This window comes from Pseudonocardia sp. 2-7 (assembly GCF_056341085.1).
In genome coordinates this window covers 3183963-3412560 of record NZ_CP094507.1, presented here as the reverse complement: position 1 = coordinate 3412560, position 228598 = coordinate 3183963, and the positions used below count along the sequence as shown (strand labels likewise).

The 228598-nt window shown below is 75.0% G+C and carries 204 protein-coding genes and 5 pseudogenes (1 of these 209 running past the window's edge); 107 read left to right on the top strand and 102 right to left on the bottom strand.

Going from position 1 to position 228598, the window contains the following annotated elements:
* Nucleotides 1-292 carry the start of an acetamidase/formamidase family protein gene (locus MTO91_RS16485; protein ID WP_062395873.1) on the bottom strand. The gene continues 710 nt to the left of window position 1, outside the view, so 292 of the gene's 1002 nt are visible here — the first part of the coding sequence; its start codon is at nt 290-292; the stop codon falls past the left edge of the window.
* Between the two features lie 111 nt (nt 293-403).
* Between MTO91_RS16485 and MTO91_RS16480 the strand changes: the two genes are divergently transcribed.
* Together MTO91_RS16480 and MTO91_RS16475 are read left to right on the top strand one after the other, a co-directional pair.
* The gene (locus MTO91_RS16480) at nt 404-1024 is read left to right on the top strand and encodes an L-threonylcarbamoyladenylate synthase (protein WP_346109179.1); all 621 of its coding nucleotides are present in this window, start codon (nt 404-406) and stop codon (nt 1022-1024) included.
* A gap of 225 nt (nt 1025-1249) precedes the next feature.
* A complete protein-coding gene (locus tag MTO91_RS16475; protein WP_476651769.1) occupies nt 1250-3019 on the top strand; it encodes a hypothetical protein in 1770 nt (589 codons plus the stop codon).
* On the opposite strand, the gene MTO91_RS16470 is transcribed toward MTO91_RS16475, so the two are convergent.
* Nucleotides 3020-3982 carry a pseudouridine synthase gene (locus MTO91_RS16470; protein WP_405416618.1) on the bottom strand — a complete coding sequence of 321 codons (963 nt, stop codon included), beginning with the start codon at nt 3980-3982 and terminating at the stop codon, nt 3020-3022.
* 26 nt (nt 3983-4008) lie between these two features.
* On the opposite strand from MTO91_RS16470, the gene MTO91_RS16465 reads away from it, so the two are divergent.
* From MTO91_RS16465 to MTO91_RS16450, 4 genes are all read left to right on the top strand, one after another.
* Nucleotides 4009-4629 (top strand): LysE family translocator, encoded by a 621-nt coding sequence (locus tag MTO91_RS16465; protein ID WP_179762490.1) that lies wholly within the window; start codon nt 4009-4011, stop codon nt 4627-4629.
* Between the two features lie 78 nt (nt 4630-4707).
* Entirely contained in the window at nt 4708-6198 is a 1491-nt protein-coding gene (locus MTO91_RS16460; RefSeq protein WP_476651768.1) for a GntP family permease, read from the top strand.
* Between the two features lie 8 nt (nt 6199-6206).
* Entirely contained in the window at nt 6207-7424 is a 1218-nt protein-coding gene (locus tag MTO91_RS16455) for a CaiB/BaiF CoA transferase family protein (protein ID WP_208820074.1), read from the top strand.
* Nucleotides 7421-8371 carry a beta/alpha barrel domain-containing protein gene (locus tag MTO91_RS16450; RefSeq protein WP_476651767.1) on the top strand — a complete coding sequence of 317 codons (951 nt, stop codon included), beginning with the start codon at nt 7421-7423 and terminating at the stop codon, nt 8369-8371. Before MTO91_RS16455 ends, MTO91_RS16450 begins: the two co-directional genes overlap by 4 nt.
* Here the strand turns inward: MTO91_RS16450 and MTO91_RS16445 are convergent.
* On the bottom strand, nt 8365-9099 hold the full coding sequence (locus MTO91_RS16445) for a helix-turn-helix domain-containing protein (protein ID WP_345648830.1): 735 nt from the start codon (nt 9097-9099) through the stop codon (nt 8365-8367). The two genes, MTO91_RS16450 and MTO91_RS16445, sit on opposite strands and share 7 nt — an antisense overlap.
* 82 nt (nt 9100-9181) lie before the next feature.
* Between MTO91_RS16445 and MTO91_RS16440 the strand changes: the two genes are divergently transcribed.
* Nucleotides 9182-9748: a TIGR03086 family metal-binding protein gene (locus tag MTO91_RS16440; protein WP_476651765.1), complete on the top strand. Its 567-nt coding sequence runs from the start codon at nt 9182-9184 to the stop codon at nt 9746-9748.
* Between the two features lie 13 nt (nt 9749-9761).
* On the opposite strand, the gene MTO91_RS16435 is transcribed toward MTO91_RS16440, so the two are convergent.
* On the bottom strand, nt 9762-10529 hold the full coding sequence (locus MTO91_RS16435) for an IclR family transcriptional regulator (protein WP_345648838.1): 768 nt from the start codon (nt 10527-10529) through the stop codon (nt 9762-9764).
* A complete protein-coding gene (locus MTO91_RS16430; protein WP_476651763.1) occupies nt 10526-11932 on the bottom strand; it encodes a xylulokinase in 1407 nt (468 codons plus the stop codon). Before MTO91_RS16430 ends, MTO91_RS16435 begins: the two co-directional genes overlap by 4 nt.
* 71 nt (nt 11933-12003) lie before the next feature.
* Here MTO91_RS16430 and MTO91_RS16425 point away from each other — a divergent pair, with 71 nt between their 5' ends.
* Genes MTO91_RS16425 through MTO91_RS16415 form a run of 3 tightly spaced genes read left to right on the top strand, consistent with a single transcriptional unit; the run spans nt 12004 to nt 14013 of the window.
* Entirely contained in the window at nt 12004-12201 is a 198-nt protein-coding gene (locus tag MTO91_RS16425; RefSeq protein WP_062395865.1) for a hypothetical protein, read from the top strand.
* A 1-nt stretch (nt 12202) separates the two neighbouring features.
* On the top strand, nt 12203-12961 hold the full coding sequence (locus tag MTO91_RS16420; RefSeq protein WP_251784926.1) for an SDR family NAD(P)-dependent oxidoreductase: 759 nt from the start codon (nt 12203-12205) through the stop codon (nt 12959-12961).
* Nucleotides 12958-14013: a phosphotransferase family protein gene (locus MTO91_RS16415; protein WP_476651761.1), complete on the top strand. Its 1056-nt coding sequence runs from the start codon at nt 12958-12960 to the stop codon at nt 14011-14013. Before MTO91_RS16420 ends, MTO91_RS16415 begins: the two co-directional genes overlap by 4 nt.
* Here MTO91_RS16415 and MTO91_RS16410 read toward each other — a convergent pair.
* Entirely contained in the window at nt 14000-15445 is a 1446-nt protein-coding gene (locus MTO91_RS16410) for a cytochrome P450 (protein ID WP_476651760.1), read from the bottom strand. The genes MTO91_RS16415 and MTO91_RS16410 overlap by 14 nt on opposite strands.
* 100 nt (nt 15446-15545) lie before the next feature.
* On the opposite strand from MTO91_RS16410, the gene MTO91_RS16405 reads away from it, so the two are divergent.
* Nucleotides 15546-16208: a TetR/AcrR family transcriptional regulator gene (locus MTO91_RS16405; protein ID WP_476651759.1), complete on the top strand. Its 663-nt coding sequence runs from the start codon at nt 15546-15548 to the stop codon at nt 16206-16208.
* Here MTO91_RS16405 and MTO91_RS16400 read toward each other — a convergent pair.
* The 3 genes from MTO91_RS16400 to MTO91_RS16390 are packed head-to-tail and all read right to left on the bottom strand — an operon-like array spanning nt 16201 to nt 19225.
* A complete protein-coding gene (locus MTO91_RS16400; protein ID WP_476651758.1) occupies nt 16201-16848 on the bottom strand; it encodes a LutC/YkgG family protein in 648 nt (215 codons plus the stop codon). The two genes, MTO91_RS16405 and MTO91_RS16400, sit on opposite strands and share 8 nt — an antisense overlap.
* On the bottom strand, nt 16845-18401 hold the full coding sequence (locus MTO91_RS16395; RefSeq protein WP_253068434.1) for a lactate utilization protein B: 1557 nt from the start codon (nt 18399-18401) through the stop codon (nt 16845-16847). The genes MTO91_RS16400 and MTO91_RS16395 overlap by 4 nt, the downstream gene beginning before the upstream one ends.
* Nucleotides 18398-19225: a (Fe-S)-binding protein gene (locus MTO91_RS16390; protein ID WP_167379045.1), complete on the bottom strand. Its 828-nt coding sequence runs from the start codon at nt 19223-19225 to the stop codon at nt 18398-18400. Before MTO91_RS16390 ends, MTO91_RS16395 begins: the two co-directional genes overlap by 4 nt.
* An 86-nt stretch (nt 19226-19311) precedes the next feature.
* Here MTO91_RS16390 and MTO91_RS16385 point away from each other — a divergent pair, with 86 nt between their 5' ends.
* Nucleotides 19312-20007: a FadR/GntR family transcriptional regulator gene (locus MTO91_RS16385; RefSeq protein WP_405416638.1), complete on the top strand. Its 696-nt coding sequence runs from the start codon at nt 19312-19314 to the stop codon at nt 20005-20007.
* Between the two features lie 10 nt (nt 20008-20017).
* The gene (locus tag MTO91_RS16380; protein ID WP_405416639.1) at nt 20018-20674 is read left to right on the top strand and encodes a maleylpyruvate isomerase family mycothiol-dependent enzyme; all 657 of its coding nucleotides are present in this window, start codon (nt 20018-20020) and stop codon (nt 20672-20674) included.
* Between the two features lie 238 nt (nt 20675-20912).
* On the opposite strand, the gene MTO91_RS16375 is transcribed toward MTO91_RS16380, so the two are convergent.
* On the bottom strand, nt 20913-21422 hold the full coding sequence (locus MTO91_RS16375; protein WP_476651757.1) for a gamma carbonic anhydrase family protein: 510 nt from the start codon (nt 21420-21422) through the stop codon (nt 20913-20915).
* Nucleotides 21423-21561: 139 nt separating this feature from the next.
* Between MTO91_RS16375 and MTO91_RS16370 the strand changes: the two genes are divergently transcribed.
* Complete coding sequence (locus tag MTO91_RS16370; protein ID WP_476651756.1) at nt 21562-22533, top strand: IS481 family transposase; 972 nt, start codon at nt 21562-21564, stop codon at nt 22531-22533.
* Here the strand turns inward: MTO91_RS16370 and MTO91_RS16365 are convergent.
* The 5 genes from MTO91_RS16365 to MTO91_RS16345 are packed head-to-tail and all read right to left on the bottom strand — an operon-like array spanning nt 22461 to nt 25184.
* Nucleotides 22461-23054 carry an O-acetyl-ADP-ribose deacetylase gene (locus tag MTO91_RS16365; RefSeq protein ID WP_476651754.1) on the bottom strand — a complete coding sequence of 198 codons (594 nt, stop codon included), beginning with the start codon at nt 23052-23054 and terminating at the stop codon, nt 22461-22463. The genes MTO91_RS16370 and MTO91_RS16365 overlap by 73 nt on opposite strands.
* Nucleotides 23051-23824, bottom strand: a complete 774-nt coding sequence (locus MTO91_RS16360) for a 5-formyltetrahydrofolate cyclo-ligase (RefSeq protein ID WP_405416644.1) — start codon at nt 23822-23824, stop codon at nt 23051-23053. The genes MTO91_RS16365 and MTO91_RS16360 overlap by 4 nt, the downstream gene beginning before the upstream one ends.
* Nucleotides 23825-23836: 12 nt before the next feature.
* A complete protein-coding gene (locus tag MTO91_RS16355; RefSeq protein ID WP_062395855.1) occupies nt 23837-24091 on the bottom strand; it encodes a DUF7218 family protein in 255 nt (84 codons plus the stop codon).
* Between the two features lie 9 nt (nt 24092-24100).
* Nucleotides 24101-24577 carry an NUDIX hydrolase gene (locus MTO91_RS16350; RefSeq protein ID WP_476654901.1) on the bottom strand — a complete coding sequence of 159 codons (477 nt, stop codon included), beginning with the start codon at nt 24575-24577 and terminating at the stop codon, nt 24101-24103.
* Between the two features lie 16 nt (nt 24578-24593).
* Nucleotides 24594-25184, bottom strand: a complete 591-nt coding sequence (locus tag MTO91_RS16345; protein WP_405416645.1) for a GNAT family N-acetyltransferase — start codon at nt 25182-25184, stop codon at nt 24594-24596.
* A 164-nt stretch (nt 25185-25348) separates the two neighbouring features.
* Here MTO91_RS16345 and MTO91_RS16340 point away from each other — a divergent pair, with 164 nt between their 5' ends.
* A complete protein-coding gene (locus tag MTO91_RS16340; protein ID WP_405416647.1) occupies nt 25349-26176 on the top strand; it encodes a DedA family protein in 828 nt (275 codons plus the stop codon).
* Nucleotides 26177-26200: 24 nt separating this feature from the next.
* Here the strand turns inward: MTO91_RS16340 and recD are convergent, their stop codons facing one another.
* The 9 genes from recD to MTO91_RS16295 all read right to left on the bottom strand — a co-directional run bounded on the left by recD (nt 26201) and on the right by MTO91_RS16295 (nt 40331).
* The gene (recD, locus tag MTO91_RS16335) at nt 26201-28210 is read right to left on the bottom strand and encodes an exodeoxyribonuclease V subunit alpha (RefSeq protein WP_476651752.1); all 2010 of its coding nucleotides are present in this window, start codon (nt 28208-28210) and stop codon (nt 26201-26203) included.
* Entirely contained in the window at nt 28207-31692 is a 3486-nt protein-coding gene (locus MTO91_RS16330; RefSeq protein WP_476651750.1) for a UvrD-helicase domain-containing protein, read from the bottom strand. Before MTO91_RS16330 ends, recD begins: the two co-directional genes overlap by 4 nt.
* Complete coding sequence (gene recC / locus MTO91_RS16325; RefSeq protein WP_476651748.1) at nt 31689-35066, bottom strand: exodeoxyribonuclease V subunit gamma; 3378 nt, start codon at nt 35064-35066, stop codon at nt 31689-31691. The genes MTO91_RS16330 and recC overlap by 4 nt, the downstream gene beginning before the upstream one ends.
* A gap of 47 nt (nt 35067-35113) precedes the next feature.
* Entirely contained in the window at nt 35114-36535 is a 1422-nt protein-coding gene (locus tag MTO91_RS16320) for an SDR family NAD(P)-dependent oxidoreductase (protein ID WP_476651746.1), read from the bottom strand.
* A gap of 63 nt (nt 36536-36598) precedes the next feature.
* A complete protein-coding gene (locus tag MTO91_RS16315) occupies nt 36599-37258 on the bottom strand; it encodes a biliverdin-producing heme oxygenase (protein WP_476651745.1) in 660 nt (219 codons plus the stop codon).
* Between the two features lie 100 nt (nt 37259-37358).
* Nucleotides 37359-37958 (bottom strand): TetR/AcrR family transcriptional regulator, encoded by a 600-nt coding sequence (locus MTO91_RS16310; protein ID WP_476651744.1) that lies wholly within the window; start codon nt 37956-37958, stop codon nt 37359-37361.
* Nucleotides 37959-37998: 40 nt separating this feature from the next.
* Nucleotides 37999-38484 carry a peroxiredoxin gene (locus tag MTO91_RS16305; RefSeq protein ID WP_405416657.1) on the bottom strand — a complete coding sequence of 162 codons (486 nt, stop codon included), beginning with the start codon at nt 38482-38484 and terminating at the stop codon, nt 37999-38001.
* A gap of 150 nt (nt 38485-38634) precedes the next feature.
* Nucleotides 38635-39858, bottom strand: a complete 1224-nt coding sequence (locus tag MTO91_RS16300; protein ID WP_405416658.1) for a PucR family transcriptional regulator — start codon at nt 39856-39858, stop codon at nt 38635-38637.
* 11 nt (nt 39859-39869) lie between these two features.
* Entirely contained in the window at nt 39870-40331 is a 462-nt protein-coding gene (locus MTO91_RS16295) for a GreA/GreB family elongation factor (protein ID WP_476651742.1), read from the bottom strand.
* Nucleotides 40332-40527: 196 nt separating this feature from the next.
* On the opposite strand from MTO91_RS16295, the gene MTO91_RS16290 reads away from it, so the two are divergent.
* Nucleotides 40528-41796 (top strand): NAD(P)/FAD-dependent oxidoreductase, encoded by a 1269-nt coding sequence (locus MTO91_RS16290; RefSeq protein ID WP_405416661.1) that lies wholly within the window; start codon nt 40528-40530, stop codon nt 41794-41796.
* Nucleotides 41797-41847: 51 nt separating this feature from the next.
* Here the strand turns inward: MTO91_RS16290 and MTO91_RS16285 are convergent, their stop codons facing one another.
* Both MTO91_RS16285 and MTO91_RS16280 read right to left on the bottom strand, forming a co-directional pair.
* Nucleotides 41848-43752, bottom strand: a complete 1905-nt coding sequence (locus MTO91_RS16285; protein ID WP_405416662.1) for a primary-amine oxidase — start codon at nt 43750-43752, stop codon at nt 41848-41850.
* Entirely contained in the window at nt 43749-45263 is a 1515-nt protein-coding gene (locus tag MTO91_RS16280) for an APC family permease (RefSeq protein ID WP_476651741.1), read from the bottom strand. The genes MTO91_RS16285 and MTO91_RS16280 overlap by 4 nt, the downstream gene beginning before the upstream one ends.
* 231 nt (nt 45264-45494) lie before the next feature.
* Here MTO91_RS16280 and MTO91_RS16275 point away from each other — a divergent pair, with 231 nt between their 5' ends.
* A complete protein-coding gene (locus MTO91_RS16275) occupies nt 45495-46898 on the top strand; it encodes an APC family permease (RefSeq protein ID WP_208825540.1) in 1404 nt (467 codons plus the stop codon).
* A 41-nt stretch (nt 46899-46939) separates the two neighbouring features.
* Nucleotides 46940-47644 carry an IclR family transcriptional regulator gene (locus MTO91_RS16270; protein ID WP_350591071.1) on the top strand — a complete coding sequence of 235 codons (705 nt, stop codon included), beginning with the start codon at nt 46940-46942 and terminating at the stop codon, nt 47642-47644.
* A gap of 27 nt (nt 47645-47671) precedes the next feature.
* On the opposite strand, the gene MTO91_RS16265 is transcribed toward MTO91_RS16270, so the two are convergent.
* Complete coding sequence (locus MTO91_RS16265; RefSeq protein WP_307799818.1) at nt 47672-48058, bottom strand: DUF6319 family protein; 387 nt, start codon at nt 48056-48058, stop codon at nt 47672-47674.
* Nucleotides 48059-48253: 195 nt separating this feature from the next.
* Between MTO91_RS16265 and MTO91_RS16260 the strand changes: the two genes are divergently transcribed.
* Nucleotides 48254-48634: a VOC family protein gene (locus MTO91_RS16260; RefSeq protein WP_476651740.1), complete on the top strand. Its 381-nt coding sequence runs from the start codon at nt 48254-48256 to the stop codon at nt 48632-48634.
* Nucleotides 48635-48637: 3 nt separating this feature from the next.
* Here MTO91_RS16260 and MTO91_RS16255 read toward each other — a convergent pair whose 3' ends face one another.
* Nucleotides 48638-49285: a TMEM175 family protein gene (locus MTO91_RS16255; RefSeq protein ID WP_346104851.1), complete on the bottom strand. Its 648-nt coding sequence runs from the start codon at nt 49283-49285 to the stop codon at nt 48638-48640.
* A 70-nt stretch (nt 49286-49355) separates the two neighbouring features.
* On the opposite strand from MTO91_RS16255, the gene MTO91_RS16250 reads away from it, so the two are divergent.
* On the top strand, nt 49356-50375 hold the full coding sequence (locus MTO91_RS16250) for an alcohol dehydrogenase catalytic domain-containing protein (protein ID WP_476651738.1): 1020 nt from the start codon (nt 49356-49358) through the stop codon (nt 50373-50375).
* Here the strand turns inward: MTO91_RS16250 and MTO91_RS16245 are convergent.
* Nucleotides 50360-50650: a hypothetical protein gene (locus MTO91_RS16245; RefSeq protein WP_476651737.1), complete on the bottom strand. Its 291-nt coding sequence runs from the start codon at nt 50648-50650 to the stop codon at nt 50360-50362. The genes MTO91_RS16250 and MTO91_RS16245 overlap by 16 nt on opposite strands.
* Before the next feature lie 115 nt (nt 50651-50765).
* On the opposite strand from MTO91_RS16245, the gene MTO91_RS16240 reads away from it, so the two are divergent.
* The gene (locus tag MTO91_RS16240; RefSeq protein WP_476651735.1) at nt 50766-52073 is read left to right on the top strand and encodes an MFS transporter; all 1308 of its coding nucleotides are present in this window, start codon (nt 50766-50768) and stop codon (nt 52071-52073) included.
* Between the two features lie 81 nt (nt 52074-52154).
* On the opposite strand, the gene MTO91_RS16235 is transcribed toward MTO91_RS16240, so the two are convergent.
* The gene (locus MTO91_RS16235) at nt 52155-53129 is read right to left on the bottom strand and encodes a threo-3-hydroxy-L-aspartate ammonia-lyase (protein WP_476651734.1); all 975 of its coding nucleotides are present in this window, start codon (nt 53127-53129) and stop codon (nt 52155-52157) included.
* Nucleotides 53130-53264: 135 nt separating this feature from the next.
* Here MTO91_RS16235 and MTO91_RS16230 point away from each other — a divergent pair, with 135 nt between their 5' ends.
* Complete coding sequence (locus MTO91_RS16230) at nt 53265-53654, top strand: excalibur calcium-binding domain-containing protein (protein WP_476651733.1); 390 nt, start codon at nt 53265-53267, stop codon at nt 53652-53654.
* Nucleotides 53655-53685: 31 nt separating this feature from the next.
* Nucleotides 53686-54489, top strand: coding sequence for a class F sortase (locus tag MTO91_RS16225; protein WP_476651732.1), 804 nt, complete (start codon nt 53686-53688; stop codon nt 54487-54489).
* A 175-nt stretch (nt 54490-54664) separates the two neighbouring features.
* On the opposite strand, the gene MTO91_RS16220 is transcribed toward MTO91_RS16225, so the two are convergent.
* On the bottom strand, nt 54665-57298 hold the full coding sequence (locus tag MTO91_RS16220; protein WP_357438732.1) for an ATP-dependent RNA helicase: 2634 nt from the start codon (nt 57296-57298) through the stop codon (nt 54665-54667).
* A 16-nt stretch (nt 57299-57314) separates the two neighbouring features.
* Nucleotides 57315-57464, bottom strand: a complete 150-nt coding sequence (locus MTO91_RS16215; protein WP_157818196.1) for a hypothetical protein — start codon at nt 57462-57464, stop codon at nt 57315-57317.
* A gap of 149 nt (nt 57465-57613) precedes the next feature.
* Between MTO91_RS16215 and MTO91_RS16210 the strand changes: the two genes are divergently transcribed.
* Complete coding sequence (locus MTO91_RS16210; protein ID WP_073574543.1) at nt 57614-58825, top strand: acyl-CoA dehydrogenase family protein; 1212 nt, start codon at nt 57614-57616, stop codon at nt 58823-58825.
* Nucleotides 58818-59984, top strand: a complete 1167-nt coding sequence (locus MTO91_RS16205) for an acyl-CoA dehydrogenase family protein (protein ID WP_073574544.1) — start codon at nt 58818-58820, stop codon at nt 59982-59984. The genes MTO91_RS16210 and MTO91_RS16205 overlap by 8 nt, the downstream gene beginning before the upstream one ends.
* A 15-nt stretch (nt 59985-59999) precedes the next feature.
* Here the strand turns inward: MTO91_RS16205 and MTO91_RS16200 are convergent, their stop codons facing one another.
* Nucleotides 60000-61481 (bottom strand): alkaline phosphatase D family protein, encoded by a 1482-nt coding sequence (locus tag MTO91_RS16200; protein ID WP_476651730.1) that lies wholly within the window; start codon nt 61479-61481, stop codon nt 60000-60002.
* 489 nt (nt 61482-61970) lie between these two features.
* Here MTO91_RS16200 and MTO91_RS16195 point away from each other — a divergent pair, with 489 nt between their 5' ends.
* Genes MTO91_RS16195 through MTO91_RS16160 form a run of 8 tightly spaced genes read left to right on the top strand, consistent with a single transcriptional unit; the run spans nt 61971 to nt 75620 of the window.
* On the top strand, nt 61971-64664 hold the full coding sequence (locus MTO91_RS16195) for a Pls/PosA family non-ribosomal peptide synthetase (protein ID WP_405416679.1): 2694 nt from the start codon (nt 61971-61973) through the stop codon (nt 64662-64664).
* Nucleotides 64661-67201, top strand: a complete 2541-nt coding sequence (locus MTO91_RS16190) for a non-ribosomal peptide synthetase (protein WP_476651728.1) — start codon at nt 64661-64663, stop codon at nt 67199-67201. Before MTO91_RS16195 ends, MTO91_RS16190 begins: the two co-directional genes overlap by 4 nt.
* A 17-nt stretch (nt 67202-67218) precedes the next feature.
* Nucleotides 67219-68196, top strand: coding sequence for a TauD/TfdA family dioxygenase (locus MTO91_RS16185; RefSeq protein WP_226364866.1), 978 nt, complete (start codon nt 67219-67221; stop codon nt 68194-68196).
* The gene (sbnB, locus tag MTO91_RS16180; protein WP_350662368.1) at nt 68193-69236 is read left to right on the top strand and encodes a 2,3-diaminopropionate biosynthesis protein SbnB; all 1044 of its coding nucleotides are present in this window, start codon (nt 68193-68195) and stop codon (nt 69234-69236) included. Before MTO91_RS16185 ends, sbnB begins: the two co-directional genes overlap by 4 nt.
* 31 nt (nt 69237-69267) lie before the next feature.
* Nucleotides 69268-70323, top strand: a complete 1056-nt coding sequence (gene sbnA, locus MTO91_RS16175) for a 2,3-diaminopropionate biosynthesis protein SbnA (RefSeq protein WP_476651726.1) — start codon at nt 69268-69270, stop codon at nt 70321-70323.
* On the top strand, nt 70323-72695 hold the full coding sequence (locus MTO91_RS16170; protein WP_476651724.1) for a hypothetical protein: 2373 nt from the start codon (nt 70323-70325) through the stop codon (nt 72693-72695). The genes sbnA and MTO91_RS16170 overlap by 1 nt, the downstream gene beginning before the upstream one ends.
* Nucleotides 72692-73792, top strand: a complete 1101-nt coding sequence (locus MTO91_RS16165; protein ID WP_405416686.1) for an FAD-dependent oxidoreductase — start codon at nt 72692-72694, stop codon at nt 73790-73792. Before MTO91_RS16170 ends, MTO91_RS16165 begins: the two co-directional genes overlap by 4 nt.
* A 46-nt stretch (nt 73793-73838) precedes the next feature.
* Nucleotides 73839-75620, top strand: coding sequence for an acyl-CoA dehydrogenase (locus MTO91_RS16160; protein WP_476651723.1), 1782 nt, complete (start codon nt 73839-73841; stop codon nt 75618-75620).
* A gap of 6 nt (nt 75621-75626) precedes the next feature.
* Here the strand turns inward: MTO91_RS16160 and MTO91_RS16155 are convergent, their stop codons facing one another.
* The gene (locus MTO91_RS16155) at nt 75627-76655 is read right to left on the bottom strand and encodes an Lrp/AsnC family transcriptional regulator (protein WP_476651722.1); all 1029 of its coding nucleotides are present in this window, start codon (nt 76653-76655) and stop codon (nt 75627-75629) included.
* Nucleotides 76656-76774: 119 nt separating this feature from the next.
* On the opposite strand from MTO91_RS16155, the pseudogene MTO91_RS16150 reads away from it, so the two are divergent.
* The 6 genes and pseudogenes from MTO91_RS16150 (at nt 76775) to MTO91_RS16125 (ending at nt 84513) form a co-directional block, all read left to right on the top strand.
* Nucleotides 76775-78908, top strand: a pseudogene (locus MTO91_RS16150) (amidohydrolase).
* A 203-nt stretch (nt 78909-79111) separates the two neighbouring features.
* Entirely contained in the window at nt 79112-80476 is a 1365-nt protein-coding gene (locus tag MTO91_RS16145; RefSeq protein ID WP_139282720.1) for a dicarboxylate/amino acid:cation symporter, read from the top strand.
* A gap of 250 nt (nt 80477-80726) precedes the next feature.
* Complete coding sequence (locus MTO91_RS16140; RefSeq protein WP_073574551.1) at nt 80727-81875, top strand: thiolase family protein; 1149 nt, start codon at nt 80727-80729, stop codon at nt 81873-81875.
* Between the two features lie 34 nt (nt 81876-81909).
* Entirely contained in the window at nt 81910-82671 is a 762-nt protein-coding gene (locus MTO91_RS16135) for a 3-hydroxyacyl-CoA dehydrogenase (protein WP_073574552.1), read from the top strand.
* A gap of 28 nt (nt 82672-82699) precedes the next feature.
* On the top strand, nt 82700-83851 hold the full coding sequence (locus tag MTO91_RS16130; protein ID WP_073574553.1) for an acyl-CoA dehydrogenase family protein: 1152 nt from the start codon (nt 82700-82702) through the stop codon (nt 83849-83851).
* Nucleotides 83852-83883: 32 nt separating this feature from the next.
* Nucleotides 83884-84513: a TetR/AcrR family transcriptional regulator gene (locus MTO91_RS16125; RefSeq protein ID WP_073574554.1), complete on the top strand. Its 630-nt coding sequence runs from the start codon at nt 83884-83886 to the stop codon at nt 84511-84513.
* A 6-nt stretch (nt 84514-84519) separates the two neighbouring features.
* Here the strand turns inward: MTO91_RS16125 and MTO91_RS16120 are convergent, their stop codons facing one another.
* Complete coding sequence (locus tag MTO91_RS16120) at nt 84520-85869, bottom strand: GGDEF domain-containing protein (protein ID WP_476651721.1); 1350 nt, start codon at nt 85867-85869, stop codon at nt 84520-84522.
* A gap of 662 nt (nt 85870-86531) precedes the next feature.
* Here MTO91_RS16120 and MTO91_RS16115 point away from each other — a divergent pair.
* Both MTO91_RS16115 and MTO91_RS16110 read left to right on the top strand, forming a co-directional pair.
* Nucleotides 86532-87914, top strand: coding sequence for a lysine N(6)-hydroxylase/L-ornithine N(5)-oxygenase family protein (locus MTO91_RS16115; RefSeq protein ID WP_208819121.1), 1383 nt, complete (start codon nt 86532-86534; stop codon nt 87912-87914).
* A gap of 38 nt (nt 87915-87952) precedes the next feature.
* A pseudogene (locus MTO91_RS16110) lies at nt 87953-88057 on the top strand (MbtH family NRPS accessory protein); the annotation flags it as partial.
* A gap of 232 nt (nt 88058-88289) precedes the next feature.
* On the opposite strand, the gene MTO91_RS16105 reads toward MTO91_RS16110, so the two are convergent.
* From MTO91_RS16105 to MTO91_RS16080, 6 genes are all read right to left on the bottom strand, one after another.
* A complete protein-coding gene (locus MTO91_RS16105; protein WP_476651720.1) occupies nt 88290-90101 on the bottom strand; it encodes an ABC transporter ATP-binding protein in 1812 nt (603 codons plus the stop codon).
* A complete protein-coding gene (locus MTO91_RS16100; RefSeq protein ID WP_476651719.1) occupies nt 90098-91840 on the bottom strand; it encodes an ABC transporter transmembrane domain-containing protein in 1743 nt (580 codons plus the stop codon). Before MTO91_RS16100 ends, MTO91_RS16105 begins: the two co-directional genes overlap by 4 nt.
* 217 nt (nt 91841-92057) lie before the next feature.
* Nucleotides 92058-93464, bottom strand: coding sequence for a uracil-xanthine permease family protein (locus tag MTO91_RS16095; RefSeq protein WP_251782246.1), 1407 nt, complete (start codon nt 93462-93464; stop codon nt 92058-92060).
* 128 nt (nt 93465-93592) lie between these two features.
* Nucleotides 93593-94582 carry an ABC transporter substrate-binding protein gene (locus MTO91_RS16090; RefSeq protein WP_405416701.1) on the bottom strand — a complete coding sequence of 330 codons (990 nt, stop codon included), beginning with the start codon at nt 94580-94582 and terminating at the stop codon, nt 93593-93595.
* Nucleotides 94583-94688: 106 nt separating this feature from the next.
* Nucleotides 94689-96125, bottom strand: coding sequence for a pyridoxal phosphate-dependent decarboxylase family protein (locus MTO91_RS16085; protein ID WP_405416703.1), 1437 nt, complete (start codon nt 96123-96125; stop codon nt 94689-94691).
* A gap of 11 nt (nt 96126-96136) precedes the next feature.
* Nucleotides 96137-97294: a GTP-binding protein gene (locus MTO91_RS16080; protein ID WP_476651718.1), complete on the bottom strand. Its 1158-nt coding sequence runs from the start codon at nt 97292-97294 to the stop codon at nt 96137-96139.
* Between the two features lie 184 nt (nt 97295-97478).
* Between MTO91_RS16080 and trpS the strand changes: the two genes are divergently transcribed.
* On the top strand, nt 97479-98546 hold the full coding sequence (gene trpS, locus MTO91_RS16075) for a tryptophan--tRNA ligase (RefSeq protein WP_178373567.1): 1068 nt from the start codon (nt 97479-97481) through the stop codon (nt 98544-98546).
* On the opposite strand, the gene MTO91_RS16070 is transcribed toward trpS, so the two are convergent.
* Entirely contained in the window at nt 98518-99162 is a 645-nt protein-coding gene (locus MTO91_RS16070) for an MOSC domain-containing protein (protein WP_476651716.1), read from the bottom strand. The genes trpS and MTO91_RS16070 overlap by 29 nt on opposite strands.
* A gap of 48 nt (nt 99163-99210) precedes the next feature.
* Nucleotides 99211-100722: a long-chain-fatty-acid--CoA ligase gene (locus MTO91_RS16065; RefSeq protein ID WP_476651715.1), complete on the bottom strand. Its 1512-nt coding sequence runs from the start codon at nt 100720-100722 to the stop codon at nt 99211-99213.
* Nucleotides 100723-100837: 115 nt separating this feature from the next.
* On the opposite strand from MTO91_RS16065, the gene MTO91_RS16060 reads away from it, so the two are divergent.
* The gene (locus tag MTO91_RS16060; protein WP_476651714.1) at nt 100838-102079 is read left to right on the top strand and encodes an MFS transporter; all 1242 of its coding nucleotides are present in this window, start codon (nt 100838-100840) and stop codon (nt 102077-102079) included.
* A gap of 76 nt (nt 102080-102155) precedes the next feature.
* On the opposite strand, the gene MTO91_RS16055 is transcribed toward MTO91_RS16060, so the two are convergent.
* The 3 genes from MTO91_RS16055 to MTO91_RS16045 form a co-directional block, all read right to left on the bottom strand.
* Complete coding sequence (locus MTO91_RS16055) at nt 102156-103691, bottom strand: acyl-CoA synthetase (RefSeq protein ID WP_476651712.1); 1536 nt, start codon at nt 103689-103691, stop codon at nt 102156-102158.
* 96 nt (nt 103692-103787) lie between these two features.
* Nucleotides 103788-104132 (bottom strand): histone-like nucleoid-structuring protein Lsr2, encoded by a 345-nt coding sequence (locus MTO91_RS16050; RefSeq protein ID WP_476651710.1) that lies wholly within the window; start codon nt 104130-104132, stop codon nt 103788-103790.
* A 219-nt stretch (nt 104133-104351) separates the two neighbouring features.
* Nucleotides 104352-105491: an MBL fold metallo-hydrolase gene (locus tag MTO91_RS16045; RefSeq protein ID WP_476651709.1), complete on the bottom strand. Its 1140-nt coding sequence runs from the start codon at nt 105489-105491 to the stop codon at nt 104352-104354.
* 51 nt (nt 105492-105542) lie between these two features.
* On the opposite strand from MTO91_RS16045, the gene MTO91_RS16040 reads away from it, so the two are divergent.
* Complete coding sequence (locus tag MTO91_RS16040; protein WP_476651707.1) at nt 105543-106313, top strand: enoyl-CoA hydratase-related protein; 771 nt, start codon at nt 105543-105545, stop codon at nt 106311-106313.
* Nucleotides 106314-106355: 42 nt separating this feature from the next.
* The gene (locus MTO91_RS16035) at nt 106356-106847 is read left to right on the top strand and encodes a MarR family winged helix-turn-helix transcriptional regulator (RefSeq protein WP_062395807.1); all 492 of its coding nucleotides are present in this window, start codon (nt 106356-106358) and stop codon (nt 106845-106847) included.
* Nucleotides 106848-106850: 3 nt separating this feature from the next.
* On the opposite strand, the gene MTO91_RS16030 is transcribed toward MTO91_RS16035, so the two are convergent.
* A complete protein-coding gene (locus MTO91_RS16030) occupies nt 106851-108137 on the bottom strand; it encodes an acyl-CoA dehydrogenase family protein (RefSeq protein ID WP_476651705.1) in 1287 nt (428 codons plus the stop codon).
* Nucleotides 108138-108801: 664 nt separating this feature from the next.
* Here MTO91_RS16030 and MTO91_RS16025 point away from each other — a divergent pair.
* Complete coding sequence (locus MTO91_RS16025) at nt 108802-110406, top strand: AMP-binding protein (RefSeq protein ID WP_476651704.1); 1605 nt, start codon at nt 108802-108804, stop codon at nt 110404-110406.
* Nucleotides 110407-110654: 248 nt separating this feature from the next.
* Here MTO91_RS16025 and MTO91_RS16020 read toward each other — a convergent pair whose 3' ends face one another.
* From MTO91_RS16020 to MTO91_RS16005, 4 genes and pseudogenes are all read right to left on the bottom strand, one after another.
* Nucleotides 110655-112169, bottom strand: coding sequence for a DHA2 family efflux MFS transporter permease subunit (locus MTO91_RS16020; RefSeq protein WP_476651702.1), 1515 nt, complete (start codon nt 112167-112169; stop codon nt 110655-110657).
* Between the two features lie 76 nt (nt 112170-112245).
* On the bottom strand, nt 112246-112863 hold the full coding sequence (locus MTO91_RS16015; RefSeq protein ID WP_405416719.1) for a TetR/AcrR family transcriptional regulator: 618 nt from the start codon (nt 112861-112863) through the stop codon (nt 112246-112248).
* A 77-nt stretch (nt 112864-112940) separates the two neighbouring features.
* Nucleotides 112941-113382, bottom strand: a pseudogene (locus tag MTO91_RS16010) (tautomerase family protein).
* A 126-nt stretch (nt 113383-113508) separates the two neighbouring features.
* The gene (locus MTO91_RS16005; RefSeq protein WP_476651701.1) at nt 113509-114837 is read right to left on the bottom strand and encodes a L,D-transpeptidase; all 1329 of its coding nucleotides are present in this window, start codon (nt 114835-114837) and stop codon (nt 113509-113511) included.
* A gap of 108 nt (nt 114838-114945) precedes the next feature.
* Between MTO91_RS16005 and MTO91_RS16000 the strand changes: the two genes are divergently transcribed.
* The 6 genes from MTO91_RS16000 (at nt 114946) to MTO91_RS15975 (ending at nt 121361) form a co-directional block, all read left to right on the top strand.
* Nucleotides 114946-116145 carry a cysteine desulfurase-like protein gene (locus MTO91_RS16000; protein ID WP_476651699.1) on the top strand — a complete coding sequence of 400 codons (1200 nt, stop codon included), beginning with the start codon at nt 114946-114948 and terminating at the stop codon, nt 116143-116145.
* A 23-nt stretch (nt 116146-116168) separates the two neighbouring features.
* The gene (locus tag MTO91_RS15995; RefSeq protein WP_476651697.1) at nt 116169-117365 is read left to right on the top strand and encodes an ABC transporter substrate-binding protein; all 1197 of its coding nucleotides are present in this window, start codon (nt 116169-116171) and stop codon (nt 117363-117365) included.
* Nucleotides 117362-118483, top strand: coding sequence for an iron chelate uptake ABC transporter family permease subunit (locus MTO91_RS15990; RefSeq protein ID WP_476651696.1), 1122 nt, complete (start codon nt 117362-117364; stop codon nt 118481-118483). Before MTO91_RS15995 ends, MTO91_RS15990 begins: the two co-directional genes overlap by 4 nt.
* The gene (locus tag MTO91_RS15985; protein ID WP_476651695.1) at nt 118480-119283 is read left to right on the top strand and encodes an ABC transporter ATP-binding protein; all 804 of its coding nucleotides are present in this window, start codon (nt 118480-118482) and stop codon (nt 119281-119283) included. The genes MTO91_RS15990 and MTO91_RS15985 overlap by 4 nt, the downstream gene beginning before the upstream one ends.
* Nucleotides 119284-119742: 459 nt before the next feature.
* A complete protein-coding gene (locus tag MTO91_RS15980; protein WP_476651693.1) occupies nt 119743-120567 on the top strand; it encodes an amino acid kinase family protein in 825 nt (274 codons plus the stop codon).
* On the top strand, nt 120564-121361 hold the full coding sequence (locus MTO91_RS15975) for an amino acid kinase family protein (RefSeq protein ID WP_476651691.1): 798 nt from the start codon (nt 120564-120566) through the stop codon (nt 121359-121361). The genes MTO91_RS15980 and MTO91_RS15975 overlap by 4 nt, the downstream gene beginning before the upstream one ends.
* Nucleotides 121362-121496: 135 nt before the next feature.
* On the opposite strand, the gene MTO91_RS15970 is transcribed toward MTO91_RS15975, so the two are convergent.
* A complete protein-coding gene (locus MTO91_RS15970; protein ID WP_476651690.1) occupies nt 121497-122171 on the bottom strand; it encodes a TVP38/TMEM64 family protein in 675 nt (224 codons plus the stop codon).
* A 130-nt stretch (nt 122172-122301) separates the two neighbouring features.
* Here MTO91_RS15970 and MTO91_RS15965 point away from each other — a divergent pair, with 130 nt between their 5' ends.
* Nucleotides 122302-122697, top strand: a complete 396-nt coding sequence (locus tag MTO91_RS15965) for a hypothetical protein (RefSeq protein ID WP_346104944.1) — start codon at nt 122302-122304, stop codon at nt 122695-122697.
* Here the strand turns inward: MTO91_RS15965 and MTO91_RS15960 are convergent.
* The 5 genes from MTO91_RS15960 to MTO91_RS15940 all read right to left on the bottom strand — a co-directional run bounded on the left by MTO91_RS15960 (nt 122660) and on the right by MTO91_RS15940 (nt 126296).
* Nucleotides 122660-123001 (bottom strand): hypothetical protein, encoded by a 342-nt coding sequence (locus tag MTO91_RS15960; protein ID WP_476651689.1) that lies wholly within the window; start codon nt 122999-123001, stop codon nt 122660-122662. The genes MTO91_RS15965 and MTO91_RS15960 overlap by 38 nt on opposite strands.
* 82 nt (nt 123002-123083) lie before the next feature.
* Nucleotides 123084-124109 (bottom strand): DUF4185 domain-containing protein, encoded by a 1026-nt coding sequence (locus MTO91_RS15955; protein ID WP_476651688.1) that lies wholly within the window; start codon nt 124107-124109, stop codon nt 123084-123086.
* A gap of 9 nt (nt 124110-124118) precedes the next feature.
* Entirely contained in the window at nt 124119-124862 is a 744-nt protein-coding gene (locus MTO91_RS15950; RefSeq protein WP_476651687.1) for an enoyl-CoA hydratase/isomerase family protein, read from the bottom strand.
* Complete coding sequence (locus tag MTO91_RS15945) at nt 124862-125395, bottom strand: hypothetical protein (RefSeq protein ID WP_251782271.1); 534 nt, start codon at nt 125393-125395, stop codon at nt 124862-124864. Before MTO91_RS15945 ends, MTO91_RS15950 begins: the two co-directional genes overlap by 1 nt.
* A 31-nt stretch (nt 125396-125426) precedes the next feature.
* Nucleotides 125427-126296: an alpha/beta fold hydrolase gene (locus MTO91_RS15940; RefSeq protein ID WP_476651685.1), complete on the bottom strand. Its 870-nt coding sequence runs from the start codon at nt 126294-126296 to the stop codon at nt 125427-125429.
* Nucleotides 126297-126388: 92 nt separating this feature from the next.
* Here MTO91_RS15940 and MTO91_RS15935 point away from each other — a divergent pair, with 92 nt between their 5' ends.
* The 4 genes from MTO91_RS15935 to MTO91_RS15920 all read left to right on the top strand — a co-directional run bounded on the left by MTO91_RS15935 (nt 126389) and on the right by MTO91_RS15920 (nt 129449).
* Nucleotides 126389-126919 carry a hypothetical protein gene (locus MTO91_RS15935; protein ID WP_251782273.1) on the top strand — a complete coding sequence of 177 codons (531 nt, stop codon included), beginning with the start codon at nt 126389-126391 and terminating at the stop codon, nt 126917-126919.
* A 73-nt stretch (nt 126920-126992) separates the two neighbouring features.
* Nucleotides 126993-128285: an MFS transporter gene (locus tag MTO91_RS15930; protein ID WP_251782274.1), complete on the top strand. Its 1293-nt coding sequence runs from the start codon at nt 126993-126995 to the stop codon at nt 128283-128285.
* A 46-nt stretch (nt 128286-128331) separates the two neighbouring features.
* Entirely contained in the window at nt 128332-128877 is a 546-nt protein-coding gene (locus MTO91_RS15925) for a DUF4334 domain-containing protein (protein WP_405416732.1), read from the top strand.
* Entirely contained in the window at nt 128874-129449 is a 576-nt protein-coding gene (locus MTO91_RS15920) for a TetR/AcrR family transcriptional regulator (RefSeq protein WP_476651684.1), read from the top strand. Before MTO91_RS15925 ends, MTO91_RS15920 begins: the two co-directional genes overlap by 4 nt.
* A 13-nt stretch (nt 129450-129462) precedes the next feature.
* On the opposite strand, the gene MTO91_RS15915 is transcribed toward MTO91_RS15920, so the two are convergent.
* A complete protein-coding gene (locus tag MTO91_RS15915) occupies nt 129463-130515 on the bottom strand; it encodes a YncE family protein (RefSeq protein ID WP_244326036.1) in 1053 nt (350 codons plus the stop codon).
* A gap of 128 nt (nt 130516-130643) precedes the next feature.
* On the opposite strand from MTO91_RS15915, the gene MTO91_RS15910 reads away from it, so the two are divergent.
* Nucleotides 130644-131855, top strand: a complete 1212-nt coding sequence (locus MTO91_RS15910) for a cytochrome P450 (protein WP_476651682.1) — start codon at nt 130644-130646, stop codon at nt 131853-131855.
* Nucleotides 131856-131939: 84 nt separating this feature from the next.
* Here MTO91_RS15910 and MTO91_RS15905 read toward each other — a convergent pair whose 3' ends face one another.
* Nucleotides 131940-133604, bottom strand: a complete 1665-nt coding sequence (locus MTO91_RS15905) for a GMC oxidoreductase (RefSeq protein ID WP_476651680.1) — start codon at nt 133602-133604, stop codon at nt 131940-131942.
* A gap of 5 nt (nt 133605-133609) precedes the next feature.
* Nucleotides 133610-134050 (bottom strand): DUF8021 domain-containing protein, encoded by a 441-nt coding sequence (locus MTO91_RS15900; protein WP_476651679.1) that lies wholly within the window; start codon nt 134048-134050, stop codon nt 133610-133612.
* Between the two features lie 91 nt (nt 134051-134141).
* Here MTO91_RS15900 and MTO91_RS15895 point away from each other — a divergent pair, with 91 nt between their 5' ends.
* Both MTO91_RS15895 and MTO91_RS15890 read left to right on the top strand, forming a co-directional pair.
* The gene (locus MTO91_RS15895) at nt 134142-134744 is read left to right on the top strand and encodes a TetR/AcrR family transcriptional regulator (RefSeq protein WP_476651678.1); all 603 of its coding nucleotides are present in this window, start codon (nt 134142-134144) and stop codon (nt 134742-134744) included.
* 174 nt (nt 134745-134918) lie between these two features.
* Nucleotides 134919-137426 carry a Tex family protein gene (locus MTO91_RS15890; RefSeq protein WP_476651677.1) on the top strand — a complete coding sequence of 836 codons (2508 nt, stop codon included), beginning with the start codon at nt 134919-134921 and terminating at the stop codon, nt 137424-137426.
* Between the two features lie 49 nt (nt 137427-137475).
* On the opposite strand, the gene MTO91_RS15885 is transcribed toward MTO91_RS15890, so the two are convergent.
* Complete coding sequence (locus tag MTO91_RS15885) at nt 137476-138225, bottom strand: tyrosine-protein phosphatase (protein WP_476651675.1); 750 nt, start codon at nt 138223-138225, stop codon at nt 137476-137478.
* 354 nt (nt 138226-138579) lie between these two features.
* Here MTO91_RS15885 and MTO91_RS15880 point away from each other — a divergent pair, with 354 nt between their 5' ends.
* Nucleotides 138580-140445, top strand: coding sequence for a DEAD/DEAH box helicase (locus MTO91_RS15880; protein ID WP_285898118.1), 1866 nt, complete (start codon nt 138580-138582; stop codon nt 140443-140445).
* A gap of 66 nt (nt 140446-140511) precedes the next feature.
* Here MTO91_RS15880 and MTO91_RS15875 read toward each other — a convergent pair whose 3' ends face one another.
* Nucleotides 140512-140964, bottom strand: coding sequence for a L,D-transpeptidase (locus tag MTO91_RS15875; RefSeq protein ID WP_346108707.1), 453 nt, complete (start codon nt 140962-140964; stop codon nt 140512-140514).
* A gap of 218 nt (nt 140965-141182) precedes the next feature.
* Here MTO91_RS15875 and ilvD point away from each other — a divergent pair, with 218 nt between their 5' ends.
* From ilvD to MTO91_RS15855, 4 genes and pseudogenes are all read left to right on the top strand, one after another.
* Nucleotides 141183-142865 carry a dihydroxy-acid dehydratase gene (gene ilvD, locus MTO91_RS15870; RefSeq protein WP_405416739.1) on the top strand — a complete coding sequence of 561 codons (1683 nt, stop codon included), beginning with the start codon at nt 141183-141185 and terminating at the stop codon, nt 142863-142865.
* Between the two features lie 101 nt (nt 142866-142966).
* On the top strand, nt 142967-143518 hold the full coding sequence (locus MTO91_RS15865; protein ID WP_405416740.1) for an ACT domain-containing protein: 552 nt from the start codon (nt 142967-142969) through the stop codon (nt 143516-143518).
* Between the two features lie 183 nt (nt 143519-143701).
* A pseudogene (locus MTO91_RS15860) lies at nt 143702-144427 on the top strand (maleate cis-trans isomerase family protein); the annotation flags it as partial.
* 975 nt (nt 144428-145402) lie between these two features.
* Nucleotides 145403-146101 (top strand): class I SAM-dependent methyltransferase, encoded by a 699-nt coding sequence (locus tag MTO91_RS15855; RefSeq protein ID WP_476651672.1) that lies wholly within the window; start codon nt 145403-145405, stop codon nt 146099-146101.
* A gap of 10 nt (nt 146102-146111) precedes the next feature.
* Here MTO91_RS15855 and MTO91_RS15850 read toward each other — a convergent pair whose 3' ends face one another.
* Both MTO91_RS15850 and MTO91_RS15845 read right to left on the bottom strand, forming a co-directional pair.
* The gene (locus MTO91_RS15850; RefSeq protein WP_251782295.1) at nt 146112-146921 is read right to left on the bottom strand and encodes a methyltransferase domain-containing protein; all 810 of its coding nucleotides are present in this window, start codon (nt 146919-146921) and stop codon (nt 146112-146114) included.
* A 21-nt stretch (nt 146922-146942) separates the two neighbouring features.
* Nucleotides 146943-147308 (bottom strand): DUF3253 domain-containing protein, encoded by a 366-nt coding sequence (locus MTO91_RS15845; RefSeq protein WP_251782296.1) that lies wholly within the window; start codon nt 147306-147308, stop codon nt 146943-146945.
* 70 nt (nt 147309-147378) lie between these two features.
* On the opposite strand from MTO91_RS15845, the gene MTO91_RS15840 reads away from it, so the two are divergent.
* The gene (locus MTO91_RS15840; RefSeq protein WP_208819165.1) at nt 147379-147906 is read left to right on the top strand and encodes a hypothetical protein; all 528 of its coding nucleotides are present in this window, start codon (nt 147379-147381) and stop codon (nt 147904-147906) included.
* A gap of 39 nt (nt 147907-147945) precedes the next feature.
* Here the strand turns inward: MTO91_RS15840 and MTO91_RS15835 are convergent, their stop codons facing one another.
* Both MTO91_RS15835 and MTO91_RS15830 read right to left on the bottom strand, forming a co-directional pair.
* Complete coding sequence (locus MTO91_RS15835; protein ID WP_062395769.1) at nt 147946-148788, bottom strand: shikimate dehydrogenase; 843 nt, start codon at nt 148786-148788, stop codon at nt 147946-147948.
* A 22-nt stretch (nt 148789-148810) separates the two neighbouring features.
* Nucleotides 148811-149450 (bottom strand): annotated as a pseudogene (locus tag MTO91_RS15830) (nicotinamide mononucleotide transporter family protein).
* Between the two features lie 267 nt (nt 149451-149717).
* On the opposite strand from MTO91_RS15830, the gene MTO91_RS15825 reads away from it, so the two are divergent.
* From MTO91_RS15825 to MTO91_RS15815, 3 genes are all read left to right on the top strand, one after another.
* On the top strand, nt 149718-150473 hold the full coding sequence (locus tag MTO91_RS15825) for an SDR family NAD(P)-dependent oxidoreductase (protein WP_062395766.1): 756 nt from the start codon (nt 149718-149720) through the stop codon (nt 150471-150473).
* A 120-nt stretch (nt 150474-150593) separates the two neighbouring features.
* Nucleotides 150594-151718: an NDMA-dependent alcohol dehydrogenase gene (locus tag MTO91_RS15820; RefSeq protein ID WP_405416743.1), complete on the top strand. Its 1125-nt coding sequence runs from the start codon at nt 150594-150596 to the stop codon at nt 151716-151718.
* Nucleotides 151719-151738: 20 nt separating this feature from the next.
* Nucleotides 151739-152818 carry a dipeptidase gene (locus MTO91_RS15815; protein WP_346108720.1) on the top strand — a complete coding sequence of 360 codons (1080 nt, stop codon included), beginning with the start codon at nt 151739-151741 and terminating at the stop codon, nt 152816-152818.
* Between the two features lie 16 nt (nt 152819-152834).
* Here the strand turns inward: MTO91_RS15815 and MTO91_RS15810 are convergent, their stop codons facing one another.
* Nucleotides 152835-154346 (bottom strand): GDSL-type esterase/lipase family protein, encoded by a 1512-nt coding sequence (locus MTO91_RS15810; protein WP_405416744.1) that lies wholly within the window; start codon nt 154344-154346, stop codon nt 152835-152837.
* 150 nt (nt 154347-154496) lie between these two features.
* Nucleotides 154497-155015, bottom strand: coding sequence for a DUF309 domain-containing protein (locus tag MTO91_RS15805; protein WP_405416746.1), 519 nt, complete (start codon nt 155013-155015; stop codon nt 154497-154499).
* Between the two features lie 37 nt (nt 155016-155052).
* Here MTO91_RS15805 and MTO91_RS15800 point away from each other — a divergent pair, with 37 nt between their 5' ends.
* Nucleotides 155053-155814, top strand: coding sequence for an SDR family oxidoreductase (locus MTO91_RS15800; protein ID WP_405416748.1), 762 nt, complete (start codon nt 155053-155055; stop codon nt 155812-155814).
* 21 nt (nt 155815-155835) lie between these two features.
* Here MTO91_RS15800 and MTO91_RS15795 read toward each other — a convergent pair whose 3' ends face one another.
* Genes MTO91_RS15795 through MTO91_RS15785 form a run of 3 tightly spaced genes read right to left on the bottom strand, consistent with a single transcriptional unit; the run spans nt 155836 to nt 158319 of the window.
* On the bottom strand, nt 155836-156753 hold the full coding sequence (locus MTO91_RS15795; RefSeq protein ID WP_405416750.1) for a TIGR03854 family LLM class F420-dependent oxidoreductase: 918 nt from the start codon (nt 156751-156753) through the stop codon (nt 155836-155838).
* A gap of 39 nt (nt 156754-156792) precedes the next feature.
* Nucleotides 156793-157719, bottom strand: coding sequence for a TIGR03854 family LLM class F420-dependent oxidoreductase (locus tag MTO91_RS15790; protein WP_405416751.1), 927 nt, complete (start codon nt 157717-157719; stop codon nt 156793-156795).
* 21 nt (nt 157720-157740) lie between these two features.
* The gene (locus MTO91_RS15785) at nt 157741-158319 is read right to left on the bottom strand and encodes a TIGR03086 family metal-binding protein (RefSeq protein WP_405416752.1); all 579 of its coding nucleotides are present in this window, start codon (nt 158317-158319) and stop codon (nt 157741-157743) included.
* Between the two features lie 175 nt (nt 158320-158494).
* Here MTO91_RS15785 and MTO91_RS15780 point away from each other — a divergent pair, with 175 nt between their 5' ends.
* Nucleotides 158495-158827 carry a DUF3817 domain-containing protein gene (locus MTO91_RS15780; protein WP_208819174.1) on the top strand — a complete coding sequence of 111 codons (333 nt, stop codon included), beginning with the start codon at nt 158495-158497 and terminating at the stop codon, nt 158825-158827.
* A gap of 433 nt (nt 158828-159260) precedes the next feature.
* Here the strand turns inward: MTO91_RS15780 and MTO91_RS15775 are convergent, their stop codons facing one another.
* The 6 genes from MTO91_RS15775 to MTO91_RS15750 all read right to left on the bottom strand — a co-directional run bounded on the left by MTO91_RS15775 (nt 159261) and on the right by MTO91_RS15750 (nt 165590).
* Nucleotides 159261-159761 carry a hypothetical protein gene (locus MTO91_RS15775; RefSeq protein ID WP_405416753.1) on the bottom strand — a complete coding sequence of 167 codons (501 nt, stop codon included), beginning with the start codon at nt 159759-159761 and terminating at the stop codon, nt 159261-159263.
* Complete coding sequence (locus tag MTO91_RS15770; protein ID WP_208819176.1) at nt 159754-160029, bottom strand: helix-turn-helix transcriptional regulator; 276 nt, start codon at nt 160027-160029, stop codon at nt 159754-159756. Before MTO91_RS15770 ends, MTO91_RS15775 begins: the two co-directional genes overlap by 8 nt.
* Nucleotides 160030-160130: 101 nt before the next feature.
* Nucleotides 160131-160958, bottom strand: coding sequence for an SWIM zinc finger family protein (locus MTO91_RS15765; RefSeq protein ID WP_405416754.1), 828 nt, complete (start codon nt 160956-160958; stop codon nt 160131-160133).
* The gene (locus MTO91_RS15760) at nt 160951-164034 is read right to left on the bottom strand and encodes an SNF2-related protein (RefSeq protein ID WP_476651669.1); all 3084 of its coding nucleotides are present in this window, start codon (nt 164032-164034) and stop codon (nt 160951-160953) included. The genes MTO91_RS15765 and MTO91_RS15760 overlap by 8 nt, the downstream gene beginning before the upstream one ends.
* Nucleotides 164035-164043: 9 nt before the next feature.
* Nucleotides 164044-164664 (bottom strand): alpha/beta hydrolase, encoded by a 621-nt coding sequence (locus MTO91_RS15755; RefSeq protein ID WP_251782310.1) that lies wholly within the window; start codon nt 164662-164664, stop codon nt 164044-164046.
* Nucleotides 164664-165590: a VOC family protein gene (locus MTO91_RS15750; protein ID WP_238590031.1), complete on the bottom strand. Its 927-nt coding sequence runs from the start codon at nt 165588-165590 to the stop codon at nt 164664-164666. Before MTO91_RS15750 ends, MTO91_RS15755 begins: the two co-directional genes overlap by 1 nt.
* A 174-nt stretch (nt 165591-165764) precedes the next feature.
* Here MTO91_RS15750 and MTO91_RS15745 point away from each other — a divergent pair, with 174 nt between their 5' ends.
* Nucleotides 165765-166595 carry a helix-turn-helix domain-containing protein gene (locus tag MTO91_RS15745; RefSeq protein ID WP_476651668.1) on the top strand — a complete coding sequence of 277 codons (831 nt, stop codon included), beginning with the start codon at nt 165765-165767 and terminating at the stop codon, nt 166593-166595.
* Here MTO91_RS15745 and MTO91_RS15740 read toward each other — a convergent pair.
* From MTO91_RS15740 to MTO91_RS15730, 3 genes are all read right to left on the bottom strand, one after another.
* Nucleotides 166559-167044: an SRPBCC family protein gene (locus MTO91_RS15740; RefSeq protein WP_251782312.1), complete on the bottom strand. Its 486-nt coding sequence runs from the start codon at nt 167042-167044 to the stop codon at nt 166559-166561. The two genes, MTO91_RS15745 and MTO91_RS15740, sit on opposite strands and share 37 nt — an antisense overlap.
* Entirely contained in the window at nt 167041-167385 is a 345-nt protein-coding gene (locus MTO91_RS15735) for an ArsR/SmtB family transcription factor (RefSeq protein WP_476651666.1), read from the bottom strand. The genes MTO91_RS15740 and MTO91_RS15735 overlap by 4 nt, the downstream gene beginning before the upstream one ends.
* A 66-nt stretch (nt 167386-167451) precedes the next feature.
* Nucleotides 167452-168438, bottom strand: coding sequence for a pirin family protein (locus MTO91_RS15730; protein ID WP_476651665.1), 987 nt, complete (start codon nt 168436-168438; stop codon nt 167452-167454).
* Nucleotides 168439-168519: 81 nt separating this feature from the next.
* On the opposite strand from MTO91_RS15730, the gene MTO91_RS15725 reads away from it, so the two are divergent.
* Both MTO91_RS15725 and MTO91_RS15720 read left to right on the top strand, forming a co-directional pair.
* On the top strand, nt 168520-169404 hold the full coding sequence (locus MTO91_RS15725) for an SMP-30/gluconolactonase/LRE family protein (protein ID WP_476651664.1): 885 nt from the start codon (nt 168520-168522) through the stop codon (nt 169402-169404).
* A gap of 5 nt (nt 169405-169409) precedes the next feature.
* Nucleotides 169410-169844, top strand: a complete 435-nt coding sequence (locus MTO91_RS15720) for a TIGR03668 family PPOX class F420-dependent oxidoreductase (RefSeq protein WP_405416759.1) — start codon at nt 169410-169412, stop codon at nt 169842-169844.
* Between the two features lie 93 nt (nt 169845-169937).
* Here MTO91_RS15720 and MTO91_RS15715 read toward each other — a convergent pair whose 3' ends face one another.
* The gene (locus tag MTO91_RS15715) at nt 169938-170702 is read right to left on the bottom strand and encodes an alpha/beta fold hydrolase (RefSeq protein WP_405416760.1); all 765 of its coding nucleotides are present in this window, start codon (nt 170700-170702) and stop codon (nt 169938-169940) included.
* A 202-nt stretch (nt 170703-170904) separates the two neighbouring features.
* On the opposite strand from MTO91_RS15715, the gene MTO91_RS15710 reads away from it, so the two are divergent.
* The 4 genes from MTO91_RS15710 to MTO91_RS15695 all read left to right on the top strand — a co-directional run bounded on the left by MTO91_RS15710 (nt 170905) and on the right by MTO91_RS15695 (nt 174393).
* Entirely contained in the window at nt 170905-171861 is a 957-nt protein-coding gene (locus MTO91_RS15710) for a glycine betaine ABC transporter substrate-binding protein (protein ID WP_405416761.1), read from the top strand.
* Complete coding sequence (locus tag MTO91_RS15705) at nt 171858-173066, top strand: quaternary amine ABC transporter ATP-binding protein (RefSeq protein WP_405416762.1); 1209 nt, start codon at nt 171858-171860, stop codon at nt 173064-173066. Before MTO91_RS15710 ends, MTO91_RS15705 begins: the two co-directional genes overlap by 4 nt.
* A complete protein-coding gene (locus MTO91_RS15700; RefSeq protein WP_405416763.1) occupies nt 173066-174001 on the top strand; it encodes an ABC transporter permease in 936 nt (311 codons plus the stop codon). Before MTO91_RS15705 ends, MTO91_RS15700 begins: the two co-directional genes overlap by 1 nt.
* A gap of 203 nt (nt 174002-174204) precedes the next feature.
* A complete protein-coding gene (locus MTO91_RS15695; RefSeq protein ID WP_476651662.1) occupies nt 174205-174393 on the top strand; it encodes a hypothetical protein in 189 nt (62 codons plus the stop codon).
* Between the two features lies 1 nt (nt 174394).
* On the opposite strand, the gene MTO91_RS15690 is transcribed toward MTO91_RS15695, so the two are convergent.
* From MTO91_RS15690 to MTO91_RS15675, 4 genes are read right to left on the bottom strand one after another with little or no spacing between them, the layout of a single operon-like run.
* On the bottom strand, nt 174395-174781 hold the full coding sequence (locus MTO91_RS15690; protein WP_346108760.1) for an MmcQ/YjbR family DNA-binding protein: 387 nt from the start codon (nt 174779-174781) through the stop codon (nt 174395-174397).
* Entirely contained in the window at nt 174778-175164 is a 387-nt protein-coding gene (locus MTO91_RS15685; RefSeq protein WP_405416765.1) for a VOC family protein, read from the bottom strand. The genes MTO91_RS15690 and MTO91_RS15685 overlap by 4 nt, the downstream gene beginning before the upstream one ends.
* Nucleotides 175161-175991 (bottom strand): helix-turn-helix domain-containing protein, encoded by an 831-nt coding sequence (locus MTO91_RS15680; RefSeq protein WP_405416766.1) that lies wholly within the window; start codon nt 175989-175991, stop codon nt 175161-175163. Before MTO91_RS15680 ends, MTO91_RS15685 begins: the two co-directional genes overlap by 4 nt.
* Before the next feature lie 23 nt (nt 175992-176014).
* Nucleotides 176015-176611, bottom strand: a complete 597-nt coding sequence (locus MTO91_RS15675; RefSeq protein WP_178373619.1) for a LysE/ArgO family amino acid transporter — start codon at nt 176609-176611, stop codon at nt 176015-176017.
* A 75-nt stretch (nt 176612-176686) separates the two neighbouring features.
* On the opposite strand from MTO91_RS15675, the gene MTO91_RS15670 reads away from it, so the two are divergent.
* Entirely contained in the window at nt 176687-177580 is an 894-nt protein-coding gene (locus MTO91_RS15670) for a LysR family transcriptional regulator ArgP (RefSeq protein ID WP_179762600.1), read from the top strand.
* Nucleotides 177581-177590: 10 nt separating this feature from the next.
* On the opposite strand, the gene MTO91_RS15665 is transcribed toward MTO91_RS15670, so the two are convergent.
* The 4 genes from MTO91_RS15665 to MTO91_RS15650 form a co-directional block, all read right to left on the bottom strand.
* Nucleotides 177591-177803, bottom strand: a complete 213-nt coding sequence (locus MTO91_RS15665) for a hypothetical protein (RefSeq protein ID WP_062395739.1) — start codon at nt 177801-177803, stop codon at nt 177591-177593.
* A gap of 39 nt (nt 177804-177842) precedes the next feature.
* Nucleotides 177843-181427, bottom strand: coding sequence for a transglycosylase domain-containing protein (locus MTO91_RS15660; RefSeq protein WP_476651659.1), 3585 nt, complete (start codon nt 181425-181427; stop codon nt 177843-177845).
* Between the two features lie 383 nt (nt 181428-181810).
* Nucleotides 181811-182182 (bottom strand): nuclear transport factor 2 family protein, encoded by a 372-nt coding sequence (locus tag MTO91_RS15655; RefSeq protein ID WP_224402283.1) that lies wholly within the window; start codon nt 182180-182182, stop codon nt 181811-181813.
* Between the two features lie 29 nt (nt 182183-182211).
* Nucleotides 182212-183219 carry an LLM class flavin-dependent oxidoreductase gene (locus MTO91_RS15650; protein ID WP_405416768.1) on the bottom strand — a complete coding sequence of 336 codons (1008 nt, stop codon included), beginning with the start codon at nt 183217-183219 and terminating at the stop codon, nt 182212-182214.
* 113 nt (nt 183220-183332) lie between these two features.
* On the opposite strand from MTO91_RS15650, the gene thrS reads away from it, so the two are divergent.
* The 8 genes from thrS to MTO91_RS15610 all read left to right on the top strand — a co-directional run bounded on the left by thrS (nt 183333) and on the right by MTO91_RS15610 (nt 192240).
* The gene (gene thrS / locus MTO91_RS15645; protein WP_405416769.1) at nt 183333-185396 is read left to right on the top strand and encodes a threonine--tRNA ligase; all 2064 of its coding nucleotides are present in this window, start codon (nt 183333-183335) and stop codon (nt 185394-185396) included.
* Between the two features lie 9 nt (nt 185397-185405).
* A complete protein-coding gene (locus MTO91_RS15640) occupies nt 185406-185963 on the top strand; it encodes an HIT family protein (RefSeq protein WP_208823639.1) in 558 nt (185 codons plus the stop codon).
* 94 nt (nt 185964-186057) lie between these two features.
* A complete protein-coding gene (gene pgsA, locus MTO91_RS15635; protein ID WP_208823641.1) occupies nt 186058-186672 on the top strand; it encodes a phosphatidylinositol phosphate synthase in 615 nt (204 codons plus the stop codon).
* Entirely contained in the window at nt 186665-187555 is an 891-nt protein-coding gene (locus tag MTO91_RS15630; RefSeq protein ID WP_476651656.1) for a phosphatidylinositol mannoside acyltransferase, read from the top strand. Before pgsA ends, MTO91_RS15630 begins: the two co-directional genes overlap by 8 nt.
* Entirely contained in the window at nt 187552-188676 is a 1125-nt protein-coding gene (locus MTO91_RS15625) for a glycosyltransferase family 4 protein (RefSeq protein WP_251782331.1), read from the top strand. The genes MTO91_RS15630 and MTO91_RS15625 overlap by 4 nt, the downstream gene beginning before the upstream one ends.
* Nucleotides 188673-189260 carry an NUDIX hydrolase gene (locus tag MTO91_RS15620; RefSeq protein WP_476651655.1) on the top strand — a complete coding sequence of 196 codons (588 nt, stop codon included), beginning with the start codon at nt 188673-188675 and terminating at the stop codon, nt 189258-189260. The genes MTO91_RS15625 and MTO91_RS15620 overlap by 4 nt, the downstream gene beginning before the upstream one ends.
* Nucleotides 189261-189276: 16 nt before the next feature.
* Complete coding sequence (gene pdxS / locus MTO91_RS15615; RefSeq protein ID WP_073574636.1) at nt 189277-190194, top strand: pyridoxal 5'-phosphate synthase lyase subunit PdxS; 918 nt, start codon at nt 189277-189279, stop codon at nt 190192-190194.
* 339 nt (nt 190195-190533) lie between these two features.
* Entirely contained in the window at nt 190534-192240 is a 1707-nt protein-coding gene (locus tag MTO91_RS15610) for a glycoside hydrolase family 16 protein (protein ID WP_476651653.1), read from the top strand.
* Here the strand turns inward: MTO91_RS15610 and MTO91_RS15605 are convergent, their stop codons facing one another.
* Nucleotides 192241-192801, bottom strand: coding sequence for a helix-turn-helix domain-containing protein (locus tag MTO91_RS15605; protein ID WP_405416773.1), 561 nt, complete (start codon nt 192799-192801; stop codon nt 192241-192243).
* Between the two features lie 54 nt (nt 192802-192855).
* On the opposite strand from MTO91_RS15605, the gene MTO91_RS15600 reads away from it, so the two are divergent.
* Genes MTO91_RS15600 through MTO91_RS15590 form a run of 3 tightly spaced genes read left to right on the top strand, consistent with a single transcriptional unit; the run spans nt 192856 to nt 195355 of the window.
* Nucleotides 192856-193533 (top strand): AzlC family ABC transporter permease, encoded by a 678-nt coding sequence (locus MTO91_RS15600; protein WP_346107225.1) that lies wholly within the window; start codon nt 192856-192858, stop codon nt 193531-193533.
* The gene (locus MTO91_RS15595; protein WP_062395725.1) at nt 193530-193838 is read left to right on the top strand and encodes an AzlD domain-containing protein; all 309 of its coding nucleotides are present in this window, start codon (nt 193530-193532) and stop codon (nt 193836-193838) included. Before MTO91_RS15600 ends, MTO91_RS15595 begins: the two co-directional genes overlap by 4 nt.
* A gap of 53 nt (nt 193839-193891) precedes the next feature.
* Nucleotides 193892-195355 carry a DUF2867 domain-containing protein gene (locus tag MTO91_RS15590; RefSeq protein WP_346107223.1) on the top strand — a complete coding sequence of 488 codons (1464 nt, stop codon included), beginning with the start codon at nt 193892-193894 and terminating at the stop codon, nt 195353-195355.
* 80 nt (nt 195356-195435) lie between these two features.
* Here the strand turns inward: MTO91_RS15590 and MTO91_RS15585 are convergent, their stop codons facing one another.
* From MTO91_RS15585 to MTO91_RS15570, 4 genes are read right to left on the bottom strand one after another with little or no spacing between them, the layout of a single operon-like run.
* A complete protein-coding gene (locus tag MTO91_RS15585; protein ID WP_405416774.1) occupies nt 195436-196674 on the bottom strand; it encodes an ABC transporter ATP-binding protein in 1239 nt (412 codons plus the stop codon).
* Between the two features lie 33 nt (nt 196675-196707).
* Nucleotides 196708-197541 (bottom strand): carbohydrate ABC transporter permease, encoded by an 834-nt coding sequence (locus MTO91_RS15580; protein WP_062403183.1) that lies wholly within the window; start codon nt 197539-197541, stop codon nt 196708-196710.
* Nucleotides 197541-198500, bottom strand: a complete 960-nt coding sequence (locus tag MTO91_RS15575) for a carbohydrate ABC transporter permease (RefSeq protein WP_062395722.1) — start codon at nt 198498-198500, stop codon at nt 197541-197543. Before MTO91_RS15575 ends, MTO91_RS15580 begins: the two co-directional genes overlap by 1 nt.
* On the bottom strand, nt 198497-199792 hold the full coding sequence (locus tag MTO91_RS15570; RefSeq protein WP_251782337.1) for an extracellular solute-binding protein: 1296 nt from the start codon (nt 199790-199792) through the stop codon (nt 198497-198499). Before MTO91_RS15570 ends, MTO91_RS15575 begins: the two co-directional genes overlap by 4 nt.
* 228 nt (nt 199793-200020) lie before the next feature.
* Between MTO91_RS15570 and MTO91_RS15565 the strand changes: the two genes are divergently transcribed.
* The 3 genes from MTO91_RS15565 (at nt 200021) to MTO91_RS15555 (ending at nt 203789) form a co-directional block, all read left to right on the top strand.
* Complete coding sequence (locus tag MTO91_RS15565; RefSeq protein WP_476651651.1) at nt 200021-201046, top strand: LacI family DNA-binding transcriptional regulator; 1026 nt, start codon at nt 200021-200023, stop codon at nt 201044-201046.
* Nucleotides 201047-202321, top strand: a complete 1275-nt coding sequence (locus tag MTO91_RS15560; protein WP_405416776.1) for a DUF4032 domain-containing protein — start codon at nt 201047-201049, stop codon at nt 202319-202321.
* 61 nt (nt 202322-202382) lie between these two features.
* Entirely contained in the window at nt 202383-203789 is a 1407-nt protein-coding gene (locus tag MTO91_RS15555) for an NAD-dependent malic enzyme (RefSeq protein ID WP_476651649.1), read from the top strand.
* A gap of 5 nt (nt 203790-203794) precedes the next feature.
* On the opposite strand, the gene MTO91_RS15550 is transcribed toward MTO91_RS15555, so the two are convergent.
* Complete coding sequence (locus MTO91_RS15550; RefSeq protein ID WP_476651648.1) at nt 203795-204505, bottom strand: hypothetical protein; 711 nt, start codon at nt 204503-204505, stop codon at nt 203795-203797.
* A gap of 325 nt (nt 204506-204830) precedes the next feature.
* On the opposite strand from MTO91_RS15550, the gene pdxT reads away from it, so the two are divergent.
* On the top strand, nt 204831-205457 hold the full coding sequence (gene pdxT, locus MTO91_RS15545; protein WP_073574646.1) for a pyridoxal 5'-phosphate synthase glutaminase subunit PdxT: 627 nt from the start codon (nt 204831-204833) through the stop codon (nt 205455-205457).
* Between the two features lie 86 nt (nt 205458-205543).
* Nucleotides 205544-206035 carry a hypothetical protein gene (locus MTO91_RS15540; RefSeq protein ID WP_157818205.1) on the top strand — a complete coding sequence of 164 codons (492 nt, stop codon included), beginning with the start codon at nt 205544-205546 and terminating at the stop codon, nt 206033-206035.
* On the opposite strand, the gene MTO91_RS15535 is transcribed toward MTO91_RS15540, so the two are convergent.
* Entirely contained in the window at nt 205978-208173 is a 2196-nt protein-coding gene (locus tag MTO91_RS15535; protein WP_405416779.1) for a heavy metal translocating P-type ATPase, read from the bottom strand. The genes MTO91_RS15540 and MTO91_RS15535 overlap by 58 nt on opposite strands.
* A gap of 40 nt (nt 208174-208213) precedes the next feature.
* Nucleotides 208214-208492, bottom strand: a complete 279-nt coding sequence (locus tag MTO91_RS15530) for a DUF1490 family protein (RefSeq protein ID WP_224402295.1) — start codon at nt 208490-208492, stop codon at nt 208214-208216.
* A 285-nt stretch (nt 208493-208777) separates the two neighbouring features.
* Between MTO91_RS15530 and MTO91_RS15525 the strand changes: the two genes are divergently transcribed.
* On the top strand, nt 208778-209527 hold the full coding sequence (locus MTO91_RS15525; RefSeq protein ID WP_208823674.1) for a YebC/PmpR family DNA-binding transcriptional regulator: 750 nt from the start codon (nt 208778-208780) through the stop codon (nt 209525-209527).
* An 89-nt stretch (nt 209528-209616) separates the two neighbouring features.
* On the top strand, nt 209617-212412 hold the full coding sequence (gene polA, locus MTO91_RS15520) for a DNA polymerase I (protein ID WP_476651646.1): 2796 nt from the start codon (nt 209617-209619) through the stop codon (nt 212410-212412).
* A gap of 28 nt (nt 212413-212440) precedes the next feature.
* Here polA and MTO91_RS15515 read toward each other — a convergent pair whose 3' ends face one another.
* From MTO91_RS15515 to MTO91_RS15505, 3 genes are read right to left on the bottom strand one after another with little or no spacing between them, the layout of a single operon-like run.
* Nucleotides 212441-213022, bottom strand: coding sequence for a hypothetical protein (locus MTO91_RS15515; RefSeq protein ID WP_405416782.1), 582 nt, complete (start codon nt 213020-213022; stop codon nt 212441-212443).
* Nucleotides 213023-213078: 56 nt separating this feature from the next.
* Nucleotides 213079-213678, bottom strand: a complete 600-nt coding sequence (locus MTO91_RS15510) for an MOSC domain-containing protein (protein ID WP_405416783.1) — start codon at nt 213676-213678, stop codon at nt 213079-213081.
* Nucleotides 213678-214826, bottom strand: coding sequence for an alpha/beta hydrolase (locus MTO91_RS15505; RefSeq protein ID WP_405416785.1), 1149 nt, complete (start codon nt 214824-214826; stop codon nt 213678-213680). The genes MTO91_RS15510 and MTO91_RS15505 overlap by 1 nt, the downstream gene beginning before the upstream one ends.
* Before the next feature lie 132 nt (nt 214827-214958).
* Between MTO91_RS15505 and ruvC the strand changes: the two genes are divergently transcribed.
* The 8 genes from ruvC to MTO91_RS15465 all read left to right on the top strand — a co-directional run bounded on the left by ruvC (nt 214959) and on the right by MTO91_RS15465 (nt 224142).
* Nucleotides 214959-215609, top strand: coding sequence for a crossover junction endodeoxyribonuclease RuvC (gene ruvC / locus MTO91_RS15500; protein ID WP_251782966.1), 651 nt, complete (start codon nt 214959-214961; stop codon nt 215607-215609).
* Between the two features lie 102 nt (nt 215610-215711).
* Nucleotides 215712-216317: a Holliday junction branch migration protein RuvA gene (gene ruvA / locus MTO91_RS15495; RefSeq protein ID WP_476651645.1), complete on the top strand. Its 606-nt coding sequence runs from the start codon at nt 215712-215714 to the stop codon at nt 216315-216317.
* On the top strand, nt 216314-217387 hold the full coding sequence (ruvB, locus tag MTO91_RS15490) for a Holliday junction branch migration DNA helicase RuvB (RefSeq protein WP_308215783.1): 1074 nt from the start codon (nt 216314-216316) through the stop codon (nt 217385-217387). Before ruvA ends, ruvB begins: the two co-directional genes overlap by 4 nt.
* 352 nt (nt 217388-217739) lie before the next feature.
* Entirely contained in the window at nt 217740-218114 is a 375-nt protein-coding gene (gene yajC / locus MTO91_RS15485; protein ID WP_062395704.1) for a preprotein translocase subunit YajC, read from the top strand.
* Between the two features lie 152 nt (nt 218115-218266).
* Nucleotides 218267-220012 carry a protein translocase subunit SecD gene (secD, locus tag MTO91_RS15480; RefSeq protein ID WP_476651643.1) on the top strand — a complete coding sequence of 582 codons (1746 nt, stop codon included), beginning with the start codon at nt 218267-218269 and terminating at the stop codon, nt 220010-220012.
* Nucleotides 220009-221163 (top strand): protein translocase subunit SecF, encoded by a 1155-nt coding sequence (secF, locus tag MTO91_RS15475; protein WP_251782353.1) that lies wholly within the window; start codon nt 220009-220011, stop codon nt 221161-221163. The genes secD and secF overlap by 4 nt, the downstream gene beginning before the upstream one ends.
* Nucleotides 221160-221735 carry an adenine phosphoribosyltransferase gene (locus tag MTO91_RS15470; RefSeq protein WP_208823688.1) on the top strand — a complete coding sequence of 192 codons (576 nt, stop codon included), beginning with the start codon at nt 221160-221162 and terminating at the stop codon, nt 221733-221735. Before secF ends, MTO91_RS15470 begins: the two co-directional genes overlap by 4 nt.
* Nucleotides 221736-221856: 121 nt before the next feature.
* Complete coding sequence (locus tag MTO91_RS15465; protein ID WP_251782968.1) at nt 221857-224142, top strand: RelA/SpoT family protein; 2286 nt, start codon at nt 221857-221859, stop codon at nt 224140-224142.
* 38 nt (nt 224143-224180) lie between these two features.
* On the opposite strand, the gene MTO91_RS15460 is transcribed toward MTO91_RS15465, so the two are convergent.
* Entirely contained in the window at nt 224181-225032 is an 852-nt protein-coding gene (locus tag MTO91_RS15460; protein WP_476651642.1) for a peptidylprolyl isomerase, read from the bottom strand.
* A gap of 137 nt (nt 225033-225169) precedes the next feature.
* Here MTO91_RS15460 and hisS point away from each other — a divergent pair, with 137 nt between their 5' ends.
* Entirely contained in the window at nt 225170-226471 is a 1302-nt protein-coding gene (gene hisS / locus MTO91_RS15455) for a histidine--tRNA ligase (protein WP_174565858.1), read from the top strand.
* Between the two features lie 7 nt (nt 226472-226478).
* Nucleotides 226479-227018, top strand: coding sequence for a class I SAM-dependent methyltransferase (locus tag MTO91_RS15450; protein WP_208823691.1), 540 nt, complete (start codon nt 226479-226481; stop codon nt 227016-227018).
* On the opposite strand, the gene MTO91_RS15445 is transcribed toward MTO91_RS15450, so the two are convergent.
* Complete coding sequence (locus tag MTO91_RS15445) at nt 227019-228440, bottom strand: amidohydrolase family protein (protein ID WP_476651640.1); 1422 nt, start codon at nt 228438-228440, stop codon at nt 227019-227021.
* Between the last annotated feature and the right edge of the window lie 158 nt (nt 228441-228598).

Sequence of the window (228598 nt, the reverse complement as noted above, 5' to 3'; positions counted from 1 at the left end):
GGATCAGGGTGGAGGCACCCCAGTCCCGGGCCGGGGTCAGCTCCACGAGGTGGATGGCCAGGGTGTCGCCCGGCTCGGCGCCCTCCACGTGGAACGGCCCGGTCTGCGGGTTCACCTCGCTCATGTCGAGCACCGCGCTCGGACGGTCCGAGGTGGACGTGAGCCGCCCGGAGAACGCGTCCTCGGTCCACAGCCGCAGGCAGGTCCCGGGCGCGACCCGGCGCACCGGGGGCACGCCACCGAAGGTCCAGGCGAACTCGTGCCGTTCCGGCCGGTATTCCACGACGTGCATGGATCGCATCCTGGCCCCCTCCGCGCGTCGCGGGCAACGGTTTCCCGCCGCACCGAGACCACCCGGTCGTCGAACTCCCCGGGTGGGCCGCCGAGCCGGTACGTTGCCGCGATGGCCCGGTACTTCGACGTGCACCCGCAGAACCCGCAGCCGCGCAGCATCGGACAGGTCGTGGACCTCGTGCGGTCCGGCGGCCTGATCGCCTACCCGACCGACTCGTGCTTCGCGCTGGGCTGCTCGCTGGGCAACCGCGACGGCCTGGAGCGGATCCGGCAGATCCGCAAGCTCGACGACCGGCACCACTTCACCCTCGTGTGCGCGGAGTTCGCGCAGCTCGGGCAGTTCGTGCAGATCTCCAACTCCGTGTTCCGCGCGGTGAAGGCGTCCACCCCGGGCAGCTACACCTTCATCCTCCCGGCCACCAAGGAGGTGCCCAAGCAGCTGCTGCACCCGAAGAAGAAGACCGTCGGCGTGCGCATCCCCGACCACGCCACCACCCAGGCGCTGCTCGCCGAGCTGGGGGAGCCGCTGCTGTCCTCGACGCTGCTGCTGCCCGGCCACGACGAGCCGATGACGCACGGCTGGGAGATCAAGGAGGAGCTGGAGAACCAGGTCGACGCGGTCATCGACTCCGGGGACTGCGGCACCGAGCCGACCACGGTCGTCGACCTGTCCGGCGACGAGCCGGAGATCGTGCGGCACGGCGCGGGGGACCCGTCGCGGTTCGAGTGAGGACCCCTCCGGCGCGGCCGCCCGTCGTGCCCGTCCGGGTGCCCCCGGTGACCGCCCTGCGGGGGTCGCGCCGCCCGCCCGTCCACGATCCACCGCCCACCGCATCAGAGCGAGCGCTGGGCGGACCGACGAGTAGGCTTCGCAACCGTCCCACCCGCTACCCGAGCGGGTACTGACGTGGCGTCCGATCCCGGGCGCCGTCCGAACGGTTCGGAGGACGATCGCGTGGCGCGAGACGACCCGCCGCCCCACCCGTCCGGCCCGGCGGGTGCCTCGGCCGGGGACGCGGTGCTGGCCGCGATCGCGCACCGGTTGCGGGCCCGTTCGGAGCGCCAGCAGCTGCTGACCGAACGGCTGCGTGCCGGTGAGCTGCGCCCGGGTGCGCTGGCCGACCTCGCCGAGCTGGCCGCGGCCGCCCGCCGCGGGGCCCGCGACGGCGACCACATCCTCGTCCTCGCCGGCGCCCCCCGCGGGCCCCGGCTCGCGGCCCCGTCGACCCCGCTCGGCCAGGCGCTCAACACCGTCGTCTCCGCGAGTGAGGCGGCCTCGCGCACGATCGTCCCGCCGACCCCGAGCGTCTCGGTCGACGCGACCGCCGAGCCCGTCCTGGGCCAGATCCTGGCCGAGCTGCTCGCCCACGCCGCGAGCGCCACCCCGGCCGGGGAGCGCATCGAGCTGCTGACCCGCTGGGGTCCCGACGGCGGGATCGTCGTCGAGCTCCAGGGGACCCAGTCGCCGCGGCACCGCACCCCGGTCGAGGAGCTGGACCGCGCGCTGGGCTCGGCGACACCCGGCGGCCCGGTCGCCCCGCAGGAGATCGGCCTGCACGTGGCCGCGCGGCTGGCCCGCGCCATCGGCGCCCGGCTCGGCGTCCGCGCCCCCGCCGGGAACTCCGCGATCGCCCCGATCGCCGTGCTCCACCTGCCGTCCTCGGTCCTCGGCGGTGGCCGCTCCGAGTCCGCCGCGCCCGCCGCGGAGCCGCAGCCGGCCGAGTCCGCCGAGCAGGCCGGGACCGGGACGACGGCGTCGCTGCGCCGCCCGGCACCCGCCCCCGCGCCCGCACCGGCCGCGGCGGCGGACGTGCCGTGGCCGCCCCGGGAGACCCCGGTGGCGGAACCCGAGCGCAGCTGGCCGCCGGTCGCCCCCGAACGGGACGAGCCCGCGGCGCCCGCCGGGCTGCCCCGCCGTGCCCCCCGCCCGGCCGGCGGGATCGCGGCCGCGGCCCCCTTCGCCGGCTCCGGTGCCCCGGCTGCCCGTCCGCAGGCCCCCGGCCCGGCCGGTCCCGGACCGAACGGGTCCGGCCCCGGTACGCCCGGCCCCGGCCCCGGCCCGGGCCCGCGCCCGCCGTACGGACCGCCGTCGCCGGGCACCGGCCCGGCGCGCAACGGCGCCCCGCCACCGCCGCCCGCGCCGGAGGACCCCCCGGCCACCGAGGCACTGCCCGTCACCGGCGCGGCGGGGGCGACCCCGCCGGTGGAGCTGTTCGGACCGTTCGACTCGGAGGTGCCGGTGCCCGTGGACGACGCGGACGACACGCCGATCTTCGCGGCGGTCGCCTCGGCCTGGTTCCGTGAGCCGGGATCGACCGAGACGACGGCGCTCCCGGTCACGCAGAACGACAACTGGCGCACCGCGGGCGACGCCGAGTTCGACGCCGCCCGGATCCGGGCCGACCGGGTCGTCGACCTGCCGACCACCGCACAGGGCCTGCCGCAGCGGCTGCCCGGGCAGGCGATGGTGCCGCCGTCGTGGCGGGACACCCCGAACGGCCTCGCGCCGACCGGGTCGCGGGAGCGCCAGCCCGACCGGGTGCGCAACCGGCTGGCCAGCTACCAGCGGGGTCTGCGCGAGGGCCGCCACCGCGCCGCGGAGGACCACGGCCCGCACGGACCGGCCGGTGGTGCACTGAACGGCGCCGTCAACGGCGCGCCGGTGCCCGGCGGGCACCGCAACGGCCACCACCTCGACGACGGCGACGACCGCAGCGTCGGCTGATCACCACTCGTGCGGCGTCCCGGCGGCCCAGCCGTCCGGGTCGTCCCACGCCTGCAGGGTGCGGCCGCTGACGAAGCGCCGCCGCGCCCCGGTCACCGGGTCGTCGAACTCCAGGGCACGCGAGAGCAGCTGCAGCGGGCGGGTGAAGTCCTCCGGCGCCCGCCGGTGCAGCTCGGGGTAGACGTCGTCGCCGAGGATCGGCACGCCGAGCCCGTTCAGGTGCACCCGCAGCTGGTGGGTCCGCCCGGTGCGCGGGGTCAGCCGGTACAGGGCCCGCTCGCCCCGCAGCCCGGCGACCTCGACGCGGGTCTCGGCGTTCGGCTCGCCGTCCTCGGTGACGGCGGCGAACACCCCGGGCCGCTTCACGATCCGCGACACCTCGGTGCGCGGCAGCTCCAGGTCCGGGTCGAACCGGGCGAGCGCCTCGTAGGTCTTCGTGACCCGGCCGCGGGCGAACAACGTCTGGTAGGCGCCGCGCAGCTCGGGGCGCACCACCAGCAGCAGGACCCCCGCGGTGGCGCGGTCGAGCCGGTGCGCCGGGCTGAGCGCGGGCAGCCCCAGCTCGTGGCGCAGCCGCACCAGCACGGTCTGGCGGACGTGGCTGCCCCGCGGGATCGTCGCGAGCAGGTGCGGCTTGTCGACGACCACCACGTCGTCGTCCGCGTGCAGCACCGGCAGCCCGAACGGCACCGGTACCTCGTCGGGCTCGTCGCGGTAGAGCCACAGCGTCGTCGACGGCGTGTACGGCGTGGCCGGGGTGACCGGGCCGTCCGCGGTCACGATCTCCCCGGCCGCCAGCCGTGCGTCGATCCGCTCCGCGACGTGCGGGAACCGGTCGACGAGGTGGTCGCGCATCGTCGCCCACCCGCCGGTCGCCGGGGTGCGGACGCGGGCCGGCGCGAGGCCGTCGACCGTCGGGAGCGGGGACGCCTCCCGGGACGTGCGGCGCCGGCGGGATCTCACGGGGCAGCAGCCTACGATGGCCCCTCGTGAGCTGGACGTCCTACGGTGCCTACCTGTTGATCGTCGTCGGGCTGGTGCTGATGCCCGGCCCGGACACCTTCGTGATGCTGCGCGCCTCGCTGGTCGGCGGGCGCGCGGGCGGACTCTCGACGCTGGCCGGGGTGTTCACCGGCAACGCCCTGCAGGGCGGCGCCGCGGCGTTCGGGCTCGGTGTGCTCGTCGCGAGCTCGCACACCGCGTTCACCGTGATCCGCTGGGCCGGGGTGGTCTACCTCTGCGTGCTCGGGGTGCAGGCGCTGCGGGCCGCGCGCCGCGGGGACTACCCCGTCGTCCCCGACGGCGGTCCGCGGCTGCCGGCGCGGCGGTCGTTCCTGGTCGGCTTCGGCTCGAACATCACCAACCCGAAGGTGCTGGTCATGTACCTGTCGGTGCTGCCGCAGTTCCTCGTGCCCGGGGTGACGACCACGGCCGACGCGCTGCTGCTGGCGCTGTCGGTGGCGGTGCTCGGCGGCGTCTACGGGGTCGGCCTGGTCCTCGCCGTGCACCGGGCGCGGGCCTTCTTCACCCGGCGCCGCGTGCGCCGCGCCGGTGACGTCGTCGCCGGGGTCGCGCTGATCGGGTTCGGTGGGGCGCTGGCCGCCGCCTGACCTGCGGGGTTGCCCGCATGGTGGGTTTGAGTTCATGATGTGGGTACGACATCGTCGTCGATGCCAGGGGGGGTCATCGTGTCGGACACCGTCATCGTGGTGAACACGGCCGTCGCCGTGCTCGCCGTCGTCGTGCTGATCGTGAGGTTCCGGCTCAACCCGGTGATCTCCCTCGTCATCGGCGCCGTCTACCTGGGCCTGACCGCCGGCCTGGGGGTGACGGGGACGGTCGACGCGGTCACCGGCGGGTTCGGCGACATCCTGGCCGACGTCGGGCTGCTCATCGCCTTCGGTGTCCTGACCGGCGCGATGCTGCACCACGCGGGCGCCATCGAACGGCTGGTCTCCGCGCTGCTGACGGCCTGCGGCCCGCGCGGGATGCCCTACGCCACCGCCGTCACCGTCTCCACCGCACTCCAGTCGATCTTCGTCGACGTGCTGCTGGTCATCTCCGCACCGCTGGCCCGGCGGATCGCTCCGCGCATCGGGGACAAGGGGCTGCCGCGGATGGCGACCGCGCTCGCGATCGGCCTGGAGTGCGGGATCGTGTTCATGGTCCCCGGTGTCGGTGCGGTCGCACTCGCCGGTGTGCTCGGGGTGCCGCTGGGCCAGATGCTGATCCTGGGCCTGGTCGTCGTGGTGCCGACCGTGCTCATCGCGACCGGGATCATGTCCGTGCTGCTGCGCCGCGGCTGGTGGGACCCGGCCCGCGACGAGCAGGAGCCGGTCGCCGCGGGCGTGCCCGCCGGTGCGGAGGCCGACTCGCCGGACACCGCCGCACCCGGCGCCGGGAGCGCCGGGGGACGGCCCACCGGTACCGGCTCCCCGGACGGCGCGGGCACGGACGGGGGCCACGGAGCCGGGCCCGGCGGGGGCGCGGTCCCGGCCGCCGTCGGCACCGCCGTGTCCGGCACCGCGCGTCGCGAGCTGCCGCTGGCCCTGCTGTTCGGGCCGCTGCTGGTGGGTCTGCTGCTCATCGCCGCGGGCGCCGTCCTCGACGCCGCCGGGATCACCCACCCCGTCATCGCGTTCCTGGGCGAGCCGGTGATCGCGCTGCTGCTCGCGCTGATCGGGACCACGGCCGTCGTCGGGGTCGCCCACGGGCGCGGCATGGTCGAGGCCGCGGTCTCCGACGGGTTCCGCGAGAGCGGGCAGATCCTGATCCTCACCGGCGTCGGCGGCTCGCTCGCCACGACGATCTCCGAGGCGGGCCTCGGCGAGATCCTCGGCCGCTTCTTCTCCGCGAGTACCGCCGCACCGCTGCTCATGGTGTGGCTGATCGCCGCCGTGCTGCACGTCGCGATCGGGTCGGTGACGATCTCGGCGATCACCGCGGCCGGGGTGCTCGCCCCGGTCGCCCCGGTGATCGGCCTGGCCCCGGTCCTGATCGCGCTGGCCGCCGGCGCCGGGGCGCTGTTCGCCGTCCACGTCACCTCGAACACGTTCTGGCTGCTGCAGTCGCTGCTCGGGCAGTCCGTGCGCGGGACGCTCAAGACCTGCTCGGTCGGGGTCTCCATCGCCTCCGTCGTCGCGATCCTGGTGATCCTGCCGCTGTCGCTCGTCGTCTAGGGAGAGTCGTGTCGCAACTTCCGCTGTCCGGAGTCCGGGTGCTCGAGCTCGGCAACTACATCGCCGCCCCCACCGCCGGACGCCTGCTCGCCGACTTCGGCGCCGAGGTGATCAAGGTCGAGCGCCCCGGTACCGGCGACGAGATCCGCAACTGGCGGCTCTACGCCGGGGACACCTCGATGCTGTACCGGACGCTGAACCGCAACAAGCGCTCCATCACCCTCGACATGCGCTCGGCCGCGGGGAAGCAGGCCGTGCTGGACCTGGCCGCCCGCTCCGACGTGGTGCTGGAGAACTTCCGGCCCGGCACGCTGGAGAAGTGGGGGCTGGGCCCGGCCGAGCTCGACGCCGTCAACCCCGACGTCGTGCTCGTGCGGATCTCGGCGTTCGGGCAGACCGGGCCGCTGTCGTCGCGGCCGGGGTTCGCCGCCGTCGCCGAGGCGATGGGCGGGCTGCGCGCGCTCGTCGGGGAGGCCGACCGGCCGCCGTCGCGGACCGGGGTGTCGATCGGGGACTCGATCGCCGGGCTCTACGGCGCGTTCTCCGCGATGATGGGTCTCTACCAGCGCGAGAGCCGCACGGACCGGCCCGCGCTGGACCGGCGCTGCATGGACGTCGCGCTCAACGAGGCGGTGTTCTCGATGATGGAGTCCCTCGTCCCCGACCACCTCGCCTACGGCGTCGAGCGGCGCCGCGTCGGCGGGCGGATGGAGGGCATCGCCCCGTCCAACGCCTACGTCTGCGCGGACGGGGGCAGCGTCGTGATCGCCGGCAACGGCGACTCCATCTACGGCCGGTTCATGACCGTCATCGGCCGCGCAGACCTGGGCGCCGACCCGGAGCTGGCCTCCAACGCGGGCCGCTGGGCGCGCCGCGACGAGCTCGACGGCGCCATCGAGACCTGGACCCGCTCGCTGCCCCGCGACGAGGTCCTCGCGAAGCTGGAGGAGGCCGGCGTCCCGGCCGGGCCGATCCACTCCGCCGCCGACATCGTCGCCGACGAGCAGTTCCGCGCCCGCGACATGGTCCAGTACTTCGACGTCGACACCGGCGGCGCCGAACCCGCGCGGGTCGGGTTCCCCGGCATCGTGCCGGTGCTCGACGGCCGGTCGGTCCCGGTCCGCTCGGTCGGGCCGGACCTGGGCGCCGACACCGCCGACGTCCTCGGCGGGCTGCTCGGATACACCCCGGACACGATCCGGGCCGCATCGGGGGAGGACGCATGAGCACCGACGGGGTCGTCCTGCGGGACGTCACGCTGCGCGACGGGCTCCAGCTCACCGGCAAGCCGCTGCCCACCGACCGCAAGGTCGGGCTGGTCCGCGCGCTGCTCGGCGCGGGCGTGCCGGAGCTGGAGATCGGGTCGCTGGCCCGCGGCGACCTGGTGCCGCCGCTGGCGGACACCCTCGACGTCGTCGCCGCGCTGACACCGGAGGAGCTGGAGCGCTGCTGGGTGTGGGTGGCGACGCCGCGGCACGTGCAGAAGGCGGTGGCCGCCGGGGCCCGCAACGTCCAGTACTGCTTCTCGGTGTCCGACGCGCACAACAACGCCAACATCGGCCGTGACACCGCCGTCTCCCTCGACGCGATGCCGCAGGCCGTCGAGCACGCGCGTGCCGCGGGCGGACGCATCCAGCTGTGTCTCGCGACGGCGTTCACCTGCCCGTTCGACGGACCGGTCGATCCGGACCGGGTGGTCGGGATCGTCGCCGACCCGCGCACCGCGGGCTCCTGCGACGTCGTCGTCTGCGACACCCTCGGTCAGGCGAACCCGGCCGAGGTCGGGTCGCTGGTCGGGCGCGTCGCCGCGGTCGCCGACGGCCGTCGCGTCGCCTTCCACGGCCACGACACCTGGGGCCAGGGCGTCGCGAACGCACTCGCCGCGGTGCAGAACGGTGCGACGGTCCTCGACGGCGCGCTGGGTGGGCTGGGCGGCTGCCCGTTCGCGCCCGGTGCCAGCGGCAACACCGCCAGCGAGGACCTGCTGTTCGCGCTGCGCCCGGACTGGCTGACCCCCGCGGTGCTGGCCGACCTCGTGACGTGGTCGGAGGACCTGCTCGCCGAGCTGGGGGAGCCGATGCGCTCGGCGACCGCCCGCGGGGTCCGCTCGAACGCCCAGGCCTTCCCGTGGACGGCGGGGCCGCGCCGGGACCGCACGGACGACGGTCAGTAGCGCCGCGCGTAGGACGTCGGGGGCTCGCCGAACATCCTGGTGAAATCCCGGCTCAGGTGGGCCTGGTCGGCGTAGCCGAGGTCGGCGGCGACCTCGGCCCACCGGACCGGCACGCCCGCCGCCATCAGCTCGGTCACCTCGTGCAGCCGGTAGCGGCGGATGACCCACTTCGGACCGACCCCGACGTGGTCGTGGAACAGCCGTTGCAGCGAACGGACGCTGGTCGCGGTGTCGCGGGCCAGATCGTCGACCCGGACCAGCGACCGGTCCCCGGCCACGGTGGCCACGAGGTCCCGTGCCTGTGCCGCGGCCCGGTCCGGCCCGTCGGCGGGGAGCCTCGCGCGCAGGTGGTCGGTCAGCCCGTTCACGTCCGCGGTGACGACTCCGGCGACCGGGCATCGGCGGTCGGTGACGGTCGAGACGGGTGCGCCGACCAGCGCCCGGGCCGTGCCCGCCCGCAATGCCGCCCCGACCACCCGGCCGGTCCCGGTCAACTCGCGGTGGACGTACCGGGTCGCCGGCCCGGCCAGCATCGCGGCGGCCCCCGGCTGAACGGTCAGGTGCACCTGCGGGTAGGGGACGACCTTCTGCCGGTAGGGCCGGTCGTAGTGCCAGTCGACGATCCAGAACCGCTCGACGAAGCCCGCCAGGTCGGCCGGTGGGAGCACGGTGCGCACCCGCTGGTGACGGGCCCGGGCCGGCGGGAGGCGGCGGGGGTCCTCGTCCACGGTGGGCGAGTATGCCGGGATCCGGCGGAACCGTCGCGTTCGTCCAAGACCCCGGGCGCGCCCGGGCCCTAGCGTCGCCGTCATGCACCGTCACATCGCCGCCGCCGCGGCCGCACACGTCCCGCTCGTCGCGGCCGCGGCCCGGCTCCCGCTGACCCGTCCCACGCCGTGCTCGGAGTGGGACCTGCAGGACCTGCTCGGCCACCTCCTGTACTGGACCCCTGTGCTCGCCGAGGTGGGGCGGCGCTCCGGGCACGGACCGGCCGACGGACCCGAACCGACCGCTCCGGTCACCGGGGACTGGCCCGTCCGGCTCCACGCCGCCCGGGAGGACCTGGTGGTCGTGTGGTCGGAACCGGCGGCCTGGGACGGCACGGTGACCATGGGCGAACAGGTCCCGGCCGCCGTCATCGGCGGGATGGTGCTGGGTGAGCTCGTGGTGCACGGATGGGACCTCGGCCGTGCGGTGGGAATCGATCCGCAGTGGCCCGCGGAGGTCCTCGACGCCACGCTCACCGCGGTGTCGGCCATGGCGGAGCAGGGGCGGGGCATGGGTGTGTTCGCGCCCGCCGTCGAACCGGGCCCCGGGGCGACGCCGATCGAGCGCATCGTGGCGCTGACCGGCCGGGACCCCGGCTGCGGTCGCTGAGCCGGCCGCCGGGTCAGCCCGGCGGGCGCCCGCCGAGGGTGCGGGTCAGTCGCTCCGCGGCCCCGACCAGCAGGTCCACGCACTTCTCGCACTCCGAGCGGCCGAACCGGATGGTCGGTCCGCTGACCGTGAGCGCCGCGGTCACCTCCCCGGCGTGGTCGAACACCGGCACGGACAGTCCGGAGCCGCCGTCGTCGCGCTCGGCGACGGTGATCGCGAACCCGTCGCGGCGGGTGTCGTCCAGCAGCGCGCGCAGCGTCTCCGGGTCGGTCACGGTGTACTCGGTCAGCGACGGCAGCGGGCCGGCCAGCACCTCCGCGGCCAGCTCGGGCGCCCAGGCGAGCAGGACCCGGCCCGCCGAGCCGGTGTGCAGCGGGATGACCTTGCCGACGTGCATCTCCCGGCGCAGTGCGTGCCGCGTCTCGGCGACGGCGACGCACACCCGGTGCCTGCCCTCGGCCCGGAACAGCGACGCGGTCTCCCCGGTGGTGTCGCGCAGCTCGCGCAGCAGCGGCCCGGCCAGCTCCAGCAGGTCCACCCCGCGGGCCGCGGCCCCGGCCCAGTAGGCCATCCGGATCCCGATCCGGACCCGGTCCCCGACCCGGTCCAGCAGCCCCTCGGCGACCATGTTGGACACCAGCCGCTGCACCGTCGAGGTCGGGATGCCGGTCGCCTGCTGGATCTCGCCCAGCCCGAGCACGGGGCGCTGCAGGGTGAAGGCGTCCAGGATGTCGGTGATCTTGCCGAGGACCAGGAGCCGCTTCGGGCCCTCGCTGGTCATCCCGCGACCCGGTCCAGGAAGGCCCCCGCCGCCTCGCGGTAGCGCTCCCAGGCCGCCGGTGCCGGATCGGCCTCGTAGCGTGCCGGTTCGGCACCGGCGCTCCACGACGGCGGCGTCGCGCCGCCGTGCAGCGCCCACGCGGCCTGGCGGGCGGCGCCGTCGGCCACGTACTCGCCGGGCTCGGGCACCCGCACCGGCACCTCGAAGACCTGCGCGGCGATCCGGCAGACCGCCTCGGAGCGGGCCGCCCCGCCGACCAGGGTCACCCCGGACACGGTGACACCCTGCTCGCGCAGCGCCTCCAGCCCGACCCGCTGCGCGGACAGCATGCCCTCGACCGCGGCCCGGGCCAGGTTCTCCCGGGTCCCCGACGCCAGCGTCCAGCCGTGCAGTGCGCCGGTGGCGTCGGGCAGGTTCGGGGTCCGCTCGCCCTCCAGGTAGGGCACCACGACCAGGCCGCCCGCGCCCGGCTCGGCGGACAGCGCGAGGCGGCCCAGCTCGTCGTGGTCCACGCCGAGCAGCCGCCGGGTCGCATCCAGCACCCGGGAGGCGTTGAGCGTGCACACCAGCGGCAGGTAGGCGCCGGTGGCGTCGGAGAACCCGGCGACGATCCCGGAGGGGTCCTGGGCTCGACGCTCCGAGCGGGCGAACACCGTGCCGGAGGTGCCCAGCGAGACGACGACGTCGTCGCCGGCGTCGACACCCAGCCCGGCGGCCGCGTTGTCGCCCGCCCCGGCGCCGACCCGGATCCCGCCCGGCCCGTCGACGGACTCGGCCGGGCCGAGCAGCCGCGGCAGCGCCGGCGTCGACCCGAAGAAGCGTTCCAGCAGCTCGGGGCGGTAGTCGACGCCGTCGAACCAGCCGGTGCCCGAGGCGTCGGACCGGTCGGTGACCAGTTCGTCGAGACCCGCGCCGCCGGGGACCCCGCCACCGCGGAGCTTCCAGGTCAGCCAGTCGTGCGGCAGGCACACCGCCGCGGTGCGGGCGGCGTGGTCGGGCTCGTGCGCGGCGAGCCAGCGCAGCTTGGCCAGGGTGATCGAGGCCACCGGGACGACGCCGGTCGTCTCCGCCCACTGCTGCGCGCCGAACTCCTCGACGAGCTCGCCGGCGGCGGCGGCCGAGCGGGTGTCGTTCCACAGCAGTGCGTCGCGGACGACCTCGCCGCGCTCGTCGAGGCAGACCATGCCGTGCTGCTGGCCCGCGACCGACAGCGCCGCGACGCCGTCGAGGCCGCCCGCGTCGTCGATCGCGGCCTCCAGCGCCTCCCACCAGAGCCGGGGCGCGATCTCCGTGCCGTCCGGGTGTGCGGCGCGCCCGGAACGGACGAGCTCGCCGGTGTCGGCGTCGCGGACCACGACCTTGCAGGACTGGGTGGAGGAGTCCACCCCGAGCACCAGTGCCATGCCCCCAGCCTGCCATCGCCGGACCGGCGCGGCGGGAGACAGGCGGGGTGGATCGGTGCCAGGGTGGTCCCATGAGTGACGAGCAATGGTTCTACTGCCTCAAGCACGGCACTGTGGAGACCGCCGAGGGCTGCCGGTCGGCCGACCGGCTCGGCCCGTACCCGGACAAGGCCACCGCGGCCCGCGCGCTGGAGATCGCCAAGGAGCGCACCGAGTCCGAGGACCGCAAGGACCGTGAGTGGAACGCCGGGGGCTCCGGGGCGTCCTGAGATGAGCGCGTCGAGCGACGGAGGACGGGTCGTCGTCGTCACCGGCGGGAGCCGGGGGATCGGGCGGGCGGCGTGCGCGGCGTACGCGGCCCGCGGCGACACGGTCGTCGTCGCCAGCCGCAGGGCCGAGGCGTGCACCGCGCTGGCCGCGGAGCTGACCGCGGAGCACGGCACGCCGGCACTGGGCGTCGGCTGCCACGTGGGCCGCTGGGCGGACTGCGACGCCCTGGTGGACCGGGTGCTCGCCGAGTACGGCCGGATCGACGTGCTGGTCAACAACGCCGGCATGTCCCCGCTCTACGGGTCGCTCACCGAGGTCACCGAGGAACTGTTCGACAAGGTCCTCGCCGTGAACCTGCGCGGCGCCTACCGGCTCGGGGCCCGCTGCGGGGAGCTCATGGCCGCGGCGGGCGGCGGCGCGATCGTGAACGTCTCCTCGGTCGCGGCGGTGATGCCGGGCCCCGGCGAGCTGCCCTACGCGCTGGCCAAGGCCGGGCTCAACGCCCTGACCGTCGGGCTCGCCCGCGCCTACGCGCCGTCGGTGCGGGTCAACACGGTGATGCCCGGTCCGGTCCGGACCGACATCGCCGAGCACTGGACCGAGGAGTTCCGCACGCGGATCGCCGGCACGGTCCCCGCCGGACGGGTGGGGGAGGCCGCCGAGGTCGTCGGTGCCATCCTCTATCTGACCGGGCCGGACGCCGGCTACACCACCGGCGCGACGATCAAGGTCGACGGCGGGATGGCGTGGTCGACGTGAGGTCCCCGGCCGACGTCGTCGACCGTGCCGCGCTCGGGGCCTGGCTGCGCGACCGGGGCCTCGGCGACTGGTCCGGCGAGCTGGAACCGGTCGGCGGCGGCACCCAGAACGTGGTGCTGCGCACCGTCGTCGACGGCAGGCCGCTGGTCCTGCGCTCCCCGCCGGTGCACCCGCGGCCGGGGTCGGCCCGCACCATCGCCCGCGAGATCACGGTGCTCGGCGCGCTGCGCGGCACCGACGTGCCGCACCCGGAGCTCGTCGCCGCGTGCACCGACGCCGGGGTGCTAGGCAGGCCGTTCTACCTGATGTCCGACGTGGACGGCGTCAACCCCGGCGAGCGGGTCTCGCCCGAGCAGGCCGCGACCCCGGCGCTGCGGCACGGCGCGGTGCTCGACGTGGCCCGGGCCGCGGCCCGGCTGGGACGTCTCGACCCGGCCGCCGTCGGGCTCGACGGGCTGCGCCGCCCCGGCCCGTTCCTGGAACGGCAGGTGCCGCGCTGGACCGGGCAGCTGGCGTCCTACTCCGAGGTGCCCGGCTACGACCCGGGCGACCTGCCCGACGTGGCCGTCGCCGCGGACTGGCTGACCCGGCACCGGCCGCCCGAGCCGGAACCGGGCGTCGCGCACGGGGACCTGCACCTGAACAACGTGCTGCTGGACCGGACCCGGCCGCGGGTGGCCGCGCTGGTCGACTGGGAGATGTGCACCGTCGGTGACCCGCTGCTCGACCTCGGCTGGCTGCTGGTCACCTGGCCGGTCGACCCCGTCGGGTTCGGCGCCGGGACCGAGCTCGCCGGGCACGGCGGGCTCCCCACCCGGGCCGAGCTCGTCGCCGCCTACGCCGACGCCGGCGGCCGCGACACCACCGGCATCACCTGGTACGCGGGGCTGGCCGCGTTCAAGCTCGGCGTCGTGCTGGAGGGCACCTGGGCGCGGGTCGCCGCGGGCGAGGCGGACCGCGCGGTGGGGGAGCGGCTGCACGGCGCGGCCGTCGCGCTGCTGGAGCTGGCCGTGCGGATCGCCCGCGACGAGTGGGCCGTCAGCGCGGGGTGAGCCGCACCGGGATGCCGCCCACCGGCACCGGCAGCGAGGTGTTGTCCCAGCGTAGCCGGTAGGAGGGCTCGACGCTCCACCGGTAGCGGCGCAGCATCTCGTGCAGGATCGCGGTGACCTCCAGGGTCCCGAAGTGCAGCCCGATGCACTTGTGCACACCACCGCCGAACGGGATCCACGCGTCGCGGTCGGAGCGGTCCTCCCGCCGGCCGGGCCCGAACCGCTCGGGGTCGAAGCGCTCCGGGTCGGTCCAGCAGGACCGGTCGTAGTGGTTCACCGCCTGCGCGACGACGACCCGCGTCGCCGCCGGCACGTGGTGCCCGGCGACCGCGGTGTCCTTCACCGCCGTCCGCATGACCAGCGGTACCGGCGCGTCGAGCCGCAGGGCCTCCCGGATCACCAGGTCCAGCGAGGTCAGCTCGCGCAGCTCGGCCACGGTCGGGGCGCGGTCGGAGATCCGCTCGGCGAGCGCGTCGGACTCGGCGCGGCAGCGCTCCTGCCAGACCGGGTTGCGCGCGAGGTGGTGCGCCGCCGACGCCGTCGTGGTGGTCGACGTGTCGTGCGCGGCCATCATCAGGAAGATCATGTGGTTGACGACGTCGTCGTCGGAGAACGTCTCGCCGTCGTCGGTGCGGGCGTGGCACAGCGCGGAGAACAGGTCGGTGCCCTCGCCCGCACGCTTGGCCGCCAGGTTCTCCCGGAACCAGTTCTCCAGCACCACCCGGCCGCGCAGCCCGCGCCGCCACCGGGTGCCGGGCAGGTCCTTGCGGACGAAGGAGTTCGCGGCCCGGACGCAGTCGACGAACGCCCGGTTCACCGCCTCGGCCTCCGGCCCGGAGCGGGCGTCCATGAACACCGCCTGCGCGACGTCCAGGGTGAGCCGCTTGAGCGCCGGGTAGAGCCGCAGCCGCTCCGGCCAGGTCGGCAGCACCTCGCGCACGACGGGGGTGGTCGCGGCGACGTAGCTGGAGATCCGGTCGGCGGTGAAGGCCTCCTGCATGATCCGCCGGTGCGCGCGGTGCTCGTCGAAGTCGAGCAGCATCAGGCCGCGGTGGAAGAACGCGTCGACCGTCGCGCGCCACCCCTCCTGGGAGAACGCCTTGTCCCGGTTGGTGAGCACCTCCCGGGTCGCGGCCGGGCCGGTCACGACGATCGCCCGGCCGACCGGGGACCGCATCCACCACACCGGGCCGAGTGCCTCGGTGCGGGCGCGGGTGAAGCGGTGCCCGAACCGGATGTAGGCCAGCGCGTGGCCGAGCAGCGGCATGCCCTCGTCACCGGGGACCTCGGCCAGCCCGTGCGGTGCCGGGCCGAACGGCACGGGGCGGTGGCTCCGGGCGCCGGTGGCGAGCAGCGCGTCGTCGAGCCGGTCGGGCGCGGGCAGGGTCAGGACGGACGACCAGCGCTCACGCGCCTGCTGCACCAGCTTCACGGTATTGCTCCTCGGGCCTCGACGTCGGTGTCCCCGCCGAAGTTAGACACATCCGGCAGAACTGTCCAGGTGATGGACGGGTCGTGTCATGATGTCTTCCATGAGCGAGCGGCGGACGATGGCGCGGCGGGCCCGCGACGAGCTGCGCGGTGAGGTCCTCGACGTCGCCGAACGCCTCGCGGTCGCCGGGGAACGCCCGTCGATGCCCGAGCTCGCCCGCCGGGTCGGGGTCAGCAGGCAGACCCTCTACAGCGAGTTCGGCGACCGTGACGGCCTCGCCGCGGCCCTGATGCTGCGCGCCACCGACCGGTTCCTCGACCGGATCGAGGCCGCCCTCGACGGAGAGTCCGACCTGTACTCGGCCTGGGTCGCCGCGGTCGACGCCGCCCTCACCGAGGCGGGGGAGAACCCGCTGATCAAGGCCCTGCTCAGCGGCGACGCGGCGGTCCCGTCCGCGTTCGGCGCCGACTCCGGTCCGATCATCGCGGCCGCGGCCGAGCGGTCCGCGGGCTACCTGCGCCGGGTCCGGCCCGGGGCCCGCGAGCACGACGTCCGGCTCGCCGCCGAGACCGCCGCCCGGCTCACCGTCAGCCACATGGTGCTCCCCACGGGCCCGGCCGCGCGCTCGGCGGAGGACATCGCGACGGTGGTGGTGCGGACGCTCGGCGACGCCGGGCTCCGGACGGCGTCGCCCGCCCCGCGGGGCAGCCGCAGCACGTCCGGCGCCACCACCAGCGCCGGCCCCGCCGGAACCGTCAGCTGACGATCACCACGTGCAGTGTCCGCGGCCCGTGCACACCCTCCACCCGGTCCAGCTCGATGTCGCTGGTCGCGCTCGGCCCGCTGATCCAGGTGTGCGGCCGCGCCGGGTCCAGCGCCGCCACCGCCTCCGGCACACCGGCCACGACCTGGTCGGCGCGGATCACGCAGACGTGCAGGTCGGGGACCAGCGTCGCGGCGCGCCGGCCCTGGCCCGGACCGTGGTCGAGGATGATCGTGCCGGTCTCGGCGATGCCGACCGCGGCCGTCGACAGCACGCCGTCGCAGCGGTCCAGCTCCGACACCGCGACGTCCGGCCCGTCCGGGACGACCTCGACGTCGTCGGGCACCAGGCCGGCCGGGAAGCCCGGCGGCACCAGGATCCGCAGCGGGCCGGAGCCCGCGAGCGGGGGCCGGCCGGCCAGGGCACCGGCGACCCGCGCCGCCGCGGTGTCCGGGTCCGCCCGCTCGACGACGGCGCGGTAGTCCGCGACCCGCTCGTCGAACAGGTCGACGACCTGCGCGTGCGGCAGCGACCGGTCGGGGACCGGCCGGACCACCTCGACGTCGAGCACCGGCTCGACGTCGGGCACGTCGGTCAGGGCCCGCCGGGCCTTCGCCAGGATCGCCTCGCGCGCGCTCATGCCCCGTCCCCGTTCCTGCGCCCGCCGTCGGTGTCGTCGCTCCGGCTCCGCCCGCCGTCGGTGTTGTCGCTCCGGCTCCGCCCGCCGTCGGTCCTGGTCCACCACTCCCGGAAGGACTCGGCTGCCGGTACCGGCACGTCGCGCGAGTCGGACCAGGCGCTCGCCGGGCCGGGGACCGCACCGAGGATGCTGCGCCCACCGGGCGCGGTGCGGCCCAGCCGTCCGGCCAGCTTCCCGCCGATCCCGGCGACGCGTTCGGCCGCGCCGGTGCGCGCGGCCGAGGACAGCGTCCACGACGCCGCCTTCATCGCGACGTCCTGCACCGACGGCACGCGGCTCGCCTTCCGGTGGGCGTCGACCACCTCGGCGCGCAGGTGCACCAGCACCTCGGGGATGTCGATGCGGACCGGGCAGACCTCGAAACACGCCCCGCACAGGCTGGACGCGTACGGCAGCGAGTCGGTCTGCGGGTCGGTGCCCACCCCCCGCAGCTGCGGGGTGAGGATCGCGCCGATCGGGCCCGGGTAGACCGAGCCGTAGGCGTGCCCGCCGGTGCGCTCGTAGACCGGGCACACGTTCAGACAGGCCGAGCAGCGGATGCAGCGCAGCGCCTGCCGCCCGGTCGGGTCGGCGAGCACGTCGGTGCGGCCGTTGTCCAGCAGCACCACGTGCACCTCCTGCGGCCCGTCGCCGGGGGTGACCCCGGTCCAGGTGGAGGTGTAGGGGTTCATCCGCTCCCCGGTCGAGGACCGGGGGAGCAGCTGTAGCATCACGTCCAGGTCCTGGAAGGTCGGCAGGACCTTCTCGATCCCGACCACCGACACCAGCACCTCGGGCAGGGTCAGGCACATCCGGCCGTTGCCCTCGGACTCGACGACGGTGAGCGTCCCGGTCTCGGCGACGGCGAAGTTCGCCCCCGACACCGCCACCTTCGCCCGCAGGAACTTCTCCCGCAGGTGCTCCCGGGCCGCGGCGGCCAGGCGCGCCGGTTCGTCGGTCAGGTCCGCCGGGGCGGCGCGCCCGGCGCGGCCCATCTCGCGCAGGAAGATCTCCCGGATCTCCGCGCGGTTGCGGTGGATCGCCGGGACCAGGATGTGGCTGGGCAGGTCGTCCCCGAGCTGCACGATCAGCTCGGCGAGGTCGGTCTCCCAGGCGTGGATGCCCGCGGCCTCCAGCGCCGAGTTCAGGTCGATCTCCTGGGTGGCCATCGACTTGACCTTGACGACCTCGTCGGTGCCGTGCCGCCGCGCGATGTCGACGACGACCGCGTTCGCCTCGGCCGCGTCGCGCGCCCAGTGCACGGTGGCGCCGGCCGCCGTCAGCGACCGTTCCAGCTGCTCCAGGTAGTCGGGCAGGTGCCGCAGCACCCGGTTCTTGATGGCCTCACCGGCCAGGCGCAGCTGCTCCCAGTCGTCGACCTCGCCGACGACGTTGCCGCGCTTGGTGCGGATGGTGGACGTGGCGTGGGCCAGGTTGCGGCGCAGCTGGGAGTCCTCCAGTGCGGCGCGCGCCGCCGCCGGGAACGCCGGTGTGCCGAGGAACGTGCCGCTCATCGGACCGCCTCCGTCGTCGCGTCCGGGACCGCGCTGCCGACGCTCGTCGGGTCCGCGGCCCGCTCGGTGCGCCGCTCGACCACGGGCTCGGTCTGCGCCAGCACCTCGGCCAGGTGCATGACCCGCATCCCCGATCGCTGCCGCGACAGCAGCCCGCCCACGTGCATCAGGCACGAGTTGTCCCCGGCGACGAGTACCTCCGCGCCGGTCGAACGGACGTGGCGGGCCTTGTCGTTGCCCATCGCGATCGAGGTCTCGGAGTTCTTCACCGCGAACGTCCCGCCGAACCCGCAGCACTCGCCCGAGCCCGGCAGGTCGAGCAGGGTCAGCCCGCGGACCGCGCGCAGCAGCCGGGTCGGCCGGTCGCCGACCCCCAGCATCCGCAGCGAGTGGCAGGTCGGGTGGTAGGTGACGCGGTGCGGGAAGTAGGCCCCGACGTCGACGACGCCGAGGACGTCGACCAGGTACTCGCTCAGCTCGTACACCGGCGGTGCGGACTCGACGCCGCGGACCAGGCCCGGATCTCCGGAGCGGCGCGCGACCAGGCCGTGCTGGTGGCGCACCGAGCCCGCGCACGACCCGGACGGCGCGAGGATCGCGTCGTACCCGGCGAAGGCGTCGAGGTGGTTGCGGACGAGCGGGACGGCCTCGTCGAGGTAGCCGGTGTTGACCATCGGTTGCCCGCAGCAGGTCTGCGCGGCGGGGAACTCGACGTCGACACCGAGCCGGCGCAGCAGGGACACGACGGCCCTGCCGGTGTCCGGGAACAGGGCGTCGTTGAGACACGTGACCATGAGGCCGACGCGGGGCCGGGGGATCGGCATGGCGCCTCCGGTGAAGTGGTGGGACGGAGGGTGTGGTCCGACCAAGGTAGCGGTATGGTCGGACCACACACAAGCAGGAGGACGACGTGCGTGTTCCCGCCGCCCACGAGATGGTGCTCGCCCACGTCGAGGAGCGCCTGACGAGTGGCGAGTGGCGCCCGGGGGATCGGCTGCCGCCGGAGCGCGAGTTCGCCGCGACGCTGGGCGCGTCCCGCCAGGCGGTCCGCGAGGCACTGCGGGTGCTGCAGGCCCAGGGCGTGATCCGTTCGCAGGTGGGCACCGGCGCGGACTCCGGGACGGTCGTCGTGCCGGCCCCGGCGCGGGCACTCGGCCGGGTGCTGGCCCTGCACCTGGCGGTCGACTCGTTCCCGGTGGACGACGTCACCGAGGCCCGGGTCATGTTCGAGCGGTTCTCCGCCGGGCTGGCCGCGCGCCGGCGCTCGGCGTCGGACCTGCTGGAGTGGACGGCCGCGCTGGACGTCATGGACGACGACCTCGACCCGGCCGCCTTCAGCGACGCCGACATCGCCTTCCACGTCGCGATCGCCGCGGCGGCCGGTAACCGCCTGGTGGGGGAGCTGACCCGGGCGATCCGGGAGTCGGTGCGCGGGATGCTGCTCGACGCGATGCAGACCCAGGGGGACTGGCCCGCGCTGCGCGAGCGGCTGCGGGCCGAGCATCGGGAGATCCACGCGGCGCTCGCCGACGGCGACGGGACGCTGGCCGCGGACCGGATCGAGGCGCACATCCGCGCCTTCCACGGCCGGGTCGGACCTGCCTAGGCTCACCGCCGTGACCACCTCCGACCTGCCCGACGCCGCCGTCGTCGCGGTGTCCGCCCGGTACCGTCGCGAGTTCGCCGACCTCGTCTCCTCACTCGACGCCGCGCAGCTCGCGGCGCCGAGCCTGTGCGCCGGGTGGGACGTGCGGACCGTCGCCGGGCACCTGGTGTCCGCGCTGACCACGACGGTGCCGTCGTTCCTGGTCCAGGTGCTGCGGGCGCGCGGGAACGTGGACCGGGCGGTCGACCGGGCCGCGCGGCGGGACGCCGCCCGCCCGGTCGAGGAGCTGGTCGCGGTCCTGCGCGACCGTGCCGACAGCTCCTTCGCCCCGCCCGGCATCGGTGCGCGGGGCCCGATGACCGACGCGATCGTGCACACCGCCGACGTCACCGTCCCGCTCGGGCTGCCGTTCGACCCCGACCCCGTCGACGTGCGCATCGCGCTCGACTTCGTGGTCGGGACGGTCCCGCTCGCGTTCACCACACGGCGCCGGCTGGCGGGCCTGCGGTTCGTCGCCGACGACGCCGGGTTCGCGCGGGGCGAGGGCGCGGAGGTCCGGGGACGCGGCGTCGACGTGCTGCTGGCCGCCTGTGGGCGCCCGGCCGTGCTGGACCGGCTGACGGGGGACGGCGTCGCGACGCTCGCCGCCCGGCTGACCGGCCGCTGACGCCGCAGTCCTCCGGTCATCCCGCGTCCGTCGCCGGGTCGACGCGTTGCTCAGTTCACGCGTCGCTCCCGCGGCCGGTCCGGGCGCCGGTCCCGCGTCCCGTTCATGCGCGCCGAACCGGAGAACGCGCGCGCGATCGGGCGCGCGTTCTCCGGCCCGGCGAGCGGACCGGTGTGCGGGGCCGCGCGTGGCCCGGCGGGCCGGTGACCGGGGGACCGGGGGACCGGCGACGGGTGTGTCAGGTGTTCGCGTCGCGGTGCAGGCCCAGCAGGTGGACGTAGGCGGCGGCCGACAGCGGGATCGAGTTCCGTTCGGCCTCGCCGAGCTCGCGACGCACCTTCCCCGGGACCCCGGCGACCAGCGACCCGGGCGGCACCACCGTGCCCTGGGTGAGCACCGCACCCGCGGCGATCAGCGATCCGGCGCCGACGTGCACCCCGTTCATGAGCACCGCGCCCATGCCGATCAGCACGTCGTCCTCCACGGTGCAGCCGTGCACGACCGCGCGGTGGCCGATGGTGACGCCGTCGCCGATCGTCGCCGGGAAGCCGGGGTCGGCGTGCAGGACGGATCCGTCCTGGACGTTCGTGCGGGCGCCGAGGGTGATCGGTGCGAGGTCGGCCCGGATCACGCACGTGTACCAGATCCCGGTCTCCGGACCGACGCTCACCTCGCCGGCGAGCACGGCGCCGGGCGCCACCCAGGCCTGCTCGTGGACCTGCGGGGTGTGGCCGTTCACGGTGATCATGGGGTCAGCCTAGGTGTACCCGGCCAGGAGGTTGGTGACGGTGCGGATGTCGCGACACGCAGTCGCGAGTCGTTGATCGTGAGGAGAGCCCCCAGGTGGGGTGTGGCTTGTCTAGGACCCACACCACCTGGAGGCTCTCGTGGCCCACCGTAATGCCCGCCTGACGTTCCACGGCCGGGTCCTGCTGGTCGACCGGATCGTGCGTCAGGGACGTCCTCGTGCCCACGTCGCGGCGGAGATGGGGGTCTCGCGCCAGTGCGCCGGCCGCTGGGTCGCCCGCTACCGCGCCGAAGGCGAGAACGGCCTGCACGACCGGTCCTCGCGCCCGCATCGCTGCCCAACTCGCACCACGGCCGACACCGAGGCTCGCGTGCTGGCCGTGCGCGCCCGCGACCGTCGTGGGCCCGATGAGATCGGCCCCGAACTCGGCCTCACCCCACGCACGGTGTCGCGGATCCTGCGCCGCCACCACGTCCCCTACCTGCGTGAACTCGACCCGCTCACCGGTGAGCGCATCCGCGCCAGCAAGACCACCGCGGTGCGCTACGAACGCGCCCGCCCCGGCGAGCTGGTACACATGGACGTCAAGAAGATCGGACGCATCCCCGACGGCGGCGGCTGGCGCGCGCACGGCCGCGCCAGCCGCGACGCCACTCGCGACCGTTCGACCAGAGTCGGGTTCGACTACATCCACTCGCTGGTCGATGACCACTCCCGGCTGGCCTACTCCGAGGTCCTGACCGACGAGAAGGGCACCACCTGCGCCGGGTTCCTCGCCCGGGCCGCGGGCTACTTCGCCAGACACGGCATCACCAGGATCGAACGGGTCATGACCGACAACGCCTGGGCCTACAAGTGGTCCCTACGGTCAGTGGTCGCCGACCTCGGGGCCCGGCAGGTGTTCATCAAGCCGCACTGCCCCTGGCAGAACGGCAAGGTCGAACGTCTCAATCGGACCCTGGCCACCGAGTGGGCCTACCGGCAGGTCTTCACCAGCAACGCCGAACGCACCGCAGCGCTTGCCCCCTGGATCGAGCACTACAACACTCGACGACGCCACAGCGCGCTCGGCGGGCTCCCACCGACCAGCCGACTGGCACCAACGTCATGACCGGGTACACCTAGGGCGGTCTCGAACGCGGCGAGGACGTCGTCGCTGAACAGGACGAACCGGACCTCGGTCACCGCGGTGCCCGCGGCGGCGACCTCCCGGACGGTGGCGACCGCGATCCGGGCGGCGTCGTCGAGCGGCCACCCGTAGACCCCGGCCGAGACAGCGGGGAACGCGACGGTCCGGGCGCCGAGGGAGTCGGCGACCCGCAGCGACCCGCGGTAGGCGCTCGCCAGCAGCGCCGAGCGGTCCTCCCGCTTCGCGTACACCGGCCCGACGGTGTGGATCACCCAGCGGGCGGGCAGGTCCCCGGCGGTCGTCGCGACGGCCTGTCCGGTGGGGAGCCCGTCGGGCAGGTCGCCGGCGCGCAGCCGCTCGCACTCGGCGAGGATCGCGGGCCCGCCACGCCGGTGGATGGCGCCGTCGACGCCGCCCCCGCCGCGCAGGCCGGAGTTGGCGGCGTTGACGACGGCGTCGACCCGGGCCTCGGTGATGTCCCCGCGCTCGCAGACGATCCTCACGCGCGTGCCTCCTCGCGCAGCCGTCCCAGCAGCGGGATGGCCGCGATCTTGTCCTCGGTCAGGGACTCCCACACGATGCCCCCCTCGGGGCGGTTCCGCCGGTGCTCCCGGCAGTCGACGACGCGGTCCGGGGTGACGATCAGGTCGACCGGCGCGTCGTGGTCCGCCCACGGGATGACGCCGGCGTCGCGCAGCTGCAGCTCGTGCACGGTGGTGACGACGAGGGTGTCGTCGGAGATCAGTCCCGCCGCGCGGGCCAGCGCGAACTCCAGGTCGGCGAATCCGCCGCCCTTGCCCAGCCGCGCCCCGTCCGCGCCGACGGCCACACAGCCGGTGACGACGAGGTCCACCGGCTCCAGCTCGTCGACGGCGACCCGGCGGGCCGACCGCGTGGCGTTCTTGATCGACACGGCGCGGTGGGGCGGGTCGGCGAGGTGGTCGGGGTCCAGCAGGAAGAACGGGTCGTCCTCGGCCAGCCTCGGGACGGCCATGTACACGGTCTTGCCGTCCTCCAGCGCGTACCGGCGCACCGGGAGCTGGGCGGAGTCCGGGTTGGACTTCACGGTGCGGGCGGTGCGCCACACGTCGAGCTCGCGCAGCCGCCGGGCCGCGGCCTCGGCCCCGACGAAGTTCGAGATCCGGTTCCGCGCCCCCGGGAACCGGGAGGCCTTCTGCTCGGTCAGCGCGGTCCAGACCTCCTCGCGCAGCTCCGCCTTGCGGGCGAGGGTCCCGGGGTCGCCCCCGGCGTCGTGGTCGTGACGGCGGCTCATGCCCCGATGATGTCAGTGCTCGCGCAGGGCCCGGATCAGCTCGTCCTTGGTCATGTCCGAGCGACCGGGGATGCCGACCTTCTGCGCCTGGGCGTAGAGCTCGTCCTTGGTCTGGTTCTCGTAGTCGCCGTGCTCGCCGCCGCGCCTGCCGACGGTGCCGCGCCCCTCGGCGGCCGCGGCGTTCGCGATCCGCGCGGACTTCTCCTTGGAGTTGCCCTCCTCGCGGAGGCGCTCGTACATCTCGTCGTCCTTGATGCTGCTCGCCATGGCGGTCGACTACCCGCCGAGCAGGTCGGCCAACCTGTCGAGCAAGGGCACCTGACCCTTCACGATCTTCTCCCGGGCGGTGGCGAGGTCGAACCACGCGGCGCGGTCCAGCTCGGGGAAGCGGAGGGTGCGCCCGGAGCGGGGCGGCCACTCCATCTCGACCCAGCTGCCGTCGTCGGGACGGCCGGCGACGGCCTCGGCGCCGGTGAAGCCGGACCCGTCCAGCGCGAAGGCGGTGACGGTCTTGCGGGACTGGCGGACCGTCCCGAGCCCGACCGGCTCGCCGTCGGGCGGCGGGGCGCCGATCTCCTCGGTGAACTCGCGTCGGGCGGCGTCGAGCGGGCTCTCGTCGGGGCCGTGCTCGCCCTTGGGCATCGACCAGGCGTGGTCGTCCTTGCGGGCCCAGAACGGTCCACCCATGTGGCCGAGCAGCACCTCCGGGCCGCCCGGCCCGGGCCGGTGCAGCAGGAGTCCGGCGCTGGTCACGGGAGGCACGCGGGGATCATCCCAGACGGGCGGGCCGGTCGAGCCGGTGCACGTAGGCCAGCGGGGGGTCGGCCGGGTTGTCCGGGGGCAGCTCCCCGGTCGCGACCCGGCGGAACCCGGCCTTCTCCAGCGCCCGGCACGACGCCCGGTTGCCCGCCGCGACCGGGACGACCACCGCCGTCGCCTCCGGGTAGCGCTCCCAGCCCTCGGCGACGGCGGCGGCGATGATCCGCGGGCCCAGCCCGCGCCCGGTCAGCTCCACCGGCCCGATGAGGTAGTCGACGGTCAGCGCACCGTCCGGGATCGTCAGGATCGGCGCGATCGCGGCGACCTCCTCGGGGTAGTCGTGCCAGCGGGCGCGCTGGACCAGCCCGACCGGGACACCACCGAGCTCGGCGACGAGGTCCTCGCCCGGTTCCTCGCCGCGCAGCCCCGCCCCGAAGTCGCGTTCGAGCGCCTCGTCGGTGGTCTCGTGGAACCACCACCGGTGCACGTGCGGCGCGGCCAGCCAGCGCCGCAGGAGGGCCAGGTCGGCCCGCACCAACGGGCGCAGGGTGACGGGGGCGTCGAGCGACGGCCCGTCGGCCGGTGTGACGGACGGCGGCACGGGCCGGAGCGTAGCCGCGCCGCGGCCCGCCGCCGAACGGTTTCCTCCTCCGCCCGGACGAGGACGGGGACGGTGGGCATCTCGTCCTCGCTGCGGATCCGGCCGGACCCCGACCCGCCTAGGGTCGTGTTCCGATGGAACGCCATCGGACGAGGGGGACGACGATGACGAGCGACCACACCCGGGCGGCCGCACCGGCGGGGGACGGTGGGCCCGCCGCGGACCGCGGGGGCGGATCCGCCCCGGCCGACCCCGGAGCGGCTCCCGCACGGACCCGGTGGTGGCGGCGCGACTACAGCCCGGAGGAGATCGAGGCGGGCAAGCAGGCCTGGCGCGACGCGATGCCCTGGGACCACCCGATGTCGCGCGGCGACAAGGTGCTCGTCTTCTCCACGCTCGGCCTGCTCGTGTTCATGCTGGTGACGATGCCGCTGCGGCCGTTCCTGCTGGCGTCGCACCCGGTGTGGCTCGCCGCGGTCACCGGCAGCCTCTCCGCGGTCGGGGCGGGCGCGGCGTTCGCCCGCATCGGCGAGGCGGACCTGTGGGTCGTCATCACCGCCGGGGTGTTCGGAATGATCAAGTTCGACTGGCTGTTCTGGCTGGCCGGGCGCCGGTGGGGCGAGAAGATCGTCGCGCTGTGGGCGCCCGGTGACCTCGCGAAGCGGTTCGTCGGCCGGATCCGCAGCTGGCCGCGCTGGGCGATGCCGATCGCCGTCGTCGCGGCCGCGCTGCCCGGCATCCCGGCCGCCGCGGTGTTCGCGGTCGCCGGACTGGGGAGGATGCGGCTCGCGACGTTCCTGCTCTTCGACGCGATCGGCGCCGCGCTGATCACCGGGCTCGTCGCCGGGCTCGGGTTCGGCCTCGGACAGGACGCCGTCGACGTGGTGCTCGCCGTCGACAGGTACGCGTTGTGGATCAGCCTGGCGCTGGTCGTGTTCGTGTCGGTCCAGGCGGGCCGCAGGCAGAAGCAGCAGGCCCCGCCCGCCGCGTGACGGTGCCCGCGCCGGCTCGGGACCTCAGGTCCCGAGCCGCTGCTGCAGGCCGCTCGCGCGCCCGGCCGGGCGGCCGATCGCGGCGCGTACCGCCTCCTCGGTGCCGATGATCCGCACGGACTCCTTGGCCCGGGTGACGGCGGTGTAGAGCAGCTCGCGGGTCATCAGCGGCGAGTCCGCGGGCGGCAGCACCACGGTGATCCGCTTGAACTGGCTGCCCTGGCTGCGGTGCACCGTCATCGCGTGGACGGTGCCGACGCCGCCGAGGCGTGCCGGTTCGAACGCGACCGGGGCGTTGTCCCGGGCGAACACCGCGCGGCGCCCCGACGCGGCCCGGACCACGACGCCGGTGTCACCGTTGAACAGGCCCAGGTCGTAGTCGTTCGTGGTGACCAGCAGCGGGCGGCCCGGGTACCAGGGGGCCTCGGCGGCGAAGCCGGGACGCTCGGTCTCGATCCACCGCTCGATCTCCGCGGTCCACCGGGTCACCCCGTGCGGGCCGCGGCGGTGCGCGCAGAGGACGCGGTGGTCGTCGAGCACCCGCAAGGCCTGCTCGGCGTCCCCGGCCTCGGCGGCCCCGATCACGTCCACCGCGGCCCGGGTCACGTCCTGGCGGAACGTGTCCAGCCGGCGCGGCTCGAGCTCGGCCGCGTCGCCGTCGACGAAGGACAGGTCGGCCGCGCCGCGGCGCAGCAGCGCGACAGCGGCGTCGGGGTCGTCGTCCTGCACGGCCGCCGCGAAGTCCGCGATCGTGCCGCCGAAGCGCCAGTTGCGCTCCAGCCGCACCACCCCGTTGCGCACCACGGCGGGCGGGCCCGGCTCGGCGGGCGCGGGGGTGCCCGCGGCGCCGGAGGCCGGCACGGGCCGGTCCACGCGGAACGCCCCGCAGGCGCTCAGCGCGTCCTGCAGCGCGGGCTCGGTGCGGCCGCCCGCGGCGGCGAGGTCGCCGAGCACCGCACCGGCCTCCACCGACGCGAGCTGGTCCGGGTCCCCGACCAGCACCAGCCGGGCGTCCGGCCGGACGGCCTCCAGCAGCCGCGCCATCATCGTCAGCGACACCATCGACGTCTCGTCGACGACCACGACGTCGTGCGGCAGCCGGTTGGCCCGGTGGTGGCGGAACCGGCCCGAGGTGCCCCGCGAACCCAGCAGCCGGTGCAGCGTCGACGCCGTCGCCCCCGCGACGGCGGCCCGGTCGGTCTCCGGCAGCCGCCCGTGGGCCTCGGCGACGGACTGGGTCAGCCGGGCCGCGGCCTTCCCGGTCGGTGCGGCGAGCGCCACCCGCAGACCCGGCGCCCCGGGCGGGGCGGTCGCGCGGTGCAGGTCGTGCAGAACGGCGAGCAGGGCCGCGACCGTCGTCGTCTTGCCCGTGCCGGGGCCGCCGGCGATCACGGCGACCGGCCGCAGCGCGGCGACCGCGGCGGCGAGGCGCTGCCGTTCGGCGCCGGGGTCGCCGAGCAGCCGGTCCAGCGCCGCGCACAGCCGGTCCGGGTCGACGGTCGCGACCGGCCCGGCGCGCGCGGTGAACTCGCGGCGGACCAGCTCCTCCTCCTGCCAGTAGCGCTCCAGGTAGAGCAGGTTCCCGAGCAGGCGCAGCGGCCGCCCGGCGGGGCCGTCCTCGCCGACGGCGACCAGCGGGCTGTCCGCGCAGGCCGCGCGCCACGTCGCAGGCTCCGGCCAGGGCAGCCCGGACACGTCGACGGCGACTTCGCCCTCGCCCGCGGTCGTGGCCGCGGCGCTCGCCAGGTCCACGCAGACCGACCCGTTGCGGATCGCGCGCACGGCCAGCGCGGCGGCGAGCACCACCGGTTCGGGCTCGGCGGCGGCCGGGTCGTCGGCGGCGGTCGGGTCGCCGCGCCCGCCGAGGGCGGCGAGCCGCCGCGCGACGTGCACGTCGCCCGGCGCGAGGATCTCGGCCTCGTTGAACGCGGCGAGCACCCCGGTCGCGGTGCGGGCGGCCCGCGGACCGAACGGGTCCCGCTCGGGGGCCGGGGGTGCCGTCGGCGCCGGGGTGGGGGGTGCGGTCGTCGTCACGGGGTGCCTCCGTCCAGCAGGTCCGACAGCTCCTCGACCAGGGCGGCGGGTGGCAGCCAGGCGAAGACGCCGCACGGCGCGGCCAGCGGCCCGGACCCGGTGACCGGGGTGTCCGGCCCGCACATACCGCGCAGGAACAGGTAGCCGACCCCGCCGAGGTGGGTGTCCGGGTCGTAGCCGGGCAGCCGCCAGCGCAGGTAGCGGTGCAGCGCGACGGCGTAGAGCAGCGCCTGGAGCGGGTAGTGCGCGTCGGCCATCGCCGTGGCCAGCCGGTCGGCGGTGTAGTGCGCCGCGGTCAGCGGGTCGCGCCCGGACGGGCCGACCGGGCCCAGCCAGTTCGTCTTGTAGTCCACGACGAGGAACCGCTCCCCGGCCCCGTCACGGACCCGCAGCACCGAGTCGATGCTGCCCGTCAGGTAGCCGCGCAGCTGCTGTCCGGCGAGGTCGGGGGAGTCGAGGAGGTCGGCGTAGCCGTGCAGCGGGTCACCGGGCCCGAGGTGCCTGCGGACGGCGGCGGCCAGCCCGGCCAGGGTGAGCCGCCCCGTCGGGGTGTCCCCGCCGCACAGCGGCAGCTCGAAGTCCAGCTCCGACAGCCGGTCGCCCGGCGCGACGTCGGCCAGTGCCAGCCCGGACGCGATCGGCCCGAGCGGGGTCCGCAGCACCGGGACGAGCGCGTCGGCGAGCTCGTCGGGATCGAGGTCGGCCGGCTGGTGGCGCAGCTCCTCGGTGACGTGGGCGACGACCTCGGCCCGCAGCGCGGCGTCGCCCTGGGCGGCCGTGCGGGTGTCGAGGTGCTCCAGCACGGCGTGCACCAGGGTGCCGAACCCGGTGCCCGAGGGCAGGTCGGCCATGGGGGAGGGGAACCCCGCGGGGCCGACTGCACCCGCCGTGGCGTCCCCGCTGGGGCCGGCACCGGGCAGCGGGGCGGGGTCGGGCTCGTCGACGATGCCCTCGTCCTCGGGCTCGGTCAGCACCCCGGGCGCGGTCGCGGCCGGCTCCGGGTCGGCGTCGACGGCCGGGTGCGGGTGGTGCGCGGCGTGCGCGGCCGCGGTCAGCGCGGTGTAGGACGTGCGCCGCCACGCGGTGTCCAGCGTGCGGGTGAACGTCGCGACGGCCAGCCCCGCGTCGGGCGGGACCGGGGTGCGGTCGGCGGGGTCGCGGTCGTGCAGGGTCTCCACCGACGCGCCGGCCGGGGCGAGCCGCTCCCGCAGGAACGCCAGCGCGTTCGCGTCGCCGGGGACCTTCGCGGTCGGTTCCGGCTCCGCGCCGGGCCCGGCGTGCCCGAACAGCACCCGGTGCAGCGACGCCGCCGCGGTCGTCGTCCCCGGGACCCACCAGGCGACGACCTGGCTGCAGGCGCGGGTGAGCGCCACGTACAGCAGCCGCAGGTCCTCGCCCGCCTCCTCGGCCTGGTGCAGCGCGGTGCGCCGGGTGCGGTCCGGCCCGGTGGACCCGCCGACGTCGAGCAGCCGGCGCTGGCCGTCGGCACCGGCCGGGGTGTCGTGGTAAAGCAGCGTCTCGGGCCGGTCGTCGACCCAGCGGTCCCACGCGAACGGCAGGTACACCACCGGGAACTCGAGCCCCTTGGACCGGTGCACCGTCACGATCTGGACGGCGTCGGCGTCGGACTCCAGCCGCCGGCTCCGCTCGGCGGAGGTGTCGCGGGCGGCCTCGCCGATCCGGTGCCGCAGCCACTCGGTGAGCGCCGTCGGGCCCAGGTGGCGTTCCAGCGCCGCGGAGTGCAGAACCTGGCCGACGTGGCGCACGTCGGTGAGGTCGCGTTCGCCGTCGGGGCTGCGCAGCAGGCGCTCGGCCGGGGCGTAGCGGGCGAACACGGCCTCCTGCAGGGCGGCGACCCCGCGCTCGGCGAGGACCTGGTGCCAGGCCCGCAGGTCCGCGCCGAGCTGGTCGACCAGCCTCTCGGCGTCGGGCCCGCACAGGTCGGCGACGGTGTGGCCGACGAACCGGGTCAGCGCTGCGGCGCGCAGCCGCATCGAGCGCTGCGGCTGCTCGACGGCCTCCAGCAGCGTCAGCCACTCCGCGGCGACCGGCGTGGTGAACACGCTGGTGGAGCCGGTGAGCACGGCGGGCACCCCGGCCTCGGCGCAGGCGTCGCGCACCAGCAGGCCCTGGGCGTTGGTGCGCACCAGCACCGCGACCTGCCCGGGGCACAGTCGTCCCCCCGCGAAGCGGGCGGTGCCGTCGAGCAGCTGCGACAGGTCGACGGCGACGTCGCGCGCCACCACGGCGCGGGCGCCCTTGGCCCGGGCCAGCCCGCGCCCGGTCAGGTCGAGCCGGTCCCGGTCGACCAGCCGCAGCCGCAGGGGGGCGTCCTGGCGGGCGGTCAGCCGCCGCCCGGTGTGGTGGGCCCGGACCGGGTGCACGACGATCCCGGAGTCCCCGAGGGCGGCCTCGCCGAACACCCCGTCCAGCGCGGTGAGCAGGGCCGCGTCGCTGCGGCGGTTGGTCGAGAGGGTGCGCCGGGTCGCCGCCGCGTCGGCGGCCCGCAGGTAGCTGTGCACGTCGGCGCCGCGGAAGGCGTAGATCGCCTGCTTCGGGTCGCCGATGAGCACCAACGTGGTGTCGGGGGCGGAGTGGAACGCCAGGGAGAGGATCTCCCACTGCAGCGGGTCGGTGTCCTGGAACTCGTCGACGAGCACCACCGAGAACCGCGACCGCAGCCGGTCCCGGGCGGCGGGGCCGCGGACCGGGTCGCGCAGCGCCGCGGCGAGGCGGGTGAGCATGTCGTCGTAGCTGTAGATACGCGAGCGCCGCTTGCGGGCGTCGACCTCGCGGCGCACCGCGGAGGCGAAGCCGTACCGGGTGGCGGCCGGGGTGGCCGGGTCGGCGTCGCGGGGTTCCAGCTCGGCCTGCGGGTCGCCGACGGCGCGGCGGGCCAGCGCCAGGGCCGCGGCCCGGTCGAACGCCGGGCGGCCCGCGTTCGGGGCGGCGTACTTGCGCACGTAGAAGTCGTCGACGACCTCGGTGACGACGTCGTCGACGTGGTCGACGAACTCGGCGTCCGGGTCGTTGTCCCCGGCCACGCCCAGCCCGGCCAGCATCTGCATGCAGAACTGGTGGGTGGTGGCGATCGTCGCCGCGTCGAACGACGCCGACGCCGTCGCCAGCCGGGCCCGGCGCCGCTCCAGCTCGGCCGGGTCGGTGGCGGCCAGGTGCGCGACCACGGGGTCGGCCTCCGGCGTCGGCGGGGTGGCGCCGGACTGCACGGCGGCGAGCGCCCGCTCGGTGCCCACCAGCCGCTCCCGGACCCGCTCGCGCAGCTCCTGGGTGGCGTCGCGGCCGAAGGTGACCAGCATCAGCCGGTCCAGGTCCGCGACGCCCTCGGCGACGTAGCGGGTCGCCAGCGCGGCGATCGTGTAGGTCTTGCCCGTCCCCGCGCTCGCCTCCAGCACGACGGTGCCGGTCGGCAGCGGCCCGTCGACCTCGAAGGTCGGTGCCGACAACACGCTGGTGGTGCTCACGGCGCGTCCTGCCTCTCGTGGTCGAGCAGCGGTGCCCACAGCCGGACGGCGAGCTCCCCGAAGCGGGTGGGCTCCCCGCCGGAGCCGGGCTCGGTACGGACGACCAGCGGGCCGCCCGCGGCGCCCCGGACGAAGACGTGCGGGGCCTCGGCGTGCTCGAAGCGCGACCACTCGCTCTCCGCGGCGGCGAACGCGTTGGCCGGGACCACCCCGCGGGCGCGGTTGCGGGCGTAGACGGCGGCGGCGTCGGTGGGCAGCGGCAGCGGCGCCCGCAGGCCCTCGCGGCGCAGCGCGACCAGGTCGGCCAGGGTGCGGCGGGCGAGGCCCGGGTCGACCGGGCCGAGCACCGAGCGGGCCGCGCCGCCGGGGCCGCGCCCGACGGTCACCGCCGTCCACGACCGGCCGGGGTGCGCGGCGGTGAGCGCGAGCAGCTGCACCCACGCCCGCAGCCGGTGCTTGGCCTTGAGCCGCGAGTACTCGACGCGCACCACGACGTCGCCGTGCAGGCCCGGCACCGTCCCGGCGACGGCGCGGCCGTCCTCGGGCGTGCCGGTGAGCTGCGCGACGAGGTCCTGCGAGCCCGCCTCGCCGGTCGCGACCGCCGCGGCGACGGCGACCAGGGGCTCGACCTGCCCGCCGACCTCGGTGAGCACCCGGTGCCCGATCCCGCCGGGCGGGAGGTCACCGCGCAGCGTCTCGGCCCGGGCGACGGCCTGCGGCGCCGCCCCGGCGAGCCGGTCGGTCAGCAGCCGGTCCCCGATCTTCCAGGTGGCCAGGCCGTCGAGCTCGACCGGCAGCGCGTCGTCGGGCTCGGCGTTCTCCTCCGGCGGCAGCACCCGCACCCGCTGGCGCAGGAACGCCCGCACCGGGTGCTCGACGAAGGCGACCAGCTCGTCGAGCTCGACCACCCCGTCCGGCGGGTCCTCCGGCGGGGGCAGCGGGTCCGCGCCGAACAGCGGGGTCACGGTGCGCGGCCCGGCCGCGGCCTCGGCACCACGCAGCGCGGCCCGGTCGAAGCTGAACGGTCCGGCGGCCAGCAGCGCGCCGGAGGAGAAGTTGCGCCGGTCGAAGGGCTGCAGCGGGTGCCGGGCCCGCAGCGCCTGCGACGCGGTCGCCTCGGTCCCGGTCCGCACGCAGGCGTCGATCGCGTCGCACAGCTCGCCGACCGGCACCGACGGCGGCCGGTCGGCGCCGGTGCGCTCGTCGGCCCCGGAGGACACCACCACCAGGTGCCGGGTGGCCGAGCAGATCGCGTCGAGCAGCAGCTGGCGGTCCTCCCCGCGCGGGTCCCGCTCGCCGACGACCGGGTCGCGGACCAGCACGTCGTCGCCGTCGGGGGCGCCGGCGCGGGGGAACACCCCGTCGTCGCAGCCCAGCAGGCACACGACCTTGTGCGGGACGGCCCGCATCGGCACCAGCGTCGCGACGGTCAGCGTGCCGGTCCGGAAGTTGGCCCGGCTGGGCCGCCCGCGCAGCCGCTCGGCGAGCAGGCCGCGCACGTCGGGCAGGTCGAGGTCGACCGTGGCGGCCTGCGGCCCCGCGGAGGCGACGACGTCGGCCAGCTCCGCGCGGGCCTGCCCGGCCTGCCAGGCGTCGGTCGGGGTGGTGTCGGTCAGTGCGGACAGCCCCTCGACCAGCGCGTCCACCCAGACCGACAGCGGCTGCGGGCCGCGCAGCGTACCGAGCACCGTCGCGAGCCGGTCGACGAACTCGGCGAGCCGCCCGACGAGGTCCACGTCGGAGGAGTCGACCTCGTCCAGCGGCAGCGCGGTGCCCAGCCAGGCCGGGGCGCCCGGCGTCTCGGCCATCGCGACGCCGACCAGCATCCGGTCCAGCCCGGCCCGCCAGGTGTTCTGCTCGACCCCGTCGAGCCGGTAGGGCCGCCGGTGCGCGGCGTCGAGCCCCCACCGGACCCCGGCCGCGGTGACCAGCTCGGACAGCCGCTCCAGCGCGTCGTCGTCGAAGCGGAAACGGCGCCGGACCGGGGCGGAGGCGACCAGGTCGAGCACCTGGGAGGCGCTGACCCGGGACCCGGCCAGCTCCAGCAGCGACGACACCGTGCCCAGCAGCGGGTTCGCCTGGCGCAGGGCGCGGTCGGCCAGGCGCACCCGCAGCCGGTGCCCGGGGTGGAGCTCCTCGCGGGAGGGGCCGGCACCGTCGGGGACGTCCGCGTCCGGGGCGAGGCCGAACGAGGCGGTGATCAGCGGCGCGAACACCTCGATGTCCGGGCACATGACGATGATGTCGCGCGGCTCCAGGTCCGGGTCGGCGGCGAGCAGGCCGAGCAGCACCTCGCGCAACACCTCCACCTGCCGGTCCGGGCCGTGGCAGGAGTGCAGCGCGACGCTGCGGTCGTCCGCGTCGAGCAGGGGACGGTCCTCCGGGGCGGGCGGCACGGCGTCGTCGCGCAGGGCGGTCTGCAGGCGGCGCAGCAGGGTCGGCGCGCCGGTCCCGGCGGGGGCCGGGTGATGGGTGTCGGTCACGCCGGGCCCGGCCGCGGGGAGCCGCAGGGCCAGCTCCCGGGTGTCCCGGCCGAGCGAGCGCAGCAGCGGATGACGGACGGCCCCGGCGCTGGTGTCGGCGGCGCGCGAGGGCACCCCCGGTGTCCGCGCGGCGCGCACCGCCTCCCACATCGCCGGCGACGGGTGCGGCAGCCACAGGTGGACCTCCCGGTGCGCCGCGAGTGCCTCCAGGACGGTCAGGTGCTCGGCGGCCAGCCGGGTCGGGCCGAACAGCGACAGCCGCGGCCCGACCTCGGGGCCCGGGTCGGCGCCCCCGCGCAGGCGGGCCACCGCGTCGTCGAGGCGCTCGGCGGGACCGGGCACTCCGAGTGCGGCGTGCAGGCGGCGCCACAGCTCCGGCTGCCACACCAGGTCGGCGGGCACCGCGTCCTCCCCGGCGCGCCAGCGGCGCAGCAGCTCGGGACGGTGCGTGGCGTAGGAGCCGAACAGCCCGGCCAGCGTGCGGGCGAGCGCGTAGCGGCGGCCGTGCCCACCACGCTCCAGGTGCGCGGCGAGAGCGGTGAACCGGTCGTCCCCGGGTTCGGCGACGGCCTCGTCGATCAGCTCCAGCAGCGGCCACACCGACCGGCCGGGCGACCACGGGTCGGTCGCCGGGTCGGTGCCGGTGACGTGCGCGACGACCCCGCCGAGCAGCGCGGCCGGCGCCGGGAACCGGACGTTCGCGCAGACCCCGCCGCCACCCGTCCCCGCACCGAGCCGGTGCGCGAGCCGCTGGGCCAGCCAGCGCTCCACCCCGCGCTCGGGGACCGCGACGGTCTCGGCCGCGAACGGGTCGTCCGAGCCGGCCGCCAGGACGCCGGCGAGCGCCTCGACGAGGGTGTCGGCGCGTTCGGCCCGATGGATCTCCAGCACGGACCGCACGGTAGCGGCGACCCCCGACAGTGACGGGTGAGACCCCTCTACCAGGAGGACACGCGGTAGTTCTTCAGGAACACTCCGTGCAGGTCCTCGCCGGCCTCCCCGGCGACGATCGGGTGGTAGACCCGGGCGGCGCCGTCGGCGAGGTCGAGCGGGGCGTGGAACCCCTCCTCGGCCAGGCGCAGCTTCATCGGGTGCGGGCGCTCGTCGGTGATCCAGCCGGTGTCCACCGCGGTCATCAGGATCCGGTCGGTCGCGAACATCTCGCCCGCGCTGGTGCGGGTCAGCATGTTCAGCGCGGCCTTCGCCATGTTGGTGTGCGGGTGCCCGGGGCCCTTGTAGCCGCGCCCGAACACGCCCTCCATCGCCGAGACGTTCACGACGTACTTGTTGCGCGCGCTCGACGCCGCCATCGCCGGGCGCAGCCGCGACACCAGCACGAACGGCGCCGTCTGGTTGCACAGCTGCACCTCGAGCAGCTCGAGCGGGTCCACGTGCTGGACGTGGTCGACCCAGCTGTTGACCGCCGCGGTGTCGGGCAGCAGCCCGCCCGCGTCGACCGCGGTGCCGGCGGCCATCCGCTCCGGCGACGCCGACCGGGCCGTCGTCGCCAGCGCGGCCAGGTCGCGCCCGCCCGGGACCGCCCCGGCCAGCAGGAGCGGGTGCTCGCGCGAGCCGCTGGTGAACGACACGATCTCCGGCAGCTCGCCCGCGGGCAGCTCCTCGTGCTCGGCGGCCTCCAGCGCGGAGTAGGAGCCGGGGGAGCGGCGCACCGTCTGCGCGGCGTTGTTGACCAGGATGTCCAGCGGTCCCGCGGCGGCGACCTCGTCGGCGACGGCGACGACCTGGCCCGGGTCACGCAGGTCCACCCCGATCACCCGCAGCCGGTGCAGCCACTGCGCCGAGTCGGGCAGCGCGGCGAAGCGGCGCGCGGCGTCGCGCGGGAAACGGGTGGTGATGGTGAGGTGGGCACCGTCGCGCAGCAGCCGCAGCGCAATGTACATCCCGATCTTGGCGCGGCCGCCGGTGAGCAGCGCGCGGCGCCCGGACAGGTCGGTACGGGCGTCGCGGTGGGAACGGTGCGCGGCGGCGCAGTCCGGGCACAGCTGGTGGTAGAAGGCGTCGACGACGGTGTAGCGCGTCTTGCAGACGTAGCACCCGCGGGCGCGGTGCAGCGTCCCCGCGGTCGCGCCGGGGGTGGTCGACACCAGCGGGATGCCGGCGGTCTCGTCGTCGATGCGCCCGGCCGCGCCGGTCGCGGTGGCGGCGGTGACGGCCTCGTCGGAGGACTTCTCGGCCTGCCGCTTCTCGGCGCGGCGCCGCAGCCGCACCGACTTCCAGATCCCCGCGGTCGCCCGTCGGACGACCACGGCGTCGGGGTGTTCGGGTGGCAGCTCGTCGACCTCGGCCAGTACCTTCAGCGCGGTCGCGAGCTCGTCCGGGTCGATGCCGGGGCTGGACACCGGGACACTCCTGGGATCGGTGGTCGGGGGACGGGCGTCGATCCTAGTTCCCCCGATTCCGGCTCAGGACGCCAGCGGCTGCGCGAGCCCGACCTCCTGCGCCATCTCGGTGAGGACGGCGATGTTCAGCTCGAAGGCGTGCACCGCCTCGGCGAGCAGCCGCTCGCGCTGCGCCGGGGTCCAGGCCGCGTCGTCGAGCAGGGCGCGGTAGCGGGTCCGGAACGCCGACGGGCTGCCGAGGGCCCCGAAGTCGTAGAACAGCCGCCCGGGGCCGTCGATGCCGTAGGTGCGCTGCAGGATCTTCCCGACGACCTGGCCGCCGGCCAGGTCACCCAGGTAGCGGGTGTAGTGGTGGGCCACGAACAGCGCCGGGTCCGACGCCGCCTCGCGCAGCCGGGCGACGTAGGCCGCGGTGGCGGGGAGGATCCGGGGGACACCCCCGCCGAGGGCGTCCAGGTCTGCGTGCAGCGCGGGCACCCGGCGCAGCTCGTCGATCACGAACGGTGCCGCGACCGGGTCGGCGGCCAGGGCGTCCCCGGCCTCCTCCAGCGCGGTGTAGATCGCGACGTACTGCTCCGCGAGCAGGGTGTAGGCGTCCAACGGGAGATCACCGTCGAACAGCGCCCCGAAGTAGCTGCACCGGTGGGCCCGCTCGTGCACCGCCCAGGTGGCCTGGCGGAGATCGGCGGACAGCGTGCCCGTGATGGGGGTCGTGGCGTCCATCGGCCCTCCCGTGACGTGACGTCTGGTGCGACGGCACGGCGCCGGATCTGACACCGTGTCAGATCACGATGGTAGGGCCCCGACGCGGGTAAGGCTAGCCTCAGTCGCGCGCAACCGTCGAGACCGCTCGCAGCACGGCCGCGACCGCCGTCGCGATCGTCGCGTCGAGCTCCGCCGGGTCGACGTCGACGATCCGCCTGCTCGACAGCGCCCCCGCCACGACGGCGGCGAGCACCCGGGGGTCGTCGTCGACCATGCAGCCCTGCGCCGCGCCCTCGCGCAGCACCGCCACCAGCCGGTCCCCGATGGGGTCGGCGTGCGCGGCGATCCGGCGGTAGGCGGCCGGGTCCAGGGCACCGGCCAGCGCCTGGCCCGGCGGGAGGTGGAACTCGGCGAGGCGGCGCAGCTGCAGCCGGGCGAAGGCGGCGAGCCGTTCGCGGGGGTCCGCGGCCTCGGCGAGCGCGGCGTCGAGCTCGGCGACGTAGCGCTCCGCCTCGTGCTCGACGAACGCGACGAGCAGGGCCTGGCGGTCGGGGAAGTGGTTGTAGAGCGCCGAGCGCCCCACGCCGGCGGCCGCGGCGACCCCGGACAGGGTCACCGTGTCGAAGCCGCGTTCGTAGAGCTGCACGCGCAGGGCGTCGAACACCCGCTCGCGTACCTGCACGCGGTGCGTCGCCAGCGAGCCCAGGACCTTCGGCACGCGGGCCAGTGTAGGCCCGCGTGCCGGTCGGCCCGGAACCTCAGAGCTGCGCGAGCACCGACTCGACGCCGGACACCTCGACCGAGGACGGGACGTCCTCGACGCCGATCCACTGCACCACGCCGTCCTTGATGATCGCGGCGTAGCGCTTCGAGCGGGTGCCGAGGCCGAACTTCGAGCCGTCCATGTCCAGTCCGGCGGCGGTGGCGAACTCGGCGTTGCCGTCGGCCAGCATCAGCACGGCGTCGCCGACGTTGCGGGCGTCCGCCCAGGCGCCGAGCACGAAGGCGTCGTTGGCCGCGGTGCAGACGACGGTGTCGACGCCCTTCTGCTTCAGCTCGTCGGCCCGCAGCACGAAGCCGGGCAGATGGGTGTCGGAACAGGCCGGGGTGAAGGCCCCGGGAACGCCGAACAGCACGACGGTGCCGCTGCCCAGGGCGGTGGCGCTCTGCACCGGCTTGGGGCCGTCGGCGGTCGGGGTCATGAGCTGGACGTCGGGGACGGTGTCCCCTGCGGCGAGTGCCACGGATCCTCCTGTGGATCGGCGATCGGATCGGTAGCGACCCTAGTGCCCGGCCCGATCCGGATCAGCGCCCCGGCCTCGGCGTGCGTGAGCGGGCGGGCCGGGTCCGGATGCAGCGTCTGCGCGCCGACGACCGCGGCCGGCGTCCCCGGCTCAGCCCGCGTCGCCGGGCGGGAGGTCACGGCCGGGCCAGCCGAGCAGCCGGGCCCCGAGCACGGCGGCGTGCAGCGTGAAGCGCTGCGCGGGGTCGGCCGGATCGTGGCCGGTCAGCTCGGCGATCCGCTCCAGGCGGTAGGAGACGGCACGGACCGACAGGTGCAGCTGCCGCGCGGTCCCGGCGACCACGCAGCCGGTGGCGAAGTAGGCCTCCAGGGTGTCCAGCAGCGGGGCCGCGCCGCCGCGCGCCCCGGCCAGCGGCACGGCGACGGTCTGCACCAGGTCGGTGATCGCCGGCTGGTCCCGCAGCAGCACCCGGTACACCAGCATGTCCTCGGCCCGCAGTACCTGCGCCGGCAGCTGCAGCCTGCCCGCCGTCGTCAGTGCCTCCCTGGCTTCCTCGTAGGAACGGGCGATCCCGTAGGACCCCGAGTGTGCGCGCCCCACCGCGACCCGCCAACCGGTGGGGCGCCCGGTGCGGGTCAGCTCGCGGTGCAGCAGGTCGCCGAGGCTGCCGGCACCGATGCCCGCCGGGGCGATGACGACGATCCGGCCGTCCTTGGTGGCGACCAGGACGTCCCGGTCCCCGACCCCGCGCACGACGGTGCGTTCCAGGGACGCCGGCACGGCGTCCACCCGCGCCGGGCGGCCGTCCGGCGCGGCCAGCGCGACCTGGTGCGGCCGGCCCAGGTCCATCCCGAACGGTTCGGCCCGCGCGACCAGCCCGCCGGCGTCACCGTCTCCACGCAGCAGGTCCTCGATCAGCTCACGGCGCAGTGTCTCCTCGTGTCGTACCAGGTCCCGGCGGGCCGCGGTGTAGCCGTCGGCGAGCCCGGCCACCGCCAGGTCCACCGCCCGCATGACCGCCTCCGCTGCGTTCGCCGTGGTCCCGGCGTCCCGGAAGTGCGCGGTCGGCGGGATCTCCCGCCACAGCCGCCAGGCGGCAGACAGGTAGAGCTGTACCGCGTTCCCCGCGCCGACCCCCAGCTCGGCGGCCCGTCCGCCGTTGCGCCGCACCGCGTCCAGTTCGGCGTCCGAGGGCAGTCTGCCGGTCGCCGCAGCGTCGGCCAGTACCCGCAGGAAGCCGCCGAGCAGCTCGGGCGGGACGCCGCCCGCCCCGCGCCCGGCCTCGTCGGCGACCCGGCGCAGCCAGGCATCCGAGACCGGCGCGTCCGGCTGCCGGATCCCGTTGTTGCCCCCGGCGCGTTCCGTCCCGTACACGATGCGTCGGGTCAGTGCTCGAAGGGCACGGCGCGGAGCAGCGTGCACTCCGCCGACCCGCCGTCCGGGAGCTGGTACCGGACGACGTCCCCCTGGTGCGCGCCGTGCAGCGCGCGGCCGAGTGGGGAGTCCGGCGAGCAGATCATGGTCCCGTCGGAGCGGATCCGGTTCTCGTCGTGCGAGAGCAGGAAGGTCTCGGTCTCGCCGTCGTCGTAGCGCACGGTGACCGCCATGCCGGGCTCGGCGACGCCGTCGTCCGGCGGCCGGTCGCCGACCACAGGATCGTGCAGCAGCTCCTGCAGCCGCCGGATCCGTTGCTCGCGGTCGCGCTCCTCGGCCCCCGGCCCGTCCGGACTGTCGTGCTCGCGGCCGTCGACCACGGCCACGGCCCTCCGCTGCTGCAGCAACGTCCGCAGCTCGGCATGCAGTTCCTGGTGGCTTCGCTCGGTCAGCCAGACCCGGGTCACGCTCATCGTCCACTCCTCGTACGGCGGGTGTGCGGCGATGTGCCGGACTCCCCGCAGGCAGAACTACCACGAGCTGCCATAAACGGCTTCCACGTTGCCGGATCCCGGCAAGCCCGCGGTCCCGGACGCTGCCCGGGACGACCGTGCCGGCACGACCCGATGGGCCCCAGACTCGGATTGCGATCATGGAGGAGGAGCAGTGATGGAGAGTGGACGGGCGCCGGTGCCGCGCCGGGTCGCGGTGGTGGGTGCGGGAATGCTCGGCCTGTCGACGGCGTGGTTCCTGCTGCGTGACGGGATCGACGTCGAGGTGTTCGAGGAGCGCACGGCCGGATCGGGGGCGTCCTGGGGCAACGCGGGCTGGTTGGCCCCGGCCCTGACCACACCGCTGCCGGGGCCCGCGATGCTGCGCGTCGGGATCCGGGCCGCGCTGGACCCGTCGTCACCGGTCTACGTGCCGCCGCGGGCGAACCCGCGACTGTGGCGCTTCCTCGCGGGGTTCGTCCGGAACAGCACGCCGGCCCGGCACCGGCGGGGGTTGGCCGCCTACCGCGACGTCAACGAGCTGGCGCTGGACGCCGTCGACGAGATCGCCGCCGGCGGTGCCGATCTCGCGATGCGCCCGGCCGGGGAGTTCCTGGTCTGCTTCGACGACCTCGCGGGGCGCGGCGAGCTGCTCGCGGAGCTGGCGGCGATGGCCGAGACCGGTCAGAAGGTCGGACACGACGTGCTCGACGGCGACGAGGCCCGGTCCCGGGCCCCGATGCTCTCCGACCGGGTGGCCGGCGCGGTCGCCCTGCACGACCAGCGGTTCGTGGACCCGCCCCGGTGCCTGGCCGGCCTGGCCGGTGCGGTCACCTCCGGCGGTGCGCTGCTGCGGGAGGGCGCCGGCGTCACCGGTGTGCACGACGACGGCGGTGCGGTCACGGTCCGCTGGACCCAGGAGGGCCGGCCCGACGAGACCCGGTTCGACGCGGTCGTGCTCGCCACCGGCGCGCTCGGCACCGGGCTGTCCCGGCCGTTCGGCGTGCGGACCCCGGTGCAGGCCGGGCGCGGGTACAGCTTCGCCGTACCGGTGACCGAGCTGCCTGAGGGGCCGGTGTATCTCCCGGCCCAGCGGGTGGCCATGACACCGCTGGGGGACCGGCTGCGGATCGCGGGGATGATGGAGTTCCGGGCACCCCAGGAGCCGCTCGACCCGCGCCGGATCGCCGCGATCACCCGCGCGGTGGAGCCGTTCCTGCGGGGTGCCGATCTCACCGACCGGGCCGACGAGTGGGTCGGTTCCCGGCCGTGCACCCCGGACGGACTCCCGTTGGCCGGGCCGACCCGTTCACCGCGGGTGTTCGTCGCGGGCGGGCTGGGGATGTGGGGCATGGTGCTGGGCCCGCTCACCGGTCGGCTGGTGGCGGAGAACATCGTGACCGGCCGGGTCCCCGACGCGCTGCGGCCGTTCGCCCCGACCCGCTGAGGCGGCTCCGCGGGGTCGCCCCCGCAGAGCCTGCCCTCAGTGGTGATCCGTTCAGTGGCAGTTCCTCGACTCCACCGGTGGCACGTCCAGCGCCGGGTTGCGATCGAAGAAGCCGGCCGGCTTCAGGACGAAGCCGGTGTAGTCGACCGGCATGACCGGCCAGTCCTCCGGCCGCGGGAAGTGGGTCAGCCCGAAGGTGTGCCACAGCACGACGTCCTGGCCGTCGAGGTCGCGGTCCGCGGCCACCCAGGACGGCAGCCCGTCCCCACCCGGGTTCTGGTTGACGAAGTCACCGGCCGGGTAGCGCTGCGCCGGGTCGTAGCGGGTCACCCACAGCGCCTTCGAGGCGAACGTCGCCCGCGCGTGGATCGACGACGCCGGGTCCGCCAGCAGGGTGGGCTGCCCGTGCGGGTGCAGGACGTAGCCGACCGGCCGTCCCAGGGCGTTGGTCCTCTCGGTGTTCACCACGTGCCAGACCCGCCCGGACCCCGGGTCGGCGTCGCGCTGGGCCTGCGACTCACGGGTCAGCCGGGTGGCCGAGCGGGCGAACGCGTTGCCGTGGGCGTTGCCCTCGCCCATCGGCACGCGGACCGCCTCAACCTCCTCGACGGCGTTGGCCGTGCCGTCGACGGTCATGTCCAGCCGCGCGGAGAACAGGTGCTGGTGGAACGGCGCACCCAGTCCGGGCGCGACCTCGGTGGCGTACTCGCCGGGCGTGCCGGAGGTGAACACGATGCCGGTCGCCTTGCACTCCAGCTCGATGGTGCCGTCGAGGTAGAGGTACCAGTAGAAGCCGTAGTCGTAGTTGCCGATCGGGGTGAAGAACGAGATCACCAGGCGACGCTGGCGGCGCACCTCACGGGCGCCGGTGAAGATGTCGGTGTGCTTCCAGAGGACGCCGTGGTCCTCCTCGTGCATGCAGATGGCGTTGCTGATCGTGCGCGGGTTGCCCAGGTCGTCGGCGACCACCGCGTCGAGGTAGTGGATGTCGCCGAGGCAGTCGCAGCCCAGCTGCAGGGAGTCGGCGTAGCGGGCGAACATGTACTCGCCGCAGTCGAAGTAGTTCTGCCAGAACCGCACCGGCGCCGGGTCGGCGTAGGGCACGACCATCTCCGCGACCGAGGCGCGGTAGCAGATCGGGCGCTCGTCGAAGGCGATCTGGTGCAGGGTCAGGCCCTCGCGCTCGTTGAACCCGACGCGCAGGTCCCACTTGCCCCAGCGGACCCGGCCGTCGGTGACGGTGAACGAGCGCCCCTCGGGCTGCGTGATCTCGATCGGCTTGAGCGAGGTCATGTGCTCGCCCTGTACGGCCGGGTCGTCGAAGTTCCCGCTGGTCGCGGGCACCGGCACGACGCCGGTGTCGATGACCCGGTCGACCGTGCGGGCGGTGAGGTCGACGTAGGCGACGAGCCCGTCGACGGGATGTGCCCAGGCGTGGTCGGCCTCGTGGTCCTGGCGGAACCCGAAGGCGCGGGCGAGGCGGCGGCCCTTCTCCCCGGGGATGTCGTAGACGCCGGCCGACAGCGGCACGGCGCGCACCGAGGCGGGCTCCAGCCCGCGCTTCTCCAGCGCGGCGAGCCAGTCCGGCGAGGCGTTCAGGACGTCCTCGATGAACTCGAACTCCGAGTCGATGATCGGCGGCTGCCCCTCCCGCTCGGGCTCCAGCTCGCGGCAGGAGACCAGCTCACGACGGGTGACCGAGACGACCGTGTCGCGGGAGCGGCCGGTGCCCAGGTCCAGCAGCACCGCCCGGAAGCTGCGGTCGGCGTCGGCGCCGTCGGGGTGGGCGAGGACCTCGGACTTGGGCGGCTCCTCGGGGGCGAAGAACGCGAAGCGGACGTTCTCCTCGAGCAGCCCGGCCGCGGCGAGGACCTCGCGGACGACGGTGACCTCGGCCTCCGTGGTCGGGGCCAGCGGGTGGCTCGCGGTGGTGCGCGGCTCCTGGACGGCGGTCATCGGGTCTCCTCCTGGAGGTCGGTTCCGGCGGTGTCGTACCCGGTGACGGTTCCGGGCGCGTCGGGCGAGGGCAAGGTCCCGGGGCGGTCACCCGTGAACCGGGTCAGGACCGTTCCGAGCACGAACGCGGCGACCAGGACCCCGCCGATGGCGGTGGCCAGCGCGGGGGAGCCGCCGATGAGCGTCGGGAAGTTCGCGACGGTCAGCCACAGGCAGACCAGCAGACCGGCCAGTCCCAGCGCCGGGGCCAGGGCGGTGTGCCAGAACCGGGTGTCGACGCGCGAGCGGCGGAAGAACACGAGCACCGCGGCGCAGGTCAGCGCCATCAGGGCGAGCACCCCGAGGGTCGCGGTCCCGGCCATCCAGGCGAACACCTGGGTCACCGGGTCCATCCCGGTCACCGCGAACACCGCGATCAGCGCCAGCGCGGTGCCCGACTGCGCCGCCGACGCGGCGTGCGGCGAGGCGTGCCGGGCGTGACTGCGGCCCAGCGCGGCGGGCATCGAGCCGGCGTTGCCGAGGGCGAACAGGTAGCGCGAGAGCACGTTGTGGAACGACAGCAGCGCCGCGAACAGGCTGGTGACCAGCAGGACCTGGGCCAGGTCGCCGCCGACGGGGCCGAGCACCGCGGTGATCGTCGCGACGATCATGTTCCCGGGGTCCTCGGTCGCGCGGGCCACGGCGCCGTCGTCGCCCCAGGCGGAGACGACCGCCCACGACGACAGCGTGTAGAACGCGCCGATCAGCACGAGGGCCAGGTAGGTGGCGCGGGGGATGGTGCGCCCGGGGTCGCGGGCCTCGTCGCGGAACACCGCGGTGGCCTCGAACCCGATGAACGACGCGATCGCGAACATGATCGCGATGCCGAGCGAACCGGACAGGAACTGCGACGGCACGAACAGCGCCGTCGAGCGGCCGGAGCCGAGCCCGCCGGTCGCGGCGACGACGGCGTCGAACACCAGCACGATCGCGACCTCGGCGACCAGCAGCGTGCCCAGAACCCTGCCGGACAGCTCGATGTGGCGGTAGCCGAGCACCCCGGCGACGACGAGCGCCAGGGCCGCGTAGTGGTACCAGGGCAGGGCGGGCCCGCCGTAGTGCTGCACCAGCGCGTCGACGGTCGCGCCCAGGTAGCCGTACACCGCGGCCTGCACCGCGGTGTAGGTGACCAGCGCGAGGAAGGCCGAGCCCAGGCCCGGCGCGGCGCCGAGCCCGCGGGCGACGTAGGCGTAGAACGCGCCGGCACCCGGCACGTGCCGCGACATCGCGCAGAAGCCCACCGCGAACAGCAGCAGCACCACCGCGCACAGCACGAAGGTCATCGGGAACGCGGCGCCGTTGCCCGCGGCCAGTCCCAGCGGCACCGTCCCGGCGACGACGGTCAGCGGCGCGGCCGCGGCGACCACCATGAACACGATCGACCCGGCGCCCAGCGTCCCGCGCAGACGGTGCCGGTCCGCGGGCTCCGGGGACGGCGACGGTGGTGACGGGCGGGGCGCGGGTGCGCTCACGGTTCCCCCTGGCGGTCGAGGCGGACGTCGGGTGCCGGGACGGTGGCCGGTGCCACGGACCGTGCACAACGCCGGATCCCGTGTGGTGCGAATCACCGGCGGTGGTGTTCCCGCGCTGCGGGAACGGCGCCGGAGTGTTTCTCGTTCGACCCGTCGTCGCTGGTCATGGCGTCGACACGGGGAGCTAGTGTCCGCGGGCGAGGATCACCGGTGAGGGCGGGAGGGGGCGTCGTGACGTCGTTGCGTGACCGGTCACCGGTGCACGGTCTGGCCCGGCGACGGGTGGGCCCGGCCGACGTCGCGGCGCAGTCGATCGCCGGCTCGGCACCCTCGGCGGCGATGGCGGCCACCCCGGTGATCGTCGCGGGAATGGCCGGGGCGGGGACGGTGTGGTCGTTCGTCGTCGCCGGTGTGCTCGCGCTGCTCGTCGCCGCCTCGGTCGCCCGGTTCACCCGCCGGATGGCGGCACCCGGGGGGATCTACACGCTGACCGCGCAGGGCCTCGGCGCCGGACCGGCGTTCGCGGCCGGGATCGCGACGCTGGCCGGGTACCTGCTGCTGTGCGGCGCGGCGATCGCGGGTGCCGTGGCCTACCTCGGGCCGTTGTGCGGGCCGTGGGCGACCGGGCCGCTCGCGTCGGCACTGCTCGCCGTCGCGGTCGGTGCGGTGGTGACCGCGCTGGTCGTGCGCGGGGTCCGCCCCGCGGCCCGGGTGGTGCTGCTGGTGGAGGCGGTCGCGGTCGCGGTGCTGGTCGGGGTGTTCGTGGTGCTGCTCGTCGGCGGCCCGCTGCCCGGCCCCGGCGCGCCCGTCCCGCCCGCCGGCCCGGGAGCGGTCGCCGCGGGCGTGGTGCCCGCGCTCGCGGCGTTCATCGGGTTCGAGGTGGCGACCTCGCTCGGGGCCGAGGCCCGGCGCCCGTTCCGGTCGGTGCCGCGCGCGGTCACGGCGACCGCGGCGGTGACCGCGGTGCTCTACGTCTTCGCGGCCGCGGTGCAGGTCGCCGGGTTCGCCGCCGTCCCGGGCGGGCTCGCCGGGCAGACCCAGCCGGTGCAGGTGCTCGCCGTCGCCCGCGGCTGGTCCTGGATCCCCCCGCTGCTCGACGCCGCGCTCGTCCTGTCCTTCCTCGCCTGCGCGGTCGCGACGACCACCGCACTGTCGCGGGTGCTGTTCGCCCTGGCCCGCGACGGCGTCGTGCCCCGCCCGCTGGGGCGTACCCACCGCCGGTTCCGGACCCCGCACGTCGCCGTCGGGCTCGGGGCGCCCGCGGCGACGCTCGCGGTCGCCGTCCCGGTCGCGCTGGGCGTCCCCGTCGGGACGGTGCTCGCCGCGCTGCTCGGCGTCGCGACGGTCGGGTTCCTCGTCGGCTACGCGCTGGTCTGCCTGGCCGCGCCGGCGTTCCTGCGCCGCATCGGCGAGCTGACCCCGGCCGCGGTCGCGACCGCGGTGGTGGCCGTCCCGTCGCTGGTCGCGGCCCTGGTCGCGTTCGTCGTCGCCGCCCCGGCCACCGGGATCGCGCTCGCCGCGGCGCTCGGGGCCGGTGCGGTGTGGGCCGTCGTGCTGCGCCGCCGCGGGCGGCTGCACGGCCTGGGCGTCTACGACGAGACCGTCGCCTCCGACGTCTGGGGGCGGGCCCGGTGACGGTGGACCCGGCGCCGATCAGCGGACGCCAGCCACGGGCCGTGCGGACCGCGCTCGCGGTGCTCGAGGAGGTCGTCGCGGCCGGACCCGGGGTCACCGCCAAGGAGATCTCGGCGGCGCTGCGGCTGCCCCCGGCGACCACCTACCGGGTGCTGAACCTGCTCGTCGGTGAGGAGTACCTGGTCCGGCTGCCCGACCTGCGCGGCTTCGCGCTCGGCCGCCGCGCCGCGCGGCTGTCCCCGGTCGCGGTCCCGCGGTTGCCGACCGCCGCGCGCACCGTCGTCGACCACCTGCGCGGCCGGGTCCGCTGGGGCGTGCACCTGGCGATCTTCGACGGCGCCCGGCTGCAGGTCCTCGACCCGGACCCGGACCACCCGCCCAGCGACGCCGACCTGCTCGCCCGGCTGCCCCAGGCCTCCGCGCTGGGCAGGCTGCTGCTCGCCGAGCAGCCCGACTGGCGGGCCCTGGTCCGCGACCTGCGCCCGGTCACCGACCGCACCGTCACCGACCCGGACGCGCTCGACGCCGTCCTCGACGCCGTCCGCCGCGACGGCCTGGCCACCCAGACCGGTCAGCTGCGCCCGGACCGCGGGTGCCTGGCCGTACCGGTCCGTTCGCCCGCCGACGGGGCGCTCGTCGCGGGTCTCGCGCTGTCCGGCCCGGCGACCCGGGTCGCCGACCCGGACCCCGAGCTGGTCACCCTCCTGCGCGAGCACGCCACGACACTGGGGCCGCTGCTCGGCTGAGCCACCGCGCCGGTCACCCCGGCGCGGTCACTGCTCCAGCTCGGCCAGGTCCTTGCGGGCCTGCTCCAGCTCGGCCTCCAGCTCCGCCACCCGCGCGGCCTTCGCCGACCGGGCGCCCTCGATGAGCTCGTCGACCGGGCCGGACAGGTCGGCGTGCAGCGCCGCAGCCGCCGCGGACACCGCCGACGCCGTCACCGGCAGGCCGCGGGCCACCCACGTGGTGCCCTGCTTCAGCTCGGCCTGCCAGTCGCCGTCGGCGGAACCGCTGACCGTCAGGGTCATGGTCACGACCCGGGTGGTGCGGGCCGTCGAACCCGGTGGCCTGCCCCGCCTCCGCTTCGGCGGCTCGGGCGCCGGGGTGCTCGCGGTGTCCGCGGGCGGGGTCTCCCCGCCGGTCGTCAGCTCGTCGTCCACGTGCGTCCTCGTCCCTCTCCACTCGGCTGCACGGCCAGGTACAAGGGTGATTCACGAACGCCCGTTCGCCGGTAGCGACCCGCCCGAGTGGTCCGTGTGGGTGTCGACGTCGGACGCCCGGTCACGGTCCGGGGCGGTGGCGGTCACCCACAGGAGGATCTGCGTCCGGGTGGCCCGGCTGCCAGCATCGCGGGCATGCGCATCGACCACCTCGACCACCTGGTGCTGACCGTCGCCGACATCGACGCCACCGTCGCCTTCTACACCCGCGTGCTCGGGATGGAGGCCGTCGAGTTCGGCGGCGGGCGCCGCGCACTCGCCTTCGGCCCGAGCAAGATCAACCTGCACGAGGCGGGGCGGGAGTTCGAGCCGAAGGCCGAGCGGCCCACTCCGGGCAGCGCCGACCTGTGCCTGATCACCCTCGACCCGATCGAGCAGGTCCGGCGCGAGCTGGCCGAGGCCGGCGTGGCCGTCGAGGAGGGGCCGGTCGAGCGGACCGGGGCCCGGGGTCCGCTGCTCAGCGTCTACCTGCGCGATCCGGACGGGAATCTCGTCGAGATCAGCAACGAGGTCTGAGCCTCACGCGGTGTCCGGCGTGCCCGCCTGCGCGCGGGCCCGCGCCGCGCGGTGCTCGGGGAACAGCCGCTCGGCGACGGCCGAGACCGGGACGGTCAGCAGCCAGGACAGCATCGCCCAGGTCGGGCTCAGCGGGGCGATCACCAGCGACGGCAGGAACGACACCACCGGCGCCAGCCCGTTGACCAGCGTGTGGCGGGCCTCGTCCGGGGTCACGTCGGCGCGGGTCAGGCGGCCTCGGTAGGAGCCGTAGGCCCACATCGCGGCGGAGAACGAGCCGATGACGACCAGCGTGGCCGCATAGAGCACGACGGCCGCGGTGCTGTCGCCGTGCCCGCCGAGCAGCGACGTCGGGAACGGCAGGAACGCGATGCCGAACAGGTAGCCGAGGTTGAGCGTCATCATCCGGGCGTCGGCGCGGTCGAAGCGGGCGAACAGCTGGTGGTGGACCGTCCAGTACCGCCCGATCACCGCGAAGCTCAGCGCGAAGGTGAGCATCCGCGGCAGCAGCTCCACCAGCTGCGGGGCGACCGGGCCCGGGCCGATCTCGGCGTCGGTCAGCGGCAGCACCAGCAGCGTGATCGCGATGGCGAACACCCCGTCGCTGAAGAACGTGATCCGCTCCAGCCCGACCTCGACCCGACGCCGCATCCCTGTCCTCTCCCCGTGCAACGGCGCTCATCGTGCCCCACCGGCCGCCACGGACCTAGGCTGGTCCGTCGTGACGTCCCCGCTCGTGCGCACCGTCCGCTTCCACACCACGGGCGGCCCGGAGGTGCTGCGGCTCGAGCGGCTGCCGCTGCGCGACCCGGGCCCGGGGGAGGTGCGGATCCGGGTGCACGCGGTCGGGCTCAACCGCTCCGAGGTCAACTTCCGCCGCGGCACCTACCTCGACGCCCCGGTGCTCCCCGCGGGCCTGGGCAGCGAGTGCTCGGGCACCGTGCTCGGGACCGGTCCGGGGGTGACGGGCTGGGCGCCCGGCGACGAGGTGTGCGTGATCCCGGCGTCGTCGCAGAACGAGCACCCGGTCTACGCCGACGAGGCCGTCGTACCGGTCCGGTCGCTGCTGGCCCGCCCGCCCGGTCTCGACGACAACGGCGCCGCCGCGCTGTGGATGCCGCTGCTGACGGTGTGGGGCATGACCCGCCACGCCGTCCGGCTGCGGGAGGGGGACCGGCTCGTCGTCACCGCCGCGGCGAACAGTATCGGGGCCGCGGCGCTGCAGGTCGCGCGGCACCTCGGGGTGCACGCCGTCGCCGTCGTGCCCGACGACCGGCACGCCGCGGTCCTGCGCTCCGCCGGGGCCGCCGAGGTGCTGACCGGCACGCCCGACGCCGAGACGCTGCGGTCCGCGCTCGGCGGCGGTGCCGACCTGGTCCTCGACGCCGAGGGCGGGCCCGGCGTCGCCCGGCTGGTGCGGGCCTGCGCCCCGGGCGGCGCGGTGATCGTCCACGGCGGACTGTCCGGGGAGCCGACACCGCTGCCCGCGGCCGGGTACGCGCCGGTGTGGCTGCGCCGCTTCCACGTCCGCGAGGTCACCGGCGACGCGGCGGTGCTGGCCCGCGCCGAGGCGTTCGCCCGCGCCGGGCTCGCCGCGGGCACGCTCACCCCGCTGGTGGAGCGGGTCTTCGACCTGGACGACGGCGTCGCGGCCGTCGCCGCCGCGCACGCGCACCTGGAGTCACCGGACCGGGCTCCGGGCAAGCCGGTGCTGCGGACCACCGGTCAGCGGAACAGGTAGGCGCCCAGCAGGGCGTTCCCGACGCCGGCGACCAGGCCGAGGCCGCCGAGCGCGATCGCGACGACGGCGGTGCGCCCCGCGCCGCGGCGGCGGGCCGTGACACCCATCCACATCGCGACCGCGCCACCGGCCCAGCCGAGCACGGCCAGGAGCAGGGCGCCGATCGCGGCGAGTGCGCCCAGGAACGCGGCCTGCCGGGCGAGGCGGTCGGCCTCGTCGGCGGTGTGCGGCAACGGGGCCTCCTCGACGGCGGGTCCCCGACCGTAGCGGGACATGGGCACGGTCACGGTCCTTCGCATTGCTCATGACATGTGTTGCGTGATGCAATGTTCGACAGGTCCGATACGTCCATGATCTCTCCGGGGTCCGTTCCCGGGGGAAGGCGATGACATGTCCCGAACATCCGGCGCGGCGCACGCCCCCAGCCCGTTCCGCCAGCCCAAGGCCGTCTGGGCGGTGGCCTTCGCCTGCGTCATCTCGTTCATGGGCATCGGGCTGGTCGACCCGATCCTGCCGTCGCTGTCCGGGCAGCTGCACGCCACGCACGCCGAGGTCGAGCTGCTGTTCACCAGCTACCTCGTCGTGACCGCGATCGCGATGCTGGTGACCGGCTGGGTGTCGTCCCGGATCGGCGCGAAGAGGACCCTCATCACCGGCCTCGCGCTGATCGTGGTGTTCGCGGCGCTGGCCGGGGCGTCGTCGGGGATCTGGGGCATCGTCGGCTTCCGGGCCGGCTGGGGCCTGGGCAACGCGCTGTTCATCGCGACCTCGCTCGCGGTGATCGTCGGTTCGGCCTCGGGCGGCTTCGCCGGTGCGATCGTGCTCTACGAGACCGCGCTCGGCGTGGGCATCGCGACCGGTCCGCTGCTCGGCGGCCTGCTCGGCAACGTCTCCTGGCGGGGCCCGTTCTTCGGCGTCTCGGTGCTGATGCTGATCGCGCTCGTCGCGACCGTCGTGCTGCTGGAACCGACGCCGGTCCCGACCCGCAAGGCACGGTTCTCCGAACCGCTGGCCGCCCTGCGCCACCGCGCGCTCGCCACCACCAGCGGGGTCGGGCTGCTCTACAACTGGGGCTTCTTCACCCTGCTCGGCTACGCACCGTTCCTGATGGGCGGGCTCGACCCGATCTCGCTCGGTGCGGTGTTCTTCGGCTGGGGGCTGCTCGTCGCGGCCTTCGCGGTGTTCGGCGCGCCCTGGCTCAAGGACCGCTTCGGCACCGCGCGCACCCTCTACGGCGCGCTCGTCGGCATCGCGGTGCTGCTCGCGGCCATCGGGCTGTTCGACGACGTGCCCGCCGTGGTGATCGTCGCGGTGATCCTGTCCGGCATCGTGGTCGGCGTCAACAACACCCTGGTGACGACGGCGGTCATGTCGATCTCGCCGGTGCCCCGCCCGACCGCGTCGGCCACCTACGGGTTCGTCCGGTTCATCGGTGGCGGCCTCGCCCCGTTCGCCGCGGGACTGATGGCCGCGGCCGTCGGCGCCTCGGTGCCGTTCCTGATCGCCGCGGTCGTCGTGCTGGTGGGGGTGGCGCTGCTCTCGACGATCCGCCGTGACCTGGACGCCGCCGATGCCGAGGCCGAGCAGCCCGGCCCGTCGCACGAGCGCGCCGCCGCCGAGGAGGCCGTCCGGGAGGTGCCCGGGCTGCCGACCGAGGCGGTGATCGCCGAGGACGCGCTGCAGCACGACCGGCGCTGAGACCCTCCGCCCCGACCGGGCCCCGTCCGGACCGTCCGGACGGGGCCCCTCCGTGTCGTGCCGCCCGGGCCGGTGGCGCGGTCAGCCGGTGACGAGGGCGGCGAAGCGGTCCAGGTCGACGTTGCCACCGGAGATCGTGACGCCGATCCGCGTCCCCGCCCACCGCTGCGGGTCCGCGGCGACGGCCGCCCGCACGCCCGCGAAGGCCAGCGCCCCGGTCGGCTCGACGAGCACCTTGTAGCGCGCCGCGAACAGCGCCATCGACTCGACCAGGGCGGTGTCGGGCACGGTCACGATGTCGGTGACGAGCTGCGCGATCACGGGGAACGTGTGGTCGCCGAGGTGGGTGGTGGCGGCGCCGTCGGCGAGCGTGCGGGGCTGCGGGATGCGCACGACGTGCCCGGCGCGCAGGGACTGCAGGCCGTCGTCGCCGGCCTCGGGCTCGACGCCGTACACCTGGGCGTCGGGGGACAGGGCCTGCGTCGCGAGCAGTGATCCGGAGAGCAGCCCGCCCCCGCCGAGGCAGACGAACAGCGCGTCGAGCGGGCCGTGGTCCTCCAGCAGCTCCAGCACCGCGGTGCCCTGCCCGGCGATGACGTGCGGGTGGTCGTAGGGCGGGACGAGGGTGAGCCCACGCTCCTCCGACAGCGCGGTCGCGATGGCCGCGCGGTCCTCGGCGTAGCGGTCGTAGCCGACGACCTCGGCGCCGTAGCCGCGGGTGGCGGCGAGCTTCGAGGCCGGGGCGTCGTGCAGCATCACGATCGTCGCGGGGACCTCCAGCAGCTGCGCGGCCAGCGCCACGGCTTGGGCGTGGTTGCCCGAGGAGTACGCGACGACCCCCGCCCGCCGCTGTGCCGCGGACAGCCGGGACAGCGTGTGGAACGCCCCGCGGAACTTGAAGCTCCCGGTGCGCTGGAGGTTCTCCGCCTTCACGAACACCTGTGCGCCGAGCTCGGCGTCGGTGAGCCGGGAGGTGAGGACGGGGGTGCGGTGGGCGTGGCCGCGCAGGATCGCTGCCGCGGCACGGACGTCGTCGGGGGTGGAGAGAGCGTTCACCGGACCACCTTCCGCCGCCCGGCGGAGCCGGTTCAAGCCCGTTCGGATCCATTCACGATCGGGTGTAACGACCGACACGTCCGGATCGCTGCTACCTGCGTGGCTCCCCCCACGTTCCCCGGAAGGACACCCCCGATGCGCCTCCGCTCCCTGTCCGCCGCCGTGCTCGTCGCGACCGCGGCCGCCCTCCCGCTCGCCGGTACGGCCTTCGCCCAGGACCGCAACTGCAAGGACTTCGCCAGCCAGGCCGACGCCCAGTCTGCCCTGACCCCGGGTGACCCCTACGGACTCGACCGCGACAACGACGGTCAGGCCTGCGAGGACCACGACTACGGCAGCGCGGCGTCCCCGGCCGCGGTCGAGGCCGCCTCCGACGACTCCACCCAGGTCACCGCGACGCCGGTCGGTGGCGTCGAGGCCGGTGGCGGCCCGGCCGACGTGCTGCCGCTGGCGCTCGGTGCCGTCGTCGCCGGTGGCATCGGCGCGGTCGCGGTGCGGCGCGTCGCCGCCGGTCGCCGCGGCTGACCCCGGCACCGTGCCCGGTCCCGTCCTCCCGGTGCCCGGACCCGCCGCACCGCCCGGTGCGCGGGCCGGGCGCGGCCCCGTGGCCGGGGACCGGTCCGGGCGCGGGACGGTGGCCGGGGACCACGCCGGTCGCGGAACGGTGGCCGGGGACCGGGCCGGGACGGTGCGGCGCGGGAGCCCGGACCGCGGGCGACGGGCGCGGCGACGGGCCGGTGCGCTGCGCCGGGTGACGCGGGTGCTGGCGCCGGTCGGTGTCCTCACCGCCGCGCTGCTGCTCGCCGACCCCGCGGGCGCACCCGAGCCCGGGGCGACGGCCGTCGCCTCCGTCCCGGTGCCCGCTCCGGCGCCCGCGCCGGGGGCGTTGCTGCCGCCGGGGCCCGCGCCGCTGGTGCGGTCCGAGCCGGTCCGGCTGCGGGTCGACCGGCTCGGGCTCGACACCGTGCCCCGGCCGATGGGGCTGGCCGCCGACCGGTCGATGGAGGTCCCCGAGGATGCGGGAACGGTCGGCTGGTACACCGGCGCACCGACCCCGGGGGAGGTCGGTCCCGCCGTGCTCACCGCGCACGTCGACTGGAAGGGACTGCCCGGCGCCTTCGCCGACCTGGACACCCTCGAGCCCGGCGACGAGATCCGCGTCGACCGCGCCGACGGGACGTCGGTGGTGTTCGCCGTGCGCCGGGTGGGGCGCTTCCCCAAGGCGGAGTTCCCGACCGCCGAGGTCTACGGCGATCTCGACCACGCGGGCCTGCGACTGATCACCTGCGGCGGGGTGTTCGACCGGTCGGCCCGCAGCTACGTCGACAACGTCGTGGTGTTCGCCGACCAGGTCCGCTGAGCGGCCCGGCTGTCCCGCGGAGCGAGGCCCGGGCCTTACGCGCCGTCGCGGTCCGTCGTCCCGCGCTCGTCGAGATGCAGCTCAGCGGGCTGTGGAGATCCACAATTCCCGCTGAGCTGCATCTCGGCGACAGGGCCTCCGCGCCGGCGGAGCTCCGGCGTGCGGGGCGCGGGGCTCATCTCCGGCGCCCGGTGCCCCGTCCCGGTGTCGCGGTCCGCGGGTCCTCGGGCCAGGCGTGCTTCGGGTAGCGCCCGCGGAGCTCGGCCCGGACCTGCGGGTAGGCGTTGTCCCAGAACGAGTCCAGGTCCGCGGTGACCGCCGTCGGACGCCCGGCGGGGGAGAGCAGGTGCAGCACCACCGGCACCCGCCCGTCGGCGACGGCCGGGGAGCCGGTCCACCCGAACACCTCCTGGACCTTCACCGGCAGGGCCGGGGCCGCGCCGGAGTAGTCCAGCGCGATCCGGGACCCGGTGGGGACGGTGAGCCGCTCCGGGGCCAGCTCGTCGATCCGCCCGGCGAGCCCGCCCACGTACGCGGCGACGTGGCGGCGCAGCGCGGGGCCGGCGTCGACCCGGGCCAGGTCGGAGCGGCGCCGGGCGGTGGCGAGCGGACCGGCCAGCCACCCGGCGGGATCGGCGGCCGAGTCGAGCAGCGCCTCCTCGGACACGTCGGGCCACGGTGTGCCCAGCACCCGGTGCAGGAAGTCCAACCGCTCGCGCAGGGAGACCGCCCCCGCCGTCCAGCGCAGCAGCCCGGTGCCCTCGGCACGCAGCCCGGCGACGAGCGCGTCGCGGACGGCGCCGGGGTCGGGGGAGCGGTCGGGCTTCTCCGACAGCACGATCGCGCCGAGCCGGTCGACGGTGCGGGCGCGGACGTCGCCGTCGCTCCAGACGGCCTCCGAGCCGGTGACCCGCAGCGGCGCGGCGGCCCGCAGCGCGGTCGCGGCGTCGGTGGTCGCGGCGAGGCGGACCCGGCCGTGGGTCTGCCCGGGGCGCCGGTCGGCGACGGCGACGGCCAGCCACTCGGCGTCGCGCAGCGGGCCGGGCGGGACCTCGACGGCGGTGCCACCGGTCATGAGGAACACCCCGGCCGCGGCGTCGCGGCGCCGGGCGAGCCGTTCGGGGTAGGCGAGCCCGGTGACCAGCGCGACGAGCTCGGCGCCCGGAGCCCCCGCGGCGCGCCCGGCCCGTTCGCGCGCAGGGCCCGGGGCCGCGGCGGCCGGGCCGGAGTGCGCCCCGGCTCCCGGCGAGGTGCCCGGCGACACGGTGGCGGTCGGCGAGGCGGCGACCGAGGAGGAGGCGGGCGACGAGGCGCGGGCGCGGCGCAGTGCACCGGTCAGGCGGTCCCGGTCCCCACGCCACCGCCCGGCGCCGGGGGCGTCGCCGGAGCGCAGCCGGGTCAGTGCGGCGGTCAGGTCGTCGGCGGGGCCGGCGAGGGTGTCGTCGTCGAGGACGGCGACGATCCCGGCGACCTCCCGCGGGTCCCCACCGGCGGCGACGCCGTCGAGCAGGGCCCTGGCGAGGCGCGGGTGCAGGCCCAGCGCGGAGATCCGCCGTCCCCGGTCGGTGACCGCGCCTCGCGTGTCGATCGCGCCGAGTGCGGTCAGCACCGTCCGTCCGGCGGCCAGCGGACCGGGCGGCGGGGCGTCCCACCAGCGCAGACCGCTGCCGTCGGGGGTGCCCCAGACGGCGAGGTCCAGCGCGAGCGCGGTGAGGTCGGCGGTGCGGATCTCGGGGTCCGGGGCGTCGGCGAGGACCTCGCCCTCGGGCCAGCAGCGGTAGGCGACGCCGGGCGCCTCCCGGCCGGCGCGGCCCGCGCGCTGGGTCGCGACCGCGCGCGAGACCCGCCGCGTCACGAGGCCGGACAGTCCGCGCCGGTGGTCGGTGTGCGGGACCCGGACCAGCCCGGAGTCGACGACGGCCCGGACACCGGGCACGGTCAGGCTGGACTCGGCGACGGCGGTGGCGAGCACGATCCGGCGCCGAGGCCCGTCGCGCAGCGCCGCGTCCTGCTCCGCGGCAGGCAGCCTGCCGTGCAGCGCGAGGACGTCGGCGTCGGGTCCGAGCTCGCGCAGCGCGGACGCGGTCCGCGCGATCTCCGCGACGCCCGGCAGGAACGCCAGCACGCTGCCGTGCTCGAGCGCCCGCACGCACGTCCGGGCGACGGTGTTCTCGATCCGCTCGCTCCCGCCGCGACCGGCCCGGGCGGGCGGGACGTGGGCGACGGCGACGTCGTAGCTGCGGGCGGCGACCTCCAGCACCGGCGCGGGCCGGTCGTCGTCGCCCAGCAGCACGGCGGGGCGGGCCGTGTCGAGAGTCGCGGAGGTGGCGAGCAGCCGCAGGTCGGGCCGCAGCCCGTCGCGGGCGTCGAGCAGCAGGGTGAGCAGCAGGTCGGCGTCGAGGTGACGCTCGTGCACCTCGTCGAGGACGACGGTGGACACCCCGGCCAGCTCCGGGTCCCCGGCGAGGCGGCGCAGCAGCAGGCCGGAGGTGACGACCTCGACCCGGGTGTCTGGCCCGGTGCGGGCGTCGCCGCGGACGCGGTAGCCGACCGGCCCACCGACCTCGGTCCCCAGCAGCGACGACATCCGGGCCGCGGCGGCGCGGGCGGCGACCCGGCGCGGCTCGGCGACCAGCACCGTGCCCCCGGGTGCCGGGCCGGAGCCGTCGAGCCCGGCCAGGGCGAGCGGGACGAGGGTGGTCTTGCCGGTACCGGGCGGGGCGACGAGCACGGCGCCGCCGCGGTCGTCCAGCGCCGCCCGCAGCTCGTCGAGGACGGCGCGGACCGGCAGGTCGGGGAGTGGGGGCATCACTCCCGAGTATGGGTCAGGCCAGCCCGCTGTACGACAGCACCATGATCACGACGACGGCGGCGGCCAGCCCGGCGGTGATCAGCAGCAGCACCCAGCCCGGCAGCGCGGTCCCGTCGAGGACGGGGGCCGCGGGACGGTGGGTGGCGGCGGTGGTGGCGGGCATCGTTGCTCCTGCGGTTCGGACTGCGTCGGACGGACGAACCTGATGTCGCGCACGGACCAGGAACCGTTAACCGTGGTCCCCGAAACTGATGACGGCTAGGTTCGGAGCGACGTCGACGACGACCGTCAGGCCCACCTTCCGGAGGTGCGATGAGCTCGCCCACCACGACCCGACCGGCATCCGACGCGGCCCGCGTGGCACAGGCCGCCCGGGAGGTGGTCGAGGCCCACGACCCGCTGTCGGTGCCGCGCGAGGAGCTGTTCGGCGCCCTCTACGACGCCGGGCTCGCCTGGGTGCACCACCCCGAGGGGCTCGGCGGCCTCGGGCTGTCCCGCGGGCTCCAGCCGGTGGTCGACCAGATCGTCACCGACGCCGGCGGCGAGCGGATGTTCGCGGTCAACCCGATCGGCTACGGCATGGGCGCGCCGACCGTGGTCGAGTACGGCCAGGACCGTGACCGGGTCGGGGCCTGGCTCCGGCCGATGGCCACCGGCGAGGAGATCTGGTGCCAGCTGTTCAGCGAGCCCGGCGCCGGCTCCGACGTCGCGGGCCTGGCCACCTCCGCGGTCCGTGACGGTGACGAGTGGGTCGTCAACGGGCAGAAGGTCTGGACGACCCTGGCCCACGTCGCGCGGTGGGGGATGCTCGTCGCCCGCACCGACCCCGAGCAGCCCAAGCACCGCGGCCTGACCTACTTCGTGATCGACATGACCCAGCCGGGCGTCGACGTCCGCCCGCTACGGCAGATGACCGGGCAGGCCGAGTTCAACGAGGTCCACCTGCACGACGCCCGGGTCCTCGACGCGCACCGGCTCGGTGAGGTCGGCGCCGGCTGGAAGGTCGCGATCACCACCCTGATGAACGAGCGCACCGCCATCGGCGGGGTCACCGGGCGGCGCGGCAGCGGCGTCATCGGCGAGGCCCTCGGCCTGTGGCGGGCCCACCCCGACCGGCACACCCCGGTGCTGCGCGACCGGCTCGCGGCACTGTGGACCCGCGCCGAGACCCACCGCCTCACCCTGGCCCGCGCGCGGCGCACCGCGAGCGCCGGACAGCCCGGTCCGGAGGGGTCGGTGTCCAAGCTGGTCGGCGCCGAGCTGAACCAGGACGTCTACGAGTTCTGCATGGACCTGCTCGGCCCGGACGCGCTGCTCTACGACGACTGGACGATGGACCGCGGGCGGGTGCACACCGACCCGAACTCCACGGTGCAGCAGCGCTTCCTGCGCTCGCGCGCGAACACCATCGAGGGCGGTACCTCGGAGGTCATGCGCAACATCCTCGGCGAACGCGTGCTGGGTCTGCCCGGCGAGCCCCGGTCGGACTCCGACCGCCCCTGGAAGGAGGTCCCCCGTGGCTGAGCAGGAGCTCCGGGAGTTCGACGTCACCGACGAGCAGCGCGAGCTGCGCGCGGCGCTGCACCGCTTCGCCGAGCGCCAGCACGACGAGGCCACCCTGCGCCGGCTCGTCGACACCACCGACGGGTTCGACCGGGCACTGTGGGCCCGGCTCGGCACCGAGCTCGGCGCGCTGTCCCTCGCGGTGCCCGAGGACCTCGGCGGCGCCGGCGGGACCTGTGTGGACCAGGCCGTCGCGGCGGAGGAGCTGGGTGCGGCGCTGGTGACCGGGCCGCTGCTCGGCACCGTCGCGCTCGCGGTCCCGGCGCTGGTCGCGGCCCCGGCGGGCGACGGGCGCGACGCGCTGCTCGCCGCGCTGGCCGACGGCTCGCGCACCGCGGCCCTGGTCGCCCGGCTCACCACGCCCTACGACGGCGCCTCCGCGGCCGGTGTCACCGCCGACGGCGACCGGCTCACCGGCACGGTGGAGCACGTCCCGGACGCGGGCGCCGCGGACGTGCTGTTCGTCGCGGCCGCGGGGCCCGAGGGCCCGGTGCTGGCCGTGGTCGACCCCGGCGCCGACGGGGTGCGGGTGCAGCGGTGCGGCTCGTTCGACGTGACCCGCCCGGTCGCCCGGGTCGTCCTCGACGGGGCGACCGGAACCGTACTCGCCACCGGCGCGGACGCCGACGGCGCGCTGCGGCACGCCTTCCGCACCGCCGGGGCGCTGCTCGCCGCCGAACAGGCCGGCATCGCCCGCCGGCTGCTCGACCTGACCGTCGCCTACGCGAAGGAGCGGCTGCAGTTCGGCAGGCCCATCGGGTCGTTCCAGGCGGTCAAGCACCGGTGCGCGGACATGCTCGTCGCCGTCGAACAGGCCCGGACCGCGGCGCTGCACGCGGCCTGGGCGGTCGACGACCCGCGCGTCGACGATGCCGACCTCGCCGTGTCGATCGCGCAGGCCACCTGTTCGGAGACGGCGTACCGGGTCGCCGCCGACGCGGTGCAGCTGCACGGCGGGATCGGCTTCACCTGGGAGCACGTCGCGCACCTGTACTACAAGCGCGCCGTCGCCGACGCGGCGCTGCTCGGGTCCGCCGAGGCCCACCGCGAGCGCATCGCCGCGCTGGTGCTGGACACCCTCGGCGACGACGTCCGCGAGCCCCGGGTGGCGACCGGCTGAGCGCGGGGGGGCGGGTCAGACCTTGTTCAGGCCCGGCTCCCGGTCCGGCACCACGAACGACGCCGCCGTGCGCACCGTGGCACCGGGCTCGCTGATCCGGGACACGGTGCGGAAGTCCGCGCGCATCTGCGCGGAGGTGAAGGTCGCCAGCACGTAGCCGCGCCGGTCGAGCGACCACACCGAGCTGCCGCTGCCACCGGACTTCGCGTCGCCGTCGCCGTCGCCGCCGGAGGTGACCGAGGTGGTGACGAGCTCGGTGCCGGCGATCCGGTCGTCGGCACCGGGGATCTCGTTGGCGTGGTGGACGTGCTCGTCGCCGGTGAGGACGACGGCGTTGCGCACACCCGCCTCGGTCCAGCCGCGGACCACCCGCTCCCGGGACCCGGTGAACTCCCCCCAGGTGCCGGACTTGCCGCCCCGGCGCGGGGCGAAGAACACCTGCTGGGCCAGCACGTCCCAGCCCGCGGCGGAGTCGGCCAGCCCGCGCAGCAGCCAGCGTTCCTGGTCGGCGCCGAGCATCGAGCCGCGCATCCGGTACTGACGGGTGTCCAGGACGTGGAAGGTGGCGAGCGAGCCCCACGCGAGCCGCCGGTAGAGCTGGATGTCCGGGCCGTCGGGCACCGAGGCCCGGCGCAGCGGCATGTGCTCGTAGTACGCCTGGGCCGCGGCACGGCGCCGGTCGGGCGTCGCGCCGTCCCAGTCGTTGACGACCTCGTGGTCGTCCCACACGACCACCCACGGTGCGACGGCGTGCGCGGCGCGCAGGTCCTCGTCGGAGCGCTGGTGGGCGTGGGTACGGCGGTACCCGGCGAGGGTCTTCGGCTCCGGCGGTCCCGGGTCGCGGACCTCGCCCCGGTCGGTCTCGTAGAAGTAGTCGCCCAGGTGCAGGACGAGGTCGGGGGCGTCGGCGGCCAGCCCGCGGTAGGCGGTGAAGTGGCCCGCCCCGAACTTCGCGCACGACGCCGTCGCGATGGTCAGCGAGGCGGCGGCCGCCCCGGCCGCGGGCGCGGTCCGGGTGCGTGCGACGGGGGAGAGGTGGCCACCGGTACGGAACCGGTAGAAGTACTCGCGGCCCGGGGCGAGTCCCGCGGGCTCGGCGTGCACGCTGTGCGCGAGTTCGCGGGTGGCGGTCTCCGTGCCGCGCGACACGACGCGGGCGAAGCGCTCGTCCTCGGCGACCTCCCACTCGACCTCGACCGCCCGGTCGGGCATCCCGCCGCGGCCGTCCTCGGCGTCGGGCTCGGGGGCGAGCCGGGTCCACAGGACCATCCCGTCGGGCGACGGGTCGCCCGAGGCGACGCCGAGGGTGAACGGGTCGGGCGTCGTCGCCTGCCGCAGGGCGCCGGCGAACCAGCGGGGCACGGCGGCGGGCTCACCGCCGGGCGTGGCCGGCACCAGCCCGGCGACCGCGGCCCCGAGGGTGCCGAGCAGCACGCTGCGGCGTGGCAGTGCGGTCACACGTCCTCCTGTGCGTGGTGGTCGGGGAGAACCGTCCATGCTCCGCCCCGGCGACCCCGGCGGCGGTGCGCACGCGCCGGGGCCGGTGTCGCCGGACGAGTGAATCACCGCGCGTGCCCGGCCACGGGCGATCGGCCGGAACCGGCCGGGTGCCCCCCCGGTCCTCCGCGGCACGCCCGCACCGATGACTGATGTGTAGTGAGCTGCATCACATCCAGGCTCACGTCGAACCCCCGCTCGTCGAGTCACGAAAACAGTTCATCGGGATCGCGCCGGATCGCGGCCCGCGACCGCGACGCCCTCGACGTCGCGGTCGGAATCGTGCCGCTCTGCCCCCGAAAATGTGTGAGTCGGGGGTCGGTCGATCATAAATATTGACTATGTAACGCGCTGGAAATGGTCGACGATTCTGCCCGTACACGCTCGTACTGCCGGGGGATGACGATGGTGTCGAAAGACGGGGTGATGACCGCCGGGCCTGTGCGCGAACAGGAATCGCGCACGGTGTCCGAGTCGGAACACGCTGTCGTGATCGCGTTCACAGCGATCATCACGGAGCTGCTCGACGCACCCGTGCGGCCGGACGACCACTTCTTCGTCGACGCCGGTGCCGACTCGATGGTCCTCGCCCGGTTCTGTGCGCGGGTCCGGCAGCGGCCGGACCTGCCGCACGTCGCGATGACCGACGTCTACGCCCACCCCACCGTGGCCGGGCTGGCCGCGGCACTCGCCCCGTCGGTCGCGCGCCCCGCTCGCACCGTCGACGACGTGCGCGAGGGCTACCGGGCGATCCTCGCCGAGCTGGTCGGCGCCGAGGTCGGGGCCGACGCCGACGTGTTCACCGACCTCGGTGCCGACTCCATGACGATGACCCGGTTCTGTGCCCGGGTGCGCCGCCGCGACGACCTTCCCGACGTCGCGATGACCGATGTCTACGCCCACCCCACCGCCGCCGGCCTGGCCGTCGCGCTCGCCGGCGACGCCGGTCCCGTGCCGGACGAGGCGCCGCCCGCGCCGCCGGTCCCGACCGGCACCACCCGCGCCTACGTGCTGTGCGGCGCGGCGCAGCTGCTCACCTTCGTCGTGTTCACCCTCGCCTACGGCACCCTGCTCGGCGCGGTGTACCAGTGGATCGCCCTCGGCACCGGGCTGGTGGACTTCTACCTGCGCTCGCTGGCCGCGGTGGCGGTGGCCTTCACGGTGTTCGCGGTGCTCCCGATCGCCGCGAAGTGGCTGCTCGTCGGCCGGTGGACCGAGCGCGAGATCCCGCTGTGGAGTGCCGCCTACTACCGGTTCTGGCTGGCCAGGACCCTGGTCCGCACCAACCCGCTGCTGCTGGTCGCCGCGGGCTCGCCGCTGCTGCCGCTCTACCTGCGGCTGCTCGGCGCCCGGATCGGGCCCGGCGTGGTCATGCTGGCGCGCACCATCCCGGCCTGCCCGGACCTGCTCACGATCGGCGCGAACACCGTGCTGCGCAAGGACTCGATCCTGTCCTGCTACCGCGCCGAGCCGGGCATCATCCGGACCGGCCGGGTCACGATCGGTGCCCGCGTCGTCGTCGGCGAGGCGTCGGTGATCGACATCGGGACCGAGATCGGCGACGGCGGACGGCTCGCCCACGCCTCCTCGCTGCACACCGGTCAGGTCGTCCCGGCCGGTGCGACCTGGTGGGGCACTCCGGCCCGCCCGGGCGGCGGAGATCCCGGCGCCGGGGTCTCGGCGACGGTCGGCCGGGCCCGGCGCGCCGGCTATGCGACCGGCCAGCTCGGCTGGCTGCTGCTGGTCTGGCTGCCGCTGGGCACCGGTGTGGTCGACGTCGTGCTGGCGTCCGTGCCGACGCTGGCGGCGGTGATCGGCAGCGGGGCCGCCGGGGTGGTCTCGTCCCAGCTCTGGCTCGACGCCCTCGTCAGCTCGACCGGCCTGCTCCTCGCCGGGACGGCCGTCGGTCTGTTCGGGGCCGCAGTGGTCGCGCGCGTGCTGTCGCTCGGGCTCACCGAGGGTCGTCCGTACCCCCTCTACGGCCTGCGATACACGTTGCAGCGCACCGTGTTACGGATCACGAACGTCCGGTTCTTCACCTATCTGCTCGGCGACAGCTCCTACATCGTCGATTACCTCCGGATCATCGGACACGACCTCCGGCGCACCCCGCAGACGGGAACGAATTTCGGTACCGCGGTGAAGCAGGAGACGCCGTTCGCGAGCTCGATCGGAACCGGCACGATGGTCGCCGATGGTTTGTCCATCGTCAATGTCGACTATTCGGACACCGCATTCGTCGTGAACCGGACACGGATTGCGTCGAACTCGTTCCTGGGCAACAGGATCGTGTGGACGGCCGGCTCCAGGGTCGGCGACGACTGCCTGATCGCCACCAAGACGCTCGTCCCCACCGACGGCCGGGTGCGGACCGGGGTCGGGCTCCTGGGCTCGCCGCCGTTCGAGATCCCCCGCACCGTCGCCCGGGACTCGATGTTCGGCCACCTGCACACCGGGCTCGACCTGCACGACCGGCTGCGCGCCAAGAACCGCTACAACCGCCGCACCATCGCCCTGGCCGTGGCGTTCCGGTGGGGCGCCCTGTTCGGGGTCACCCTGCTCACCCTGGTCGTGGCCGCCCTGCTGGCGCCGCTGGGCCCGGTCGCGGTCGGGGTGCAGCTGCTGTTGTCGCTGCTGTTCACGATGACGTACACGATCACCGTCGAGCGGCTCACCGTCGCCGGGCGCCGCCGGCTCCAGCCGCGCTTCTGCTCGGTCTACGACCCGTACTTCTGGTGGCACGAGCGCTACTGGAAGCTCGTGGTGCAGGGCTGGGACCGGATGCTCGCCGGGACCCCGTTCAAGAACCTCGTCACCCGCGCGCTCGGCGTGCAGATCGGCCGCCGCGTCTTCGACGACGGCTGCGGCATGACCGACCGCACGCTCGTGCGCATCGGCGACGACGTCGTCCTCAACGCCGGGTCGGTGCTGCAGTGCCACTCGCAGGAGGACGGCACCTTCAAGTCCGACTTCATCTCCGTCGGCACCGGCGCCTGTCTCGACGTCGGTGCCTTCGTCCACTACGGCGCCGTCGTCGGCGACGCCGCCCGCATCGGCTGCGACGCCTTCCTCATGAAGGGCGAGGAGGTCCCCGCCGGTGCCGTCTGGGAGGGCAATCCGGCCGCCGCCCCGCGCTCCCGCCCCGCCCCGACCCCGCTGCTGAACGGAGAGACCGCACGATGACCGGCACGCTCGCCGACCCCGCCACCACGACCGCCCGCGAGTACTGGACCCGGGTGCTGCTCACCGGCGGTGCCACCCCGGCCCTGTCCTGGACGGCGACGTCCCGGCCCGGGACCGCCGTGCACACCGAGCCGATCCCGCGGGACGCGGTCGCCGCCGTCGCCGCGGTGACCGGCGTGGAGGCCGGCGCGGTGCTGCTCGCCGCGCACGCCGCCGTCCTCGCGGCCCTGTCCGGCGACACCGAGGTGACCGCCGGTGTCCCGGCCCGCACCGGCGCGACGCCGCTGCCGGTGTGCCTGGACACGGCCCGCAGCTGGTCCGCGCTGGTCACCGCGGCCGCCGACGCCCTGGCCGGGCTGCGCACCCACCCCGAGCCCGACCTGGGACGCCTCGCCGCCGAGCTCGGGACGGCGGTGCCCTCGTTCGGCACCGTGCTCGACCCGGGCACGGACCTGCGCGGCGCCGAGATCGCCCCCGGCGCGCTGGACCGCACCGGTGACCGCGGTGCCGACACGGACACCACGATCGGCGACGGGCCGGGTGCCGCCGGGCTGCACGTCGCGGTGTCCGGGGCGACCCTGCGCCTGACCTACCGTCTCGACCTGCTCGACGTGGGCGCGGCCGCCCGGATCGCCGGCTACCACGCCGCGGCCCTGGCGCTCGCCGCCGCCGACCCCGGCGCGCCCGTGCGTCCGTCGGCGCTGGTCGGGCGGGCCGAGCGCGACGCCCAGCTCGGCGACCTCGCCGGCCGGCCCCGGGACCTGCCCGACCGCCGCCCGCATGAGCTGCTCGCCGACCGCGCCGCCGCGGCCCCCGACGAGGTCGTCGCCGAGCACGCGGGCGTCACCCTCACCCGCGCCGAGCTGGAGGACCGCGCCGCCCGCGTCGCCTCGACCCTGCTCGACGCCGGGCTGGCGCCCGAGGACGTCGTCGCCGTGGTGTGCGACCGCGACCTCGACTGGATGGTCGCGGTGCTCGCCGTCCTGCGCGCCGGTGGCGCCTACCTGCCGGTCGAGCCGCATTTCCCGGCCGAGCGGATCGCCCGCACGCTGACCCGCGCCGGGTGCCGGATCGCGCTGACCACCGACGCCACCCGCGCCCACCTCGACGAGGCCGGCGTCGCGACGACGGTGCTGACCGTGCCGGACGCGGTCGCCGCCGCCGACGGCCCCGCACCCACCGCCGACGTCCCGGCCGACGGGCTCGCCTACCTGTACTTCACCTCCGGCTCCACCGGCGAGCCCAAGGGCGCGATGTGCGAGCACGCCGGGATGCTCAACCACCTGCTCGCCAAGATCGAGGACCTGGAGCTGGAGCCGGGCTGCGTGGTCGCCCAGACCGCGCCGCAGTGCTTCGACATCTCGCTGTGGCAGCTCGTCGCGGGCCCGCTCGCCGGCGGGCGGACCCTGCTCGTCGAGCAGGACGTGATCCTCGACGTCCGCCGCTTCGTCGACACCCTGGTGCGGTCCCGGGTCACCGTCGCCCAGCTCGTGCCCAGCTACCTCGAGGTCGTGCTGACCTACCTGGAGGAGCACCCCACGGCGCTGCCCGACCTGCGGATGGTCTCGGCCACCGGGGAGGCGCTCAAGACCGAGCTGGTGCAGCGCTGGTTCCGGGTGCTGCCCGGCGTCCCGCTGGTCAACGCCTACGGCCTCACCGAGACCTCCGACGACACGAACCACGCCGTGCTGCGCGAGGCTCCCGCGGACGGCCGGGTCCCGCTCGGCGCCCCGGTGCCCGGGGTGAAGGTCTACGTCGTCGACGCCGACCTGGCGCCGGTCCCGCTCGGCGCGCCCGGGGAGATCGTGTTCTCCGGGGTGTGCGTCGGCCGCGGCTACGTCAACGACCCCGACCGCACCGCCGCCGCGTTCGGCTCGGACCCGCACCGGCCCGGCGAGCGGCTCTACCGCAGCGGCGACCACGGTCGCTGGCGCCCGGACGGGCAGCTCGAGTTCCTCGGCCGCCGCGACAACCAGGTCAAGATCCGCGGGTTCCGGATCGAGATCGGCGAGATCGAGAACGCGCTGCTGGCGGTGCCCGGCGTCCGCGACGCCTGCGTCGTCGTCGCGACGACGGCGGGCGGGCCGCAGCTGGTCGCCTACCACGCCGGCGACGGCCCGGACGCGCCCGAGGTCCGGGCCCGGCTGGCGCGCAGCCTGCCCGCCTACATGGTCCCGCCGACGGTCCACCGGCTCGACCCGCTGCCGGTCACCGCCAACGGCAAGATCGACCGCAAGACCCTCACCGCGCACGCGACCGCGGCCGCGGCGCAGGCCGCCGTCGCTCCGGCGGTGGGTGGCCCGACCGGCGGCGATCTCACCGCGGCCCAGCGCCGCGTCGTCGACGCCGTCACCCGCGTGCTCGACCTGCCCGCCGGATCGGTGGGCGCGGGAGACGACTTCGCCGACCTGGGGGGCAGCTCGCTGTCCGCGGTGAAGCTCGTGATCGCACTCGGCCGAGCCGTCACCGTCCGCCAGGTGCTCGACCATCCCGTCCTCACCGACCTCGCCGGGTTGCTCCCGGCCGACCAGCTCTGACCACCACAGGGGGAGACATGACCGGATCACTGCTGGGGGTGCGCCCGCACCCCGGACGACCGCCCGTCCTCGACGCGGGCCCGGGCGGCGACGCCGCCGGCTGGACCGAGCGCCACGGCGACGCGCTGCGCGACCTGCTCGACGACCACGGTGTCGTGCTGGTGCGCGGGCTCGGCCTGCGCACGGTCGCCGACGTCGCCGGCGTGGCCGCCCGGCTGGGGACCGGCAGCTACGTCGAGCGCGAGGCGATCGCCGCCCGGACCCTGCTGTCCGACGGCGTCTACTCGGCCACCCCGTGGCCCGCGCGCCAGCCGATGTGCGCCCACCACGAGCTGTCCTACGTCCTGGACACGCCCGCCACGCTGCTGTTCGCCTGCCTGCGTGCACCCGAGACCGGCGGCGCGACACCGCTGGTCGACACCACCCGGGTCGCGGCGGACCTGCCGCCCGCACTCGTCGACCGCGTCGAGCGCGAGGGCTGGATCCTCACCCGCTCCTACGGCGACGACATCGGCGCCTCCTGGGAGCAGGCGTTCGGCACCGCCGACCGCGACGCCGTCGAGCGCTACTGCCGGGCCAACGCCATCGCCACCGAGTGGACGCCCGACGGCGGGCTGCGCACCCGCCAGCGCCGGCACGGCGTGCTGATGCACCCGGTCACCGGGCAGCGGGTCTGGTTCAACCAGATCGCGTTCCTGTCGGAGTTCGCGATGGACCCCGAGGTCCGCGAGTTCCTGCTGGAGATGCACGGCCCGGACGGGCTGCCGTTCAGCACCCGCTTCGGCGACGGCTCCCCGGTGCCCGAGGCGGTCGTCGACGAGATCAACGCCGCGCACGACCGGCACGCCGTCCGCGAGCCCTGGCAGGACGGCGACCTGCTGGTCGTGGACAACCTGCGGTTCGCCCACGGCCGCGACCCCTACACCGGTGACCGACACGTCGTCGTCGCCATGACCGACGGCGTCGCCGTCCCCGCCTTCGAGGGAGCCCGATGAACGCCCCGGCCGAGTCCGTCCCCGCCTTCTCCGTGATCTCCGGCGCCCAGGTGGCGCGGGCGCTCGGCGGGCGGGAGAAGGAGCTCGTCGAGCTCGTCGAGGACACCTACCGGGTGCACGGTGCCGGCGCGACGGTGAACCCGCCGTCGTACTTCCTGCGGTTCCCCGACCGGCCGTCGTCGCGGATCATCGCGCTGCCCGCGTCGCTGGGCGGCACCGGTGGCGACACCGGCGTCGACGGCATCAAGTGGATCTCCAGCTTCCCGGAGAACGTCGCCCGCGGCGTCCCCCGGGCCTCGGCGGTGCTGATCCTCAACGACCCCCGCACCGGCTACCCGTACGCCTGCCTGGAGAGCTCGATCATCTCCGCGACCCGCACCGCGGCGTCGGCGGCCTCGGCGGCCGACCGGCTGTCGCGCGACGGGGCCCGCCCGCGTCGCGTCGGGTTCGTCGGGACCGGGCTGATCGCCCGCTACATCCACCAGTTCCTGGTCGGCACCGGCTGGACCTTCGACGAGGTCGGCGTGTTCGACCTCTCCGCGGACTCCGCCGAGGGGTTCCGGGGCCACGTCGAGCGCACCGCGCCGGGCGAGGTCCGGATCCACGACTCCGCCGAGTCGCTGGTCCGCGGCAGCGATCTCGTGATCTTCGCGACCGTCGCGGGCACCCCGCACGTGCACGACCCGGCCTGGTTCGACCACCACCCGCTGGTGCTCAACGTGTCGCTGCGCGACCTGTCCGCGGACATCGTGCTCAGCGCCTTCAACGTCCTCGACGACGTCGAGCACTGCCTCAAGGCCGACACCTCCCCGCACCTGGCCGAACAGGCCACCGGGAACCGCGACTTCGTCGACGGCACCCTCGACCAGGTGCTCGACGGCACGCTGGCCGTCCCCACCGACCGCACGGTCGTGTTCTCCCCGTTCGGCCTCGGGGTCCTCGACCTCGCCGTCGGACGGTTCGTCCACGCCGAGGTCGCCCGCGCCGGCGAGCTGCACACCGTCGACGACTTCTTCCACGAGCTGAGCCGGCACGGCTGAGCCGCCACCACTGGTACACGAGGGGTCGACGATGACCGTCATCTCCGCACCCGAAGACTTCAACACCGACGACCTGTACGTCGACCTGACCGGGGTCCTCGGACTGTCGCTCTACCTCAAGTGCGAGGGCTTCAACTTCGCAGGATCGGTCAAGCTCAAGGCCGCGCTCGGCATGGTCACCGACGCCGAGCGGCGCGGCCTGCTGCACCGCGGATCGGTGCTCGTGGAGTCCTCCTCGGGCAACCTCGGCGTCGCGCTCGCCATGATCGCGGCGAGCCGGGGCTACCGGTTCGTCTGCGTCACCGACCCGCGCTGCAACCCGGCCACGCACCGGCTGATGGCGGCGCTCGGCGCGGAGGTCCGCGTGGTCGACACCCCGGACGCGGCCGGTGGCTTCCTCGCCACCCGGATCGCGCTGGTCCGCTCGCTGGTCGCCGGCGACGACCGCTACGTGTGGCTCAACCAGTACGCCAACCCGGAGAACCAGGGCTCGCACCTGGTCACCACCGGGCCGGAGATCGAGGCGGCGTTCCCGCAGCTCGACGTGGTCTTCGTCGGCGCGGGCACGACCGGCACGCTGATGGGCTGCGCCCGCTACTTCCGGTCCCGGCCGCGGCCGGTCCGGGTGGTCGCGGTCGACGCGGCCGGGTCGGTCACCTTCGGCGACCGGCCGACGCCCCGGATGATCCCGGGGCTGGGCACCAGCGTCCGCCCGGAGGCGCTCGACGAGTCCTACATCGACGATGTCGTGCACGTCGCCGAGCCCGACACGCTCGAGGCGTGCCACGCCCTGGCCCGCCGCGGGTTCCTGTTCGGCGGGTCGACCGGCACCGTCGTCGCGGGGGCCGCGGACTGGCTGCGCCGCCACGGCGACGCGACGACCACGGCCGTTGCGCTCGCCCCGGACATGGGGGAGCGCTACCTGGACACGGTCTACCGGCCGTCGTGGCTGGCCGAGCACTTCGGCCCCGAGGCGGCGGCCGGGATGCCGCAGCCGCGCGAGGCCACGATCACCGAGGTCACGCCCGCCGGCGTGGTCACCGAGATCCTGCCCGGTGGCCCGGCCCTGGTCGCGGGGTCCCGCTGATGGCCCGCACCAGGACCCCGCGGGCCCCGCTGGTCCCGCCGCGGCGCGAGGCGGAGGCGGTGGCCGGGTCGGCGCCGTCGCGGCCGACGCCCTACCGCCGCGGGGGCGCGCCGCAGGAGCAGGCCGACGGTGCCCCGGGCGCCGTCGACGACGTCTCCGCGACCACGGCGCTGCCCGCGGTGACTCCGTCGCCGGCCGGTGCGGCCCCGGCTTGGGGCGACGAGCGCCCCCCGGTGCGCGACGCCGGTACCGGTGCCGCTGAGCTGCCACGGTCGGCTGAGCTGCCGCGGTCCGCCGAGCCGTCGTCGCGCCCCGGCATGCCGGCGCGGGCCCGGTCGCGGCGGCGGGGGCTGGTGCCGCCGCCGGGTGCGGTGACCCGGGCCGAGCCCGTCGCGTCGTCGGCGGAGCCCGGTACCCCGGACGCTTCCGGTGTTTCCGGGGTGGAGGACACCGTCCAGACGCGACCGCGCACCGGGGCCGACCCGCGCAGCGGCACCGACGCGCAGCACGGGACCGAGTCGCGCACCGGAGCCGAGACACGCAACGGCACCGACGCACGCAACGGCACCGACGCACGCAACGGCACCGACGCACGCGCCGGGACCGAGCCGCGCGCCGGGGCACACCGCACCGCGACCCCGACGTCGCTGCCGACCTCACCCCGCACCGGCACCCAGTCCCCGCCCCGGTCCCCGGCCCCGGGTCCGGGTTCGGTGGACGGCGCGAAGGGCAGGAACGGCGCGGACGATGCGCACGGCGCGGTGTCGGCCACGACGCCCGTCGGACCGTCGGCGGTCACGGGGACGGCGTCGGTCACCGGCTCCTCGGCCCTGCCCACCCGGTCCGCACCGCTGGGCGCACCGGCGCCGACGGCACCGTCCCGTCCGTCCCCGGCCACCTCGTCGATCCCGCGGGTGCCGCCGACGGCGTCCGTGCCCACCCCCGCACCGACCCCGCAGCGGCCCCCGGTCGCACCCCTGCGTCCGGCCCCGACGGGGTCCGGACCGGCGCTGCCGGCGGGGTTCGACGGTCCGGCCCCGCCCGGTGCGCCCCGGCCGGACCGGACCGCGGCACCGGCCCCGTCGACCACCCCTGCGGCCGCACCGGTCCCGGCCGCGGCACCGGCAGCCGTCCCGTCCGGGACGGACCGCAACGGCGCCCTGGCGGAGATCGGCGCGACCCTGCGCCGTCGCCGCGCGCCCGTCACCGGAGCCGTGCTGCTCGCGGCCGCGGGCGCGGCGGGCCTGGCCGTGCTCCTCCCGCCGCCCACCGTCGCGACGACGTCGGTGCAGGTCGGCTCGGTCGGCACCGCCGACCCCGGGCCGGCCACCACCCGCGCGCTCGCCGCGGCCGGCAGCGCCGCCTTCACCGATCGCGTCGCCCAGCTGACCGGCTCCACCGTCACCGACGTCGCCGGGCGCCTCGTGCTCACCGCACCCGAACCGGGTGTGGTCGCCGTCCGCGCCACCGGCACGGACGACGCGACGGCCACCGCGCTGGCCGACGACGCGGTCACCGCGCTGCGCGAGCGCATCGGCGCCCTCGACGCCGCCGTCACCACCGGCGGAACCCAGCCGCTGCGCGCCGAGATCGACCGGCGGGCCGCCGACGCCCAGGCCAACGGCAGCTCCGGCACCACCGGGACCGACCCGGTCGCCGAGCAGCTCGGCCGGACACTGGCCGACCGGACCGGGCAGGTCACCGTCGTCGTCGACGGGCCCGATCCGGTCGTCGCGCCGGAGGTCCCGACCGCGTGGTGGGTCGGCGGCGCGGCCGGGGTCGGCGCCGGTGCGGCGCTGCTGCTGGCCGGCCTCGGGGTGCCCGCGGTCCGCCGCGGCCGCGGACTGCTGCCCGAGGCCCACCCCGAGGACCGGCTCCGGGCCCGGCTCGACGTGCCGGTGCTCGCCCCGGGCACCGCCCCGGACGCGGTGCCGCGCCTGGCCGGTGCCTACCGCGACCTGCTGCGCCACGTCGACCGCCTCACCGTCGTCCAGCTGACCCGCGAGCCCGCCTGCGACGTCGCGTCCGAGCTGGTCAAGGCGGCCGCACTGGTGGGGGACCGGCGCGAGTACCGCGACCTCACCCCCGGCGCCCCGGCGACGACCGTCGCCCCGGGAACGCCGGTCGTGCGGGCCCTGCGGGTCCCGCGGCTCGCGCACGAGGACCTGTGCAGCGTGCGCGACGGCGGGCCGAGCGTGCTCGTCGTCGAGACCGCCGCGACGACCACCGAGGACGTCGTGACGGCCGTCGCCGCGCTGCGGGCGGTCGGTGCGCCGCCGCTGCTCTGCCTGGTCTGGCCGGGACGCCTGCCCCGGGACCCGGCCCGCGTGCCGCTGCCCGCGGACGCCCGGATCCGGTCGCAGCACCCGTGAGGCGGGCCGGGTCGGTCGAGTGCGCCGTCGTCGGGCTGGGTGTGCTCGGCGCGGCGTCGCTGCTCGCGCTGGCCCGCGCCGGGGTGTCCTGCGTCGGGTTGGAGTCCGGGCGCGTCGGCCACCCCGACGGCGGTTCCGGCGGCGGGACGCGGATCTTCCGCACCGCCGTCGCGACCGGGCCGGACCACGTCCGCCTGCTCGACCGCAGCCGTGAGCTCTGGACCGGACTGCCCGGCGCGCCGTTCACCGCCTGCGGCGCGCTCACCCTCGGCCCCCGCGACGACCCGCGGGTCCGGGCGGTCGCGCTGCCGGGCCGGACCACCGTGCTCGACGCGGCCACGGCGGCCGCGCGCTGGCCCGCGCACCTGCTCGGCGCGGACGAGGTGGCCGTGCTCGACCCGGGCGGCGGGCTGCTCGACGCCGGCACCGCCACCCGCGGGCTCGTCGCGGAGGCCCGCCGGGCCGGGGCGGCCGTCCGGGAGGGCGTCACCGTCGTCGGCATCGGCAGGCGGCGCGGGCGCGTCGTGCTGCACACCGTCGACGGCGAGACCGTCGCCGACCACGTCGTGATCGCCACCGGTCACGGCGCCGGTCTCGTCCCGGGCGTCACCGGGATCGAGCAGCGCCGTGTCGTGCTGAGCTGGTTCGGGGTGCGGGACCCCGCCCGGTTCGCGCCCGCGGTCTTCCCGCCCGGGATCCACACCGCGGCACCGGTGCACACGTTCTTCCCCGCCGTCGACGGCGCCACCGTCAAGATCAACCACCAGCAGCCGCAGCCCCGCGTCCACTCGCCGGCCGACCACCACCCGTTGGTCGAGGCCGGCTACACCCGGGACTGGGCCGGTGCGGTCGCCGCCCGCCTCGCCGGCATGTCCGACCGGCCCGCCCGGCTGGAGTCCTACGTCGAGGGCTACACCCCGACCCGCCGCGGGATCGTCGCGCTCGCCCCGTGGGAGCCGCGCACCGTCGTCCTCGGCGGGTTCTCCGGCCAGGGCTTCAAGTACGCCCCGGCCGTCGGCGAGCTCGTCGCCGGCCTGGTAAGGACCGGCCGGTCCGGGTCGCCGGCGTTCGCCCCGGCGCTCGCGGCCGGGGGCTGAGCGGCCCGCTTCCCCGGACCCGCCCCGGGGTGCGATCGTGGGTGCCGTGCGAGCGCAGCTGATCTCCCGTGCCGACCTCGACTTCCTGCTCCACGACTGGCTGCGGGTGGTCGAGCTCTGCGACCGCGAGCGCTACGCCGAGCACGACCGCGACACCATCGACGCCGTCGTCGACCTCGCCGCACAGGTCGCGACCGAGCACTTCGCGCCGCACCGCAAGGTCTCCGACACCCGCGAGCCCGAGTTCGACGGCGAGCGCGTCACGCTCCCCGACGAGGTCCGCGCCGCGCTGAAGGTGCTGGGCGACACCGGGATCGTCGGCGCCGGGCTCGACGAGCGGGTCGGCGGGATGCAGCTGCCCGCCGTCGTCGTCCAGGCGTGTTTCGTGTGGCTGCACGCCGGCAACGTCGCCACCGCCGCCTACCCGATGCTCACCGTCGCCGCGGCCAACCTGCTGCTCACCCACGGCAGCTCCGAGCAGGTGCAGACCTGGGTGCGCCCGATGGTGGAGGGCCGCTACTTCGGCACGATGTGCCTGTCCGAGCCGCAGGCCGGGTCGTCGCTGGCCGACGTCACCACCCGGGCCGAGCCGCGCGACGACGGCACGCACCGGATCACCGGCACCAAGATGTGGATCTCCGGCGGCGAGCACGAGCTGGGGGAGAACATCGTCCACCTCGTGCTGGCGAAGATCCCCGGCGGACCGGCCGGGGTGAAGGGCATCTCGCTCTTCGTGGTGCCCCGGGTGCTGGAGAACGGCGAACGCAACGACATCGCCCTCGCCGGGCTCAACCACAAGATGGGCTACCGCGGCACCGTCAACACGGTGCTGAACTTCGGCGAGGGCCGCGCGACCCCGGGCGGGGAGGCGGGCGCCGTCGGCTACCTGGTGGGGGAGCCGCACACCGGTCTGGCCCAGATGTTCCACATGATGAACGAGGCCCGGGTCGGGGTCGGGGCGGGTGCCACCGCGCTCGGCTACGCCGGCTACCTGCTGGCCCTCGACCACGCCCGTACCCGCACCCAGGGCCGCCCGGCCGGGGCGAAGGACCCGGCGAGCCCGCAGGTGCCGATCGTCGCCCACACCGACGTGCGGCGGATGCTGCTCGCGAGCAAGTCCTACGTGGAGGGTGCGCTCGCGCTGAACCTGTACTGCGGGCGGCTCCTCGACGAGGAGCGCACGGCGGGGACCGACGCGGAACGCCGCCGGGCGCACCTGCTGCTGGAGGTGCTGACCCCGGTCGCGAAGAGCTGGCCGTCGCAGTGGTGCCTGCACGCCAACGACCTGGCCATCCAGATCCACGGCGGCTACGGCTACACCCGCGACCACGACGTCGAGCAGCTCTACCGCGACAACCGGCTCAACCCGATCCACGAGGGCACCCACGGCATCCAGGGCCTGGACCTGCTGGGCCGCAAGGTCGTGATGCAGGGCGGCGCCGGGCTGACGCTGCTGCGGGAGACGATCGGGCAGACCGTGGAGCGCGGACGCGCGGTCGGCGGGGAACTCGCCGCGCACGCCGACGCCGTCGCGGCGGCCGTGGACCGGGTCGTCGAGGTGACCGGGATCGTGCACGGCCAGGACGACCCGGCGCTGGCGGTCGCACACTCCACGGTCTACCTGGAGGCCGTCGGGCACGTCGTGCTCGCCTGGATCTGGCTGGAGCAGGCGCTCGCCGCCGAGGGTCGCGACGGCGACCTGTACGAGGGCAAGCGCGCCGCGGCCCGCTACTTCGTGCGCCACGAGCTGCCCCGCACCGGCCCGCAGCTGGACCTGCTCGCGTCGCTGGACCGGACCACGCTCGACGTCCGCGACGCCTGGCTCTGACCCTCCTCAGCCGGGGAACACCGGGACGCACGCCCCGGTGGCCCGGCCGTCGGGGTGCAGCAGCCACCCCATCCGCTTGCGGGTCCGCAGGATGACCGAGGTGTCCACGATCTGCGCCTGCGGCAGCGACCGCTCCAGCGCCGACTGCATCCCGACCAGCTCGCCCAGCGAGTGCGTCCACGCCGTGACCAGAAGGTTCTCCGGCCCGGTGAGCGACAGGCACAGCCGCACCCGCGGATCGGTCCGGACCCGGCGCACCGCGTGCTCGACCGCGGCGGTCGGCAGCCGGATCCACCACGTCACGCAGATCGGCCACCGGGTCAGCAGCTGTGCGACCTCGCAGCGGAACACCAGCGCCCGCGAGTGCACCAGCGCCGACAGCTGCCGGCGCACCGTCGACGCCGGCCGCCCGACCCGGTCCGCGAGCTCCGCGGCGCTCGCCCGGCCGTCGGCGCACAGCTCCCGCACCAGCGGCGCGAACACCGGCCCCCGCAGGTCGACACCCGCCGCCTGCGGTGTCGTGTCCGCCCGGCGCAGCGCGCGCACGGCCGCGACCTGCCGGGTGTCGAGCGCGTCGAGCCGCCACCGGCTGCCCTCCCGGTGCACCCGCGACGCCAGGTGCGTGCGCACCGACGCGACCCCGGCCACCCGTCCGATCCGGTCCAGCACCAGCCCCGACAGCTCCGTGAACGACGCCGCGTTCACCGTCAGTAGCAGGTCCCGGCCGCGGGCGGCGTACTCGATGGTCATCACCGACGGCTCGGAGTCCAGCGCCGCGACGACCCCGGCGAGCCGCCCCGGCGCGCAGTCCACCTCGACCAGCGCCACCTGCATGGCGTCCTCGCCGACCACCGGATAACAGCTGATCCACGCGTGCCCGGACCCCTGCAGGCGGGCCCAGCGCCGGGCCAGCGTCACCGGCGCCGCGTCGAGCACCGGGCCGAGCCCGGCCCAGCTCGCGCGCGGGTGCAGCTGCAGCGCGTGGACGAGCGCGAAGTCGTCCTCGGACAGCGGATGACGGTCGGTTCCGTCCACGGGGCCCCCGATCCGGATCGGATCCGTCGATGTTACGTGCCGTAACGCGCGGGCTCCGAGACTCGGGCAGGACCTCCGGCGGGCAGCGTGGCCCGCCGGTACGACCCGAGGGGACGCTTGTGGATCTTCGTGACGACGCCCGGTCGCTGCAGCCGGACCTGGTGCACCTGCGCCGGGAGCTGCACCGTGACCCCGAGGTCGGGCTGGCCCTGCCCCGGACCCGGGACCGGGTACTGGCCGCGGTGCAGGGGCTCCCGCTGGAGATCACCGAGGGGACGACGACGACGTCGGTCACCGCCGTCCTGCGCGGCACCGCCCCGGGCGCCGGCGCGGACGCCCCGGTGGTCCTGCTGCGCGGCGACATGGACGGTCTCCCGGTCGCCGAGGGCTCCGGCGAGGACTTCGCCGCGCGGACCGGCACCATGCACGCCTGCGGGCACGACCTGCACACCGCGGCGCTGGCCGGGGCCGCACGGCTGCTCAGCGCCCACCGCGACCACCTCGCCGGCGACGTCGTGTTCATGTTCCAGCCCGGCGAGGAGGGCTTCGACGGCGCGGGCCACATGCTCGCCGAGGGTGTCCTGACCGCCGCCGGACGGCGCGTCGACCACGCCTACGGCCTGCACGTGTTCGCCAACCGGATGCCCGCCGGGCTGGTCACGACCCGGCCCGGGGTGTTCCTGTCCGCCTCGCACGCGCTCGACGTCGTCGTGCACGGGGCGGGTGGTCACGGCTCCAACCCGCACACCGCCCGGGACCCGATCGCCGCCGCCGCGGAGATGATCACCGCCCTGCAGACGATGGTGACCCGCCGCTTCGACATGTTCGACCCGGTCGTGCTGACCGTCGGCGTCGTCGCCGCCGGCACCCGGCGCAACGTCATCCCCGACACGGCCCGCTTCGAGGCGACCGTGCGCAGCTTCTCCGACGCCCACGCCGCGACGCTGCCGGTGCTGGTCCGCGAGGTCTGCGACGGTGTCGCCGCCGCGCAGGTTCGACTGGAACGTCTACGCGACGTTCTCGGCGTTCTTCGCCCCGCAGTTCTTCGCGGGCGACGACACCGGCACCGCCCTGCTCAAGACGCTCGCGGTGTTCGCCGTCGGGTTCGTCGCCCGCCCGTTCGGCGGCTTCCTGTTCGGCTGGATCGCCGATCGCCGCGGCCGGAAGCTGTCGATGGCGCTGTGCGTGGCGACCGCCGCGGTGGGCAGCCTGGTGATCGGGCTCGTCCCGACCCACGCCGTCATCGGCATCGCCGCACCGGTCGTGCTGGTCCTGGCCCGGCTGGCGCAGGGCCTCGCGCACGGGGGCGAGCTGCCCGCCGCACAGACCTACCTCGCCGAGATGGCCCCGCCCGCACGGCGTGGGCTGTGGTCGAGCCTCATCTACTTCTCCGGCACCGCGGGCATCCTGGTCGGGACGGTGCTCGGAGCCGTCCTGTCGAGCGTGCTCACCCGCGAGGAGATGGCCGCCTACGGCTGGCGGGTGCCGTTCGTCCTGGGCGGGCTGTTCGGGCTGTACGCGCTGGTCATGCGGCTGCGGATGCGTGAGTCCGACACCTACGCACGGGAGGAGGAGGCCCGCGCCGCGACCCCCGGCCGCCCGTCGTTGTGGCGCCAGGTCCTGGCCCGCCCGAAGGCGCTGGCCCGGGTGGTGTTCCTGACCAGCGGCCTGACCGTCGTCTACTACGTCTGGTCGGTCGCGGCCCCGGCGTACGCCATCACCGCGCGCGGGGTGGACCCGGCGGCGGCGCTGTGGGCCGGCGCCGGTGCGCTGGCGGTGTTCATGGTGCTGCTGCCGCTGTGGGGCGCCGCCTCGGACCGGTTCGGCCGCCGCCGCACCCTGCTCGTGCCCGGCGCGGTGCTCGTCCTGGCGCTGTTCCCGCTCGACGCGATGATCCACGACGGGCCGACGCTGTTCGTCGCGATGACCGTCGCGCTCGCGCTGATCGGGGCGGGCTGCGCCGTCGGGCCCGCCCTCTACGCCGAGATGTTCCCGACCGGGGTGCGCGCCGCCGGGCTCGGCGTGACGTACTCGATCGCGGTCGCGTTGTTCGGCGGGACCGCCCCCTACCTGCAGACGCTGTTCGCCGAGATCGGCAGGCCCGGCCTGTTCCTCGGCTACGCGATCGTGCTGCTGCTGGTGTCCGGGCTGACGGTGTACCTGCTGCCCGAGACCCGGGGGATCGACCTCGCGACCGCGGGCCGCGACGGGGCCGAGCCGGCCGCGCACGCGACCACCCCACCGGTGCGGTAACGGCCCAGGACGGAGGTACGGGTCACGCTGCGTGCCTCCGTCCTGCGGGAAGAACGCGGCGAACGGGTGCGTTGCTCGCTCCTGTGCGGGGGACGGGTGTGTGGCTGGTGTGCCGGCGGGTGATCGACCTGTGCCGCCGTCCGGCCACGGGCTGTCGGCGCTGACCGCCGACCACACCCGTACCGCACCTCCTGGGGGAACCCGTGTCACTCGTCGTCCGTGCCGCACGCGCCTGGCAGCGCCCGCGCGTGTTCGCACTGCTCACCGTCGCCGGGCTCGTGCTCGGCGCACTGCTCGGGCTGACCGCCCGGGTCACCGCGTCCGCGGGTCTCGCGACCACGCTGGACACCGTCGGCGGACTGTTCACCGGCCTGCTGCAGTTCACGGTCGCGCCGCTGGTGTTCCTCGCGATCGTCGTCGGCATCGTCAGCCTGCGTGACCTCGGCGGCGGCCGCACCGCGGCCCGGCTCGGCGGGCGCACCGTCGCCTGGTTCGCCGGGACCTCCCTGGTCGCGGTACTGATCGGCATCACGATCGGATTGATCGGGCGGCCCGGTGAGGGCGTCACGATCGCCGCCGACCCGGCCGACGTCGAGGCCGTGGGCGCGCGGACCGCGGGGTCGTGGGAGGCACTGCTGTCGAACCTGGTGCCGGACAACCCGGTCGCCGCGTTCGCCGACGACAACGTGCTCCAGGTCGTCGTCGCCGCGCTGCTCGTCGGCGCCGCCGCCTACGCGCTGGGGGAGAAGGCCGAGCCGTTCGTCGCGTTCTCCCGCTCGGCGTTCGAGATCGTCCTGACGGTCATCCGCTGGATCGTCGTGCTCGCCCCGATCGGCGTGCTCGGCCTGATCGGCACCGCGTTCGCCACCTACGGCAGCGGCGTCGTCTCCTCGCTCGCCGGGCTGATCGGCACCGTCTACCTCGGTTGCGCGATCGTCCTGTTCGGTGTCTATCCGCTGCTGCTGAAGGTCGTGGCCGGGATCGGGCCGCGCCGTTTCTTCGGCACCACCTGGCCGGTGCTGCAGTTCGCCTTCGTCTCCCGCTCGTCCGGCGCCGCCCTGCCGATGTCCCGGCAGGCCGCGATCGACCTCGGCGTAAACCGCAACTACGCCGGGTTCGCCGTCCCGCTGGCCACGACCACCAAGATGGACGGCTGCGCCGCCGTCTACCCGGCGCTCGCGACGATCTTCGTCGCGCACATCTCCGGGGTGCAGCTCGCGGTGTGGCAGTACCTGGTGATCGTCGCCGTCGCGGTGTTCGGGGCGCTGGCCACGGCCGGGACGACCGGCTGGTTCACCATGCTGACCCTGACCCTCGCCGCGGTCGGGATGCCGCCCGCGGTGATCGCGGCCGGGATCGCGGTCGTGATCGGCATCGACCCGATCCTCGACATGATGCGCACCGCCACCAACGTCGCCGGGCAGATCACCGTGCCGACGCTCGTCGCGGCGCAGGAGGGGATCCTCGGGCGCGACGCCGCCGATCCCGCCGACGCCACCACGGCCACCGAGGCCACCGCCTCCGTCGAGGGTGCGACGGCCGGCCGGGTGTCGGCCACCTCCGCCTGACCCCGGTCGCGCACCGGCCCGCCGCGCCCGTACCGCGGCGCCGGTCCGGGATCGATCAGTACCTCGGCGCCGCCCCGGCGGCGCCGAGGTGCCGATGGACAGTGGCGCGCCGGTCGAGGGAGCTCCGCGGTCGGCGTGACCCGGGTCGCACCGCCCCGTGGCAGTCAACACTGACTGTTTCCTGCTACCGTCGTGGCGAGCCGACGGCCCCGTCCCGGGCGCCGTCCACCGTCGCGAAGGAGCGAACACCGTGCGAGACGCAGTCATCGTCGAGGCTGTACGCAGCCCGGTCGGCAAGCGCAAGGGCGGCCTCGCCGGCATCCACCCCACCGACCTGTCGGCCCACGTGCTGCGCAGCCTGGTGGAGCGGTCCGGCGTCGACCCGGCGCAGATCGAGGACGTGATCTGGGGCTGCGTGTCCCAGAGCGGCGAGCAGACCTTCGACATCGGCCGCAACGCCGCGCTGGCCGCAGGGTTCCCCGAGACCGTCACCGGCGTGACCGTCGACCGCCAGTGCGGGTCCAGCCAGCAGTCCGTGCACTTCGCCGCGGCCGGTCTGATCGCCGGGCACTACGACGTGGCCGTCGCCGGTGGCGTCGAGTCCATGACCCGGGTCCCGATGGGCTCCTCGCGCCAGGACCAGGACCCGCTGGGCAACGACTTCGCCGAGCGCTACGGCGTCGCGCCGAACCAGGGTGTCGGCGCCGAGATGATCGCCGAGAAGTGGGGCTTCTCGCGTCAGCGTCTCGACGAGTTCGCCCTGCAGTCGCACGAGCGCGCCGCCGCCGCGCAGGACGACGGCCGGTTCGACGGCCAGATCGCCCCGATCGCCGGCGTCACCGCCGACGAGGGTGTCCGCCGCGGCGGCACCCCGGAGGGTCTCGCCCAGCTCAAGACGGTGTTCAAGGACGCCGACCAGGGCGGCGTCATCCACGCCGGCAACTCCTCGCAGATCTCCGACGGCTCGGCCGCGCTGCTCATGACCACCTCCGAGAAGGCCCGCGAGCTGGGCCTGACCCCGATCGCCCGGGTGCACACCGCGGTGCTGGCCGGGGCCGACCCGGTGATCATGCTGACCGCGCCGATCCCGGCGACCGAGAAGGCGCTGAAGCGCTCCGGCCTGTCGCTGGACGAGATCGGCGCCTTCGAGGTCAACGAGGCCTTCGCCCCGGTGCCGCTGGCCTGGCTGGCCGACATCGCCGACGACGACGGCGACGTCGCCGCCCTGCTCAACCCGAACGGCGGCGCGATCGCGCTCGGCCACCCGCTCGGCGGCTCCGGCGCCCGGATCATGACCACCCTGGTGCACCACATGCGGGACAACGGCATCCGCTACGGCCTGCAGACCATGTGCGAGGGCGGCGGCCAGGCCAACGCCACCATCCTCGAGCTCCTCTGACACCCACTCCCCACCCGGAAGGAACAGACAGAACATGGACATCAACGGTTCCGTCGCCGTCGTCACCGGCGGTGCGTCCGGCCTGGGCCTCGCCACCACGGAGAAGTTCGTGGAGCTCGGCGCCAAGGTGCTGATCATCGACCTGCCGTCGTCGCAGGGTGAGGCCGTCGCGGACAAGCTGGGGGAGAACGTCCGCTTCGTCGCCGCCGACGTCACGGACGAGCAGCAGGTGACCGCCGCCCTCGACGCCGCCGAAGAGCTCGGTGCGGTCCGCGTCGCGGTCAACTGCGCCGGCATCGGCAACGGCATCAAGACCTACGGCAAGAAGGGCCCGTTCCCGCTGGACGGGTTCACCAAGGTCGTCACCGTCAACCTGATCGGCACGTTCAACGTGATCCGGCTCGCCGCCGAGCGGATCGCGAAGTCCGAGCCGGTCGACGGCGACCGCGGCGTCATCATCAACACCGCCTCGGTCGCGGCGTTCGAGGGGCAGATCGGGCAGGCCGCGTACTCGGCGTCCAAGGGCGGCATCGTCGGCATGACCCTGCCGATCGCCCGCGACCTGGCCGACCTCGGCATCCGGGTCTGCACCATCGCCCCGGGCCTGTTCGAGACCCCGCTGCTGGCCGGGCTGCCCGAGGACGTCAAGACCTCGCTGGGCAAGCAGGTGCCGCACCCGTCGCGGCTGGGGCAGCCCGCGGAGTACGGCAAGCTCGCCGCCCACATCGTGGAGAACCCCATGCTGAACGGCGAGACGATCCGTCTCGACGGCGCCATCCGGATGCAGCCCCGCTAGTCACGACCACCCGAGGGGAGGGGGCGCCGTGAAGCGCACGCTCTACGAGTCCGACCACGAGGACTTCCGGGAGGCGTTCCGCGCCTTCGTCGAGAAGGAGATCGTCCCGCACGAGGCGCAGTGGGAACGTGACGGCGCCGTCGCGCGGGAGTTGTTCACCACCGCCGGTGCGAACGGCTTCCTGGGCATCGACGCGCCCGAGGAGTTCGGCGGCGGCGGGGTCCAGGACTTCCGTTTCAACGCCGTCATCAGCGAGGAGCTGCTGCGGGTCGGCGCCGCCGGGTCCGGCCTCGGCCTGACCCTGCACAACGACATCGTGCTGCCCTACCTGCTCACCTACTGCACCGACGAGCAGAAGCAGCGCTGGCTGCCGGGCGTCGTCAGCGGCGAGACGATCCTCGCCATCGCCATGACCGAACCGGGCATCGGCTCGGACCTGGCGTCGATGTCGACGACCGCGATCCGCGACGGCGACCACTACGTCGTCAACGGCGCGAAGACCTTCATCACCAACGGGATCAACGCCGACCTGATCGTCGTCGCGGTCAAGACCGACCCGTCGCAGAAGCACAAGGGCATGAGTCTGCTCGTGCTCGAGCGCGGGATGGAGGGCTTCGAGCGGGGCCGCAACCTCGACAAGCTCGGGATGCACGCCCAGGACACCGCGGAGCTGTCCTTCACCGATGTGAAGGTCCCGGTGGAGAACCTCCTCGGGACCGAGGAGGGGAAGGGCTTCGTCCAGCTGGTCGAGAAGCTGCCCCAGGAGCGGCTGTCGATCGCGATCGCCGGTGCGGCGGCGGCCCGGGCGGTGCTCGACGGGACCCTCGCCTACGTCAAGGAGCGCAAGGCCTTCGGCTCGCCGGTGGGCTCGTTCCAGAACTCGAAGTTCGCCCTGGCCGAGATGGACACCGAGATCGACCTCGCCGAGCACTACGTCGACGACTGCGTCCGCGCGCTCAACGCGGGCGAGCTCACCGCCGTCGACGCGTCGAAGGCGAAGTACTGGTGCACCGAGCTGCAGGGCCGGGTCGCCGACCGCTGCCTGCAGCTGCACGGCGGCTACGGCTACATGAGCGAGTACCCGGTCTCCAAGGCCTACGCCGACGCCCGCATCACCCGGATCTACGGCGGCACCACCGAGATCATGAAGGAGGTGATCGGCCGGGGTCTGGGACTCTGAGCCGATGCCCGACAGGCGATCATGACCACATCATGAACACCGAACCCACTCCGGTGGTCAGGAGCCGGGCGCAGCGGTCCTCGGACAGCCGCGCCCGGATCCTGGACGCCGCCGTCGCCTGCCTCATCGACGGCGGCTACTCCGGATCCACGACCCTGACCATCCAGTCGGCCGCCGACGTCTCGCGCGGCCGGCTGCTGCACCACTTCCCCAGCCGGGACCGACTGCTGGTCGCGGCGGCGCAGCACCTCGCGGTCAAACGCGTCGCCGACACCGAGGAACGCGTGCGACGGGTGCTCGACGCCGACCAGGTCGGCCTGTTCGAACGCGCCGACCGGGTCATCGAGCTGCTGTGGGAGAGCTTCTCCGAGCCGCACTTCTGGGCGGCGGTGGAGCTGTGGACCGCGGCCCGGTCCAACTCCGAGATCGCCGAGGCGCTGCGTCCCGAGGAGAAGCGGCTCGGTGCGGCGATCCGCGCGTCGATGGCCCGCATGTTCGGCGGCGAGCTGGCGGGCCGCCCGCGGTTCAAGCAGCTGCGCGACCTGCTGCTCACCTCCATGCGGGGGACCGCGCTGACCTACACCTTCGACCCGCGCGACCCCGCGGGTGACGCGATGCTGCCCCAGTGGAAGGACCTGGCGCGGGTGCTGCTGGGGCCGTGACCCGGCTCAGGTGCCGAAGCTCAGCCCGAACGGCGGCGTCGCGCCCTCGGCGGCGACCGGCGGTGCGGGGCGCCGGACCGCCACCCGGTCGCGGCCCGCGTGCTTGGCCTCGTAGAGCGCGGCGTCCGCGGCGGCCAGCAGGCCGTCGAGGTCCGTGCCGTGGTCGGGCGTCGTCGCGACCCCGACCGACACCGACAGCCCGGTGACCAGCCCGGCTGTCGCGGTGTCGACCTGCAGCGCACGCACGCCCCGCCGGATCCGCTCGGCGACCTCGCGGGCGCGGGCGGCCGGGGTGTCGTCGGTGCGCATCCCGCCGAGCGCGACCACGAACTCCTCGCCGCCGAACCGGCCGGCCAGGTCCTGGTCGCGGACCTCGGCGGTGAGGACGTCGGCGACGGCCTGGAGCACGTCGTCGCCCGCCAGGTGGCCGTACCGGTCGTTGACCGCCTTGAAGTGGTCGAGGTCGAGGATCAGCACCGCGGCGGCCCGGTCGGTACGCGTGTCGCGCTCCAGCATCTGCCGGCTGCGCCAGCGCCACGCCGCCGGGTTGAGCAGCCCGGTCTTGGCGTCGGTGTCGACCTGCGCCTCCAGCTGGCGCACCAGGGTGGTCTGCTCGACGACGAGCAGCGGCAGCACCGCGAGCAACGCGAACCAGGGGGAGGTGTTGGCGAGCACGACCGCGACCAGCCCGCCGATCGACAGCGTCGCCAGCTCCAGGCCGATGTCGCCGCCCAGCAGGATCGCGAGGAACCGCGAGCCCGGTGCGGTCAGCCGCAGCACCGACACGACCAGGAGCGTGTTCACCGTCGTGTAGGCGACCAGCGCGCCCAGCACCAGCGCCGCGTTCTGCGGGGTCGCCAGCGCCCCGGCCCGGCCGTCGACCAGCGCGAGCAGCCCCGCGACGGCGTGCACGGCGAGCAGCACCGTGGCCGCGCTGTAGACCTGGCGGTGCGGCGGCGTGCCGCTCGGGCGGGCCACCCGCAGGTAGAGGTGCAGGTAGATGACGACGACGACGACCGTCGCGAGTCCCGGCGGCAGCAGCAGCGCGGCCGCGAAGGTCCACACGGAGGTCATGTTGATGTAGCGGGTCGCGGCGATCCGGCGCCGCAGGCGCTCGGCGTTGACCGACAGCTCGGTGTGCGCCGCGGCCACCAGCACCAGCAGCCCGCAGAGCAGCACCTCGGTCCGTCCCGGCAGGCCCCCGGTGAGCAGTCCCGCGACGACCGCGGCCACCGCGGCGGCCTCCACGACCAGGACCAGCAGCAGCGGGCGCAGCGGCAGGCCGAGCAGCGACCGGGCGTCCGGCGCACGACGGCGGCGCTCAGCCGGGCGCGGTGCCACCGGGCCAGAGGTCACGTCGCCTGCCTGTTCGTCTGCTGCGTCAGGGGATGGACCGAGGCTACCCGCGGGTAAGGCAAGCCTTTGCCGTTCGTCCCCCGGTGGCCGGAATCCGCGCCGAACGGCCCGGAACCGACGGCGAACGCCTCAGGTCCACGTTAAATCGTGACGGAGCGTTGTCCGTCGCTTACTCTGGCCATGTCATCACTCGATCGTGGAGCACGCCGTGCGTCCTCACGTGCGGAGCGCAACGGCGTCCGTTCCGGGACGGGGAGAAGCACTCCGGTCGAGGGGGGATCGCTCGTGCGCAACTGGGACTGGTGAACCGTCATCGGCGCCGCGCGGGACACGACCGTCCCGCGCGGCGCCGCCGTTCCGCGCCGTCGCGCGGCCGGGGTCGCCACCGGCCGGCGCGCCCACGCCCCGGGTGGCAGGGGAGGCCCTCTCATCAGATCTGATGACGCGCGGACGGGGCGTGCGACACCCTCGTGCGGCGGTACGTGCACCGTGACGCCGTGTGCTCCCAATGGGTGACACCTGTGTCACGTCAGAGCGCTGACCAGTGCGGACGGCCCCTCGCGGCCGGGCCTCGGCGATCACCCCCTAGGCGGGACATCCACCTTCGTGTTGCAGTTAGCCTCGCCTTATCTGAGGCGTGCCGAAGCAACGAAAGGACCGTGATGGCGAACCCCGCGAACGCGAACCCCCACTCCACCCCGGAGGTACTCGACGTGGTGGGGGTCGGGTTCGGGCCGTCGAACCTCGGCATCGCCATCGCCCTGCTCGAGCACAACGCGACGGTCCCGGCCGACGCGCGGGTGAGCGCCCGCTTCGTCGAGCGCCAGGAGCGGTTCGGGTGGCACCGCGGGATGCTGCTCGAGGACGCCACCATGCAGGTCTCGCACCTCAAGGACCTGGTCACGCTGCGGAACCCGACCAGCGGCTTCTCCTTCCTGTCCTACCTCCACGACCGGGACCGGCTCGCCGACTTCATCAACTACGGCTCGTCGTTCCCGACCCGCCGCGAGTTCCACGACTACCTGGAGTGGGCCGCGGCACGGCTGGGGGAGATCAGCGCGGCCGCCGGGTCGGCGGTGACGGTCGACTACGGCAGCGAGGTCGTCGAGATCGAGCCGGTCCGCGGCGGGAACGGCGTGGAGCTCGTCGACGTCGTCGTCCGCACCGGGGACCGGGTGGAGCGCCTGCGCGCCCGCAACGTCGTCCTGGCCTGCGGGCTCACCCCCGTCCTGCCGCGCGGGATCACCGTGGGCGGCCGCGTCTGGCACAACCGCGACCTGCTGTTCCGCACCCGCGAGCTCGCCGGGACCGAGCCGACCCGCTTCGCCGTCGTCGGCGCCGGGCAGAGCGCCGCCGAGACCGTCGAGCACCTGCACCGCACCTTCCCGACCGCCGAGGTGCACGCGGTGTTCGCCCGGTACGGCTACAGCCCCGCCGACGACACCTCCTTCGCCAACCGGATCTTCGACCCGGCCGCCGTCGACGACTTCTACACCGCGCCGGACGAGGTCAAGGACCGCATCCTCGGCTACCACGCGAACACCAACTACTCCGTGGTCGACCCGGAGCTCATCGAGGGCCTCTACCGCACCCACTACCACGAGCGGGTCGCCGGGACCGAGCGCCTGCGCTTCCGCAACGTGTCCCGGGTGGCCGACGTGGTCGACGTCGGGGACCGGGTGGAGCTGGCCGTCGAGTCGCTGATCGACGGCTCGCGCGAGGTCATCACCGCCGACGCCGTCGTCTACGCGACCGGCTACCGCCCCGCCGACCCGCTGTGGCTGCTGTCCGGCGGCCTCGACGAGGCCTGCGCCCGCGACGCCCGCGGCCGGCTCGACGTGCACCGCGACTACCGGCTCGGCACCACGGCACTGGCCGACGGCACCGCGGTGCGGGCCGGCTTCTACCTGCAGGGACCGACCGAGCACACGCACGGCATCACCTCGACCCTGCTGTCCAACATCGCGGTCCGGTCCGGTGAGGTCGTCGCCTCGCTGACCGGCGCCCCCGTGCCGTCGACGGCGCCGACGCCCGTCGTCGTCTGAGCGCTGCCCCGTCCGTTCCGCCGGTCCCGGGGAGAGCCGTGTCCACGAACCCCGTCGACGCCCCCGAGGGCAGCTCCTACGCCCTGGTCGACGACGAGGATCGGCACTCGCTGTGGCCCGCGTCCGCCGAGGTCCCCGCCGGCTGAGCGGTCCCGCGCCGGCCGTCCCGCACCAGCTCAGGAGCGCCTCCCGTGACCCGGACGCTGCCGTCCCCGCCCGGTCCGCGCCCGGGACCGCTGCCGGACGGTGCGCCCGCGACCGGACCGGAACCGTTCGCCCGCCAGGTCGTGGCCCCGCCGGTCGCCGTGGCGGTGCGGTGCGGCTCGGGGGAGCACCGCGAGCAGTTCACCCACGCCGGGTTCGACGAGCGGGCGGTCACGCGACCCCACCTCGGTCGCCGGCGGGCCGGACCGGCTCACCGCGCAGGCCCGTCCAGGCCTGCCACAGCTGGGCGAAGCGGCCGCCGGAGGCGACCAGCTCGGCGTGCGTGCCGGTCTCCGCGGTCCGCCCGTCCTCGAGCACCAGCACGAGGTCGGCGTCGGCGACCTGGCTGAGCCGGTGCGCCACGACGACGGCGGTACGGCCGGCCAGCGCGGCGTCGGCGGCGCGCTCCAGCTCCGCCGCGCCGGCGCTGCCCGCCTCGGCGGTCGCCTCGTCGAGGATCACCACCGGCGGGTCGGCCAGCACCAGCCGGGCCAGGGCGAGCTGCTGGGACTGCACCACGGTCAGCGCGTGCCCGGTGTCCCCGACGACGGTCTCCAGCCCGTCGGGGAGCCGGTCCACCCAGGGCGCCGCGCCGACCGTGGCCAGGGCGGCGCGCAGGTCGTCGTCGGTGGCGTCCGGACGGGCCAGGCGCAGGTCCTCGGCCAGCGGCCCGGCGAACACGTGCACCTCCTGGGTCACCAGGACCACCGGCGCCCGCCCGGCGCGGTGGTCGATGCGCTCCAGCGGCACGCCGCCGATCTCGACCGACCCGGCGTCCGGGGTGTGCATCCCGGCGACGAGCTTGGCCAGCGTGGACTTGCCCGCCCCACTGGTCCCGACCAGCGCGACCCGGGTGCCGGGCGCCAGGTCGAGGTCCACCCCGGACAGTGCCGGGTGGCCGTCGACGTAGGAGTGGGTCAGGCCGCGCACCCGCACCCGCGCGTCGGCGGGCACCGCCGGGTCCGCCGGCGGTGCGAGCGGGTCGATCTCGGCGACGCCGACGATGCGCCGCAGCCCGGCGACCGCGGACTGGGCGGCGTCGAGCTGGAACAGCATGATGTTGATCGGCGTGAACAGGTTGATGAAGTACAGCGCCGCCGCGCTCGCCGTACCGATCGTCGTGCTGCCGCTGCCGACCAGCACGAACCCGGCGACCAGCACCCCGCTCAGACCGAGGACCTCACCGGCGTTGAGCCGGCCGAAGAAGCGGGTCTGCAGCACCACGAGCCGCTGCCCGATCCCGGCGACGGCCTCGGCGCGGGCACGGACCCGGTCCAGGTGGTCGTCGGTGAGGCGGAACGCGCGCACCGTGCTCACCCCGGCCGCGGTGTCGAGCAGCTGCTGCTGCTGGGCCCCGCCCGCGATGCGCTCGTCGTCGTAGAGCGGGCCGGAGTGGCGCAGGAACCAGCGGGCGGTGACCACCTGGATCGGCACCGCCAGCAGCGCGCCGAGCAGGAACCGCCAGTCCAGCGCGGCGAGCGCGACCAGGGTCAGGCCGATGATCAGCGCGGCCCTGGCGAACTCGGGCAGCGCCTCGCGCACCGCCTCGCCGACGACCTTGACGTCGTCGGTGACGCGCGAGGTGAGGTCACCGGACCCGGCCTGCTCCAGCGTGTCCAGCGGCAGGTCCAGCGCGCGGGCGACGAAGCGCTCCCGCAGCCGGGCCAGCATCGTCTCCCCGACCCGGGCGATCAGCGCGATCCCGGCGAAGGCGAGCACACCCTGGACGACCGCGACCCCGGCCAGGGCGACGACCGGCGCGGTCAGCGCGGGCGGCTCCGACCCTCGGGCGGCGAGGTCGACGATCCGGCCCAGCAGCGGTGCCGCGACCAGGCTCACCGCGGCCCCGGCGACCAGGGCGACGAGTGCGGTGACGGCGGTCCCGCGGCGCGGCGCCAGCAGCTCGCCGAGGACGGCGCGGGTGCGGCGCCCGTCGGCGACGGGCAGCAGGCGGGGGCCGGACGGCTCGGTCCCGGTGGTCATCCGGTCACCACCCTGCGGTAGTCGGTGTCGTCGGTCATCAGCTCGGTGTGCGTCGCGTCCGCGACGACGCGGCCCTCGCGCAGCACCACCACGCGGTCGGTGACCGCGAGCAGCGCCGGGCTGGTGGTGAGGAGCACGGTCGTGCGGCCGGTGCGGTGCTCGCGCAGCCGGGCCGCGATCTCGGACTCGGTGACGGCGTCGACGGCCGTCGTGGGGTCGTGCAGCACCAGGACCGGGGGGTCGGCGGCCAGTGCCCTGGCCAGTGCGACCCGCTGGCGCTGCCCGCCCGACAGTGAGCTGCCGCGCGAGGTCACCGGGGTGTCCGCGCCCTGCGGGAGGGCCTCGACGGCCTGGTCGGCTCGGGCCGCGGCCATCGCCGCGACCGTCGCGGGCCCCGGGGCCCGGTCGCCGGTCGCGGCGGTGACGTTGTCCAGGACGGTGCCGGTGAACAGGTGCGCGTCGTGCGCCGCGACCAGCAGCGTGGACCGGGTGGCGGCCGGGGCGAGGTCGTCGACGCCGGTGCCACCGAGCAGGATCCGCCCCTCGTCGGGTGCGACGTCGCGGGCCAGGCAGCGGGCGAGCGCGGTCGCCGCGGACGGGTCGGGGGCGACCACGCCGAGCAGCTGACCGGCGGGCACGTGCAGGTCGAGGCCGTCGAGCGGGCCGTGCCGCAGCCCGGCGACCGCCAGCGCGGCGGCGGGGTCCGTGGGGTCGGCGGTGGGGCCGGCATCCCGGCCGTCGCGACCGGGGCCGACGGCGGGCGGCGCGGAGAGGATCTCGGCGATCCGCCCGGCCGAGGCCCGCGCCTGGGCGAAGCGCGCCCCGGCGATGCCGAGGGTCTGCAGCGGCCCGACGAGGAACTGGGCGAGCCCGACCGCGGAGACCAGGTTGCCGACGGTGATGGACCCGTCGAGGGCGAGCAGACCGCCCACGAGCGCGATCACCGCGAGGAACAGGCCGTTCGCGAGCTGGACGGTGCCGAGGAAGCCGGCCTCGGCGCGGGTCGCCCGCAGCGTGGCGCCCAGGGCGGTGCGGCTGCTGGCCGCGTACTGCTCGGCGGCGGCGGGCCCGGCGCCCAGTCCCTTGAGGACGCGGATCCCGGACACCAGGTCGGCGGCGGTGCCGGCGGCCCGCGCGGCCCGCTCCTGCTCGGCGCCGCTGCGCCGCTCCAGCGGCCGGCCGACCCGGCCGATCAGCCACAGCAGCGGCGGGGTGCCGAGCAGGATGAGCAGGCCCAGGGGGAGCGAGATCCGCAGCAGCGCGACGGCGGCGACCACGAGCGCGGCCGCGGCGGCCGCGGCCGTGGGGATCCAGAAGTTCATCATCGCGACGCGCTTGGCGTCGGCCACGGCGATCGAGGTGATCGAGCCGGGCAGCCTCCCGGTCTCGGCGCCGCCGCGGTGGTCCAGCAGCCGGGCCGCCACCCGGGTGCGCAGCCCGGCGTCGGCACGCAGGTCGGCGTGCAGGGCCTGCCGCGCGCCGAACCGGTAGCTGTAGGACAGCATCGCGAAGTCCGCGGCCAGCACGAGCAGCCAGATCACCAGGCTGCCGACGTCGCCGGTCGCGACCGCGCGGTCGATGACGACGCCCACCAGGACCGGTACCAGTGCCTCTCCGACCTGGTGCCCGCACAGCAGCACGGTCGCCGCCGTGACCCGGCCGCGGAACGACCTGATGGTGCTGCGGACCACCTCCCGTGCGGTGACCTGTGTGTCACCGGTGCCCCTGCGCTCGGTCATGAAGGGAGGCTAACCTCACCGACGCGCGGCGATCAGGACGGTGGGTGTGGTCCGTCGCTCTCCGGGGCGCGCACCGTCCGTCGCCCGTCGTCGCTGACGGGCACGCCGACGTCGCCCGGGCCGACCGGGCCCGGCGCCGGCACCACCGCCGTGCGGCGGGCGTCCGGCGGCAGCGCGATCCGCTCGGCCCCGTCCGGCTGGGCGCGGCGGCCCGGGCTCAGCCGAGCGGCCCGCCGTCCCCGTCGCCGGAGGGGCGCCGGTCGGCGGGGAGCAGCGCGTGCAGGGCGTGGTAGCCGACGAGCACCACGATCGTGCCCAGCGCGATCCCGGACAGCTCGAACCCGCCCACCGACAGGCTCGCCCCGCCGATGCCGATGATCAGCCCGGCGGACAGCGGCACCAGGTTCGCGGCGTGGGCCAGGTCGACCCCGTTGCGGATCCAGATGGCCGCCCCGAGCAGCCCGACCATGCCGTAGAGGACCACGGTGAGCCCGCCGAGCACCCCGCCCGGCACCGCGACGATCAGCGCCCCGAACTTCGGGCAGAACCCCAGCAGCACCGCGACGGCCGCGGCCACCCAGTACGCGGCGGTGGAGTAGACGCGGGTCGCGGCCATCACGCCGATGTTCTCCGCGTAGGTCGTGGTGGGGGAGCCGCCGACCAGGCCGGCCAGCGTGGTGCCCGCGCCGTCCGCGGCCAGGGCCCGGCCCAGGTACGGGTCGAGGCGCTCGCCGGTCATCCCCTCGACGGCCTTGACGTGCCCGGCGTTCTCCGCGATCAGCGCGATCACCGAGGGCAGCACGAGGAGCGCGAAGGCGAACGAGAACGTCGGCCAGTGCCAGCCGGCGATCTCCATGCCGTCCGGACCGGTCTGGGTGGCGGGCGGCAGGCCCACCCAGTCCGCGGACCCGACCCCGGACAGGTCGACCCGCATCCGGGTGCCGACGTCCCCGCTCGCGTCGGGCGCGGTGATCGGGCCGGTCGTGGCGTCGAGCAGCAGCGAGAAGGCGAACCCGGCGACCAGGCCGATCAGCACCCCGATCCGGCCCCAGAACCCCGGCAGCAGTACCGCGGCGGCGATCACCACGACCATCGTCACCAGCGCGGCCCACTGGTCCTGTGGCCAGTAGACGGTCGAGGCGACCCCGGCGAGGTTGAACCCGATCAGCATGACGACGGCGCCGGTCACCGCGGGTGGCAGCAGCCGGGACACGACGCGGGCGCCGACCAGGTGCACGACCACGCCGACCAGCAGCAGCACCACCCCGGCGACGACGATCGCGCCGGTCACGGCCGCGGAGTCCCCGCCCTGGGCGCGGATCGCCGCGACCCCGCCGACGAACGACGCCGAGGACCCCAGGTAACTGGGGATCCGGCCGTGGGTCATCAGCAGGAACAGCGCGGTCGCGACGCCGGACATCAGGATCGCGATGTTCGGGTTCAGTCCCATGAGGACCGGGAAGACGAACGTCGCCCCGAACATCGCGATCACGTGCTGGCCGCCGAGGCCGACGGTGCGCGGCCAGGACAGCCGCTCGTGCGGGCCCACGACCTCGCCGGGCGGCGGGGCCTTGCCGCCGTGCACCACGGTCCAGCCGCGCCGTCGTTCCCGCGTCGAAGTCACCGAGCCCCCTCACCGTGGCCCGCCGCCCTGACGGGGCCGCGATCACAGTCGTCGGCGCGGCCGGGCGGGACAAGGGGTTGGGCACACCGGTGACGTGACGTTCACGGCACCGGTGCGCGGGCGCCGGCTCAGCTGCCGGGGGCCCGGCCCTGCAGCGCCGCGTCGAGCTGCGGCGCGACGGAGTCGATGGCGTAGGGCAGCGACAGCGGGCTGGAGTAGCCCAGCGCGGCGGCGAACTCGGTCTCGAACGGCCCGAGGTAGGCGACCCGGCCCTGCTGGACCGCCGGGATCGCGCGGAACACCGGGTCGGCCTCGGACTCGGCGCGCGAACGGCCCAGCACCACGAGCACGTCGCTGTCGAGGTCGCCCTGGCGCTCCAGCGAGAGGGTCTGCGAGTCCGGCCGGACGGTGAAGCCGAGGCCGGCGAAGATCTGGGCGCGCAGGTCGTCGGTTCCCATGTCGTAGGGGACGCCCTCGATGAAGAAGTCCATCTTCAGGTTCTTGCCCGCGAACCCGGGGTGGGCCGCCTTGGCCTCGTCGAACTTCGCGCGGGTCGCGGCGATGACCTGCTCGGCCTGCTCGGTGCGCCCGGTGGCCTGCCCGGTGATGCGGGTCTGCTCCTCCCAGCCCGCGGCGTTCGTGCCGTCGGGGGTGCCCTGGGCGACGGTCGGCGCGATCTGCGACAGCGCGGCGTAGGTCGCCTGGTCCATGAAGGAGTAGACGCCGAGGATCAGGTCGGGCTGGAGTGCGGCGACCTGCTCGACCGGGATCTGGGACCCGGTCAGCAGCTGCGGCTGCGTCCCGCCCAGTGCCTCCTGCGCCCAGGGGCGCTTCGCGTAGTCGTAGTCGCCGATGTTCTCGCGGACCCCGACCGGCTTCACGCCGAGGGCGAGGGCGAAGTCGGCGTCGTTGAAGCCGACGGTCACGACCCGCTGCGGCGCGGCGGGGATCGTCGTCTGCCCGAAGGCGTGGGTGAGGGTGACCGGGAACGCCCCGGTGGGGGCGTCGTCGGCGGGGGCGGGCTGTGCCGCGTCGCCGGAGCCCCCGAAGGAGCAGCCGGCCAGTGCCAGCAGCAGGACCACGCACGCGGCGAGCGCGCGGAGCAGGGGTCGGGGCATGGGGGCGGTCCTTTCGACGGGACCCGTGCGGGCGGGGTGCACCGGGCGCCGGGGGATCAGGTCAGTACACCCTTCTGGGTGGACAGGCGAACCTTACCCACGGCGGTCACGATCGGGCAGACAGGACATCCCACACGACGTCGAGGTGCTCGCGGCCCGTGGTGACCCCGCCGAACGCCACCCGCACCACCGGGTGTCCGTCGACCTCGGTGCCGGTGAGCAGCACCCGTCCGTCGGCGTTGGCGCGTTCCAGCAGCGCGGTGGTCGCGGCGTCGCCGGAGCGCGAGCGGAGGCAGACCAGGGACAACACCGGCGCGCACGCCAGCTCCAGGTCGTCGTGCCCGCGGATCCGCTCGGCCAGCTCGGCGGCGAGGTCGACGTGCCCGCGCAGGTGCGACCGCAGCCCGGACAGCCCCTGTCCGTGGAGCACCGCCCACAGCTTCAGCGCCCGGAACCGACGCCCGAGCGGGATCTGCCAGTCCCGGAAGTCCACGACGGCACCGGAGTCGGAGTGCGCGTCGCGCAGGTAGGCCGGGGTGATCGACAGCGCGGCCGGCAGCGCGCGGGCGTCGCGCACCCAGAGCAGCGAGGCGTCGAACGCGGTGAGCAGCCACTTGTGGGCGTCGGTGCAGAAGGAGTCGACGCCGGGACCCGGGCCCGGGTTCACGCCGTCGAGCACCCAGCGGTGCTCCGGGCAGAGCGCGGCGACGCCCGCCCACGCGGCGTCGACGTGCACCCACGCCCGGTACGGTCGCGCCGCCGTGACCAGCGCCGCGACCGGGTCGCTCGACCCGGTCGAGGTCGTCCCGACCGTCGCGCACACCAGCACCGGGACCAGCCCTGCGGCGACGTCCGCGGCCAGGGTGTCGGCCAGCGCGGCCGGGTCCATCGCCCGGGAGTCCGGGCTGCACGGGACGGTCCGCAGCCCGTCGGAGCCGAGCCCGGCCACCCGCACCGCCTTGGCCAGCGACGAGTGCGTCTCGGCCGTGACGTAGACGCGTTCCCGGCCGGTCACACCGCGCACGCGCCAGCCGGAGTCCGGGTCCGGCGCGGCCCGGTGCAGCGCGGCGGTCAGCGCGACCAGCGCCGCCGAGGAGGCCGAGTCCTGGATCGAGCCGCCCCCGCCGCCGTCGTGGGTGAACGTCTCGTCCAGCCCGAGCGCCCTGGCCAGCTGGTCGGTGACCGCCTGCTCCACCTCGGTGCACGCGGGCGAGGTCGACCAGAGCATGCCCTGCGCCCCGGCGCCGCCCGACAGCAGCTCACCCAGCAGCGAGGTCAGCGAGGCGTTCGCCGGGAAGAACGCGTGGAACCCGGGGTGCTGCCAGCGGGTGTCGGCGTCACCGGTGACGGCCTCGACCAGCGACGGGAACGCCGCGAGCGGCTCGGGGTCCTCGTTCGCCTCGCGGGGGAAGCGGGCCCGCACGGTGCCGGGCTCGACGACGTCGCGGACCGGGTGGCGTTCGATCCCGGCGCGGGCGTCGGCGACGGCGTCGACGAACAGGTGGCCGAGGGCTCGGAACTCGTCCGGGGTGAGGTCGGGCACGTGCCCGGACGCTACCCGGCCACGGGCGTGTGCTCGTGGATCCCGTGGTCGTGCAGGTCGTCGAGGTCCCAGGCGGGCAGCGGGTCGTCCAGGTCGCGCCAGGAGACGGGCCCGGCGAGCAGTTCGTCGTCGGTGAGCAGGGCCGGGTCGAGGCGCGCCGTGACGGCGTCGCGGGTCAGGCCGAGCCCGATGAACACGATCTCCTGCCCGCGCGGCCCGTCGAACGACGACCACGGCGCCGCCGGATCCAGGGCCATGTTCGGGCCGGCCTGCGACCACAGGCCGGCGACGTCGGGCCGGGTCGCCAGCCAGCAGAAGCCCTTGCTGCGCAGCAGGCCGGGCCATTCGCCGAGTGCGTTGAGCAGCCGGGCGGGGTGGAAGGGGCGTCCGGCCCGCCAGGTCACGCTCGCGATCCCGTACTCCTCGGTCTCGGGGGTGTGGCTGCCGTTGAGCTCCTGCGCCCAGCCGGGGGTCGCGGACGCCGCCGCGGGGTCGTAGCGGTGGGTGTCGAGCAGCTCGGCGACCGGCACGTCGCCACGCACCGCGCGGACCCGGCGTGCGCCCGGGTTCATCCGCGACAGCAGCGCCTCGATCCGGCCCAGCGCGTGCGGCGCGACGAGGTCGGTCTTGTTGAGCACCAGCAGGTCCGCGAACTCGACCTGGTCGGCGAGCAGGTCCGACAGGGTCCGCTCGTCGCCCTCGGCGGCCTGCAGCTCGCGGTCGGCGAGGGAGTCCTCGCTGGTCAGGAGCGTCTCGAAGGTCGAGGCGTCGACGAGGGTGACCATCGTGTCCAGCCGCGCGACGTCGGAGAGCGCGGTGCCGTCGTCGAAGGTCCACTCGAACGTCGCCGCGACCGGCATCGGCTCGGAGATCCCGGTCGACTCGACGACGACGTGGTCGTAGCGCCCCTCCGCGGCCAGCTCGCCGACCGTGGTCAGCAGGTCCTCGCGCAGCGTGCAGCAGATGCAGCCGTTGGTGAGCTCGACCAGCTTCTCCCGGCCGCGCTGCAGCCGGACCTGGGCGCCGTCGATGTTGACCTCGCTCATGTCGTTGACGACGACGGCGATCCGCCTGCCGTCGCGGTTCGCGAGCAGGTGCTCCAGCAGCGTCGTCTTCCCCGCGCCGAGGAAGCCGGACAGGATCGTGACGGGAACGCGACGGTCGGCCATACTTTCACGATAACCATTGTCGATAACGGCGGTGTAGGGTGCCCCCGTGCGCACCTCCCGTCCGGTCTGGTGGCGGCTGCTCCCTGCAGCCGCGTAGACGCACGTCACCGTCATCCCGGGCTGCCCGAGCAGCCCGGCGGCGACCGGTGTGTCTCGTGCAGCTCCCCGTTCCCAGGAGCTGATCATGGATTCCCTCGCCGCCACCGTCGCCCGGATGCCCGCGCTGCGTGCCGCCGTCGCCGCCGACCCGTCGTCGCACCGGGTGCTGACCGGGGAGCGGCCGACCGGCCCGCTGCACCTGGGGCACCTGGTGGGCACGATCTCCGAACGCGTCCGGCTGCAACGGTCCGGAGTGGACGTGCTGGTGATCCTCGCCGACTACCAGGTGATCACCGACCGTGACGTCGCCGACCGGCTGTCGGACCACGTCCGCGGCGCGGTGCTCGACCAGCTCGCCGCCGGGCTCGACCCGGACCGCACGACGGTGTTCGCCCACTCCGCGGTGCCCGCGCTGAACCAGCTCATGCTGCCGTTCCTGTCGCTGGTCACCGAGGCCGAGCTGCACCGCAACCCGACGGTGAAGGCCGAGCACGCCGCGTCCGGGCGCGCGTTGTCGGGGCTGCTGCTGACCTATCCGGTGCACCAGGCCGCGGACATCCTGTCCTGCCGCGCCGACCTCGTGCCGGTGGGCAAGGACCAGCTCCCGCACATCGAGCTCACCCGGGTGCTGGCCCGGCGCTTCGCCGAGCGCTACGGCCCGGTGTTCACCCCGCCCGAGCCGATGCTGACCGACACCCCGGAGCTGCCCGGGCTCGACGGGCACAAGATGTCCAAGTCCCGCGGCAACGCCGTCCCGCTCGGCGCGACCGCGGACGAGACCGCGGCGCTCGTGCGCCGCGCCCGCACCGACCCCGAGCGGCGCATCACCGTCGACCCGGACGGCAGGCCCGGGGTGTACGGGCTGCTCACGACCGCGGCCCTGTGCCTGGGCCGCGACCCGCACGAGCTGGCCGCGACCCTGGACGGGGCCGCCGCGCTGAAACGGCTCACCACCGACGCGGTCAACGACCACCTCGCCGGGCACCGCGCGCGGCGCGCCGAGCTGGCCCGCGACCCCGGGCTCGTCGACGACGTGCTGGCCCGCGGCAACGCCCGCGCCAACGCGCTGGCCGACGAGACACTCGACGCGGTCCGCACGGCCATGGGGATGCGCTACGGCCGGGTCAGCGCCGGGACGCGGTCCGCTTCATGACGGTCTCCCGGATCTTCGGCAGCAGGTGCTCACCCGCGGCCAGGAGGCCCGGGAGCCGGGCCGGCTCGGCGAGCAGCGCCCGGAACGCGTCGGCGACTGTGACGCCGTGCCCGGGCCGGTGCTCGACGGTCACGGCGTCGCCGGCGCGGATCTCGCCGGGGGACAGGACCCCCAGGTAGGCGCCGGGGCGGGCGGCTGCGGTGAACCGCTTCACCCAGCCCGCCCGCTCCAGGTGCGCCGCGAAGGTCCGGCACGGGATGCGCGGCGCGGTCACCTGCAGCAGCACCCCGCCGACCCGCCAGCGCTCGCCCAGCTCCGCGCCGCACACGTCGACGCCGCGGGTGGTGAGGTTCTCCCCGAACATCCCCGCCCGCAGCGGGCCCAGCTCGGCGGCGAAGGACTCCAGGTCCTCCCGGGCGTAGGCGTAGACGGCCTGGTCCGGGCCGCCGTGGTGGTCGGCGTCGCAGATCGTGTCGCCGGCCAGCCCGCTCGCCGCGGGCGCCGGGACGTCCACCCGGACCGGACCGGGTACCGGCCGCTTGTCGATGCCCGAGGCCCCCGCCTTGGCGAGGATCGGACGGGACACCCCGGTGTTCACGGACTCCACGACGGACACCCCCGCGACGCTAGGCGTCCCACCGCCGCCGACGCGAGCGGGTTCGTGTCACACGGACCCGTGGAGGCGGCGCAGCTCGGTCTTGAGCACCTTGCCCGACGGGTTGCGCGGTAGCACCTCCGCCAGCGCGAGCCGGCTCGGCTGCTTGTAGCGGGCCAGCCGGTCGGCGCACCACGCGGTGAGCGTGTCCAGGTCCGGCGGGGCGGCGGGGTCGGCGGGCACGACCACGGCGAGCGGGGTCTCGCCCCAGCGCGGGTCCGGCACCCCGACGACCGCGACGTCGGCGACGCCCGGGTGCGCGGCCAGCACCTCCTCGACCTCGGCGCTGTACACGTTCTCCCCACCGGAGATGATCATGTCCTTGGCGCGGTCGACGACGTAGTAGAAGCCGTCGGGATCCTCGCGCACCAGGTCTCCGGAGTGGAACCAGCCGCCGCGGAACGCCTCGGCCGTCGCCTCCGGGCGGCCCCAGTACTCCCGCATCACGGTCGGACCGCGGTAGACGATCTCGCCGACCTCGCCGCGCGGCACGTCGTTCATGTCCGCGTCGACGACCCGCACCTCGACGCCGACCATCGGCGTCCCCGCCGAGCCGATCTTGCGCACCGAGTCCTCGCCCCGCAGCGCGCAGGTGACCGGGCTGCACTCGGTCTGCCCGAACGCGGTGACCACCATGGCCTGCGGGAACGTGTCGATCATGGTGCGGATCAGCGTCGTCGACGCGGGGGCGGCACCCCAGGTGATCCGGCGCAGCGCCGACAGGTCCCGTTGCGCGATGCCGGGCACGGCGCAGATCGCCTGCCACTGCGCCGGGACGAAGAAGCACGACGACACCCGCTCCCGCTCCAGGGTGTCGACCGTCGCGACCGGGTCGAACCCGCCCGACGGTGGGATGATCACCCGGCCGCCCGCGATCAGGGTCGGGAGCATCCCGGACAGCCCGGCGATGTGGAACAGCGGAGCCCCGGACAGCGAGACCCGGTCGTCGCCCGCGGTGCCCAGGTGCGTGATCGACAGGAACGCGTGCAGCATCAGGTTGCGGTGGGTCAGCACCGCGCCCTTCGGGCGGCCGGTCGTGCCCGAGGTGTACATGATGTAGGCGGGCTCGTCGTCGGCGACGTCGTCGCCCCAGTCGCCGGGGTCGGTCCCGGCGAGCAGCGCGCCGAAGCCCTCGCCGAGGGTGAGCACCGTCCGCACCGACGGCGCCTGCTCCCGCGCGGCCTCCACGGTCGCGGCGAACCCGTCGTCGCAGAGCACGGCGGTGGGGGTGCAGTCGGTGAGCTGGAAGGCGACCTCGCCCGCGGTCAGCCGGAAGTTCAGCGGCACGCAGATCGCGCCGCGGCGCAGCACCGCCAGGTAGCTCTCGACGAGCTCGACGGAGTTGAGCCCGAGCACCGCGACCCGGTCCCCGCGGTCGACCCCCCGGTCGGCGAGCACGGTCGCCAGCCGGGACACCCGGTCGTCGAGCTGCGCCCAGGTCCGCGACGTCCGCGGGTCGGCGAGCGCCGGCCCGTCCGGTGTGGTCCGTGCGTGCCGCGCGACGACGTCCGCCGCGGTCATCCCGTGTCCCGTGATCGTGCCCACCGGTGGCCTCCCGAGCCTCGACTGCCCTGCCACTGTGGTCCCGCTCACCCCGGTGGGGCAAGATCACGGCCCGCCGTGCAGGGTGACGCCGGTGAGCACGACCCCCGACGGCAGCGGTCCCGACGGAGCCGACCCCGAGGGCGCCGATCCCGGCGGTGCCGTCCCCGACGGCACCCGGCGGCTCCGGCTGCTGCAGCTGGCGTCGCTGACCAGCACCGTCGACCGGTTCGCGATCGCCCCGCTGCTGGTCCCGATCGCCGCGTCGTTCTCGGCGCCGCTGGCCGCGGCGGCCGGCGCGGCCGGGGGCTACTTCCTCGCCTACGGCCTCATGCAGGTCGTGTGGGGGGTGCTGTCCGACCGGATCGGCCGGGTCCGGGTGATGCGCCTGGCCCTGGTCGGCGCGGTGCTGGGCGGGGTCGCCTCGGTGCTGGCGCCGACCCTCGCGGTGCTGGTCGCCGCCCGGGTCGTCACCGGCGCGTGCACGGCGGCGCTGATCCCGGCGGCGCTGGTGTACGTCGGTGACACCTGGCCCGCCGCGGTCCGGCAGCGGCCCCTGTCGGACCTGCTCGCGGCGACCGCGCTCGGCACCGCCGTCGCCACGGCCGGGGCGGGCCTGCTGGCCGACCTGGCCGGGTGGCGCGTCGTCCTCGGTACGACGGCGGCCGGCTGCGCGGTGCTGTTCGTCGCGCTGCGGGCGCTGCCCGAACCCGACGGCGCCCGCACCACCTCGCGCGGGATCGTCGACGCGGTGCTCCGCCCGCTGGCCACGGTCGCCGGGAACCGCTGGGCGCGGCTGGTCCTGGTGCTCGCCTTCGTCGAGGGCGCCGTCGTGCTCGGGGTGCTGACCTACCTGGCCCCGTCGCTGCAGGCCGGGGGCAGCTCCGCCGCGCTGGCCGGGCTCGCCGCCGGGGGCTACGGCGTCGGCGCGGTGCTGTTCTCCCGGGTCGTGCGACGCCTGGTCGGGCGCCTGCGACCGGCCGCGCTGGCCGCCGTCGGCGGCGGGTTCCTCGTCGTCGCCTGGGTGTTCCCGCTGGTCGTCGTGCACCCGGTGACGATCGCCGCGGCCGGGCTCTGCCTGGGCGGGGCGTGGGCGTTCCTGCACTCGACCCTGCAGACCTGGGCGACCGAGGTCGTCCCGCAGGCCCGCGCGACCGCCGTCGCGCTGTTCGCGACGCTGCTGTTCCTGGGCAGCTCGGCCGGCACCGCGCTGGGTGCCCCGCTCGCCGATGCCGGGCGCTTCGCCCCGCTGTTCGCTGCCGCCCTGGTGGCCTCGGTGCCGCTCGCGCTGGTCGCCGCCCGTACCCGCGCCCGCTACGCCCGCCGGGCCACCTGACCCGCGCTGTGTGCTCCCAGGGTCACTTTCGTGGCTTAGAGCGCCACGAAAGTGACCCTGGGAGCACGGTGGGGCGTCACACGTAGCGGTCGCGCAGCTCCCGCTTGACCAGCTTGCCGGTGGGGGTGCGCGGCAGGAAGTCGGTGAAGTCCACCGACGACGGCGCCTTGTAGTGCGCGATCCGCTCCCGCACGAAGTCGATCAGCTCGCGCTCCAGCTCCGGGCCGGCGTCGACGCCCTCCGGGGGCTGGACGACGGCCTTGACCTTCTCGCCCATCTCGTCGTCGGGCACCCCGATGACGGCGACGTCGAGCACCTTCGGGTGCAGCGCGAGGGCGTCCTCGACCTCCTGCGGGTAGATGTTCACCCCGCCCGAGATGATCATGAACGCCTTGCGGTCGGTGAGGAAGAGGTAGCCGTCCTCGTCGAGGTAGCCCAGATCCCCGGTGGTGGTCCAGCTCTCGTGCTCGGGGTGGGTCGCGGCGAGGGTCTTGCCCGGGTCGTTGTGGTACTCGAACGGCCGGACGTCGCGCTCGAAGTAGACCGTCCCGATCTCGCCAGGGGCCAGGACGGCGCCGGTGTCGTCGGCGATCCGGATGGTGCCGAGCCCGGCGCGCCCGACCGAGCCGGGACGCTCGCTCCACTGCGCCGAGTCGATGAAGGTGATGCCGTTGGACTCGGTCGCGGCGTAGTACTCGTGCAGGACCGGACCCCACCAGTCGATCATCGCCTGCTTGACGTCCACCGGGCACGGCGCGGCCGCGTGGATCGCGACCCGCATCGAGGACACGTCGTAGGAGGCGCGGACGGACTCCGGGAGCTTGAGCATCCGCACGAACATCGTCGGCACCCACTGCGAGTGGGTGGCCGAGTACCGCTGGATCAGCTCCAGGGCCTTCTCGGGGTCGAAGCGCTCCATCACCACGACGGTGCCGCCGAGCGCCTGCACCGTGGCGGTGAACCGCAGCGGCGCGGCGTGGTAGAGCGGGGCCGGGTTCAGGTAGACGGTGTCGGTGTCGAAGCCGTACATCGACCCGAACAGGGCCTGGTAGGTGTCGCCCGGCTCGTCGACCTGCCGGTCGGGCAGCGTCGGCTTGATGCCCTTGGGGCGGCCGGTGGTGCCCGACGAGTAGAGCATGTCCGCCCCGCGCGGCTGGTCGGCCGGCGGCTCGGCCGGCACCGCGGCGAGGGTCTCGTCGTAGGCGGCGTAGCGCGACGCCCCGGGGATCTCACCGCCGAAGGCCAGCCGCACCGGGGTGTCGACGTGGTCCTCGATCGCCGCGGCCAGACCGGCGACACCGGCCGAGACGACGAGCGCCTTCGCGCCGCAGTCCCGCACGATGTAGGCGGCCTCGGGCGCGGAGAGGTGGTGGTTCACCGCGGTGATGTAGAGCCCCGACCGCTGGGCGGCCCAGTAGACCTCGTAGACCCGCGCGGTGTTCTCCGCGACGAGCGCGACGACGTCGCCCCGCTGCAGACCGGCCGCACGCAGGTGGTTCGCGAGCCGGGCGGACCCCTCCTCCAGCTCACGGAAGGTCAGGGTCTCGCCCGAGCCCCCCATGATCACGGCCGGCTTGTCGGGGGTCGTGGCGGCGTGCGTGCCTGGGTACATCGGGGCCTCTCCGTCGGGGCGCGCCGCGGATCGCCCGGCGCACGTCTCTGGTCGGCCCGATCCTGCCATCCGGGGCGACCCCGGCGGCGGCAGCGGTCAGGAGTGCGCGTTCTGATAGGCCTCGAGAACCGAGGACGGGATACGCCCGCGCTCGGAGATCTTCATGCCCTGGGCAACCGCCCATTCCCGCACGGCGCGGTTCGCGGCGCGTTCCGAGGAGCTGGAACCGTTCGACGACGAGGTGCCGGAAGCGGGACTGCGCCGACCCGACCCGCGACGGGCGGCCGCGACGTAGGGCGCCAACGATTCCCGCAGCTTCTCGGCATTCTCGGTGGACAGGTCGATCTCGTAGGCGCGGCCGTCGACGGAGAACTCCACCTGCTCGTCGGCGTCGGTGCCGTCGAGGTCGTCGACCAGTGTGATGGTCGTCTGCTGCGCCACGTCGTCATTCCTTCCACGGGGGAATCACCGGATCGGCCGGAGACGGGAATCGCCCGGTCGGAGCCGGAACCGATTCTTCGGGCAGAACGATAAAGGATGCCGAACCGACCTGTCGAACCCCTGCCCGGAAATAGTCCGGCGCCGTCGTTTCGGGTCGGGGGATACGGCGTCCGGGCGACGGGAATGGGCGAAAAGGGTCAGTGGTGAACGTGACGTGAATCAGCGCGCGGTCGGCCACCACGGTTCGGTGGGAACCGCGGCGCGAGCCTCGTCGACGGTCGTGACGCCGGTCAGGTCGATCCGCTCGCCCGGGCGCGGCAGGGCCAGGACCACGTCCTGGTCGGCGGCGGCCTTGCGGGCCCGCTCAGCGGGCTCGTCCCACGGATGGAAGCCCAGGTTGAACGTCGCCCAGTGGATCGGCAGCAGCACCCGGCCGCCCAGCTCGCGGTGCGCGGCGACGGCCTGCTCCGGGTCGGCGTGGATGTCGGGCCACAGGTCGGCGTAGGCGCCGATCGGCAGCACCGTCAGGTCGAACGGGCCGTGTGCGGCCCCGGTACGCGCGTGCGCCCGGGTGGCGCCGGTGTCCCCGCCCAGGTAGGCGGTGTGCCGCGGCCCCGCGACCTTCCAGGCGGCCCACAGCGTCGTGTTGCGGCGCAGCCCGCGCCCGGAGAAGTGCCGGGTCTCCAGGCAGGTCAGCTCCAGGCCGGCGACGGTCACCACGCCCTCCCAATCGCGCTCGACGACCCGGTGCCCGGGCACGCCCCAGGCCCGCAGGTGCGCGCCCACCCCGAGCGGGCCGACGAACACCGCGGAGGTGTCGCGGGCCAGCGCGGTGACCGTCGGACGGTCGAGGTGGTCGTAGTGGTCGTGGCTGATCACGACGACGTCCGGGGACCCCAGCGCGGACAGCGGCCCGACGGGCGGGTGCAGGCGGCGCGGCCCGAAGCGCGGCACGGGGGAGGCGTACTCCGACCAGACAGGGTCGGCCAGGACCCGTCGGCCGTCGATCTCCAGCAGGACCCCGGCGTGACCCAGCCAGGTCACCGCCAGCCCGGCGGGTTCGTCGGGGGTCCGCAGCGACGCGAGCGGCACCGTGGCCGGCGCGACGCCCTCGGACCGGCGGCCCACCAGCATGTTCAGGATCATCCTGGCGGAGGCCTTGGCCCGCGGCAGACCCGGCTCGGTGTTGGCGAACACGCCGTCGACGGCGTTCGGCGACCCGGAGGCGATCCGGTGGAGCTCGGCCGCGCGGGCCCCCATGTTGCGGCGCACGTGCACGCCGAGCGCGGCGAGGGCCCCGGTCAGGGCGAGCGGGACGGACAGGACGGCCGCGGTCGGGACGCGCTTGCTGCGGGACACGATCACCACAGTACGAACGGCCGGGCCCGCTCCCCACCTACAGTCACGATCGTGACGGACGGCATGACGGGGACACGGGTGACCACCGAGCGGCACGGGCACGTGCTCCTGATCCGGATGACGCGGCCGGACAAGCGCAACGCCGTCGACGCGGCGATGACGGCGGGGCTCGACGAGGCGCTCAACTCCCTCGACGACGACCCGGACCTGTGGTGCGGTGTGCTCGCCGGGGACGCGACGGCGTTCAGCGCGGGCACCGACCTGGCGGCGGGCTCCGGCGGGCCGACGCCGCGCGGCGGCAACTACGGCGTCGTCCGGCGCGACCGGCGGCGCCCGCTGATCGCCGCCGTCGAGGGCGTCGCCTACGGCGGCGGGTTCGAGATCGTGCTGGCCTGCGACATGGTCGTCGCGTCGACGACGGCGCGGTTCGGGCTGCCCGAGGTCGCCCGCGGCCTGGTCGCGAACTGCGGGGCGCTGTTCCGGGCGCCGCGGCCGCTGCCGCTCAACATCGCCAAGCAGCTGCTGGTCACCGGGCGACCGCTGGACGCCGAGCGCGCGTACACCCTGGGCCTGGTCTCCGAGCTCGTCGAGCCGGGCGGGGCGGAGGCCGCGGCGCTCGCGCTCGCGGCCGCGGTGTGCGAGAACTCGCCGCTGGCGGTGTCGGTGTCGCTGCGCGCGCTGGACCGTGTGGTGTCCGAGCCGGACGAGCGCGGCTGGAACGCCACCGAGATCGCCTCGGCGGCGATCGACCGGTCCGCGGACAGGACCGAGGGGATCGCGGCCTTCCTGGAGAAGCGCTCGCCGCGCTGGACGGGGCGCTGACCCGCGCCCGGTGTGTCGCCGCACGCGACTAGGCTCGTCGGCATGCCTGCCCGGACGCGACGTGAGGACCTGGTCGCGCTGCTGCAGGACTACGCGGGCGAGGCCGAGCTGCTCGGCCAGGAGTTCGCCGGGCGGCACCGGCTGCACCCCACCGACCTGCACGCGCTGCTCGCGGTGATGCGCGCGGACTCCGCGGGCGAACCGCTGACCCCGGGCGTCCTCGGCGCCCGGCTCGGGCTGTCCACGGGTGCGACGACCGCGCTCGTCGACCGCCTGGAGCGCGCGGGCCACGTGCGCCGCAGCCGCGAGTCCACCGACCGGCGGCGGGTGACCCTGCGCCAGGCCGAGAACGCCGCCGAGGTCGGCGGGGCGTTCTTCGGCCCGCTCGGCGCCCGGATGGACGCCGTGCTCGCCGGCTTCGACGACGACGAGCTCGCCGCCGCGGCCCGCTTCCTCACCGCGATGAACGCGCTGGTCGCGGACTACCGCGCCGACCTCGCCGCCGGGCCGGCGCAGAAGTCCACGCCGGCCTGAGCATCAGGCGTTCGCCGCCGCGGTGTCCAGGTACTCCGCGAACTTCCGGCGCGCGGCCTCGGTGCGGGTCGGGACGTGCTCGGTGGGGACCTCCACCGGGGTGTAGCCGCGCAGGATGCGTCGTGCGACGGACTCCTTGTGCACCTCGTCGGGGCCGTCGTAGATGCGCGCGGCACGGGCCGCCCGGTACATCTGCTCCAGCGGCAGATCCCCGGAGAAGCCCAGCGAGCCGTGCACCTGGATCGCGCGGTCGATCACGTCGTGCAGCACCTTCGCGCCCCAGTACTTGATCATCCCGATCTCGATCCGGGCGTTCGAGGCGCCGACCTGGTCCATCGTCCACGCCGCGTGCAGGGTCAGCAGCCGCGCCGCGGCCATGTCCGCAGCGGACTGCGCGATCATGTCCTGCACCATCTGCTTGTCGGCGAGCCGCGTGCCGCTCGCCGTCCGCGACACCGCGCGCTCGCACAGCATGTCGAACGCCCGCCGGGACTGGCCCAGCCAGCGCATCGCGTGGTGGATGCGCCCTGGGCCGAGCCGCTGCTGGGCGAGCCTGAAGCCGTCGCCGGGGTTGCCGACCAGGTTCGTCGCCGGCACCCGGACGTCGCGGTAGAACACCTCGGCGTGGCCGCCGTAGATCTCGCCGCCGACGTCGGGGTGGTCCATCACCGGGATGTCGCGGGCCACGTCGACCCCCGGGGTGTCGGTCGGGACGACGATCATCGAGGCCCGTTGGTACGGGGGCGCGTCCGGGTCGGTCACCACCATCGCGATCAGGAAGTCCGAGCCGGTGGCGTTCGAGGAGAACCACTTGTGGCCGTTGATGACGTAGTCGTCGCCGTCGCGCACGGCCCGGGTGGACAGCATCGTCGGGTCCGCACCGGCGCCGGGCTCGGTCATCGAGAAGCAGGACCGCAGCTCACCGCGCAGCAGCGGGTGCATCCAGCGTTCCTTCTGCTCCGGCGACCCGCCGATCGCGAGCAGCTCGGCGTTGCCCGAGTCGGGGGCCCGGTTGCCGAACACCCCCGGCGCGTAGCGGCACTGGCCGAGGATCTCGTGCATCAGCCCGAGGGAGACCTGGCCGAACCCGCCGCCACCGAGCTCCGGGGGCAGGTGCGCGGCCCACAGGCCCTGCTCCTTGACCTGCTCCTTGAGCGGGGCGGTGATCCGGGCGAAGGTCTCCCGGTCCAGGTCGAGGGTCTCGAGCGGGATGATCTCGTCGCGGACGAAGCCGCGCATCCACTTCAGCTTCTCCTCGAACTCCGGATCGGTGCTGAAGTCCCACGCCATCGCGTCCGCCTCCCGACGAGCCTCGTTGCCACTGCGAACGTAACCCAGCCCGCCACGACGTGGACAGGGCCGCCGCCGAGCCGGTGGTCGACGGGGTCGGTGGTCGGTGGTGCCGGTGGCCGGCGGTGCGGTGGTCGGTGGTGCCGGTGGCCGGCGGTGCGGTGATCGACGGGGCCCGGTGCTCGGTGGTGCCGGTGCTCGGTGGTGCCGGTGGCCGGCGGTGCGGCGATCGACGGAGCAGGTTGTCGACGGAGCCGGCCGTCGGTGGCCGGCCGAACCGGTGATCGGCGATGCGCGCGGTGATCCGCTCCGCGCGCGCGTCCGGACACGCGCGCGGAGTGGATCACCGCGCGGACGGCGGATCACGCGCGGGCTCGCGATCACGCTGCGGTCGGGATCACCGTGCGGTCGGGATCACCGTGCGGTCGGGATCACCGTGCGGTCGGGATCACCGTGCGGTCGGGATCACCGTGCGGTCGGGATCACCGTGCGGTCGGGATCACCGTGCGGTCGGGATCACCGTGCGGGCGGGACCACCGTGCGCGGACGGCGGGTCACCGGGCGGGCGGGTCCACCGTGCGGGCGGGATCACCGTGCGCGGACGCCGGGTCACCGGGCGGGCGGGGCGATTGCGTGCCCGGGCGCCGGCGGGGAGGCTCGGGGGATGACCGACGAGGCTCCCGTCCCCGTCCACCCGGCGGGTGTCCCGGCCGACCTGGTGGACCTGTCCTACGAGCCGCTGACCCCCACGGCGTTCCTCGACCGGGCCGCGGCGGCGCACGGCGACCGGGTCGCGGTCGTCGACGGCGACCTGCGGTTCACCTACACCGAGTTCCGCGACCGCTGCCGGCGCCTGGCGGGCTCGCTCGCCGCGCTGCACGACGGGCGCCCGGTCGCGGTCCTCGTGCCGAACACCCACGTCGGGCTGGAGGCGGCGCACGCGGTCCCGTGGTCGGGGACGGCGCTGGTCGCGGTCAACACCCGGCTCTCGGCGGGCGAGGTCGCCTACATCCTGGAGCACTCCCACGCCTCGGTGCTGGTGGCCGACCCGGTGTTCGACGACCTCGTCGCCGAGGTCGTCACCCGCCTCGACACCCCGCCGCACACGGTGCGGGTCGGCCCGGACTACGAGCGCCTCGTCGAGGAGGGGAAGCCCACCGCGGTGCGGCCCGCCGACGAGCGCGGCCTGCTGTCGATCAACTACACGTCCGGGACCACCGGGAACCCGAAGGGCGTGATGTACCACCACCGGGGCGCCTACCTGCAGGCGCTCGCGATGGTCGGCCACACCGGGCTGACCGCGTCGTCGGTGCACCTGTGGACGCTGCCGATGTTCCACTGCAACGGCTGGTGCTTCCCCTGGGCGGTCACCGCGGCCGCCGCCACCCACGTCTGCCTGCCGAAGGTCGAGCCGGCCCGGATCTGGGAGCTCGTGCGCGACCAGGGCGTCACCCACCTCAACGGCGCCCCCACCGTGCTGTCGATGATCGCCTACGCGCCGGAGGCCGGGCCGGTGGAGACCCCGGTGGCCGTCGCGACCGGGGGAGCACCGCCGAGCCCGGCGATCCTGCGCCGGATGGCCGAGCTCGGGTTCGAGGTGACCCACCTCTACGGGCTCACCGAGACGTTCGGCCCGGCGATGATCTGCGACTGGCGTCCGGAGTGGAACGACCTCGACGCCGACGCCCGGGCCCGGATGAAGGCCCGCCAGGGCGTCGGGAACATGATCGCCTGTGCGGTCCGGGTGATCGACGACGACGGCACCGACGTCCCCGCCGACGGGGAGACGACCGGCCAGATCGCGTTGCGCGGCAACAACGTGATGCTCGGCTACCTCGACGACGAGCAGGCCACCCGCGACGCCGCGCCGGACGGCTGGTTCCGGACCGGCGACATCGGCGTCATGCACCCCGACGGCTACGTCGAGCTCCGTGACCGCTCGAAGGACGTGATCATCTCCGGTGGGGAGAACATCGCCAGCGTCGAGGTGGAACAGGCCATCGCCGACCACCCGGCCGTGCTGGAGGTCGCGGTGATCGCCGTCCCCGACGAGCGGTGGGGCGAGGTCCCGGCCGCGTGGGTGACCCTGCGCGAGGGCGAGAGCGCCACCGAGGACGAGATCGTCGAGCACGTGCGCGGGCGACTGGCGCGGTTCAAGGCCCCCAAGCGGGTCACCTTCGCCGAGCTGCCGAAGACCTCCACCGGGAAGATCCAGAAGTTCGTGCTGCGCGAGGAGGCGTGGGCAGGGGAGGAACGCCGGATCCGCTAGCGGTGACGTGCCCCCGCGGGAGACGGCGACCGGGTCAGGGCGGGTCGGCCACCGGCGCGTCCCGCCGCACCAGCGACAGGGCCGTCTCACCGCCCATCGGCACTCGGTGGGCCCGGGGTGGTGACCCGCCTCGGTCACCACGAGGACCACGTGCGTGCCCGGCGCGACCCGGGCGCCGTCCACCGGGACGGCGAGCCGGCTGTCGGGTCCGGTCACCGCCCGGGCCAGCTCGGCGCCGCCGGCGTCGATCACCGTGCCGACCGCTCCGGCCAGCGGCCGCCCGCGGCCGTCCCGGACGATCCCGCGCCCACGGGTGGGACGCCGCGCATCCGACCGTCGGCGTGGGCGTCGACGGGGGAGCCGACCGCGGTGTCGGGATCCGCGGTGACCCGAGCCGGCCGTCGTTCGGCTGCGGCGAGCACGAGCGCGAGGAGCGCGGCGACGACCGCCGACCCCGCGAGGAGCACCCACCCGGCCCGGACCGAGCCGAACTCCGACGGCAGCCCGGTGGTGTGCACGCCGATCACCGAGACGAGCAGGGCCACGCCCAGCACGGACCCGACCTGGCGGGCGGTGTTGATCAGCGACGAACCCGAACCCCACTGCGGTGCGGGCAGCGCGGAACCGACCACGGACGAGAGCGTGGGCAGGATCAGCCCGACGCCGAGCCCGGTGAGCAGCTGCCCGGGGAGCATGCCTGCGGCGTAGTCGGGCGTGAGGCCCAGGTGGGCCAGCCACCAGACGGGCCCGGCCGCGAAGGCGAGGGCACCGAGTGCCGCCGTCGCACCGGTCCCGATCCGCGCCGACAGCTGACCGGCGAGCCTCGATACGACGACCACGACCATCGGCCCCGGTGCGGGGGCCAGGCCCGCGAGCTGCGCCGTCCAGCCCCAGGTCCCGGTCAGGTAGAGCACGTTCACGACCAGCATCCCGGCGAACCCGCACGTGAAGGCCACCATCGTCAGCGCGGCGAACCCGACGGCCGGCACCCGGACGACGGCGAGGTCCAGGGCCGGGACGGCGTGCCGCCGCGACCGCAGGACGACCGCGACCAGGCCGAGGACCGCGATCCCGCCGGCGGTGAGGACCTCCGCCGAGAGCCACCCGTGATCCGGAGCGCGGACCAGGGCGAAGGCGAGCGCGCCGATGCCCACGACCAGGGCCAGGGCGCCGAGCAGGTCGGGCATCCCGGTCGGTGCGACGTCCGACTCGCGCAGCACCCGCGCCCCGGCCAGCAGCGCCGCGACCCCGACCGGGACGTTCACCAGGAACACCCAGTGCCACGACGCCTGCACGAGCAGCCCGCCCAGGGGTGGGCCCAGCGCCGCGGCGACCGCGCCGATCGAGGCCCACGCGCCGACGGCGCGGCTGCGGTGCTCGGCCGGGTACGCGGCGAGCAGCAGCGACAGCGAGGTGGGCATGACGAACGCCGCCCCCACGGCCTGCACCGCCCGCGCCGCCACCAGCAGCCACACGGTCGGCGCCACCGCGCACGCGACCGACGCGAGCGTGAACACGGCGAGCCCGGTCAGGAGGATCCGCTTGTGCCCGAAGCGGTCGCCGAGCCGCCCGGCGAGGGCGAGGAACGCCGCGAACACCACCGTGTAGCCGTTGAGGATCCACGACATCTGCCCGAGGTCGGTGCCGGGGAACGACGCGCGGATGTCGGGGAAGGCGATGTTGACGATGAACAGGTCGAGGCTGGACAGGAACGCCGCCGCAGACGTGATCAGCAGCACGGCACCGGGCCGGGGCGCGGTCATGGGTGTCCTCTCGTGACGGACCGATCGGTCCGACCCGGCGTACGGGCAGGTGGGACGGGTACGACGGGTCGTGGGGTCAGGCCCCGACGAGGTGCCGGGTGAGCCGTACAGCGGTGTCGGCGCCGCGCCGGACGTCGGCCGGGTCGCGGTGGGCGGCCTGCATGAACAGCCCGTCGACGAGCAGGCAGAGCTCGTCGGCGAGCCGGCCGGGGTCGTCGGTCCCGAGCTCGCCGACCAGTCCGTCGATGATCGCCCGAACGTCCGCCAGGTGTTCCCGGGCCAGGACCGCGGGTGTGTCGGCCCCGGCGGCGGTGTCGGCGGCGTCGGTGGTACCCGCGGCGTCGTCGGCGGGGAACTCGACGAGGTAGTTGCGGAAGGCGCAGCCGCGCGAGCCCGTGCGGGTCACCAGGTCGCCGAGCTCGCCGACCAGCGCGACCAGACGGGCGCGCGGGTCGTCGCCCGCCGCGTCGAGGGCCCGGTGGATCGCGTCCGCCCGACGCTCGCGGACCCGGGCGAGGTAGCCCGCGACCAGGTCGTCCTTGGTGGTGAAGTGCTGGTAGAGCAGGTTCTTCCCGGTACCCGCCTCGTCGATGATCCGGTTCATCCCGATCGCGCGGACCCCGTGCGCGTAGAACAGCCGCGACGCGGTGGTGAGGATGCGCTCCCGGGTGCCCGGGGCGGGGGTGCGAGCCATCCGTCGATGGTAACGGACCGATCGGTCCGGGTGCGCCGTCGTGCCGGGGCCGGCCGGTCCCGCTCCGGGTGCCGGCATCAGAAACGGCTCGCGGCGGCGTCGTCGTAGGGGACCGGTGCGCCGCGCTCGGCCCACAGGCGCTCGCCCGGGGTCCCGGGGCCCGGTGGGCGCATCCCCTGGATGAGCCAGAGGTCACGGGAGGTCTCGTCGACGTGGAGCTCCCAGTCCAGGGAGCGCTCGGCCATGAAGGGGGTCAGGAGGTCGCCGACCCGCCCGATCAGACGGTCGCGCGCGGACGCGTCGGGCAGGGTGCGGGCGATGTGGTCCACCTGGATCCGGACGAACCGCTCCCGGGGGGGCTCCGCCGATGAACAGGGCGCCGGGCTCGGCCGCCTGGAACACCACGCCGACGTAGAACGACGGCAGCACGGAGTAGATCCCCGTGATGCCCTCGGCCAGGGTGCGTCGGTCGTCGGGGCCGAGGCAGTCCGCGCTGTGGTGGACGGTCCAGAGGGGCATGGGGCGCCTTCCGTCGGTGCCGGGTCGGGTCGACCATTGCGGACCGATCAGTCCCGGACCAAGCGGTCCGGTTCGTGCGGAGGCGTCCCCGGCGGGCGGTCCACCGGAGGACCGGGGAAGGGGCGGTCAGGACAGCGCGCTCAGCGAGCGCCACTCGTCCCAGGGGATCGTCCAGTCGTAGAGGTCGCCGTCGCGGGCGGTCAGCGGCTGCGAGCTGCCGGTCACCTCGACCGGGTCGCCGAACACGGCGCCCGCGAAGAACTCCTTCGCGTCACGGGTGGACAGGTTGATGCAGCCGTGGCTGACGTTGCGGTTGCCCTGTGCCCACGACGAGGCGGGGTTGGCGTGGATGAACTCGCCGTTGTTGGAGATCCGGACCGCCCAGAACTGGGGCTCGTCGACGTAGCCGTAGTCGGGGTTGCTCATCAGCACCTTCTCCGACCTGGCCATGACCACGTGGATGCCCGAGCGGGTCACCCGGCGGGGGTCGGACTCCAGGCCGTAGGAGGCGTCGTAGCGGGCGACCTCCGCGCCGTCGCGGACGACGACGATCGCGTGGCTGCGGGTGTCGGCCTTCACGATCTGGCTGCGTCCCACGGTGAAGGTCCGGTCCAGGTCCTCCGTCATGAAGGTGCCGTCGCCCAGGTCGAGGCCGCGCAGCGCGCCCCGCACGTGGACCTGCGTGTGCGCGGGCCAGTAGGCCTTCGGGCGGTAGTGCACCCGCGAGCCCTCGGCGGTGTCGGGCAGCCACGCCCAGGCACCCTCGACCGTCCGCGACGCGGTGACACGCAGCGCCCGCTCGACGGTGGCCTTCGCGGCGTCGGGGAGCTTCTCGCCGAAGGTGAGCACGACCGGGGCGCCGATGCCGACCTCGCCGCCGTCGCGGATGTTCATGGTGGCGTCGACGGTGTCGTCGGGGTCGACGGTGGTGAACGGGGCCGGGGGCACCGGGCGCCGGTCCTGCGGGCCCAGCACCCAGCTGCCCGACCAGTGGTAGGTGGTGGCGAGGTCCAGCGGCTCGGTGGCGGTCCAGCTGCGGCCGTCGGGGGACAGGGTGCCCGCGACGGTGACCGGCCCGTCGTCGCCGTCGGCGGTGAGTGCGACGCCGTCGAGGGTCCCGGTGCTGACCTCGGTGCGGACCGGGCTGCGCGGGGCGACCGGGGCACCGCCGGCCGGGACGCTGGTGAGGACCTCGGGGACGGGGGGTGCGGGCGGCACGGCCGGGGCCGGACGGAGGCGGTCGACGGCACCGGCGAGGTTGCGGGCCAGCGAGTCGACGCCGCCGCCGACGGTGTCACCGATCCGGCCGCCCGCCATCGCGGCGGTCCCGCCCGCGAGCAGGACCACCAGTGCGACCAGCGAGGTCGCGAGCACCGCCCAGGTGCGGCGGTGCACCGAGCGTCGCCGCCGGCGTGGGGTGTGGCGCCCGCGCGAGTGCTCCCAGGACCTCGACATGCCGAGGATGATGGCCCGCATGTCACCCACACGGGCGGTACGACACCCCGACGACATGTGATCGTTGCCCGGGCGCGTCCGGGGCGCCGACGTGACAGGGTTCCGGCCATGAGCTACGACGTCGCCGCCGTCCGCAGCCGTTTCCCCGCCCTGCGCGCCGGGATCGCCCACTTCGACGGGCCCGGCGGCTCCCAGGTCCCCGACGCCGTCGCCGGGGCGGTGGCCGCCGCCATGACCTCGCCGCTGGCCAACCGCGGGACGGTCACCAGCGGTGAGCGCGCCGCCGACGCGATCGTGCTCGGCGCCCGCGCCGCGACCGCCGACCTGCTCGGCGCGGACCCGCGCGGGATCGTGTTCGGGCGCAGCATGACCGCGCTGACCTTCGACCTCGCCCGCACGCTGGCCGCGACCTGGTCGCCGGGCGACGAGATCGTCGTGACCCGCCTCGACCACGACGCGAACATCCGCCCCTGGGTGACCGCCGCGCAGGCGGCCGGGGTGACGGTCCGGTGGCTCGACTTCGACCCCGCCACCACCGAGCTCGACGACGTGACGCCGCTGCTGTCCGACCGCACCCGGCTCGTCGCGGTGACCGGGGCGTCCAACCTGGTCGGGACCCGCCCCGACCTGCCCGCGATCGCCGCAGCCGTGCATGCCGCCGGGGCGCTGTTCATGGTCGACGGCGTGCACCTGACCGCCCACGCCCCGATCGACGTCGCCGCGGTCGGCGCCGACTTCTACGCCTGCTCGCCCTACAAGTTCCTCGGCCCGCACTGCGGGGTGCTCGCCGCCGACCCGGCGCTGCTGGAGACCCTGCGCCCGGCGAAGCTGGCGCCGTCGAGCGACGCGGTGCCCGAGCGCTTCGAGCTCGGCACCCTGCCCTACGAGCTGCTCGCCGGGACCACCGCCGCCGTCGAGTTCCTCGCCGCCCTGGACCCGTCGGCGACCGGGGACCGCCGGGCGCGGTTGCAGGCGTCGATGGCCGCGGTGGAGGAGCACGAGCGGCCGCTGCGCGAGCGCATCGAGACCCACCTCGCCGCCCTGCCCGGGGTCACGGTGCGCTCCCGGGCGGCCCGGCGGACCCCGACCCTGCTGGTGACCTTCGACGACCGCGACGCCGCCGACGCCTACCGGCACCTGGCGCAGCGACGGATCGCGGCGCCCGCCTCGTCGTTCTACGCGCTCGAGTGCTCGCGGCGGCTCGGCCTGGGGGACACCGGATCCCTGCGGATCGGGCTCGCCTGCTACACCGACGACGCCGACGTCGACCGGCTCCTGGACGGGCTCTCCGACTTCGTCGGGGCCTGATCCACATATGTGAGACTGTTCAGGTGACGCGTCCTCGGTGGGTCCTCGCGGCCCTGCTCGCACTGTCCGTCGTCGCCGGGTGCTCGGCACCCGCCGCGGCACCGCAGGCCCCCGGCGGGACCGGAGCGGCGGCACAGGACTGCGTGCCCGGCGCCGGATCCGCCCCGGACGACACGGTCGCCTTCGGCCACGCCACCAACGTCACGATCACCGGCGGCGACGGCTACCGGGTCCTGACCGTCCGCACGCCCTTCCCGGGTGGGCAGCCGCAGTCGGTCGTGCTCGTCGGCTGCGGACAGGGCGACCCGGCGCTGCCCGCGGCGCTCGCCGGGGCCCCGGTGGTGCACACCCCGGTGAGCGGGATCTTCGCCGGCTCGACCACCCAGCTGCCGATGATCACCGAACTGGGTGGGCTCGACCGGATCACCGGCGTCGGCGGGGCCGCGCTGGTCACCGACCCGGCCGTGCGCGGTCGCGTCGAGTCCGGTGCCGCCGTCGACTTCGCGCCGAACTCCACGATCGACGCCGAGGCCGTCGTCGCCGCCGCGCCGCCGGTCGTGCTGTCGGCGGGGACCGACGACCCGGCCTTCCCGGCGCTGGCCGCCGCCGGGATCCCGGTGGTCGGCTGGGCGGACTACCTGGAGACCGGCCCGCTCGGCCAGGCCGAGTGGATCAAGGTCGTCGGTGCGCTGACCGGGCAGGACGCCCGCGCCGCGGAGGTCTTCGACGGCATCGCGGGCCGCTACACCGACCTCGCCGGTCGCGTGCGCGGCCTGCCGCCGACCCCGATCGTCGCCGGGCAGCCCTACCAGGGCACCTGGAACGTCCCGGCCGCCGAGTCGACCGCGGGCATCCTCTTCCGCGACGCCGGCGCCACCTGGCTGGGCGCCGGGATGCCCGGCACCGGCACCCAGGCGCAGTCGCTGGAGCGGGTGCTGGCCGACGACGGCGACGCCCGCATCTGGCTCGCCGACGGCCCGTTCGCCACGACCGCCGACGTCGCGACACTCGACCCGCGGCTGTCCTCGCTCGCCGCGGCCCGCCCCGGCGGGCAGCTGTGGACCCGCGACAGGGCCACCACCGCCGACGGCGGCAACGCCCTCTACGAGCGCGGCGCGCTCCACCAGGACGAGATCCTCGCCGACCTCGTCGCGATCCTGCACCCGCAGGCCCTGCCCGGGCACGCGTTCACCTACTACCGGCAGGTGCCCGCCGGATGAGGCCGGCCGCGCCGGCGTCGCCCGCTCCGGCGACCCGGGTCCCGGACCGGGCCGGACAACGCTCGGGACGCCGGGCGCCGCTGGTCCTGGCCGTGCTCGCCACCGGTGTCGTCGTGCTGTTCGCCCTGGCCGTCTCGACCGGGTCGGTGGTGATCGGGCTCGACCGGACGCTGTCGGCGCTGCTCGGCATCGGCACCACCGACGCCCGGCTCGACCTGCTCGTCACCGACCTGCGGGTCCCGCGGGCGGTGACCGCGGCGGCCGTCGGCGTCGGGCTGGGCACCGCGGGGCTGCTCACCCAGACCCTGTTCCGCAACCCGCTGGCCGAGCCCTACGTACTCGGGGTCAGCGCCGGAGCCGGGCTGGGCGTCGCGCTGGTGACCACGCTCGGCGCGGCCGCGGGGACCGCCGCGTTCGCCACCGGCGGGCTCGGCGCCGCACCGGTCGTCGGGGGGCGGCTCACGACGGTCGTGGCCGCGGCGGTCGGTGCCGCCGCCGTGCTCGCGCTGGTGCTGGCACTGTCGCGGTTCGCCCGGTCGGTCACCGCACTGCTCGTGATCGGCGTGATGCTGGGGTCGGCGGTCACCTCGGTGGTCAGCCTGCTGCTGGTCTGGACCGACCCGCGCACCGCGCAGCAGTACCTGATGTGGGGCCTCGGCTCGGTGTCCGGCGTCGGCCGCGGCGAGCTGCCGGTCCTCGGCGGGATCGTCGCGGCCGGGCTGCTGGCGGTGATCCTGCTGGCCAAGCCGCTCGACGGGCTGTTGCTCGGCGACGACTACGCCCGCACCGCCGGTGTCGACGTCGCCCGGGTGCGGCTGGTCGTGCTGCTCGTCGCCGCCGTACTGGCCGGGACGGTCACCGCGTTCTGCGGACCGATCGGGTTCCTCGGCATCGCCGTGCCGCACCTCGCCCGGATGGCGGTCGGCACCTCGCGGCACCGGGTGCTCGTCCCGGCCACCGCCCTGACCGGTGCGCTGGTCGGGCTGGCCTGCGCGGTCGTCGCGAACCCGCCGGGGCTGGGCACGGTGATCCCGCTGAACGTGGTGACCTCGCTGGTCGGGGCGCCGGTCGTGATCGCGGTGCTCCTGCGCTCCCGACGCCTGGGCGCGGCCTGGTGAGCGCCGGGCTGGTGCTGTCCGGGCTCGACGTCGGGTACGCCGAGGGCGGGGCGCTGCGCCGCGGCCGGGTGCGCCCGGTGCTGTCCGGGGTGGACGCCGTCGCCGCACGGGGCGAGCTGACCGTGCTGCTCGGGGCGAACGGCGCGGGCAAGTCCACCCTGCTGCGGACCCTCGCCGGGCTGCTGCCCGCGCTGGGCGGCACGGTCACCCTCGACGACACCGACCTGCTCGGGCTGCGCGCACCGGAGCGGGCCCGCCGGGTCGGGGTGGTGCTGACCGACCGGCCGGACCCGGGGCAGCTGACCGGCCGCGACGTCGTCGAGCTGGGGCGGCTGCCGCACACCGGCGCCACCGGCGTGCTCACCGCCGACGACGAGGCCGCCGTCGACGCCGCGATCGACGCGGTCCGCGCCGGCCCGCTGGCCGGACGCCCGCTGGCCCGGATGTCCGACGGCGAGCGGCAGCGGATGATGGTCGCCCGCGCACTGGCCCAGCAGCCCTCGCTGCTGCTGCTCGACGAGCCGAGCGCGTTCCTCGACGTCTCCTCCCGGGTCGCGCTGCTCGGCACGCTGCGCCGGCTGGCGGGAGAGCAGGACCTCGCGGTGCTGTTGTCCACCCACGACCTGGAGCCGGCACTGCGTCTGGCGGACCGGGCCTGGCTGCTCGACGGCGCGGGCGCGCTGCACACGGGGACGCCCGGTGAGCTGGCGGCCTTCGGGGCGGTGGGGGCGGCGTTCGACACCGACGAGCTGGCCTTCGACGCGCCCACCGGCACCTTCCGCCTCCGCACCCCAGGGTGACCGCGTCCGCGCCGCCCTTCCCGCACCCGGCCGCGCCGCCGGCGCCACCGCTCCCGGCCGCCCGGGAGGTACCCGGTCCGACGGCGGGCGGCCGCCGCCCCACCGGACCCGCGCCGCATGGCGTCCGACCGCACCGCACACCTCCGGACATGGGCGGCGGGACCGGAACCTGTGCGACGCCGCGCGTGTGCCGCGGGTGCGGGGTCGGAGCGCGGGATGAGTCGGAGCTGCGGAACGGACGCCGGACAGTGGTGTGGATCACTCGGATGGGGTCGAGACCGGCGGATGCGGGCCGGTCGTGCACGACCGGCCGCGCCGACGGCGCGGCGCCCGGTCCCGGTACCGCAGTCCGGTCGGGGTGTCCGTGGCGTCGTCGGGCACGACGCGGCCCGGAGTCGCTAGGTTCGCGCCGGACGCGCCGCCCGTCCGGGTGCGCGCATCGGAACACGAGGAGATGCGATGACGCACGCCGCGAGCGCGGCCGAGCTCGAGTCGCTGCTGCTGACCCGGTCGCTCGACGACCCGGAGCTCGCCGCGGCCACCGAGCGGACCCCCGACATCCGGGTCCTGCCCGACGTGTCCGTGGTCAAGGTCGGCGGCCAGAGCTTCATGGACCGCGGCCGCGAGGCCGTGTTCCCGCTGGTCGAGGAGCTCCTGGAGGCCCGGTCCGCGCACCGGCTGCTGATCGGCACCGGCGGCGGCACCCGGGCCCGGCACGCGTATTCCCTGGCCGCCGGGCTCGGCCTGCCCACCGGTGTGCTCAGCTCGGTCGGCAGCGCCGTCGCCGGGCAGAACGCCACCATGCTCGGCTACCTGATGGCCCGGCACGGGGTGCCGGTCGCCGGGGGCGGGTTCGACGCGCTGCCGCTGTCGCTGTCCGAGGTCCGCGCGGCGATCTTCGCCGGCATGCCGCCGTACGCCATGTGGCAGCCGCTGCCCGACGAGGGCGTCATCCCGCCCTACCGCACCGACGCCGGCTGCTACCTGGTCGCCGAGACCTACGGCTGCAAGAACATGATCTTCGTCAAGGACGAGGACGGTCTCTACACCGCGAACCCGAAGAACGACCCGTCGGCGACCCTGATCCCCGAGATCACCGTCGACGAGCTCGTCGAGCGGGACCTGCCCGACCTGATCGTCGAGCGCCCGGTGCTGGAGCTCATGCGGCACGCGACGCACGTCCGCTCGATCCAGATCGTCAACGGTCTCAAGCCCGGCAACCTCACCCGCGCGCTCGCCGGCGAGCACGTGGGCACGATCATCACCGCGGGAGACGCCCGATGAGCACCACCCACCCCAAGGACGTCGAGTCCCCGCTGGCCCGCCAGACCCTGCTCGACCGCGAGCAGGTCCGCCCCGTCGACCAGCAGCAGCCGGTCATCCGGATGCTGCCCCGCCTGCGCGTGGTCGTGCTCGGCGGCCGCTCGATCGTCGACCGCGGCCGCGACGTGCTGCTGCCGCTCGTCGAGGAGCTGCGCGCCGCGATCTCCGGCGACCCGCTGCTGATCGCCACCGGTGCCGGGATCCGTGCCCGGCACGCGCTCGGCGTCGGCCTCGACCTCGGCCTGCCGACCGGTGCGCTCGCCGAGATCGCCGGCCGTGAGGCCGAGCAGAACGGGCACCTGGTCGCCGCGCTGCTCGCCGAGCAGGGCGTCGCCTACCTCGGGCACGACACCGTCGCCCACCAGCTGCCGGTGCACCTGGCCGCGTCGAACGCCGCCGTCACCAACGGCTACCCGCCCTACGGCGTGCACGAGCTGCCGACGGCGGCCGGGAAGATCCCGGCCCACCGCACCGACACCGGCGCGCTGCTGCTGGCCGACGCGTGGGGCGCGGCCTCGCTGACCTACGTCCGCGACGTCGGCGGCGTGCTCGACGGGGACACCCTGCTCCGCGAGGCGTCCGCGGCCGACCTGCTCGCCGACGCCGCCCGGACCCTGCCGATCGACCGCGAGGCGCTGCGCACGCTGCAGCGCGCCCGGCACGTCCGGTCGGTGCAGATCATCGACGGGACCGTCGCCGGGAACCTGACGAAGGCCCTCGCCGGGGAGCACGTGGGGACCGTCGTCTCGGCCTGACCTCCGGATCGATCAGTACCTCAGGGCGGTCGGGGGACGGGCGAACAGCGCTGAGGTACTGATCGACATCGGCGTGGCCCGGGACTCGGCGGGCGCGGCCCGGGCGGCGCCGGGGCGGGGTCGGGCAGCCGGGCCTCAGCCCACCGGGACCGGCGGGACCGGCGGAGCGGCACCGGGCTCCGTGCGTCGCCGCCGTCGTCGCCCGGCGACGAGTGCGGCGGCCGTCAGGAGCACCAGCCCGGCTACGGCCGCCACGAACGGCACCGAGGCCGGGTCCCCGCCGTAGGCGCCGATCGTCACGAACGCCACCGCCGAGGGCGCCACCCCGAGCACCGACCCGGCCAGGTAGTCACGCAGCCGGATCGCGGTCAGCCCGCAGGCGTAGCTCAGCACCGGGAACGGGATCACCGGCAGCAGCCTGCCCCCGGCGACGGCCCACAGCCCGCCCCGGCGCAGCCGCGCGTCGAGACGGCGGATGCGGGCGCTGCCGATCCCGGCGACGACCTCGCGGCCCAGCGTCCGCGACAGCACGAAGCCGATCAGCGAGCCCACGGCGACGGCGGTCATCGTCGTCGCCAGGCCGACGGGCAGGCCGAACAGGACCCCGGCGGCGATGCCCATCACGGTCGCGGGCGCCGGGACCAGGGTGAACCCGACGAACAGCAGGGTGAACAGGACCGGTGCCGCCCAGCCCGCGGACGCCGTCGTCGCACGGACGCCCTCGACCGTCGGCCAGCCGGTGACCAGCAGTACCGCGGAGCCCGCGGCCACCAGCGTCACCAGCAGCACGGGCCGCCACCATCGGGCCACCGTCGACCACCTCCACCCGGGTCTACGAGTACGGGTACCCGCGGGGTTCGGGTGAGCACCGGCACGGACCGGTGAACGGCGACCGGTGTGCGGCGGACGACGGTGTCCGGTATGACACAGTCTCGGCCTGATGAGACGTCCTGCGCGCACCCGCACCCTGCTGGGGTGGATCGCCGTCGCGTTCGTCGGGGCGTGGATCGTCGGGACCGTCACGCTGATCGCGGCGGCGGGGGAGCGCGGTGCCGACGACCGGGCCGCGCTCTACGAGCGGGGCGAGGCCGCGCTGCGGACCCCCGACGGTGGCGGCGCCCGGCTGCACGAGCTGCTGCTCGACGCCCCGGACCGCGGATTCGTCGACGACTACGTCGAACGCCTCCAGGCGGCCGGGGCGCCCGCCGTGCTGCCCACCGGGCCGGACCGGGTCGAGGTGCGCTCGGGACCGGTGCTGGTGACGTTGTCGGTCACCGAGGAGGCGGGCCGCTGGTACTTCAGCCTCCTGCCGCCCGGGGAGCGGGAACCGGGCTGACCACCGGGCGCCACCACGGCGTCCGCGACCGGGGCGCCGGCCCGGGGCCGGCCGCGACGACGACACCGGGGAACCCGGTCAGCAACCGCGGCACCGCGCGGCGCAGCCGTCGCACGGCGGCGGCGCCGTCGACGTCGTCGAGGCGCGCCTGCAGGAACAGCCCGCCCTCGTGGCGCGCGGTCCGCACCCGGGACAGCTCGGGCAGCGTCCGCGCCAGCACGCGCAGCTCCTCGGCGGTGAGGGGACAGCCACCGACGACGACCGTCGCGGTGAAGGGGCGCGTCCCGTCGTGCTCCGAGCTCATGGAGTCCCCTACGAGCGGAGCCCCCGTCCGGATGCGGTCCCGGCCGGGAGATACCCACTTCTCATGACGCCGGGACCTGGGGTTACTCCGTCCGCAGCAGCTCCGTGACGTCCGTCCGGAACTGCATCGCCCGGTAGGGCCAGTTGGTCGTGGTGTTCCACTGGCTGACGACCAGGTGCAGGTCGTCGAGCGTCGAGCCGGGGACGACGTAGCCGCCGTAGAGCTGTGCGACGCGGCCGGTGGCGTGGTCCTCGTCGTCCCAGCCGCAGCCGGTGAGCACCGTGGTCCGCGGGGCGCGGTGCAGGTCGGCGTTCGGGCGGTCGAGCAGCAGTGTGTCGATCCGGTAGTTCCCGGCGTCGAAGACGGTGAGCAGCAGGTGCTCGCGACCGTCCGGGCCGGGCACCCGGCGCAGGTTGAGCTCGCCGAACGCGCCGGGGAGGGTCAGCGTCGGCGGGTTGCCCCAGTCCCAGCGCTCCCCGGCGAAGCCCCACGGCTCCCACGCGTCGCGGTCGGTGATCCGGTCGGCGGGCACCCGGTGCAGCAGCAGGCCGTCGCGGCGCTGGAAGCCGGTGGTGTAGGCGTAGACGTAGCCGTCGCCGCCCTCGCACCAGGTCAGCTGCTGGAACAGGCCGTCGTGGTGGTCGCCGGGCCAGTCGCAGCCGGTCCGCTGCCAGGTGACGCCGTTGTCGCGGGAGGCGACGATCTCGCTCCACAGCACGTTGCCGAGGCCCTTGTTGGCCATGACGTGCAGGTACATCGTGTCGCCGACGGTGATGACGTCGGCCGGCAGGATCGTGGTGACGCGCCGGTGCAGCCGGAACCAGTTCGTCGCCGGCTTGCTGACCAGGCGGCAGGCGTAGTCGGCCGTGTCGCCGCCGGAGCCGGTCCAGCGCAGGCCGCCGCGGACGTCGTCGGGGTCGGCGAACAGCACGACCGGGGAGCGCCAGCCGGGCCCGCCGACACCGGCCCGGTCGAACGTGTCGCCGAAGACGGCGACCAGGCGCCCGTCCGGGGCGGTGGCGAGGATGCCGAGGTCGGTGCCGCCGATCCCGAACCGGTCGGTGTACCCGGGCCCGGTCAGGTCGGCGATCTTGGTCGTGACGGCCATGGCGCGACCCTACGGGCGGTACCGCGCGATCGCGTCGCGGGTCGCGGGCAGCGCGAACACCTCCGCGAAGGTGTCGACGCTCGCCTCCACCGAGCCGGTGATGCCCTGCTCGCGCCAGGTCTCGAGCAGCTCCTTCTGCGCCGACAGGACCTCGCGGGTCGGGGCGAGCAGCGTCGCGACGAGGTCGTCGACGGCGGCGTCGAGCCCGGCGGGGGAGTCGACGAGCCGGTTCACCAGCGGCGCCGTCCCGGGCTCGTCGACCCGGTGCACGCTGCCGGTCAGGACCATCTCCTGGGCGAGTGCGGCACCGACGTAGCGGGGCAGCAGCGCCGCGTCGACCACCGACGGGATCCCGAGGCGCACCTCGGGCAGCCCCACCCGCACCCCGGCGTGGGCGACGCGCAGGTCGCAGGCCAGCGCCAGCTCGAACGCCGCACCGAGGCAGGCGCCGTTCAGCCGGGCGATCGTCGGCACCGGTGCGGTGCGCACCGCGCGCAGGCAGGTCGCGAGCCGGGTGATGATGGCGCGACCGTCGCCGGGGGCGGCGTCGCGGAACACGTCGAGGTGCATCCCGGCGCCGAACGCGCGGTCCCCGGCCCCGGTGACCACCACGACCCGCACCCGGTCCGGGAGGTCGGTGACGGCCCCGGTGATCGCGTCGACGTCGCCCGTGTGCAGTGCGTTGGCGGCCTCGGGACGGTCCAGGGTGACCGTCCGGACCGCGCCGTCGTCGTGCACCCGCGGAGTCCCCATCAGTGCACCGTCCACGGCGGCGGGGCCGTGCGTGGGGGGCGTCGCCGCAGCACCAGGACCAGCACCAGCAGCACGATCGCGCCGACGCCGGCCGCGACCGTCGTCAGGATCGCCAGGATCAGCGGGGCGATCCCGGCCGCGGCGACGACCAGCGCGACCCCGATCCCGCGTGCCCCCGGCGCGGCGGACAGCGTGAAGACGCCCGGCTCGTCGACCTCGAACGACCCGATCAGGAAGCCGGAGCGGGCACCGACGGAGTAGGTCTCGTCCATCGTCGCCGGGACCAGCGGCACCGGGCCGGACGGGCCGGTCACCGTCGGGAGCGCGTCGGCGGAGCCGTAGCCGCTGCGGGTCTCCAGGTACACCCAGCGGGTCCCGGGCCCGGTGACCGCGACGGGACCGCCGGTGGTCGCGGGGACGGCGACGTCCGCGGGCAGCCCGGCCCAGCGCACCCAGGACAGCAGCGCCAGGAGCGCCAGCACCGCGACCGCCGCTCCGCCGATCCACCGCCATCCCCGGACCACGACGATCATCGGACCACAGCGGCGGCCGCGACGACAGGTCCTACCGGGCGGCCGCCGCGGCCACCGCGTCGGCGAACACCTGCGGCGCCTCGACCGGGACGAAGTGCCCGACGCCGTCGACGGGGGTGACGGTCACGTCGGCGAAGAACTCCCCGACCCGGTCGGACCAGTCGCGCGGGAACAGCGGGTCGTGCTCGGGCCACAGGAACGTCGTCGGGACGGTGACGCGGTCGGCCGGGTCGGGTGTGGTCTCGGCGAGTGAGCGGGCCACCGCGCCGCCGCCGGAGCGGTACCAGTTGATCGACGCGACGAACGCGCCCGGCGCCCCGTACGCGACGGCGAGCTGGTCGAGGCGCTCGTCGTCGGGGGTGAACTCCGGGCCGGACCAGTGCGACCAGAAGTGGCGCAGGTACGCGCGGGCGGCACGGGCGTCGCCGTCGACGAGCTCGCGGGCCAGGTCGAGCTGGTGGAAGGACTGGTACCAGAACTCGCGCACGGGCCGCTCCGCGAGGATCCGCCGCCCGACCCCCGGCGCGGGCGGGGTGACCACGAGCGCGCGCAGCAGGCCGGGCCGGTCCTTCGCGACCTGCTGGCCGACGCGGCTGCCGACGTCGTAGCCGGCGACGACCACCTCGGACAGGTCCAGCTCGACCAGCAGCGCCGTCAGCGAGCGCGCCTGCGCGGCCGCCGAGTACTGCTCGGCCGGGTCGCGGTCGTGGGAGTCGGACCCGCCGAACCCGCGCAGGTCCGGAACGACGACGTCGTGCGCGGGGGCCAGCCGCTCGGCGACGGCGGTCATGTCCGTCCGGTCGCCCGGCCAGCCGTGCAGCAGCAGGACCGGCGGCGCGCCGGGCTCGCCGTGACGGTCGTAGGCCAGTCGGAAGCCGTCGGCGGCGGCGGACAGGGGCATCGCGGGGACCCTCCGGGATCGTGGGACGGGCGGCTCGGTGTACCGAGAAATGATGATGGGGTGCCCGGGGCGCGACGGCGATACTCGCGCGTGTGAGTGAGCGCCGGAACCCCGACGTCGAGGTCGACTGGGACGACCCGGAGACCCCCACCCCGGGCTGGATGGGGTTCCTGCTGGCGCTGTGGCTGCTGCTCGCGCTCGCCTGCGGCTGGTTCGCCGTCGACGACCTGCGCCTGGCCACCGGCTCGGTCGGCGCGCCCGGGGTCCTGGAGGTCACCGACTGCACCGACCTGGGGGAGGGCCGCTACGACTGCAACGGCCTGTTCCTCCCCGACGCCGGCGGTGACCCGATCGCCGTCGACGCCTCGCCGGACTCGTCGGCCGGGGAGGTCGTCGCGGCGCAGCTGACCCCCGCAGGTGACCGTGCGGTGCCCACCGGGACGACCGGGGTGCTCGCCGCACTGACCCTGCCGTTCCTCGGCGTCGCCCTGCTCGGCTACCTGCCCTGGACGACGGCGGTGGTGCTCGGCACCCGCCGCGGCCGCCGCGGGCTCGCCGTGCTCGGGCACGTGGTGACGCTCGTCTTCGGGACCGCGACGATCGTCGGCCTGGTCCTCTCCTGACCAGTCCGGTCGATTTGTCGGGCTGTAACGGTTACCGTTCGCCGACCGTTCGGCCGACACGTCAGGGGGAACCGTGTCCCAGGCACCCACCACCGGAACGACGGAACGTCACCGTCTCCCGGTCCGGACGCTGGTCGCGGCGTCCATCGGCAACGCGGTCGAGTGGTACGACTGGACGATCTACGCGACGTTCTCGATCTACTTCGCGACGCAGATCTTCCCGCCCGAGAACGCGGCGCTGGCCCTCATCTCGACGCTCGCGACCTACGCGCTCGCCTTCTTCTTCCGGCCGCTGGGCGGTCTGCTGCTGGGCCGGTTCGCCGACCTCAGGGGCCGCCGGACCGCGATGCTGGTGACCATCCTGCTGATGGCGGGCGGGTCGTTCGTCATCGGCCTGCTGCCGACGTTCGCGATGATCGGCTGGTTCGCGCCGGTGCTGCTCCTGCTCGCGCGCATCGCGCAGGGCATGTCGCTGGGCGGCGAGGTCTCCAACGCCTCGGCCTACCTCGCCGAGATCGCCCCGCGCGAGCGGCGCGGGCGCTACTCGTCGTTCTTCTACATCTCCACCGGCACCGCGGTGCTGTTCGCCTCCCTCACCGGCTTCGTGCTGGCCGCGACGCTGACCGAGGACCAGCTGGCCTCCTGGGGCTGGCGGATCCCGTTCCTGCTCGGCGGGGTGCTCGGGATCATCGGGCTCTGGATGCGGCGCCAGATGAGCGAGACCGAGCAGTTCGAGGACAACAAGGAGTCCGCGGCCCGGATCCGCAACCCGCTGATGCTGACCCTGCGTGAGCACCCGAAGGCGGTCGCGCAGCTCGTCGGCTTCACGATCCTGCACACGCTCTGCTACTACACGTTCTTCTCCGCGCTGACCCCGTTCGCGACCCGCTCCCGCGGCGCCGACGCGACGGAGGTGTTCCTCGCGCTGTCGATCGCCACGGCGATCTTCGTGCTCCTGCAGTACCCGATGGGGGCCGCCGCCGACCGGTACGGCCGCAAGCCGCAGATGCTGGTCTGGTCCGCGGCCACCGCGGTGCTCGTCGTGCCGCTGTCGTTCCTGATCGGGCCCGGTTTCTGGAACATGTTCGTCGTGTTCGTCGTCGGGCTGGGGCTCTACACGGCGATGACCTCGGTCGCGCCGGCGATCATGAGTGAGCTGTTCCCGACCAAGGTCCGCGCCCTGGGCATCGGCGCCTGGTACAACCTGACCGTCGCCGTGTTCGGTGGGACCGCGCCGCTGGTCATCGCCTCGCTGCAGGAGGCGGACCTGGCGATCCTGTTCTTCGTCTACGTCGCCGTCGGGGCGGTGATCTCCTTCGTCGCGGTGCTGACCCTGCCGGAGACGAAGGGCTCCGCGCTGCGCTGACCGGTACTCTCCATCGAAACGTCGCCGTTTCGATGGAGAGCTCGCGATGACCAGCACCGCACCGGCCGACACGCTGCGCCACCTCGCGCACGGCGCCACGCTCGAGGAGGGCCTCGGCTTCTTCGACGCGCTGCCCGCCGTCCGCGTGGAGGAGATGCTCGGCGACTGGTCCGGCGGCGAGATCTCCACCGGCAACCCGATGGACGGGCTGCTGGGTCGCTTCGGCTGGCACGGCAAGCGGTTCGACGGCGTCGACGACGTCCACCCGCTCGTCATGGACCACCCCCGCGGCGGGCGGTTCTCGCTCAACCCCGCCCTGGTCCCGCTGCCCGCGCTGCTCCGGTACCCGGCCGCGCTGCGGAACGCGACCCTCGCGCGGATCGCCCGCACCGCGGGCCCCGCACTCGCCACCCGGGCGCCGAAGGCCCGGCTGCGCACCACCGAGTACCGCGGGGTCGCCAGCGCCACCATGTGCTACGACGACCTGCCGATCCACGACGTCTTCCGGCGCGTCGACGACGACACCGTCCTCGGTGCCATGGACATGCGCGGCCTCACCCACCCGTTCCTGTTCTTCCTGCGTCGCGAGTGACCAGTCGCTTCCCCGACGAGCGCCGCCGGGAGGTGCTCGCCGCGACCCGTGCCCTCGTCGCGGAACGCGGCTACTCCTCGACCACCGTCGAGGCCGTCGCCGCGGCGACCCGCACCAGCAAGGCGACGCTCTACCGGCAGTGGGGTGACAAGGCCGCGCTGGTGGTGGAGGCCGTCTCGGCGGGCAGCCGGATCGCGATCGATCGGATCGACACCGGGTCGCTGGCCGGGGACCTCGCCGCGGTCGTCGACCAGCTGGCCGCGCGGGCCGCGGTCGACGTGCCGATCGTGCTGGGGCTGGCCGGGGCCGGGCAGTGCGACCCCGCCCTGCCGGCCGCGTTGTCCTCACGGCTGCTGCCGCAGGTCGAGGCGCTGCGCGCGGTGGTGGGGCGGGCCGTCGCCCGCGGGGAGCTGCCGGCCGACCCGCCCGCCGCCCGGCACCTGCCCTACCTGCTGGCGGGCGCGGTGGTGGCGCCGACGCTGCTCGACGGGCCGGCCGCCGTCGCCGACGCCGGGTACCTGCGGTCGGTCTGCGACGACGTGCTGCTGCCGGCCCTCGGGGCCCGCGCGTGAGCTCCGGGCGCTCCTAGGCGGGCCCGTCGACGACCTGCACGACACCGTCGGCGGTGCCGGTGACGAACAGGCGTCCGGTGTCCGGGTCGACCGCGACCGTGTTCGGCTGGCGCACGGTGGGGATCCGGGCGACCTCCCGCGGCGTCGGGTCGGTCATGTCGTAGCCGACGAGCAGGTTCGCCCCGGTCGCGGTGACCCACACGCGGTCCCGGACCGGGTCGTAGGCGATCCCGTAGGGCTCGCCGGGCAGGTCCACCCGTCCGACCTCGGCCGGGGTGCCCGCCGGGTCGAAGACGATCAGGTGCCCGCCCCGGGTGTCGGTCGCGATCATGCGGCCGTGCCGGTCGGCGACCAGGTGGGTCGGGCCGTCGCCGGCCGGGAGCTCGCGGATGCCGTCGCCGGTGGCGGCGTCGTAGACGGTGAGGGTGTTCTCGCGGACGTCGATCAGCCCGACCCGGTCGCCGACGGGGGCGAGCCCGGCGGGCTGGGTGACGTCGGTCAGCTGGCGCACCACCCGGTCCCCGCGGACCACGGACACGCTGCCACCCGCCTCGTTGGCGACGAACACGGTCCCGGCCGCCGTCCCGGTCGCGTCGTGCGCCATCGGGCCGGTCATCACCTCCGGCGACACCCGGCCACCGGGCAGCGAGACGCGCAGCAGGCCGTTCGCGCTCTCGCTCGGGACCAGGACCGGCCCGCCCGGCCCGGCGAGCTGCAGGTGGCGCAGCACGCCCGGCAGCGGCACCCGCCCGACGACGGCGGCGGAGTCGGCGTCGAGCAGCACGAGCCGGTCGGGCTGCCGCACCCCGACCGCGACGCGGCGCGTCGGCCCGTCGGCGACGATGCCCTCCGGGACGGCGCCGACGGGCACGATCCGGCCGGGTGGGGCGGCCGTCACCGCCGGGGCGGCGCCCGGCTCGGCCGGTGGCGGCAGCGGCTCGGCGAACCGGGCGGGGGTGCCCGCCCGCCCGGGGGCGGCCGGGCCGTCGGGCGGCGCGGCGCAGCCCACCGCGAGCAGGGCCAGGGCCAGGACGGCCGCCCGCTGCATGCGTTTCCCTGTCGCCATGGGGTCCAGCATCACGCCCCGGCCGGATGCCCGCGCGTCGGCCGAGGAGTGCGCCTGCCTGTTGGGCTGCAAAACGATAGATGGCTACCGTTCCGGTGTCCCGATCATGACGACGAGGGAGTTCCGCCGTGACGACGACCGAGGCCCCGCAGCTGCCCTTCGACCGGCCGAACGTCATCGACGTCGCGCCGCTGTACGCGGTGCTCCGCCGCGAGGGGCCGATCGTGCCGGTGCGCACCCCGGTCGGTGACCCGGCGTGGCTGGTCACCCGGCACGCCGAGGCGCGCTCCCTGTTCGCCGACCCGCGGCTCGGCCGCTCGCACCCCGCGCCCGAGCAGGCGGCCCGGGTGTCCGAGGCGGCGGTCCTGGCCGGCCCCACCGGCACCGTGGAGACCGAGAAGGCCGAGCACGACCGGCTGCGCAGGCTGCTGGTCCCCGCGTTCTCGGCCAAGCGGATGCGGCGCCTCGGCGACCACGTCGGCGAGCTCGTCGACGGCTGCCTCGACGACCTCGTCGCCGCGAGGGAGACGTCCCCCGACGGCGTCGCGGACCTGCACGCCCACCTCGCGTTCCCGCTCCCGGTGCTGGTCATCTGCGAGCTGCTCGGCGTGCCCTTCGCCGACCGCGGCTACTTCAGCGGGCTGTCCGAGCGGGTCGCGACCCTCCGCTCCGGCGGCGACGCCGAGACCGCGATGACCGAGTTCCGCGGCTACATGGGACGGCTCGCGGCGGCGAAGCGGGAGACCCCGGGGGAGGACGTCGTCACCGACCTCGTGCGGGCCCAGGCCGAGGACCCCGGCTTCGGGGAGGCCGAGCTGACCCGGCTCGCCGCCGGGCTGCTGTTCGCCGGGCACGAGACCACCGTCGGGCGCATCGACCTCGGTGTGCTCCTGCTGCTCACCGACACCGCCCGCCGGGACGCCTTCGTCGCCGACGTCGACGGCCGGTTGCACGGCACCGTCGAGGAGGTCCTGCGCATGTCGGCCCCCGGCGGGCTCGGGCTGCTGCGCTACGCGCACGCCGACATCGAGGCCGGGGACGTCACGATCCGCCGCGGTGACGCGGTGATGATCTCGACGGCGTCGGCGAACCGGGACACCGAGGTGTTCGACGACGCCGACGCCTTCGACCCGACCCGCCGGCCCAACCCGCACGTGTCCTTCGGCTACGGCGGCCACTTCTGCATCGGTGCGAGCCTGGCCCGCACCGAGCTCGCGACGGTGTTCGCGCGGCTGTTCCGGCGGCTGCCCGGGCTGCGGCTCGCCGTCGCCCCGGAGGACCTGGACGTGCGGGCCGAGCAGGTCACCGGGGGAGTGCGGGCGCTGCCGGTCACCTGGTGAGCCGGTGCCGCGGCGCCCCACGACCTCGCGCGGCGACCCGCGCACGGGGTACCGCGGACCGGACAGGGGCGCCGCGGGACGGGCTCACAGCCCGTCTGCCAGGATCCCGTCCATCGCCCGCTCCACGATCGCCGCGATCGTCCACGACGGGTTCGTGCTCCCCGTCGTCCCCGGCACCAGCGCCCCGTCGACGACGTGCAGTCCCGGGTGCCCGGCCACGCGTCCCCGGTCGTCGGTGACCCGGCCCAGCACCGCGCCGCCCAGCGGGTGCCACGTGACCGGGTCCGCTGCCCCCAGGTCGAGGACCCCGGAGGGTGCGTCCGCGGCACGCGCGACCAGGCCGGAGAGCCCTGCGGGCAGCCGGGAGGCGACGTCGGAGACGACCCGTCCGAGGCCGGCGCCGATCGGGGCGTCCGGGGCGATCAACCGCTGGGTGAGGTCGCGGACGGTGCGCTGGGCGTCGGCGTCGCCGTCGGCCGGCCAGTGCAGCACGGCCTCGCCGGTGGCGCCGTCGAAGCGGAACTCGCCCACCGGGTCGCAGGCCCCGAAACCCGGCAGCGACATCGCGCGGACGTCGAACGGCAGCGGCGCGGGACCGAAGGTGAGCGTGACGGCCTCTGCGCGGTCGTCGGTGGGTGGGCGGATGCCGGCCGCCATCGGCCCGGCCTGCGGTCCGCCCGCCGGTTCGGGGACGCCGACGCGCAGCTGGATGCGGTCGCCGTTGTTGCCCCAGAACCGGCCGGCGTCGGCGGTGAGGTCGGGCAGCGTCCCGGTCTCGCGGGCCCGCACGAGCAGCCGGGAGGTGCCGGTCGACCCGGCGGCGAGGAACAGCGCGCCGGTGGTGAGCGCGATCCGTTCCCGCACGACGCCGTCGGTGTCGATCCGCTCGACGTCGAGCCGGTAGCGTCCGCCGCCGACCGCGTGCAGGTCGACCACCCGGTGCAGCGGGGCGACGGTGACCAGTCCGGAGGCCTCGGCGTCGCGCAGGTAGTTCTTGTCCGCCGACAGCCGCGCTCCGGAGTTGACACCGGTGAAGTACTCGCCGACCGACATCGACGGCGTCGCCCGCCCGGCGAACTCGGCACGCACGACGTCCCAGTCGGTCGCGTTGGGCAGCAGCTGCGCGGTCAGCCCGGCACGGCGGGCCTGCTCCAGGAACAGCCGGGTGCCGACGTGCGCGGGGTGGGCCAGGACGTCGTCGGGGATCGGCGAGACCCCGACCCGGGCGGCGGCGCGCGGGTAGTGCACGGCGGCGAGCTCGTCGTGGTCGATGCCGGGGACCGCCGCGGAGAACACCGCCGCGTCCGGCCGGATCCACACCCCGGCGTACACCAGCGTCGACCCGCCGACGCCCGCCCCGCAGAGCACGCTCATCCCGCGCCCGGACACCTTCTCGAACAGGCCGGTGTAGGGCCGGTAGAGGGTCGGCGGCTGGCCGGGGAACACCGGCGCGGGCGTCAGCCACGACGAGCGGCGGTCCGGGCGCAGGAACGGCGGGAACGTGTCGGCGGCCGGTGTGGTCCAGCGGCGGCCGCGTTCGAGGACCAGGGTGCGCACGCCCGCCTCGGCGAGCCGGGCCGCGGCGATCGACCCGCCGAGCCCGCTCCCGACGACGACGGCCGGTGCGGACATCGCGGTGACCTCGCGGCGCAGCAGGGCAGGCGCGGCGGTCGCGGTGCCGGCGGCACCCAGCGCGGCCGCACCGAGCGCGGCCCCGGTCAGGAACCCCCGGCGGCTGGTCACCCGCATCCGGCTCAGCCCCCGATCCGGATGTCGGCGACGATCTCGCGGATCAGGCCGTCGTCGTAGCGGAAGGTCTCGTGCACCCGCGCGGTCGTGAGGCCCACCGGACCCGCCCCGACGGACAGGGTGAACTCCGCGACGACGACGCCGTCCCCGCGCACGTGGTAGGTCTCGTCGGAGACGGCGCGGATGATCCGGTACTGCGGGCCGAACCGCAGGTCGGCGCGCAGCTGGTCGCCGGAGAACCCGGTCGGCAGCCCCGCCTCGACCCGGGTCGCGTCCGGGTGGAACGGCACCGCCGACGGGTCGTGGTCGGCGAGCGCGGCGACGTAGGCGCGGGCACCGTCGACCCGGCAGGCGTCGTCACAGGTGGAGGCGGACGCGACACCCGCCCCCGCTCCGGCGACGATCACGCCGACGAGCACGGACAGCAGCAGACTGCGCGACCGCATGGGAACCTCCGGGACCTGGGGGAGCGGACGGGGGGACGACGTGACGGGAGCGACGCCCGGGGGCAGGCGCCGGGAGACACGGGACGACGGCGTGGCGCGCACGCGGGCGGCCCTGCTGGCCGCGGCGGCCGACGTGTTCGCCGAGCGGGGCTACGACGGCGCCTCGGTGGACGAGATCGCCCGCGCCGCCGGGGTGTCGGTGGGGTCGATCTACAGCCGCTTCGGCAGCAAGCAGGACCTGTTCCGGGCGCTGATGACCGGCCACCTGGAGGGCGACCTGCACCGGGTGCGGTCCGGTTTGGACACGGGCCCCGAACAGGGGCTGGCCGAGCTGGAGGCGGTGCTGCTGGAGACCGCCCGCTCGCGCCCGGCGACCCTGCTCGACGCCGAGAGCTGGGCGGTGGCGATGCGCACCCCGGCGATGCGCGCGGCCGTGGCCGACCACCACCGCAGGGTCCGGGACGAGGCCGCGGCGATGGTGGCGCGCGGCCGCGCGGCCGGCGGGGTGGACCTCGGCGTGCCGGACGACGAGCTGGCGACCGCGATGATCGCGCTGTTCCACGGCCTCGTCCGGGAGTACCGCCTCGGTGTGCCCGGCGAGGCGCCGCCCGACCTGTACAGCCGCATGGTGCACGCGCTCGCGACCGGGCTCGCCGCACTGGCCGCGGACGGCGGGCCGCCCGGCGGGCCATGATCCATAGCGAGCCACGGGCGGCAGTCTGGCACGGGTGAGCGGACGCTCACCCACCGGGTTCTCCATCGGATGTCGGACACCCGTCGACGGTCACGGGGCCGCCGTCCGGACGGGCGCGGACGCGACCCCCCACCCGGCGGTGGCGCCCGCGACACCGTTCGCCACGATGGGGCGGTGACAGGCACGGCACCCCCGGACATCCAGCAGCACCGCTCGATCAACCAGCGCATCGCCGACGAGCTCGGCGCCCGGCCGGACCAGGTCGGGGCCGCGGTGGCCCTGCTGGACGAGGGCTCGACGGTCCCCTTCGTCGCCCGGTACCGCAAGGAGGCGACCGGCGGCCTCGACGACGCCCAGCTCCGCACCCTGGAGGAGCGGCTGCGCTACCTGCGGGAGCTGGAGGAGCGGCGCACCGTCGTCCTCGACTCCATCCGGTCGCAGGGCAAGCTCGACGAGTCCCTCGAGGCCACCATCCTCGCCGCCGAGTCCAAGGCCCGGCTCGAGGACATCTACCTGCCCTACAAGCCCAAGCGCCGCACCAAGGCGATGATCGCCCGCGAGCAGGGCCTGGAACCGCTGGCCGTCGCGCTGCTCGCCGACCCGACGCTCGACCCGCACTCGTCGGCGGCCGCCTACGTGACCGACGAGGTCGCCGACGCCGGCGCCGCGCTGGAGGGTGCCCGGTCGATCCTGGTCGAGCGGATCGGGGAGAACGCCGACCTCGTCGGCGGCCTGCGCGAGCGCATGTGGGCGCACGGGCGGCTGGTCACCACGGTCCGCGAGGGCAAGGAGAACGACCAGGCCGCGGCCAAGTTCTCGGACTACTTCGACTTCGCCGAGAAGTTCACGACACTGCCCTCGCACCGGATCCTCGCGGTCTTCCGCGGCGAGTCCGAGGAGGCGCTCGACGTCACCCTCGACGCCGGCGTCGCCGACGACGAGCCGAACCCCTACGAGGCCCTGATCGCCGCCGAGTACGGCGTCGCCGACCGCGGCCGCGCCGGCGACGCCTGGCTGCTCGGCGTCGTCCGGTGGGCGTGGCGGACCCGCCTGCTCACCGCGCTCGGCATCGACATCCGGGTCCGGCTGCGCACCGCCGCCGAGGAGGGCGCCATCGGCGTGTTCGCGGCGAACCTGCGCGACCTGCTGCTCGCCGCCCCCGCGGGCACCCGCGCGACCCTGGGCCTCGACCCGGGCCTGCGCACCGGGGTCAAGGTCGCCGTCGTCGACGCGACCGGCAAGGTCGTCGACACCGCGGTGATCTACCCGCACGAGCCCCGCAAGGACCGCGCCGGGTCGCTGAAGACCCTGGCGGCGCTGTGCACGAAGCACTCCGTCGAGCTGATCGCGATCGGCAACGGCACCGCCTCGCGGGAGACCGACGCGCTGGCCGGTGAGCTCATCGCGGCGAACCCGGGCCTGAAGCTGACCAAGGTGATGGTGTCCGAGGCCGGCGCGTCGGTGTACTCGGCGTCGGCCTTCGCCTCGGCCGAGCTGCCCGACATGGACGTCTCGCTGCGCGGCGCGGTCTCCATCGCGCGGCGCCTGCAGGACCCGCTCGCCGAGCTGGTCAAGATCGACCCGAAGTCGATCGGGGTCGGGCAGTACCAGCACGACCTGCCCGAGTCGTCGCTGTCGCGCTCGCTCGACGCGGTCGTCGAGGACTGTGTGAACGCCGTCGGTGTCGACGTGAACTCGGCGTCCGCGCCGCTGCTGCGCCGGGTCTCGGGCATCTCCGAGTCCCTCGCCGGCGCGATCGTCGCCCACCGGGACGAGAACGGCCCGTTCCGGAACCGCACCGCGCTGACCGGCGTCGCGCGGCTGGGGCCCAAGGCGTTCGAGCAGTGCGCGGGCTTCCTGCGCATCCGCGGTGGGGACGAGCCGCTCGACGTCACCGGTGTGCACCCCGAGTCCTATCCGGTCGTCCGGCGGATGGTGGAGCGCACCACGCTCGACGTGTCCGCCCTGATGGGCAACGCCGCACGACTGCACCAGATCAAGCCCAAGGACTACGTCGACGACGGTGTCGGGCTCCCGACCGTCACCGACATCCTGGCCGAGCTGGAGAAGCCCGGCCGGGACCCGCGGCCGGCGTTCCGGACCGCGACCTTCGCCGAGGGCGTCCACAAGATCTCCGACCTGCGGCCGGGGATGCTGCTGGAGGGCGTCGTCACCAACGTGGCCGCCTTCGGCGCGTTCGTCGACGTCGGGGTGCACCAGGACGGGCTCGTGCACGTGAGCGCGATGAGCAAGGACTTCGTCTCCGACCCGCGCGACGTCGCCAAGTCCGGTGACGTGGTCAAGGTGAAGGTCCTGGAGGTCGACGAGGCCCGCAAGCGGATCTCGCTGACCCTGCGTCTGGACGACGAGCCCGGCGCCGGCGAGCGCGGCGGCCGGTCCCGCGGGCCCGGCCAGGGCCAGGCCGGAGGCCAGGGCGGCCGGGGCCGCGACGGCGGCGAGCGCGGCGGGCGCGGTCCGGGCGGCGGCGACCGCGGCCGGGGTGGCCGCGACGGTGGCCGTGGCGACCGCGGCCGCGGCGGTCAGGGCGGCGGCCGCGGCGGCTCCGGCGGCCAGGGTGGTCAGGGTGGTCGCGGCGGCTCCGGCGGCAGCCGGCAGGACCGCGGCCCCGCCAACGACGCGATGGCCGAGGCGCTGCGCAAGGCGGGCTTCGGCAAGTCCTGAGCCGACGACCGGGCCCCGCGCACCCCGGGTGCGCGGGGCCCGGTCGCGGTCAGTGCGGGAGGACCGGCTCCAGCAGCCGCTCGGCGAGGCGGCGCAGGTCGTCGTCGCCGACGCCCCACTCGCGCAGCCGGCCCGCCGCGCCGGCGGGGTGGGCGTCGAGGTCGTCGAGCACGGCCTCCAGGGCGGCGGCGTCCACCCCGAGCAGCGCCTCGTCGTCGGGCTCGGGCTGGCCCCAGGCGCGCAGCCGGTCCCACAGCGTCGGCAGGACGTCGTTGGTGCGCAGGTAGTCCGCGACGACCGTCGCGCGCGGCACGTCCAGCACGGCCAGCAGTACCCCGATCACGATCCCGGTCCGGTCCTTGCCCGCGGCGCAGTGCACGAGCACCGGGGCGGGCGCGTCGGCGACGGTCCGCACGATCCCCGCGAGCTCGGCGCCGGCCTCGGCCGCCAGCAGCCGGTAGGCCCACCCGAGCCCCTTCTCCCCGGCGGCGGCCGTCGCGACCCGCTCCGGGGTCAGCGACGCGCCGAGCGGGACCGGACGGACGTCGGCGACGTCGGCGAGCGGATGCGGCTCGCCGGTCTCCGCCGCCGAGCGCAGGTCGACGACGGTCCGCGGCGGCCACGGCGATCCCTCGGGCAGGTCGAGGGCCCGAGCGTCGCGCGGGTCGCCCGGGCGGGGCGCGTCGGACCGGTAGAGCACCCCGTGCCGGACGCGGTAGCCGTCCGTCGTGCGCAGACCACCGAGATCACGCAGGTTCGCCGGGCGCCGGGCCGCGGCGCTGGAGAGAAATGCCGTCACCCGACCAGGGTCGGTGATCTCCCCGTGGCCGCGCCGAGGGTCGTGACCAGGGGCATCGGTGGTGTCGGTCACGCGGGACCCGGCGCACGGACCGCACCGGGACATGGCACACTGGTCGATCGACGGCCGTCGGCGACGACGCACGGCCGCGAGCCCCGGAGGTCTGGGTTCACCGGCACATCATCTGGATCGAGATGCCGCACGCGGGCCTGGCGGGCTGGGAGAGCGGGCGAGAGCCGCCCGACGACACAGCGCACCCCCCTGCGCACGCCATTTGAGGACCGAGTGAGCATTCTGCTGGATCAGTACCCCGACCTGAACGACTCCGGAGACGAGATCACCACTTCCGCCGCCATGACGGACACCGACGACGCCACCACCCCCGACACGACCGCCGCCGGGGAGAGCACCGCCTCCGGCGACGGGGCCGAGGGCGTGGGTGTCGAGGACGCGCGCACCGAGGACGCGGGCACCGCCGACGAGCCCGTCGACGACACCCCCGCCGGCCCGACCTTCGCCGACCTGGGCCTCGCGCCGCAGCTGCTCGACACCCTCGAGAAGCTGGGCTACGCCTCGCCGAGCCCGATCCAGGCCGCCGCGATCGGCCCGCTGATCGCCGGGCGCGACCTGCTGGGCCAGGCCGCCACCGGTACCGGCAAGACCGCCGCGTTCTCGCTGCCGATGCTGCAGCGCCTGGCCGACGGCCGCACCTCCCGCTCCCGCGGCGCCAAGCCCTTCGGACTGGTGCTCGCCCCGACCCGTGAGCTGGCCATGCAGGTCGGCGACGCGGTCTCCAAGTACGGTGCCGCGCTCGGCGCCTCGGTCGCCTGCGTCTACGGCGGCGCGCCCATCGGCCCGCAGCTGGGCCAGCTCCGCCGCGGCGTCGACATCGTCGTCGCCACCCCCGGCCGCGCCATCGACCTGGTCAACCGGGGCGCGCTCGCCCTGGACGCGATCGAGGTCGCCGTCCTGGACGAGGCCGACGAGATGCTCGACATGGGCTTCGTCGAGGACATCGAGACGATCCTCGGCGCGACGCCGCGGGGCCGCCAGACCGTGCTGTTCTCGGCGACCATGCCGGGCCGCATCCAGAGCCTGGCGCGGACCCACCTGAGCGACCCGACCGACATCCGGATCAAGAAGGAGGCCACGCCCGAGGGCGAGGCCCCGCGGGTCCGCCAGACCGCGTACCACGTGCCCCGCAGCCACGTCACCGTCGCGCTGGGCCGGGTGCTCGAGATGGAGCAGCCGACCGCGGCGATCGTGTTCTGCCGCACCCGCGCCGACGTCGACGCCGTCACCGAGACGCTCACCGCGCGCGGCCTGCGCGCCGAGGCGCTGCACGGCGGCATGGACCAGGAGCACCGCACCCGGGTCGTCGAGCGCCTGCGCGCCGGCCGCACCGAGCTGCTGGTCGCCACCGACGTCGCGGCCCGTGGTCTGGACATCGACTCGCTGACCCACGTGGTCAACCACGACGTGCCCTCGTCGCCGGAGTCCTACGTGCACCGCATCGGCCGGGTCGGCCGGGCGGGACGCGAGGGCGTCGCGATCACCCTGGTCACCCCGGGGTCGGTGCGTCACCTGCGCAACATCGAGCGCCTCATCGGGGCGTCGGTGCCCAGCGCGCCGGTGCCCTCGCCGGAGGACCTGCGCACCGTGCGGCTCGCCCGCACCGCGCTGGCCCTGCGCGAGCAGGCCGGTCAGGACGCCGACACTCCGCCGCAGGACGGCGTGGAGCAGCTCGTCGTCGAGCTGGCCCGCGACCACGACCTCGCCTCGATCGCCGCCGCGGCGATCCGGCTCGCCCGCGCCGGCAACTCGGTGCCGGACGACGAGATCGAGATCCCGCAGGTCCGCTCGCGCGGTGGCCGTGACAGCGGCCCCGGCGACCGTGGCCCGCGCCGCGACCGCGACGGCCGTCCGGGCGGTGCCCGCGGCCAGGGCGCCCGTCCGCCGAAGGCCGGGGCGACCCGCCTGTTCGTCTCGGCGGGCCGTGCCTCCGGTGTGCGCCCGCAGGACATCGTGGGTGCGCTGGCGAACGAGTCCCGGCTGTCCGGCCGCGACATCGGCGCCATCCAGATCCACGAGCGCCACTCGCTGGTCGAGGTGCCCGAGCACGCCGCGGACGACGTGCTGCGCTCGCTGCGCGGCGCGACGACGCTGAAGGGCCGCAAGGCCAACGTGCGTCGCGACCGGGACAACGCCGGCGCCCGCTGACACACGGCACACGACAGGGGCCCCGCGCGATCCGCGCGGGGCCCCTGTCGTCGTCGGTGGGGAAGGTCAGCGCACCTCGACCCGGTCACCGTGGGCCAGCTTGCCGAAGAACACCGTCGCGTCCTGGTTGCGCAGCTTCACGCAGCCCGCGGACCCGGAGTCGCGGTCGCCCTCGTGGAAGGCGATGCCGCCGGGGGCGAAGAAGACCGACCACGGCATCGGGGCGCCGTCGAACTCGGCGGAGTGGTGGTCGCGGTCCTTGTCGTAGACGGCGAAGTCCCCGGTCGGGGTCTCCGTGCCGTGCCCACCGGTGGCGACGTCGACGGGGCCGTAGGTGACCTTCCCGCCCTTCATCAGCCACGCCTGCTGGGACTCCAGGTCCACACAGGCCTTCGCCGTCGCCGAGCACGGGGTGCCGGCGACACCGGAGCCGGTGCCGGCGGCGACCGCGGTGCCCGCGGCGCCCAGCCCGACGACCAGCCCGGTGGCCGCGACGACCAGCGCGCGGCGGCGACGCACCCGTCGAGTACTACGGGGAGTGGGTTCGTTCGTGTGCGCCATGAGTGTCGCTCGGGTCCTCTCGGGTGAATGACGGTGCTGCCGGAGAGTCCAACGATCACCCGTAGCAACGGATACGCCCGTACGGGCTATCCGTTGCGGCTGGAAACGGGCCTGCGCCGGTGATGTGCGGCAGGATCGGCCCCGTCCCGACACCGGAGTCCGGCCGAGGAGCGCGCATGGCCACCACCAGTTCCCGCAAGCCCCGCAGTCACCAGGTCACCGACGGCATCGGCGCCACCGCCGCCCGCAGCATGCTGCGCGCGGTCGGCATGCGCGACGACGACTTCGCCAAGCCCCAGATCGGCATCGCCTCGTCCTGGAACGAGATCACCCCGTGCAACCTGTCGCTGCAGCGGCTCGCGACCGCCGCGAAGGAGGGGGTGCACACCGCGGGCGGCTACCCGATGGAGTTCGGCACGATCTCGGTGTCCGACGCCATCTCGATGGGGCACCGGGGCATGCACTACTCGCTGGTCAGCCGGGAGATCATCGCCGACTCGGTGGAGACCGTCGTCGAGGCCGAGCGGCTCGACGGGACGGTGCTCCTGGCCGGATGCGACAAGTCGCTGCCCGGGATGCTGATGGCCGCGGCCCGGCTCGACCTCGCCGGGGTGTTCGTCTACGCCGGATCGATCATGCCGGGCCGGGTCGGTGACCGGGAGGTCAACATCGGCGACGCGTTCGAGGGCATCGGGGCGTGCGCGCGCGGCCTGATCACCCCCGACGAGCTCGACACCCTGGAACGGGCCATGTGCCCGGGGGAGGGCGCCTGCGGCGGCTTCTACACCGCGAACACGATGGCCGCGGCCGCCGAGGCGCTCGGGATGGCGCTGCCCGGCTCGGCCAGCCCGCCCGCGGTGGACCGTCGTCGCGACGGCGTGGCCCGCGCCTCCGGCGAGGCCGCGGTCGGCATGGTCGCCCGTGGCCTGACGGCGCGGTCGGTGCTGACCCGCGAGGCGTTCGAGAACGCGATCGCCGTCGTCATGGCCTTCGGCGGGTCCACCAACGCGGTGCTGCACCTGCTCGCCATCGCCCGCGAGGCCGAGGTGCCGCTGACCCTGGACGACTTCAACACCGTCGGCGACCGGATCCCGCACCTGGCCGACGTCAAGCCGTTCGGGCGGCACCTCATGTACGCCGTCGACCAGGTCGGGGGCGTACCGGTGGTGATGAAGGCACTGCTCGACGCGGGCCTGATCCACGGCGACGCCCGCACCGTCACCGGCCGCACGGTCGCGGAGAACCTCGCCGAGCTCGACCCGCCGGGCCTCGACGGCTCGGTCATCCACGACCTCGCCGACCCGATCCACCCCACCGGCGGCCTCACGATCCTGCGCGGCTCGCTCGCGCCCGACGGCGCGGTCGTCAAGTCCGCCGGGTTCGACGCCACCACCTTCACCGGCACCGCCCGCGTCTTCGACGGCGAGCAGGGCGCGCTCGACGCCGTCGACGCCGGCGAGATCGGGCCCGGCACGATCGTCCTGATCCGCTACGAGGGCCCCCGCGGCGGGCCCGGGATGCGGGAGATGCTCGCCGTCACCGGGCGGATCAAGGGCGCGGGCCTCGGCAAGGACGTCCTGCTGGTCACCGACGGCCGCTTCTCCGGTGCCACGACCGGGCTGTGCGTCGGGCACGTCGCACCCGAGGCCGCCGACGGCGGACCGATCGCGCTCGTCCACGACGGCGACACGATCACCCTGGACATGAAGGCCCGCACGATCGACATCGGCGTCGAGCCCGCCGAGCTGGAGCGGCGGCGCGCGCAGTGGACGTGCCCGGAGCCGACGAACCGGCGCGGGGTGCTGGGCAAGTACGCGAAGCTTGTGTCGTCCGCGGCCGACGGGGCCGTCTGCGGCTGACCCGCATGGCCGGCGCGCCCGACCGACGGGCGCGCCGGCCGCGACGCACCCGACACCGCCCCGACACAGGGCCGCAACATCGGTCCCGCAGGCTGGTGGTGATGAGCACCGATCCCGGGACGACCAACGGCCTCTACCGGGTGCGGGTGCGGCTGCCCGACGAACCCGGTGCCCTGGCCGGGCTGACGGCGGCGCTGGCGCAGGTGCGCTGCAACATCCTCGCTCTGTCGGTGCACGGTCAGGACGCGCGCTCCGTCGTCGACGAGCTGCTGGTGTCCGGGCCGTGCAGCGTCGGCGAGCTGTCGGTGGCGGTCTGCGGGGCGGCCCCCGACGGCGGGGTCCTCGTCATGACCGCCGACCCGCACGACCTGGTCGACCCGTCCACCCGGGCACTGGACATCGTCGCCGCCGGTCAGAGCCCCGCCGACGGGATCGCCGCGCTGCTCGGCGCGTCGGGTGTCCGGACGCCGGGCCCGGACGAGCCGGGCGAGCGCGACGAGCACGACCTGGAGCTGACCGCGCCCGACGGCACCCGGCTGGTCGCCCGGCGGGCGGCGCCGTTCACCGTCACCGAGGTGGCCCGGGCCCAGGCGTTCCTGCGCGCGGTCGCGACGCGCCCGGAGTCCGACCCGCGCGGCTGGGCCGGGGCGTAGCGCACTCGGCGCACCGCAGGCGCCGGTCGGCGTAGCACGGAGGTCACGGCGCCGCCACCGCTGGCATCCTGCCGGCAGGACGATCGAGAACGGGCAGTACCCACACGGCCTCCGGCGGGCGTCCTCACCATCGCGAAACCGCCGCGACCCGTGGCGGCAACGATGGACGGTGATCGTTGCGTCATGGAGGCCGGTATGGGTGAGCTGTCGTCCCCGCGGGATCGGGACCGGGTGGGTGTGGTCGTGCCGTACGACTTCGCCCTCGACCGTGAGATGTGGCGGTGGGTCCCCGAGCGGGTCACCCTGCACGTGACCCGCACACCGTTCGTCGCGACCCCGGCCGACGCCGCGCAGGCCCGGCTGATCTCCGACCCGGCCATGGTCCGGCAGGCCGCCCGCGACGTGCTGACACCGGGGCCCGCCGTGGTCGCGTACTCGTGCACCTCGGGCAGCTTCGTCGGTGGCGTGGTGGGGGAGGCCGCGCTGCGCGACGCGGTGCTGGCCGCGGGCGCGCCGGCGGCGGTCACGACGGCGGGGTCGCTGGTCGCGGCGTGCGCCGAGCTGGGGGTCACCCGGCTCGCCGTCGCCACCCCCTACGTCGACGACCTCACCGGGCTGCTCGCCGACTTCCTCGCCGGATCCGGGGTCGAGACCGTCGCCCGGCACGGCCTGGGCCTGCTCGGCCACATCTGGACGACGAGCCCGGAGCAGGTCGCCGCGGCCGTGCGCGCCGCGGACCACCCCGACGCGCAGGCGGTCTTCGTCTCCTGCACCAACCTGCCCACCTACGACGCGATCGCCGCGCTGGAGCGCGAGCTCGGCAAGCCGGTGCTCACCGCGAACCAGGTGACGATGTGGGCCGCGCTGCGTGCGGCCGGGCACTCCGCCGTCGGCCCCGGGCAGACCCTCGTCGACGGCCCGTCCGTCCCGCCGGTGCTGCGGGTGGTGGACGCCGCGGCCCCCGGCAGGACGGATCCCGGCCCGGCGGACCTCGACCCGGTGGTCCTCGCGACCGCGGCCGGGCCGGGATCGGCGCCGCTGCTCAAGGTCCGCGTCCGGCTGCCCGACGAGTCCGGTGCGTTGGCCCGGCTGACCGCGGCCGTCGCCGAGGTCGGCGGCAACATCCTGTCGCTGTCGGTGCACGGCCGCGACGCGGGCACCGTCGTCGACGAGATGCTCGTCGGCGGCGGGGTGACCGCGGACCGGCTGTCGCGGGTGATCCGGCGACGGCTGCGCGGGTCCGGCCCGGACACCGTGCAGGTCACCCCGGCCGACCCGCACGAGCTGGTCGACGGACCCACCCGGGCGCTCGACCTCGTGGCCGCCGCCCGCGGCCGCGACGGGCTGTTCGACGGCCTCGCCGCGCTCCTGCACGCCGACGAGGTCGGCACCGGCCCGGTCGCGGCCGGGACGCACGTCCTGGAGCTCACCGTCCCGGCCGGCCCGCCGGTGCTGGCGGCCCGGGACTGGGCGCCGTTCACCGTCACCGAGCGGGCCCGCGGCGAGGCGTTCCTGCGGGCGGGCGCGGCGACCCCGCCGCCCCGGGCGACGGTGCTGCTGCCCGGCGGGGCCGAGCTCGTCGCGGAACCCGCGGCGGGGGAGGAGACCGCCGAGCTCGACGTGCTGCTGCGGACCTGCCTGGCCGGGGAACCGGCCGTGGACTGGACGGCCGCCGACCTCGCGGGGCTGCTGGCGCCCGTCGCCGGACCGGCGCTGCTGCTGCGCACCGCCGCCGGCGACCTGGTCGGCGTGGCCGCGCTGCTCGGCACCGACACCGGCGTGCCCGAGCCCGTCGTGGTGCTCCACCCGTGTCTGCGCGGGGCGGGCGTCGGCCGGTGGCTGCGCGGTCGGCTGGGCTCCGGGGTCGCCGCCTAACCTGCGGGGGTGCCCGACCACGCCCCGCACGACCACGCCCCGCACGACCACGCCCCGGACGACCACGCCCCGGACGACCACGCCCTGTCCGACCGCAGCGGACCCCGCGCCGACCCCGGTGAGCCGGGACCGGGCGGGCTCCCCGACGACTGGGAGGCCTGGCGCGGCCGGGTCGACCTCGACGACTACGACCGCAGGTGGGCGGCGATGGCCGCGGCCGGGGAGAACCCGCACGGCGAGGCCGACCTGGTCTGCGCGCTGCGCGGGGACGGCCCCGTCCTCGACGGCGGCTGCGGCACCGGCCGCGTCGCGATCGAGCTGGACCGGCGCGGCGTCGCGGTCGTCGGCGTCGACCCGGACCCGGACATGATCGCCGCGGCGCGGGCCAAGGCGCCTGCGCTGCGGTGGGTCACCACCGGCCTGGAGACCCTGGACCTGCCCGAGCGGTTCGGGCTGGTCGTGCTGGCGGGCAACGTGATCCCCTACGCCGAGGACCGCGCGGGGGTGGTCGCGGGCTGCGCCCGGCACCTGCGTCCGGGCGGCCTGCTGCTGGCCGGGTTCGCCGCGCAGCCGGGCTGGCCCACCCCCGACGACCACGACGCCTGGTGCGCCTCCGCCGGGCTCGACCCGGTCGCGCGCTGGTCCACCTGGGACCGTGCACCGTGGTCCGGCGGCGACTACGTGGTCGCCCTGCACCGCCGCGCCTGACCCGGGGGGCTCAGGGCCGGTCGGGCACCCGGCAGAGGACCTCGCCGTGCGGGATGACGATCCAGCCGTCGGGGTGCGCCGCCCACTCCCGCCACGCCGCGGAGATCCCGTCCAGCTCGGACTCCCCGGCCAGCCCGCGCTCGACGGCCATCCGGCCGACGCCGGTGTGGATGCGGTCGGCCCACATCCCGCCCCAGGCGGCGCGGGCCTCCGGGGTCGCGTGGCACCAGACCGACGCCGACGGCGTCACCTCGGTGAACCCGGCCGCGTGCGCCCAGCCGAGCAGCCGTCGTCCGGCGTCGGGCTCGGCGTCGTTGCCGCGGGCGACGGCCCGGTACAGCTCCAGCCAGCGGTCCAGCCGCGGGTCGTGCGGCCACCAGTGGAACCCGGCGTAGTCGGCGTCGCGGGCGGCGACCAGGCCGCCCGGCCGGGCGACCCGGCCCATCTCGCGCAGCACCGCGACCGGGTCGGACACGTGCTGGAGCACCTGGTGGGCGTGCACGACGTCCCAGGTGCCGTCCGGGTCGGACAGGGCGTAGCCGTCGTCGACGGCGAACTCCACCTCCAGGCCGCGGGCGGCGGCACCGGCGCGGGCCTGCTCCAGCGGTCCGGGCACCACCTCGACACCGCGGACCCGGCCGGGCGCGACCCGCTCGGCCAGGTCCGCGGTGATGCTGCCGGGGCCGCAGCCGACGTCGAGCAGGCTGGTGCCGGGCGTGAGCCGGTCCAGCAGGTAGGCGCACGAGTTCTCCGCGGTGCGGGCCGCGTGCGACCGGACGACGACGCCCGGATGGCCGTGGGTGTAGGTGTCGCGGGGCACGGGGTCAGCCTGGCACGGCGCTCAGCCGGGCACGCGGCGGATCCGGATCGGGCCCTTGGCCGTCGACGGGTCCACGACCCGGCCGGACTGCACGATCTCGACGCGCCCGGCGTCGACGAGCCGGCGCGCGGCCATCCGCGCCGGCTCCATGAGGTCGCGCCAGCCGTCGGGGTCGACGGCGCGGGCCGCCTCGGACGGGCAGATCGTCGCCCCGCCCCGGCGCCGGTCGAGGAGCCCGGTGATCGCCGACTCCAGCTCGGTGTCGACCGGGCGGACCTTGCGCCTGCGGCAGCCCTGGGAGCAGTAGCGCACCTGCTCCCAGTCGTCGGCCCACTTCCTCCGCCACTCGATCCGCCGCCCGCAGACCACGCAGCTCTTCTCCTCCACGACCGCCATGGTCGTCCCGCCCGCGGCGCTCCGCTCGCCGAGAATTATCAGGTGCCTTATTCTCAGGGGCGTGGCGCGGGTGGGGAAGCGGGTACGGCAGTGGCTGGTCTTCGTGCACGTCGCGGTGTCGGTCGGGTGGATGGGCGCGGGCGCGGCGAACGTCGTGCTCGCCGGCGTCGCGCTGGGCGCTGACCCGGCCACGGCGGCCGCCGCGTACCGGTTCGTCGACGTCGTCGACTGGTGGCTGGTCATCCCGCTGGCGTTCGCGGCGCTGGTCAGCGGGGTGGTCGTCGCGCTCGTGAGCCCGTGGGGCCTGACCCGGTACTGGTGGGTGCTGGTCAAGCTGGTGCTGACCGTCGCGGTGATCGTGTGGAGCACCCTGGCGGTGGGGGTGTGGGTGGAGCAGAGCGTGGTGGCGTTCGCGGCGGGGGACTCCACGAGCCCGGTCGGGCGGGCCCTCGTCACCGGCGCGGCGCTGAACATCGCCGCGTTCCTGTTCATGACCTGGGCCTCGGTCGCGACGCCGTGGGGCCGCACTCCGTGGGCACCGGCGCGGCGTCGCGCCGGACGGGCAGCCGCGGCCCGGACCCCGGCCTGAGCAGCGCGCCCCCGGGCCGCGGCACCGCCGGGCCGGGGGTCAGCTGCGGGCGAGCACGGCCGCGTCGAGCGCCTCGCGCATGGCGGCCTCCGGACCGGGACGCCCGGTCATGAGCTCGACCTGCGCGACCGCCTGCTGCAGCAGCATCTCCAGGCCGGACACGATCCGCGCCCCGGCCGCCGCCGCGCCGCCCGCGACCACCGTCGGCCACGGCGCGTAGACGGCGTCGAGCAGCACGGTCCCCGGCCGCCAGCGCGCACCGGCCAGTGCGTCGGCCGCCCCCGCCGGGAGAGTGGAGACGACCGCGTCGGCGCCCTCGAGCAGCCGCGCCGCGGCGGGCGGGTCGGTGAGCACCGCGTGCACCGTCACCTCGGTGCCGAGCCGCTCGGCCGTCCCGCGCAGCGCAGAGGTCCGCCCCGCGTCGCGGACCAGGACGTCGACGGCGTCGACCTCCATGTCGTGCAGCGCGGCGACGGCGGCCTGCGCGGTACCGCCCGCCCCGAGTACCACGGCGCGCCCGCCCCCCGCGCCCGCGGCACGCAGCGAACGCGCGATGCCGGTGACGTCGGTGTTGTGCGCGGTCGCACCGGTGCCCTCGAACACCAGGGTGTTGCCGGCGCCGATCGCGGCCGCCCCCGGTGCGACGTGGTCGGCGACGTCGAGCAGCACCCGCTTGAGCGGCATCGTCAGCGACAGCCCCGCCCACTCCGGGCCGAGCCCGGCGACGAACCCGGCCAGGCCCGCCTCGTCGACCTCGTGCCGGTCGTAGTACCAGCCGGTCAGCCCGAGCGCGGTGTAGGCGGCGTTGTGCAGCGCGGGCGAGAGCGAGTGGGCGATCGGGGAACCGAGGACGGCGGCGCGGCGGACGGGGGACGTGCTCATCCGAGCAGTATCCCGTGGCGGCTCAGACCGCCCGCGACGGCTCCCGCTGCGCGGCCCCCACGGTGCGCCGGGCCCGCGCCCAGCTCCACCAGCCGTGCACGACCAGCCCGGCGAACACGACGTAGACCGCGGCGGAGAACCACAGCCCCGAGGCCAGCTGCAGCGGCACGCCGACGGCGTCGACCAGCAGCCAGATCACCCAGAACTCGATGAACCGCAGACCCTGGGCGAGGAACGCGACCGCGGTGCCGACGAAGATCGCGGCGTCCGGCCAGGGCGCCCAGCTGGCGTCGAGCGCCTCGAGGGCCAGTGCCATCACGACGGTGCCGCCGACGAGCAGCCCGACCAGCCCGAGCCGCTGCGCGGTGCTCGCCTGGCGCACCGCGAGGCCGTAGACCGGGTCGCGCCTGCGCAGCCACGCGACGAGCCCGAACACCGAGATGGCCAGCACGATGACCTGCCGGAACGCGAGCCCGCCCAGGTGCGCCGAGGCGTAGACGGTGAACAGCAGCACGCAGGCCGCCATCTGCACCGGCCAGGTCGCGAGGCTGCGCCGGCGCGCCAGGAACACCACGGCGATGGCGCCGATCTGCCCCGACGAGCTCGGCCCACGACACGAACTGCCCGAACGCGGTCAGCCCGTGGTGCAGCAGGAGGTCCACGACGGTCCCCTTCCCGGACGCGGCGGGCGCGCCCCGTGTCAGCAGACAACGACGGGGCCGTTCCCGCCCATCCCCGCCCGGTCCGGTGTGAGCGGACCCACACCGGCCTCAGGCCGGGTGGACGCCGAGCCGGTCGCGGCGCACCTGGGCGACCGCACAGCCGTCGACCGGCACCACGACGGCGTCGTGCGACTCCCGCACCGCACCGGCTTCCCCGTCCGACCCCATGGCGACGATCGTCCGCCACCGGGTGGGAGGCTGCACCGTGTGGGTGGTTCGGAGCGCACGGTCCTGGTCCTGGGTGGTCGCAGCGAGATCGGGCTGGAGGTCGCCGAACGGCTCGCCGCCGGGGACACCGACACGGTCGTGCTGGCCGCGCGCCGCCCCGGGGCGCTGACCGCGGAGGCGGCCCGGGTCCGGGCCGCGGGCGCCACGGTGGACACCGTCGCCTTCGACGCCGACGACCTCGCCGGCCACCGCCCGCTGCTCGACGACGTGACGGCGCGCCACGGCCGGATCGACGTCGCCGTCGTCGCGTTCGGGATCCTCGGCGACCAGGCCCGCGCCGAGACCGACGCCGCGCACGCCGCCGCGATCGTGCACACCGACTACCTCGCCCAGGTGCACCTGCTCACCGAGCTGGCCCAGGTGCTGCGCGCGCAGGGGAGCGGGACGCTGGTCGTCTACTCCTCGGTGGCCGGCGTGCGGGTGCGGCGCGCCAACTACGTCTACGGCAGTGCCAAGGCCGGGCTCGACGGGTTCGCCTCCGGCCTGGCCGACGCGCTGCACGGGACCGGGGTGCGGCTGGTGCTGATCCGCCCGGGGTTCGTCGTCGGCCGGATGACCGAGGGGATGAGCCCGGCGCCGCTGTCGTCGACACCCGCGCAGGTCGCCGACGCGACGGTCCGCGCGGTCCGGCGCGGGCGGGGCAACGCCGACGTCTGGGTGCCCGGCACCCTGCGGCTGCTGTTCCTCGGGCTGCGGCTGCTGCCCCGCGCCGTCTGGCGTCGGATGCCCCGTTAGCGACACGGTCTACAGGCGAACGGTGTCCCGCGATCTGCGTGTGGCACTTCCCCTGGAGTGACCGGGCTCATATCGTCGCGTGCGCATCCTGTTGGACGACGACGTCTGAGGTGAACCACCGTGGGACACACCCGTGGAGCAATCGTCCGGAGCGCTCCGGGCAAGTACGAGGTCGTCGACCTCGAACTCGACGAGCCGCGCCCCGGCGAGATCGAGGTCAAGATGGTCGCGTCGGGGCTGTGCCACTCCGACGACCACATCGCCACCGGGGACATCCCGGTCGGGACCTACCCGTTCGCCGGTGGCCACGAGGGCTCCGGCATCGTCACCCGCGCCGGGGCCAACAAGAAGGGCCTCAAGGAGGGCGACCACGTCGTCTTCTCGTTCCTGCCCTCCTGCGGGCACTGTCGCTGGTGCGCCAGCGGCATGCAGAACCTCTGCGACCTCGGCGCGGGCCTGCTCGCCGGCACCCGCTGGGAGGAGCCCACCACCCGCCTGCGGCTCGCCGACGACGGCACCCCGGTCGGCCAGATGTGCGGCATCTCGACCTTCTGCGAGACCACCCTGGTCTCCGAGGACTCCTGCGTGAAGGTCCCCGACGACATCCCGCTCGAGGTCGCCTGCCTCGTCGGCTGCGGCGTCGGCACCGGCTGGGGCTCCGCGGTCAACGCCGGCGGCGTGCAGCCGGGCCACACCACGATCGTCATGGGTATCGGCGGCATCGGGATCAACGCGGTCCAGGGTGCCTCGCACGCGGGCGCGGCGAACATCATCGCCGTCGACCCGGTCGCGCTGAAGCGCGAGAAGGCCCAGGAGCTCGGCGCCACGCACGCGGTGGAGACGATGGAGGAGGCCACCGAGATCGCGAAGCAGTTCACCAACGGTCAGGGCGCCGACCAGACCATCGTGACCGTCGGCGTCGTGAAGCCCGACCACGTCGGGCAGGCGATGGCCTCGATCCGCAAGGCGGGCACCGTCGTCGTCACCGCGCTCGGTGACATCAACTCCACCGAGCCGCTGCCGGTGTCGCTGGCCGACGTCACCCTGTTCCAGAAGCGCATCCAGGGCGCGATGTTCGGCATGTCCAACCCGAACTGGGACATCCTGCGCCAGCTGGAGCTCTACCGCGCCGGCGCGCTGAAGCTCGACGAGCTGGTCACCGCCACCTACACGCTGGACCAGGTCGCGACGGCCTACGAGGACATGCACGCGGGCAAGAACATCCGGGGCGTCATCCGCTACTGAGCACTGGCAGGCTCCGGGGCATGGTCTACGTACTCGACGGACACAACGACCTGCCCTGGGCGCTGCGCGAGCTCTCCGGCGGCGACCCGGCGCGCGAGCCGGACGTCGCCGCCGGGGACCCGCGGCTGCACACCGACCTCCCGCGGCTGCGGGCCGGCGGGGTCGGCGCCCAGTTCTGGTCGGTCTACGTACCCGGCGAGCTGGGCCACGACGAGGCCGTCACCGCGGTGCTCGACCAGGTGGACCGGGTGCGGCGGCTGCTCGCCGCCCACCCGGACGCCCTGGCGTTCGCCGACACCGCCGACGACGTCGACGCCGTCGTCGGCTCCGGGCGGGTCGCCTCCCTGATGGGGGCGGAGGGCGGGCACTGCATCGCCGACTCCCTCGCCGTGCTGCGGGTCCTGCGCGGGCTCGGGGTCCGCTACCTGACCCTGACCCACAACCTGAACAACAACTGGGCCGACTCGGCCACCGACACGCCCCGCCACGACGGGCTGTCGGAGTTCGGCCGCGGGGTCGTCGCCGAGATGAACCGCATCGGCATGATCGTCGACCTCTCGCACGTCGCACCGGCGACGATGCATGAGGCCCTCGCCGTCACCACCCGGCCGGTGCTGTTCACCCACTCCGGTGCGCGCGCCGTCACCGACCACCCGCGCAACGTGCCCGCCGACGTGCTGGAGGCCCTGCCCGGCAACGGCGGCGTGGTCATGGCGACGTTCGTGCCGCGCTTCGTCTCCGCCGCCGTGACCGAGTGGGACCAGCGGGTCCGGGAGGCGATGGCCGACGCCGGGGCCGACCACCGCGACCTCGCCGCCCGCAACCGGTTCGTCGAGGCCTGGGACGGGCCCGTGCAGCCGCGCGCCACCCTCGCCGACGTCGTGGCGCACGTCGAGCACCTGCGCGAGGCCGCGGGCATCGACCACGTCGGCATCGGCGGGGACTACGACGGCACCACCGACCTGCCCGACGAGCTCTCCGACGTGTCCACCTACCCGCGGCTGCTCGACGCACTCGCCGACCGCGGATGGAGCGCGGAGGACCTGGCGAAGCTGGCCCACCGCAACGCGCTGCGGGTGCTGCGCGACGCCGACGCCTGAGCGGCCCGGCGGGGGGTCACGGCGTCCCGGCGGGGCGCGGGCCGGCCAGGGCCGTCGCCGCCGACGCCGCGATCCGCAGCGAGCCGACCGCCGTCGGGTGGAACGGGTCGGGGGTGGCGAGCCCCATGACGTCCGGCGGCATCCGGTCGCGGTCCGGGTCGCACAGCGGTGCCAGGGCGGGCGCGGCGGTGCCGAACCCGAAGCGGGCGGCGCCGTCGGCCAGCACGTCGTTGAGCCGGCGGTTCCGCTCGGCGAGCAGGTCGAGCTTGGCCTGGTCCAGACCCGGGGTGCCGGCCGGGCCGCGCATGTCCGCGCAGGTCGGGTCGAACCGGGCCGGGAACGGGTCGTAGGACAGGGTGACCACCACCCGCGGGCGCCCCGGCAGCGTGTCGAGGTCGGTGAACAGGGCGCCGACGTCACGGGCGAACCCGGCGAGGCGGGACTCGAACTCGCCGTCGGAGAGCCGGTCGTCGCAGGTGGCGAGGCCGTAGCAGTACAGCAGGAAGTCCGACCAGGCCAGGTCGTTCGGGCCGACCGCGACGACCACCCACTGCAGGTTCCGGACCTGCTTGAGCCGCCCGACCTGGGGGTCGACGGTGACGCCCTCGCGCAGCTGCGGCCCGCGCAGCCCGGTTGCGACGCCCGCCCCGGCGCAGGCCAGGTTCAGGACGTCCTCGCCGCGCAGCCGGGCCAGCTCGGCGGCGGTGGAGTCGGTGCTGCGCCCGCAGGCGCGGTCCTCGGGGGTGACGGTGCCGTCGTCCTGCCGCAGTGGCGGGCCGCCGATCCGGGCCGCGCGGGAGTCCCCGATCACCGCGCCCGCGACCCCGGTGACCGCGGGCCCGACCGGCGACGGGGTGACCGTCGCCGCCCCGACCAGGTCGGTGAGCGAGGTGACCCGCCCCAGACCGGTGAGGGTGCCGTGCAGCGCGGCGACCCCGGCGCCCGCCCACAGCAGCACCGAGGCGGTCACCGCGACGACGGTCATCCGCCCGATCGGCCCGGCCAGGTCGTCCCAGTGCACCGGCCGGTACCGGCGGGTGCGGGTCCTGCGCAGCGCCAGCAGCAGCCGTGCGGTCGCCGTCAGCCCGCTGCCCAGCAGCGCGACCAGCACCATGCCCGCGGCGCCCCAGAGGTACCAGGTCACGAACCCCTCACCGAGGTCGCGGACCGCGTCGCCCGCGCCGTCGACCGTGTGCGGGCCCAGCACCGGGCCGTTGTCGGCGGGCCGCTTCAACGGCCCGATCGACAGCCGCGGCCGGATCGGACCCCACACCTGCACGGTCGTGAGGTCGAACTCGGCGTTGCCGAGCTGGGCGATCTGCGCGGGCCCCGACAGCGTCAGGGGCGGCACCCGGGCGCCCACGCCGACGTCCTGGCCGAACACCTCGACGTGGTTCTCCGGCGTCAGCAGGATCACCAGCGGGACGCCGACGACGGCGATCAGCCCGAGCAGCGCCAGTGTGGGCAGCGACCGGGCCTCACGCAGCAGCGCGCGGGGCCAGGACCGGGAGGTGGGACGGGCGGCCACCGTCAGTGTGCGGGGCAGGACACGGGGTGGTGGGGCACGGCCCCATGGTGGCCCGGGGGAGGGGCCGGAGTCACGGACGTCGTGGGGTGGCGTCGGACTCCCCGGCGGTGGCTCCCGGTGGGTGGCTCCCCGGTGCGCGGCCGCGCTGTGTCAGATTCCCGGGCTCCCCGGCGCCCGGGTCCCCCGCAGCCGCGGGGCGAGCCGCGCCGCCGTGACGGCGCCGGGGCCGTCCCGGTCGACGTCGTCCGCGAGGGCGTCCGCGTGCCCGACCAGCCCGTCGAGGTCCAGCCCGGCCGGGACGGCGACGTCGAGCACCCGCCACAGCCGGACGCCGTCCGCACCGCGGCGCAGCAGCGCGACGGCGCCGCGGGCGTTGCCGCGCTGGGCATGGGTCAGCCCGACCGCGAGCTGCGCCAGCGCCCGCCACAGGTCGCGGGTGTCGTCGCCCGCGTCCTTCCAGGCACCCTCGAGGATCTCGTGGGCGTTGAAGGGCAGGCCCGAGTCGAGCAGGCGCTGGGCCTCGGTGACGGCGTCCGCGGGGGAGAGCACCAGGTCCTCGGGCACCCGCTCGACGCCGGGTGCGCCGTGCGGGAGCGGACGCCCGGCGGCGTCGCGGGGGCGGGCGTTGCGGGCACGGCCCCGGTCGTCGCGGTCGCGGGAACGGGTCATGGCTGCGAGGGTGCCAGCTCGCCGGTTAGCGTGCGTCATGATCACCGAACTGTTCGACGTCCGCGGCAGGGTGGCCGTGGTCACCGGCGGCACCAGCGGCATCGGCCGCATGATCGCGGGCGGTCTCGCCGAGGCCGGGGCGCGGGTCTACGTGTCCAGCCGCAAGGCCGACGCCTGCGCCGAGACCGCCGCGGAGATCGGCGGCACCGGCATCGCCGCGGACCTGTCGTCGGAGGACGAGTGCGTCCGGCTGGCCGCCGAGGTCGGGGAGCGCGAGGAGCGGGTGCACCTGCTCGTCAACAACGCGGGCGCGACCTGGGGTGCGCCGCTGGAGGAGTTCCCGGCGCACGCCTGGGACAAGGTGCTCGACCTCAACCTGAAGGCGCCGTTCTTCCTGACCCGGGCGTTCCTGCCGCTGCTGGAGGCCGCCGGGTCGGCCGAGGACCCGGCCCGGGTGATCAACATCGGCAGCATCGACGGGCTGCGCGTCCCCGAGCTGCCGAACTACAGCTATTCGGCCAGCAAGGCCGGGGTGCACCAGCTGACCCGGGTGCTGGCCCGCGACCTCGCCGGCCGCGGGATCACCGTGAACGCGATCGCGCCGGGGCCGTTCCCGTCGCGGATGATGCGCGCCACGCTGGAGGCGGCGGGCGACGAGATCGCCGACTCCACCCCGCTCGGACGCCTGGGGAAGCCGTCGGACGTCGTCGGGGCGACGCTGTTCCTGGCCGGGGCCGCCGGGTCCTACGTGACCGGCGCGGTGCTGCCGGTCGACGGGGGGATCTGGACGACGCGCTGACCCGGCGCCGCACCCCGCCGCTCAGCCGGACTGGAGCGGCCCGAGCTCGGTGGTGAACCGGTCGAGGAACCCCGGCCAGTCCGCCACCGGCCCGGTCGGGCGCACCACGAACTTGGTGAGGCCGCCGTCGGCGTGCCGGCGGACCAGCTCGGCGACGCCGTCCCAGCCGTCGCCGACGATGTCGCGCCAGTCCGCATCCGGGCGTTGGGCCCCGGCCAGCGCGCGGGCGGGCCCGGGGTCCGCGCCGGGCGGGGCGACCCACAGGTTGGTGCCGTAGTGGTCGTCGTCGATCGTGCGGCCGGCGTCGCGGGCGGCGGTCTCGATGATCCCGCGGGCCCGGGCGGTCTCGGCGGGGGTGAGGAAGCTGGCGAGCCAGCCGTCGGCGAGCCGCCCGGCGCGCCGGAGCCCGGCGTCGGCGCGTCCGCCCAGCCACAGGTCGAGCGGGGCGGCCGGGCGGGGGAGGACGGCGGCGTCGTCGAGGGTGAAGAACTCGCCGTGGTGGGTCACGGAGTCCTCGGTGAGCAGCCGGCGCAGCACGACCAGCGACTCCTCGAACACCGCGCCGCGCCGGCCCGGTACGGGGTGCAGCTGCCGGTCGCAGGGCTGGGCGGCCTGCAGTCCGAACACCGGCAGGATCCGCCGGGGCGCGAGCACGGCCAGCGACGCGAGCTCGGAGGCGAGCAGCATCGGGTTGCGCCCGGGCAGCACCGTGACGCCGGTGCCGACCTTCAGGGTGCGGGTGCGCGCCGCGGTCCAGGTGCTGCCGACCATCGGGTCGACCACCGACTTCGACGCGATGTCGGCCAGCCACAGCGAGTCGACCGCGGAGGCGTCGAGGGCGTGGAGCAGCTCCCCGAACTCGTCGGCGAAGGTGGGCAGGTCGCGGACCCCGACGAGGCCGAGACCGATGCGGACCGTGCCGTGCGGGGAGTCGACCACTCACTCACCGTAGGTGATCGGTCACTCGTCCGGGAACGTTCAGTCCGACTCGAGCGGCCCCAGCTCGGCGACGAACTCGTCGAGGAACCGGGCCCAGTCCCGCGCCGGAGCGGCGGGGCGCACCACGAACTTGGTCAGCCCGCCCTCGACGTGGCGGCGGATCTGCTCGGCGGCGCCGTCCCAGCCGCGGGCGACCAGCTGCTCCGGGTCCGCGTCGGGCCGCTGCTGGGCGGCCCGGTGCAGCGCGTGGTCGGCGGCGGTGCCGGACCCGTCGCCGGGCAGCACGACGGTGACGTTGGTGCCGTAGTGGTCGTCGTCGATCGCCCGGCCGGCATCGCGGGCGGCGGCCTCGATGACGGTGCGGGCACGGGCGGACTCGTCGGGGGTGAGGAAGCTGCCCAGCCAGCCGTCGGCGAGCCGGCCGACCCGGCGCAGCCCGACCTCCGCGCGACCGCCCAGCCACAGGTCGAGCGGGCGGGCCGGGCGCGGCGCGACGGTCGCGTCGTCGAGGGTGAAGAACTCGCCGTGGTGGGTCACCGACTCCTCGGACAGCAGCCGTCGCAGCACCACGAGGGACTCCTCGAACACCGCCGCCCGGGTACCGGGGACGGGGAACAGCTGGCGCTCCGACGGCGTCGCCGCCCGGATGCCGAACGCGGGCAGGATCCGCTTCGGCGCCAGCACCGCCAGTGACGCGAGCTCGGCCGCGAGCAGCATCGGGTTGCGGCCGGGCAGGATCGTGACGCCGGTGCCGACCTTGAGCGTCCGGGTCCGGGCGGCCGCCCAGGTGGTGCCGACCAGCGCGTCGACCCCGGGGGCGGAGACGAGGTCGGGCAGCCACAGCGAGTCGACGCGCGCGCGTTCGAGGGCGTCGACGAACTCGTCGAACTCCGAGCCGGGGTCGGTGGCGCGCAGCCCCACCGAGCCGACGCCGATGCGGACCTTGCCGTGCGGGGACGTCACCACGGCGGTCGACGCTACCCCGCGTCAGCGCCCCCGGCGCGGGTCGCGACCGCTGTTGCCGAGCGCTCGGTGGAACGCCGGTGCGTCCTCCGGGACGGGGACGACCGGCCCGAACAGGCCCTCCCGGGACGCCTCCTGGCCGGGTGCGGACATCGCGGTGGTGAACTCCAGGACGGCGGCGACGGCGCCGTCGTCGGGGGTGAACGGGCGTCCGGTCGCGGCGGCGAGGTCCCAGCCGTGCAGGACCAGCTCGTCGAGGGCGATGACCCCGGCGACGTCCGCGGGCAGGTCCATCCCGCCCACCGCGGTGAACCCCTCCCAGGCGGCCGGCTCGCGCCAGGCCTGCGCCAGTGCGCCGAGCCGGGCCGGGACCGCGGTCCGCCAGTCCGCGACGAGGTGCGCGGCGTCGGCGCTCGGTGCGGTACCCGCGGCCTCGGGGGACTTCTGTGCCGCGACCCGGAACGCCCACGCCAGACCGTGCAGGTGGTCGAGCAGGGCGGCGACGGTCATGCCGTCGCAGGGGGTCGGGTCGTGGAGCTGGTCGTCGCGGACACCGGTGACGACGTCGGCGACGGCGCGGGCGGTCGGGGCGAGATCGAGCACGGGTGCCACCTCCGGTCGGGTCGGCGCCCCACGGTCGCGGGGCCCTGCCTGCTCCGACCGGCCACGGTGCGGCAACTCATCGCACCGCGTGTCTTTCGACACCCGGTAGAAGGTGGTGCGGCGGATACGGCAGAGTGGACTCCGACGTCCCGCCCGCCTGGAGGAAGCACCCGTCATGAACGACCCGACCCTCGTCGCCAAGGCCTTCCGGGTCGTGGCGGTCGCCGAGGCGCTGTCCTGGACCGGCCTGCTGATCGGCATGTTCTTCAAGTGGGTGCTGGCCACCACCGAGGTCGGGGTGCAGGTCATGGGGCCGATCCACGGGGCGCTGTTCGTCGCCTACGTGCTGGTCACGCTGTGGACCGCCCGGCTGTTCCGGTGGGACCTGCGCACCACCGTGATCGGTCTGCTCGCCAGCATCCCGCCGCTGACGACGATCTGGTTCGAGCGGCGCGCCGGGGCCACCGGCCGCCTCGACCCGGCCCGCGGCCGGCCCGTCGTCGGCTGAGTCCTCCCGGATTCCCGTGCCGCTCTTGACGGTAGAGGTAAGCCTAGGCTAACTTCAGTTCGTCGCTTCGTGGTGGGAGCGGCGCGTCAGTTCGGGAGACACGGCCCGGCCGCATCGACCACAGCGGCCGGGCCGTCCCGCGTTCCGGGGTCCGTGCGGGTGCCGTGTCGCCGGTGCTGCGCCTCGGTGTCCATGTCCCCGGTGTCGCGGCGCCCCCGGCGGGTACGGCGGGGTCACGAGCGTCGGCTCGGGTCTGCTCGCGCGCCACGGCACGGCCGGCCCGCCGGTCGTTCGGGAACGCTGTCGGGGAATCCGGTGGAGGCCGTTGACAACATAGGTAAGCCTTGGCTAAGTTCCACGTGTCGCTTCGTGGTGGGAGCGGCGCGTCAGTTCGGGACGAGGGCCCGGTCGCTCGACCACGGCGACCGGGCCCTCACATTTCTCCGGCTCGGTCTTCGCCTGGGGCGGGCTTCCGGATCAACCACAGACGCAGTCCCAGTCCTGCACCCATGGCGATGGCGAGCACTACGACGTAGAACCCCGTGTCGGCGAGGCCGCCACCCACCCACCAGTGGGCGGCCCCGGCGACGACCACGAACAGTGGCAGCAGCAGCAGTGCGCGAAGGGTCTCCGCACGATCCCGCTCGGGCGTCACGTGCGTCCCGTACCGCTGTCGGCCGATCGCCCGCGCGACCAGCCACACGGCGAACAGGGCCACCACCAGTACGAGCACGGCACCGGACCAGGTCGCCCCGGATGCGTCCCGCAGTCCGAGCGGGCGGCCCAGCAGGGTGACCATGCCGAGTCCCCCGGCGACCACCACCGCCTGCAGCTCCAGGCAGCGCCGTCGCAGCTGCACCAGCTCCGCGCGCTCGTCGGTCTCGTTCCTGATCTGCTCCTGCGACGTGCGCAGGGCCGTCCACGGACTACGCATCCCGGCCTCCCGTCTGCGGTGCGTCACGTCGGGCACGGATCCCGTCGGCCTCCGCGGTGGGCAGCGCGAACAGCTGCTCCACCGGGGTGTCGAGCACCACCGCCAGTCGCAGCGCGACCGCGGTCGACGGGTTGTATCCGCCGGCCTCGATCTCGACCACGGTCTGGCGGCTCACGCCGACCAGTTCGCCCAGGCGTCGCTGGGTCAGGCCCGCCCGGCGTCGCGCGGTGGCGACGTCGGATCGCACGTCGGCGGAGAGCCTGCCCATACGACAAGTCTACCCGACACAAGTCGCGTCTACCCGACACAAGTCGCGTCTACCCGACACAAGTCGCGTCTACCCGACGCAAGTCGGGGCCACCCGGTTCCTCACGCGTCCGGGTGGGCCAGCGCCTCGTACACCGGCCGCAACGCGTCGGTCAGCTGCCCGCCGCCGGCCCGCAGCGACGGCTCGGGCACCTGGTCCAGCACCGCGCCCGGCTCGGTGTCCGGCGGCCGCGGGGGAGCGGACCCCGCCGCGCCCTCCCAGAAGTCGTCCAGCAGGTCCGCCAGCGGCGCCGGACCGGCCGGGGCGGACGGGCCGTCGCCGCTGTCACGCTCGGCCCGCAACCGCTCCAGCAGCGCGTCCCGGTCGCGTCCGCGCAGCGTGAGCAGGGTGAACGGATCGGTGTCGCAGCGCTCGGCGAGCACGTAGAACACCGCGGCCAGGTGCTTGCACGGCACCGTGAGGTCCGGGCACGAGCAGTCCTGCGACAGGTCGGCGCCCGCGGCCGGGAACAACGACAGCTCCAGGCCGTCGAGCAGCTCCTCGATCTCCGGGGGCACGGTCCCCGACAGCAGGGCCGCGGTGTACCAGGCGTCGGCGGCCAGGGCCTGCTCCACGCGCCGCCACTGCGTCTTGTCCCAGACCCGCAGCCCGATCCGGACCCGGTACGGCTGCGGCCGGGTGCCCTGCACCAGCGCGACCACGGCGCCCGCGTCGACGTCGAGGGACACGATCTGCCCCGACCGGGCGTAGCTGCGGCCACGCGAGAGCCGCCCGCCGACGCCGAGCTGCTCGAGCACCGCCAGGAACCGCGCCGACCACCAGGTCCGGGCGACCGCGCCCGCCGCCGCGTGGATCCGGATCCCGCCCTCGACGCGGCGCGGCGGCCCACCGGTGAAGTCCTCCTGCGCCCAGAACGGCCGGTCACTCATCGGCGTCCCCCGTCTCCTCGTCGAGGTCGGCCACCGCGTCCGAGCCGAGCGCGAACACCGCACGCAGCTCGGAGGTCGACAGCGACGTCAGCCAGTCCTCCCCGCCGGTCACCACCATGTCCGACAGCGACCGCTTCGCCGTGACCAGGTCCTCGATCCGCTCCTCGACCGTCCCCGGGCACACGAACCGGCGCACCTGCACCGCGCGCCGCTGCCCGATCCGGAACGCCCGGTCGGTGGCCTGGTCCTCCACCGCCGGGTTCCACCACCGGTCCAGGTGGATCACGTGGTTCGCCGCGGTGAGCGTGAGCCCGGTGCCGCCCGCGCGCAGCGAGAGCAGGAACAGCGACGGTCCCTCCCCGGACTGGAACCGGGCGACCATCTCGTCGCGCCGCTTCTTCGGGGTGCCGCCGTGCAGGTAGAGCACCTCGGTGTCGAACCGTGCCGACAGGTGCGGGCGTAGCATCGCGGCGAACTCGGTGTACTGGGTGAACAGCAGCGCCCGGTCCCCGGCGGCCAGCACCGGCTCCAGAATCTCCTCCAGCCGGGCGACCTTGCCCGAGCGGTGCCGCCCGCCGCTGCGGTGGATCGGCGACCCGTCGTGCAGCAGCTGCGCGGGGTGGTTGCAGACCTGCTTGAGCTTGCTCATCGCGGCCAGCACGTTGCCGCGGCGCTCGATGCCGTCGCTGCCCTCGATCTTCTCCATCATGTCGTCGACGACGGTCCGGTACAGCGACGCCTGCTCCCGGGTGAGCCGGTGGTCGGCCACGATCTCGATCTTCTCGGGGAGGTCGTCGATCACCGTGGGGTCGGTCTTGACCCGCCGCAGCAGGTAGGGCCGGGTGATCCGGCGCAGGGTGCGGGCCGTCCCGGCGTCGCGGTGGCGCTCGATCGGCACCGCGAACCGCTGCCGGAACACCTCCGGCACCCCGAGGACGCCGGGGTTGAGGAAGTCCATCACCGACCACAGCTCGGCCAGCCGGTTCTCCATCGGGGTGCCGGTCAGCGCGACCCGGTGGCCGGCGTCGAACGACCGCATCGTGCGCGACGCCGCGGCGTGCGCGTTCTTGATCATCTGGGCCTCGTCGAGGACGAGGCGGTGGAACCGCCACGCCCGCAGGTCCTCGGCGTCGCGGGTCGCGGTCGCGTACGTGGTGACGACGAGGTCGGCCTCGCCGAGCCGGGCGTGCAGGGCCTCGCCGCGCGGGCGGGCGGCCCCGTGGTGGGCGTGCACCCGCAGGCCGGGTGCGAACGTCGCGGCCTCCCGCTGCCAGGTGCCGACCATCGACATCGGGCACACGATCAGGGTCGGGGCGCCGGTCGGCCCGCCGGACCGGTCGTGGGCCTCCAGGGCCAGGAGCTGGACGGTCTTGCCCAGCCCCATGTCGTCGGCCAGGCACGCCCCCAGGCCCAGCGACGACAGGAACGCCAGCCACGCCACCCCGCGCTCCTGGTAGGGGCGCAGCGTCGCGGTGAACCCCGGCGGCGCCGGCACCGGTGTGAGCGTCCGCTCGGCGGTGCCCTCCAGCAGCGCCCCGAGGTGCCCGCGGGCGGACACGTCGGTCACCGGGAGCGGGGCGCCCGCGTCGCCACGGGCCGCGGCCAGCACCTCGCCGACGGTGGGCGGCCGGTCCCGGTGGCGACGCAGGAAGTCCAGCCCCTGGGCCAGTGCCTGGGCGTCGACGGCGACCCAGCGCCCGCGCAGCCGGACCAGCGGCGCCTTCGCAGCCACCAGCGCGGCGATCTCGGACTCGCCCAGCTCCTCGTCGCCGACGGCAAGCGACCAGCGGAACTCCGCCAGCTCGTCACGGCCCAGCCCGCCGCGGGTGATCACCCCCGGCGCCGGGGCCGACGACGTCGAGAGTCGCAGCCCCAGCGGGCGGCGCCCGTCCCACCCGCGCGGGAGCGCCACCCCGAACCCGGCCGACAGCAGCGCGGGCGCGTCCCGGGTGAGGAACCGGTGCGCCCCGGTGACGTCGAGCTCGAGCCCGGTCGGGCGGGCCCGGCGCAGTGCGGGCACGAGCCCGGGCAGGACCTGCGCGGCCCGCCCCAGCTCGGCCAGCAGCACGTCCTGCGCGCCGGAGACCAGGGCGTCGGCCTCCCCGGCCCACACCCCGGCCGCGTCGAACACCAGGCTCGGGTCCTCGGTGGAGCGCAGCGCGAACTGGAGCTCCCACCGGGTGCCGTCGCCGGTCTGGTCGTCGAGGTCCGGGCCGGGGTCGGCCGGGTCGTGCAGTGTGGAGACCTCGGCGAGCCGGAACAGCGCGGTGGCGGCGCCGGGCTGCTCGCGGCCGACGTCGTCCCACGCGGCCAGTGCCTCGCGCAGCACCCGCAGCCCCGCACCGGTCGCGGGCAGGTCCGCCGACGGGCCGGTCAAGGCGTGCAGCAGCGCCGCCGGGGCGTCCGCGCGGGCGGGCAGCGGGACGGGCATCGCGGCGCTGCGCCCCAGCCGCTCGCGGACGGCGGCGTCGGTGAACCGGGCGAGCGCGGCGTCGACCAGGGTGTCCGGGTCCTGCCCGGCGACGTCGCCCGGGCGGCGCTGCTCGGCCCGCGCGACCGGGGGCAGCCGCCGGACCAGGTCGGCGCGGGCGACCGCGTCGAGACCCTGGACGACCGGGCGCCAGCGCGCCGCGGGCCGGCCGGACTCGGTGAGCAGGACCGGCAGCACCCGGCCGCGGGCCGCGAGCTCCTCGGCGAGCCGGGCGAGGTCGGCGAGGTGGGCGAACCCGGCGCCGTAGCGGACCTCGTCGGACGGGTCGGTCAGCTCGGAGGGGTCGACGACGACCGCCGGCACCGTCCACGGCGCCAGCGTCGGCGTGCTCCGGCTCCGGGTGCGTGGCCGGGACCGGACCAGGCCGGGGGAGTCCTGCGGGCCCGACGGGTGCGAGGGCAGCAGCACCGTCACCGACGCCGGCTTGCCCGGATGGATCGCGGCCAGCTCGTCCGACGGCACGGCGAACGGGTGCGGCCGCGCCGTGCGCAGCGACCGGCGGTCGGTGCGGGGTGCGCGCTCGCCGTCCTCCGCCCACAGCAGGACGCCCCGGGTGGGGGAGTGCAGGGCGTGGACGACGAACACACCCCCACGCTAGAGGCGACCCCCGACAGCGACCGCGTGGAGGAGCCCGGCCGCGGCCGCGCACGCCTCGTCGGTGATCACGTGCTCGTCGCCGTCGTCGATCCGCAGGTCGACCCGCGCACCGCCGGCGACCAGAAGCGACGCGGTGTCGGAGACCCGGTGCGCGGGCACCCACGGGTCGTGCGAGATCGACCGCAGCACCGCCGGGGTCGGGGCCAGCGCCCCGGCCGGCGGCGCCGGGACCGGGTCCGGACCGACGAACCCGCCGGTGAACAGCACCAGCCCCGCGCACGGGCGCGGGTCGCGCACCAGCAGGTGGTGCGCGGCCAGGCAGGCGCCCTGGGAGAACCCCCACAGCACCACCCGGTCCCGGCCGACACCGGCGTCGGCGAGCCGGGCCAGCTCGTCGTCGACGATGCCCAGGGCGCGCAGCAGCGCGTCGCGGTTCTCGTCGAACGGCTCCAGGAACGGCTTCGGGTACCAGCTGCCGCCCGGCGCCGGCGGGGCGACGAACCGGGCGGGCACGTCCCCGAACCGGGCCGCGGTGGCCCGCATGTCGTCGGGGTCGCGGCCCCGCCCGTGCAGGGCGAGCACGACCAGCGGCGCGTCCGGATCCCCCCAGGTGGCCATCAGCCCTCGATCGGTTCCAGCTTGGCGAAGATCTCCTCGCGCCGGTGCTCGAACTGCTCGGGCAGCTGGAACCGGGTGCCGAGCTCCTGCGGGGACTCGTCGCAGGTCCAGCCGCCCTCGTCGTGGGTGACGGCCAGCTCGAACAGCGCCCCGCTCGGCGTCCGGACGTAGACGCTCTTGAAGTACTTGCGGTCCTTGAGCTCGGAGATGTCGGTGTAGCCGGCGCCCTCGATGTCGAACTTCACCGCGTCCTGGTTCGCCAGGTCCGACACGTTCCACGCGAAGTGGTGGTAGGTGCCCGCGCCGTAGCGCCAGGTGCCCTGGTCGTCGTGCCGGTTGACGGTGATCTCCAGGTGGTTGCCGACCTTCGCGTCGCCGATCCGCAGGCCGAACACGTCGCCGTCCTCGGCGGGGGCGCCCTGGGCGAAGAACGAGGTGTCGGCGAACTCGACCATCCGGTCCGGGGTGGTCATGTGCACCCCGACGCCGTGGATGCCGTGGATCGCGTGCTCGGCCGACACGCCGTTGCCCTCGTAGCCGCGGCGCGGGTCGGCGGCGTTCGCGACGAACTGGTACTCGATGCCCGACGGGTGGGCGAACGCGAGCCGCCGCTGGTCGAACCGCTCGACGTCGGTGACCTCGACGTCGTGGGCGCGCAGCCGCTGCGCCCAGAAGTCCAGCGAGCCCTCCGGCACCGACAGCAGGACCTCGCGGGCCTGGTTGGTGCCACGGGTGCCGAACTGGCCCGCCTGCGCCCACGGGAACGTGGTGACGACGCTGGACGGGTCGCCGTCGGCGTTGGAGTAGTAGAGGTGGTAGATCGGCAGCGAGCCGTCGAACAGGACGGTGCGCTTGATGAAGCGCATGCCGAGGATCTTCGTGTGGAAGTCGACGTCCTCCTGGGCGCCGGCGACGGACAGGGTCACATGGTGCGAGCCTTCGACATGAGCCACGTGCGCAGACGTTAGGAACGCCGCGGCCGCGGCACATCGCCGACGGGCGCAGACCGCTGTCGTCCGCGTGCACGCCCGCACCGGCCCGGCGGGCGGCGACTGCGTGACTAGGCTGGGTGCGGCCACCAGCACGACCAGGAGCCGCCGATGACGACCGTCGCCGACCGTCCCACCGACTCCGGGCCCGGCACCGTCCCCGGACCCGACGGGCCCGACGACGTCTCCTTCACCACCGTCACCGGCGACCTGCCCGCCCCCGGTGGCGACCGGCTGGTCCTGGTCGTGGCGCTCGCGGGCAGTGCGCTGCTCGGCGACGGCGAGCCGCTGGTCCCCGGGCGGTGGGCGCTGCTGGACCCGGCCCGCCCGGGCACCCCCACCGCGGACGCCGCGTTCCGCGCGCTGTGCGTGCGGTTCCCGCGCGACCGCGTCGAGCCCCGCGGCGAGCCGTTCACCGGGGTGGCCGGCACCGCCTTCGACGCCGGCCCCGGCCTGCCCGGCTACGTGTGCGACACCCTGCGCCACCTCGACGCGCACCGGCTGGCGATGGGCCCGCACGCCGCCGTCGCGGTGCGGCACGCCGTGGACCTGGTCGGGGTGCTGCTGCGGAGCACGGCCGGCGCCGAGCCCGCCCCGCACTGCGACCTGCTGGACCGGATCAAGGCCCACGTCGAGGCGCACCTCGGCGACCCGGACCTCGCCCCCGCCGGGATCGCCGCCGCGCACTTCGTCTCCGCGCGCCACCTGCACAACCTGTTCGCGGGGACCGGCACGAGCGCCGCGGCCTGGATCCGCGCGCGGCGGGTCGAGATGTGCCGGCGCGACCTGGCCGACCCCGCACTGGCCGACGTGCCCGCCGCGGCCATCGGGTCGCGGTGGGGGTTCCGCGGGCCCTCGCACTTCGGGCAGGTGTTCAAACGCGCGACGGGCCTGACCCCGGCGGCCTACCGGGAGGCCAGCAGCTCGTCGAGCCGCTCGTAGCCCTCGTTCACCCCGACGTCCATCCCCGAGGCGAGCATCGCGTCGCGGGCGGCGAACGAGTCGTAGCGCGACTCCGCGACCAGCCGGGTCCGCCCGCCGGACAGCGGGGTCAGGGTCATCGTCTCCAGGCAGACGCTGTCGCCGAAGCCCTCGAAGGTGAAGGTCTGCACGATCCGCTCCGGGGCGCGGACCTCGTGGAACGAGCCGAAGAAGCGGTACTCGCCGCCGTCGTCGGCGTGGGTGTAGCGGTAGCCGCCGCCGGTCTCGGCGTCCCAGCGGTGCACCGTCATCGTCAGCCCGCGCGGCCCCAGCCAGCGCACGACCTTGTCCTCGTCGACATGGGCGTCGAAGACCCGCTCCGGGGGTGCGTCGAACTCCCGGGTGATGCGGATCGCGGGCAGGTCGTCCACGGTCTCGATGGCGGTGCCGCGGGTGCCGGTGGTGCTCATGCCGTCTCCTCGTGCTCGGTGGGTGCGGACTCGTCGGCGAGCAGGTCGTCGAGGCGCGCGTAGCGCTCCTCCACCTGCCGCCGGTACCGCTCGATCCAGGCCGTCATCAGGTCGAAGACCTCCGCCTCGAGGTGCACCGGACGACGCTGGGCCTGCCGGCTGCGCCGGACCAGCCCCGCGTCCTGCAGTACCCGGATGTGCTTGGAGACGGCCTGCACGGAGACGGCGTAGGGCTCGGCCAGCTCGTTCACGGTCGCGTCGGCCGTCGCCAGCCGGGCCACCATGTCGCGCCGGATCGGGTCCGCCAGTGCGGCGAAGACCCGGTTCAGCCGGTCCTCCACGTCGCCTCCTCGTTCAACCTCGCGGTTGAATACACCGTAGCGCCGGGAGGGCTCGTGTTCAACCCGTCAGTTGAACGAGCCGGGGAGGGAGCCGTGCGGCACGTAGTCCGACGGCACCACGCCGAGCCGGCCGCGCTGGTAGTCCTCGAACGCCCGCTGCACCTCCTCGCGGGTGTTCATCACGAACGGGCCCGCCCACGCGACGGGCTCGCGGATCGGCTGCCCGCCCAGCACCACGACGTCCAGCGCCGGGTGACGGGACTCCTGCCCCGTGCCGCCCTCGACCGTGATCAGGTCCCCGGGTCCGAACACGGCGAGCTGGCCGGTGCGGACCGGGCGTCGGTCCGCGCCGACGGTGCCGGACCCGCTCAGCACGTAGACCAGCGCGTTGTAGGGCCGCGGCCAGGGCAGCCGCAGCTGTGCGCCGGGGGAGACGGTGGCGTGCACCATCGCCATCGGGGTGTGGGTCGAGCCCGGTCCGGACGCACCCGCCACGTCGCCGGCGATCACGCGCAGCAGCGCGCCGCCGTCGGGCGTGGTGGCCAGGGCGACCTCGCCCCCGCGCAGGTCCTGGTACGCCGGCGGCAGCCACTTGTCCGCGCGCGGCAGGTTGACCCACAGCTGCAGGCCGTGGAACAGCCCGCCGCTGCGCACCAGCGACTCCGGCGGGCGCTCGATGTGCAGCAGGCCCGAGCCCGCGGTCATCCACTGGGTGTCGCCGTCGGTGATCGTTCCGCCGCCGCCGTGGCTGTCACCGTGCTCGAAGGTCCCGTCGATGATGTAGGTGACGGTCTCGAAGCCGCGGTGCGGGTGCCACGAGGTGCCCTTCGGCTCGCCCGGGGCGTACTCGACCTCGCCCATCTGGTCCATGTGCAGGAACGGGTCGAGGTCGCGCAGGTCCACCCCCTGGAAGGCGCGGCGGACCGGGAAGCCCTCGCCCTCGTACCCGCGCGGGGCGGTGGTGACACTGCGGACGCCCCGGTCCAGGTCGGTCGGCCCGGGGACGGGCACACGGGGCAGGGCGCTGACTTCGGCGACGGAGACGGCGGGCATCGGGACCTCCACGGTCGGTGGTTGTTGCACGGTCAACGACCGCGCTGGCGCCCCGATTCCCCGGGGGCCAGACTGATCGCCATGACGGAGCTGTCGACGGTGCTGTCGGACATGTCCTTCCTCGAGGGCCCACGCTGGCACGACGGGAGGATCTGGGTCAGCGACTTCTACACCCACCGGGTGCTCTCGGCCCGCGCCGACGGGTCGGACCTGCGTACCGAGGCCGAGGTGCCCCAGCAGCCCTCCGGCCTGGGCTGGCTGCCCGACGGCAGGCTGCTGATCGTGTCCATGCGCGACCGGCGGATCCTGCGCCGTGAGACCGACGGCACCCTGGCCACCCACGCCGACCTGTCCGGCCACGCCGAGCACGTCCTGAACGACATGGTCGTCGACGACGGCGGCGGCCTCTGGGTGGGCAGCTTCGGCTTCGACCTGATGAACGGTGCCCCGCGGGCCGCCGCGCCGCTGCTGCGCGTCGCGCCGGACGGGAGCGTGTCGGTCGCGAGCGAGCCGCTGCACTTCGCGAACGGACCCACGCTGTCCGGCGGGGACCTCGTCGTCGCCGAGACCTTCGGCAACCGGATGTCCGCCTTCGCGGTCGCCGACGACGGCACGCTCGGCCCGCGCCGGGACTGGGCGCTGTTCGGTCCGCCGTCGGCCGCCGAGGACCCGTTCGACGCCATCGCCGAGCTCACCGTCGCCCCGGACGGCATCTCCGTCCCCGACGCGGAGGGTGCGATCTGGGTCGCCGACGCCATCGGCAACCGGGCCATCCGGGTCCGCCCCGGCGGGATGGTCGACGGCGAGGTCCCGACCGCCCAGGTCGGCACCTACGCCTGCGCACTCGGCGGCGACGACGGCCGCACCCTGTTCCTCTGCACCGCCCCCGGGTTCGCCGAGCACGAGCGCCGTGACACCCGCCTGGCGCAGCTGCTCGCCGTCCGGGTGGACGTCCCGGCGGCCTGAGACCGGTGCCCTCCCTGGACGAGGCCGCCGCCCGCGCGCTGCTGACCGGCGCGCGGGTGGCGCGGCTCGCGACGATCCGCGCCACCGACGGCACCCCGCGCCTGGTGCCGGTCACCTTCGCGCTCGTCGACGGGCTGGTGGTGTCGGCCGTCGACGACGTCAAGCCCAAGCGGCACCGCCGTCTCGCGCGGCTGCGCGACATCGAGGCCGACCCGCGGGTGGCCCTGCTCGCCGACCACTACGACGACGACTGGTCGCAGCTGTGGTGGGTCCGCCTGGACGCCGGTGCCACGATCCACGACGGCGGCGACCTGCACTCCCGCGCCGTCGCGGCCCTCGCCGGGAAGTACGGCCCCTACGCCGCCCGGCCCCCCGAGGGGCCTGTGCTGGCCCTCACCCCCGTCCGCTGGACCGCCTGGACCGCCACCCCCGGCTCATGATCACAGCCTCGCGCGCGGAACCGCTCCCCGCGCGCGTCACGTCGCGCGCGGGGAGCGGTTCCGCGCGCGGACGCGCGATCATGGTCGCGTCGGTCAGGGCAGGGTGCCCAGGAACGCCGTCACCGCCGACAGCGTCGGCTCGGGCAGCTCCAGGTGGGGCTCGTGCCCGCAGGGCAGCTCGGTGAGGCTCACCGGGCCCGATGCCCGCTCGGCGACCGCGCGCACGTGCACGGCGCTGCCGTAGGGGTCGTCGTCGCCCTGGACGGCGAGGACCGGCGCGGTGATCCCGGGCAGGGTGTCGCGGATGTCCCAGTCGGTGAACTCCTCGGCCAGCCACATGTCGTTCCACCCGCGGAACGCGGCGTCCGGGTCGTCGTGGTGGCGGGCCATCCGGGAGCGGAGGTCGCCGTCGTCGAACGCGGTGCGGGCCGCCCGGATCGCGGTGAGGGCGAACGGCTCGGTCAGCACGTGCGGGGCGAGCACCACCACCCCGCCCACCGGCATCGACGCGGCCGCGAGCAGCGCGATCGTGGCGCCGTCGGAGTGTCCGACCAGGACCGGACGGTCCAGGCCGAGCGCGGCGCACAGGGCGGGGACGGTGGTCGTCGCCTCGGTCGCCATGAAGTCGGTGCCGCGCGGGCCGCGGGGAGGGTCGGAGCGGCCGTGCCCGAGCCGGGAGTAGGCCACCGCACGGCGCCCGGTCGCGGCGGCGACCCGCTCGGGGAAGCCCCGCCAGAGCCCGACCGAGCCGAGGCCCTCGTGGAGGAAGAGCAGGGGCGCACGGCCGTCGCCGGGGTCACCGGTGTCGGAGTACTCGTGGCGCAGACCGTCCAGTTCGAGGAGCGACGTCGCAGGCACATCACGATCGTAGTGCTCGCTGTTGCGCCGTCCGGAACGGTCGTGAAGGCTCGTTCGCGTGATTCCCGACCTCCGGCTGACGTCGCGTCTGGACGTCGACCTGTGCCGGATGTAGTCGTCCGCCTGTCGTTGACGCCTGCCCGCGTGTCCTGAAGCCGACCGGGACGCGGAGAGCCGACGACCCCCGAGAGGACGTGCCCCCGTGGCCGATCCGCCCGTCGCCGTACCTCGGACCAGGACGGTCCGCCTGGTCACCGCCCTGCTCGCGGTGCTGCTGGCCGCATCCGGCTGCGCGTCCGCCGGTGCCGACGGCCCGACCGTCCGGCTCGCCCAGTTCCCGTGGAGCGCCGCGAAGCTGACCAACGCGATCCTCGGTGAGGTCGTCGCGGCCCACCCGGAGCTGGGCGTCGGCCGGCTCAAGACCATCCAGGTCGGACCCGCGACCGCGTGGGCCGGCGCCCAGCGCGGCGACGTCGACGCCCTCACCGAGGTCGCGATGCCCAACCAGTCCGAGCTGGCCGCGAAGGCGGAGGACCGGATCGAGCTGGTGCACCCGACGTACTCCGGAGCGGAGCAGGGCTGGTACGTCCCCAGCTACGCGGTCGAGCCGGGCGGGCCGCTGGCCGGGCTGACCGGCGTCACCCAGCTGAACGACTACGCCGACGCCCTCGGCCACCGGCTCGTCGACTCCGACCCCAGCTTCCTCACCACCGAGTACAACGCGAAGCGTCTCGCCGGGTACCGGCTGGACCTGGAGCAGGTGACCTCCAGCGAGGCCGCGCAGATCGCCGAGCTGCGCCGCGCCTACGAGCGCCGCCAGCCGATCCTGGTCTACCTGTACCGCCCGCACTACATCTTCGAGGAGCTCGCGCTGACCAAGCTGACGGAGCCGACCCCGGCCCGGGAGGACTGCTACACCACCGGCGACGGCGCCTGCGCCATGCCGGCGTACTCGGCCTGGACCGCGGCGAGCCCGGACCTGGCGCGCACCAGCCCCGGCTTCGCGGCGATGCTGCGCCGGTTCGAGCTGCCGCTGGCCGATGTCGAGCAGATGCTCCAGCGGGTCGACGTGGACAACGAGGACGTGGAGGTGGTGGCGCGGGACTACGTGGCCGCACACCCGGACCGCGTCCGCCAGTGGGTGGGAGCCGGAGCATGATCGAGGTACGGAACCTGACCAAGGTCTTCGGCGACGGCAAGGCCGCCGACGAGGCCGTGCGGCTCGCCGGCGAGGGTCTCGGCCGGCCGGAGATCCAGCGCCGCACCGGCGCCACCCTGGCCGTGCACGACGTGTCCTTCGACATCGCCGACGGCGAGCTGTTCGTGATCATGGGCCTGTCCGGCTCCGGCAAGTCGACGCTGGTCCGGCTGCTCAACCGGCTCATCGAGCCGACCTCGGGCACCATCACCGTCGACGGCCGCGACCTCGGCTCGCTCGGCGCCGCCGACCTGCGCACGCTGCGCAACGAGCGGATCGCGATGGTGTTCCAGCACTTCGCGCTGCTGCCGCACCGCACCGTGCGACAGAACGCCGAGTACGGGCTGCAGATCCGCGGCGTCGACGCCGGCACCCGCCGGGAGAAGGCGGAGTGGGCACTCGGGCAGGTCGGCCTCGGCGACCGTGCCGACGCGCTGCCCGGTCAGCTCTCGGGCGGCATGCAGCAACGCGTCGGGCTCGCCCGGGCGCTCGCCAGCGACACCGACGTGCTCCTGATGGACGAGCCCTACTCCGCGCTGGACCCGCTGATCCGGCGCGACATGCAGCAGCTGCTCGTCCGTCTGCAGCGGGACCTGAAGAAGACGATCGTGTTCATCACCCACGACCTGAACGAGGCCATGCTCCTGGGTGACCGCATCCTGCTGCTCAAGGACGGGTGCCTGGTCCAGGTCGGCACCGGACCGCAGATCCTGGAGTCCCCGGCCGACGACTACGTCGCCGAGTTCGTCTCCGACGTCGACCGCAGCCGGGTGCTCACCGCCGCCGACGTGATCCGTACGGCCCGCATCACGGTGACCCTGGACGAGCGCCCTTCCGAGGTGCTCGTGCGGCTCGGGAAGGCCGAGGCGACCGGCGCCTACGTCGTCGACGACGACCACCGCATCCTCGGCGTCGTCCGCGACGACTGGCTCGGCCACGCCGCGGGCCGGGGCGCCACCGGCATCGACCGCTCCGCCCTGGTCGCGGAGTACCGCACCACCGAACCCGACCGGCCGCTGATCGACCTGCTGCACCAGGTCGGACGCAACCCGGTCCCGCTCGCGGTGGTCGACGACGGCCGCCTCACCGGCGTCGTCCCGCGGGGTGCCGTGCTCGCCGCCCTGTCGACCCACGACGAGGCCACCGCCGACGGGAGGAACGCCTGATGCCCAGGTTCGAGTTCGGCAGCTACGTCGAGGCGTTCATCCTCTGGCTGCTGCAGAACGCCGGGGGCGTGTTCGACGCCGTCGGGGTCGCGATCACCGCGGTCGTCGAGGCCGTGACCTCGCTCTTCACCGCCCCGGTGTGGTGGGTCTGGCTGGTGCTGCTCGTGGCGCTCGCGCTGCTCGTGCGCGGGGCCGGGTTCGCGGTGTTCACCCTGGTCGGCTTCCTGCTCGTGTCCTCGTTCGACCTGTGGACCGAGACGATGGAGACCTTCGGCCTGGTGCTCGTCGCGGCGCTGATCGCGGTGGCGATCGGTGTGCCGCTGGGCATCTGGGCCGCCCGCAGCCGCGCGGCGAGCCGGACGCTGCGCCCGGTCCTCGACCTGGCACAGACGGTCCCGGCGTTCGTCTACCTGATCCCGGTGGTGCTGCTGTTCGGCATCGGCGTGGTGCCGGGCGTCGTCGCGACGATCGTGTTCTCGATCGCGCCCGCGGTCCGGCTCACCGAGCTGGGCATCCGGGGCGTCGACGGCGAGGTCGTCGAGGCCGCGCACGCCTTCGGGGCCCACCCCCGCCAGATCCTGCGCGAGGTGCAGCTGCCGATGGCGCTGCCGTCGATCATGGCCGGCGTCAACCAGGTGATCATGCTGGCGCTGTCCATGGTGGTCGTCGCGGGCCTCGCCGGTGCCGACGGACTGGGCACGACGGTGGTCAGCGCGGTCACCCAGCTCGACATCGCGACCGGCGTCGAGGGCGGGCTGGCCGTCGTCATCGTGGCGATCTTCCTCGACCGGTTCACCTCGGCACTGGCCGAGCGCCCCGAGGGGAGCCTGCTCGCGAAGCTGCGCGCCCGTCGCCCGCAGAAGGCCGCGGCGCCGGCCGCGGAGCGCACGTCCCCGGCTCCGGCCGGTTCGGCGGTCACCGGCGCGAACGCCTGAGCGACGTCCGCCCGGCATCGGCGCCGGTCGGCCCTGTGAGGTGCCGTGCGAGCGTCCGGCGTCCGCACCGCATCCCCGCGGTCCGGCCGGCTCCGCGGTGTACCCGGACGCCCGACCGGACGTCGCCTCGGCTCGACCGGCGCCGGAAGATCACCGGTTGTGGAGCGATCCGTTCACGACGCGGGCCTCATCCTCCACAACCGGTGATCATGGTCGGGTGGCCCGAGGCGGCCGGCCGTGCACGTGACGAAGATCTGCCGGCTCTGCTCGGCCATCGCGTCGCCGGCGCCGTCGCGGACGAGCGCCGTGACCCGAGCCAGGCCGACGCCGACCACGCCCGGCTGCTGACCTCGCTGCTCCGGTCCGTCCGCGAGTCGGGCGCCGCGGCCTGAGTCAGCCGTCGAGCCGGGCGGCCGGCCGGGCCGGGGCCACGCAGCGCCACGCGTCGGTCACGATCTCGGTGACCTCGTCGCGGTCGGCGGCGTCGGGGCCGGTGCCGTCGAGCACCACCCCGAGCCAGCCGCGGTGCCCGACGTAGGCGGGCCGGAAGAACCGGGCCGGGTCCTCGGCGACCAGCTCGGCCTGCACGCCCGGCGCCGCGGCGCACCAGAACGCCAGGTGCGGGTGGCCGTGGTGGTGCGCGGCGTAGGAGACGAACATCCTCCGCACGAACCACGACGGCGACCCGTGGCTCTGCTTCTCGGTCACCTCGGGCAGGGACAGGCAGATCTCCCGCAGCCACGGCAGCGGGTCGGCGGGGTCCGGGTGGCGTGCGGTCACGGGCGCCCCGGCCGGTAGGTCCCCACGCTCCACGTGTTGCCCTCCGGGTCGGCGACGGCGCACTCCCGCGAACCGTAGTCCTGGTCGACCGGCGCCATGGTGATCTCCGCACCGGCGGCGGCCGCGCGGGCGTGCACCGCGTCCGGGTCGTCGCAGGTCAGGTAGATCACGGTCCGACCGGTGTCGAAGCGGTCGCCCCCGGCGCGGCGCGGTCCGATCAGGACCAGGCCGGTGTCGTCGCCGTCGTCCCAGGCGAGCTCGGCGTGGGCGATCCCGCCGTCGTCGCCGGTGTGGACGGCGACCTCCCGGAAGCCGAGCGCCGTGGTGAGGAACGCGATCGCGACGCGGGGGTCGTCGTAGCGGAGGGTGGGGTGGATGCTCATGACGAACGATCCTGACCGGGACGCGGCGGTGCGTCGTGAAGGAATGGGAACTGTTCGGCGCGGAACGCGGCGGGTGAGATCCCCGCGAGCGCCCGGAACTCGCGGGAGAGGTGGGGCTGGTCGGCGTAGCCGCACTCGGCGGCGACGAGTGCGAGCGGGTTCCGCCCGCCCCCGACCAGCTCGGCGGCGCGCGCGAAGCGCAGCACCCGGCGGACGGTGCCGGGCGCGAGACCGACCTGGGTCCGGAACCGGGACTGCAGGTGGCGGCGGCTCCAGCCGGTCTCGGCGGCCAGCTCCGCGACGCCGACCCGGCCCGCGGTCGCGCTGAGCCGGTCCCAGGCGTAGCGCACCTCGGGTGCGGGGAGGCGGGCCCGGTCGTCCAGGAGCCGGTCCGCGAGCAGCGCGCTGACCAGGGCGAACCGGCCGTCCCAGGTCGGCTCGGCGGCCAGGCGGGCGGGCAGCGCGGCGAGCACGGGGTCGTCGAGCTCGTCGAGGCGGGGCACCGTGCCGCCGGGCAGCGCCCGCCCGCCGAGAAGGGCGTAGGTCGCCGCCGGGGTCAGGTCCACCTGCACCCCGGCCTGCGGGCCGGTGAACTCGGTCAGCACCCAGGTGTCGCTCAGGCCGCCGACGAACGCGGCCGCCGACCCGGTCGCGACGGCCGGCCCGGACAGCGTCAGCGGGTGCAGCCCGAGGATCAGCGCGGTCCCGGCGGACGGCGGCTGGCGACGACGCAGGGGAGCGGCGGCGTGCTCGCGGTAGCCGAGGTAGCGCAGCACGTGCCCGCGCAGTGCGGCGGGCGGCCGCCCCGGCACGTACTCGGCGGACATGGACGATGTTGTACCCCCACTCCTCACCCGGCGGCCAGCGCGACCGCGAGGCCGAGCATCACCGTGGCGACGAGCCCGTCGAGCACCCGCCACGCCGTCGGCCGGGCGAACAGCCCCGCGAGCCGCGCCGCGCCGAAGCCGAGCCCGGAGAACCAGGTCAGGCTGGCCACGACCACCCCGGCGCCGAACGCCCACCGGCCGTCGTCGCCGTGCGCGGCGGCCAGCGACCCGAGCACCAACAGGTCCAGCATCATGTGCGGGTTGAGGAAGGTCAGGGCCGCTGCGCTCCCCAGGACGGGCACGAGCGGCCGGGCCGAGCCGTGGGGGTCGGCGTCGAGCGCACCGGGCCGGACGGCGCGCCGCAGCGCCAGCAGGCCGTAGCCGGCCAGCCACACGACGCCGCCCCAGCGGACCACCTCGACCAGCCCCGGTACGCGGTCGACGAGCAGCCCGACGCCGGCGACCGCCGCGGTCACCAGCACCAGGTCGGCCAGCACGCAGAACACCACCACCGCCGGGACGTGCTCGCGTCGCAGCCCCTGCCGCAGCACGAACGCGTTCTGCGCCCCGATCGCCGCGATCAGCGACAGTCCCGTCCCGAATCCCGCCAGCACACTCACGTCACCGACGCTAGGTCGTCCGCGCCAGGAGGATGTCAGGAACTGAAAGAACGTCATGAACTGTAGATTCGCTTCATGTACGACCGGGAGCGGCTGGCCACCCTGAGCGCCGTGGTGGAGGAGGGTGGTTTCGACGCCGCCGCCGCGCGGCTGTCGATCACGCCGTCCGCGGTGTCCCAGCGGATCAAGGCCCTGGAACGGCAGGCGCGCCGGATCCTGGTGCGCCGCACGCGTCCGTGCGTCGCGACCGAGGAGGGGGCCGCGCTGCTGCGGCTGGCCCGGCAGATCGCCGTGCTGGAGGGTGAGGTCGAGGCCGGGTTCGGCAGTGCCGACACCGCGGGCACGCACCTGCCGATCGCGGTGAACGCGGACTCGGTGACCCACTGGTTCCTGTCCGCGGTGGTCCCCCTGGCCGCGCGGCACGGGGTCCGGCTGGACCTGCACGTCGACGACGAGCAGTACACCGCGGCCCTGCTGCGCGAGGGCTCGGTGGTCGGGGCGGTGACGACGTCGTCGGCACCGGTGCAGGGCTGCGCGGTCCGGCCGCTGGGCGCGACCCGCTACCGGCCCGTCGCCGCCCGGCCGGTGTACGACCGGTGGTTCGCCGGGCGGGACCCGGCCGAGGCGTTCCCGCTCGCCCCGCGGGTCGACTTCGGGTCGAAGGACGTGCTGCAGACCCGGTTCGTCCGCGGGCTCACCCACCGGCCGTGCACCGGTCCGGCGCACCGGGTGCCCGCCGCCGACGGCTACCACGAGGCGATCCGTGCGGGCCTGGGCTGGGGGATGTTCACCGACGGCCCGGCCCGGGAGGCCGCGGCCGCCGGGCGGCTCGTGCTGCTCGACGCCGAGCGCCACCTCGACGTCCCGCTGTACTGGCAGCACTGGAAGCTCAGCACCACGGTGCTCGACGCGCTCACCGAGTCGGTCTGCGCGGCGGCGGCGACGATCCTGGTGCCGCCGGCCCGCTGACCGGGGGGTCTCAGATCCCGGACCGCCAGGGGCGTCCGAGGCGGATGTCGCAGGTGATGACCCCGCGGTCGACGCCGGTGAGGTCCGCGATCAGGTCGCGGACCGCGTCCTCGGCCTGCCGGGGGTCGTCGACGGTGGTCGACGCCTCGATGCCCGGCACGTAGAGGGTGAGCCTGCGGTCCGCCCGCCAGGCCACCACCTCGAAGTGATGGTCACCGGTCACCCGTCCACGGTAGCCCGGCCGCGGCGCGAACGGGGCGGATCAGCCGACGGTCGGGTCGGCGGCGCGGCCCGCGTCGGCGCCCGGCTGCGTGTCGTCCTGCTGGGCGGGCACCGGGTCGCCGGTCGTCTCCGGGACACCGGTCGGCTCGACCGGGGCCGGGGGATCGGTGGGGGCGACCGGGTCCGCGCTCGGCTCCGGCGTGGGCTCGGCCGACGGCGTGCTCGTCGGCGTCGGCGGGGCGGTCGGCTCGTTGGGCGCCAGGGTGGAGGGCGACTCGCCGATCGGCCTGAACGCCGGGAACTCGGCCGTGCCGGTGGCGCGCACGGTGTCGGACATGAACGCCTTCCACACCGATCCGGGCAGGTCGGCGCCGTTGATCGGGCGGCCCGCGGAGTCCTGGATCGGGTCGTTGCGGTCGGTCCCGACCCACACGGCCGTCGCGATCCCGGGGGTGAAGCCGGCGAACCAGGCGTCGTTGTTCTGGCCCTCGAAGCGGGACTGGACGGTGCCGGTCTTGCCGGCGGCCTCCTGCCCGTCGGGCAGCTGCAGCCCGTCGTTGTCGACGACGTTCATCATCGCCTCGGCGACGTTGCGCGCCACCTGCTCGGGGAAGCGCTGTTCGCCCTCGCCCGGCTGGTACTCGTAGAGCACCCGCCCGTCGGAGTCGACGACCTTGGACACCATGTGCGGGGCGTGCCAGACACCCCCCGCGGCGATGGTGGCGTAGGCCGACGCCAGCTGGACCGGCGTGACCTCCTTGTTGCCCAGGGGGAGCCGAGCGTCGGGGTTCTCCAGCGGCGCGGTGATCCCGGCGAGGCGCGCGGCGTCGGCGACCTTCTGCGGGCCGACCTGCGCGGCGAGCTTGGTGAAGACGACGTTGTTGGAGATCGTCATCGCCTGCTTGAGGTCGCAGCGCGGGCAGTTGGCGCCCTCGGCGTTGCGCAGCCCCGGCCGCTCGGACCCGTCGAAGGTGGTGCCCAGGCCGATCGGCGGGTCGTTCAGGAGCCCGGCGAGCACGGCGAACGGCTTGAACGTCGACCCGGGCTGCTTCATGACCTGGGCGTAGTCCAGGCCGGTGCCGTTCGGCCCGCCGTAGTAGCCGAGGATGCCGCCGGTACGCGGGTCGATCGCGACCGCGCCGGTGCGCAGCAGCTCCGGCTCGCCGCGCAGCTTCTGCTCGACCGAGTCGGTGAGCTGCTGCTGGCGCTGCGGGTCGATCGTCGTCGTCACCTGGAGGCCGCCCTGGGCGAACGCCTGCTCGGAGATGCCCAGCGAGCCCAGCTCGGAGCGGACCGCGTTGAGGATGTGGCCGCGGGCGTCGGTCAGCGACGACGAGCGCGAGGTGTTCTCCGGCGCGATGGTCTGCGGGAACACGGCGGCCTGCCGGTCGGCCTGGGAGATCCAGCCCTGGGCGGCCATGCCGTCGAGGACGAAGTTCCAGCGCTGCTTCGCCCGGTCCGGGGAGTTCGCCGGGTCCCAGTTGGACGGCGACTGGATGATCCCGGCGAGCAGTGCGCCCTCGCTGGGGGTCAGCTGGGCCGCGGGCTTGCCGTAGTAGGCGAGGCTGGCGGACTCGATGCCGTAGGCGCCGCGGCCGAAGTAGATGGCGTTGAGGTAGTCGTTGAGGATCTCGTCCTTGGACTTCTGCCCGGAGACCTTCAGCGAGACGATCAGTTCCTTGTACTTCCGCCAGTACGTCGCGTCGTTGCCGACCAGGGTGTTCTTGACGTACTGCTGGGTGATCGTCGACCCGCCGCCGACGCCGCCGGTCAGCTGGTTGACCATGGCCCGCAGGATGCCGGTGAAGTCGAAGCCCGGGTTCGAGTAGAACGACCGGTCCTCGGCCGCCAGCACGGCCTCGCGTACGGGCACCGGGATGGCGTCCATCCCGACCTTGATCCGGTTGCCCTGCTCGGGCACGAGGCGGGCGAGCTGGCCGCCGTCGGCGTAGGAGACGGTGGCGATCTGGTTCTGCACCGCGTCGTCGGTGCTGGGGATCGGGAACAGCAGCCAGCCGAGCCCGAGCAGCAGCAGCGGCAGCAGCACGATCGACGCGGCCGTCCCGACCAGCGAGTACACGACCTGCCGGCGACGCCGGGTCCGCCGCTCCTCGGGGGTGAGCGCGGCCTTCTGGTCGGCGTCGAGGATGCCGAGGCGGCGGCGCACGACACCCACGCCCGGCCCGACGAGTGCGATGACCCGGTCGAACGGCCCGTCGGGCTCGGCGCGGCGACGGCGGCGCGGGCCGGGGGCCGCGGCGTCGACGAACTCGGTGTCCGCCCCGTCGCCGGGGGCGGTGACCAGGGCGGTGGGCGCCCCGCCGTCGCTGCGCGGGGCGGTGGCGGGCACGAGCCCGGTCGGGGCCTCGGCGGCGGGGGCGAGCGCGGTCGCGGCGTCGCCGGGTCCGGGACGGCGGCGGCGCCCGCCGTCGCGTGCGGGCAGGGCGTCGGTCGTGGATTCCGCGCCCTCGTCCGGCTCGGGACGACGACGGCGGCCGGTGCGGGTGGCCGCGCCGGTGCCGTCCGGGGCCGCCGTGCCCGGGAGCGGTGCCGAGGGCGCGGCGACGGCCGTGGTGGCCGCACCGGTGGCCCCGGTGGTGGCCGCCGGGGTGGCGGCGGAGGCCGGGCCGGGCCGGGCGGCACCGGTCGGTGGCACGGCCGGCCGGGGGACCGGCGGCAGCGACGGGTGCTGCCCGGGGCGGGGCGCGGCGCCTTGCGGACCGGGGCGCGAAGCACCCGGCGCCGCCGGGGCGGGGCAGGGACCGGCCGGTGCCGGGCCGGGCGCGGCGGGGCGCGGCGCGGGCGGGAACGACGGTGCGGGTCCCGACCGGCCGGGCGCGCCGGCGCCGGGGCGCCGCTGCGGGCCGGTGGTGTGCCGGGGCTCGGCCGGGGCGGACGGACCCGCGGGGGGCGCGCCGGTGGCGCCGGGCGGCGGGGTGCTGCCGGGCTCGCGGGGCACGGTGCCGCCGCGCACGCGCAGCCCGACCTTCGTGGTGCCCCCGGAGCCGTTGACGCCGGAGCCGTTGACGCCGGAGCCGTTGCCCGCGGAGCCGTTGCCCGCGGAGCCGTTGCCCGCGGAGCCGTTGCCCGCGGAGCCGTTGCCCGCGGAGCCGTTGCCCGCGGAGCCGTTGCCCGCGGAGCCGTTGCCCGCGGAGCCGTTGCCCGCGGGGCCGTTGCCGCCCGAGCCGTTCGCCGGGGTGCTCCTCGCGGGGGTGCCGTTCGCGGGAGCGCTGTGTGCGGGGCCACCGTCCGTCGTGGCCCCGGTACCGGGGGCGGCGGTCGCGGGAGCGGCCTCGCCGGCCCGCCGGGAGCGCCGACGGCCGGTGCCGCCGTCCTCCCCGGTGCCGCGTGCCCCGTCCGGGCCGGAACGCCCGGCCGACCCGGCCGCCCGGACGACGTCGGCGAAGGAACGGGCCTCCGGCTCGGCGGACCGCGCGCGCCGTCCACCGGCGGGGGCGCCGTGCCGGGCCGGGGCGCCGGAGTCGGCGCGGGCGACCTGGTCGCTGCCGTGCCGGCCGGTCGGGCGCTCCTCGGTGTCGACGGCACGACCGGAACCGGACGATCGGTGGGGGTCGGACTCGGGGGAGCGGCGCGACCGCGGCGGAGGGGGCGGGCCTGCGGGCAACCGGCTCTCCCTTCTGGTCGACGGCCGGCGGGGCCGGACGGTGGCGTGGTCTCACCCGGTCAACGAGTTCGCTGGGTCAACGAGGGACCGGAGGGCGGCGTTGTGCCCACCTGATCGACGTCACTCGAATGTCGGCACGTCAGCGGGGTGATGGCGCGCTCCGTGACCGGATCGCCCGATCATGGTGCGGCATGCGGACCATCGTGCCCGCGGCCGAAGGGATGCACAGGCGACACGATCACTGCGTCGAGCAACGGCCGGTTGCGTGCGACGACGCGCGGGCGGCCCAGCGCCGGACGGCCGGACGGCCGCATCCGGCGGGACGACCGGCCGTCGTCGATCGCCGGGCGGCGGCAACCCCGGCGCCGACCTGCGACGACGGGTCAGGACAGCAGCGGGCCCATGCGGTCGCGCAGTGCGACCGCGGCCGACAGCGGCCGCACGAGCACGGTGAGCTCGCGGATCCGGCCCTCCTCGTCGGTGCGCAGGACGTCGACGCCCTGCACCTCGCGCTCCCCGACGGTCGCGGCGAACTCGAGGACGTGCCCGTCGTCGCCGGAGTACTCGGCGACGTAGTGGAACCCGCCGAAGACGGTGAACACCGCGCCCAGGATGGGCCGCAACGCGTCCCGGCCCCGGTAGGGGCGGTGGACGACGGGCGAGCGGAACTCGACGTCGTCGCGGCAGAGGGCGACGGCCGCGTCGAGGTCTCCGGCCTCGATCGCGGCCCGGAAGCGGGCGGCGGCGTCGTTCACGCCGGCGATCATGCCCCACCCGTCCCGGGTCAGGCGGCCGCGGCCGCCGGACGCAGGCCGACGGCGCCGGCCAGCAGCTCGTAGGAGCGCAGCCGGTCCTCGCCGCGGAAGGTCGAGGTCGTCACCATCAGCTCGTCCACCCCGGTCCGGGCCACGAGCTCCTCGACCCCGGCCCGCACGGTCTCCGGCGAGCCGATGACCTGGTCGGCGTGGCGCTGCTCGACGAACGCCCGGGCCGCGTCGGTCCAGTCGAAGGCCGCGACCTCCTCGGGGCCGGGCAGCGGGCGCGGATCGCCGAGGCGCAGGTGCAGGAACTGCAGCGCCGAGGGCAGCGCCAGCTCGCGGGCGTGCTCGTCGGTGTCGGCACAGGTCACGGCGGCGGCGATCATCGAGTACGGCTGGGCCAGCATCGCCGAGGGCCGGAAGTGCTCGCGGTAGAGCTCCAGCGCGGGCAGCGTGTTCGCGGCCGAGAAGTGGTGGGCGAAGGCGAACGGCAGACCGAGCCTCCCGGCGACCTCCGCCGAGTAGCCCGACGAGCCGAGCAGCCACATGGTCGGAGCGTTCCCCGCGGCCGGTACGGCGAGCACACCGGCGTCGCCGCGGAAGTAGGCCGCGAGCTCCACGAGCTGGTCGGGGAAGTCGTCCGGGGCCTGCAGCCGGTCGGTCCCGGTCCCGCGCAGCGCGGCGGCGGTCCGGGGGTCGGTGCCCGGGGCACGCCCGATGCCGAGGTCGATCCGGCCGGGGTGCAGTGCCTCGAGGGTGCCGAACTGCTCCGCGACGACGAGCGGGCGGTGGTTGGGCAGCATCACCCCGCCCGAGCCGACGGTGATCCGCGTGGTCGCCCCGGCCAGGTGCGCGATCAGCACCGGCGGCGAGGAGCTGGCGATCCCGGGCATGCCGTGGTGCTCGGCGACCCAGTAGCGGGTGAAGCCCAGCTCCTCGGTCCGTCGCACCAGGCGGGTGCTGTGCGCCAGCGCGTCGGTGGCCGACGAGCCGTCGGCCACGGGGACCAGGTCGAGGACGGAGAGGGGGACCACGACGGCGGCAACACCCGCACCCGCCGGGTGTCTTCCCGGCGGTCGAAACCGGTTCGCGGCCCCCGACTAGCATCGGAGGTCCATCCATTCGCACCACCTGAGGAGGCACCCCCGTGTCCGCACCGTCCGCCCCGCCCGCGTCCGCCCCGATCCGGGTGCCGGCCGGGACGACCGCCGGCGCGCGCGTCCGGGAGGGCGGGCTGCCGACCAGCGGTCCCGAGGCGATCGTCGTCGTGCGCGACGCCGAGGGTGCCCTGCGCGACCTGGCCTGGGCCCCCGAGGCCGACGCCGAGGTCGTGCCGGTCCCGGCGAACACCGAGGAGGGGCGCAGCGTCATCCGGCACTCGGCGGCGCACGTGCTCGCCCAGGCCGTCCAGCAGCTGTTCCCGAAGGCCAAGCTGGGCATCGGCCCGCCGGTCACCGACGGCTTCTACTACGACTTCGACGTCGACACCCCCTTCACCCCCGAGGATCTGAAGAAGATCGAGTCGGCGATGAAGAAGATCGTGAAGGCGGGGCAGCGCTTCGAGCGCCGTCGCTACGCCTCGCAGGACGAGGCCCGCGCCGAGCTGGCCGACCAGCCCTACAAGCTGGAGCTGATCGACCTGAAGTCGACGGACGACTCCGTCGACAGCGGGGAGGTCATGGAGGTCGACTCCTCCGGCGAGCTCACCGTCTACGACAACGTGCACGCCCACACCGGCGCCGTCGTCTGGTCGGACCTGTGCCGTGGCCCGCACCTGCCGACCACCAAGTTCATCCCGGCGTTCTCGCTGACCCGCTCGGCCGCCGCGTACTGGCGGGGCGACCAGCGCAACGCCCAGCTCCAGCGGATCTACGGCACCGCGTGGGAGTCGCAGGAGGCGCACGACGCCTACCTGGAGCGCGTCGCCGAGGCCGAGCGGCGCGACCACCGCCGCCTGGGCAGCGAGCTGGACCTGTTCAGCTTCCCCGACGAGATCGGGTCGGGCCTGCCGGTCTTCCACCCCAAGGGCGGCGTCGTCCGCAAGGAGCTGGAGGACCTGTCCCGCGAGCGGCACGCCGCGGCCGGGTACGAGTTCGTCTACACCCCGCACGCCACCAAGGGCGCGCTGTTCGAGAAGTCCGGCCACCTGGAGTGGTACGCCGAGGGCATGTACCCGCCCATGCAGCTCGACGCCGAGTACACCGGCGACGGCGAGCTGAAGCGGCCCGCGGTGGACTACTACCTCAAGCCGATGAACTGCCCGATGCACAACCTGATCTTCGCCTCGCGCGGACGGTCCTACCGCGAGCTGCCGCTGCGGCTGTTCGAGTTCGGCACCGTCTACCGCTACGAGAAGTCCGGTGTGGTGCACGGCCTCACCCGGGCCCGCGGCTTCACCCAGGACGACGCGCACATCTACTGCACCCGCGAGCAGATGCAGGGCGAGATCCGCAGCCTGCTGCAGTTCGTGCTGGACCTGCTGCGCGACTACGGCCTCGACGACTTCTACCTGGAGCTGTCCACCCGCAACCCGGAGAAGTCGATCGGGTCCGACGACTCGTGGAGCGAGGCCACCCAGGCGCTGCGCGACGCCGCGGAGAGCTTCGGGCTGGAGCTGCGCGACGACCCGGGCGGCGCCGCGTTCTACGCCCCGAAGATCTCGGTACAGGCCCGCGACGCGATCGGCCGCTACTGGCAGATGTCGACCATCCAGGTCGACCTGATGCTGCCGGACCGCTTCGAGCTGGAGTATACCTCCTCCGACGGTTCCCGACAGCGTCCGGTCATGATCCACCGCGCGCTGTTCGGCTCGATCGAGCGCTTCTTCGGCGTGCTCACCGAGCACTACGCCGGAGCCTTCCCCGCGTGGCTGGCCCCCGTCCAGGTGGTGGGGATCCCGGTCACCGAGGCCCAGGACGACTACGTCCGCGACATCGCCGCCCGGCTGCGCGCCGCGGGCATCCGGATCGACGTCGACTCCGGCGACGACCGGATGCAGAAGAAGATCCGCACCCACACGCTGCAGAAGGTGCCGTTCCTGCTGCTCGTCGGCGGTCGCGACGTCGAGGCGGGCGCGGTCAGCTTCCGCTTCCGTGACGGCTCGCAGACCAACGCGGTGCCGGTCGAGCAGGCGGTCACCTCGATCATCGAGTGGGTGCGGTCGCGCACGAACACCTCACCGACCGCGGAGAGCTTCGGGGTCGGCGCCTAGGATCGGCGCATGGAGCAGGAGTGGGTCCCGCAGGAGGGGACCGGGACGCCCGACGGCTTCGCCCGGCTGTGGACCCCGCACCGGCTCGCCTACATCCAGGGCGCCGGTGACACGGGCTGCCCGTTCTGCCGGATCGCCCGGGGGGACACCCTGGGCGACTCGACGGACCCGGACGCGGACAACCTCGTCGTCGCGCGCGGTGACGAGGTGTTCGCGCTGCTGAACCTGCACCCGTACAACCCGGGGCACCTGATGGTGCTGCCCTACCGGCACGTCGCGGACCTGGAGGGGCTCACCGACTCCGAGGCCGGCGAGCTGATGGCGTTCACCCGGCAGGCCGTCGTGACCATGAAGAAGGTCGCGGCGCCGCACGCGTTCAACGTGGGCCTGAACCTGGGCCACGTCGCGGGCGGGTCGCTGGCGGAGCACCTGCACCAGCACGTCGTCCCGCGGTGGGGCGGGGACGCGAACTTCATCGCCGTCGTCGGGCAGACGAAGGTGATCCCGCAGCTGCTCGCCGAGACCCGCGACCAGCTGGCGCGGGCGTGGGAACCGCCACGTCGCTGACTCCGGCCGCGCCGACGGCGGGCGGACCCGGTGTCGGACTACGCTGGCAGCGTCCCCCACCGCCACCGTCCTGCACGGGAGCACGCAGCCGCCGATGCTGAACCTGTTCGCCCGCGCGCACGTCAACCGGCTCACCGACCCCGTCGGGCGGGCCCTGATCGACCGCGGTGTCAGCCCGGACACCGTGACCGTGCTCGGCACCGTCGGGGCCGTGGCCTGCTCGCTGGCGTTCCTGCCGACCGGCCGGCTGGCCCTCGGCGCGGTGCTGGTCACCCTGTTCGTGCTGACCGACCTGATCGACGGCGCGATGGCCCGCGCCCGCGGGCACGGCACCCCGTTCGGGGCGGTGCTCGACTCCACCTGCGACCGGATCGTCGACGGCGCCCTGTTCGCCGGGCTCGCCTGGTGGGCGCTGACCGGCGGGGCCGAGCCCCTGGCGGGTGCCGCCGCGCTGGTGGCCCTGGTCGGCGGCCAGATCGTGTCCTACGTCAAGGCCCGCGCCGAGTCCGTCGGGCTCACCGCCGAGGGCGGCCTCGTCGAACGCGCCGAACGGCTCATCCTCGGCCTGGTCGGGGCGTTCCTGTCCGGCATCGGGGTGCCGTGGGCGCTGACCGTCACCCTCGTCGTGCTGGCGATCGGGACAGCGGTGACCCTCGGCCAGCGGATCCTGGCGGTACGGCACAGCTCCCGCGAGGCACCGCGTGCCTGACCTGCGGACGCGCACCACCGACGCGCTGGGCGCCGCCGGGTACGCGGCGGGCTGGCGGGTCGCGGGGCGGCTCCCGGCCGGCGTCGCCGCACGGGTGTTCGACGCCGGCGCCGCGCTCGCGGTCCGCCGCGACGGCCCCGGGGTACGACGGCTGCGGCACAACCTGCGCCGGGCCCGACCCGACGCGACCCCCGCCGAGCTCGACGCACTGGTCGCCGCCGGGATGCGCAGCTACGCCCGTTACTGGCGCGAGGCGTTCGCACTGCCCGGCCTCGACCCCGCCGCGGTGCACGCCGCGATGCACCCGCACGCCCACGGCGTCGCCGGTGCGCTGGCGTCCACCCGGTCCGGGCGCGGGGTCGTGTTCGCCCTCCCGCACGCCGGCAACTGGGACCTCGCCGGGCTCTACCTGCTGCGCGAGCTCGACCGGCTCGGGCTCGAACCGGCGCTGACCACCGTCGTGCAGCGGCTGCGCCCCGAGGCCCTGTTTCGCCGGTTCCTCGCCTACCGGCGCGCGCTCGGGTTCGAGGTCGTGACCGCCGACGACCCCCGCGCCGCACACCGCGCGCTGACCGGGCGGCTGCGCCGCGGCGGGGTCGTCTGCCTGGTCGCCGACCGCGACCTGACCGGCACCGGGACCGGCGTGACGTTCCTCGGGGGACCCGCCCGGCTGCCGTCCGGCCCTGCGCGGCTCGCCCGGCTCACCGGCGCCGCGCTCCACCCGGCCTACCCCTACTTCACCGACGACGCCTGGGGCGTCGAGGTGGGCGCGCCCGTCCCGCCCGGTCCCGGTGCCGTCCAGCACCTCGCCGACGCGTTCGGCGACATGATCGCCCGCCGCCCGTGGGACTGGCACATGCTCCAGCCGGTCGGCACGGGATGAGGATCGGGATCGTCTGCCCGTACTCCCTCGACGTCGCCGGGGGAGTGCAGCGCCATGTCCTGGACCTGGCCGCCGCGCTGCGCGCGCTCGGGCACACGGTCGAGGTGCTGGCCCCGACGACCGGCACCGCGCCCGAGTTCGTCACCCCGGCCGGGCGGGCCGTCGGCGTCCCCTACAACGGCTCCGTCGCCCGCGTCGCGTTCGGCCCGCTGACCCGCCACCGCACCCGGCGCTGGCTCGCCGCGCACGACTTCGACGTGCTGCACGTCCACGAGCCCACGACCCCGTCGGTGTCGGCGCTCGCGCTGCTCGACGCCCGCGGGCCGGTCGTCGCGACCTTCCACACCTCCACCGAGCGGTCCCGGGTCCTCGCCGCGTTCGGACCCGTGGCGCGCCCCCTGCTGGAGCGGGTGACGGCGCGGATCGCGGTGTCGGCGACCGCCCGCCGGGTCCAGGTCGAGCACCTGGGCGGCGACGCCACCGAGATCCCCAACGGCGTCGACGTCGCCCGGTTCGCGCACGGGCCGGCACTGGACCTGCCGCCCGCGGTGCGGGTCGGCTACGTCGGCCGCTTCGACGAGCCCCGCAAGGGCATGCCGGTGCTGCTGGCGGCGCTGCGCCGGATCGTCGCCGAGCGCCCGGACGTGCGGCTGCTCGTCGTCGGCCGTGGCGACGGCGACCGGCTGCGGCGCGCCGCGGGACCGGGCCTGGCGGGCCGGATCGACCTGCTCGGTCCGGTCGACGAGGCGACCAAGGCCGCCGCGCTGCGCTCGGTCGCGGTGTTCTGCGCACCGCACCGCGGCGGGGAGAGCTTCGGGATGGTGCTGACCGAGGCGATGGCCGCGGGCGCCCCGGTGCTGGCCGCGGACCTCGAGTCCTTCCGTGCCGTGCTCGACGACGGCCGCGCCGGTGCACTGTTCCCACCCGGCGACGACGCCGCCCTGGCCGCCGCGCTCACCCGCCTGCTCGACGACGGGACCGCCCGCGCCCGGTTCGCCGCCGCCGGGCGGGACCGGGCGCAGCGCTACGACTGGCCGGTCGTGGCCTCCGACGTGCTGCGTGTGTACCGGGCCGCGATCGCCGGCGCGCCACGGCCGCTCGTGCGCGGGGGCGCGCGGTGAGCGCGGCCGTCGTCGCCGGGGGAGTGGTCCTCGCGACGCTGCTGGTGGCGGCTCTCACCCTGTGGTGCGTGACACGGGTCCGGCGCCTGCACCGGCTGCACGTGCGGGTCGACGCCGCCCGGGCCGGGCTCGCCGCGGCGCTGGACTCCCGGGCCCGGATCGCGCTCGCCGTCGCCGACGCCCTCGGTCCCGCCGCACCGCCGGACCTGCGACAGGCCGCCGTCGCCGCGCGGGCACTGCCCGCTCCGGCCCCGGACGGCCGGGACCCGGCCGGGAGCCGCGCCGCCCGCGAGGCCGCGGAGAACGCCCTGACCAGGCAGCTCGCCGTCGTCGGGCGGGGGCCGGGCCGGCCGGGGCCCTGCGACGACCTCGCCGATGCCGAGGCACTGGTCGTGCTGGCCCGCCGGGTGCACAACGACGCCGTCCGCGACACCCGTGCCCTGCGGTCCCGGCGGCTGGTGCGGATGCTGCGGCTGCACGGCACCGCACCGGAGCCGGTGTACTTCGAGATCGCCGATCCGGAACCGCCGCGTTCACCTGCGCGACCTCACGTAGAATCGCCACGCAGTCCGACCGTCATGTGAGGAGCTCCGATCACCCGTGTCCGCAGCTGAGAACACCCCCGACACCGCCGGTCCGCAGCACGGCACCGCGCGGGTGAAGCGCGGGATGGCCGAGATGCTGAAGGGCGGCGTGATCATGGACGTCGTCACCCCGGATCAGGCCAAGATCGCCGAGGACGCCGGCGCCGTCGCCGTCATGGCCCTGGAGCGCGTCCCGGCCGACATCCGTGCCAACGGCGGCGTGGCCCGCATGTCGGACCCGGACATGATCACCGGCATCGTCGAGGCCGTGTCCATCCCGGTCATGGCGAAGGCCCGCATCGGCCACTTCGTCGAGGCCCGGGTCCTGCAGTCCCTCGGCGTCGACTACATCGACGAGTCCGAGGTGCTGACCCCGGCCGACGAGGCCCACCACATCGACAAGTGGAGCTTCACCGCCCCGTTCGTCTGCGGTGCCACCAACCTCGGTGAGGCCCTGCGCCGCATCTCCGAGGGCGCGGCGATGATCCGCTCGAAGGGTGAGGCCGGCACCGGCAACGTCGTCGAGGCCACCCGGCACATGCGCTCGATCCGCGCCGAGATCGGCCGGCTCGCCTCGCTCGACGCCGCCGAGCTCTACATCGCGGCCAAGGAGCTGCGCGCCCCGGTCGAGCTGGTCGCCGAGGTGGCCCGCACCGGGAAGCTGCCGGTCGTGCTGTTCACCGCGGGTGGCATCGCGACCCCGGCCGACGCCGCGATGATGATGCAGCTCGGCGCCGAGGGCGTGTTCGTCGGCTCCGGCATCTTCAAGTCCGGCGACCCGGCGCAGCGCGCGTCGGCGATCGTGAAGGCCACGACCTTCCACGACGACCCCGAGATGATCGCCAAGGTCTCCCGCGGTCTCGGCGAGGCCATGGTCGGCATCAACATCGCCGACATCCCCGAGGAGCAGCGCTACGCCGCTCGCGGCTGGTAAGCACTCCTCCGCTCCGCCCCGAGAGCCCCGTCCGGCACAGCGCCGGACGGGGCTCTCGCCGTTCCCGGCCCCACTGCCGCGCAGGTTCCCGTGCGCCGCACGGGTCCGGACCCGTGCGGCCGCGCCGGAACCCGTGTGGCGGGGGACGGGACCGGGTGCGGGCCACGGTCCGGTGACCCGATCGGTCCCTCGGACGCGTGGGGTGTCCGTTCCGGCCACGTTCCGCGGTCGCTCGGTGGAGGGGTTGCCTACTCGATGTGGTGACACAGGTGCTCGTGGTGACTCTGTGGCATCTAGCGTTCCGTGGGGATCAGGAGACCACTGTTACGGAGGAGCCTGATGGGACGCTCTGTGAGGGTCGTGGCGATCGCCGCCGCGATGTTGATCAGCTTTCCGGCTGCGGCGTTCGCGGACACCGGGGACGGCCGACCGGGTGCGACGACGACCGCGGACTGCCCCACGGCCGGCACCGCCCCGGGTGGGGGAGCCGGTTCGGGTGGTCCGGCCACCGGTGGTGACGGAAGCGCCGGGTCGGGGAAGCCCGGCGCCTCCGCCGCCCCCGGGGCGGCCGGGCCCGAGGGGGACGGCCCCTCCGGGGGCGGCTCGGGCGACGACCAGGGCTCCTCGAACGACCACGGCTCCTCCGGTGGCGACCACGGCTCCTCGGGCGACGGGTCGGGGCGCGGCGACGGCGGCTCGGGCGGCGACGACTCCGGCTCCGGCGGCGACGGGGGATCGTCGGGATCGGGCGGCTCGGGGGACGACGCGGGGTCCGGTTCGGGTGACGATCGAGGCTCCGGCTCCGGCTCCGGCTCCGGCTCCGGCTCGGACCAGGGCTCGGGTTCCGGTGGGGACTCCGGCGACACGACATCGGGCGCGGGCGACTCCGGCACCGGCGACACGACGCAGGACTCCACCGATGACCGGACGCCGGGCGGCGACCAGGGCTCCGGCGACGACCAGGGTTCCGGCGGCGACAAAAGCCCCGGAGACGGCACGACCTCCGACCCGGGTTCGGGCGACGACACGACATCGGGCGGGGACGGCGCTCCGAACGGCGACCGCGGTCCGGCCGGCGATCAGGGCGACCGGGCAGGCGCCCCGGGGTCACCCGCCGACACGACCTCGGCGAACGCGACCCCGGGCACGGCGTCCGGCGGCGCCGCGACCACCCCGGCCGGCGAACCGGCCCCCGGTGCGACCCCCGCCCCCGTGGACTGCACCGCCGGCGCGGCCCCGGCGGCCCCGTCCTACCCGGGCGCGGCGACCACCGCCGCCGTCGCGCACGGCTGGGGCGAGCCCACCAAGGTCGACGACTTCGACGGCGACGCCCTCACCGGCTGGAGCCCCTACGACGGACCCGGCCACGCCGGCAAGGGGACCCGTTCCCCGTCGGCGATCTCGGTGAAGGACGGCCTGCTCACCATCGACGGCGACGCCGACGGCACCACCGGCGGCATGGCCTGGTCGGACGGCAGCCAGAAGTACGGCCGCTGGGAGGGCCGGGTGCGTGCGCCCGTGTCGGACCCGTCGTACAACGCGTTGCTGCTGCTGTGGCCCACCGCCGAGAACTTCCCGGTCGGCGGTGAGATCGACTTCATGGAGATGACCGACCACACCCGGCAGAGGACCAACCTGTTCCTGCACTACGGCGAGGACAACTCCCAGGTCCAGGGCTCGGTCGACATCGACGCGACCCAGTGGCACAACTGGGCGGTCGAGTGGACGCCGAAGGGTGTGACCGCCTTCGTCGACGGCAAGCAGTGGTGGCACACCGACGACACCTCGGTCCTGCCTCCCGGGCCGATGCACCTGACGATCCAGCTCGACTGGTTCCCCAAGGGCGGCGGTGACGTGAAGCCCTCTCAGATGCAGGTCGACTGGGTCCGCCAGTACGCGCTGCCCGAGTCCGGGAAGGGCGGGGACGGCTCCGGCGACGCGGGCGGCGACGACGAGGGGCTCCTCGACGGACTGCTGCACCGCATCACCGAGGGCGGTCCGGACCGGGAGCCCGGCTCGGCGACCCGCGGCGCGAGCGGCACGTGATCAGCGGTACTCCATGACCATCACCGCGGTCGCGCCCGGGGTGAGCGCGCGGTAGGAGTGCGGGCGGTCGGCCGGGAACGTCAGATGGTCCCCCGGATCCAGCTCGACCTCCTCGCCCTCCGGCCCGATCACCCACCGGCCCGCCGACACCACCACGTGCTCGACGGTGCCGGGGGAGTGCGCGTCGGCGGCCCGGGGCGGCCCCGGCTCGCAGGTGGCCAGGTGCAGGTCGCGGCGCGCCCCCGGTGGGCACGGGGACAGCAGTGCTCCGGTGTAGGCGGCCTCCTCCGACCGGATCGCGGGACGGTCGGCGAACCGCACCACCCGCACCGTCGACGACGGCGGCTCCACCAGCGCGCTGAACGGGACCTCGGCGACGACCGCGATCGCCCAGAGCGTCTCCACACTCGGGTTCCCGGTCCCCGCCTCCAGCTGCGACAACGTCGACTTCGCGATGCCCGCCCGGCGGGCGAGCTCGGCCGAGGAGATGCCGAGGCGCTCCCGTTCCCGGCGGATGGCCGCCGCGATCGTCGCGAGCGGTGGCCCAGGCGTTCGATTCATCGGTCTCCTCGTTCGACTTGACGAACACAGCCGCTGTTGTTCACTGTATCGGGCATGCGTTCGATACAGCGAACGACCCGCGGGGACGTCCGCGACGCCGTCACCATCTCGGTGGCCGTCGCCGTCGTCGGGGTCTCCTTCGGCGCGCTCGCGCCGGCCGCCGGGTTGTCCCCGGCCATGACGATGGCGATGTCGCTGCTCGTGTTCGCGGGCGGCGCCCAGCTGCTCGTCACCGGAGTGCTGGCCGCCGGGGGCGGTGTGTGGGCCGCCGTCGCCGCGGGGCTGGTGCTCAACCTGCGGCACCTGCCGTTCGGCCTGGCCCTGGCCCGTCACCTGGGCGGAGGCTGGGCGCGGCTGCCCGCGGCGCACGTCGTCACCGACGAGTCGACGGCGTTCGTGCTGGCCCGCACCGACGTCCCCGGGCGGGGATGGCGCGCGTTCCGCATCCTCGGCGTCGCGAAGTACCTCTGCTGGCAGCTCGGCACCGCGGCCGGTCTGGTGCTCGGGGCGAGCGTGCCGGACCCGGCCGCGTTCGGGCTCGACGCCGCCTTCCCGGCCGCGCTGCTGGCCATGCTCGTCCCGATGCTGCGCCGGGTCGACGCCCGTCGGGTCGGCGCAGCCGCCGCCACCCTGTCGCTGGCCTGCGCGCCGTTCCTGCCCGCGGGCCTGCCCGTGCTGGCCGGCCTGCTCGGCGTCGGCGCGGCCGGCCGGACCACGGGGGAGCAGCCGTGACCGTCGCCGCGCTGCTCGTCCTCGCCGGCGGGACCTACCTCATGCGGCTGCTGCCGCTGGTCCTGCACGACCGGGTCGCCCTGTCCCCGCGCACCGTGCGCCTGGTCGAGCTGGGAGCGGTCGGGCTGCTCGTCGCGCTCGTCGCGACCGGCACCTGGTTCGAGGGGGCCGGGTTCGCCGGCTGGGCCCGCCCGGCCGGGGTCGCCGTGGCCGCCGGTGCGCTGCTGCTGCGGGTGCCGTTCGTGCTGGTCGTCGTCCTCGCCGCGGCGACGACGGCCGGGCTGCGGCTGGCCGGGATCGCCTGAGCCGGTCGTCACCCCGGCGCGCGCCCCGCGCCGGGGACCGCGAGGATCGACCCATGCACGTGCTCGTCCTCGGCGCCACCGGCTACGTCGGCTCCCGGCTCGTCCCGCGCCTGCTCGACGCCGGCCACGACGTCCGGGTGCTCGCCCGCACCCCGGGCAAGCTGGCCGCGCACCCGTGGGGGGAGGCGGTCGACGCGGTCCGTGGCGACGCCCGGGAACCGGCCGACGTGCGCCGGGCCTGCGAGGGTGTCGACGCCGTCGTCCACCTGGTGCACGCCATGGACGGCCCCGGCTACGCCGACCGCGACCGCACCGCCGCGCACGCGCTGGCCGACGGCGCCGCCGCGGCCGGTGTACGCCGCATCGTCTACCTGGGCGGGCTGCAGCCCGAGGCCGGCACCCGGCGGGTGTCGCAGCACCTGTCCTCGCGCCGCGAGGTCGGGGACATCCTGCTCGCCGGGCCCGTCCCGACCGCCGTGCTGCGGGCCGGGATCGTCGTCGGCACCGGCTCGGCCAGCTTCGAGATGATCCGGCACCTCACCGAGACCGCGATGGGCGGTCCGCTGGTCCTGCCGCTGCCCGACCGCGCCTGGAACCGGATCCAGCCGATCGCCGTCGACGACGTGCTGTACGACCTCGTCGGCTGCCTCGACCTGCCCGCCGGGGTGGACCGGGCGTTCGACGTCGGTGGTCCCGACGTGCACACCTACCGGTCCCTGATGAGCGAGTTCGCCGCCGAGGCAGGACTGCTGCGGCCGTTCCCGGTGCCCGTCCCGCTGTCCGCGCCGCGGCTCACCGCCCGCGCCGTCGCCGCGCTCACCCCGGTCGGCCGCGGGCTGGCCGAGCCGCTGGTCGAGTCCATGCGTCACGAGCTGGTGGCCGACCCCGACGACCTCGCGGCCCTCGACGCGCTCATCGGCACCCCGCCCGGCGGCCGGACCCCGTACCGCACGGCGGTCCGCCGCGCCCTCGACGGCGTCGGCGCGGCCGGGCCGGGGCCCTCCGACCCGCCCGGCACCGGTCCGCTGGAGTGGTCGACGACCGACACCCACGACGTCGCCGCTCCCGCCCGCGCCGTCTGGTCGGTGATCGAGACACTCGGCGGCCCGCACGGCTGGTACACCGTCCCGGGCGTCGCGACGCTGACCGGCCACCTCGACGTCCTCGCCGGTGGGCCCGGTGTCGTCCCGCGCCGGCACGGCGACGGCCCGGCCCGCCTCGTCCCGGGAGAGCCCCTGGACCGCTGGACCGTCGAGACCGTCGAACCGGGGCGGCGGCTGGTGCTGCGCGCCGCGGACCGGCTCCCCGGCGACGCCCGGCTCGAGCTCACCGTCACCCCGACCGACCGGCTGACCAGCCGCTACACCCAGACCCTGCGGTTCACCCCACGCGGGATGGCCGGGCGGCTGGGATGGCTGGCGGCCTACCCGTCGCAGCGCTTCGTGTTCGCCGTGATGGCGCGGACCCTCGCCGGGGTCGCCGAGACCCGCTACCGGCGCGACGTCCGCGCCCTCTGACCCCTCCGGGGTGCCCCCAGGGGAACTCTCGTAGCGCTCTAAGCCACGAGAGTTCCCCTGGGGGCGACGGGGGCGGCGCCTCAGTCCCGGCTGCGGGCCTGGGCCACCTGCTCGGCGCGGTCCTCGGCCGCGAGCCGGGTCAGCTCGGCTCCGGCCTCGGGGTCGCGGGTCAGGTTCTCGCCCGACTCCGGGTCGAACACGTGGATCTTCCGCGCGTCCAGCCAGAACTCGGCGTCGCGGCCCTCCCGGATCCGGCTGGTCGAGTCGATCGACACGATCGCCTGCGTACGCAGCTGATCGGCGTCGAGCTCCCGCGACAGCTCCTTGAGCTTGGTCTCCACCTCGGCCGGGGCCTCGTAGGGGATGTAGGCGTACTGCGAGTCGCCCAGCCACTCGGTCACGTCGACCTTCGCGGTGAAGGTCGACCCGACGTGGCGCTTGGCCTCGTCGACCAGGGAGGCGTCCTCGAAGTACTCCGGCCGGATGCCGACCAGCACCAGCTCGCGTCCGGCGACCTTCTCGGCGCGCGCGGCGTCGAGCTCGATCGGGCCGAACGGCGTCTCCAGCTTGTTCCCGGCCACGGTCGCGGGCAGGAAGTTCATCGGCGGCGACCCGATGAATCCGGCGACGAACAGGTTGACCGGCTGCTCGTAGAGCTCGCGCGGCGAGGCGACCTGCTGGATGACGCCCTTGCGCAGGACACAGACCCGGTCACCGAGGGTCATCGCCTCGGTCTGGTCGTGCGTGACGTAGACGGTGGTGATACCGAGGCGGCGCTGCAGGCGGGCGATCTCGGTGCGCATCTGCCCGCGCAGCTTCGCGTCCAGGTTGGACAGCGGCTCGTCGAACAGGAACGCGTCGGCGTCACGGACGATGGCACGACCCATCGCGACCCGCTGGCGCTGACCGCCGGACAGGTTCGCGGGCTTGCGCTGCAGGTGCTCCTGCAGCTCCAGGACCTTCGCCGCGGTGTCGACCTTCTGCTTGATCTCGTCCTCGGGCGCCTTGGCCAGGCGCAGCGGGAACGCGATGTTCTCGAAGACCGACAGGTGCGGGTAGAGCGCGTAGTTCTGGAACACCATCGACAGGTTGCGGTCCCGCGGGGCCTTGTCGTTGACGCGGTTGCCGGCGATGACCATGTCGCCGGAGGTGATGTCCTCCAGACCGACGATCATCCGCAGCAGTGTCGACTTCCCGCAGCCGGACGGGCCGACGAGGATCATGAACTCGCCGTCGGCGATGTCCATGCTCACGTCGTTCACGGCCGGGAAGCCGTCCCCGTACTTCTTGACGATGTTCTTCATCTCGATCGACGCCATGGCCGGTCGGTTCCTCTCTCTGTGTACGGGGTGTCAGCCCTTGACGGCGCCGTTGGTCAGACCGGCGACGATGCGCCGCTGGAACAGCAGGACGAGCACGACGACGGGGATGGTCACGATCACGGCGGCGGCGGCGATCGGGCCGTTGGGCGACTCGAACTGCGAGGCCCCGGAGAACAGGCCCAGCGCGGCCGGGACCGGGCGGGACGCGCCGGTCGAGGTCAGCGAGATGCCGTAGGCGAAGTCGTTCCAGGCGATGAAGAACGCCAGGATCGCGGTGGTGAACACCCCGGGCGTCGCCAGCGGGACGATCACCTTGCGGAACGCCTGCCAGGTGGTGGCGCCGTCGACCTGCGCGGCCTGCTCCATCTCCCACGGGATCTCGCGGAAGAACGCCGACATGGTCCAGATCGACAGCGGCAGGGTCAGCGACAGGTAGGGGATGATCAGGCCGGGCCAGGTGTCGTAGAGCCCGATCTGGCGCCACAGGTTGAACAGCGGCGTCACGATCGAGATGACCGGGAAGATCGCCACCGCCAGCGCGGTCGACAGGATCAGCTTCTTGCCCCGGAAGTCGAGCCGGGCGATCGCGTAGGCGGCGAACATCGACAGCACGCACGCCAGGAACGTCGCGATGATGCAGATGCCGAAGGAGTTGCGCAGCGCGGGCAGGAACAGCCCGGCCGCGTCCCCGACGAGGATCTGCTCGTAGTTGCTCCACGACACCGAGGTCGGGAGGAACTGCTTGTTGGCGATGTCGTCGCTCGACTTCAGCGACAGCGACACGATCCAGCCCACCGGGAACAGGGCGTAGACGACGATCGCGATGCCGGCGACGATCCAGAGGACTCTCTCGCGGGTGGACATCACTTCTCCCCTCGGGCCTGGGACAGGTCGACCTTGAACCCCTTGATGAACCCGATGCAGATGATCACGACGGACAGGAACAGCAGCACCGACACCGCGGAGCCGAGTCCGATCTCGACGCGGGCGATGGTCTGGCGGTAGGCCAGGAACGACACCGTCTCGGTGCTGTTCGCCCCGGCCGTCATCACGAACACCGAGTCGAACACGCGGAACGCGTCCAGGGTCCGGAACAGCAGGGCGACCATGATCGCCGCCTTCATGTTCGGGAGGGTGACCTTCCACATCCGCTGCCACCAGGTCGCGCCGTCGACGCGGGCGGCCTCCTGCAGCACGTCGGGCACCTGGGCCAGACCCGCGAGCAGCAGCAGCGAGATGAACGGGGTGGTCTTCCAGATCTCGGCCAGGCAGATCACGAACAGCGACGAGCCGGTCGAGCCGAACCAGTCGGTGTCGGCCGAGATCCCGGGCAGCCAGCCGAACCAGGAGTTCACGAAGCCCGAGTCGAGGGAGAACGCGTACTGCCAGGCGAACGCCGACACGACCGTGATGACCGCGTAGGGGATCAGGATCGCGGCGCGCAGCACCGGCCGGATCGCCTTGAGCGCGTTCATCATGACCAGCGCGAGCAGGAAGCCCAGGACCAGCTCGACCGCGACGGTGACCACGGTGATGAACACCGTGACGCCGAACGATGTCCACCAGATCGAGTCGGTGAGGATGACCGCGTAGTTCTTCAGGCCGACGAAGGAGATGTTGTCCGGGTCGGTCAGCCGGTAGTCGAACAGCGAGTAGTAGACGGCCTGGATGATCGGGTAGGCCGTCACCAGCAGCATCACGGCGAACGCCGGGCCCGCGAGGTACCAGCCGAGCTTCTGCTCGGCCCGGCTGCGGTCACTGGCACCGCGCGGGGCCGGGGAGGCCCCGGTCCCGGTCCCGGGCCGCTCGGTCGTCGTGGTCACAGCAGCTCCTCCTTGGCGAGGACCGCCTTGATCAGCGCGGCGGTCGCGGGGCCGACGGTCGGCGGGTCGATGCCCGCGGTCGGGTGGTAGGTGCGCTGGATGGACTCGGAGACCTCGCTGTAGTACGCCGTCTGCGGGCGCGGCTTGGCCTGCTGCAGCGACTGCGCGATGACCGGGGCCATCGGGAACTTCTTCACCACGTCCGGGTCGGTGAACACCGAGATCCGGGCGGCCGGGTTGCCGTTGGTGAGGAAGTACTGCTTCTGGTTCTCGGTCGAGGTGATGCACTCGGTGGCCTGGTAGGCCAGGTCGGTGTGCTTGCTGAAGGCACCGACGCCGAGGTTGATGCCGCCGTAGGGCGGGGCCGAGGGCCTGCCGGCCTCGGTCTGCGGGTAGAGCGCCCAGCCGAAGTCGTCCGGCGTGGACTGGGGGACGGTCCCCTCCTCGACGGCGCTGTTGACCTTGCCCCAGACGAACGGCCAGTTCACCTGGAACATCGCGTCACCGGACTGGAAGGCGTTGGAGTTCTCGTCCTCGGAGTTGGTCGAGAAGCCGGGACCACCGACGGCCGAGACCGCCTTCATGATCTCGGCGGCCTTCGTCGCGGCGGGGGAGTCCAGGCCGAGCTGGACGCCCTCCGGGTTCTGCGGCGAGGCGTTGGTGACGATCTGCCCGCCGCCGCCCTCGACCAGCGCGTTCAGCCAGACGGTCAGCGACTCCGCGCGGATGCCCTGCGCGGCGATGATCGAGTTCTTGGCCTGCGCGGTCTGCACGACCTGGTCCCAGGTGACCGGCTTCGACAGGTCCAGCCCGGTGCCGGCGACCTGCGACTTGCGGTACCAGAGCAGCTGGGTGTTGGCCCAGAACGGCACCGTGACGAGCTCGCCGTTCCAGCTCGCGCCCTCCTTCGCGGAGTTCACGATCCCGGCGGTGGTCCGCTGCGCGACCTCCTCGGGCACCGGGGCCAGGAACTTCGCCTCGGCGAACTCGGGGATGTAGGGCGGGTCGATGGACATGATGTCGATCGAGCTGTCGTTGGCCGCGAGCCGGCGGATCAGCTGCTGACGCTGTTCCGCGGACTGGCGCGGCAGCACCGACACCGCGATCTGGTACTGCCCGTTCGACGCCGCCGAGCAGCGCTGGGCGATCTCCGCCTGCCCGCCGTCGTCGGGGTTGATGTACCAGTTGAGGACCGGCGGGCCCGCGGGTGCGCCTCCGCAGCCCGCCAGCAGGGCGAGGGCGACGGTGGCCGCACCGGCGGCCAGCGTCCTCCTCCACCGTGTGCGACGCATGGTCAACTCCGAACTCCCGTGTCCGATACCGCTGCTTGAGTCCCGTCGCTCGTCGGCGACGTTGGAAGCGTTTCCAACCGAGACTGTGAGCCCTTCACCCGGGAGTGTCAAGGCTCACAGCAATCGGGCTGGTCGGCGACGATCCTTACTGATCCACAGGCGATGGTCCAGCGCAGTCGGATAACATCCGCTCTTGCAATCGCTTCCAGCTTTGGGCATACATGTGTCGTGCCCGAACCGGTCAACCTGGCCGACGTGGCCCGGCTGGCCAAGGTCTCACCGGCCACCGCGTCACGCGCGCTCAGCGATCACCCCCACGTCGCCGAGGCCACCCGCGCCCGCGTGTGGGAGGCCGCGCGCGCCCTGGAGTACGTCGTGAGCCCGGACGCCTCCGGGCTCGCGCGGGGCACGACGGGGCGGATCGCCGTCGTCGTCCCGCACCTGTCGCGGTGGTGGTTCGGGGCGGCGCTGGAGGGGCTGTCCGAGGTGGTGCGCGAGGCCGGGCGCGACGTGCTGCTCTACCACCTGGGCGACGCCGCGGCCCGGCGCGCGTTCTTCGCCGAGCTGCCCGCCCGCCGGCGTGCCGACGCCGTCGTGCTGCTGGGGTTCGGCGTCGACGACGCCGAGCGCGCCCGGCTGGAGCGGATCGGCGTCGGCATCGTGTCGGCGGGGACCCGGATCGGCAACCACCCCTCGGTGTCGATCGACGAGTACGTCGCCGGTCGCCAGGCCGTCGACCACCTGCTCCACCTCGGACACCGGAGGATCGGGATGATCGTCACCACCGACCCGGAACTCGACCCGGGCCAGCCCGAGGGGCGTGCCGCCGCCTACCGGACGGCGCTCTCCGACGCCGGCGTGGAACACGACCCCGCCCTGACGGTGAGCGTGCCCTGGAGCCCGGAGGGCGGGGCGCGGGCGATGGGGGAGCTGCTCGGGCTGTCCGACCCGCCGACGGCGGTCTACGCCCACACCGACGAGGTCGCCCTCGGCGCCGTCGGCACGCTGCGCCGGGCCGGGCTCGCGGTGCCCGGCGACGTGTCGGTCATCGGTATCGACGACCACCCGCTGGCCGCGCTGACCGATCTGTCCACCGTGGCCCAGCCGGCGGCCGAGCAGGGTGCCGTCGCGGCCCGGATGGCGCTGGCGACGCTGGCCGGCGAGCCGGTCGAACCGGTCGCGACCCTGCCGACCCGGCTGGTCATCCGCGGCTCCACCGCCCCACCGGCCCGCGGCGTGCGGGGGGTGTCCTGAATGGACGCGCCGCCGGAGCTGGTGCTGCGGGCCCCCGGCCCCGAGCTGATCGCGCTGCCCTGGAACGAGCCGCTGGAACGGTGGGACGAGATGCGGGTCCCGCTGCGCGACATGGAGGTCGGCCCCAGCCGGCACCTCGTCCGTTTCGTCGAGGCCGACGGTGCACTGTGGGCGCTCAAGGACATGCCGGAGCGGATCGCCCGTCGCGAGTACGACGTGCTGCGGCGCCTCGAGCACCAGTGCCTGCCCGCGGTCCGCCCGGCCGGGCTGGTGAACCAGCCGGCGCACGAGACCGCGATCCTGGTGACCCGCTACCTCGCCGGGTCCTGGCAGTACCGCAGGCTGTTCCTGCGGCTGCCCCCGAACCGGCCGCGGCACCGCGCCCGGCTGTTCGACGCGATGATCTCGCTGCTGGTCGAGCTGCACCGGCACGGCGTGTTCTGGGGGGACTGCTCGCTCAACAACACCCTGTTCACCCGCGACGGGCAGACCCTGCAGGCCTTCCTCGTCGACGCCGAGACCAGCGAGGTGCACCCGGACGGCCTGTCCGACGGTCAGCGCGAGCACGACGTGACGATCCTGGTCGAGAACGTCGCCGCCGGGATGATCGACCTCGCGACCTCGCTGGAGCGCCCGCCGGAGATGATCCCGCAGCTCATCGACGAGGCGACCGCCCTGCCCGAGCGCTACCGGGAGCTGTGGGAGGCGCTGCACACCTCGCCGGTCTTCGCCTTCGGCGACCGCTACCGCGTCGAGGGCGCCATCCGCGAGCTCAACGACCTGGGCTTCGCCGTCGACGAGGTGTCCCTGCTCCCGATCGGCGACGGCCGGTCGCGGCTGCACATCGCCGTCGGCGACCGCAACTACCACTCCGAGACGCTGCGCAGGCTGACCGGTGTCGGCGTGGGGGAGGGCCAGGCCCGGATCCTGCTCGGCGACCTCAACGCCCACCGCGACTGGATGCAGCGGCGCACCGGTCACCCGGTGTCGGAGCGCGCGGCCGCCCGCAGCTGGATCGACCACTGCCTCGAGCCCGGATCGGCCCGCGCGCACACCGCGCTCGGCGGTGCCGGCGATCCGGTGCAGGCGTACTGCGACCTGCTGGAGGTGCGCTGGCTGTTGTCCGAACGGGCCGGCGCCGACGTCGGCAACGAGACCGCGCTGGCCGCCCTCGGGGGGCACGCCCCGACCGACTCGGCGGCCAAGATGGCCGTCGCCGACGCCCCCACCGGGCCGCTGCCGCGGATCCCCGCGGACGACGCCGACGAGCGGTGACGCGCGTCATCACATCGTTGACGCCACGGTAACCACACTCCCGGCGGTACTGTTCCGGGCCGTGTCCATTCCCGGTCCCGGTTACGCCATCACCGCACGCGTCGACGCCCCCGCCCACCCCACCTCGGCCGGTGACCTCACCGCCGCCGTCGGCCAGGTCGGTGGCGTCGTGACCGCCTTCGACGTCGTCGAGGCGCGCACCGAGAGTCTCGTCGTCGACATCTCGGTCAACGCCCGCAACACCGAGCACGTCGAGGAGATCAAGACGGCCATCGAGCAGCTCGAGGGCTTCTCGGTCCGCAAGGTCTCGGACCGGACCTTCCTGCTCCACCTCGGCGGCAAGATCGAGGTGCGGTCCAAGGTGAACCTCCGCACCCGTGACGACCTGTCGCGCGCCTACACCCCGGGCGTCGCGCGGGTGTCGATGGCGATCGCGGAGAACCCGTCCGACGCCCGGCGCCTGACGATCAAGCGCAACACCGTCGCCGTCGTCACCGACGGGTCCGCGGTGCTCGGCCTGGGCAACATCGGCGCCGCCGCGGCGATGCCGGTCATGGAGGGCAAGGCGGCGCTGTTCAAGCAGTTCGCCAACGTGGACGCCTGGCCGGTCTGCCTCGACACCCAGGACACCGAGGAGATCATCCGCACCGTCCAGCTGATCGCCCCCGGCTACGGCGGCATCAACCTGGAGGACATCGCCGCGCCGCGCTGCTTCGAGATCGAGCGCCGGCTGCGCGAGCTGCTCGACATCCCGGTCTTCCACGACGACCAGCACGGCACCGCCGTCGTCGTCCTCGGCGCCCTGCGCAACGCGCTGCGCGTGGTCGGCAAGAAGTTCTCCGACATCCGCGTCGTCGTCTGCGGGGTCGGCGCGGCCGGCTCGGCGATCATCCGGCTGCTCGGCTCGGAGCAGACCGCCGACGTGGTCGCGGTCGACGTGGACGGCATCGTCCACACCGGACGCGAGGGGATGGACGACAACCTCGTCTCGATCGCCGCGCAGACCAACAAGGACGGCAAGCAGGGCACCCTGGCCGACGCGCTCGTCGGGGCCGACGTCTTCATCGGGGTCAGCGCGCCGAACCTGTTCGGCGAGGACGAGCTGCGGACCATGAACGACGACTCGATCGTGTTCGCACTGGCCAACCCGGACCCCGAGGTCGACCCGACGCTGGCGATGAAGCACGCCGCCGTCGTCGCGACCGGCCGGTCGGACTACCCGAACCAGATCAACAACGTGCTCGCGTTCCCCGGTGTGTTTCGCGGGCTGCTCGACGCCCAGGCGCACGACATCACCGACGAGATGATGCTCGCCGCGGCCGAGGCGATCGCCGACGTCGTCGCCGAGCCGAACCCGTCGTTCATCGTGCCGAGCGTGTTCGACACGAGCGTGGCCCCGGCCGTCGCCGAGGCGCTGCGCGGTGCCGCCGCGAAGCAGGCGAAGCGCGGCGAGGTCGAGGCGGGCTGACCGGCTCACCGGGGGACGACCACCCCGGGCGGCGCGGGCACGGGGACGTGCTCGGCGGGGGAGGCCGCCGCGGCGACGAGTACGGCCAGCGCCGCCGTCGTCCCGAGCGCGAACCGGCGGGGTCGCGGCACGCGCACCGGGCGCGCCGGGGCGTCCGGCACGGGCACGGCCGTCACGAACGCGGCCGCGGCGTCGTCGAGGCCCCGGCCCTCGGCGGCGGCGGCACGGACCGCGCCCGCCGTTGCGACCGGGAGCGGCAGCTCGACGGTGGTCGCGACCGGGATCGGCAGCCGGTGCACCCCGATCCGGTAGGTCCGCGCCAGCCCGCTGCGCTCCGGGTCGCCCAGCGCGGGCCCGCAGAACAGCACCAGCGGTGCCCCGGCGCCGGCCCGCCAGCCGTGCTCGCCCTCGACGACGAGACCCCACAGCGCGACGCAGCCCAGCACGGTGCCGGGACCGAACCCGACGCCGCCGACCCGGGCCGGGTCGCGGACCGCGTGCACACCGCAGGTGCAGGCCGGGTCCGGTGCCTCGTGTCCGCGCAGCTCGCAGTGCGCGGCGAGGGCGCCGCCGGGCGGCCACTCGGTGGCCACGTGCACCGGGGACCGCAGCCGCGGCGCGGTGGGCGGGCCCGCGACACGCCAGCACCGCCAGCCGACGACGACGCCCGCGACGTCCGGTGCGGTGCCGTCCGACGGTGTCAGCGCGGGGCACACACCGGTTCACCGGCCCGGTCGGGGACCCGCCGTGGCATGCCGTCCGGGACCGGCGCGGCCGGTGTCGCCACCCCATCGGTCGGCGGGTGCGCCGGCGCCCGGTCCGGGTCGCCCGGCGCAGCCAGGGGTTCGGCCCGGAAGACCCGCACCGTCGCTCCGATGTCCATGACGCCCCACCCCCGTGTGCCCGGGCGGGGCCGTGCCCGGCACCGCGCGAAGGCCCAGGATCCGTCCTGCACCCCGGGGCGCGGCACCGCCGTACGGTGCCGCGGCTCACCCCCGGACGGGCGGTTACCGCAGGTCGCACGGGTCTAGGCTGGCGTGCATGGCGGTGAGGATCGGTGTGCTGGCCCTGCAGGGCAACGTCCGCGAGCACGTGGCGGCGCTGACCGCGGCGGGCGCCGAGGCCGTGCCGGTCCGCCGTGCGTCCGAGCTGGCCGCGGTGGACGGCATCGTCCTGCCCGGCGGCGAGTCGACGACCATGTCCAAGCTGCTCGACACCTTCGAGCTGCTGGAGCCGCTGCGGGCCCGGCTCCGCGACGGGCTGCCCGCCTACGGATCGTGCGCAGGCATGATCCTGCTGGCCGAGGAGATCCTCGACGGCCGCCCCGACCAGCACCAGCTCGGCGGGCTCGACGTCGTCGTGCGGCGCAACGCCTTCGGCCGCCAGGTCGACTCGTTCGAGACCGATCTGGACTTCACCGGGCTCATCGGTGGTCCGGTGCACGCGGTCTTCATCCGCGCCCCGTGGGTGGAGAAGACCGGCGGCGACGTCGAGGTGCTCGCCTCCGTCCCGGACGTCACGAGCGCCGGTGCCGACGCCGGTGAGGCGGCCGGGCGCGCGGTCGCGATCCGGCAGGGCCCAGTGCTCGCCACGTCGTTCCACCCCGAGCTGACCGGGGACCGGCGGGTGCACGCGCTGTTCGTCGACATGGTGCGCGCCGCAGGCTGACCCCCCACGGGGGTGGGGGATACCCCAGGTCCACCGGGGGGAGCGCCGTGTGGGCCGGCCGGCCCGGCGCGGGGACCCTGGAGAGCATGACCACCACCGTCGTGCCCAGCGGGTCGCGCCCCGTCCTGCCCTCCGCGGTGGACCTCAGCGTGGCGCTGTGGCTCGGCGCCATCCTGGCCGGGCTCGCCGAGTCCCTGGTCCGGCTGGCCGCACCGGTGCCGCCCACGACCGGGGAGCTGGCCGTCCGCGCCGGGATTTACCTGGTCCTGGGCGTGGTCGTGCTGCAGCTGCGCTCCGGGCACGGCGTGTACCGGTGGACCGTCCTCGGCGTGCTCGGTGTGCTCGGGACGGCCTCACTGGTCGTCGAACCGGTGCGTGCCCTCGCCGACGGGGGCTCGGTCGGGCTGTTCCTGGTGTCCGCGACCGCGCCCGAGCTCGTCGCGGCGGCGCTGCGCGGGCTGCACGTGGCCGAGGTGGTCGGCGCCGTCGTGCTGCTGTTCCACCCCGCCGCACGGGCCTTCTACCGGACGACCTCACCCTCGACGACGGTCGTCGCCACGCCTGCGGGGATCCGGTAGCGGATCAGCCGGGAGCTGTTCGCGACGACCGCGACGCTGGAGGCGTTGTGCAGGATCGCCGCGACCACCGGTGACATCGCCCCGCCGGCGGAGACCAGCAGCCCGGCCGCGTTCACCGCGATCGACATGCCGTAGTTCTGCCGGATCAGGGTGATCGAGCGCCGCCCCAGGTCACGCAGGTCGAGCAGCGCGTGGAGGTCGTCGGCGGCGAGGGCGACGTCCGCGGTCTCGACCGCCACGTCGGTCCCGGCCACGCCCATCGCGATCCCGATGTCGGCCAGCGCCAGCGCGGGGGCGTCGTTCGTGCCGTCGCCGATCATCGCGACGGTGTGGCCCTGCGCCTGCAGCGCCCGGACCACGTCCTGCTTCTGCTCGGGCATGACCTCGGCGCGGTACTCGGTGATGCCGAGCTCCTCGGCGACGGCCTTCGCGGTCTGCGGGTGGTCGCCGGTGAGCATGACGATCCGGGTGACGCCGTCGGCGCGCAGCCGCTCCAGCACGTCGCGGGCCTCGGTCCGCACGGTGTCGCGCAGCGAGACCAGGCCGACCAGCGCGCCGTCGACGGCGAGCAGCAGGGGGGTCTCCGAGGCCTTCTGCAGTCGCCGCACCCAGTCCGCCGCCTTGCGCGGGACCGTGACGCCCTGGGCGCGGAGCAGGTCGCGTGAGCCGATGAGCAGTACCCGGCCGTCGGCCTGGACCCGCATGCCCTGGCCGAGCAGGACCTCGCACTCCTCGTGCGGCGGGATCTCGATCCGCCGCTCCTCGGTGGAGCGGATGACCGCCTGTGCCAGCGGGTGCCGGGAGTGGATCTCCGACGACGCGGCGTAGGCCAGGACCTGCTCGGGCGCCCAGTCGTCGTGGAAGGAGATGACGTTGGTGACGACCGGGCGGCCCTGGGTGAGCGTGCCGGTCTTGTCGAACACCACCGCGTCGACCCGGCCGGCCGCCTCGAGGTGCGCGCCGCCCTTGATGAGGATGCCGCGCCGCGCGCCGTTGCCGATCGCCGCGGAGATCGCCGTCGGGGTGGACAGGCCGACCGCGCACGGGCAGGCGATGAGCAGCATCGTCATCGCGCGCCGCACGTCGCGGGTGACGACCAGGGTCAGCGCCGAGAGCAGGAACGAGGCCGGCACGAACCGGCGGGAGAAGTTCTCGCCGACGGTCTGGATCGGGGCGCGGTCGCCCTGGGCCTGCTCGACCCGGTCGATGATCCGCCCGATCGCGGTGTCCTGCCCGACGGCGGTGGCGCGCACGACGATCCGGCCGCGCAGCAGCACCGACCCGGCGTGCAGGACGGCCCCGGGGGCGACCGAGACGGGCAGCTGCTCGCCGGTGATCGCGGCCTGGTCGACCACGCCTTCGCCGGCGACGACCTCGCCGTCGACCGGGAGCACGATCCGCTCGTGCACCACGACCTCGTCGCCCACCGACAGGTCGGCGATGTCGATCTCGATCTCGGTGCCGTCGGCCAGCCGGGTCCAGGTGCGGGTGGTGGCGCCGGTCAGGAGCTCGGAGATCGCGCGCCGGGAGCGGCGCAGCGTGAGGTCCTGCAGGTACTCGCCGATGTTGAGCAGCCACAGCACGGTCAGCGCGACGACGTTCTCGCGCAGCACGAGGCTGGCGACGGTCGCCGCGGACACCAGCGCGTCGGTACCCGCGCCCTTCCCGCCGGCCAGCGAGCGGAGCGCGCCGCGCAGGAACGGGTAGCCGGTGAAGATCGTTACGCCGGTGGCGACGGTGCGGCTGGCCGGCCCGAGCAGCGGCGGGCGGCGCAGCGCGTAACGGCGGAAGCCGAGCGCGGCGAGCGCGACCCCGCCGACGACCAGCCGGGCCAGCTCCCCGTTGTGCTGGTCGGCCGAGCGAGGGGTGCGGGCCGCGGTGGCCTCCGGCTCGGCGCCGAGGCCCTTGCCGATGGCCTCGACGAGTTCGACCCGGTCGCAGCCCGGGCGGTACCAGACGACGACGTTGCCGGTGCGCGGGTAGGCGTGCACCTGCCGCACCCCGCCGACGTGGTCCAGCTCGTCCTCGACGGCCACGGCCAGCGCGGTCCGCCCGCGCAGGGCCGGGACGGCGAAGCGGATGCGGCCCGCGGCGTCGCTGAGGACGGTGGCGTCCGGGCCGGCGGTGTCGGTGCTCACGGTCTCGCTCGTCTCGCTCGTCGTGCCCGGAGGACCGGGATCAGTGCTCGTGGCCGTGCCCGTGGCCGTTGCCCGGGGCGGGGGCCTCCTCGCCGATGCGGCCGCGGGCCTCGGCGACGATGTCGGCGGTCGCCAGCCGGGCCTTCTCGGCGCCGGTCTCGGCGGCTCGTGCGCCCTTGAGGCCCCAGGTCGTCATCGAGACGGCGGCCTCGCGGACGGCGCCGGAGCGCGCGACCTTCTTGACGCCGTCGTAGGCGACCGCGCCGGCCAGCCCGCTCACGACGAGCCCGACGGCCTTGCCTGCCACTGCTCCGAACACGTGCGCTCCTCTCGCGACCGGCGCCCGGTGCAGGTGCCGATAACGGTTGTCAGAGTAGTCCGCGCCGGTTCCCGGCGGGACGTGGTGGCGAAGCATAGTCGATCATGCATGTGTCGGTGACGGGGGGTGCGCGCGGGCCCGGCCCGGCGCGGAGCCGCGTCGTCGGTAGCATTGACGGGTTCCCGCAGGTCGACCCGACCGCAGCTCGCGCTGCGGGGCGTCGGACCTGCCCCTCACCGCGCGTCGCGTGCGCGGTGCGAGCACGAGAGGTGGGCAGACGAGCCGATGAGCGGTCACTCCAAGTGGGCGACGACCAAGCACAAGAAGGCCGTGATCGACGCCCGCCGCGGCAAGATGTTCGCCAAGCTGATCAAGAACATCGAGGTCGCGGCCCGGACCGGCGGCGGTGACCCCGACGGCAACCCGACGCTCTACGACGCCATCCAGAAGGCGAAGAAGAGCTCGGTCCCGAACGACAACATCGACCGTGCGGTCAAGCGTGGTTCGGGTGCCGACGCCGGCGGCGCCGACTACCAGACGATCACCTATGAGGGCTACGGCCCGAACGGGGTCGCGGTGCTGGTCGAGTGCCTGTCCGACAACCGGAACCGGGCGGCGACCGAGGTCCGGACGGCCATGACCCGCAACGGCGGCACCATGGCCGACCCGGGGTCGGTGGCGTACCTGTTCCAGCGCAAGGGCGTCGTGGTGCTGCCGAAGGCCGAGCTGTCCGAGGACGATGTGCTGATGGCCGTCCTCGACGCCGGTGCCGAGGAGGTGAACGACCTCGGCGAGAGCTGGGAGGTCGTCTCCGAGCCGACCGACGTCGTCGCGGTGCGGACCGCGCTCCAGCAGAACGACATCGACTACGACTCCGCGGAGGCGGTCTTCGTGCCGTCGATGCAGGTCGAGCTGGACGCCGACGGTGCGAAGAAGGTCTTCAAGCTGATCGAGGCGCTCGAGGACTCCGACGAGGTCCAGAACGTCTACGCCAACTTCGACGTCTCCGACGAGGTCATGGCCGAGGTCGGCTGAGGTCGCCCCGGCAGGTCCGTACGCGGCCGCGTCCCCACCCGGGGCGCGGCCGCGTTCACTGTCGGGGGTCGGTTCTAGACTCGCCGCCGATGAGCACAGCGACGCAGGGCACCCAGAAGTCGGCCTCGGCGAAGAAGAAGGCACCGGCCAAGCCGCGCCTGTTGCTGCTCGACGGCCACTCCCTGGCCTACCGGGCGTTCTTCGCGCTGCCCGCGGAGAACTTCCGCACCGGTACCGGGCAGACCACGAACGCGGTCTACGGCTTCACCTCGATGCTGATCAACCTGCTGCGCGACGAGGAGCCGACCCACCTCGCGGTCGCCTTCGACGTGTCGCGCACGACGTTCCGCTCCGAGCGCTACGCCGAGTACAAGGCGAACCGCTCGTCGACGCCGGACGACTTCCGCGGCCAGATCGACCTCATCAAGGAGGTCCTGGCCGCGCTGAACATCCCGGTGTTCGCCGTCGAGGGGTTCGAGGCCGACGACCTCATCGCCACCCTCGCCACCCAGGCCGAGGAGCGCGGCTACCAGGTGCTCATCACCACCGGCGACCGCGACGCGTTCCAGCTGGTCACCGACGACGTCACCGTCCTGTACCCCAAGCGCGGCGTGTCCGACCTCGGCCGGATCGACCCGGCCGAGGTCGACAAGCGCTACGGGCTCACCCCGACCCAGTACCCGGACTTCGCGGCGCTGCGCGGCGACCCCTCGGACAACCTGCCCTCCATCCCCGGGGTGGGGGAGAAGACCGCGGCCAAGTGGGTCCGGGAGTTCGGCTCGCTCGCCGAGCTCACCGACCGGGTCGACGAGGTCAAGGGCAAGGCCGGGGACAACCTGCGGGCCAACCTGGCGAACGTGCTGCTCAACCGCCAGCTCACCGAGCTGGTGCGCGACGTCGACCTCGGCGCCGCCCCCGAGGAGCTCGAGCTGCGCCCGTGGGACCGCGACGCGGTGCACCGCCTGTTCGACGAGCTGGAGTTCCGGGTGCTGCGCGAGCGCCTGTTCTCCACCCTGTCCTCCGCCGAGCCCGAGGCCGAGTCCGGCTTCGAGGTCTCCGGCGAGGTCGTCGCACCCGGCGCGGTGCGGGCCTGGCTCGACGCCCACGCCCGCGACGGGCGTCGGGTCGCGGTGAGCTTCGCCGGGGTCACCGGCCCGATCGCCGGGCGCGACCTCGACGGGATCGCGCTCGCCACGGGGGAGCCGACCGTCGAGCAGCGGGCCGCCGGCGCCACCGCCGGTGTCCCGGCCGCCGGCTACCTCGCGCTGACCGGCCTCACCCCGGACGACGAGGCGGCCCTGGGCGACTGGCTCGCCGACGCGTCCGTGCCGAAGGCCGCGCACGACGTGAAGGCGGTGCTGCACGCGCTGCGAGCGCGGGGCTGGACCCTGGGCGGGCTGACCAGCGACACCGCGCTCGCCGCGTACCTCGCCAAGCCCGGGCAGCGGACGTTCGACCTGGCCGATCTCGCGCTGCGCTACCTGCGCCGCGAGCTGCGCACCGAGGAGCCCGCCGACGGGCAGCTGTCGCTGCTCGGCGGTGAGGAGGAGGCCGACACCCGGGCCGCGGAGCAGGAGATGCTCGCGGCCTCGGCGATCGCCGAGCTCGCCGACGCCCTCGACGCCGACCTCGCCGAGCGGGGTGGCAGCGAGCTGCTGGCCGACCTGGAGCTGCCGCTGGCGTTCGTGCTGGCCGACTGCGAGGCGGCCGGGATCGCCGTCGACGGCGAGACCCTGTCCGACCTGGAGTCGGACTTCGGCGCCCAGGTCCGCGAGGCCGCGCGGCAGGCCTACGAGGTGATCGGCAAGGAGATCAACCTCGGCTCGCCCAAGCAGCTGCAGGTCGTGCTGTTCGACGAGCTGGAGATGCCCAAGACCAAGCGCACCAAGACCGGATACACCACCGACGCGGACGCGCTGGCGAGCCTCTACGAGCAGACCGAGCACCCGTTCCTGCAGTTCCTGCTGCAGCACCGGGACGCGACCCGGCTCAAGGTGACCGTCGACGGGCTCATGAAGTCCGTCGCCGAGGACGGCCGGATCCACACCACCTACTCGCAGACGATCGCCGCGACCGGCCGGCTGTCCTCGACCGACCCGAACCTGCAGAACGTGCCGATCCGCACCGCCGCCGGGCGCCGGATCCGGGACGCGTTCGTCGTCGGGTCCGGCCCCGACGGCGCGCCGTACGCGGAGCTGCTCACCGCGGACTACAGCCAGATCGAGATGCGGATCATGGCCCACCTGTCCGAGGACGCCGCGCTGATCGAGGCCTTCCGCTCACAGCACGACTTCCACGCCGAGACCGCCGCCCGGGTCTTCGGCGTCGCGGCGACCGAGGTGTCGCCCGAGCAGCGCGCCAAGATCAAGGCGATGAACTACGGCCTGGCCTACGGGCTGTCGGCCTACGGCCTGTCCGGGCAGCTGCGGATCTCCACCGAGGAGGCGAAGGGGCTGATGGACGACTACTTCGCCGGGTTCGGCGGGGTGCGCGACTACCTCGCGGGAGTCGTCGACCAGGCCCGCAAGGACGGCTACACCGCCACCATCCTGGGAAGGCGGCGCTACCTGCCCGACCTGACCAGCGACAACCGGCAGCGCCGGGAGATGGCCGAGCGGATGGCGCTCAACGCCCCGATCCAGGGCAGCGCGGCGGACATCATCAAGGTCGCGATGCTCGGGGTCTACCGGGCGCTGCAGGCCGAGGGGTTGCGCAGCCGGATGCTGCTGCAGGTGCACGACGAGCTCGTCCTCGAGGTCGCCGACGGCGAGCGCGAGACCCTGGAGGCGCTCGTGCGCCGGGAGATGGCGGCCGCGGCCGACCTGTCGGTGCCGCTGGAGGTGTCGGTCGGCTCCGGCCGCAGCTGGGACGCCGCGGCGCACTGATCCGAGCCCCGGCCCCCAGGGGGCGGGGTCAGCCGGCGACCGTTCCCGGTGCGGGGGCGGCGCCGTACCCGGCTCCGGAGTGGTGGCGCAGGTGTCCGGGCGCGAGGACCCGGGCGGCGCGGCCCAGCTCGGCGACGAGCTGCTCCACCGCGACGTCCTGCCGGCGGGCCGCGGCGTGCAGGATCGCGCAGATCCGTCCGTCCGGGTCCGTCCGGGCCGTGGCGCCGGTCGGGGCGTCGCCGGGGGTGGCGGCGCGGAGGGTGTCGCGCTCGTGGCGCAGCACCGCGGCCAGGTCGCGTCCGGCGGCGGCGAGGACGTCGGCGTCGTCGGTGTGGATCACGACGACCGCGTCGGCGTCGCCCGCCGCGGCGACCGCGCGTTCCGCGGAACGCGACCACGCCCACAGCGCACGGCGCCCGGCCAGCGACGCGGGCAGCTCCAGCCCGCCGGACTCGGCGTCGGCCAGGGCGACCAGGAGCCCGCCGATCCGGCCGGCCCGGCGCGCCCAGGTCGCCCGGTCCCCGGGCAGCCCCCGGTGGACGACGACGCCCGCCTGCGCCGGCGCGGCCGCTGGCTCGTCGGGGCGGCGGGGGTGCGGGACCAGGGGCATCGGCGTCACCTCCTCCGGGGCCGACGCCGGTAGCGTCGCGAACCTCCCACCTGCTGTTACGTCGTCGCGGCGGACGGTGGGGACATCCCGCCGGACGGTCCGTGCCCGGCGTCCGGCGGTACGGCCGTCGCCGGTTCCAGGATCGTCAGCTCGGCCGACCCGAGGCGGAGCACGCCGTCGTCGAGGGGCTCGCAGCGGACACCGCCCCGGCCGCGCAGCGCCGCCCACGCGCCGTCGCCGATCTCGGTGTCCATCCAGCGGCACGGTGCGGCGGCGCGGTGCGCGCGGAAGCGGACCGGCCCGTCGCCGGAATCCAGGGCGAACAGCGCGCCGGTGCCGCCGCGGCCCGGTGCGGCGAGCGCGTCGACCGGGGCGCCGCGCAGGACGACGTTGCGCCGCATCGCCTGCGGGGTCGCGTCGACGGCGTCGCCGAGCACCGCGCGCAGGTGGTCCAGCGACTCCGCGGCCAGGAGGGTCACCGCGGCGCGGGCGTGGGCCGGGCGGCCGGCGTAGCGGTCGCCGACGATCCCGTGGCCGGCACGGACCCGGACCTCGCGGCGCAGCGGTGGCTCCGGGTCGGGCCGGGGCCCGTCCGCGGGCCTGCCCTCGTAGGCGTGCCGGGACGCGGCCAGCAGGGCGGTGACCTCGACCCGCATCAGTTCAGCCCGGTCAGGAACCGGATCACGGCCTCCCGGGTCAGCTGCGCGCCCGGGCTGCCGAAGGGCCGGTCGAAGACGTGGTCGGCGTAGGGGACGGTGACCAGCCTGCCGTCGACCCCCGCGGAGCGGAGCTCCCGGTCGTAGGCGGCGACCCGGTCGGGCAGGACGTAGTGGTCCGCGGAGCCGAGCAGCAGCAGGGTCGGCGGGAGCCCCGGGCGGACCTGCTCGGCGGGGGAGAGCAGCCGCAGCAGGCCCGGAGCCTGGTCGGCGGTGCCGCCGAACAGGGTGCGCTGCAGATCCGGGTCGACCAGCGTCAGGTCGACGGGCGGGTAGTAGGCGACCACGCCGACCGGCGGCGGGCCGGGCGTCGGCGGCGGGGCGTCGGCCGGGCCGGTGCCGCCGTACGCGGCCGGTGCCTCGGAGCACGCCAGCGTCCCGTCGAGCAGCCCGGACGTGGTCGACAGCGCCAGCGTCGCGCCGGCGGACTGCCCGGCCAGCACCAGCCGCGCGGGATCCAGACCCGCCTCGCCCGCGTGCGCGCGGACCCAGTCGACGGCGCACGCGACGTCGCGCTGCTGGTCGCGGCCGACGGGCTCGGGCGGCGGCAGCCGGTAGTCCACCGCCGCGACCGCCCAGCCGCGCTCGGCGAGCCACCGGTTCAGCGCGGTGCGGTCGCCGCGGTCCCCGCTCGTCCACGACCCGCCGTGCACCCACACCATCGTCGGGTGCGGACCGGCGCCGGTCGGCAGGTAGAGGTCCAGCGTGCGGCCGGGGGCGAACTCCACCGACCGGTCCGGCCGCCCGTCGGGCTGGCCCAGCTCGGTCAGCGTCGCCGTCCAGTCCAGCGGGACGCCCTGCTCGGACGCGGCCCGGCCCTGCGCGGCCAGCACCGTGACCGACCCGACGACCGCGGCCAGTGCGAGCACCGCCGTCGCGACTCCGGTGAACCGCGCACCCGCGGCCCGCGCCGCCAGCCCGAACAGGATCCCCAGCACCGCAGCCAGGGCCACGTGCAGCGGGTACGCGCCCGACAGGAACGACCCCGCGAGCCCGATCCCCGGGGTCTCGGGGCGGAAGGTCCCCACCAGCACGACCAGCAGCAGCGCTGCCCACACCCACGCGAGGATCCGGAGGAACGACGTCACCCGCGCACCCTGTCATCCCGGTCCGCCCGGCCCGGCCCGGACCCGCCGGTCCGGCGTGCCCGCACCGGACGGGACCGCCTCCACCGGTACGGTTCTCGAACGGCCGTGCGGATCCGAGGCGAGGGGGACGCGGTGCGGGTGCTCGGGGTCGACCCCGGACTGACGCGGTGCGGGATCGGCGTCGTCGAGGCCGGTGCGGGCCGGACCGTCGGGTTCGTCGACGTCGGTGTCGCCCGCAGCCAGCCGGACCTGCCGCTGGAACGGCGGCTGCTCACCGTCGCCGACGAGGTGGAGCGCTGGGTGGCCCGGCACCGCCCCGACGTGATCGCCGTCGAGCGGGTGTTCAGCCAGAACAACGTCCGCACCGTGATGGGCACCGCGCAGGTCAGCGGGGTCGTCGCGCTCGTCGCCGCACGGGCCGGGCTGCCGGTCGCCTTCCACACCCCCAGCGAGGTCAAGGCCGCCGTCACCGGGGAGGGCCGCGCGGGCAAGGCGCAGGTCACCGCGATGGTCACCCGGCTGCTCGGTCTCGACGCACCCCCGAAGCCCGCCGACGCCGCCGACGCGCTCGCGCTGGCCATCTGCCACTGCTGGCGCTCCCCGATGATCGACCGGATGGCGCAGGCGCAGGCCCGCGCCGAGGAGCTGGCCGCGGTGCACCGGGCCCGGCTCGCCGAGGCGCAGCGGGAGCAGGGCGGCGCCCGGCCCAGCGCCGCCCAGCAGTGGGCCGCGGCCCGCGCGGCCGCCGACGCCCGGTCCGCCGGCGGCTGGGGCGCACGCTGACCCGTCTCGCCCGGTGGTGGCGTGGTGTCGCGTGCGGTTCCGTCGGTGTGGCCCGGTAGCGTCGGTGCCTCGAACGGTCGTTCGTGGGAGGGGGACCTGTCAGTGATCCACTCGGTGCGCGGTCCGGTGCTGGAGATCGGGCTGGACCACGCCGTCGTCGAGGTCGGCGGGGTCGGGCTCGCGGTGTACGCCACGCCCGCCACGCTGGGCGGGCTGCGTCGCGGCGAGGAGGTCCGGCTGCCGACCACGCTGGTGGTGCGCGAGGACTCCCTGACCCTCTACGGGTTCGCCGACGCCGAGGAACGCGAGCTGTTCCTGCTGCTGCAGACCGTGTCCGGGATCGGGACGCGGCTCGCGCTCGCCACGATCGCGGTGCTGGAGCCGGACACGCTGCGCCGCGCACTCGCCGACGGTGACCTCGCCGTCCTCACCCGCATCCCCGGCGTCGGGCGCAAGAGCGCCGAGCGCCTGGTCGTGGAACTGCGCGACAAGGTGACCGCGCCCGTCGCGGTGCCCGCGGGTGCGGTCGCGGCCGCGCCGGCCCCGGTGCTCGGGGTGCGCGAGCAGGTAGTCGAGGCGCTGCTCGGGCTCGGCTTCACCCAGCGCCCGGCCGAGCAGGCCGTGGACGCGGTGCTGGCCCACGCCCCCGACACCGACGCCCGGGACCTGCTGCGGACCGCGCTGTCGAGCCTCGGCAGGTCGCGGTGACCGAGCCCGACCCCTACGCCGGGGTCGACGGGCATCTCGACGAGCGCGCCGTCGATGCCGGGGTCCAGCCCGGGGACACCGACGTCGAGGCGTCGCTGCGGCCCCGGTCGCTGGAGGAGTTCGTGGGGCAGCCACGGGTCCGCGAGCAGCTGCAGCTGGTGCTGGAGGGCGCGCGGCGCCGCGGCGACCCGCCGGACCACATCCTGCTGTCCGGCCCACCCGGACTCGGCAAGACCAGCCTCGCCATGATCATCGCCCAGGAGATGGGCGCCGCGATCCGGCTGACGTCGGGCCCCGCGCTGGAGCGGGCGGGGGACCTCGCCGCGATGCTGTCCAACCTCGTGCCCGGCGACGTGCTGTTCATCGACGAGATCCACCGCACCGCCCGCCCCGCCGAGGAGATGCTCTACCTCGCGATGGAGGACTTCCGGGTCGACGTGGTGGTCGGCAAGGGCCCGGGTGCCACCTCGATCCCGCTCGACGTCGCACCGTTCACCCTGGTCGGAGCCACGACGCGGGCCGGATCGCTGACCGGTCCGCTGCGTGACCGGTTCGGGTTCACCGGGCAGATGGAGTTCTACGACGTCCCCGAGCTGGACCGCGTGCTCCGCCGGGCCGCCGGGATCCTCGGCATCGACCTGCGCGCGGACGGCGCGGCCGAGATCGCCGGGCGCTGCCGCGGCACCCCGCGGGTGGCGAACCGGCTCCTGCGCCGGGTCCGCGACTACGCCGAGGTCCGCGCGGACGGCGTGGTCACCCGGGAGGTCGCCCGCGACGCGCTGGCCGTCTACGACGTCGACGAGCTCGGCCTCGACCGGCTCGACCGCGCCGTGCTCGGCGCGCTGGTCCGCTCCTTCCACGGCGGCCCGGTCGGCGTCTCGACCCTCGCCGTCGCCGTGGGGGAGGAGCCGGGGACCGTCGAGGAGGTCTGCGAGCCCTACCTGGTGCGGGCCGGGATGATCGCCCGCACCCCGCGCGGGCGGGTCGCGACCCCGCTGGCCTGGACCCACCTCGGGCTGACCCCACCCGCGGACGCACCGGCCGGGCACCGGGTCGACCCGCTGTTCTGACCCGGTGTGCCGTCGGGGCACCGGAGTGCGCGGGCCGCCTCACATGGGAGGATCCGGACGGACCGAACGGATCGGGCACCGCCCGGCCGGGACCACGGGCACCCTGGTGTCCGCACACCGCGCGGAGTCCTCCGGACACCGCGTGCCCGGCGGGCGTCCTGATGCGGGCGTACCGGAACGATCCGGGCGTCCGGCTCGTTCCGGGGCGTGTCGGGCAGCCGGCGGGCCCCGGGTGACGCCGTTCGGCCCGTCGCACTGCGACGAGCGGTCCGCCTCCGGGAGGGGGCCGGCCGTCGGTGTCGGTCCCGGCTGGCACACTCACGATTACGAGACGAGACGGAGACCCCGCACGATGACTTCAATCCTCGCCCAGCAGGCCGGTGGCGGCTCGAGCATCTTCTCCCTGCTGCCGTTCCTCATCATCCTGCTGCTGTTCGTGCCGTTGTTCCTGAACGGCCGCAAGCAGCGCAGGCAGATGGCGGAGACGCAGGCGATGCAGCAGGCACTGGAGGACGGCGACGTCGTCGTCACCACGTCCGGGCTGCGGGGCACCATCGTCGACGCCTCGTACGAGGACACGATCGACCTCGAGATCGCCGACGGCGTGGTCACCACCTGGCTGCGTGCGGCGATCCGGGAGAAGGTCGCGACCGACGAGGCGACGGAGGAGACCGTCGCCGAGCCGGCCGACAAGGACGCGTCGGAGAACAAGCCGACCATCCACTGAGCACGTCGGGAGCGGGCCGGACGGCCCGTTCCGGCGGCCCCGGCGTCCGTACCGGGCCCGGCCGCGGCTCCGCCGCACCGGCCCGGTGGGACGGCGACCGACCGTGAGGCCGGCCGCGGCCGCCGCACGAGTCGGATCAGGAGAACGATCACGTGGCAACGTCGTCGGGGCAGCAGCACCTGCGCCCCTGGCGCTACCTGACGGCCTTCGCAGGCATCGTCGTGGTGCTGTACGCCCTGGTGTTCCTCACCGGGGGCGGCAACCTCACGCCGAAGCTGGGCATCGACCTGCAGGGTGGCACCCGGGTCACGCTCACCGCCCGCACCACCGACGGGCAGCCGCCGCCGCGTGACCAGCTGATCCAGGCCCAGGACATCATCGAGCAGCGCGTCAACGGGCTCGGTGTCAGCGGCGCCGAGGTCCAGCTGGACGGCAGCAACATCGTCATCACCGTCCCCGGCGACGCCGGCGAGCAGGCCCGTTCCCTGGGCCAGACCGCGCAGCTGCGCTTCCGCGAGGTGCTGCAGGGCCCCGTTCCCGCGAACCAGGCCGCCGGGCAGCAGCCCGCGCCGGGCCAGGACGCGCAGTCCGGCCAGGCTCCCGCGAGCAAGGCCCCCGCGAGCCCCGCCCCGGCGCAGCCGCAGGGCATGGGCGAGCAGAGCCGTCCCGTCGCGCCGGTCGCGCAGGTCTCGCCGCTGCAGGACCCGCCGCCGACACCCGTACCGTCCCCGACGCCGAGCCCGGGCGGGCTCGCGCCGGACGACCCGCGCGTCGCCGCCGAGGTCACGAAGCTCCGCGAGACCCGGCAGAGCACCGACCAGGCCACCCAGCTGCAGGCGCTGTTGACCCTGGACTGCAACGCCCCCGACCCGCTGCAGGGCTACGACGACCCGACCAGGCCGCTGGTCGCATGCAGCGAGGATAAGCAGAACAAGTACCTGCTCGGCCCGTCCTTCCTGGAGGGCACCGAGATCGCCTCCGCGCAGGCCGCACAGGATCAGCGGGGGGCCGGCTACGTCGTGGACCTGACGTTCAAGCCCCGTGGTACGGAGATCTGGGCCGACTACACCACGACGAATCGTGGCAAGGCCGTCGGGTTCACGCTCGATACCGAAGTCGCTTCGGTGGCAACAATCAATGAGCCAATCTATGGAAATACCCAAATCTCCGGGCAGTTTAGTCAGGAGCGGGCCCAGGACCTCGCTCGAACATTGCGTTACGGCTCGCTGCCGCTGTCGTTCGACTCCGGCAACGCCCAGACCGTCTCCGCCAGCCTCGGGCTGGCCTCGCTGGAGGCCGGGCTCATCGCCGGTGCCGTCGGCCTGGCGCTGGTGTTCGCCTACTGCCTGTTCTACTACCGGCTGCTCGGCATCCTGACGATCCTGTCGCTGGCCCTGTCCGGCCTGGTCGTCTACGCGGTGCTGATCCTGCTCGGGCGCTGGATCGGGTTCACCCTGGACCTGGCGGGCGTCGCCGGGTTCATCATCGCCATCGGCATCACGGCCGACTCGTTCGTCATCTTCTTCGAACGGCTCAAGGACGAGATGCGGGACGGCCGCACGTTCCGCTCGGCCGTCCCGCGGTCCTGGGAGCGGGCGCGGCGCACGATCCTCACCGCCGACGCGGTCAGCTTCCTCGCCGCCGCGGTGCTCTACATCCTGGCCGTCGGCGAGGTCCGCGGCTTCGCGTTCACCCTGGGCATGTCCACGGTCCTCGACCTCGTCGTCGTGTTCCTCGTGACGTTCCCGCTGGTCGTGCTCATCTCCCGGTCCAGGTCGCTGGGCAGGCCCGGGCTGTCCGGGCTCGCCGCGGTCGACCGGATCGGGTCGCGGCACCGCCGTGAGAAGCCGGCCGTCGGCAGGCGCGCGGCCACCACCGGGAAGGGAGCGGGCGCATGACGAACCCCGAGTCGCTGTCGGGCTGGACCCGGCTCACCACCGGCACCGCGAACGTCGACATCATCGGCCGCCGGAAGACCTGGTACATCGGCTTCGGCGTGCTCATCGCCGTCTGCGTGCTGTCGCTGGTCTTCCGGGGCTTCAACCTCGGGATCGACTTCACCGGCGGCTCGCAGATCCAGCTGCCCGCCACCGGGGCGAACGGCACGATCAGCACCCAGCAGGTCGACCGGGTCTACGAAGGCGTGATCGGTTTCGCGCCCGAGGTCACCCAGTCCGTCGGGTCCGGCGACGCCGCGTCGATCGTGCTGCAGTCCGAGCCGCTGACCCCCGAGCAGCTTGTGCCGCTGCGCGAGGCGCTGTTCACCCAGCTGCAGCCGCTCGGCGCGGACGGCACCCCGAGCGCCGCCTCGATCAGCGACTCGCAGGTCTCGGGCACCTGGGGCGGCGAGGTCACCACGCAGGCGCTGATCGCGCTGGCGGTGTTCATCGTCCTGGTCACGCTGTTCCTGGCGTTCTACTTCGAGCGGGCGATGGCCGCCGCGGCGCTGATCGCGCTCGTCAACGACATCGTCGTGACCGCCGGGGTGTACTCGATCATCGGGCTGGAGGTCACCCCGGCCACCGTGATCGGTCTGCTGACCATCCTCGGGTTCTCGCTCTACGACACCGTCGTCGTGTTCGACAAGGTCCGGGAGAACTCCCGCGGGCTGCTGAAGCTGACCCGGCGCACCTACGCCGAGGCCGCGAACCTCGCGCTGAACCAGACGCTGATGCGGTCGATGAACACCTCGCTCATCGCGATCCTGCCGGTGCTCGGCCTGCTCGTGATCGGTGTCGGTCTGCTCGGTGTCGGCACGCTGGCCGACCTGGCACTGGTGCAGCTGGTCGGCATGATCACCGGTGTCGTCTCCTCGCTGCTGCTGGCCACCCCGGTCCTGGTGGACATCAAGCTGCGCGACAAGCGGGTCCGCGACCAGGCCGCCCGGGTCGAGGCGCGTCGTGCCCGCGCGGCCGGCCGGGGCGGGACGGCCTCGGACGTCGAGGACGATCCGGCCACCGATACCCTCGCCGCCGTGAGCTCCTCCGCACCCGCCGCCCCGCGGCCCGGCGCCCGCCCGACCGGCAAGACCGGACGGCGTCGCGGATGAGCGGGGCACAGGTCGACGGCATCCGGGTCGGGCCCGGGATCACCGGGGACTCCGCGGACGACCTGCTCCGGGTCGCCGAGCTGGTCCGCTCGGTACCCGACTACCCGCAGCCCGGGGTGCTGTTCCGTGACATCACCCCGGTGCTGGCGCACGGGGAGTCCTTCGCGACCGTCACCACCGAGCTGGCCGCCAACGCGGGCGAGGCGGACCTGGTGGTCGGGGTGGAGGCGCGCGGGTTCCTGCTCGGTGCCGCCGTCGCGCTCGTCGCCGGGGTCGGTACCGTGCCGGTCCGCAAGGCGGGCAAGCTGCCCGCGGTCGCCGCGTCGCGCAGCTACGACCTGGAGTACGGCAGCGCCACCCTGGAGCTGCCGGCCGGGGTCGTCGAGCCGGGCACGCGGGTCTACGTGGTCGACGACGTGCTCGCCACCGGCGGCACCGCCGCGGCCGCCTGCGCCCTGCTGGCCGACGCCGGGGCCGAGGTCGTCGGGTTCGGCACGCTGCTGGAGCTGGCCGCGCTGAACGGCCGGGCGAAGCTGGGTGACCTGCGGATCGACGCCCTGCTGAACGCCTGACCACGACGGGCCCCGATTCGCGGACTATCCTCGGACCCGGGACCCTTCCCGCCACCGAGCACGAGCAGGAGGTGCGGTGACCGAGGTCGACCGGACCGGCGCCCATCCGGCCACGCGCCCGCTGACGCCCGACGACGAGCCGCCGCGCCCGTCCGCGACCCGCCGGGTCCGTGCCCGCATCGCCCGGCGGATGACGCCGCAGCGCGTCGCCATCGTGACCCCGGTGCTGGAGCCGCTCGCCGCGGTCCACCGCTCGCTGCACCCCAAGGCCGACCTGGTGCTGCTCCAGCGCGCCTACGACGTCGCCGAGGACAAGCACGACGGCCAGACCCGCAAGTCCGGGGACCCCTACATCACCCACCCGCTCGCCGTCTCCACGATCCTGGCCGAGCTGGGCATGGACACCACGACGCTGGTCGCGGCCCTGCTGCACGACACCGTCGAGGACACCGACTACTCACTGGAGCGGCTGCGCGCCGACTTCGGCGACGAGGTCGCGCACCTCGTCGACGGCGTCACCAAGCTGGACAAGGTCGAGTTCGGCTCCGCCGCGGAGGCCGAGACGATCCGCAAGATGGTCGTCGCGATGGCCCGGGACCCGCGGGTGCTGGTCATCAAGCTGTCCGACCGGCTGCACAACATGCGCACGATGCGCTTCCTGCGCCCGGAGAAGCAGGTCAAGAAGGCCAACGAGACCCTCGAGGTGTTCGCCCCGCTCGCGCACCGCCTCGGCATGGCCACGGTGAAGCTGGAGCTGGAGGACCTGTCCTTCGCGATCCTGCAGCCCAAGAAGTACCAGGAGATCGTCCGGCTGGTCGCCGACCGGGCGCCGTCGCGCGACACCTACCTGCGCCAGGTCATCGACGAGGTGTCCGCGCAGCTGGACTCCGCGCGGATCCCGGCCAAGGTCGAGGGCCGACCGAAGCACTACTACTCGATCTACCGCAAGATGATCGTCAAGGGCCGCGACTTCGACGACATCCACGACCTCGTCGGGGTCCGGGTGCTCGTCGACGAGGTGCGCGACTGCTACGCCGCGATCGGCATGGTGCACGCGCTGTGGCAGCCGATGCCCGGGCGGTTCAAGGACTACATCGCCCAGCCCCGGTTCGGCGTCTACCAGTCGCTGCACACCACGGTGATCGGGCCGGACGGCAAGCCCCTCGAGGTGCAGATCCGCACCCACGCCATGCATCGCACCGCCGAGTACGGCATCGCCGCGCACTGGCGGTACAAGGAGGTCAAGGGCGGCGGCAACAAGGAGGTCGAGGTCGAGGAGATGGCGTGGATGCGCCAGCTGCTCGACTGGCAGCGCGAGGCCGCCGACCCCGGCGAGTTCCTCGACTCGCTGCGCTTCGACCTCGCGGCGCGGGAGATCTTCGTCTTCACCCCGAAGGGCGACGTCGTCACCCTGCCCACCGGCTCCACCCCGATCGACCTGGCCTACGCCGTGCACACCGAGGTCGGGCACCGTTGCATCGGCTCCCGGGTCAACGGCAAGCTCGTCGCCCTGGAGCGGCAGCTGTCCTCCGGCGACGTCGTGGAGATCTTCACCTCCAAGGCCGAGGACGCCGGGCCGTCGCGGGACTGGCTGCAGATCGCGAAGTCCCCGCGGGCCAAGGCCAAGATCAAGCAGTGGTTCGCCAAGGAGCGCCGCGAGGAGGCCGTCGAGGAGGGCAAGGAGGCCATCACGCGGGAGGCCCGCCGCACCGGGATGCCGCTGCAGCGGCTCATCTCCGGCGACGCGATGTCCGCGCTCGCCCGGGAGATGCACTACTCCGACGTCTCCGCGCTCTACGCCGCCGTCGGCGAGCACCAGGCCAGCGCCCAGCACGTCGTGCAGCGTCTCGTCGCGTGGTTCGGCGGCGAGGAGGAGGCCGAGGAGGAGCTCGCCGAGCGGGCGACGCCGTCGACGGTCCGCCACCGGCGTCCGTCGGGCAACGCCGGCGTCGTCGTCAGCGGCGAGGACGGGCAGGCCCTCGGCGACCTCTACATCAAGCTCGCCCGCTGCTGCACCCCGGTGCCGGGCGACGAGATCCTCGGGTTCGTCACCCGCGGCGGCGGGATCAGCGTGCACCGCACCGACTGCACCAACGCCGGGGACCTCACCGCGCGCGAGGAGCGGCTGGTCGACGTGACCTGGTCGGTGTCGCCGGAGTCGGTGTTCCTGGTCGCGATCCAGGTCGAGGCGCTCGACCGGCACCGGCTGCTGTCCGACGTCACGAAGGTCCTGGCCGACGAGAAGGTCAACATCCTCTCGGCGACGACGACCACCTCCCGCGACCGCGTCGCGATCTCCCGGTTCTCCTTCGAGATGGGCGACCCGAAGCACCTCGGGCACCTGCTCCACGCGGTGCGCAACATCGAGGGCGTCTACGACGTCTACCGGGTCACCAGCGCGGCCTGACCCCGGCCCGCCCCACCCGGGGCGGACCGGGGAGCCGGTCAGCCGAGGGTGGTGCGCTGGATCTCGACCGGGATGCTCGGCACGCCGTCACCGGAGCCGACGGACTCGCCGCCCTTGGCGACCTTGTCCAGCGTCGCGAGGCCCTCGGAGCCGATGGAGCCGAACACGGTGTAGCTCGGCGGCAGCTGGGCGTCGCCGTAGATCATGAAGAACTGGCTGCCGTTGGTGTCCGGGCCGGCGTTGGCCATCGCGAGCAGCCCGCGGCCGTAGGTGAGACCGGGGAACACCTCGTCGGCGAACGAGTAGCCGGGGCCGCCGCGCCCGCTGCCGCTCGGGTCACCGCACTGGAGCACCTGCAGGCCGGGGCTGGTCGTCAGCCGGTGGCAGGAGGTCCCGTCGAAGTAGCCCTGCCGCGCCAGGCTCTCGAAGCTCTTGACCGTGCACGGCGCCAGGCCGCGGTCGAGCGTCAGGTCGATCGGGCCCGCGCTGGTCTGCAGATCTGCCGTGACCGTCCCCTGGGCCGGGGTGGAGCCGGCCGCCGGCGGGTTCACCGGCTTCGAGGCGGGCTCGGGGGACGTCGGGTAGGTGCAGTCCACCGACGCCGGCAGGGCCGTCGGGCGCGTGGGCAGCGGCACCGTCGGCCGACCGGCGGTGTCCGGGCCGTCCCCGGCGGGCGCCGGCGCCGCGGCGCTCTGCCCGGGGTCGTCGGGACCGCCCCAGGCCGAGGTCAGCGCGTACACCCCGACCGCGGCCAGCACCACGACCAGCACCGTCACGACGGCCGCGATCGTCGTGTTCCGCTTGCGCTGCTGCTGCCGCTGCGCCCGGCGGGCCTGCTGCGCCTCCAGCTTGCGCTTGGCCGCCTCCCGGCGCTGCTCGTTCGTCGCCACGTCCCGCCCAACTCCCTGACTTGATCACTCGTACGCGCGGTGAGGGTATCGGGGCGACCTGGGGCGAAAGCTGAGAGACACCGGTTCTAGGCTGGGAGGACCCCCGACATGATCCCCGGAGAGGACGTGCAGCAACCGTGACCGCCACCGAGCCGCAGGTGGGCCGGGCCCGCAGGCCCGAGCCGTTCGCCGCGCCGAAGGGCATCCCCGAGTACCTCCCGCCGTCCTCGGCCGGGTTCGTGCACGTGCGGGACACCCTCGCCGCCGCCGCCGAGCGCGCCGGGTACGGCCACATCGAGCTGCCCGTGTTCGAGGACACCGGCCTCTACGCCCGCGGGGTGGGGGAGTCCACCGACGTCGTCTCCAAGGAGATGTACACCTTCGCCGACCGCGGCGACCGCTCGGTGACGCTGCGCCCCGAGGGCACCGCCGGTGTGGTCCGCTCGGTGATCGAGCACAACCTTGACAAGCAGGGCCTGCCGGTCAAGCTCCGCTACGCGGGCCCCTTCTTCCGCTACGAGCGGCCCCAGGCCGGGCGCTACCGGCAACTCCAGCAGGTCGGCGTCGAGGCGATCGGGGTGGACGACGCAGGCCTGGACGCCGAGGTCATCGCGATCGCCGACGAGGGCTTCAAGGCCCTCGGCCTGACCGGCTACCGGCTGGAGATCACCTCGCTCGGCGACGCCGAGTGCCGGCCGGCCTACCGGGAGCGGCTGCAGGAGTTCCTGGCCGGGCTCGACCTCGACGAGGCGACCCGGGCCCGGGCGGAGATCAACCCGCTGCGCGTGCTCGACGACAAGCGCCCCGAGGTCCGCGCCGCGATGGCCGACGCGCCGCTGCTGATGGACCACCTGTCCGACGCCGCCGCCGACCACCACGCCCGGGTGCTCGCCCACCTCGACGACCTCGGCGTCGCCTACACACCGAACCCGCGCATGGTCCGCGGCCTGGACTACTACACCAAGACCACCTTCGAGTTCGTCCACGACGGCCTCGGCGCGCAGTCCGGCATCGGTGGTGGCGGCCGCTACGACGGCCTGATGGCGACCCTCGGCGGCCCCGAGCTGTCCGGCGTCGGGTTCGGCATCGGCGTCGACCGCACGCTGCTCGCCTGCCGCGCCGAAGGTGTGCAGCCCTGGTCGGACGCCCGCGTCGAGGTGTTCGGGGTGTCCCTCGGCGCCGCCGCGCAGCGCCGCCTGGTCGTGGTCGCCGCGCAGCTGCGGGCACGCGGCCTGCGGGTCGACCTGGCCTACGGCGGCCGGGGGCTCAAGGGCGCGATGAAGTCCGCCGACCGGTCCGGCGCGCGGTTCGCGCTGGTCCTGGGGGACCGGGACCTGGAGAACGGCACCGTCGGGCTGAAGGACCTCGTCTCCGGCGAGCAGCAGGACGTCCCGCTGGACGCGGTCACCGACGCCGTCGTGACCGCCCTGGCGGGCTGAGGCCGCGGTGGCGGCCTCGGACCGCGAACGCTGGGACGCCCGGCACACCGCCGCGGGGGCCGGGTCGCCGCTCCCGCCGGACGCGCTGCGCGGGCGCACGGACCTGCTCCCGTCCTCGGGCCGGGCGCTGGACGTGGCCTGCGGGCGCGGCGCGGTCGCGGTGTGGCTGGCGATGCAGGGGCTCGACGTCGTCGCCGTCGACGTGTCCCCGGCCGGGCTCGCCGCGGGCGCCGGGCTGGCCGCCGCCCACGACGTACGGGTGCGCTGGGTGGAGGCCGACCTCGACGCCGGCTTCCCCCGCGACGACGACCGCTACGACGTCGTCGTCTGCCAGCGGTTCCGCGACCCGGCGCTCTACCCGGCGCTGCGTGCCGCGCTCGCGCCGGGCGGGCTGCTGGTGGTCACGGTGCTGTCCGAGGTCGGCGACACGGGCGGCCCGTTCCGGGCGGTGCCCGGTGAGCTGACCGCCGCGTTCGCCGGCCTCGAGGTCCTCGCCCACGGCGAGGGCGACGGGGAGGCGCACCTGGTCGCCCGCCTCCCCGCCTGATCAGCCGCCGTGCGTGGCCGCGCTGCGGTAGTCGGTGTAGGTGTAGGGATTGTCGAGGACCTCGGTCTCGGGGATATCGGGGTTCATCCCGGCTTGCCAGGCCGCCTCGCCCATCGTGGCGCGCAGGTGCTCGACGGTGGCGGTGACCGCGGTCCGCGCGGCGACGAGGTCGACGTCGACCAGGCGCCCGTCGCGCTTCACCACGCGCCCGTCCACCAGCACGGTGTGCACGTCGCCGCGCTGGGCCTGGAACGCGACGTGACCGTGCGGGTTGAGCAGCGGGAACGACACCGGTGAGTGGTCGTTGCGCAGCAGCACCAGGTCGGCCTTCTTGCCGACCTCGACCGAGCCGAGGTCGGACTCGCGCCCGATCGCGCGGGCCCCGCCGCGGGTCGCCCACTCCACGACCTGCTCGGCCCGCAGCGACGAGTGGGTGACGGTGTCCCCGCGCGCGTGTGCCTCCAGGTGCTCGCGGGACCGGTCGGCGCCCAGCGTGCTGCGCATCGCCGAGAACAGGTCCGCGCTCCACCACATCGAGGTGTCCATCGACAGCGACACCGGGATCCCGTGCTCGCGCAGCGCCCAGGTGGGCGGGTAGCCCTGACCGGCGCTCTGCTCGCTCTCGGTGGACACCGACACCGAGCCGCCGGTCGCGGCGATCCGGTGGTAGGAGTCGGCGGACAGGGTCGCGGCGTGCACGTAGACGGTGTCCGGCCCGGCGAAGCCGTGCTCGTGCATCAGCCGGACGCCGTCGTCGTTGGTCGCGCCCCACACCCCGGCGTGCGTGGTGACGCCGACGCCGAGCTCGCGGGCCACCTCGAACGCGGGGCGCTCGGGGAACGCGGGGTCACCGGTGACGTCGAAGGCGAGCTGGAAGCCGAGCATGTCGTCGCCGGGGGTGATGCGCCGGGACACGAACTCGCGGAACCCGGGGTCGGCGGTCCAGTTCGCGGGGGCGTCGTGGATGTTGCCGTAGGCGAGCACGAACCGGCCCGCGGTGGCGGTCAGGGCGTCGACGGCGGCGTCCGCGTGCTGCGGGGTCTGCAGCCCGTGCGACCAGTCGACGGTGGTGGTGACGCCCGCGTCGAGCGCCTCGAGCGCGGCGAGCAGGTTGCCCGCGTGGACGTCCTCCGGCCGGAAGATCTTCCCCCACTCCAGGTAGTTCCACACGAAGTACTGGGTCAGCGTCCAGTCGGCGCCGTAGCCACGCAGCGAGGTCTGCCACATGTGCCGGTGGGTGTCGATCATGCCGGGCATCACGATGCCCCCGGCCGCGTCGATCTCCTCGGTGCCCTCGGGCACCGCCAGGCCCACCCCGACCGCGGCGATCCGGTCACCGGTCACCAGGACGTCGTGACCGGACAGGACCGTCCGGCCCGCATCGACGGTCAGGACGGTCGCGTTGCGGAAGACGACGCTCATCGGCGTACTCCTCGATCGGCCGGACGGACGTCCGCTGTGCGGACACCCTGGAACGGCGGTCACTGTCGCGCACCCTCGTTGTGCTGTCAACGTCCGGGCGGGGGCCTGCGTCGGGTCGGTCGGCCGCGGCCTGTCCGCAGGGCGGACACGAGGGGCTA

Coding starts and splice junctions, on each gene's coding strand:
- MTO91_RS16290 (WP_405416661.1), top strand. CDS start 40,528: ATGGAGAGTGGACGGGCGCCGGTGCCGCGCCGGGTCGCGGTGGTGGGT.
- MTO91_RS16245 (WP_476651737.1), bottom strand. CDS start 50,650: ATGTCCCGCTACGGTCGGGGACCCGCCGTCGAGGAGGCCCCGTTGCCG.
- MTO91_RS16220 (WP_357438732.1), bottom strand. CDS start 57,298: ATGCCCCCACTCCCCGACCTGCCGGTCCGCGCCGTCCTCGACGAGCTG.
- MTO91_RS16420 (WP_251784926.1), top strand. CDS start 12,203: ATGAGCGCGTCGAGCGACGGAGGACGGGTCGTCGTCGTCACCGGCGGG.
- MTO91_RS15990 (WP_476651696.1), top strand. CDS start 117,362: ATGAGGCCGGCCGCGCCGGCGTCGCCCGCTCCGGCGACCCGGGTCCCG.
- MTO91_RS15610 (WP_476651653.1), top strand. CDS start 190,534: ATGGGACGCTCTGTGAGGGTCGTGGCGATCGCCGCCGCGATGTTGATC.
- MTO91_RS16430 (WP_476651763.1), bottom strand. CDS start 11,932: ATGGCACTGGTGCTCGGGGTGGACTCCTCCACCCAGTCCTGCAAGGTC.
- ilvD (WP_405416739.1), top strand. CDS start 141,183: ATGGCCACCACCAGTTCCCGCAAGCCCCGCAGTCACCAGGTCACCGAC.
- MTO91_RS15815 (WP_346108720.1), top strand. CDS start 151,739: ATGGTCTACGTACTCGACGGACACAACGACCTGCCCTGGGCGCTGCGC.
- trpS (WP_178373567.1), top strand. CDS start 97,479: ATGGATTCCCTCGCCGCCACCGTCGCCCGGATGCCCGCGCTGCGTGCC.
- MTO91_RS15805 (WP_405416746.1), bottom strand. CDS start 155,015: ATGACCCGTTCCCGCGACCGCGACGACCGGGGCCGTGCCCGCAACGCC.
- sbnA (WP_476651726.1), top strand. CDS start 69,268: ATGACCGTCATCTCCGCACCCGAAGACTTCAACACCGACGACCTGTAC.
- pdxT (WP_073574646.1), top strand. CDS start 204,831: ATGGCGGTGAGGATCGGTGTGCTGGCCCTGCAGGGCAACGTCCGCGAG.
- MTO91_RS15950 (WP_476651687.1), bottom strand. CDS start 124,862: ATGGGGACTCCGCGGGTGCACGACGACGGCGCGGTCCGGACGGTCACC.
- MTO91_RS16135 (WP_073574552.1), top strand. CDS start 81,910: ATGGACATCAACGGTTCCGTCGCCGTCGTCACCGGCGGTGCGTCCGGC.
- MTO91_RS16185 (WP_226364866.1), top strand. CDS start 67,219: ATGACCGGATCACTGCTGGGGGTGCGCCCGCACCCCGGACGACCGCCC.
- polA (WP_476651646.1), top strand. CDS start 209,617: ATGAGCACAGCGACGCAGGGCACCCAGAAGTCGGCCTCGGCGAAGAAG.
- MTO91_RS16115 (WP_208819121.1), top strand. CDS start 86,532: ATGGCGAACCCCGCGAACGCGAACCCCCACTCCACCCCGGAGGTACTC.
- MTO91_RS16105 (WP_476651720.1), bottom strand. CDS start 90,101: ATGACCACCGGGACCGAGCCGTCCGGCCCCCGCCTGCTGCCCGTCGCC.
- MTO91_RS15865 (WP_405416740.1), top strand. CDS start 142,967: ATGAGCACCGATCCCGGGACGACCAACGGCCTCTACCGGGTGCGGGTG.
- MTO91_RS16015 (WP_405416719.1), bottom strand. CDS start 112,863: ATGGCTCGCACCCCCGCCCCGGGCACCCGGGAGCGCATCCTCACCACC.
- pgsA (WP_208823641.1), top strand. CDS start 186,058: ATGCTGAACCTGTTCGCCCGCGCGCACGTCAACCGGCTCACCGACCCC.
- yajC (WP_062395704.1), top strand. CDS start 217,740: ATGACTTCAATCCTCGCCCAGCAGGCCGGTGGCGGCTCGAGCATCTTC.
- MTO91_RS15605 (WP_405416773.1), bottom strand. CDS start 192,801: ATGAATCGAACGCCTGGGCCACCGCTCGCGACGATCGCGGCGGCCATC.
- MTO91_RS15685 (WP_405416765.1), bottom strand. CDS start 175,164: ATGAGCATCCACCCCACCCTCCGCTACGACGACCCCCGCGTCGCGATC.
- MTO91_RS15955 (WP_476651688.1), bottom strand. CDS start 124,109: ATGGCCGTCACGACCAAGATCGCCGACCTGACCGGGCCCGGGTACACC.
- MTO91_RS16170 (WP_476651724.1), top strand. CDS start 70,323: ATGGCCCGCACCAGGACCCCGCGGGCCCCGCTGGTCCCGCCGCGGCGC.
- MTO91_RS16405 (WP_476651759.1), top strand. CDS start 15,546: ATGAGCGAGCGGCGGACGATGGCGCGGCGGGCCCGCGACGAGCTGCGC.
- MTO91_RS15945 (WP_251782271.1), bottom strand. CDS start 125,395: ATGATCGTCGTGGTCCGGGGATGGCGGTGGATCGGCGGAGCGGCGGTC.
- MTO91_RS15900 (WP_476651679.1), bottom strand. CDS start 134,050: ATGCGGTCGCGCAGTCTGCTGCTGTCCGTGCTCGTCGGCGTGATCGTC.
- MTO91_RS15580 (WP_062403183.1), bottom strand. CDS start 197,541: ATGTCCACCCGCGAGAGAGTCCTCTGGATCGTCGCCGGCATCGCGATC.
- MTO91_RS15880 (WP_285898118.1), top strand. CDS start 138,580: ATGACGGACACCGACGACGCCACCACCCCCGACACGACCGCCGCCGGG.
- MTO91_RS16020 (WP_476651702.1), bottom strand. CDS start 112,169: ATGACCGCGCCCCGGCCCGGTGCCGTGCTGCTGATCACGTCTGCGGCG.
- MTO91_RS15915 (WP_244326036.1), bottom strand. CDS start 130,515: ATGGCGACAGGGAAACGCATGCAGCGGGCGGCCGTCCTGGCCCTGGCC.
- MTO91_RS15925 (WP_405416732.1), top strand. CDS start 128,332: ATGACCAGCACCGCACCGGCCGACACGCTGCGCCACCTCGCGCACGGC.
- MTO91_RS15680 (WP_405416766.1), bottom strand. CDS start 175,991: ATGTCCGCCGAGTACGTGCCGGGGCGGCCGCCCGCCGCACTGCGCGGG.
- MTO91_RS16400 (WP_476651758.1), bottom strand. CDS start 16,848: ATGAGCGCGCGCGAGGCGATCCTGGCGAAGGCCCGGCGGGCCCTGACC.
- MTO91_RS16210 (WP_073574543.1), top strand. CDS start 57,614: ATGAGCTCGCCCACCACGACCCGACCGGCATCCGACGCGGCCCGCGTG.
- MTO91_RS15755 (WP_251782310.1), bottom strand. CDS start 164,664: ATGGCCACCTGGGGGGATCCGGACGCGCCGCTGGTCGTGCTCGCCCTG.
- MTO91_RS15975 (WP_476651691.1), top strand. CDS start 120,564: ATGAGCACCACCCACCCCAAGGACGTCGAGTCCCCGCTGGCCCGCCAG.
- MTO91_RS16005 (WP_476651701.1), bottom strand. CDS start 114,837: ATGTCGAGGTCCTGGGAGCACTCGCGCGGGCGCCACACCCCACGCCGG.
- MTO91_RS16190 (WP_476651728.1), top strand. CDS start 64,661: ATGACCGGCACGCTCGCCGACCCCGCCACCACGACCGCCCGCGAGTAC.
- MTO91_RS16480 (WP_346109179.1), top strand. CDS start 404: ATGGCCCGGTACTTCGACGTGCACCCGCAGAACCCGCAGCCGCGCAGC.
- MTO91_RS16035 (WP_062395807.1), top strand. CDS start 106,356: ATGCCTGCCCGGACGCGACGTGAGGACCTGGTCGCGCTGCTGCAGGAC.
- MTO91_RS15905 (WP_476651680.1), bottom strand. CDS start 133,604: ATGCGGGTGACCAGCCGCCGGGGGTTCCTGACCGGGGCCGCGCTCGGT.
- MTO91_RS15740 (WP_251782312.1), bottom strand. CDS start 167,044: ATGAGCACCACCGGCACCCGCGGCACCGCCATCGAGACCGTGGACGAC.
- MTO91_RS15640 (WP_208823639.1), top strand. CDS start 185,406: ATGGAGCAGGAGTGGGTCCCGCAGGAGGGGACCGGGACGCCCGACGGC.
- MTO91_RS16030 (WP_476651705.1), bottom strand. CDS start 108,137: ATGGCGTGGGACTTCAGCACCGATCCGGAGTTCGAGGAGAAGCTGAAG.
- MTO91_RS15585 (WP_405416774.1), bottom strand. CDS start 196,674: ATGGCGTCGATCGAGATGAAGAACATCGTCAAGAAGTACGGGGACGGC.
- MTO91_RS16440 (WP_476651765.1), top strand. CDS start 9,182: ATGCACCGTCACATCGCCGCCGCCGCGGCCGCACACGTCCCGCTCGTC.
- MTO91_RS16230 (WP_476651733.1), top strand. CDS start 53,265: ATGCGCCTCCGCTCCCTGTCCGCCGCCGTGCTCGTCGCGACCGCGGCC.
- secF (WP_251782353.1), top strand. CDS start 220,009: ATGACGAACCCCGAGTCGCTGTCGGGCTGGACCCGGCTCACCACCGGC.
- MTO91_RS16125 (WP_073574554.1), top strand. CDS start 83,884: ATGAACACCGAACCCACTCCGGTGGTCAGGAGCCGGGCGCAGCGGTCC.
- MTO91_RS15980 (WP_476651693.1), top strand. CDS start 119,743: ATGACGCACGCCGCGAGCGCGGCCGAGCTCGAGTCGCTGCTGCTGACC.
- MTO91_RS16340 (WP_405416647.1), top strand. CDS start 25,349: ATGACGAGCGACCACACCCGGGCGGCCGCACCGGCGGGGGACGGTGGG.
- MTO91_RS15625 (WP_251782331.1), top strand. CDS start 187,552: ATGAGGATCGGGATCGTCTGCCCGTACTCCCTCGACGTCGCCGGGGGA.
- MTO91_RS15515 (WP_405416782.1), bottom strand. CDS start 213,022: ATGCCCCTGGTCCCGCACCCCCGCCGCCCCGACGAGCCAGCGGCCGCG.
- MTO91_RS15965 (WP_346104944.1), top strand. CDS start 122,302: ATGAGACGTCCTGCGCGCACCCGCACCCTGCTGGGGTGGATCGCCGTC.
- MTO91_RS16260 (WP_476651740.1), top strand. CDS start 48,254: ATGCGCATCGACCACCTCGACCACCTGGTGCTGACCGTCGCCGACATC.
- MTO91_RS15510 (WP_405416783.1), bottom strand. CDS start 213,678: ATGCGGGTCGAGGTCACCGCCCTGCTGGCCGCGTCCCGGCACGCCTAC.
- MTO91_RS15670 (WP_179762600.1), top strand. CDS start 176,687: ATGTACGACCGGGAGCGGCTGGCCACCCTGAGCGCCGTGGTGGAGGAG.
- MTO91_RS16000 (WP_476651699.1), top strand. CDS start 114,946: ATGAGCTACGACGTCGCCGCCGTCCGCAGCCGTTTCCCCGCCCTGCGC.
- MTO91_RS16090 (WP_405416701.1), bottom strand. CDS start 94,582: ATGCCCCGACCCCTGCTCCGCGCGCTCGCCGCGTGCGTGGTCCTGCTG.
- MTO91_RS15590 (WP_346107223.1), top strand. CDS start 193,892: ATGCACGTGCTCGTCCTCGGCGCCACCGGCTACGTCGGCTCCCGGCTC.
- MTO91_RS15700 (WP_405416763.1), top strand. CDS start 173,066: ATGCCCAGGTTCGAGTTCGGCAGCTACGTCGAGGCGTTCATCCTCTGG.
- MTO91_RS16450 (WP_476651767.1), top strand. CDS start 7,421: ATGAGCACCGACGGGGTCGTCCTGCGGGACGTCACGCTGCGCGACGGG.
- MTO91_RS15725 (WP_476651664.1), top strand. CDS start 168,520: ATGACGGAGCTGTCGACGGTGCTGTCGGACATGTCCTTCCTCGAGGGC.
- MTO91_RS16255 (WP_346104851.1), bottom strand. CDS start 49,285: ATGCGGCGTCGGGTCGAGGTCGGGCTGGAGCGGATCACGTTCTTCAGC.
- MTO91_RS16100 (WP_476651719.1), bottom strand. CDS start 91,840: ATGACCGAGCGCAGGGGCACCGGTGACACACAGGTCACCGCACGGGAG.
- MTO91_RS15445 (WP_476651640.1), bottom strand. CDS start 228,440: ATGAGCGTCGTCTTCCGCAACGCGACCGTCCTGACCGTCGATGCGGGC.
- MTO91_RS15705 (WP_405416762.1), top strand. CDS start 171,858: ATGATCGAGGTACGGAACCTGACCAAGGTCTTCGGCGACGGCAAGGCC.
- MTO91_RS16390 (WP_167379045.1), bottom strand. CDS start 19,225: ATGCCGATCCCCCGGCCCCGCGTCGGCCTCATGGTCACGTGTCTCAAC.
- MTO91_RS15525 (WP_208823674.1), top strand. CDS start 208,778: ATGAGCGGTCACTCCAAGTGGGCGACGACCAAGCACAAGAAGGCCGTG.
- MTO91_RS16215 (WP_157818196.1), bottom strand. CDS start 57,464: ATGCCCGCCACCACCGCCGCCACCCACCGTCCCGCGGCCCCCGTCCTC.
- MTO91_RS15570 (WP_251782337.1), bottom strand. CDS start 199,792: ATGCGTCGCACACGGTGGAGGAGGACGCTGGCCGCCGGTGCGGCCACC.
- MTO91_RS16295 (WP_476651742.1), bottom strand. CDS start 40,331: ATGAGCGTGACCCGGGTCTGGCTGACCGAGCGAAGCCACCAGGAACTG.
- MTO91_RS15770 (WP_208819176.1), bottom strand. CDS start 160,029: ATGGGCAGGCTCTCCGCCGACGTGCGATCCGACGTCGCCACCGCGCGA.
- MTO91_RS16285 (WP_405416662.1), bottom strand. CDS start 43,752: ATGACCGCCGTCCAGGAGCCGCGCACCACCGCGAGCCACCCGCTGGCC.
- MTO91_RS15765 (WP_405416754.1), bottom strand. CDS start 160,958: ATGAGTGACCGGCCGTTCTGGGCGCAGGAGGACTTCACCGGTGGGCCG.
- MTO91_RS15960 (WP_476651689.1), bottom strand. CDS start 123,001: ATGAGCTCGGAGCACGACGGGACGCGCCCCTTCACCGCGACGGTCGTC.
- MTO91_RS15730 (WP_476651665.1), bottom strand. CDS start 168,438: ATGCCCGCCGTCTCCGTCGCCGAAGTCAGCGCCCTGCCCCGTGTGCCC.
- MTO91_RS15835 (WP_062395769.1), bottom strand. CDS start 148,788: ATGAGCACGTCCCCCGTCCGCCGCGCCGCCGTCCTCGGTTCCCCGATC.
- MTO91_RS15780 (WP_208819174.1), top strand. CDS start 158,495: ATGAACGACCCGACCCTCGTCGCCAAGGCCTTCCGGGTCGTGGCGGTC.
- MTO91_RS16355 (WP_062395855.1), bottom strand. CDS start 24,091: ATGGCGAGCAGCATCAAGGACGACGAGATGTACGAGCGCCTCCGCGAG.
- MTO91_RS16025 (WP_476651704.1), top strand. CDS start 108,802: ATGACCGACGAGGCTCCCGTCCCCGTCCACCCGGCGGGTGTCCCGGCC.
- MTO91_RS16200 (WP_476651730.1), bottom strand. CDS start 61,481: ATGGACGGTTCTCCCCGACCACCACGCACAGGAGGACGTGTGACCGCA.
- sbnB (WP_350662368.1), top strand. CDS start 68,193: ATGAACGCCCCGGCCGAGTCCGTCCCCGCCTTCTCCGTGATCTCCGGC.
- MTO91_RS15540 (WP_157818205.1), top strand. CDS start 205,544: ATGACCACCACCGTCGTGCCCAGCGGGTCGCGCCCCGTCCTGCCCTCC.
- MTO91_RS16240 (WP_476651735.1), top strand. CDS start 50,766: ATGTCCCGAACATCCGGCGCGGCGCACGCCCCCAGCCCGTTCCGCCAG.
- MTO91_RS15470 (WP_208823688.1), top strand. CDS start 221,160: ATGAGCGGGGCACAGGTCGACGGCATCCGGGTCGGGCCCGGGATCACC.
- MTO91_RS15560 (WP_405416776.1), top strand. CDS start 201,047: ATGGACGCGCCGCCGGAGCTGGTGCTGCGGGCCCCCGGCCCCGAGCTG.
- MTO91_RS16435 (WP_345648838.1), bottom strand. CDS start 10,529: ATGACCAGCGAGGGCCCGAAGCGGCTCCTGGTCCTCGGCAAGATCACC.
- MTO91_RS16315 (WP_476651745.1), bottom strand. CDS start 37,258: ATGGACGCCACGACCCCCATCACGGGCACGCTGTCCGCCGATCTCCGC.
- MTO91_RS15745 (WP_476651668.1), top strand. CDS start 165,765: ATGACGACCGTCGCCGACCGTCCCACCGACTCCGGGCCCGGCACCGTC.
- MTO91_RS16425 (WP_062395865.1), top strand. CDS start 12,004: ATGAGTGACGAGCAATGGTTCTACTGCCTCAAGCACGGCACTGTGGAG.
- MTO91_RS15775 (WP_405416753.1), bottom strand. CDS start 159,761: ATGCGTAGTCCGTGGACGGCCCTGCGCACGTCGCAGGAGCAGATCAGG.
- MTO91_RS16395 (WP_253068434.1), bottom strand. CDS start 18,401: ATGAGCGGCACGTTCCTCGGCACACCGGCGTTCCCGGCGGCGGCGCGC.
- MTO91_RS16080 (WP_476651718.1), bottom strand. CDS start 97,294: ATGGCCGACCGTCGCGTTCCCGTCACGATCCTGTCCGGCTTCCTCGGC.
- MTO91_RS16375 (WP_476651757.1), bottom strand. CDS start 21,422: ATGATCACCGTGAACGGCCACACCCCGCAGGTCCACGAGCAGGCCTGG.
- MTO91_RS16055 (WP_476651712.1), bottom strand. CDS start 103,691: ATGTACCCAGGCACGCACGCCGCCACGACCCCCGACAAGCCGGCCGTG.
- MTO91_RS16065 (WP_476651715.1), bottom strand. CDS start 100,722: ATGACCGCGGCGGACGTCGTCGCGCGGCACGCACGGACCACACCGGAC.
- MTO91_RS15600 (WP_346107225.1), top strand. CDS start 192,856: ATGCGTTCGATACAGCGAACGACCCGCGGGGACGTCCGCGACGCCGTC.
- MTO91_RS15800 (WP_405416748.1), top strand. CDS start 155,053: ATGATCACCGAACTGTTCGACGTCCGCGGCAGGGTGGCCGTGGTCACC.
- MTO91_RS16360 (WP_405416644.1), bottom strand. CDS start 23,824: ATGAGCCGCCGTCACGACCACGACGCCGGGGGCGACCCCGGGACCCTC.
- MTO91_RS15940 (WP_476651685.1), bottom strand. CDS start 126,296: ATGCCCCTGTCCGCCGCCGCCGACGGCTTCCGACTGGCCTACGACCGT.